Origin of the sequence: Polaromonas sp. (genome assembly GCF_039932935.1) — a bacterium.
In the GTDB taxonomy this organism is placed as follows: Bacteria; Pseudomonadota; Gammaproteobacteria; order Burkholderiales; family Burkholderiaceae_C; genus Polaromonas.
The window spans coordinates 1-228383 of record NZ_JBDTPB010000034.1; the positions used below are offsets into that span (position 1 = coordinate 1).

General features: G+C 61.3%; 211 protein-coding genes and 4 pseudogenes. 92 read left to right on the forward strand and 123 right to left on the reverse strand.

Annotated features, from left to right (window positions below):
* Positions 1-605: 605 nt before the first annotated feature.
* The 4 genes from ABI546_RS04635 to ABI546_RS04650 all read left to right on the forward strand — a co-directional run bounded on the left by ABI546_RS04635 (position 606) and on the right by ABI546_RS04650 (position 3918).
* On the forward strand, positions 606-1508 hold the full coding sequence (locus tag ABI546_RS04635; protein WP_348044578.1) for a prohibitin family protein: 903 nt from the start codon (positions 606-608) through the stop codon (positions 1506-1508).
* Positions 1509-1722: 214 nt separating this feature from the next.
* On the forward strand, positions 1723-2223 hold the full coding sequence (locus ABI546_RS04640; protein ID WP_348044580.1) for a hypothetical protein: 501 nt from the start codon (positions 1723-1725) through the stop codon (positions 2221-2223).
* 709 nt (positions 2224-2932) lie between these two features.
* Entirely contained in the window at positions 2933-3373 is a 441-nt protein-coding gene (locus ABI546_RS04645) for a GNAT family N-acetyltransferase (RefSeq protein WP_348044986.1), read from the forward strand.
* An 83-nt stretch (positions 3374-3456) separates the two neighbouring features.
* Complete coding sequence (locus tag ABI546_RS04650) at positions 3457-3918, forward strand: STY0301 family protein (protein ID WP_348044582.1); 462 nt, start codon at positions 3457-3459, stop codon at positions 3916-3918.
* Positions 3919-3951: 33 nt separating this feature from the next.
* On the opposite strand, the gene ABI546_RS04655 is transcribed toward ABI546_RS04650, so the two are convergent.
* The gene (locus tag ABI546_RS04655; RefSeq protein WP_348044584.1) at positions 3952-7419 is read right to left on the reverse strand and encodes a polysaccharide deacetylase family protein; all 3468 of its coding nucleotides are present in this window, start codon (positions 7417-7419) and stop codon (positions 3952-3954) included.
* Between the two features lie 493 nt (positions 7420-7912).
* On the opposite strand from ABI546_RS04655, the gene ABI546_RS04660 reads away from it, so the two are divergent.
* Positions 7913-8368 carry a hypothetical protein gene (locus tag ABI546_RS04660; protein WP_348044586.1) on the forward strand — a complete coding sequence of 152 codons (456 nt, stop codon included), beginning with the start codon at positions 7913-7915 and terminating at the stop codon, positions 8366-8368.
* A 433-nt stretch (positions 8369-8801) separates the two neighbouring features.
* Here ABI546_RS04660 and ABI546_RS04665 read toward each other — a convergent pair whose 3' ends face one another.
* Entirely contained in the window at positions 8802-9722 is a 921-nt protein-coding gene (locus ABI546_RS04665; RefSeq protein WP_348044588.1) for a DMT family transporter, read from the reverse strand.
* Positions 9719-10105 (reverse strand): VOC family protein, encoded by a 387-nt coding sequence (locus tag ABI546_RS04670; protein WP_348044590.1) that lies wholly within the window; start codon positions 10103-10105, stop codon positions 9719-9721. Before ABI546_RS04670 ends, ABI546_RS04665 begins: the two co-directional genes overlap by 4 nt.
* Positions 10106-10242: 137 nt before the next feature.
* Between ABI546_RS04670 and ABI546_RS04675 the strand changes: the two genes are divergently transcribed.
* Complete coding sequence (locus ABI546_RS04675) at positions 10243-10860, forward strand: ABATE domain-containing protein (protein ID WP_348044592.1); 618 nt, start codon at positions 10243-10245, stop codon at positions 10858-10860.
* 45 nt (positions 10861-10905) lie between these two features.
* Here the strand turns inward: ABI546_RS04675 and ABI546_RS04680 are convergent.
* The 3 genes and pseudogenes from ABI546_RS04680 to ABI546_RS04690 form a co-directional block, all read right to left on the reverse strand.
* Positions 10906-11133 (reverse strand): annotated as a pseudogene (locus tag ABI546_RS04680) (ATP-binding protein); the annotation flags it as partial.
* 253 nt (positions 11134-11386) lie between these two features.
* Entirely contained in the window at positions 11387-11578 is a 192-nt protein-coding gene (locus ABI546_RS04685) for a PLD nuclease N-terminal domain-containing protein (RefSeq protein WP_348044593.1), read from the reverse strand.
* Between the two features lie 150 nt (positions 11579-11728).
* Positions 11729-12583 carry a LysR family transcriptional regulator gene (locus tag ABI546_RS04690; protein ID WP_348044988.1) on the reverse strand — a complete coding sequence of 285 codons (855 nt, stop codon included), beginning with the start codon at positions 12581-12583 and terminating at the stop codon, positions 11729-11731.
* A 125-nt stretch (positions 12584-12708) separates the two neighbouring features.
* Here ABI546_RS04690 and ABI546_RS04695 point away from each other — a divergent pair, with 125 nt between their 5' ends.
* The gene (locus ABI546_RS04695) at positions 12709-13707 is read left to right on the forward strand and encodes a quinone oxidoreductase (RefSeq protein ID WP_348044594.1); all 999 of its coding nucleotides are present in this window, start codon (positions 12709-12711) and stop codon (positions 13705-13707) included.
* Between the two features lie 446 nt (positions 13708-14153).
* On the opposite strand, the gene ABI546_RS04700 is transcribed toward ABI546_RS04695, so the two are convergent.
* Together ABI546_RS04700 and ABI546_RS04705 are read right to left on the reverse strand one after the other, a co-directional pair.
* The gene (locus ABI546_RS04700) at positions 14154-14729 is read right to left on the reverse strand and encodes a PIN domain-containing protein (protein ID WP_348044595.1); all 576 of its coding nucleotides are present in this window, start codon (positions 14727-14729) and stop codon (positions 14154-14156) included.
* A gap of 1 nt (position 14730) precedes the next feature.
* Positions 14731-15195: a helix-turn-helix domain-containing protein gene (locus tag ABI546_RS04705; RefSeq protein WP_348044597.1), complete on the reverse strand. Its 465-nt coding sequence runs from the start codon at positions 15193-15195 to the stop codon at positions 14731-14733.
* A 205-nt stretch (positions 15196-15400) separates the two neighbouring features.
* On the opposite strand from ABI546_RS04705, the gene ABI546_RS04710 reads away from it, so the two are divergent.
* Positions 15401-15769 carry an RHS repeat domain-containing protein gene (locus tag ABI546_RS04710; protein ID WP_348044599.1) on the forward strand — a complete coding sequence of 123 codons (369 nt, stop codon included), beginning with the start codon at positions 15401-15403 and terminating at the stop codon, positions 15767-15769.
* 560 nt (positions 15770-16329) lie between these two features.
* On the opposite strand, the gene ABI546_RS04715 is transcribed toward ABI546_RS04710, so the two are convergent.
* The 10 genes from ABI546_RS04715 to ABI546_RS04760 form a co-directional block, all read right to left on the reverse strand.
* Positions 16330-17235, reverse strand: a complete 906-nt coding sequence (locus ABI546_RS04715) for a hypothetical protein (RefSeq protein WP_348044601.1) — start codon at positions 17233-17235, stop codon at positions 16330-16332.
* A 27-nt stretch (positions 17236-17262) separates the two neighbouring features.
* Entirely contained in the window at positions 17263-22248 is a 4986-nt protein-coding gene (locus ABI546_RS04720) for a hypothetical protein (RefSeq protein WP_348044603.1), read from the reverse strand.
* A 952-nt stretch (positions 22249-23200) separates the two neighbouring features.
* Positions 23201-23596: a RidA family protein gene (locus tag ABI546_RS04725; protein ID WP_348044605.1), complete on the reverse strand. Its 396-nt coding sequence runs from the start codon at positions 23594-23596 to the stop codon at positions 23201-23203.
* Positions 23593-24033, reverse strand: a complete 441-nt coding sequence (locus ABI546_RS04730) for a thioesterase family protein (protein ID WP_348044607.1) — start codon at positions 24031-24033, stop codon at positions 23593-23595. The genes ABI546_RS04725 and ABI546_RS04730 overlap by 4 nt, the downstream gene beginning before the upstream one ends.
* Entirely contained in the window at positions 24030-25697 is a 1668-nt protein-coding gene (locus ABI546_RS04735; protein WP_348044609.1) for an AMP-binding protein, read from the reverse strand. Before ABI546_RS04735 ends, ABI546_RS04730 begins: the two co-directional genes overlap by 4 nt.
* Positions 25694-26875 (reverse strand): acyl-CoA dehydrogenase, encoded by a 1182-nt coding sequence (locus ABI546_RS04740; RefSeq protein ID WP_348044611.1) that lies wholly within the window; start codon positions 26873-26875, stop codon positions 25694-25696. The genes ABI546_RS04735 and ABI546_RS04740 overlap by 4 nt, the downstream gene beginning before the upstream one ends.
* Before the next feature lie 48 nt (positions 26876-26923).
* Positions 26924-27778 carry an enoyl-CoA hydratase family protein gene (locus ABI546_RS04745; RefSeq protein WP_348044613.1) on the reverse strand — a complete coding sequence of 285 codons (855 nt, stop codon included), beginning with the start codon at positions 27776-27778 and terminating at the stop codon, positions 26924-26926.
* Complete coding sequence (locus ABI546_RS04750) at positions 27775-28263, reverse strand: MarR family transcriptional regulator (RefSeq protein ID WP_348044615.1); 489 nt, start codon at positions 28261-28263, stop codon at positions 27775-27777. Before ABI546_RS04750 ends, ABI546_RS04745 begins: the two co-directional genes overlap by 4 nt.
* Positions 28264-28294: 31 nt before the next feature.
* The gene (locus ABI546_RS04755) at positions 28295-30805 is read right to left on the reverse strand and encodes a bifunctional salicylyl-CoA 5-hydroxylase/oxidoreductase (RefSeq protein ID WP_348044617.1); all 2511 of its coding nucleotides are present in this window, start codon (positions 30803-30805) and stop codon (positions 28295-28297) included.
* Positions 30806-30962: 157 nt separating this feature from the next.
* Positions 30963-31712: a 2OG-Fe dioxygenase family protein gene (locus ABI546_RS04760; RefSeq protein ID WP_348044619.1), complete on the reverse strand. Its 750-nt coding sequence runs from the start codon at positions 31710-31712 to the stop codon at positions 30963-30965.
* Between the two features lie 143 nt (positions 31713-31855).
* Between ABI546_RS04760 and ABI546_RS04765 the strand changes: the two genes are divergently transcribed.
* The gene (locus ABI546_RS04765; RefSeq protein WP_348044621.1) at positions 31856-32158 is read left to right on the forward strand and encodes a DUF1840 domain-containing protein; all 303 of its coding nucleotides are present in this window, start codon (positions 31856-31858) and stop codon (positions 32156-32158) included.
* 200 nt (positions 32159-32358) lie between these two features.
* Here ABI546_RS04765 and ABI546_RS04770 read toward each other — a convergent pair whose 3' ends face one another.
* The 10 genes from ABI546_RS04770 to ABI546_RS04815 all read right to left on the reverse strand — a co-directional run bounded on the left by ABI546_RS04770 (position 32359) and on the right by ABI546_RS04815 (position 44560).
* Complete coding sequence (locus ABI546_RS04770) at positions 32359-33006, reverse strand: hypothetical protein (RefSeq protein ID WP_348044623.1); 648 nt, start codon at positions 33004-33006, stop codon at positions 32359-32361.
* A 192-nt stretch (positions 33007-33198) separates the two neighbouring features.
* Entirely contained in the window at positions 33199-34155 is a 957-nt protein-coding gene (locus ABI546_RS04775) for a tripartite tricarboxylate transporter substrate binding protein (protein WP_348044990.1), read from the reverse strand.
* A gap of 240 nt (positions 34156-34395) precedes the next feature.
* Positions 34396-35391: a tripartite tricarboxylate transporter substrate-binding protein gene (locus tag ABI546_RS04780; RefSeq protein ID WP_348044625.1), complete on the reverse strand. Its 996-nt coding sequence runs from the start codon at positions 35389-35391 to the stop codon at positions 34396-34398.
* A gap of 206 nt (positions 35392-35597) precedes the next feature.
* Positions 35598-36857 (reverse strand): AMP-binding protein, encoded by a 1260-nt coding sequence (locus tag ABI546_RS04785; protein WP_348044627.1) that lies wholly within the window; start codon positions 36855-36857, stop codon positions 35598-35600.
* Between the two features lie 148 nt (positions 36858-37005).
* Complete coding sequence (locus ABI546_RS04790; protein ID WP_348044629.1) at positions 37006-37818, reverse strand: ABC transporter ATP-binding protein; 813 nt, start codon at positions 37816-37818, stop codon at positions 37006-37008.
* A 121-nt stretch (positions 37819-37939) separates the two neighbouring features.
* Positions 37940-39274: an ABC transporter substrate-binding protein gene (locus ABI546_RS04795; protein ID WP_348044631.1), complete on the reverse strand. Its 1335-nt coding sequence runs from the start codon at positions 39272-39274 to the stop codon at positions 37940-37942.
* A gap of 126 nt (positions 39275-39400) precedes the next feature.
* The gene (locus ABI546_RS04800; RefSeq protein ID WP_348044633.1) at positions 39401-40477 is read right to left on the reverse strand and encodes a branched-chain amino acid ABC transporter permease; all 1077 of its coding nucleotides are present in this window, start codon (positions 40475-40477) and stop codon (positions 39401-39403) included.
* A 152-nt stretch (positions 40478-40629) separates the two neighbouring features.
* Positions 40630-41562 carry a branched-chain amino acid ABC transporter permease gene (locus ABI546_RS04805; RefSeq protein ID WP_348044635.1) on the reverse strand — a complete coding sequence of 311 codons (933 nt, stop codon included), beginning with the start codon at positions 41560-41562 and terminating at the stop codon, positions 40630-40632.
* Between the two features lie 181 nt (positions 41563-41743).
* Positions 41744-42526 (reverse strand): ABC transporter ATP-binding protein, encoded by a 783-nt coding sequence (locus ABI546_RS04810; RefSeq protein ID WP_348044637.1) that lies wholly within the window; start codon positions 42524-42526, stop codon positions 41744-41746.
* An 87-nt stretch (positions 42527-42613) separates the two neighbouring features.
* Entirely contained in the window at positions 42614-44560 is a 1947-nt protein-coding gene (locus ABI546_RS04815; RefSeq protein ID WP_348044639.1) for an AMP-binding protein, read from the reverse strand.
* Between the two features lie 174 nt (positions 44561-44734).
* Here ABI546_RS04815 and ABI546_RS04820 point away from each other — a divergent pair, with 174 nt between their 5' ends.
* The 11 genes from ABI546_RS04820 to ABI546_RS04870 all read left to right on the forward strand — a co-directional run bounded on the left by ABI546_RS04820 (position 44735) and on the right by ABI546_RS04870 (position 57135).
* Positions 44735-45457 carry a Crp/Fnr family transcriptional regulator gene (locus ABI546_RS04820; RefSeq protein ID WP_348044641.1) on the forward strand — a complete coding sequence of 241 codons (723 nt, stop codon included), beginning with the start codon at positions 44735-44737 and terminating at the stop codon, positions 45455-45457.
* A 424-nt stretch (positions 45458-45881) separates the two neighbouring features.
* A complete protein-coding gene (locus ABI546_RS04825; RefSeq protein ID WP_348044643.1) occupies positions 45882-45980 on the forward strand; it encodes a potassium-transporting ATPase subunit F in 99 nt (32 codons plus the stop codon).
* An 85-nt stretch (positions 45981-46065) separates the two neighbouring features.
* Complete coding sequence (gene kdpA / locus ABI546_RS04830) at positions 46066-47865, forward strand: potassium-transporting ATPase subunit KdpA (RefSeq protein ID WP_348044645.1); 1800 nt, start codon at positions 46066-46068, stop codon at positions 47863-47865.
* A 25-nt stretch (positions 47866-47890) separates the two neighbouring features.
* Complete coding sequence (gene kdpB, locus ABI546_RS04835; RefSeq protein ID WP_348044647.1) at positions 47891-49966, forward strand: potassium-transporting ATPase subunit KdpB; 2076 nt, start codon at positions 47891-47893, stop codon at positions 49964-49966.
* A 24-nt stretch (positions 49967-49990) separates the two neighbouring features.
* Positions 49991-50563: a potassium-transporting ATPase subunit KdpC gene (gene kdpC, locus ABI546_RS04840; RefSeq protein ID WP_348044649.1), complete on the forward strand. Its 573-nt coding sequence runs from the start codon at positions 49991-49993 to the stop codon at positions 50561-50563.
* An 11-nt stretch (positions 50564-50574) separates the two neighbouring features.
* Positions 50575-50751: a hypothetical protein gene (locus tag ABI546_RS04845; protein WP_348044651.1), complete on the forward strand. Its 177-nt coding sequence runs from the start codon at positions 50575-50577 to the stop codon at positions 50749-50751.
* 33 nt (positions 50752-50784) lie between these two features.
* A complete protein-coding gene (locus ABI546_RS04850) occupies positions 50785-53490 on the forward strand; it encodes a DUF4118 domain-containing protein (protein ID WP_348044653.1) in 2706 nt (901 codons plus the stop codon).
* Positions 53491-53510: 20 nt separating this feature from the next.
* Positions 53511-54215 (forward strand): two-component system response regulator KdpE, encoded by a 705-nt coding sequence (kdpE, locus tag ABI546_RS04855; protein WP_348044655.1) that lies wholly within the window; start codon positions 53511-53513, stop codon positions 54213-54215.
* An 80-nt stretch (positions 54216-54295) separates the two neighbouring features.
* Positions 54296-55156 carry a pseudouridine synthase gene (locus tag ABI546_RS04860; protein WP_348044657.1) on the forward strand — a complete coding sequence of 287 codons (861 nt, stop codon included), beginning with the start codon at positions 54296-54298 and terminating at the stop codon, positions 55154-55156.
* A gap of 105 nt (positions 55157-55261) precedes the next feature.
* The gene (locus ABI546_RS04865; protein ID WP_348044659.1) at positions 55262-55639 is read left to right on the forward strand and encodes a response regulator; all 378 of its coding nucleotides are present in this window, start codon (positions 55262-55264) and stop codon (positions 55637-55639) included.
* Between the two features lie 134 nt (positions 55640-55773).
* Positions 55774-57135, forward strand: a complete 1362-nt coding sequence (locus tag ABI546_RS04870; protein WP_348044661.1) for an alpha/beta hydrolase — start codon at positions 55774-55776, stop codon at positions 57133-57135.
* A 15-nt stretch (positions 57136-57150) separates the two neighbouring features.
* On the opposite strand, the gene ABI546_RS04875 is transcribed toward ABI546_RS04870, so the two are convergent.
* From ABI546_RS04875 to ABI546_RS04940, 14 genes are all read right to left on the reverse strand, one after another.
* Positions 57151-57672: a hypothetical protein gene (locus ABI546_RS04875; RefSeq protein ID WP_348044663.1), complete on the reverse strand. Its 522-nt coding sequence runs from the start codon at positions 57670-57672 to the stop codon at positions 57151-57153.
* Positions 57673-57940: 268 nt separating this feature from the next.
* On the reverse strand, positions 57941-60043 hold the full coding sequence (locus ABI546_RS04880; protein ID WP_348044665.1) for an SdrD B-like domain-containing protein: 2103 nt from the start codon (positions 60041-60043) through the stop codon (positions 57941-57943).
* Positions 60040-60783 (reverse strand): hypothetical protein, encoded by a 744-nt coding sequence (locus ABI546_RS04885; protein ID WP_348044667.1) that lies wholly within the window; start codon positions 60781-60783, stop codon positions 60040-60042. The genes ABI546_RS04880 and ABI546_RS04885 overlap by 4 nt, the downstream gene beginning before the upstream one ends.
* Positions 60784-60863: 80 nt before the next feature.
* On the reverse strand, positions 60864-61346 hold the full coding sequence (locus tag ABI546_RS04890) for a hypothetical protein (protein WP_348044669.1): 483 nt from the start codon (positions 61344-61346) through the stop codon (positions 60864-60866).
* Positions 61343-61996 carry a hypothetical protein gene (locus ABI546_RS04895; RefSeq protein WP_348044671.1) on the reverse strand — a complete coding sequence of 218 codons (654 nt, stop codon included), beginning with the start codon at positions 61994-61996 and terminating at the stop codon, positions 61343-61345. The genes ABI546_RS04890 and ABI546_RS04895 overlap by 4 nt, the downstream gene beginning before the upstream one ends.
* 84 nt (positions 61997-62080) lie before the next feature.
* Entirely contained in the window at positions 62081-62728 is a 648-nt protein-coding gene (locus tag ABI546_RS04900) for a hypothetical protein (RefSeq protein ID WP_348044673.1), read from the reverse strand.
* 26 nt (positions 62729-62754) lie between these two features.
* Positions 62755-63402 (reverse strand): hypothetical protein, encoded by a 648-nt coding sequence (locus ABI546_RS04905; RefSeq protein ID WP_348044674.1) that lies wholly within the window; start codon positions 63400-63402, stop codon positions 62755-62757.
* 846 nt (positions 63403-64248) lie between these two features.
* Complete coding sequence (locus ABI546_RS04910) at positions 64249-64620, reverse strand: hypothetical protein (protein WP_348044676.1); 372 nt, start codon at positions 64618-64620, stop codon at positions 64249-64251.
* 288 nt (positions 64621-64908) lie between these two features.
* Positions 64909-65805, reverse strand: coding sequence for a hypothetical protein (locus ABI546_RS04915; RefSeq protein ID WP_348044678.1), 897 nt, complete (start codon positions 65803-65805; stop codon positions 64909-64911).
* A 173-nt stretch (positions 65806-65978) separates the two neighbouring features.
* The gene (locus tag ABI546_RS04920; RefSeq protein ID WP_348044680.1) at positions 65979-66845 is read right to left on the reverse strand and encodes a spore coat protein U domain-containing protein; all 867 of its coding nucleotides are present in this window, start codon (positions 66843-66845) and stop codon (positions 65979-65981) included.
* Complete coding sequence (locus ABI546_RS04925) at positions 66842-69232, reverse strand: fimbria/pilus outer membrane usher protein (RefSeq protein WP_348044682.1); 2391 nt, start codon at positions 69230-69232, stop codon at positions 66842-66844. The genes ABI546_RS04920 and ABI546_RS04925 overlap by 4 nt, the downstream gene beginning before the upstream one ends.
* A 16-nt stretch (positions 69233-69248) precedes the next feature.
* Complete coding sequence (locus tag ABI546_RS04930; protein ID WP_348044684.1) at positions 69249-69980, reverse strand: fimbria/pilus periplasmic chaperone; 732 nt, start codon at positions 69978-69980, stop codon at positions 69249-69251.
* Between the two features lie 2 nt (positions 69981-69982).
* Positions 69983-70627 carry a hypothetical protein gene (locus ABI546_RS04935; protein ID WP_348044686.1) on the reverse strand — a complete coding sequence of 215 codons (645 nt, stop codon included), beginning with the start codon at positions 70625-70627 and terminating at the stop codon, positions 69983-69985.
* A complete protein-coding gene (locus ABI546_RS04940) occupies positions 70573-71040 on the reverse strand; it encodes a hypothetical protein (protein ID WP_348044688.1) in 468 nt (155 codons plus the stop codon). The genes ABI546_RS04935 and ABI546_RS04940 overlap by 55 nt, the downstream gene beginning before the upstream one ends.
* Positions 71041-71314: 274 nt before the next feature.
* Here ABI546_RS04940 and htpG point away from each other — a divergent pair, with 274 nt between their 5' ends.
* Positions 71315-73204, forward strand: a complete 1890-nt coding sequence (gene htpG, locus ABI546_RS04945) for a molecular chaperone HtpG (protein WP_348044690.1) — start codon at positions 71315-71317, stop codon at positions 73202-73204.
* Positions 73205-73360: 156 nt separating this feature from the next.
* Here the strand turns inward: htpG and ABI546_RS04950 are convergent, their stop codons facing one another.
* The 5 genes from ABI546_RS04950 to ABI546_RS04970 form a co-directional block, all read right to left on the reverse strand.
* A complete protein-coding gene (locus ABI546_RS04950; protein WP_348044692.1) occupies positions 73361-74410 on the reverse strand; it encodes a serine/threonine protein kinase in 1050 nt (349 codons plus the stop codon).
* Positions 74411-74555: 145 nt separating this feature from the next.
* Complete coding sequence (locus tag ABI546_RS04955; RefSeq protein ID WP_348044694.1) at positions 74556-75662, reverse strand: DUF2855 family protein; 1107 nt, start codon at positions 75660-75662, stop codon at positions 74556-74558.
* 284 nt (positions 75663-75946) lie between these two features.
* Positions 75947-76363, reverse strand: coding sequence for an organic hydroperoxide resistance protein (locus tag ABI546_RS04960; protein ID WP_348044696.1), 417 nt, complete (start codon positions 76361-76363; stop codon positions 75947-75949).
* A gap of 95 nt (positions 76364-76458) precedes the next feature.
* Complete coding sequence (locus ABI546_RS04965) at positions 76459-76908, reverse strand: MarR family transcriptional regulator (protein WP_348044697.1); 450 nt, start codon at positions 76906-76908, stop codon at positions 76459-76461.
* Between the two features lie 233 nt (positions 76909-77141).
* A complete protein-coding gene (locus ABI546_RS04970; RefSeq protein ID WP_348044699.1) occupies positions 77142-77555 on the reverse strand; it encodes an RNA-binding protein in 414 nt (137 codons plus the stop codon).
* A gap of 292 nt (positions 77556-77847) precedes the next feature.
* Here ABI546_RS04970 and ABI546_RS04975 point away from each other — a divergent pair, with 292 nt between their 5' ends.
* A complete protein-coding gene (locus ABI546_RS04975) occupies positions 77848-78768 on the forward strand; it encodes an SAM-dependent methyltransferase (RefSeq protein WP_348044701.1) in 921 nt (306 codons plus the stop codon).
* Here the strand turns inward: ABI546_RS04975 and pcaQ are convergent.
* A complete protein-coding gene (gene pcaQ / locus ABI546_RS04980; protein WP_348044703.1) occupies positions 78765-79736 on the reverse strand; it encodes a pca operon transcription factor PcaQ in 972 nt (323 codons plus the stop codon). The genes ABI546_RS04975 and pcaQ overlap by 4 nt on opposite strands.
* Before the next feature lie 154 nt (positions 79737-79890).
* On the opposite strand from pcaQ, the gene pcaH reads away from it, so the two are divergent.
* The 3 genes from pcaH (at position 79891) to ABI546_RS04995 (ending at position 81775) form a co-directional block, all read left to right on the forward strand.
* On the forward strand, positions 79891-80592 hold the full coding sequence (pcaH, locus tag ABI546_RS04985) for a protocatechuate 3,4-dioxygenase subunit beta (protein WP_348044992.1): 702 nt from the start codon (positions 79891-79893) through the stop codon (positions 80590-80592).
* A 16-nt stretch (positions 80593-80608) separates the two neighbouring features.
* On the forward strand, positions 80609-81199 hold the full coding sequence (pcaG, locus tag ABI546_RS04990) for a protocatechuate 3,4-dioxygenase subunit alpha (protein WP_348044705.1): 591 nt from the start codon (positions 80609-80611) through the stop codon (positions 81197-81199).
* Between the two features lie 192 nt (positions 81200-81391).
* Complete coding sequence (locus tag ABI546_RS04995) at positions 81392-81775, forward strand: VOC family protein (RefSeq protein ID WP_348044707.1); 384 nt, start codon at positions 81392-81394, stop codon at positions 81773-81775.
* Positions 81776-82051: 276 nt separating this feature from the next.
* Here the strand turns inward: ABI546_RS04995 and ABI546_RS05000 are convergent, their stop codons facing one another.
* On the reverse strand, positions 82052-82882 hold the full coding sequence (locus ABI546_RS05000; RefSeq protein ID WP_348044709.1) for a siderophore-interacting protein: 831 nt from the start codon (positions 82880-82882) through the stop codon (positions 82052-82054).
* A gap of 256 nt (positions 82883-83138) precedes the next feature.
* Between ABI546_RS05000 and ABI546_RS05005 the strand changes: the two genes are divergently transcribed.
* A complete protein-coding gene (locus tag ABI546_RS05005; RefSeq protein WP_348044711.1) occupies positions 83139-84227 on the forward strand; it encodes a mechanosensitive ion channel family protein in 1089 nt (362 codons plus the stop codon).
* Positions 84228-84394: 167 nt separating this feature from the next.
* Here ABI546_RS05005 and ddpX read toward each other — a convergent pair whose 3' ends face one another.
* A complete protein-coding gene (ddpX, locus tag ABI546_RS05010) occupies positions 84395-84976 on the reverse strand; it encodes a D-alanyl-D-alanine dipeptidase (protein WP_348044713.1) in 582 nt (193 codons plus the stop codon).
* Positions 84977-85061: 85 nt separating this feature from the next.
* Positions 85062-86561, reverse strand: a complete 1500-nt coding sequence (locus tag ABI546_RS05015) for an AMP nucleosidase (RefSeq protein ID WP_348044715.1) — start codon at positions 86559-86561, stop codon at positions 85062-85064.
* Positions 86562-86672: 111 nt separating this feature from the next.
* Here ABI546_RS05015 and ABI546_RS05020 point away from each other — a divergent pair, with 111 nt between their 5' ends.
* Positions 86673-88028, forward strand: coding sequence for a serine protease (locus ABI546_RS05020; protein WP_348044717.1), 1356 nt, complete (start codon positions 86673-86675; stop codon positions 88026-88028).
* A complete protein-coding gene (locus ABI546_RS05025) occupies positions 88025-89023 on the forward strand; it encodes an FHA domain-containing protein (protein WP_348044719.1) in 999 nt (332 codons plus the stop codon). Before ABI546_RS05020 ends, ABI546_RS05025 begins: the two co-directional genes overlap by 4 nt.
* 75 nt (positions 89024-89098) lie before the next feature.
* On the opposite strand, the gene gorA is transcribed toward ABI546_RS05025, so the two are convergent.
* Complete coding sequence (gene gorA / locus ABI546_RS05030) at positions 89099-90475, reverse strand: glutathione-disulfide reductase (RefSeq protein WP_348044721.1); 1377 nt, start codon at positions 90473-90475, stop codon at positions 89099-89101.
* A 45-nt stretch (positions 90476-90520) separates the two neighbouring features.
* On the reverse strand, positions 90521-91411 hold the full coding sequence (locus ABI546_RS05035) for a LysR family transcriptional regulator (protein WP_348044723.1): 891 nt from the start codon (positions 91409-91411) through the stop codon (positions 90521-90523).
* A 145-nt stretch (positions 91412-91556) separates the two neighbouring features.
* Here ABI546_RS05035 and ABI546_RS05040 point away from each other — a divergent pair, with 145 nt between their 5' ends.
* Together ABI546_RS05040 and ABI546_RS05045 are read left to right on the forward strand one after the other, a co-directional pair.
* A complete protein-coding gene (locus ABI546_RS05040) occupies positions 91557-92210 on the forward strand; it encodes a glutathione S-transferase (protein WP_348044725.1) in 654 nt (217 codons plus the stop codon).
* On the forward strand, positions 92207-93169 hold the full coding sequence (locus tag ABI546_RS05045; RefSeq protein WP_348044727.1) for a pyridoxamine 5'-phosphate oxidase family protein: 963 nt from the start codon (positions 92207-92209) through the stop codon (positions 93167-93169). Before ABI546_RS05040 ends, ABI546_RS05045 begins: the two co-directional genes overlap by 4 nt.
* 19 nt (positions 93170-93188) lie before the next feature.
* On the opposite strand, the gene ABI546_RS05050 is transcribed toward ABI546_RS05045, so the two are convergent.
* On the reverse strand, positions 93189-94112 hold the full coding sequence (locus tag ABI546_RS05050; protein ID WP_348044729.1) for a LysR substrate-binding domain-containing protein: 924 nt from the start codon (positions 94110-94112) through the stop codon (positions 93189-93191).
* A 95-nt stretch (positions 94113-94207) separates the two neighbouring features.
* Here ABI546_RS05050 and ABI546_RS05055 point away from each other — a divergent pair, with 95 nt between their 5' ends.
* Complete coding sequence (locus ABI546_RS05055) at positions 94208-94483, forward strand: DUF2917 domain-containing protein (RefSeq protein ID WP_348044731.1); 276 nt, start codon at positions 94208-94210, stop codon at positions 94481-94483.
* On the forward strand, positions 94477-95262 hold the full coding sequence (locus ABI546_RS05060; protein WP_348044733.1) for a crotonase/enoyl-CoA hydratase family protein: 786 nt from the start codon (positions 94477-94479) through the stop codon (positions 95260-95262). Before ABI546_RS05055 ends, ABI546_RS05060 begins: the two co-directional genes overlap by 7 nt.
* Positions 95263-95269: 7 nt before the next feature.
* On the opposite strand, the gene ABI546_RS05065 is transcribed toward ABI546_RS05060, so the two are convergent.
* Complete coding sequence (locus ABI546_RS05065) at positions 95270-96190, reverse strand: LysR family transcriptional regulator (protein ID WP_348044735.1); 921 nt, start codon at positions 96188-96190, stop codon at positions 95270-95272.
* 35 nt (positions 96191-96225) lie between these two features.
* Positions 96226-96438, reverse strand: coding sequence for a hypothetical protein (locus tag ABI546_RS05070; protein WP_348044737.1), 213 nt, complete (start codon positions 96436-96438; stop codon positions 96226-96228).
* On the opposite strand from ABI546_RS05070, the gene ABI546_RS05075 reads away from it, so the two are divergent.
* From ABI546_RS05075 to ABI546_RS05095, 5 genes are all read left to right on the forward strand, one after another.
* Positions 96437-97444 carry a porin gene (locus ABI546_RS05075; RefSeq protein ID WP_348044739.1) on the forward strand — a complete coding sequence of 336 codons (1008 nt, stop codon included), beginning with the start codon at positions 96437-96439 and terminating at the stop codon, positions 97442-97444. The genes ABI546_RS05070 and ABI546_RS05075 overlap by 2 nt on opposite strands.
* Before the next feature lie 74 nt (positions 97445-97518).
* The gene (locus ABI546_RS05080) at positions 97519-98490 is read left to right on the forward strand and encodes a tripartite tricarboxylate transporter substrate binding protein (RefSeq protein WP_348044741.1); all 972 of its coding nucleotides are present in this window, start codon (positions 97519-97521) and stop codon (positions 98488-98490) included.
* A gap of 11 nt (positions 98491-98501) precedes the next feature.
* Positions 98502-100409, forward strand: coding sequence for a CocE/NonD family hydrolase (locus ABI546_RS05085; RefSeq protein WP_348044743.1), 1908 nt, complete (start codon positions 98502-98504; stop codon positions 100407-100409).
* Positions 100410-100442: 33 nt separating this feature from the next.
* Positions 100443-101888, forward strand: coding sequence for an ATP-dependent RNA helicase DbpA (gene dbpA / locus ABI546_RS05090; protein ID WP_348044745.1), 1446 nt, complete (start codon positions 100443-100445; stop codon positions 101886-101888).
* A gap of 346 nt (positions 101889-102234) precedes the next feature.
* Positions 102235-103101, forward strand: a complete 867-nt coding sequence (locus ABI546_RS05095) for a transglutaminase family protein (protein WP_348044747.1) — start codon at positions 102235-102237, stop codon at positions 103099-103101.
* 23 nt (positions 103102-103124) lie between these two features.
* On the opposite strand, the gene ABI546_RS05100 is transcribed toward ABI546_RS05095, so the two are convergent.
* A complete protein-coding gene (locus ABI546_RS05100; protein WP_348044749.1) occupies positions 103125-103775 on the reverse strand; it encodes a cysteine hydrolase family protein in 651 nt (216 codons plus the stop codon).
* A 121-nt stretch (positions 103776-103896) separates the two neighbouring features.
* Between ABI546_RS05100 and ABI546_RS05105 the strand changes: the two genes are divergently transcribed.
* On the forward strand, positions 103897-104907 hold the full coding sequence (locus ABI546_RS05105; RefSeq protein WP_348044751.1) for a helix-turn-helix domain-containing protein: 1011 nt from the start codon (positions 103897-103899) through the stop codon (positions 104905-104907).
* 118 nt (positions 104908-105025) lie between these two features.
* Here ABI546_RS05105 and ABI546_RS05110 read toward each other — a convergent pair whose 3' ends face one another.
* Positions 105026-107374, reverse strand: coding sequence for a DUF6600 domain-containing protein (locus ABI546_RS05110; RefSeq protein ID WP_348044753.1), 2349 nt, complete (start codon positions 107372-107374; stop codon positions 105026-105028).
* Positions 107375-107702: 328 nt separating this feature from the next.
* Between ABI546_RS05110 and ABI546_RS05115 the strand changes: the two genes are divergently transcribed.
* The gene (locus tag ABI546_RS05115) at positions 107703-108776 is read left to right on the forward strand and encodes a DUF6352 family protein (protein ID WP_348044755.1); all 1074 of its coding nucleotides are present in this window, start codon (positions 107703-107705) and stop codon (positions 108774-108776) included.
* Positions 108777-108803: 27 nt separating this feature from the next.
* On the opposite strand, the gene ABI546_RS05120 is transcribed toward ABI546_RS05115, so the two are convergent.
* Positions 108804-109115 (reverse strand): cupin domain-containing protein, encoded by a 312-nt coding sequence (locus ABI546_RS05120; RefSeq protein WP_348044757.1) that lies wholly within the window; start codon positions 109113-109115, stop codon positions 108804-108806.
* Positions 109116-109277: 162 nt separating this feature from the next.
* Here ABI546_RS05120 and ABI546_RS05125 point away from each other — a divergent pair, with 162 nt between their 5' ends.
* Positions 109278-110111 carry an aldo/keto reductase gene (locus ABI546_RS05125; protein ID WP_348044759.1) on the forward strand — a complete coding sequence of 278 codons (834 nt, stop codon included), beginning with the start codon at positions 109278-109280 and terminating at the stop codon, positions 110109-110111.
* A 170-nt stretch (positions 110112-110281) separates the two neighbouring features.
* Here the strand turns inward: ABI546_RS05125 and ABI546_RS05130 are convergent, their stop codons facing one another.
* Positions 110282-111010: a hypothetical protein gene (locus tag ABI546_RS05130; RefSeq protein WP_348044761.1), complete on the reverse strand. Its 729-nt coding sequence runs from the start codon at positions 111008-111010 to the stop codon at positions 110282-110284.
* A gap of 268 nt (positions 111011-111278) precedes the next feature.
* Here ABI546_RS05130 and ABI546_RS05135 point away from each other — a divergent pair, with 268 nt between their 5' ends.
* Positions 111279-112241 (forward strand): tripartite tricarboxylate transporter substrate binding protein, encoded by a 963-nt coding sequence (locus ABI546_RS05135; protein WP_348044762.1) that lies wholly within the window; start codon positions 111279-111281, stop codon positions 112239-112241.
* Between the two features lie 42 nt (positions 112242-112283).
* Here ABI546_RS05135 and ABI546_RS05140 read toward each other — a convergent pair whose 3' ends face one another.
* The 4 genes from ABI546_RS05140 to ABI546_RS05155 all read right to left on the reverse strand — a co-directional run bounded on the left by ABI546_RS05140 (position 112284) and on the right by ABI546_RS05155 (position 114283).
* Entirely contained in the window at positions 112284-112841 is a 558-nt protein-coding gene (locus ABI546_RS05140; RefSeq protein WP_348044763.1) for a sigma-70 family RNA polymerase sigma factor, read from the reverse strand.
* 4 nt (positions 112842-112845) lie between these two features.
* Positions 112846-113064 (reverse strand): DUF2892 domain-containing protein, encoded by a 219-nt coding sequence (locus ABI546_RS05145; RefSeq protein ID WP_348044764.1) that lies wholly within the window; start codon positions 113062-113064, stop codon positions 112846-112848.
* A gap of 104 nt (positions 113065-113168) precedes the next feature.
* Positions 113169-113897 carry a cytochrome c biogenesis CcdA family protein gene (locus ABI546_RS05150; RefSeq protein ID WP_348044765.1) on the reverse strand — a complete coding sequence of 243 codons (729 nt, stop codon included), beginning with the start codon at positions 113895-113897 and terminating at the stop codon, positions 113169-113171.
* On the reverse strand, positions 113897-114283 hold the full coding sequence (locus ABI546_RS05155; protein ID WP_348044766.1) for a thioredoxin family protein: 387 nt from the start codon (positions 114281-114283) through the stop codon (positions 113897-113899). The genes ABI546_RS05150 and ABI546_RS05155 overlap by 1 nt, the downstream gene beginning before the upstream one ends.
* A 581-nt stretch (positions 114284-114864) precedes the next feature.
* Here ABI546_RS05155 and ABI546_RS05160 point away from each other — a divergent pair.
* From ABI546_RS05160 to ABI546_RS05175, 4 genes are all read left to right on the forward strand, one after another.
* Positions 114865-115605: a GntR family transcriptional regulator gene (locus ABI546_RS05160; RefSeq protein ID WP_348044767.1), complete on the forward strand. Its 741-nt coding sequence runs from the start codon at positions 114865-114867 to the stop codon at positions 115603-115605.
* A 50-nt stretch (positions 115606-115655) separates the two neighbouring features.
* Positions 115656-116684, forward strand: a complete 1029-nt coding sequence (locus ABI546_RS05165) for a tripartite tricarboxylate transporter substrate binding protein (protein ID WP_348044768.1) — start codon at positions 115656-115658, stop codon at positions 116682-116684.
* Positions 116685-116688: 4 nt separating this feature from the next.
* The gene (locus ABI546_RS05170) at positions 116689-117528 is read left to right on the forward strand and encodes an amidohydrolase family protein (RefSeq protein ID WP_348044770.1); all 840 of its coding nucleotides are present in this window, start codon (positions 116689-116691) and stop codon (positions 117526-117528) included.
* A gap of 75 nt (positions 117529-117603) precedes the next feature.
* Complete coding sequence (locus ABI546_RS05175) at positions 117604-117765, forward strand: hypothetical protein (protein ID WP_007863796.1); 162 nt, start codon at positions 117604-117606, stop codon at positions 117763-117765.
* Between the two features lie 87 nt (positions 117766-117852).
* Here ABI546_RS05175 and icmF read toward each other — a convergent pair whose 3' ends face one another.
* The 5 genes from icmF to ABI546_RS05200 form a co-directional block, all read right to left on the reverse strand.
* The gene (icmF, locus tag ABI546_RS05180; RefSeq protein ID WP_348044772.1) at positions 117853-121176 is read right to left on the reverse strand and encodes a fused isobutyryl-CoA mutase/GTPase IcmF; all 3324 of its coding nucleotides are present in this window, start codon (positions 121174-121176) and stop codon (positions 117853-117855) included.
* Positions 121177-121560: 384 nt separating this feature from the next.
* On the reverse strand, positions 121561-123552 hold the full coding sequence (locus ABI546_RS05185) for a TRAP transporter large permease subunit (RefSeq protein WP_348044774.1): 1992 nt from the start codon (positions 123550-123552) through the stop codon (positions 121561-121563).
* Positions 123549-124169, reverse strand: a complete 621-nt coding sequence (locus ABI546_RS05190) for a TRAP transporter small permease subunit (RefSeq protein WP_348044776.1) — start codon at positions 124167-124169, stop codon at positions 123549-123551. Before ABI546_RS05190 ends, ABI546_RS05185 begins: the two co-directional genes overlap by 4 nt.
* An 83-nt stretch (positions 124170-124252) precedes the next feature.
* Entirely contained in the window at positions 124253-125368 is a 1116-nt protein-coding gene (locus ABI546_RS05195) for a TRAP transporter substrate-binding protein (RefSeq protein ID WP_348044778.1), read from the reverse strand.
* Between the two features lie 150 nt (positions 125369-125518).
* A complete protein-coding gene (locus ABI546_RS05200) occupies positions 125519-126409 on the reverse strand; it encodes a PPK2 family polyphosphate kinase (protein WP_348044780.1) in 891 nt (296 codons plus the stop codon).
* Between the two features lie 217 nt (positions 126410-126626).
* Here ABI546_RS05200 and ABI546_RS05205 point away from each other — a divergent pair, with 217 nt between their 5' ends.
* Positions 126627-127067, forward strand: a complete 441-nt coding sequence (locus ABI546_RS05205) for a rhodanese-like domain-containing protein (RefSeq protein WP_348044782.1) — start codon at positions 126627-126629, stop codon at positions 127065-127067.
* A 202-nt stretch (positions 127068-127269) separates the two neighbouring features.
* On the forward strand, positions 127270-128520 hold the full coding sequence (gene cqsA / locus ABI546_RS05210) for an alpha-hydroxyketone-type quorum-sensing autoinducer synthase (RefSeq protein ID WP_348044784.1): 1251 nt from the start codon (positions 127270-127272) through the stop codon (positions 128518-128520).
* Between the two features lie 7 nt (positions 128521-128527).
* Here cqsA and ABI546_RS05215 read toward each other — a convergent pair whose 3' ends face one another.
* Both ABI546_RS05215 and ABI546_RS05220 read right to left on the reverse strand, forming a co-directional pair.
* The gene (locus ABI546_RS05215; protein ID WP_348044786.1) at positions 128528-129514 is read right to left on the reverse strand and encodes a response regulator; all 987 of its coding nucleotides are present in this window, start codon (positions 129512-129514) and stop codon (positions 128528-128530) included.
* A 49-nt stretch (positions 129515-129563) separates the two neighbouring features.
* Positions 129564-130823 carry a HAMP domain-containing sensor histidine kinase gene (locus ABI546_RS05220; protein WP_348044788.1) on the reverse strand — a complete coding sequence of 420 codons (1260 nt, stop codon included), beginning with the start codon at positions 130821-130823 and terminating at the stop codon, positions 129564-129566.
* Between the two features lie 132 nt (positions 130824-130955).
* Between ABI546_RS05220 and ABI546_RS05225 the strand changes: the two genes are divergently transcribed.
* The gene (locus tag ABI546_RS05225) at positions 130956-131624 is read left to right on the forward strand and encodes a helix-turn-helix transcriptional regulator (protein ID WP_348044790.1); all 669 of its coding nucleotides are present in this window, start codon (positions 130956-130958) and stop codon (positions 131622-131624) included.
* Positions 131625-131702: 78 nt separating this feature from the next.
* A complete protein-coding gene (locus ABI546_RS05230) occupies positions 131703-132473 on the forward strand; it encodes a type III pantothenate kinase (RefSeq protein ID WP_348044792.1) in 771 nt (256 codons plus the stop codon).
* 215 nt (positions 132474-132688) lie between these two features.
* Here the strand turns inward: ABI546_RS05230 and ABI546_RS05235 are convergent, their stop codons facing one another.
* On the reverse strand, positions 132689-134221 hold the full coding sequence (locus ABI546_RS05235; protein WP_348044794.1) for a wax ester/triacylglycerol synthase family O-acyltransferase: 1533 nt from the start codon (positions 134219-134221) through the stop codon (positions 132689-132691).
* Between the two features lie 143 nt (positions 134222-134364).
* Between ABI546_RS05235 and ABI546_RS05240 the strand changes: the two genes are divergently transcribed.
* The gene (locus ABI546_RS05240; RefSeq protein WP_348044796.1) at positions 134365-134619 is read left to right on the forward strand and encodes an acyl-CoA-binding protein; all 255 of its coding nucleotides are present in this window, start codon (positions 134365-134367) and stop codon (positions 134617-134619) included.
* 183 nt (positions 134620-134802) lie between these two features.
* Here ABI546_RS05240 and ABI546_RS05245 read toward each other — a convergent pair whose 3' ends face one another.
* Positions 134803-135762 carry a DMT family transporter gene (locus ABI546_RS05245; RefSeq protein ID WP_348044798.1) on the reverse strand — a complete coding sequence of 320 codons (960 nt, stop codon included), beginning with the start codon at positions 135760-135762 and terminating at the stop codon, positions 134803-134805.
* A gap of 167 nt (positions 135763-135929) precedes the next feature.
* Between ABI546_RS05245 and ABI546_RS05250 the strand changes: the two genes are divergently transcribed.
* From ABI546_RS05250 to ABI546_RS05260, 3 genes are all read left to right on the forward strand, one after another.
* Positions 135930-136802: a LysR family transcriptional regulator gene (locus ABI546_RS05250; protein WP_348044800.1), complete on the forward strand. Its 873-nt coding sequence runs from the start codon at positions 135930-135932 to the stop codon at positions 136800-136802.
* Positions 136803-137020: 218 nt separating this feature from the next.
* Positions 137021-140011 (forward strand): DUF2339 domain-containing protein, encoded by a 2991-nt coding sequence (locus ABI546_RS05255; RefSeq protein WP_348044802.1) that lies wholly within the window; start codon positions 137021-137023, stop codon positions 140009-140011.
* Positions 140008-141447, forward strand: a complete 1440-nt coding sequence (locus ABI546_RS05260; RefSeq protein ID WP_348044804.1) for a DUF3999 domain-containing protein — start codon at positions 140008-140010, stop codon at positions 141445-141447. The genes ABI546_RS05255 and ABI546_RS05260 overlap by 4 nt, the downstream gene beginning before the upstream one ends.
* Before the next feature lie 45 nt (positions 141448-141492).
* Here ABI546_RS05260 and ABI546_RS05265 read toward each other — a convergent pair whose 3' ends face one another.
* A complete protein-coding gene (locus ABI546_RS05265; RefSeq protein WP_348044806.1) occupies positions 141493-141978 on the reverse strand; it encodes an Lrp/AsnC family transcriptional regulator in 486 nt (161 codons plus the stop codon).
* A gap of 138 nt (positions 141979-142116) precedes the next feature.
* Here ABI546_RS05265 and glmS point away from each other — a divergent pair, with 138 nt between their 5' ends.
* Positions 142117-143967, forward strand: coding sequence for a glutamine--fructose-6-phosphate transaminase (isomerizing) (glmS, locus tag ABI546_RS05270; RefSeq protein ID WP_348044808.1), 1851 nt, complete (start codon positions 142117-142119; stop codon positions 143965-143967).
* Positions 143968-144087: 120 nt separating this feature from the next.
* Here the strand turns inward: glmS and ABI546_RS05275 are convergent, their stop codons facing one another.
* From ABI546_RS05275 to ABI546_RS05330, 12 genes are read right to left on the reverse strand one after another with little or no spacing between them, the layout of a single operon-like run.
* Positions 144088-144645, reverse strand: a complete 558-nt coding sequence (locus tag ABI546_RS05275; protein ID WP_348044810.1) for a type II secretion system protein — start codon at positions 144643-144645, stop codon at positions 144088-144090.
* Positions 144642-145028, reverse strand: a complete 387-nt coding sequence (locus ABI546_RS05280) for a type II secretion system protein (protein WP_348044812.1) — start codon at positions 145026-145028, stop codon at positions 144642-144644. The genes ABI546_RS05275 and ABI546_RS05280 overlap by 4 nt, the downstream gene beginning before the upstream one ends.
* 7 nt (positions 145029-145035) lie before the next feature.
* Positions 145036-145548 (reverse strand): type II secretion system protein, encoded by a 513-nt coding sequence (locus ABI546_RS05285; RefSeq protein ID WP_348044814.1) that lies wholly within the window; start codon positions 145546-145548, stop codon positions 145036-145038.
* A gap of 14 nt (positions 145549-145562) precedes the next feature.
* Positions 145563-148004 (reverse strand): cohesin domain-containing protein, encoded by a 2442-nt coding sequence (locus ABI546_RS05290; protein WP_348044994.1) that lies wholly within the window; start codon positions 148002-148004, stop codon positions 145563-145565.
* Positions 148004-148552 carry a hypothetical protein gene (locus tag ABI546_RS05295; protein ID WP_348044816.1) on the reverse strand — a complete coding sequence of 183 codons (549 nt, stop codon included), beginning with the start codon at positions 148550-148552 and terminating at the stop codon, positions 148004-148006. Before ABI546_RS05295 ends, ABI546_RS05290 begins: the two co-directional genes overlap by 1 nt.
* Positions 148549-149175, reverse strand: coding sequence for a hypothetical protein (locus tag ABI546_RS05300; protein WP_348044818.1), 627 nt, complete (start codon positions 149173-149175; stop codon positions 148549-148551). The genes ABI546_RS05295 and ABI546_RS05300 overlap by 4 nt, the downstream gene beginning before the upstream one ends.
* Positions 149172-149723: a hypothetical protein gene (locus ABI546_RS05305; RefSeq protein WP_348044820.1), complete on the reverse strand. Its 552-nt coding sequence runs from the start codon at positions 149721-149723 to the stop codon at positions 149172-149174. The genes ABI546_RS05300 and ABI546_RS05305 overlap by 4 nt, the downstream gene beginning before the upstream one ends.
* Positions 149723-150577 (reverse strand): hypothetical protein, encoded by an 855-nt coding sequence (locus ABI546_RS05310; RefSeq protein WP_348044822.1) that lies wholly within the window; start codon positions 150575-150577, stop codon positions 149723-149725. The genes ABI546_RS05305 and ABI546_RS05310 overlap by 1 nt, the downstream gene beginning before the upstream one ends.
* Positions 150570-152264 carry a GspE/PulE family protein gene (locus ABI546_RS05315; protein ID WP_348044824.1) on the reverse strand — a complete coding sequence of 565 codons (1695 nt, stop codon included), beginning with the start codon at positions 152262-152264 and terminating at the stop codon, positions 150570-150572. The genes ABI546_RS05310 and ABI546_RS05315 overlap by 8 nt, the downstream gene beginning before the upstream one ends.
* Positions 152261-153463: a type II secretion system F family protein gene (locus ABI546_RS05320; protein WP_348044826.1), complete on the reverse strand. Its 1203-nt coding sequence runs from the start codon at positions 153461-153463 to the stop codon at positions 152261-152263. The genes ABI546_RS05315 and ABI546_RS05320 overlap by 4 nt, the downstream gene beginning before the upstream one ends.
* A 33-nt stretch (positions 153464-153496) precedes the next feature.
* Positions 153497-153949 carry a type II secretion system major pseudopilin GspG gene (gene gspG, locus ABI546_RS05325; RefSeq protein WP_348044827.1) on the reverse strand — a complete coding sequence of 151 codons (453 nt, stop codon included), beginning with the start codon at positions 153947-153949 and terminating at the stop codon, positions 153497-153499.
* A 6-nt stretch (positions 153950-153955) separates the two neighbouring features.
* Complete coding sequence (locus tag ABI546_RS05330; protein WP_348044829.1) at positions 153956-154594, reverse strand: lytic transglycosylase domain-containing protein; 639 nt, start codon at positions 154592-154594, stop codon at positions 153956-153958.
* A gap of 239 nt (positions 154595-154833) precedes the next feature.
* Between ABI546_RS05330 and ABI546_RS05335 the strand changes: the two genes are divergently transcribed.
* The 4 genes from ABI546_RS05335 (at position 154834) to ABI546_RS05350 (ending at position 162156) form a co-directional block, all read left to right on the forward strand.
* Positions 154834-157668: an Ig-like domain-containing protein gene (locus ABI546_RS05335; RefSeq protein WP_348044831.1), complete on the forward strand. Its 2835-nt coding sequence runs from the start codon at positions 154834-154836 to the stop codon at positions 157666-157668.
* 6 nt (positions 157669-157674) lie between these two features.
* Positions 157675-158247 carry a hypothetical protein gene (locus tag ABI546_RS05340; RefSeq protein WP_348044833.1) on the forward strand — a complete coding sequence of 191 codons (573 nt, stop codon included), beginning with the start codon at positions 157675-157677 and terminating at the stop codon, positions 158245-158247.
* 103 nt (positions 158248-158350) lie between these two features.
* Positions 158351-161824: a hypothetical protein gene (locus ABI546_RS05345; protein ID WP_348044835.1), complete on the forward strand. Its 3474-nt coding sequence runs from the start codon at positions 158351-158353 to the stop codon at positions 161822-161824.
* Positions 161821-162156 carry a hypothetical protein gene (locus ABI546_RS05350; protein WP_348044837.1) on the forward strand — a complete coding sequence of 112 codons (336 nt, stop codon included), beginning with the start codon at positions 161821-161823 and terminating at the stop codon, positions 162154-162156. The genes ABI546_RS05345 and ABI546_RS05350 overlap by 4 nt, the downstream gene beginning before the upstream one ends.
* A gap of 255 nt (positions 162157-162411) precedes the next feature.
* Here ABI546_RS05350 and ABI546_RS05355 read toward each other — a convergent pair whose 3' ends face one another.
* Positions 162412-163374, reverse strand: coding sequence for a LysR family transcriptional regulator (locus tag ABI546_RS05355; RefSeq protein ID WP_348044839.1), 963 nt, complete (start codon positions 163372-163374; stop codon positions 162412-162414).
* 105 nt (positions 163375-163479) lie between these two features.
* Between ABI546_RS05355 and ABI546_RS05360 the strand changes: the two genes are divergently transcribed.
* The 6 genes and pseudogenes from ABI546_RS05360 to ABI546_RS05385 all read left to right on the forward strand — a co-directional run.
* Positions 163480-164649 (forward strand): alkene reductase, encoded by a 1170-nt coding sequence (locus ABI546_RS05360; protein ID WP_348044841.1) that lies wholly within the window; start codon positions 163480-163482, stop codon positions 164647-164649.
* A gap of 118 nt (positions 164650-164767) precedes the next feature.
* Entirely contained in the window at positions 164768-165151 is a 384-nt protein-coding gene (locus ABI546_RS05365) for a nuclear transport factor 2 family protein (RefSeq protein ID WP_348044843.1), read from the forward strand.
* Positions 165152-165339: 188 nt separating this feature from the next.
* Positions 165340-165627 (forward strand): hypothetical protein, encoded by a 288-nt coding sequence (locus ABI546_RS05370; protein ID WP_348044845.1) that lies wholly within the window; start codon positions 165340-165342, stop codon positions 165625-165627.
* A complete protein-coding gene (locus tag ABI546_RS05375; RefSeq protein ID WP_348044847.1) occupies positions 165572-166591 on the forward strand; it encodes an alpha/beta hydrolase in 1020 nt (339 codons plus the stop codon). Before ABI546_RS05370 ends, ABI546_RS05375 begins: the two co-directional genes overlap by 56 nt.
* A gap of 26 nt (positions 166592-166617) precedes the next feature.
* Entirely contained in the window at positions 166618-166758 is a 141-nt protein-coding gene (locus ABI546_RS05380) for a hypothetical protein (RefSeq protein ID WP_348044849.1), read from the forward strand.
* Positions 166759-166785: 27 nt separating this feature from the next.
* Positions 166786-166962: pseudogene (locus ABI546_RS05385) on the forward strand (NAD-dependent dehydratase); the annotation flags it as partial.
* A 164-nt stretch (positions 166963-167126) separates the two neighbouring features.
* Here the strand turns inward: ABI546_RS05385 and ABI546_RS05390 are convergent.
* Positions 167127-168005 (reverse strand): LysR family transcriptional regulator, encoded by an 879-nt coding sequence (locus ABI546_RS05390; RefSeq protein ID WP_348044851.1) that lies wholly within the window; start codon positions 168003-168005, stop codon positions 167127-167129.
* Between the two features lie 114 nt (positions 168006-168119).
* Between ABI546_RS05390 and ABI546_RS05395 the strand changes: the two genes are divergently transcribed.
* From ABI546_RS05395 to ABI546_RS05405, 3 genes are all read left to right on the forward strand, one after another.
* Positions 168120-168569: a VOC family protein gene (locus ABI546_RS05395; RefSeq protein WP_348044853.1), complete on the forward strand. Its 450-nt coding sequence runs from the start codon at positions 168120-168122 to the stop codon at positions 168567-168569.
* Positions 168570-168582: 13 nt separating this feature from the next.
* Positions 168583-169494 carry an amino acid ABC transporter substrate-binding protein gene (locus tag ABI546_RS05400; protein WP_348044996.1) on the forward strand — a complete coding sequence of 304 codons (912 nt, stop codon included), beginning with the start codon at positions 168583-168585 and terminating at the stop codon, positions 169492-169494.
* 83 nt (positions 169495-169577) lie between these two features.
* Positions 169578-170153, forward strand: a complete 576-nt coding sequence (locus ABI546_RS05405) for a flavin reductase family protein (protein WP_348044855.1) — start codon at positions 169578-169580, stop codon at positions 170151-170153.
* A 271-nt stretch (positions 170154-170424) separates the two neighbouring features.
* Here the strand turns inward: ABI546_RS05405 and ABI546_RS05410 are convergent, their stop codons facing one another.
* Positions 170425-171042, reverse strand: a complete 618-nt coding sequence (locus ABI546_RS05410) for a LysE family transporter (RefSeq protein ID WP_348044857.1) — start codon at positions 171040-171042, stop codon at positions 170425-170427.
* A gap of 248 nt (positions 171043-171290) precedes the next feature.
* On the opposite strand from ABI546_RS05410, the gene ABI546_RS05415 reads away from it, so the two are divergent.
* Positions 171291-172739: a PLP-dependent aminotransferase family protein gene (locus ABI546_RS05415; protein WP_348044859.1), complete on the forward strand. Its 1449-nt coding sequence runs from the start codon at positions 171291-171293 to the stop codon at positions 172737-172739.
* A gap of 127 nt (positions 172740-172866) precedes the next feature.
* Complete coding sequence (locus ABI546_RS05420; protein ID WP_348044861.1) at positions 172867-173103, forward strand: hypothetical protein; 237 nt, start codon at positions 172867-172869, stop codon at positions 173101-173103.
* Positions 173104-173251: 148 nt separating this feature from the next.
* On the opposite strand, the gene ABI546_RS05425 is transcribed toward ABI546_RS05420, so the two are convergent.
* Positions 173252-173785 carry an SDR family NAD(P)-dependent oxidoreductase gene (locus tag ABI546_RS05425; protein WP_348044998.1) on the reverse strand — a complete coding sequence of 178 codons (534 nt, stop codon included), beginning with the start codon at positions 173783-173785 and terminating at the stop codon, positions 173252-173254.
* Between ABI546_RS05425 and ABI546_RS05430 the strand changes: the two genes are divergently transcribed.
* On the forward strand, positions 173699-173881 hold the full coding sequence (locus tag ABI546_RS05430; RefSeq protein WP_348045000.1) for a hypothetical protein: 183 nt from the start codon (positions 173699-173701) through the stop codon (positions 173879-173881). The genes ABI546_RS05425 and ABI546_RS05430 overlap by 87 nt on opposite strands.
* Before the next feature lie 166 nt (positions 173882-174047).
* On the forward strand, positions 174048-175340 hold the full coding sequence (locus tag ABI546_RS05435) for a phospholipase D-like domain-containing protein (RefSeq protein ID WP_348044863.1): 1293 nt from the start codon (positions 174048-174050) through the stop codon (positions 175338-175340).
* 146 nt (positions 175341-175486) lie between these two features.
* Here the strand turns inward: ABI546_RS05435 and ABI546_RS05440 are convergent, their stop codons facing one another.
* The 7 genes from ABI546_RS05440 to arsA all read right to left on the reverse strand — a co-directional run bounded on the left by ABI546_RS05440 (position 175487) and on the right by arsA (position 180617).
* Positions 175487-175846, reverse strand: a complete 360-nt coding sequence (locus tag ABI546_RS05440) for a hypothetical protein (RefSeq protein WP_348044865.1) — start codon at positions 175844-175846, stop codon at positions 175487-175489.
* A gap of 80 nt (positions 175847-175926) precedes the next feature.
* A complete protein-coding gene (locus ABI546_RS05445) occupies positions 175927-176289 on the reverse strand; it encodes a hypothetical protein (RefSeq protein WP_348044867.1) in 363 nt (120 codons plus the stop codon).
* The gene (locus tag ABI546_RS05450; RefSeq protein WP_348044869.1) at positions 176286-176672 is read right to left on the reverse strand and encodes a roadblock/LC7 domain-containing protein; all 387 of its coding nucleotides are present in this window, start codon (positions 176670-176672) and stop codon (positions 176286-176288) included. The genes ABI546_RS05445 and ABI546_RS05450 overlap by 4 nt, the downstream gene beginning before the upstream one ends.
* Positions 176669-177211 carry an ATP/GTP-binding protein gene (locus tag ABI546_RS05455; RefSeq protein ID WP_348044871.1) on the reverse strand — a complete coding sequence of 181 codons (543 nt, stop codon included), beginning with the start codon at positions 177209-177211 and terminating at the stop codon, positions 176669-176671. The genes ABI546_RS05450 and ABI546_RS05455 overlap by 4 nt, the downstream gene beginning before the upstream one ends.
* The gene (locus tag ABI546_RS05460) at positions 177208-177879 is read right to left on the reverse strand and encodes a hypothetical protein (RefSeq protein WP_348044873.1); all 672 of its coding nucleotides are present in this window, start codon (positions 177877-177879) and stop codon (positions 177208-177210) included. Before ABI546_RS05460 ends, ABI546_RS05455 begins: the two co-directional genes overlap by 4 nt.
* 523 nt (positions 177880-178402) lie before the next feature.
* Positions 178403-178633 (reverse strand): hypothetical protein, encoded by a 231-nt coding sequence (locus ABI546_RS05465; RefSeq protein WP_348044875.1) that lies wholly within the window; start codon positions 178631-178633, stop codon positions 178403-178405.
* Complete coding sequence (gene arsA / locus ABI546_RS05470) at positions 178617-180617, reverse strand: arsenical pump-driving ATPase (RefSeq protein ID WP_348044877.1); 2001 nt, start codon at positions 180615-180617, stop codon at positions 178617-178619. The genes ABI546_RS05465 and arsA overlap by 17 nt, the downstream gene beginning before the upstream one ends.
* 15 nt (positions 180618-180632) lie before the next feature.
* Between arsA and ABI546_RS05475 the strand changes: the two genes are divergently transcribed.
* Positions 180633-180905: a hypothetical protein gene (locus ABI546_RS05475; protein ID WP_348044879.1), complete on the forward strand. Its 273-nt coding sequence runs from the start codon at positions 180633-180635 to the stop codon at positions 180903-180905.
* A gap of 32 nt (positions 180906-180937) precedes the next feature.
* Here the strand turns inward: ABI546_RS05475 and paoC are convergent, their stop codons facing one another.
* The 5 genes and pseudogenes from paoC to dctP form a co-directional block, all read right to left on the reverse strand.
* Complete coding sequence (gene paoC / locus ABI546_RS05480) at positions 180938-183148, reverse strand: aldehyde oxidoreductase molybdenum-binding subunit PaoC (protein ID WP_348044881.1); 2211 nt, start codon at positions 183146-183148, stop codon at positions 180938-180940.
* A gap of 2 nt (positions 183149-183150) precedes the next feature.
* Positions 183151-184101, reverse strand: a complete 951-nt coding sequence (locus ABI546_RS05485; RefSeq protein ID WP_348044883.1) for a xanthine dehydrogenase family protein subunit M — start codon at positions 184099-184101, stop codon at positions 183151-183153.
* On the reverse strand, positions 184098-184751 hold the full coding sequence (paoA, locus tag ABI546_RS05490; protein ID WP_348044885.1) for an aldehyde dehydrogenase iron-sulfur subunit PaoA: 654 nt from the start codon (positions 184749-184751) through the stop codon (positions 184098-184100). The genes ABI546_RS05485 and paoA overlap by 4 nt, the downstream gene beginning before the upstream one ends.
* A 239-nt stretch (positions 184752-184990) precedes the next feature.
* Positions 184991-185437 (reverse strand): type II 3-dehydroquinate dehydratase, encoded by a 447-nt coding sequence (locus ABI546_RS05495; protein WP_348044887.1) that lies wholly within the window; start codon positions 185435-185437, stop codon positions 184991-184993.
* A gap of 11 nt (positions 185438-185448) precedes the next feature.
* Positions 185449-185988 (reverse strand): annotated as a pseudogene (gene dctP / locus ABI546_RS05500) (TRAP transporter substrate-binding protein DctP); the annotation flags it as partial.
* Positions 185989-186009: 21 nt separating this feature from the next.
* Between dctP and ABI546_RS05505 the strand changes: the two are divergent.
* Positions 186010-186577: pseudogene (locus ABI546_RS05505) on the forward strand (IclR family transcriptional regulator); the annotation flags it as partial.
* Between the two features lie 60 nt (positions 186578-186637).
* Here ABI546_RS05505 and ABI546_RS05510 read toward each other — a convergent pair.
* The 3 genes from ABI546_RS05510 to ABI546_RS05520 form a co-directional block, all read right to left on the reverse strand.
* Positions 186638-187642, reverse strand: a complete 1005-nt coding sequence (locus ABI546_RS05510) for a transporter (RefSeq protein ID WP_348044889.1) — start codon at positions 187640-187642, stop codon at positions 186638-186640.
* Between the two features lie 98 nt (positions 187643-187740).
* Positions 187741-188220, reverse strand: coding sequence for a hypothetical protein (locus ABI546_RS05515; protein ID WP_348044891.1), 480 nt, complete (start codon positions 188218-188220; stop codon positions 187741-187743).
* A gap of 130 nt (positions 188221-188350) precedes the next feature.
* Positions 188351-188905 carry a hypothetical protein gene (locus ABI546_RS05520; RefSeq protein ID WP_348044893.1) on the reverse strand — a complete coding sequence of 185 codons (555 nt, stop codon included), beginning with the start codon at positions 188903-188905 and terminating at the stop codon, positions 188351-188353.
* 286 nt (positions 188906-189191) lie between these two features.
* Here ABI546_RS05520 and ABI546_RS05525 point away from each other — a divergent pair, with 286 nt between their 5' ends.
* The 7 genes from ABI546_RS05525 to ABI546_RS05555 all read left to right on the forward strand — a co-directional run bounded on the left by ABI546_RS05525 (position 189192) and on the right by ABI546_RS05555 (position 195185).
* Positions 189192-189437, forward strand: coding sequence for a hypothetical protein (locus tag ABI546_RS05525; RefSeq protein WP_348044895.1), 246 nt, complete (start codon positions 189192-189194; stop codon positions 189435-189437).
* A 115-nt stretch (positions 189438-189552) separates the two neighbouring features.
* Positions 189553-190557 (forward strand): LacI family DNA-binding transcriptional regulator, encoded by a 1005-nt coding sequence (locus tag ABI546_RS05530; protein ID WP_348044897.1) that lies wholly within the window; start codon positions 189553-189555, stop codon positions 190555-190557.
* Positions 190558-190629: 72 nt separating this feature from the next.
* The gene (locus ABI546_RS05535) at positions 190630-191643 is read left to right on the forward strand and encodes an ABC transporter substrate-binding protein (RefSeq protein WP_348044899.1); all 1014 of its coding nucleotides are present in this window, start codon (positions 190630-190632) and stop codon (positions 191641-191643) included.
* Between the two features lie 25 nt (positions 191644-191668).
* On the forward strand, positions 191669-192493 hold the full coding sequence (locus tag ABI546_RS05540) for an ABC transporter permease subunit (RefSeq protein WP_348044901.1): 825 nt from the start codon (positions 191669-191671) through the stop codon (positions 192491-192493).
* Between the two features lie 3 nt (positions 192494-192496).
* Positions 192497-193294: an ABC transporter permease subunit gene (locus tag ABI546_RS05545; RefSeq protein ID WP_348044903.1), complete on the forward strand. Its 798-nt coding sequence runs from the start codon at positions 192497-192499 to the stop codon at positions 193292-193294.
* The gene (locus ABI546_RS05550; RefSeq protein ID WP_348044905.1) at positions 193284-194345 is read left to right on the forward strand and encodes an ABC transporter ATP-binding protein; all 1062 of its coding nucleotides are present in this window, start codon (positions 193284-193286) and stop codon (positions 194343-194345) included. The genes ABI546_RS05545 and ABI546_RS05550 overlap by 11 nt, the downstream gene beginning before the upstream one ends.
* A 15-nt stretch (positions 194346-194360) precedes the next feature.
* Positions 194361-195185, forward strand: a complete 825-nt coding sequence (locus tag ABI546_RS05555) for a phosphodiesterase (RefSeq protein ID WP_348044907.1) — start codon at positions 194361-194363, stop codon at positions 195183-195185.
* 216 nt (positions 195186-195401) lie between these two features.
* Here the strand turns inward: ABI546_RS05555 and ABI546_RS05560 are convergent, their stop codons facing one another.
* The gene (locus ABI546_RS05560) at positions 195402-195650 is read right to left on the reverse strand and encodes a hypothetical protein (RefSeq protein WP_348044909.1); all 249 of its coding nucleotides are present in this window, start codon (positions 195648-195650) and stop codon (positions 195402-195404) included.
* Positions 195651-196158: 508 nt separating this feature from the next.
* Here ABI546_RS05560 and ABI546_RS05565 point away from each other — a divergent pair.
* Positions 196159-196563, forward strand: coding sequence for a DoxX family protein (locus ABI546_RS05565; RefSeq protein ID WP_348044911.1), 405 nt, complete (start codon positions 196159-196161; stop codon positions 196561-196563).
* Between the two features lie 63 nt (positions 196564-196626).
* Here ABI546_RS05565 and sigJ read toward each other — a convergent pair whose 3' ends face one another.
* The 4 genes from sigJ to ABI546_RS05585 all read right to left on the reverse strand — a co-directional run bounded on the left by sigJ (position 196627) and on the right by ABI546_RS05585 (position 199865).
* Positions 196627-197520 (reverse strand): RNA polymerase sigma factor SigJ, encoded by an 894-nt coding sequence (gene sigJ / locus ABI546_RS05570; protein WP_348044913.1) that lies wholly within the window; start codon positions 197518-197520, stop codon positions 196627-196629.
* Between the two features lie 25 nt (positions 197521-197545).
* Positions 197546-198004: a carboxymuconolactone decarboxylase family protein gene (locus ABI546_RS05575; RefSeq protein WP_348044915.1), complete on the reverse strand. Its 459-nt coding sequence runs from the start codon at positions 198002-198004 to the stop codon at positions 197546-197548.
* Positions 198005-198168: 164 nt separating this feature from the next.
* On the reverse strand, positions 198169-198975 hold the full coding sequence (locus tag ABI546_RS05580) for an isocitrate lyase/phosphoenolpyruvate mutase family protein (protein ID WP_348044917.1): 807 nt from the start codon (positions 198973-198975) through the stop codon (positions 198169-198171).
* 122 nt (positions 198976-199097) lie between these two features.
* Positions 199098-199865, reverse strand: a complete 768-nt coding sequence (locus tag ABI546_RS05585; RefSeq protein WP_348044919.1) for a fumarylacetoacetate hydrolase family protein — start codon at positions 199863-199865, stop codon at positions 199098-199100.
* 189 nt (positions 199866-200054) lie between these two features.
* Between ABI546_RS05585 and ABI546_RS05590 the strand changes: the two genes are divergently transcribed.
* Positions 200055-201233 (forward strand): fumarylacetoacetate hydrolase family protein, encoded by a 1179-nt coding sequence (locus ABI546_RS05590; RefSeq protein WP_348044921.1) that lies wholly within the window; start codon positions 200055-200057, stop codon positions 201231-201233.
* A gap of 22 nt (positions 201234-201255) precedes the next feature.
* The gene (gene queC / locus ABI546_RS05595) at positions 201256-201978 is read left to right on the forward strand and encodes a 7-cyano-7-deazaguanine synthase QueC (RefSeq protein WP_348044999.1); all 723 of its coding nucleotides are present in this window, start codon (positions 201256-201258) and stop codon (positions 201976-201978) included.
* 139 nt (positions 201979-202117) lie between these two features.
* On the opposite strand, the gene ABI546_RS05600 is transcribed toward queC, so the two are convergent.
* The 9 genes from ABI546_RS05600 to ilvA all read right to left on the reverse strand — a co-directional run bounded on the left by ABI546_RS05600 (position 202118) and on the right by ilvA (position 211740).
* Positions 202118-202429 (reverse strand): antibiotic biosynthesis monooxygenase, encoded by a 312-nt coding sequence (locus tag ABI546_RS05600; RefSeq protein ID WP_348044923.1) that lies wholly within the window; start codon positions 202427-202429, stop codon positions 202118-202120.
* A gap of 35 nt (positions 202430-202464) precedes the next feature.
* Positions 202465-204084 (reverse strand): MFS transporter, encoded by a 1620-nt coding sequence (locus tag ABI546_RS05605; protein ID WP_348044925.1) that lies wholly within the window; start codon positions 204082-204084, stop codon positions 202465-202467.
* Positions 204085-205923, reverse strand: a complete 1839-nt coding sequence (locus ABI546_RS05610; protein WP_348044927.1) for an ABC transporter ATP-binding protein/permease — start codon at positions 205921-205923, stop codon at positions 204085-204087.
* A gap of 24 nt (positions 205924-205947) precedes the next feature.
* A complete protein-coding gene (locus tag ABI546_RS05615) occupies positions 205948-206916 on the reverse strand; it encodes a 5'-nucleotidase (RefSeq protein WP_348044929.1) in 969 nt (322 codons plus the stop codon).
* Positions 206917-207183: 267 nt separating this feature from the next.
* Positions 207184-207732, reverse strand: coding sequence for a histidine phosphatase family protein (locus ABI546_RS05620; protein WP_348044931.1), 549 nt, complete (start codon positions 207730-207732; stop codon positions 207184-207186).
* Between the two features lie 173 nt (positions 207733-207905).
* Positions 207906-208760 carry an adenosylcobinamide-GDP ribazoletransferase gene (locus ABI546_RS05625; RefSeq protein ID WP_348044933.1) on the reverse strand — a complete coding sequence of 285 codons (855 nt, stop codon included), beginning with the start codon at positions 208758-208760 and terminating at the stop codon, positions 207906-207908.
* A 15-nt stretch (positions 208761-208775) separates the two neighbouring features.
* A complete protein-coding gene (gene cobT / locus ABI546_RS05630) occupies positions 208776-209837 on the reverse strand; it encodes a nicotinate-nucleotide--dimethylbenzimidazole phosphoribosyltransferase (protein ID WP_348044935.1) in 1062 nt (353 codons plus the stop codon).
* The gene (locus tag ABI546_RS05635) at positions 209794-210057 is read right to left on the reverse strand and encodes a cysteine-rich CWC family protein (protein WP_348044937.1); all 264 of its coding nucleotides are present in this window, start codon (positions 210055-210057) and stop codon (positions 209794-209796) included. Before ABI546_RS05635 ends, cobT begins: the two co-directional genes overlap by 44 nt.
* Positions 210058-210096: 39 nt before the next feature.
* Positions 210097-211740: a threonine ammonia-lyase, biosynthetic gene (gene ilvA / locus ABI546_RS05640; RefSeq protein ID WP_348044939.1), complete on the reverse strand. Its 1644-nt coding sequence runs from the start codon at positions 211738-211740 to the stop codon at positions 210097-210099.
* Between the two features lie 252 nt (positions 211741-211992).
* Between ilvA and ABI546_RS05645 the strand changes: the two genes are divergently transcribed.
* Positions 211993-212451, forward strand: coding sequence for an OsmC family protein (locus ABI546_RS05645; protein ID WP_348044941.1), 459 nt, complete (start codon positions 211993-211995; stop codon positions 212449-212451).
* Between the two features lie 98 nt (positions 212452-212549).
* Here ABI546_RS05645 and coq7 read toward each other — a convergent pair whose 3' ends face one another.
* Both coq7 and ABI546_RS05655 read right to left on the reverse strand, forming a co-directional pair.
* Positions 212550-213179: a 2-polyprenyl-3-methyl-6-methoxy-1,4-benzoquinone monooxygenase gene (coq7, locus tag ABI546_RS05650; protein WP_348044943.1), complete on the reverse strand. Its 630-nt coding sequence runs from the start codon at positions 213177-213179 to the stop codon at positions 212550-212552.
* Positions 213180-213308: 129 nt separating this feature from the next.
* The gene (locus ABI546_RS05655; RefSeq protein ID WP_348044945.1) at positions 213309-214607 is read right to left on the reverse strand and encodes a porin; all 1299 of its coding nucleotides are present in this window, start codon (positions 214605-214607) and stop codon (positions 213309-213311) included.
* A 755-nt stretch (positions 214608-215362) separates the two neighbouring features.
* On the opposite strand from ABI546_RS05655, the gene ABI546_RS05660 reads away from it, so the two are divergent.
* The 4 genes from ABI546_RS05660 to ABI546_RS05675 all read left to right on the forward strand — a co-directional run bounded on the left by ABI546_RS05660 (position 215363) and on the right by ABI546_RS05675 (position 220357).
* Entirely contained in the window at positions 215363-216430 is a 1068-nt protein-coding gene (locus ABI546_RS05660; RefSeq protein ID WP_348044946.1) for a porin, read from the forward strand.
* 355 nt (positions 216431-216785) lie between these two features.
* Positions 216786-217880, forward strand: a complete 1095-nt coding sequence (locus tag ABI546_RS05665; protein ID WP_348044947.1) for a porin — start codon at positions 216786-216788, stop codon at positions 217878-217880.
* Positions 217881-218239: 359 nt separating this feature from the next.
* Positions 218240-218986: a DUF3047 domain-containing protein gene (locus ABI546_RS05670; RefSeq protein WP_348044949.1), complete on the forward strand. Its 747-nt coding sequence runs from the start codon at positions 218240-218242 to the stop codon at positions 218984-218986.
* Between the two features lie 33 nt (positions 218987-219019).
* Complete coding sequence (locus ABI546_RS05675; protein ID WP_348044950.1) at positions 219020-220357, forward strand: M20 aminoacylase family protein; 1338 nt, start codon at positions 219020-219022, stop codon at positions 220355-220357.
* Positions 220358-220492: 135 nt separating this feature from the next.
* Here ABI546_RS05675 and ABI546_RS05680 read toward each other — a convergent pair whose 3' ends face one another.
* Positions 220493-221338, reverse strand: coding sequence for an SIS domain-containing protein (locus ABI546_RS05680; RefSeq protein WP_348044952.1), 846 nt, complete (start codon positions 221336-221338; stop codon positions 220493-220495).
* A 261-nt stretch (positions 221339-221599) separates the two neighbouring features.
* Positions 221600-223066: a glucose-6-phosphate dehydrogenase gene (gene zwf / locus ABI546_RS05685; protein WP_348044954.1), complete on the reverse strand. Its 1467-nt coding sequence runs from the start codon at positions 223064-223066 to the stop codon at positions 221600-221602.
* A 139-nt stretch (positions 223067-223205) separates the two neighbouring features.
* Here zwf and tal point away from each other — a divergent pair, with 139 nt between their 5' ends.
* From tal to ABI546_RS05705, 4 genes are all read left to right on the forward strand, one after another.
* Entirely contained in the window at positions 223206-224153 is a 948-nt protein-coding gene (tal, locus tag ABI546_RS05690) for a transaldolase (RefSeq protein WP_348044956.1), read from the forward strand.
* Positions 224154-224191: 38 nt separating this feature from the next.
* Positions 224192-225769 carry a glucose-6-phosphate isomerase gene (gene pgi / locus ABI546_RS05695; RefSeq protein ID WP_348044958.1) on the forward strand — a complete coding sequence of 526 codons (1578 nt, stop codon included), beginning with the start codon at positions 224192-224194 and terminating at the stop codon, positions 225767-225769.
* A gap of 90 nt (positions 225770-225859) precedes the next feature.
* Positions 225860-226723 (forward strand): DUF3047 domain-containing protein, encoded by an 864-nt coding sequence (locus ABI546_RS05700; protein ID WP_348044960.1) that lies wholly within the window; start codon positions 225860-225862, stop codon positions 226721-226723.
* A gap of 279 nt (positions 226724-227002) precedes the next feature.
* The gene (locus ABI546_RS05705; protein ID WP_348044962.1) at positions 227003-228310 is read left to right on the forward strand and encodes a sugar ABC transporter substrate-binding protein; all 1308 of its coding nucleotides are present in this window, start codon (positions 227003-227005) and stop codon (positions 228308-228310) included.
* The last annotated feature ends 73 nt before the right edge of the window (positions 228311-228383 follow it).

Genomic DNA, 228383 nt, shown 5'->3' on the forward strand with positions numbered 1-228383 from the left:
CATCGGCAAACGTTCTACCCCTCAGCGCCGATGACACAGTTTTGTTAGCCGCTCTTAGGGCAGCCATGGTTGCAAATTGGGTGCTCAGACGAAGTCAGGATTCAAAAGGTCGATTCCTGCACCTTTGCACTTGATCCACGGGCCAGATGGATGTCCGCGACCATCCCACGCTTGAAGAGCAGTCTGTGCGTCTGCCCGATGCTCGTAGCAATATCGCCTTTGATAACTTAGACCATCCAGCCCAACTACCAAAGCGGTTGTGAAGTTGAACTTCTTTACCGCACATGTTTGGCCCATAAGGCGACGCAAATCCGTGAATCCATCCCCTGTAAGTGTATTTGTCAACACAGGGCTGGCTACACAGCCATGATCTGCCTGCGAAGCACAAGGATTGAGCATGCGGGTGATTTGGGCGCCGGACGACATGGTGGTATTTTGACTCGTCTTAACCCTGTACGGAAATAGAATGGCCTTGCCGCAACCGTTACGTCAAATGTGATTTGAACCGACGGTGACCGCAGCCAGCTGGTTTAGGGTGTATATGCGCCTATTTTCAGACCTTTGATTTCAGGGCATCTAATCAGATTACTAAAAAGGAAACACCAATGATTTTTCGAAGTATGAAATTAGCCGGCATCATAGTTGGAGTAGTCGTGGTTGCGGCACTTCTGGTGCGCGGCACGGTGCTTGATTGGACGATCATTCCCCCAGGCTACACCGGGATCAAGGTCAATCGCCTCGTCAACCGCGGAATTACCCGTGAAGATGTCGTCACAGGTTTCGTGTTCTTCAACCCCATTCAGTCCACAGTCATTGTTTATCCGACATTCGTTCAGCGAGTGATCTGGACGCATGACTTGAAAGAGGGTAATCCTGTCAATGAGGAATTGACCTTCAACACAAAGGACTCAGTGCCTGTGAATCTTGATGTTGCTGTTTCCTATCTTCTGGACGCCGAGAAAGTACCTGAGTTTTATACAAAATTTCGTGCTGACCGCATTGAGTCTTTCACGCATGGCTTTCTGCGAGATACCGCGCGCAACGCTGTAGTAATGATCGGCTCCGAATACGCGTTCGACGATATCAACGGGTCCAAGAAAGAGGAGTTTCTGAATCGATTAGCCAAAGAGTTGGGCAGTCGCGTAAGTCCAATCGGCGTCACCATCCAACAATTTGGTCTTATTGGTGCGCTCCGGCCACCGCCTGCGTTGCTGGACGCAGTTAACGCCAAAACACGGGCCATCCAAGACTCGATTAAAGTCGAAAACGAATTGCGTTCTTCACAGGCAGAAGCAAAAAAGAAGATTGCGTTAGCAGAGGGAGAAGCTGCGGCGAATCGCGCGCTCGCATCGTCAATCGATGACCGTCTGCTGGCGTGGGAACGGATCAAACTGCAAAAAGACGCAATAGCCAAGTGGAACGGGCAAATGCCGTCGGTTATGAGTGGCGAGAGTGGAGGGATGCTGTTTAACGTTCCCACGCCGATTGCTCCTGCGGTACGCAAATAGCTCTGGAAAAGGTCTGCGTCGTCGTGCGGCTGATACGGACCAAGTGCAGAGAGACAGACCGCAAAATCAGAGCGGTAGTTGGCCGACCCGACAGACTCATCCGCTTGGCGGATGTTCTTGGATTCCATGGCAACCCGGAATTCGCGGACAAGCACTGCCTGGGTATTTAAGTCGAAGGCGTAATTATGATTTTTTAAAAATAAGGGAGATTGCAATGGGTCGGTTTTTGAAAGTGTTACTGGTTTCTGCATTCATGGTTTTTTGCGGATGCGCCACAAAAATTGATCCCAAAGCCACGTCGGTCGACTGGAGCAAAGGATCGGTATTACTCATGAGCGTGAGCATGACGAATGAATTGAAGCCCAACTATGGGCCCGAACGCCTGGGGGTCATGTTGGCTAAATTGGACAAAAAATCTGAGCAGCAACGCATGCCTATGACGGAAGATGTAACTCCGTGGACCAATTCGGTCCTCGTTCACGTCCAGGTGCCACCAGGCTCATACGCCGTGAGCAGACTCTTCAGCACCGCCGGGACTTTTCCCATCAGAGGAGCTATTGACTTTGCTGTGAACGCACCTTTCGTTGTGCCTCCAAAGACAGTTCTTTATCTTGGCCATATTGATATGGTCAATACGGCCAAAACTACCAAGGATGATCAGGCAAGCGGCTTTGCAACACCTCTGATCGATCAGGCCGTTACGGGCTTCAGTTAGGGAACCTTGAGAGTTTCCCTAAGGGATGATTATGGAAGTGACGTTGCTCAATTCAAGAGCGCATATCCGGTAATGAAAGACCAAAGTGTGACGAATATCGCGATGCAGAAGATGACCCTTGAGCGTGCAACGGGGAGTAGTGCACCGGCTCTTGTCGTCACGCGATAAGTGTCTGGCCGAGTGGTGATCAGCATGTGGGTGCCGTGCGGTAGCTTTTAGTGACGTTTCGCCATCCACGTTCTCACCAAATGAGCACAGACGTTTCAGTTGGGGATCGCTTGATTGCGGGGGTTCTCTCCGCTCTCATCATGGCGGTTATGGCTTTAGTTGTGCCCGTCAGCCTTGCGGTCTTAAGCCGGGGTCGGGGACTAGAATTGCTCGGCGTGTTTGGTACCTTCCATGTTTGGGGCATGGCAGTAGTGGTCTTCGCGGGTGTCGTTGGTCTCGTCTTGGGAAGTGCGCGCGTCGCTGTTCTGTTCGGGCACTTGTGGGGTACTGAACAACCGCGAAGAATCGGCGTCACATTGTCCCTATGGGGAACGCTCCTTCTTGTCGCATTCATTAGCAATTCGCTGTTTGGTTAGCACCATGCGTTTAACTTGGCGCTCTGCGTGGACACGCAACTCAAAGCTTCAGCTTGCTGCATCTATTGCGTTCCGATTATTTCCAACGTAGAGTCCCTGAAAACGTGTCGTCGTTCGATCACTCCATCTCATTGACTCAAGCCTCGTCGGATGATGGCGAGGAACTGGTGGCGCTTAGGATCGATGCCATGCGCGAAAGCCTGGAGAGTATTGGGCGATTCGAACCGGCGCGTGCTCGCGAGCGTTTCCTCTCGAGCTTCGAACCGTCACGCACTCGGCACATTGAGCTGGGTGGAATACGAGTTGGCTTCTTCGTGCTGAAGCCCATCGAGGGGGCGCTTTTGCTTGACCATCTTTACGTCCGGCCTCAGTTTCAAAGTCGAGGAATAGGAGCAGCTGTGCTTCACGTAGTATTTGGGGAGGCCGCTGAGCAAGCCCTTGCGGTGAAGGTTGGCGCGCTTCGGGGAAGTCGGTCAAACCAGTTTTATAAAAAGAATGGTTTCACTCAAGTGGAGCAGACAGAGTTTGATAACTACTATCTGCACGGCGGGGCTCTCAGATGTTGACAGACACGGATACGCAAAGACACCTGGCTACTTCGCTACATTTTCGCAGCGTGCGAATTGTGGGTGATATTAAAGAGTATTGAATGCAAGGCCGCGCTCGACTGCTACAACTCGGGAAAGGGTTGATCGCATTTGCTGGAGCAGCTTGCTTGGCCAGTTCGTCTGTCACTTACGCGAATAAATTTGAGCGCCTGAACTGTCCCCCCGTGATGGTTACTCAAGTCGACAAAGCGGCGCATGTCGGGTGGCTCGTGTACAGCAACCAGCCACTGCGACTCACAGGTTCAGATATTGAATACGCGGTGGACGGCCACCTTGAGGCAACCCTCGACCCAGACGGCGAGAAACAACTCAACGACGACCAGTTGTCGGTTTCGAGTATCTTCCGAATAGCCAATCACCGCAGCAAGGGGCCGTTTTCGCTAGTCTGCCGCTATGGGGTGCATGCCCAGCTAAGCCGGACCATTCCGCGCCACATTAAAGAGTGCATCGTTATCCGCCATGGACGGTTCGCCGAAGTGGAATTCGAGGTTTCGTGTCACTGATGCGTTCCAACCCTTCCTTCAAGCATCCGCAAACTACGCCCCCGACTGCACCGTAGCCTTGCGCTCCAGGCTTCCCCAGCCTACGAGTGCACCTTTAAGCGACGCGAAGGTCGCCTTGATGGCCACGTAGTACATCAGTTGACGATAAAAGAAACGCTGCCAGAACAGCCAGATCAACAGCCACCAGCTTTCCTTGCGTTCGAGCGCGAAGGCGAGGATGGCGGCCAAGTAATCGATGGTGACGAACAGGGCGTAGTAGAAAAGTACGCGCCAAAGGTTCTCCGGCGAGAATTCTTCCGGATGCTGCCAGTGGTTAAAGGCGGCCGACCCAAGAGAGCCGACCAACAATAAATCCATGACAGGCGATACCAGCGGGAACAGAATCTGAAAGATGATGACGTTTGGCAGGGCCACAAAGCCGAGCGCGCCATAGCGAGGACGAAACAGCACGTCCCGGTGTTTCCAGGCGGCTTGCATCGTGCCGTACATCCAGCGGTAGCGCTGGCCGAGGAAACCGCGCACCGTGTCCGGCGCTTCGGTGAGGGCAATGGCTTCGTCTTCGTAGGCGATGGTGTAGCCGAGTTTGCGGATCGCCAGGGTCAGGTCGGCATCTTCGGCAAGCGTATAGCGGTTAAAGCCCCCGGCGCGCTCGACAAGTTCGCGCCGCCATGCTCCGACCGCTCCAGGGACCACCGTGATGCAATTGAGCACGTCAAAAGCCCGGCGGTCGAGATTCTGGCTGGTGATGTATTCGAGCGCCTGCCAACGGGTGAGCAGATTGATACGGTTGCCGACCTTGGCATTGCCAGCGACGGCGCCGATCAGCGGATCACTAAAGTGACGCACAAGTTTGACGATGGTGTCCTTTGTGAAAACGGTGTCGGCATCCAGGGCGACGATGACTTCAGCCTGCGTCTTCGTCAGGCCGAAGTTGAGTGCGGCAGGCTTGCCGCCGTTTTCCTTGGTGAAGACGCGCACGCGCATATCCTTGGCAAAAGCTTGGCTAACGACGCTGTAGGTTCCATCTGTGGAGCCGTCGTCGACGACGATGATCTCGAACTCGCGGGATATGTCGCTGGCGAGCAGCGATGCAATGGTCTGGACGATCACCTTTTCTTCGTTGAAGGCCGGAACGATGACGGCGACCGATGGCGAATAAGTGGGGTCGAAGACGGCATTGCGCTCGCGCCAGTGCTGGTAAACGGCCAAGGTGCCCACAAACAGCAACCGGGCAATACCCAGAATGATGCCAAGAAGAAAGATCCAATTGATGGCGGTTTCAGCCCAGTTGATCAAGGTGAAACCGGCGCCGTCTAACCATATTCGCTGTTGGTTGTCACGCGAGACAAGGGGCATGATGTCGTCGCGGCTGCGCCCGAGCAATTGAGCAACGCTGACAAATTCAAACCCACGCTTGCGCAGTTCTTCGACGATACGCGGTATGGCTGCGATGGTTTGCGTTCGGTCTCCACCAGAGTCGTGCAGGAGAACAATATTGCCATCGCCTCTTTCGGCTCCATCGACAACGCTTTGCACAATCTGGTCGGTGCCCGGACGCTGCCAGTCATTCGGGTCGATCTGCATGCCCACGCTGACATAGCCTTGCTTGGCGGCAAATTCCAGCGGGCGGACCTGGTCGATGGTCTCGGGTTCGGCATCGACACCGTAGGGCGCACGAAAGAGGATGGAATAGCGGCCCACTTCGCTGGCCAACAGGTGTTGCGTCGCCGAGAGCTCGAGTTGAAATTGCCTTGGGGAGATGGACGAAATATTAGGGTGGGTAAAGGTGTGGTTGCCGATTTCGTGCCCATCACTCACCATCTGGCGCAGCAATTCTGGATGCTTCTGAGCGTTTGACCCGATGATGAAGAAAGTCCCCGGCACCTTGGCTTCGCGTAAGGCGTCAAGAATGCGTGGGGTGAAAACAGGGTCAGGGCCGTCGTCAAACGTGAGTGCGATCTTGTGGTCAACTGCACCCCGGCGGGTGATGACGTAAGGCGAGGGAAACGCGGTGAAGCGTGCAGCCGAAATTAAGCCGCGCTGCGGGTCAAATTCGATCACACGGCTGCCAACCTGCGGCTGCGCAGTGATGTCAAGAACTTCACCCTTGCCTTCGTAGTCGACGCCGTAGGCGAAACGGATGTCGGAAAGTTGCGCGGCGCGGGCGGCATCTAACGCGCCTTCCTTGCCGAATATCTTCCAGATGGCGGGGTCTTCACCTCCGAGCCGCCACAAGGCGACACCTAGCGGCTGTGCAGAACGAATAGCCACAAACTGGTTGAACGCGCTCACTGCATCGAGAAGCCAGACGTGACGGGTACGGTTGTCGTCATCGACATAGTCAAATGTCGAATTCAGGGAATTCGGCTCAAGTTTCAACTTGCTTTCCGATTCCTTGGCGGTGAGCATCGCTTCTTCGAAGGTGCGTTCCTCGGCCGGTTGGCCAGACGGCCCCCAGTCGTAGGCGTAGTTGCCAATGGCGACAACCATCTTCCTGGCGGGAATGTCACGCTGACGTTCGCGCAGCACGTTGGCGAACCACGGCAGGCTGGCAATTGGCCCTGGCTTTCCGTCAGCCCAGTGTTCATCGTAGGCCATCAGGATCAGGTAGTCGGCGTTGTCAACCAAGCGGCGGTAGCCGAAGCTGGCGTCGTCAGCTGGCACGTTAACCGAGACGGTGAGATTCTTTGGGTGCATCACCGCATAAAGCTCGGCAATAAAACGCTGGTAGTCAGGCTGCGCCTTAGGTGCAACGCTTTCGAAGTCGATGCTGATGCCAGTGTAGTTATGGCTTTCAACGAAAGTCAGCAGCTGGGCTATGGCGTGCTTGCGGGCCACCGGGTTAGCCAGCATCCGCGTCAATTTGGCCCCTTCCCAGCTCTTGCCGTTCCAGTTGTTGATCAACGGCACCAGCGCGATATCAGGACGGCGGTCACGGATATATTTGGTGACGGTCGCCGTACGGGTCGGATCGTCTTCGCGAATGGTGCCGTCCTCGGCGGACAGATGCAGCCATTCAGCAATCACGGTGTCCAGGCTCCCCAGGTTCTCCTTGAGCGAGCTCATACTGGCGTCATCCCAGTTGACAAAGAAGCCGATAGCAAGCGGACGGCTCTCCGATCCGGGAGCTTGTTTGTGCGGCCGCTCCTGAAGCTGGCGCAGGCTGCGTTCGCGCTCGTGTGCGATTTTGACTTCGTCGCTATGCAAAGCACGTTCGCGGCTGGTCATAGGGCGCTCGAGCGCGAGCGCTGGAACCTCCGGAATAGCGTGCGCACCGTGGGGTAGGAAACTGACAGCCGGCAGATGCAGCGCCGGCAGCACTGGCGTGGCGAGAATGCTGAGCATGAGCGCGCCCAACAACAGGGAAAGCGTGATGCCGACGAAGGTCATACCCAGTCGCAAACGTGGCCAGCGCTTTTTGGTGGGGTCAAAAAATACCGGTCGAATTCCTTCGACAGCGGTGTTTGTTGGAGAGGGGTTGACGGGTATTGGCTCAGACATGCGGAAGCTATGAGTAAGGGAGGCAAGAATTGAGTCGCCTCAGTCCCAGTATCTCACCCTCATCTATCACCATAATCAGCCACAGCCCACATATTGTCATGTGCGCATCCAAGCGGACATTTGTGTTTGTAAATACCGCAGGACTCCCGTCTGACCGGGTTGCCTTGTTGGTTATAGGTGTAGGCACTAACATTCACTCGACCCGTAGTGCTCGCATTGACACCCCGAGTGACAGTGTTGGTGCCGCTTTTTCGGATAGCGATTTTTCTCGGTTAGGCCGCCAGACCGATAGCGTGGCCCGAAAATCTCTCCTTACTGCGGGGCTGCTGTTGAGCTTAAGGGTAGGCCCTATCCGGTGAAGCCCTAGATCGGGATATGAACTGCCTCAACTTTGCGCCAGTTTCCTACGCTAGCAATCTACACGAAGTGTTAACTTGAAAGGCTTGAGCTACGCAACCGCGCAGCTTTGGAATAACACCCAGGAGTCTCCATGATGAAAACCTTTACCCCCTTGCTGCTGGCTGGATTACTTGGCTTGAGCGCAGCCAATGGATTTGCCCAAACCGCTACCGCCTCCACCACGCCTGCCGCTGCTGCGGGGAATCAGCCAGCACCGGTGATACTGCTTGTGCCCGTTGAAGTTTCCAACCGCGCGCTTGATGCCGGCTGCTGGGCTCAGTTTTACGACGAACGAAACTTCAAGGGCGACATGCTTACAGTGGTAGGCCCCGCTTCAATAGACAGCATGGACAAAGGCAGCGGCAAACAACTGAAGCGGAGCATCGACAGCCTCGTCACAGGCCCCAAGACTATGCTCAAAATCTACGAGCACCAGATGTTCAAGGACAAATCGATTGACTTTCCTGCCAACAGCAAGGAAGCTGGCTTAATCAAGAAGCTTGGCTTCGGTGGCAACATCCAGTCTCTGCAGCTCACCTGCTCTAACTAACTTGATCTAAGCACGGGCGGGGTTTTGTCGCAATAGGTCATGCGAAGTTCGTCTCCAGCACCTTTAGTGGACGATTTGGAGGGGATACGCGTAAGTGATTTTTCTAGGCCCGCATAGCCGATGTGGTGAGCCTCGGGTTGCCAATGGCAGACGAGCCGATCGCCCGCCCACCGACTCTTGACCTTCAGTCCGCGCTCGTTCAGGGCGCCGCAACCGAAGCATTAGACCTTCAGAATATCCTGCAGCGATCGCCCTGACTCCAGGCCGGCCGGGTCTTCGGTACGCGGTTCCAGAACATCCATTGCACAGACTCCATTGCGTGGGTAGGAGAGAGTGATCGGCTGACGGGACTAGTGCGCCGACTACGATTGAGTCACCGCCAGCACCGTACGATATTCGCCGATGGTGGTCGCGCAACCAGTCGTCCAGCCTGTCAGGGCTTTTTAGGCCAGACGCTTGCCCACGCCACACCGACGGTGATCACTGCGATTCCGGCAAGGCTCATCCCAGATGGATGCTCTCCCAGCATCGGTATGGCCAACAACGTCGCGATGCCGGGCGTGAGCGCGCTGATCACCGCCGCCCGCGCCGCCCCCAATCGCCGCACCGATTCGCCAAACGCATAGAGTCCCACCACTGCGGACACGGTCTGCGCCGCAGCTTGGATGCAGACATCGCTCCAGCGCATTGATGCAAAGTCGGGGCGTCCGAGTGCGCCATAGGCGATCGTGACGAGAATCAACGACCACGCATTGACAGCAAACGCGGAATGAAGTGCCGTTACTTTCGCAGCGCGTATGGCAATCGTATAGACAGCCCACATCGCAGCCGCGAGCAAAAACAGCACTTGCCCGCGCCATGAGTCCGAGTTGCCATCGGACAGGCCGGACGCGTTGATGATGGAGAGACCCACGACCACCACGGCAAACCCCGCCCATTGGATCGGCCGCAGACGCTCACCAAGTATGACCACCGCCAAAAGAGCCACGAAGAACGGCATGCTCCCAATCATCACCGAGGCGATGTGTGATGCAGGCGCGAACTTCATTCCGGTCACGCTGACGAGCAGAAACGGGGCGCCGGCCCCCGCCACGATCGCGAGCGTCGTTGGCACGCTTCTGATAACCAACGGCAGGCTCTTCCGCAAGGCCACGGGCAGCAAAAGGATAGAAGCGCACGCGTAGCGGATGAAAGCGATATCCAGCGGCCTCAGACTGGACTTCACCCCGGCGCGTGACGACACCACCCAAGTGGCCCATATCAGCACGACGAGCAATCCCCATCCCACTCCGATGCTGATGTCGCGACGGGTCCCGGTCCGTACGGCGCGGGTGGTGGCCGTGGCAGTCGTCACGGTGTTGCCTTTGCAAGTTCGCAATGCGCTTCCAGCCGGTAGCCATCGGGATCGATCGCGAACGCCGCGTAGTACGAGGGTCCGTAGGAGCTCCTCAATCCAGGCACTCCGTTGTCATGGCCTCCAAGCTGTAGCGCCTGACGGTGAAAGGCAGCAACGGCATCGCGATCCGCCGCTTTGAAAGCGACGTGCAATCCGGACTCGGGACCGGACTGGACCGCGCGCGACGTTTTGTACAGCCAGAGTACGGGCTCGTCAGCACCATAGCCTAGCGCTCTGTCGTCGCCTGAAAGCATTCGATAGCCCAACGCGCCGAGCGCTCCGTCATAGAAAAGGCGGCTGCGGGCGATGTCGGTCACACCAAAAGAGAGATGGTCGATCACGTTGCGTTCTCCTGGGGTTGAAAAGCATGATGATAACCATCATGATGGTTATTATTCTGACATCCTCGGTGGCGAAAGTCAACCGGCATAGGGGTTAGATAGAATAGGGACATGATTCGAGCCCGAATGACCGTCAAATGCTGCTGATCGCTCCGCCGCCGCTGACTCGATGTATCGACTTCGCCAATACGCTCTACTGGCGCGGACGTAAGGATCCGACCGATGACCTGAAAACACTCGAAGACGTGCTCGGGTGGTGCGAGAGGTCGTCGCATGTACCGAAGACGCTGGTCGATCTCTTCAGGACGGGGTACCTCTCCGACAAGATGAAGGAGCGCCAGGCATTTGATGCCGCCCTGAACTTGAGGGAAGGGCTTTACGCTGTCCTGGTCGATCATGCGGAACGTCGCGAACCGGATGCCGAACAATTGGCAGTGGTCAGCAGCCTGCTACGGGGGGCAGCGCCACGCGTCCACTTGACACGCGCCAAGGGCTGCTATTGGTGGGCGCTCGATCCGACTCATTGCAGGCTTAACGACCTGCTCAGCCCGATTCTGTGGTCCGCCACCGATCTGCTGGTGAGCGACAAATTGTCGAGCGTGAAGCGCTGCGCCAACGACGAGTGCAGGTATCTTTTTTTGGACGACAGCAAAAGCGGCAACCGACGCTGGTGCTCGATGGCGTCGTGTGGAAATCGGGCCAAGGCGCGCAGACACTATCATCGGGCAAGTCAGGCCGACAACGGCGCGCGCTGAGTTGCTGCCGAAGAGGGGCCAGCACGGCGAACGATGGTGACTGACTCACGGCGCGGCATTGCGCGAACGCGACGATGTCTTGCGAGCCGCGCGCTCGGCCTTGCGTGCGACCTCTCGTTCGTCGGCCTCCTTCTACCGGTACGACTTGCCCTCGATGCGCACCAGCTCGGCGCGATGCATCAGCCGGTCGATCGACGAGACGACGCAGGCCGCACTGAGGAACACCTCGCCCCATTCGGCAAAGGGCTTGTTCGTGGTCACCACCGTGCTCTTGGCTGAGGTGATTGAATAGGCCAAGCGCTCGTTGCTTCAGAATCGGGAGAGTGCACGGCTGTAGGAGCCTTTGCTGCGCGTTGAGATAGCCACCTGAACGACGGCTTCCTGCCTGGATTGACTGTCGCATTTGCTGCGATAGCGGACGTAGCCCAGCTGCGAAAGCAGCCATTCCATCCGACGCAGCCGGACAAGGTTTAACGTACAAGTAACCGGCGACCGAGGAGCGATGGCCCCTATGCACCAATAGTCGCTAACTTGACCTGCCGTTGCGTGGTCCGAGGAAAAACCACAATATCAGACCCAGAACGGGTAGGAAAACTACAGCGAGAATCCAAATCAATTTTTTCTCGTTGGAGACAGAGCTTTGAAAAATATTGAGAATGGCCCAAATGTCGCCAGCGAGCACCAGCACACCAATAAGTCCGTTGTATCCAAATTGCATGCTTTTATATTCCTTATGCTTTTGGCCCAAGCCATCAGTGCCCGAACATCAGGCAATATAACTTGAAAGCACCTGGTGCGCCCAATTGTCCGAAATGTGCCATGAATTGACTGTCGCATGTGCTGCGATAGCGGAAGTAGAACGCTGCATTTAGCGGATGGGCTGCCCAGCTGGGAACAACTCAATTAATGCATCCGCCACTGCGCGCACACGCGGGGAGCGACGTACATCGGGGTGCATTACCAGCCAGAGCGTGCGACTGACCGGGCAGGGTGGATCGGCAAGAACGATCAGCGCCGGGTCTTCAACAGCCAGAAAATGCGGCAATACTGCGACACCTAGGCCTGCGCGCGTCGCTTGATAAAGTGCAACCAGATCATTGCAGCGCAACGCAAAACGCCGACCTTTGGCTATTTTTTCCAACCACTGCTGTTGTGGTGCTTCGCGCAAGTCATCGTCGTAACCTAGGAACTGCCAAGTGTCTGCAGACATGGCCGCGACTTCCGGGGTGGCATACAGTCCGAAATCAACTTCCCCCAACGCACGCACGGCCAGCCCGGGTGCGGTGGGGCGTGACAGCCGCAATGCCAAATCGGCTTCATGGCGTGCCAGGTTGGCTTCGCGGGTGTCGCTGAGGATATCCAGATCAATGCCGGGCCATGCCTGTCGTAACGGAGCCAGACCCGAAACCAGTCGATGACTGACCAATGCCGGCGGTGCGGCTAGGCGCACGGTTCCTTGCAGCGCCCCGACACCCAACGCGACCCGGGTAAACGTCAGTGCTTCGTGCTCCAGGGCCTGTGCGTGCCGCACCAAGGTTTCTCCCTCTGGCGTCAGTTGCCAGCCGTGCGGCAGACGCTCAAACAACCGTACTGCAAGGGCGTCTTCCAGCGACCGTACGCGTCGCGCTATGGTGGAGTGCTCTACCCGTAACTGGCGCGCAGCGCCAGATAGGCTTCCTTGCTGAGCTAGTGCCAAAAAATGGCGGATGTCATCCCACTGCAAGTTGGGGTTGCCAGGAAAATGATCTGGGTGTTTTTGCACAGTGGATGTATATTTATTTGGAATTGCGGGTTGATTCTGCACGGACTACATTGTGTTTGTAAACCCATCCAACGGAGTGCAACACCATGAATGCGAATTTGTCCCAAGCCATAACCCGAATCCTAGTCTCCCAATACGGCGAGGCCGATGTCCTGCATATTGATGAGCGTGCCGTTCCAGCGCCAGGAGCCGGAGAAATCCGCGTACGCCATCGTGCCATTGGCGTGAACTATGTGGATATCTACCACCGGCGCGGCATCTACCCGCTGCCCGTATTACCGGGTGTGCCCGGCGTAGAAGGCAGCGGCGTTGTCGAAGCAGTGGGCGAGGGTGTTGAAGACTGGCAACCAGGAGATCGGGTGGTCTACGCGGGTCTGCCTGGGGCTTACGCCAGCGTTCGAAACCTGCCTGCTGCCTTGGCAGTGCGACTGTCTGAGCATCTGGATGCCGACATCGCTACAGCGGCTTTTATGAGGGGCATTACCGCGCATATGTTGTTTGCTCATGTGCGCCCTGTGCAGTCCGGAGATACGGTACTGGTGCATGCCGCAGCGGGCGGCCTAGGGTTGATTCTGGTGCAGTGGGCCAAATCGCTGGGTGCCACGGTGATCGGTACCGTGGGCAGCGCAGCCAAGGCCGAACTGGCGCTGGCACATGGGCTGGATCAAGCCATTGTGTACCGTGAACAACCATGGGTAGACGCAGTACTGGCAGCCACGCGCGGCAAGGGTGTGGAATACGCGATTGATGGCATTGGCGGGCAAACTCTACAAGATAGTTTTACGGTCACTCGTACTTGCGGCACCGTGGCCAGCATTGGCCAGGTAGCAGGTGCGCAGACGCTGCTCGATCAATCCCTACTTGCAACCCGCTCACTTTCGCTGGCATATCCGAGTGTCATGCGGTTTATGGCCGACAACGACCGATATCAGGCTGCCGCTGCAGATGTGCTGGCACGATTAGGTCAAGGCCTGCGGGTGCACATTGATCGGGTGTTGCCGTTGAACCAGGCGGCAGATGCACACCGCTTGTTGGAGGCCGGAAAAACAGCGGGCGCATTATTGCTGCGTCCTTCAATGAACTGATTCGTTCCGTGTTGCACGAATACATCCGAGGACGACTTGTTTGTCAGCACAATCTGCTGTTGGCGCCGACCGAAAATTGACCCCCGGGGGTGCGGCGTAAATCTTGGACTGGTTTATGTTGCAAATCCTAGGCTTTCTCGATATTCGACGGGCGCAGAGACCAAGATACATCGCAGCTACACGGCACGATCAGAGTTCAAGCACCAGCAGCCCTGCCCAACCAACGGCAGGGTGAAGGGGCGTGCCCAGGATATGTGATCGATCACATCAACCCTTTGGCCTGTGGCGGCGCGGACGCGCCCAGCAACATGCAGTGGCAGACCGTGACCGACGCCAAAGCAAAAGACAAGTGGGAACGCCGCGCCTGCTGTAAATAGACGGTAGACCAATACTCGCCAGGACAACCGGGTGTGCCGGTACCTGCGCAAGATATTCTCGTCGTAGGCCTATAGAAGATGAACCGCGTCGGCCAGAGACGCTGCCGACATGCCAAGGCCGCGCTTGTCGAAGAGCTCAATAAGAGCTTCCGGGGTGTACGCAGGGTTGTCCCATCGTTCCCGCATTTGCTTGATGGCAGTCAAAGCCCGGATTTTGCCGAGCGTGATCTGATTCACGATGAACTCATCTGGCGTCTGAAGTTCGATGTCGAAAGGCGCCAGCGCGATCGGGGGAAAGTCTTTTCTGTTCAGAGTGACTATGACGTCGGCATGGCCAACCACGGCCGCCGCCAATACATGACGGTCATCAGGATCCGACAGATTCATACATCCGATCAGAGGTTCGTAACCGGTCACCATGCAGTCGGGGATGGACCGACGCATTGCGTCGGCCGTCCTTGCAATCGCCTGCTCTGTTCCGGGGTAGTTCACTAGAAGCGACCTGGTCCACTCATCTTCGATAGTCGCCGTCCACTTGGCGTTGTACAAATCGGCATGGGCTAGGCTGAGCAGCACGTCCCGCAAAAAAGCTGGATACAAAACATTTGCATCCAAGATAGCTGTGTAACGTGCTGCTCCTGCCATATCAAAGCTCCTGACCAATCTCCCGCGTAAACCGACTCACATCTCTGAGCGCGTTTGCGGCGTTTTCTTTCTCTTGTGCCTGGTACCTCACGAGCTCTTCAAACTCGATCCGTCGGTGTTTGTTCACCATGCGGCAGCCCAAGCGTTGTGCTTCGATCTCTTTGATAACAAAGGGACGCGAAACATTTAGGAATGCCGCGGCCTCTTGGGTCGTCAGCTCAGCTTTCTGAGGCATCAGAACCATAGGTTCGCGCTTCGCCATCTGTCTTAGGACCTCTGTGAAAAATCGCAGAGCCCTAGGTGGCAGGTGCAGAACTGGGGGTTCGCCCTTCCCGTCATCAAATTCAAGAGTTATCTTTATGTGTTCTGCACGAGAGTGATCCAGTGCGGTCATCAAACAAGCATTCGCCACTGCCGCCATCTCGGCTTCGGCGTCGCTTGCCGGGTCGAGTACGTGTTGCGTCATAGTTTTCTCTCCGTGTTGCCTAGGTTTGCTAAAGACCTCTTATCGGGTCTAGTCGCAATATTAGCATTAATCGAAATAAACGCAACGCAATACTTGTAGGTGGATTGCTTCTCCGCCGGTAATACAGGCGCATGCCAGCTTTTGCACCAAAGGTAATCAAAATAATTACTGCTCGACTTACTCCGATGGCGAAGTAATTTACGAGTTGATCGCGCCAAAAATTGCACAAGGTGAGGATGTCGTCCTTTCTTTTGAAGGGGTTACAGGAGCGGTCATTTCGACAGCACCTCCCTGCCACTGCTGTCGAAGATTGAGGCTGAATGTCGTCCCTATCCGCCTGAAGGCCGATACCGGCGCCAGCCAGTACACCTATGACGCCAACGGCAACGTCCTGACCAAGACCGACGCCCGCGGCAAGCAGACCCAGTACAGCTGGGACAGCCTGAACCGCCTGAAGACCATCAGCTACCCCACCGGGACAGGTTCTAGCATTTCGTGCTCAATGGGCATGTCCATGCATGTATCCGAAGGATGTGCCAGCCCGGTTTCCCATTTACAGGGCTTATCGCATTAAGGAACTGCCGCCCCCGTCGCTGGATACCAGGCGATGCAAGCGGGAATTGCTGCGAAGTTAGGACAGCCATGGTTGCAAATTGGGTGCTCAGACGAAGTCAGGATTCAAAAGGTCGATTCCTGCACCTTTGCACTTGATCCACGGGCCAGATGGATGTCCGCGACCATCCCACGCTTGAAGAGCAGTCTGTGCGTCTGCCCGATGCTCGTAGCAATATCGCCTTTGATAACTTAGACCATCCAGCCCAACTACCAAAGCGGTTGTGAAGTTGAACTTCTTTACCGCACATGTTTGGCCCATAAGGCGACGCAAATCCGTGAATCCATCCCCTGTAAGTGTATTTGTCAACACAGGGCTGGCTACACAGCCATGATCTGCCTGCGAAGCACAAGGATTGAGCATGCGGGTGATTTGGGCGCCGGACGACATGGTGGTATTTTGACTCGTCTTAACCCTGTACGGAAATAGAATGGCCTTGCCGCAACCGTTACGTCAAATGTGATTTGAACCGACGGTGACCGCGCCGGTAGACAGTTCCAAGTCGCCCCCTCCGCCGAGGCTCACCAAAATTCGCTCAGAACAAGCTGGGCTGGACGATCCTTCGCCAATAGTCCGCTCTCATCAATCAGTTGAATAACGCAGATATTCCAGCCTCGGTCCGCAATTTGGTATTCCATTTGCAATTCTAGCTGCACATAAACTTGATGAAATTTCGCAAAGTGGAGGAGCGCCAATGTCTTCGCATTCGCAGCGGTTTGCAAACTGGCTCGAATCCTCGACTTTGATCTGAGCACTGGGGGCAGTTCAGTCGCTGAGGATTGCGCAGATTTTATCTTGAAGAGAATGGTTCCATTCGGCCGTCCGTCGTCATCGATCTCCCGGATGTCGGCGTCAACCCGGTAGGTGTCCCTGCAAGGCAGTGTCTTCCGGAGGTTCTCTGTACCACCCAGGGTGTAGCGCCCGCTCAGGGTTTCAATTTCCAAGGGGGGCGAACCAGCTTGCGCAACCATCGACATTACAGTTTCAAGCGAAGCGCCGTTTTTAATACCTCCCGCCAAGTCCTCGTAGTATTTGATGGTGCTTTTCCCGATACTGGCAACAATGTCTTCCGCGGCACGACCGGCCCGATACTGCTTTTCCGCATGAATTCGTGCCAGTTCGCCTGCCACACTGAGCGGGTCGGCTTCGTGTGTACCGCCTGCTTCGAATGCCAGGGAAGGCTGTGGCTTCACAATTTCAAAGAGTCCAATTTTTCCGTTGTCAGGGTTGATGGCAGTGATTAACAGTTGATCCTTCTGGTCATGGGTGCTTTTCATCCTCAGTTCCCGAATGACCTCCTCGGCGTGCTGCTGCTCACGCAGCGTCCATGTTGGGCCGTCGTTGCGCCTTGTTTCTGCGGCCACTTGCACCATCTGGCCTTGCGCGAGCATGCTGCGGATGTACTGTGGAAGATTTGGTTTTTTCATTGTTCTGATTCCGTTGTCAAAAATTGTTCAGGCGGTGAGACCAACGAGCAGACCGGCAATGGCAAGCTGACCCGCGAGTCCGTAACTTCGAGGCGACGCTTTTTCGGGTGAGATATGCGGCTTGCTTCTGGCTGGAGACAGTGCGCGGGGGCGGGGCGCGCAACTTTCGGGGTCGGTCGATTGGTCCTGAAGCAGAAAACCCACGGTGCCAAAACATGGCATGCGGGTATTGGCTGAGTGGACATGTACGGGGGATTCCCGCAAGGCCGTATCAAGGCCGGGAAGCTGCCCGATGAAAATCCCCACGCCTGGGCGGAAAACCGGTTGAAGGCCCATCTCCCGCATTGTTCCGAGGATTGGCAGCAGCTTGACAAGCTGCTGCTCACTACGGAGCGTTAGCTTGGAGCCAGTTTTATCCAGGCTCCCCAGGAGCGCGAGACTCACGTTGTGAAGGATGGGTCGGTTGCGCACGATCCATTTCGCGCATTTTGGCGTGAAGGCCAACAGAAGGCGTAGGGTTTCGTCGGGAATGCCTTTTGGCGGTTCCTTGCCTTGCATTGCAAGTTTGACATTGAGCTCCGTCGCCCGCCGCGCTAGTTCAGCGGCGGCTCGTTCTACCAAAGTCAACGCAACTTCCGCCGCATCGCCTGCCGCTTGAGCGGGTACTCCCAGCGCTGTCAGAAGCACCGCCTGAGTGAGCCGGGCACTGCTGTGGACTGATTCGGTGGGTGGGCCGTCCGGGGGTGGATATTCGCCGAGGGAAATAGAGGGCAACCTGGAAAGCGCTGTTCGCCAACCCGCTTCAAAAACAGCCTCAACAGCTGATACTCCGGGCGTTAAAGTCGATTTTGGGCGCTTGCGTACCCGGTGGCTTGCCGCGTAAATGGTCTGAGGCTTCTTTCCCGAGACTGCCGCCGCGTAGGCACCACCGATGGGAAGCCCCGCGTCGGCGAGGATGCAATGAACTCCCAGCTCCAGCGTACTTGACACCATGTAGTACCGCAATGTCGTCAATGGACTCGCATGCCTTGCCAAGCGGGACGCCTTGGCAAAGCGCACGTGCATAGCTGTCAGCTGGCTGGCAGTAGCCGGTATGGTGGAAGTGAGCAAACCTTTGCAGAGGCGGTCAAGAACATCCGTCACATTGAATGCCACGTCCGTCGTGGCCGCGGCCCGAAGGTCATGCTCCCGGAACTCCGGGCGACCTGTCTGCAGGAGCAATGTGCTTTTTATCGTGGCGCTGACGGCATCGAATGCGGCATAGGGTTTCTCGAGGTGCGCATCTGCAAACAGCAGGATGTCGGCGTCGATCTTGATCGCCATGCGTCGACGCTGCAATTCCATCAGTTCATCACTGAGAGATTTACCCAGGATCCCGGTTCCACGGCTGTGGATCGACTTCAGGTGGTTGTGCCCGGTGCTGGTGATGTGCAGGAGCTGGTTGCGACCATCGAGGTTTTCCGGCTTGGCGAACCTGACTTCGCTGATCCGCAGCGGAACAGTCCGCTGCAATTGAAGCCGGGCACCGGCGAAGGCGTACGTTGCTTCTTTCCCTGCAAATGACTGCTCCATTGTGATCCGTGCCGCATCACATTCCCGGTGGCTTGTGTAGACAGGAAGCCGAGGCAGTGCGGGTGTCTTCTTGCCTTTGCCTTCCAGGAAACCAGCCGGCACATGGTATCCACGGGAATTCAGAAATGCGCAGATGTGAAGCATCTGCCACCGTGCCGCGCACGATTCCCTGAAATCGCGACTCCCTCCCATCTGGAGGTAGACGCCAAGAAGCGTGTCGGGGTCCAGCTCCGGTGTACCCAGGTCCTGGACTGCTGCAAAGAAGCAGGCATATCCTTTGGCGTATTCCGGGAGCGTTGAAGGGCTCAGGTTCCGGTAGGGAGCACCCGGAGAAAGATCGGCGATCAGCAGGTCGATAAAAAGCCGCTTCCCTTCGTCTGGATGGTTCAGTTCCAGGTAGGCCCACAACGCGCTAATGCATCCCTTGCGACGCCGCAAGTCCTCTCCCAGGGGCAAGTCTTTATCTCCCCAGTGATTCAGGATGGCCAAGACGTCCGAGAAATCACCCTGAGACCTGCTGGCGCGGTGCACGTTCTGAAGGGAGGGGTTCTGTGTCGCCAAGCAGGGGCGTTTGAAGTGAAGCCGTGCGAGATCGGCAGCGGGAATGAACGGTGCTTTGTGCAGGGCCACAAAAAGTGCTCCGGGCGGGATTTCAATAGCAGCCCAGTGGCTGGCAAGCCGGGAGAGAAACTTCGCGGAATCGGCGGAGGTTTTGGATGGCCAAGCCGGGTCAAGTTCCTGAAGCAGCAGGTGCAGTTGCTTCTGGCCGACGCTCCACGGTATTTGCCCGGTTGGGTGAAGCGCCCTGACCAGGTCCGCCGCTGCCGTGGTGTGCCGGTCCATCAGACGCTGAACGACAGGGCGGGTGCCGTTGCTTGCTTCGACCACGACCAGTTGGTCAATGGCGACCAAACCGGCGCCGAGCGCGTGAGCGAACAAGGCCTTCTGCTCGTCCTCCGTCAGAACCGCTGTCATGCTGATCAGACAAAAAAGCAGAGCACCCGCTGGATACCTGCGCACTGAATCACAGGTCAGATACTGCCTCTTCAGGCGTATGAGCTGGCTGTGGGCCACGAGCGTCTTGTTATTGGAGGGTGGATCCTGGTCGTAATTCGGAACCTCGGGGACCAGGAAGTCCTGGATTTGCAGTTTGCGTTTGAGCAACATGCTTGGTAAGAGCGGTAACGTTGATCTGGCTGAAAGCTCCGGGAATTTCAGAAATCGATCTGCTGTGCGGCCACACCCTACCAGTGGCTTGAAGCCCAATGCCTCCTGGAATGACTGCAAAATCGGTTGTAAATAGGCGCACACTTCCCGAACGGAGACTCCCGAGGCAAAGCCAAAGGCTTCCGCTCCATTGATGTGATGACCCAACAGGGCTTCAATCGCTACCTGTGCCGTTTGGGCTCGGACCAGTGCAGAAAACCAGAAGTGGCGCGCGATATTCAGGTCGCTGGCACCCAGTTCCGCAGCAAGTTCTGCCAGATCTCTGCGCCTGAGCTCACGTGGCTCCCAGCCCATGCTTGTTTTCTCGAAAATAGTGAACGCACACTTGTGGGGGCGTTGGCCGCTGGGAAGGGTAGCGACGAACTCCGAACTCTTGCCTGCGTGCTTCATTTTTCCGCTTAGTGATCGAAGGTGTTCCAGGTAATGTTTTCTTGTGGCCGTGAGGCAATCGGTGGAAGGAACAATCCGCTGCCGCGAGTAGCGGTCCACCCGCCGGTCCGCAAAAGCCATGTAGTACTCGCTCGCAAACACCCGCTCAAAGGTCAGGCTGCCGATCCTGTCACCGCGACCGCCCACACCCCAGATCAGCTGAAGTGCCACGGCCTTGGTGTAGAGGTTGTGAAAGGCAAGAATCTCGTCCAGCGAAGATCTCGACGTAATCTCGTTACGGGCAGCACTGACCTTTTGATTAAGCCGGGTGATCATGAGCCGGAACTTTTCAGACGTCAGGCTCTTTGGGGAACCAATCTGACGGTTCCGGGCAGGCGCTGCCGGCGGGGTGAGTCCCATCCAAACGTACAAGATTGAAGTGGCCTCATGGATTTCCATCTCGCTGAACGAGAGATAGTAAAAATCCGAAGCGGGAGTGCTCATCGTGTCGCCCGTGATGCGCGCGACCAAGGCCGGATGGATACCCAGAGCCAACAGGCAAGGCCTCAGACTCATGGCGAACCGTGTGTCTTCCGGCCCATGTGAGGTATTCCCACCTGCATTGAACATGCGTTGGCAGGTTTCGTAGTTCAGCCCTTCACCCTGCAACAGCTGGCCTAGCGTTTTGGCGTTCGGATTGCGCGCCCAAAGTTCTTGGAGCGCGATAACGACCTCCATGGGCAGGCGGGTGCGCCACCAGCGGCCGTGGACCCTGCAGCGATCTTTTCGGTCCATTCGTGGGGCGATGACAAGTTGGTCGCGCCGGATAACGCCTTGCGCGATGTTCAAGCACATTGAGCCTTTGCGAGTCAAAGGAAGGCGCAGGCACTTTTTGAGCGACACGCCACAAAAAAATGAAACGTAGCGCGCCGCCGCGTGGGCTCGCAATCTCCAACCGCCTTCATCCGCAGGGACGTGCTTGAGGTGTGAGTTGATCTTATGGAGCGCGTCTTTACATTCGTTGTGGTCCAAACGAATCCAGTGGGGAGAGATGCGGTACCCATCCACCGCATCGGACTGGCAGCCTCTTTGTTTCTGAAGCTCAAACAACTCAAAATTCGGGGAAAGGTTGTCTTCGCGCTTCGCCACATCCGGCGATGCGGTGACAGGCGGTTGCGTGACTGGGGAGGCGCCGTCCGGCGAAATCGGGTTTGTTGGGCTGCTCGAATGCGGAGTTGCCGTCCGGAAGCTCGAAACTGCAGGCACGCCTACATTCAACAAATTCAGGAGCATTGCCCTGAAGTCCCCCACCACGGCCAGCGCGGTGGACGGTTGCCAGTCAGCTAAGGCCTTCGGGTTGAGGAAATTGATTGCGCAGAGCTCTTCCCAGCCTTCGTCGCTGGAACGGAACAGCTGCTTGAGGCCTTTTGCAAACGCCCTAGGCAGTTTCTGAAGGCGGAATAGGGCTGACATCACCGCCAGCGAACCTATAGCAAGACACTTTTTGCGTTGCTCCGGGGTTCGACTGGGTGAGGGTTGGCCGACCAATACCTCCAGAAGCGGATGTTTCTCGGTTACTGCTGGGGCAGGCGATGGTGCGAAATGCTGCATTGAGGCCGGCGCGAGCAGTTGGCCGAAGACGTCTGCCCAGCCTTTGGCGTCATTCTTTATGGGGGCAAGGTGTTTCAAGCCCTCTGAGATGTTTTGCAGGCAGATCTGAGTGTCATGAATATTGAGATGATCCATCCCCAAATTTGCCTGCAGGGCGCCCCAAAGACGTGTCTCATCCTCCAATGGAAGAAGGATTAAAGGGGCATGAAGTGGTACCTGTTCACTGAGATGCATGATTTATGGATTGAAATATGGGTGTGCAGAAGCCTTCGCACGGGCGTGCCAATGCACGCGGCGAGGGAGCCGAAATTTCCGGAACTGTTTGATGGCGTGAAGCCGGCACGGTGGTGACGTGCGAAGACCCACCTAGCCGTTTGGACTAGCTATTTGGGTGTTTTAGGCGCGCACAGGCGCCGCAATATCAACAGCCTGGCTGGGCAGCGACATTGATCAAAGGTTTGAGTGACAACAACCTGTCGGGTTGTTTGTGCGGCTCTTGTTAGAGCCGAGATGGCGTGCGCGCATCTTTGAGGGCAGGGCAGCATTCAGAATGCCGCACCTGACAGGCCACCTTCACGCCGGCTACCGAGCGTCCACTTACGTGAAAGCCAATTGCGGAGTCATCCGGTTGGCCGGTGCAGCGCCTTGAGCTTGCACCGCTCAAATATACCGGAAATCTGTTGGACTAGGCAAGGCCTCATGCCTCTTTGATCCACGTGTTGGATTGCCGTGCTGTGTCGGGACTCACTTATATAGCGAGCAACGATTCGAGGTGGGCGGTTCTGGGCTGATGGAAACGGGTCGCATATGAACGTATTTGTCGGTGGCCTAGTTTGCACATCAAAAACAGACAACTCACGCAAGCCCGGAATAAAGTGGCCTCTGTTGTTAATAAATGAGGTTTGGTGATTCTGACCTGGGCTTCAAAAGAGGCTTGATTTGAAAGGAAATTTTTTGATGTCGTTGCTCCAAATACCCCGCTTGGCACCTGTAGCTAACTGACGAAATCTGTTGGAGCCGATGCCAATGAGTAGCCTCATAACCCAAAGCCCGCGCAACCAATATCCTAGCTAACCAAGCTAGTTAGCAAAACGCCTACTTCATGTAGGCGTTTTACTTTGTGCCTTACAGAGGCGCTTGCGCTATTGCGACGTAGGGCGCAACCGCAGCCAACCCCCGGCTGAGTTCAATCAGGCACTACCGCCGTCACTTCAATTTCTATTCGCGCGCGGTCTTCTACCAGCCCCGCAACCTCGACGCAGGTCATCGCGGGGAAATTCTTTCCCATGATTTCGCGGTAAACGCCTCCAAGTTCTTTGAGCCTGGCCACGTATTCGACGCGGTCCACCACATACCAGGTCATGCGCACCATGTGCTCAGGCCCGGCACCGCCCGCTTTCAGTACGGCCGCTATGTTTTGCAACGCCTGACGCGTCTGTGCGATGAAATCGTCGCTCTCGAATTTCTGTTGTGCGTTCCAGCCGATCTGGCCGCCGACAAAAAGCAGGGCGCCGCGCGCGAGAATGCCGTTGGCATAGCCCTTGGGCTCCGCCCAATCGGGTGGTTGCAGTTTTTTGATCATGTGGTTCCTTGGGATGCTTTTAAATAAGGTGCCAGGGCGTCCCGCATCGGCTCGGGCAGGGCCGCCGGCTTGCCGTTGGGAAGTTCCGAATAGACCACCACGCCGTGCGCTCTCAGCTTGATGGCGCTAACGCCACCTGGTGAGGCCGGATCACCGTGAATCTCGTACTGCATTCCCAGGCTTGCATTGCCCAGGCGCGTCAGCTCCAGCGTGATCGTCAGGGAGTCGCCATGCCGGCACATGCCGAGGAATTCAACTTTCAAATCGACAATCGGCACGCCCATGCCACCGGCAATCAAGACATGCTCTGGAAAGCCGATGTGTGCCAGAAAATCTTCCTGCACTTCATGCAGCAGGTAAAAGTACTGGGGATAAAAAACAATGCCGGCGGGATCGCAATGATGAAACCTGACCTGCTTGCGTGTCTGGAATTTCATGATTCGCGCAGCTTGAAGCGTTGCAGTTTGCCGGTTTCCGTGCGTGGCAATTTGTCCACGAATTCGATCTGGCGGGGATATTTGAAAGGCGCGAGCGTGGCCTTGACGTGGTCCTGCAGGGCCTTTGTCATCACCTCACCTGCTGGCCGGTCGGGCTTGAGCACGACAAAGGCCTTGACGACCATTCCCCGCTCATCGTCCGGCAAACCTACTACGCCGCACTCGGCTACGGCCGGGTGCTTGAGCAAAGCGTCTTCGACTTCCGGGCCGGCCACGTTGTAGCCGGCGGTGATGATCATGTCGTCGGCGCGAGCCTGGTAGAAAAAATAGCCGTCAGCGTCCTGCATGAAGGCATCACCCGGGTAGTTCCAGCCTCCTTTGACGTAGTTATTCTGTCGCGCGTCGTCGAGATATCGGCAGCCTGTAGGCCCCACTACGGCCAGTTTTCCAATTGTGCCCCGGGGCACCTCTTCGCCGCCATCGTCCACGACCTTGGCGGTGTAACCCGGCACCACTTTCCCGATAGCACCGCGGCGCACGTCCTGCCCCGCTGCCGAGATAAAGATGTGGAACATTTCGGTCGCGCCGATGCCGTCGATCATTTCGATGCCAGTGGCGTCCTTCCACAGTTGCCGCGTCGCATCGGGCAGGCTCTCGCCGGCGCTCACGCACAACCTCAGCCCGGGCACCCCCTGCTGCTTGGCAAACGCCGCCATCTGGCGATAAAACGTGGGCGCGGTGTAGCAAATCGTCGCGCCCACGTGGTTGATCAGCTTGACCATGGCCTCTGGCGTATAGCCGATGGAGGGGTAGTAAACCGACGCGCCGGCCCACATCGGAAATATCAGCATGCCGCCCAGGCCGAAGGTGAAAGCCAGAGGCGGTGAGCCAACCACGACGTCCTCGGGCTGTGCCTTCAGGACATGGCGGGGCCACGCTTCGCAGGCGGCCAGGACGTCTCGGTGGGTGTGTACGGCGGCCTTGGGTTTGCCTGTGGTGCCGGACGTGAAAGCCATCAACGCGACGTCGTCGGCCGCGACAGGACATGACACGAAGGTGCCGTCTTTTGGCGCTGAAAGCGCTTCGAGCGACGTGAGGTCATTCACCAGGTTGAAGGGCACGATGGTCTTCAGCCTGGGGCACAAGCTCCTGGCTGCCTCGAGCTCGTCCAGCAAGCTGGCGTCGCACAGGGCCAGCGCCGGTTGCGCTTTCTCGATGATTTCGCAAAGCTCCTTGGCCCGTAGCAAGGGCATTGACGCCACGGCGACCAGCCCCGCCTGCACCACGCCCAGCCAGGCCAGCGCCATACCGATGGAGTTGCCGCCGCGCAGCAGTACCCGGTTGCCGGGTTGCAGGCCGAAGTCTTCGGTCAGCACCTGTGCCACCCGATTGACATGCGCCAACGCTTGCGCGTAGCTCAGGCTGAGTTTGTCAGAGCGAAGCAGGGGCCTGTCCGCATGGCCCTCACGAAGGGCTTTGGCAAACAAGGCCTGCACCAGATTCACCTGCGCCGGGATACACAACTCAGGCAGCGGATACACCAGGCGGGGTAACTGCTGCGGCGGTGGCAGGCGGTCGTGCACAAACCGGTCCCCTTGGGCGGACGGTGCAGTGACGGGTGCCGCGGCGGGTGAAAAGGCGGCGTCGAAAACAGAGGTGCTCATGATTGCAGGATGGCCTTTCCAATAATGAGTTGCTGCACTTCCGTCGCGCCCTCATAAATGCGCAGCGAGCGGATGTCGCGGTACAGGCTTTCTACCTTGGTGCCCACTTTCACGCCCAGGCCGCCGTGCATTTGCAGTGCCATGTCGATGACTCTTTGCGCGTTCTCGGTGGCTGTCATCTTGGCCATGGCCGCTTCCGCCGTGATGCGCGCGCCGCTGCCCAGGCGTTCGCTCTCGTCGCGCATCCAGGCGGCGCGGTAGGTCAGCAGCGCGGCCGCATCAACCAGGGCCGCCATTTCGCCGAGCTTGGCTTGCGTGAGCTGGAAGTCGGCCAGCGTCTGGCCAAACATCTTGCGTTCCTTGGAGAAGCGCACCGCCTCGGCCAGAGCGCGGCGCGCCATACCCAGCGCTGCGGCGGCGACGGAGGCGCGGAAGATGTCCAGTGTTTGCATGGCCAGCTTGAAGCCGCCGTGCAGCGCGCCGAGCTGGGCATCCTGTGGCAACTTGCAATGCGCGAACTTCAGCGTGGCCAGCGGGTGCGGCGCCATCACGGCGATGTGCTCACTGCTGTCCAGACCCTTGTTTTCCGCATCGACGATGAAGGCCGTGATGCCGCGCGTGCCGGCCTGCGGATCGGTCTTGGCGAAGGTCACGTAAAAATCCGCGATGCCGCCGTTGCTGATCCAGGTCTTGCTGCCGTTCAGGGCCCAGCCCTCGCCGGTGTCGGTGGCCGAAGTCACCATGGCACCGGCGTCCGATCCCGCGTCGGGTTCGCTCAAGGCGAAGGCCGCGATCTTTTTACCGCTGGCCACCTGCGGCAAATAGGCCGCCTGCTGCGCCGGCGTACCCGCCAGGGTGATGGCGCCGCTGCCCAAGCCCTGCATGGCAAATGCAAAATCCGCCAGCGGCGAATGAAAGGCCAGAGTCTCGCGCAGGATCACCAGCGCCCGCGAGTCGAGTTTTTCGAGCGCGCCACCCAAGGCGCCGCCTGGGCCCGACGGCACGCAATAGCGCAGCCAGCCCTCGGCGCCCAGCAGGCTCACCCACTCCTTACAGGCCTTGCGGTCATCGCTTTCGTCGATGTGCTGCTGTGGCGCCCATTCGGCCAGGCGTGTGCCCAGGTCGCGGTGAACCTCGTCAAAAAAGGGCAGGGCCAGGTGCGCGGTGGTCGATCTCATGCGTGAAGAGTCCTTGGCTTGTTGCGGGGTGCTGGCGTGGTGCGTGGCTCAATCGCCCTGGAACACGGGCTTTTGCCTGGCTGAAAATGCTTCGTACGCACGCGTGAAATCCTGCGTCTGCATGCAGATGGCCTGCGCCTGCGCCTCGGCCTCAATGGCCTGGTCCAGCGTCATGGCCCATTCCTGGTGCAGCATGGTCTTGGTCATGCCATGGGCGAAGGTCGGGCCATCGGCAAGGTCCTTCGCCAGCTTCTGTGCCTGCGCCAGTACATCTTGTGGGTCGTGCAGCGCATTGAAGAAACCCCACTGCAGGCCTTCCTGCGCAGTCATGGTGCGACCGGTGAAAAGCAGCTCCGACGCACGTCCCTGGCCGATCAGCCGCGGCAGCAGCGCACAGGCGCCCATATCCGCGCCAGCCAAACCGACGCGTGTGAACAGAAACGCCGTTTTGGCCTGCGCCGTGCCCAGCCGCATGTCAGCGGCCAATGCCATCATGGCGCCGGCGCCGGCGCAGATACCGTCGATGGCCGCGATGATGGGTTGCGGGCACAGGCGCATGGCCTTGATCAAGTCGCCGGTCATGCGCGTGAACTCCAGCAGCTCCGGCATCGTCATTTTGGTCAGGGGGCCGATGATTTCGTGCACATCGCCACCCGAGCAAAAGTTGCCGCCGGCCCCAGTGATGACCACAGTTTTCACATCGGTCGCGCTGTTCAGGGTGCGAAACAGGTCGCGCAGTTCGGCGTAGGAATCAAAGGTCAGCGGGTTTTTGCGGTCCGGCCGATTCAGCATGAGCGTTGCCACACCGGCGTCGAAGCGGTAAGAAAAATGCTCTGCCTGGTGATGGGCCATCGCATCGAATTGCGCATGCATGGGGTTGCCCAGGCCAATGTAGTGTTTCATGTCGTTTCCAGTTTGCTGTCGGCCAGAAGGGCGTTGTGGTGTTGCTTGACCTTTCCGAGCAGCTTGTGCAAGGACTCCACCTCGCGCGCTGACAGGGCTTCGAACGCGGCCACAATCCAGGCCTCGTGTTCGCTCGCCATTTCGTCAAAGAGCTTGCGTCCGCGCGCCGTCAGACGCACCCGGTAAGCGCGGCGGTCGCCTTCGACGTCCACACGCTCCACCACACCCTCGGCCACCAGCTGGTCGGTGATGCCGGTGACATTGCCGCCTGTCACCATCATCCGCCGCGACAACTCGTTCATCTTCAAGCCTTCGGGGTTGCGCTCTAGTTGGGCCATCAGGTCAAAGCGCGGCAAGGTCGTGTCGAACTGCTCGCGCAGCTGGGTGCGCACCTGCTTTTCGACCAGCTGCGTGCAGGTCAGCATGCGCAGCCAAAGCCGTAAGGCCTCGGGGTGCTCGCTGTGGCCTCTTGCTTCCATGTCCATGGGTGTCTCCTTGGGGTAATCTGGTTGCTATTTATTTGATAGCTGCTGGCGCACGGTTTGATTGGGCTAGAAGCTCTTTTTGCTTGAAAAGTTCACGGTAAAGCTGGTCGCGGCCGCTCAGGTAGGGCTGTGGCCAATTCACGTGGCGGCTTTGCAGTTTTGCGGCCTCATGCAATGTCCAGGCGGGGTCGGCCAGATGCGGACGGGCAATGGCGCACAGGTCGGCGCGCCCGGCCGCGATGATGCTGTTGACATGGTCGACCTCCGAGATCGCCCCCACCGCAATGGTCTGGATGCCGACCTCGTTGCGGATGCGGTCGGCAAACGGCGTCTGGTACATACGGCCGTAAACGGGCTTGGCCGCGCGCGTGGTCTGGCCTGACGAGACGTCGATGAAGTCGCAGCCCGCAGCCTTGAACATCCGGGCGATCGCAACGGCGTCGTCTGCGGTGTTGCCGCCGGGCGCCCAGTCGTGCGCAGAGATCCGCACGCTCATGGGCCGGTCGGCGGGCCAGGCCTCGCGCATGGCGGCAAACACTTCCAGCGGAAAGCGGCATCGATTGTCCAGGTTGCCGCCGTAGTCGTCGGTGCGCTGGTTGGTCAGAGGGGTGATGAAACTCGACAGCAGGTAACCGTGCGCGCAGTGCAGCTCCAGCCAGTCAAAGCCAGCCTCGGCCGCGTAACGAGTGGACTGCACGAACTCTGCCTTGACGCGGTCCATGTCGGCGCGCGTCATGGCTTTCGGCATCTGGTTGGTCGGGCCGTAAGCCACCGCACTGGCTGCCAGCAGCGGCCAGTTGCCGCTCGGTAGCGGCTCGTCGGGCGCCTCCCAGCCGACTTGCGTCGAGCCTTTGGGCCCGCTGTGGCCCAGCTGCATGCCGATTTTCGCGCCGGCGCCCGACGCATGTACGAAATCCACAATGCGCTTGAAAGCCTTCGCTTGCGTTTCGTTCCAGAGGCCCGGGCAACCGGGGGTGATGCGGCCTTCGGCGCACGGGGCTGTCATCTCCACAAACACCAGCGCTGCGCCGCCCAGTGCGCGCGCGCCCAGGTGCACGAGGTGAAAGTCTTGCGGTACGCCGTCCACGGCGCTGTAGGTGGCCATGGGTGAGACGACGATGCGATTCTTTAAAGAAAGCTCGCGCACCTTGAGCGGCAGCAACATGGGCGGTGGTGAAGATAGAGCCCCCACGCTTGCCACTTCGTGTGTTGCGCTGCCCCCCGAGGGGGCCTTCGCTTGCTCGGGACGGCCCGTCGCTACGCGTGTCGCAGCATTGCTCTTGGCCAACCACTGCTCATAGCCCTGTAGCCAGACGGCATCCCGCACGCGCAAGTTCTCGTGGCTGATGCGCTGTGAACGCGTGAGCAGCGAATAAAAGAACTGCTCGGCCTCCATGCCGCTATAGCGGTCGACATTCTCGAACCACTCCGTCGAATTGCGTGCAGCATTCTGGATCTTCAGTACCTCGACCGAGCGCAGGGCTTCATAAGCTTGCAGCGCTGCGGCGGCATCGCCGTGTTGCGCAAAGCAGTTGGTCAGCTCTATCGCATCTTCGAGTGCCAGCTTGGTGCCGCTGCCGATCGAGAAATGCGCGGTGTGCGCCGCATCGCCCATCAGCACAATAGGAGCCCCCACGCTCCTCACTGCGTGTGCCTCCGGCGTTTCGCCGCCCCTTTCTTCACGAAGAGGGACTGGCCTTGCTAGGGGCGGCTCGTCGCTGCGGCCGGGCACGGTGGGCCAATGCACCCAGCGCTCGCACACCACGCGCGGAAAGCGAATCCAGATCGCCGAGCCGCGCACGTGCGTGGCGTTGTTCATCAGCGGGTTGCCGTCCAGGTATTTTGCGAACAGGCGTTCGCAAAACGCAATGCCGTCTTCCTGGCTCATCTGGTCCAGGCCGTGGGCCTGCCAGACGGCTTCAGGCGTCTCGACGATAAAGGTCGAGGTGTTCTCGTCAAACTTGTAGGCGTGTGCGGCAAACCAGCCGTGCTCGGTCTGCTCAAAGGCGAAAGTGAAAGCGTCGAAAGTTTTGTGCGTGCCCAGCCAGACGAAGCGGCAGGCCCGCAACTCGACGTCGGGCTTGAAGGTCTCTGCGTAGCGGTTGCGTATGCGGCTGTTCAGGCCGTCGCTGGCAATTACCACGTCGGCGTTGTACTGCGCGGCGATGGCCTGGTCGTCCTGGACATCAGTTTCAAACACCAGGTCCACACCCAGCGCGATGCAGCGCTCTTGCAGAATGTTGAGCAGGCGCTTGCGCCCTATGCCGCAAAAGCCGTGACCGCCCGAGCGAACCGAGCGGCCCTTGAAGAACACCTCCACGTCGTCCCAGTGGTTGAAGGCATCACCGATCAGCTGCGCGCTGACCGGATCGGCCACGCGCAGGTTGCCCAGCGTCTGGTCCGACAGCACCACGCCCCAGCCGAAAGTGTCAAAAGGCCGGTTGCGCTCGACCACGGTCACGGTGTGAGCCGGGTTTTGCAGCTTCATCAGCAGGGCGAAATACAAGCCTGCGGGACCACCGCCCAGGCAAAGAATGTGCATGAATGCGTACTCTCTGGATAAATTTAACCTTAATTGTTTAGGTTTAAAGTAAATCCGTCAAGTGGGTTTTCCGGCGGTTTTCGCAACACCGGAAAACGGGTGTTACCGCCCCGGCATGGATGCACAGCGCTACTTGCGGCCGGGCGCCAGCGGTGCCTCAGGGCGCCTGAAAGCCGGCTGCACGGTAAGTGAGCACCAGCGTGTCGCGAAAGCCACTGCCCGCACGATCATCGGCCGGCAGGATGGGCGTGGTCTCGTGAATCACCCGGGCGTCGTCCAGCAGCAGGGCCGTCAGGGGCTCTTGCATGACAAAGCGCACGCCGTGCGGGCCGTTGGCATCAAACACCCGGGTTTCGCCGCCTTTGACGCCGTGCCGCGCCACCATCATCACCACCACAAAGTCCACGCCATCGCGGTGCGCGCCTTCGGGCGTGGGCCGGCCTACGCCGCCCGCCGTGTCGATGCGGAACTGGTGCGCCTCAATATGCCAGCGCGCCGCCGGCTGCACCTGGGCAAACAGCTGTCCCAGCGCGGCCAGCAAGTCCGTCCATGCCGGCGCAGTGGCGACTGCCGGCTCGACCGGGTCGAACCAGCGTTCAAAGCCGCCGTGCAGGGCGTTGTAGTCGGTGGGCTGCCAGTGCGCGCGATGCGGTGTCTGTGTGATGGTGCCCGTCGGCAACTCCTGGATAAAGCAGGCGTGCCGGCGTTTGCGGTAGTGGCCGCCGTCTTTCAGGTGAGCGTCCGGCGGCAGGCGGTTCCACGAGTCCGTCAGTGCTGACCAGCCCGGTGCCCAGGCAGCGTTGTCAAGTTTCAGCGTGGCCGTCAGCTCCGCTGGATTGAGCAGGCTCAGGCCATCCTGGCTGAGCGCCTGGCGGGCCGACTTGGGGACAGTGGCAATATTGAACATAGGTTGCTATTTTGCTTGAGGCGGACGGGCCTTCCGCGCTCTGCATCTGGGACCCTTCAGGCCTCAAAAGGTGAAGCCTGCCTACATACACGGGCTGTAAAACTTTCCATAATGGCCTGTCTGTCCAACTTGAGGAGCCATCCATGCTTTACAAATTCAAATCCAAAGACGCCGGCGATGTGATCATGCTCGAGGCCAACGGCCGCAAGGTCCTTGAAATCATCGGCAAAGACCCCGCCCCCAAAGGCATCATCCTGCCCGACCAGATGCCCGCCGCCATCGCCGCCCTGCAAGCCGCCATCGCCCATGAGGAATCCCACGATGCCAACGCCGAAGACGGCGTCGTCCCCGGCGACGGCTTGGGCCTGCGCCAGCGCGCCGTGCCTTTTATCGACATGCTGCAGCGCAACCTCAAGTCGGGGCATGAGGTGGTCTGGGGCGTGTAGGCGCCACGCCGCGTCGGTCACAAGAAAGAAAAGTCCTGCTGAATAGTCAAAAGTGCTTCTTCGACCGCCGCACATCTATGACAGAACGATGAAGCGCTGATAACAGGCTCATTCCGCAATGTAACTTTCCGACACCTCAACGCTAAGTGCTGACTCTAAAGTTTGGACCGATAAGGTAGCGGAGCCGCACTAATGATTGACTATTTTGTGGACTTAAAACTTGTCCCGGATAAATCTCTCATTGGCGTTGCAATCGAAATTAATCCGTAGACAAAAACTGCAAAGACCAGTATGCCGACCACGATAGTAAGACTGTCGATAGCTTGTTTGGCTCTGGTTAAGGCTTCCTTGAATGGTGGCTCACCGGCTTTGACTCGCTCCCACTCATCCTTCAATATTGCTGAGGAATGAAGGGAGACTTTTTGCAGGATGACCCGAACGGGCGAGCAGTCTCTGCTGGACGTGCTAATAAGCTCATTCTGACCCTGCAGTGCTGAGTCGATAAGCTCCATAAGACTTTCATGCGGGCGCTCACCTAGGTTTAGCCGGAGTCTAATTCGATAAGAGCTTTCGGCTGCCTGTAAGCGTATTTCACCGATCTTGTCCACAGTGAAAGGCGCGACGCCGCCGGGTGTATTCTGAGCTTCAATCACACGTGTCATCGCCTGTGCTGCTGCGCAAAACTTCGCTACATCTTCACGTAGACCATCAATCCAAGCTTGTCTCAACTCCGAAGTTTTCTGTTCCTTGTTTACTGTGAAGGTTACAAACGAAAACACTGCAGCCAATAGAGCTGCGCTAACGGTCGCTAGGGCGGTAAGAAGGGGCGTCCAAAACGTGACGTTCACATTGGTCCTTCGTGAGCTGCGATTTTGATTGATCGATGCATGCTATTGATGGTTGAGGTGGTTTTGGCTCGTATAAAGTAATAGCAATGGCAAGGTTTTGCCATTGCTATTCCAGCAAATTCCTAATGCAAAGAGTTCGTAATCCTTCAACTCTCTGAAATCGCGGAGATATCTTATAAGGGCTCTGGACCCTCAATCCACCTTCGCCCCCGAAGCCTTCACCACCTGCGCCCATTTCTTGTGCTCGGCGTTGATAAAGGCCGTGAACTGCGCTGGTGTATTGCCGCTGGGGATCGCACCTTGCACCAACAGCTTTTCCTTCATCGCCGGCGTGCCCAGCGCTTTGGCAGTTTCTTGCTGGATGCGGTTCACAATGTCAGGTGGCGTGCCGGCGGGGGCGAGGAGGCCGAACCAGGAGCTGGCGTCAAAGCCTTTCATGGCAGGGCCGCCGGCTTGTTCTATGGTGGGCACGTCGGGCAGGGCGGCTGATCGTTCGGCGCTGGTGACGGCCAGGGCTTTGAGTTTGCCGGCCTTGATGAGCTGCATGGAGGAGGGCAGGTTGTCGAACATGACGTCCATGTCGCCGCCCACCAAGGCGAGCAGCGCGGGGCCGGAGCCGCTGTAGGGGAAATGGGTCATGTAAGTGCCGCTCATAGTTTTAAAGAGCTCTCCCGCCAGGTGGATGGACGTGCCGTTGCCGCTGGAGGCCATGTTGAACGTGCCGGGCCTGGCCTTGGCCGCACGGATGAAGTCGGTCACATTGTTGATGCCCGCGGCTTTCGCTTTTTCGGCATTCACCACCATCACATTGGGCACGCCCGCCACCAGGGTGATGGGCGCGAAATCCTTTTGCGGGTCGTAAGCCATCTTGCTGTACAGCGACTTGTTGATGCCGTGCGTGCCGACGGTTCCCATCAGCAAGGTATAGCCGTCGGGTGCTGATTTGGCCACTACATCGGCACCGATGTTGCCGCCGGCGCCGGCACGGTTCTCAACCACAAAGGGTTGACCGAATGCCTTGGAGAGCTCTGGTGCCATGGCTCTGGCCAGGATATCGGTGGTGCCGCCCGGGGCAAAAGGCACCACGATTTTGACGGGTCGCGAAGGCCATGCGGTTTGTGCCGATGCCCCGGGCGCTATAAAATTAATAGCTGCTAGCGCAAGTCCCGTAAGGGTCAGGCGGCGGTTTTTCGTGAAAATCGTTGACAAGGTGGTCTCCAGGGGGAAAGCTTAAGGGGGAGCGGCGGCGCGAAGTGACAACCGGCGGATGGCTGTCCCCAAGATAGCGTGCCCGGCTGCGAGCTTCAAGAGGGTTAAACCTAGCCTGCCGTTCCATGAAAAAAGCCGCCGGGCATTCGCCGGGCGGCCTCTCGCAAAAACAGCCGGTGTTCAGTCGGCAAACTTGCCGGCAGCGTCAATCACCGGCTTGAGCTTGTTGATCTCGGCGGCCACAAAGGCTTTGTGTGCAGCAGGCTCTACACGCTTGTCCGTGACCACCACGGCGCCAAGGCCTTCCTGCTTCTTGATGAATTCAGGGTCCTTGAGTGCCACTTTCAGGGCATTGTTGAGCTGGGTCATCACGGCCGGGGGGGTTCCTTTGGGGGCGTACAGGCCGTGCCAGATCGTCAGGTCGAAGCCCTTGAGGCCCATTTCCTGCAGCGTCGGGTAGTCCTTGAGCAGCTTGTTGTTTTTCAACGGTTTGGCGGTCGTAACTGCAAACGCCTTGACACGGCCGGCCTCAATCTGGCCGGTGGTGTTGGTGGTCTGGTCGCACATCATGTCGACCTGCCCGCCCACCAGCGCATTCATCGCCGGGGCCGTTCCGCCAAACGGAATGGTGGTCATGGCTTCCTTGGCATTGATAGCCGCTTGCCACATCAGGCCGCACAGGTGCGATGCCGAGCCGAGCCCCGCGTGGGCGATGTTGAGCTTGCCGGCATTGGTGCGAATGTAGTTCTCGAAATCGCGGTAGTTGTTGGCCGCCAGTTGCGGCTTGCCGATGATGGTCATGGGCACTTCGTTGATCATGCCCAGGAACTCAAAATCCTCCAGCACCTTGTAGGGCAGCTTGCGGTACAGCGCCGGTGCGGCCGCCATGCCGATGTGGTGCACGAGCAAGGTGTAGCCATCGGGTGCGGCACGTGCGACCTTGGCCGCGCCGATGGTGCCGCCCGCACCATTGACATTTTCCACCACGAAATTGGCGCCACCGCCCATGGCTTTGCGCATGGCTTCGGCCAGGTCGCGTGCCACGCGGTCAGTCGGGCCACCGGCCGCAAATGGGACCACCAGGGTAACGGGCTTGGAGCCGGGGAAGGCAGGGGTTTGTGCGTGAGCGGCAAACATGGCCGTTGCAGCTGCGGCGAGGACTAACAGGCGTTTCATGAGCGTCTCCTTGTAATGAACACGCCAAGTTTACGGTCCCCTTGCCGCGCGAACATCGCGGGAACTACGTAAGGGCAAGCCCCGGGTCCCTTGCGGGGCGCGAGGATCTAAACCAGCAGGGGCCGCGGAACCGGCTTTGCCGGGCCGCAGGCGCAGCGGCGCCCTCGGGGGGCAGCGCAGTACACGAAGTGACAAGCGTGGGGGCTCTACTTGTAACTTCTCGCGTCCTCAATAACCTTGCCATCGTTGGGGAGACTTCCCGGCGGGACAAGCTGAACTGTTCCGCGCAATTTGGTGATGTCGCGAATCGCTTCGCCGATGCGCTGGTCCAAGCCGTCGGGTGCCGCTGCGGCTTCAACCTGAAAGTGCATGGTGTCGCTGGCCATCTCGCCGCTCACCACCAGCCGGGCCTTGATCACTTCCGGAAAACGCCGCGTGATGTCGGCGACTTGCCCCGGGTGAACAAACATTCCGCGGACCTTGATGGTCTGGTCCGCCCGGCCCATCCAGCCCCTGATGCGTGTGTTGGTGCGCCCGGTTGGACACGTGCCGGCCAAAATAGCCGAGAGGTCGCCAGTGCCAAAGCGGATCAACGGGTAGTCGGCGTTCAGTGTGGTGACCACCAGCTCGCCGACTTCGCCGGGCGCCACGGGGTCCCCGGTTCCGGGCCGCACGATCTCCACGATCACGCCCTCGTCCAGAACCAGACCTTCGCGGGCTTCGGTCTCGTAGGCAATCAGCCCCAGGTCAGCGGAGGCATAGCACTGGTAGCCGGCAATGCCACGCTCCGCAAGCCAGTCACGCAGGCTTGGCGGAAACGCTTCACCGGAAACGAGCGCCCGCGTGACGGTGGGCAGCGCCACCTTCATTTCAGCGGCTTTTTCCACGATGATTTTCAGAAAACTCGGTGTGCCGATATAGCCGGCCGGCTTGAGATCGGCCATGGCTTGAACCTGCTGCTCGGTCTGGCCGGTGCCGCCCGGAAACACTGTGCAACCCAACGCATGGGCACCGATTTCCATCATCGCGCCCGCGGGTACGAAGTGATAGCTAAAGCTGTTGTGAATCAACTGGCCGGGGCGAAAGCCCGCGGCAAACATGGCCCTGGCCATCCGCCAGTAGTCCTTGCGCGTGCCGCCGGGTTCATAAATGGTGCCGGGGCTGGCAAAGACCTGGGGCATGTGCGCGCCGTAGCGCAAGGCACTGAAGCCACCAAAGGGGTCGCCGCTGCCGCCAGGCTTGCGCTCAGCCTGCTGGCGCTCAAGAAGCTCGTGCTTGCGTGTAACGGGCAGTTGCGCCAGCGATTCACGTGACGTGATGGCCTGGGCGTCGACATCCTTGAGAATGGCGGTGAACGCGGGCGCCTTCGTCTTGGCGTGAGCGATCTGTTGCGGCAAAGCGGTCATAAGGGCCGCTTCGCGTTGCAGAGAGCTCTGCACTTCCAGTGCGTCGTAATGTGTCGTCATTCGATATCTTCCAAAACCGGGCAATACCTCGGTGCGATGCGAGTTCCAAACCAGCAGGGGCCGCGGGACCGGCTTTGCCGGACCGCAGGCGCAGCGGCCCCCCCGGGGGGCAGCACAGTACACGAAGTGACAAGCGTGGGGGCCATGTTTAGGCCAGCCAACGCTTGCGGCGCTTGTAGCTCTTTACATCCTTGAAGCTCTTGCGTTCGCCGCCACCCACGCCGAGGTAGAACTCCTTGACGTCCTCGTTGTTGGCCAGGTCGCTTGCCGCACCGTCCATCACCACGCGGCCGCTTTCCATGATGTAGCCGTAGTCGGCATATTTGAGCGCCATGTTGGTGTTTTGCTCGGCCAGCAGGAAGGTGACCTGCTCCTTCTGGTTCAGGTCTTTCACGATGTTGAACACCTCTTCGACAATTTGCGGCGCAAGACCCATGGAGGGCTCGTCCAGCAGCACCATGGAAGGGCTCGCCATGAGTGCGCGGCCGATGGCGCACATCTGCTGCTCGCCACCCGACGTGTATGCGGCTTGCGAGGTACGCCGGGTTTTCAGGCGTGGAAAGTAGTTGTAGACCTTCTCCAGGTTGGCTGCCACTTCAGCCTTGCTGCTGCGTGTGTAGGCGCCGGTCAGCAGATTTTCCTCAATGGTCAGGTGGGCAAAGCAATGGCGCCCTTCCATCACCTGCACCACGCCGCGCTGCACCAGGTCGGCCGGCGAGAGGTTTTCGATGCGCTCGCCGCGCAGTTCGATGGAGCCCTTGGTGACCTCCCCGCGCTCACCCCTGAGAAGGTTGGAAATTGCGCGCAGGGTGGTGGTCTTTCCCGCGCCGTTGCCGCCCAGAATGGCCACGATACGGCCTTGCGGGACCTGCAGCGAGACACCTTTGAGCACCAGGATCACGTGGTTGTAGATAACCTCGATGCCGTTGACGTTGAGAACGATGTCAGGTGAGTCACTCATTGTTTGTATCCGTTAGAACCAATTTGCGGTGAAGCCAATTGAAAAAGCCGGTGTGTCGGCCCTTTCAATTGGCGGCTCGCAAGAGCCGCAGCAGACCTCCCGTCTCCGGGAGGCCTGCATATCAGGACTGGCAGTCCGCCGGTGTACGGGGCGTCAGTTTTTTCTCGGCGGCGTATTTGGCGGCCGTGGACTTGACCAGGGGCTTGATCACCTGCTCGTCGGCCTGCAGCCAGTCGGACGTGAATTTCCATTGCTTGCCGTCCCAGGTATGGATGCGTGCCCATGCCGAGCCCATGTGGTCCATGCACGAGGTGCTGATAGGCCGCATCACGCCGGCAAAGCCCAGCGCGTCCAGCTTGGCCTGCGTCAGGTTCAGGTTTTCCAGGCCCCAGCGCACTTGCTCACCGGTCATGATTTTTCCCTTGCCGAAACGCTCTTGCGCGGCGCGCAAACCTTCCACGCCCAGCATGGCACTCATGGCGCCGCGCATGTAGAGCACCTGGCCGACTTCTTCCTTGGGGCCCGTGCCCTGGCCCTTGCCATGCACCATGGTCAGCATGTCTTTGGCCAGCTTGGAATTGGGCTCGGCGCCGTGCTGCATCGTCACCGCGTTGTAGCCCTTGGCGCCGTCCGCCACGTCTTTCACATCAGGCTCGGCGCCGGCCCACCACACGCCGTACATCTTCTCGCGCGGATAGCCAGTGGCTTGCGCTTCCTTGATGGCGGTGGTGTTCATGATGCCCCAGCCCCAAAGTGCGACGTAGTCAGGGTGCGACTGGCGAATCTGCAGCCAGGTGGCTTTCTGCTCGACACCGGGTGCGGTGACGGGCAGCAGCTGCAGGGTAAAGCCGTGCATGGCGGCGCGTTCCTGCATCAGCGGGATGGGTTCCTTGCCGAAAGGAGAGTCGTGATAGACCAGCGCGATGCGCTTGCCCTTGAGCTTGTCGAAGCCGCCTTCCTTCTTGGCGATGGCCTGGAGGATGGCGTCGGCGGCAACCCAGTAGGTGCCAGCGATCGGAAAGTTCCACTTGAAGATGGAACCGTCTGCGCTCTCGCTGCGGCCATAGCCCACAGTCACCACCGGAATTTTGTCGATCGGCGCTTTCTCGGTGATGGCAAAGGTGGCGCCGGTCGACAGCGGTTGCACCAGGGTGGCACCGCCGTTCTTGCCCTTCAGGCGTTCATAGCATTCCACGCTGCGGGCGGTGTCATAGCCGGTTTCGCATTCTTCAAACGAAATCTTCACGCCGTTGATGCCGCCGCGGGCGTTGACCAGCTTGAGATAGTCCACATAGCCGTTGGCCCAAGGCACGCCGTTGGGCGCGTAAGGCCCGGTGCGGTACGACAGCACCGGGAAGAACTGCTCTTTGGTCTGGGCGAATGCGCTAGTCGTCACCAAGGACGACGCGCCGGCGGCAACCGCCGCCACTGCCAATATTAAATTACGAATCTTCATTGTTGTCTCCTGGAATAATTAATAAACACCCTGAAAAACTGACACCTCAGTAAATGACCTAAGCCTTCGCGGCGCATTGGGGATTTCGAGTAATTCTTAACCCTATGAGTGATGACGCGGAAGGTCTTAGTGGGGGAACGGCCACAGTCGCAACTTCTGCTTGCCCACTGCCCACAGCTTGGCCAGCCCGTGCGGCTCAACAATCAAAAACCACACGATCAGGCCGCCAAAAATCATCAGCTCGGCGTGCGAGACGCCCGCCGTGGAAATCGAAATACCCAGCCAGCCCGCCAGCACCGGCAGCAACTGGCTCAGCACAATCGGCAGCACCACGATGAACGCCGCGCCGAAGAAGCTGCCCATGATCGCGCCCATGCCACCGATGATCACCATAAACAGCAGGCGGAAGGAGTAGTCCACCGAAAACGCGGCGGGCTCCCAGGCGCCCAGGTAAATAAAGGCCCACAGGCCGCCGGCGATGCCGATGATGAAAGAGCTCACCGCAAAGGCGCTGAGCTTGGCGTACATCGGGCGGATGCCGATCACGGCGGCGGCTACGTCCATATCGCGAATGGCCATCCACTCTCGGCCTATCGCACCACGCACCAGGTTCTTGGCCAGCAGGGTGATCACCACCACGATGGCCAGGCAAAAGAGGTATTTGCTCAACGCGCTTTCAATGGGCAGGCCGAACACCTGCAGGTTGGACACCGACACCGAGCCGGAAGGCGTGTCCATGGTGAACCATTTGATGCGCAGAAACATCCAGTCGCTGAAGAACTGCGCGGCCAGTGTCGTCACTGCCAGGTACAGACCCTTCACGCGAAGGCTGGGCAGTCCGAACAGGATGCCAAACAGCATGGCGCACAAACCGCCCAGAATCAGTGCCGGAATCAGCGGCATGCCGGGGATGCGCACAAAGAAGTTGTAAGCGCCATAGGCCCCGACCGCCATGAAGGCGCCCGAGCCCAGCGAGATCTGCCCGCAATAACCCATCAGGATATTCACGCCCACCGCGGCCAGCGAAAAGATCAGGAACGGAATCAGGATGGCGCGAAACAGGTAGTCGCTGGCCAGCAGCGGCACGGCAATGAATGCAAAGGCCAGCAGCAGCCCGATGGCGATGCGGTCTTGCAGGATCGGGAAGATCTGCTGGTCCGCCCGGTAGTTGGTTTTAAACTGGCCGTTTTCTCTGTAAAACATAGGGGTGCGTCGCCGTTAAATCGCGATGGAAAAATATTTGCGTGGGGCAGCGTCCCGTACAGCAGGGGCCGCGGAACCGGCTTCGCCGGGCCGCAGGCGCAGCGGCCCCCCCGGGGGGCAGCGCAGTACACGAAGTGACAAGCGTGGGGGCTTCATACCCGGTCGATTATTTTTTCGCCGAACAGACCCTGAGGCCGGACCAGCAAGACGCACAAGGCAAGCACATACGCGAACCAGATTTCGATACCGCCGCCGACATACGGCCCGAGAAAGACCTCGGCCAGTTTTTCGCCAACACCGAGAATCAGTCCGCCCACGATCGCGCCCGGCACCGAGGTAAGGCCGCCCAGGATCACCAGCGGCAGCGCCTTCAGCGCCAGCACCGACAGCGAAAACTGCACGCCCAGCTTGCTGCCCCAGATGACACCGGACACCAGCGCCACGAAACCGGCCACGCTCCAGACAATGACCCAGATGCGGTTCAGCGGAATGCCGATGGATTGCGCGGCCTGGTGGTCGTCGGCCACGGCGCGCAGGGCCCGGCCTGTGCTGGTGTACTGGAAGAAGGCGGCGAGTGCGGCCACCAGGGCGGTGGCGATCAGCGCGGCGACCAGGTCTTCCTGGTTAACCAGCAGGCCACCCCGGAAGACACCTTCCAGCAGGAACATCGGGTCTTTGGGCATGCCCACGTCAATCTTGTAGATGCTGGAGCCGAAAATCGTCTGGCCGAATCCATCCAGGAAATACGAGATGCCCAGGGTCGCCATCAACAACGCGACGCCCTCCTGGTTCACGAGTTTGCTGAGCACCAGCTTTTCAATCAACCAGGCGACAACCACCATGATGGCCAGCGCGGCCGCGAAGGCCAGGGCGTTGTTGATGAACTTGTTGTCCAGGCCCGTCCACTGCGGGATCCATTCGGAGAAGCGGGCCATGGCCAGCGCCGCGAACAGCACCATGGCGCCCTGGGCGAAATTGAAGACGCCCGACGCCTTGTAGATCAGCACAAAGCCCAGTGCGACCAGCGAATACAGCATGCCCGACATCAGGCCGCCGATGATGGTTTCGAGAACCGGCCCTAGCATCTGTTGTTCCCCCCTGTTGCGGACTCACTTCGTGTAGAGAGTGTGTTGCACACCCCCGTTGCCGACTCGCTTCGCGTAGCGGCCTCCCCCCTTGCAGGGGGCGCCGCCAGCCGCCCAGCAAAGCCGGTTCGGCGGCGGCCGCTTGGAGAGTTCAGTTGGGATTCTTTGTGCATATACATGGTTAGTGGCTCGTTCCGAGGTAAGCCTTGATCACGTCTTCGTTGTTGCGTACTTCGTCGGGGGTGCCGTCGCCGATTTTTTTGCCGTAGTCGAGCACCACCACGCGGTCGGAGATGTCCATCACCACGCCCATGTCGTGCTCGATCAGTACCACGGTGGTGCCGAACTCGTCGTTGACGTCAAGCACGAAGCGGCACATGTCCTGCTTTTCTTCGACGTTCATGCCGGCCATGGGCTCATCGAGCAGCAGCACCTGCGGCTCCATCGCCAGCGCACGGCCCAGGTCCACACGCTTTTGCAGGCCGTAGGGCAGCTGGCCCACAGGTGTTTTGCGGTAGGCCTGAATTTCCAGGAAGTCGATGATTTTTTCGACCGCCTCGCGGTGCATGATTTCTTCTTTTTCCGCCGGGCCGATGCGCAGCGCCTGCAGCAGCAGGTTGCTTTTGATCTTGAGGTTGCGGCCCGACATGATGTTGTCGAGCACGCTCATGCCCTTGAAGAGTGCCAGGTTCTGGAAGGTGCGCGCGACGCCCATCACCGCCACTTGATGGCTGTTCATATGCTTGAAGGTCTGGCCTCGAAAAGTGATGGAGCCCTGCTGCGGCGCATAGACGCCGTTGATGCAGTTCAGCATGGAACTCTTGCCGGCGCCGTTGGGGCCGATGATGGCGCGGATCTCGTGCTCTTTCACGTTGAAGGAAATATCCGACAGCGCTTTCACGCCGCCGAAGCTGAGAGAGATGTTTTTGACGTCCAGAATGACGTCGCCGATCTTTTTAGCCATGTCCAATTCCGTTCGCACTGAGCTTGTCGAAGTGCAGTTTCAGAGAAGAGAGGGCTTCGACAAGCTCAGCCCGAACGGTCAATTTATTCATGCAGCCGCCTTCACAGGTGCAAAGGTTTGTGTGTCGTCGATCTTCAGCGTTGCGCTGACGCTGCCCGACCGGCCGTCTTCAAACTTCACGACCGTCTCGATGAACTGCTCTTTCTTGCCGCCGTACAGCGCATCGACCAGAGGCAGGTACTTCTCGGCAATGAAGCCGCGGCGCACCTTGTTGGTCCGCGTGAGCTCGCCGTCGTCGGCATCCAGCTCTTTGTGCAGCACCAGGAAGCGGCTGACCTGCGAGCCGGCCAGCAGGGTGTCGACGCTGAGGTCGGCGTTGACCTTTTCGACGCATTCCTTGATGAGCTGGTAGACCTCGGGCTTTTGCGCCAGGTCGGTGTAGCCGGCATAGGGCAGGTTGCGCCGCTCGGCCCAGTTGCCCACGGCGTCGAAGTCGATGTTGATCATCACGCAGACCTTGTCGCGGCCGTCGCCGTAGGCCACGACTTCCTTGATGTGCGGGAAGAACTTGAGTTTGTTCTCTACGTACTTGGGCGCGAACATGGCGCCGTCGTTGGCGCCGCCCTTGATGCGGCCCACGTCTTTCACGCGGTCGATGATCTTGAGGTGGCCGCTGGCGTCGATAAAGCCCGCGTCGCTGGTGTGGTACCAGCCGTCGGCGCTCAGCACCTCGGCCGTCGCCGTGGGATTTTTGTAATATTCCTTGAGCAGGCCGGCGGACTTGACCAGGATTTCCCCGTTGTCGGCCACCTTGATCTGCACGCCCGCGATGGGCACGCCCACGGTGTCGGCGCGGGCCTGGTTGTCGGGCTGCAGGCAGACGAATACGGCGGTCTCGGTCGAGCCGTAGAGTTGCTTCAAGTTGATGCCGATGGAGCGGTAGAAGGTAAAGAGATCCGGGCCAATTGCCTCGCCGGCGGTGTAGGCCACGCGTACGCGTGAAAAGCCCAGCGTGTTGCGCAGCGGGCCGTAGACCATCACGCTGCCCAACGCATACAGCAGGCGGTCAAGCGCGCCCACCGGCTTGCCGTCCATCAGCGCGGGGCCGGCGCGTTTGGCCACGCCCATGAAATAGTTGAACATGCCGCGCTTGATGCGGCCCGCGTCTTCCATGCGAATCATCACGGTCGTCAGCAGGCTTTCAAAAATCCGCGGCGGCGCAAAGTAGTAGGTCGGGCCGACTTCTTTCAGGTCGATCATCACGGTGCTCGCGCTCTCGGGGCAATTCACCACATAGCCGCAGGCCAGCCACTGCCCATAGCTGAAGATGTTCTGGCCGACCCATGCGGGTGGCAGGTAGGCCAGCACTTCCTCGGCGGAGGTGAGCTTGTCGAAGTCGGCGCCGGCCTTGGCGCGGTCCAGCAGGGTGTTGTGGGTGTGGACCACGCCCTTGGGGTTGCCCGTGGTGCCCGAGGTAAAAAACATCGCGGCCACGTCGTCCGGCTGGGTTTTCTCGACCTCGGCCTTGAAGAAGCCGGGTTGTTTTGCGGCAAAGGCCTCGCCCTTTTCCAGCAGGGCGTCCAGCGACTGCAGGCCCGGCTCGGCATAGTTGCGCAGGCCGCGCGGGTCGTCATAAATGATCTGCCCGAGCTGTGGACACTGGCCGCGTATCTCGAGCAACTTGTCGACCTGTTCCTGGTCTTCCACCACGGCAAAACGGACATCGGCATTGGTGATCGGGAAAACGCATTCGGCCCCGACGGCATCCTGGTAAAGCGGAATCGGCACAGCGCCCAGCGACTGCGCGGCCAGCATGGTGGCGTAAAGACGCGGCCGGTTGGCGCCGATGATCACCATGTGCTCGCCGCGCTGCAAGCCGGCCTGATGCAGGCCGCAGGCAATGCGTTCCACCAGTTGCGCCATGCCAGCCCAGCTGTGCGCTTGCCAGATGCCGTACTCTTTCTCTCGCATGGCGGCGTCGCCGGGGCGTTCGGCCGCATGTTTGAGCAGCAGTCGTGGGAACGTGGTCTGCATGGTCCTTTGTCTCTTTATTTCTGTGTCGCCAGACTGCCGCCGTCAGAGGCGCCGATCAGTCAAAACCTTGTCTTGTGTTTGCATGGTAGGCGCGCGTTTGACGTCGTGTTGTCGTTCGGACGACAATTCAAGGGTGATTACTCCCCCGGACTTTCCCTTAGCCACAGGCGCCACATGTCGGTGATCACCGGCCAGTCCATGCAGATCCGCAGCCGCCTGCCGGATGCGACGGAGCTTGCCGGTGTTCACTGGCTCAAAGAGTTGCTGCCCGCCGAACGCGAGCGCGCCGTGGCCGACCTGCGGGTGGGCGACGCGCAGATTGGCGATTACGTCTGCCGGGTCGGCAAGCCGGTGACGTACTGGTTCGGGGTGGTGGAGGGCCTGCTGAAGATGAGCTCGGACAGCGCCCAGGGCGCCACCATGACATTTGCCGGCCTGCCCCCCGGTGCATGGTTTGGCGAGGGCACCGTGCTCAAGCGGGAGCCCTACCGCTACAACATCCAGGCCTTGCGAAAAACCGTGGTGGCGGGACTTCCGGCCGACAGCTTTCACTGGCTGCTGGACCACTCCATCGGCTTTAACCGCTTCGTGATGAACCAGCTCAATGAGCGCCTGGCACAGTTCATCGCCGCGCGCGAAATCGACCGCATGAACAACCCCGACATCCGCGTGGCACGCAGCCTGGCTTCGCTGTTCAACCCGGTGCTGTACCCCGGGGTGGGCGAGATGCTGCGCATCACGCAGCAGGAGATGGCCTACCTGGTGGGCCTGTCGCGCCAGCGCGTGAACGAGGCGCTGAGCACACTGCAAGCCCAGGGTTTTATCCGCATTGAGTACGGCGGGCTGCGTGTGCTGGACCTGGGCGCGCTGCGGTCCAGCGTTTTTTCAGAAAAATAAGGGCTGCAGCCCCATGGTAACGGGCGCAACATGCTCCTGAATTCATAGCAAGCTGAAGAACCTCACGCGGCACCGCCCATGCAGCGTCCAGCGTCAATCCGTCAGTGGGCGGTTTCCTGCACACCAGAGGCGCACAAGCGCCGCTACCAGCTTGAGCGCCGGCGCCGACAGGTCTGCAAACGAACGCGCGCGAACTTCGGGATGCAGACCGGGCTTTTTTGCCCGGTTTTTACGCTTTCTTTATACCGGCCGCCTTTCTTTCATCTCCGTTTTTACACGCGGAATCCGACACTTTCTCCATCGTTATTCGTTGGAGAAAGATCATGGATCTTGCGTTTATTCTTGGCGCCGCCGCCCTGTGGGGTGTGATGGTGCTGCTGGTCTGGGGCTTTCAGAAGCTCGAAAAGCCCGAAGGGGGCCGCTCATGATCAGCCTTGATATCTTGTACGGCTTTGGCGGCTTCTGCGCCATTGCGTTGCTCGCCTACCTCGTCTATGCGCTGATCTGCGCCGAGGAGTTTTGATGAACGCCGCGCAGAACCGCTTCAAGCAAGTGAACGCCCCCTCGGGGGGCAGCGCGCCGGCCCTGGCCGCAAGCGTGGGGGCTCTATGAATAATTCCTCATGGGGCTTGTTGGCTCTTTTCCTTGGTGTGCTGTTGGTCACCGCCTGGCCGTTAGGTATCTGGCTGGCACGCATTTATTCCGGCAGCCTCCCCGGCTGGATGCACAAGGTCGAGGCACCGCTGTACCGGCTGGCCGGCACGTCCGCTGATACGAGTATGAAGTGGTCGCAGTACGCGCTGGCCTTGCTGGCGTTCAATGCACTGGGCTTCGTCGGCGTGTATGCCTTGCAGCGCTTGCAGGTGTGGCTGCCGCTCAACCCGGCCGGCATGGCCGCCGTCGTACCAGACTCGGCCTTCAACACCGCCATCAGTTTTGTCTCCAACACCAACTGGCAGGGCTATGGCGGCGAGTCCACCATGAGCTACCTCACGCAGATGCTGGCGCTGTCGGTGCAAAACTTCTTGTCTGCCGCCACTGGCATTGCCGTGGTGTTTGCGTTGTTCCGCGGCTTTGCTGCGCGTGCGACGGGCGTGATCGGCAACTTCTGGGTCGATGTCACGCGCATCACCGCCTGGCTGCTGTTGCCGCTGTCGCTGGTGTTTGCCGTTTTTCTGGCAGGCCAGGGCGTGATCCAGAACTTCGACAGCTACAAGGACGTCACGACGCTGGAAACCACGTCTTATCAGCTGCCCAAAGCGGGGGCCGACGGCCAGCCCTTGAAAGACGAAAAGGGCAATTCAGTCATGGAAGAGGCCAGGTCCGACAAGCAAACCCTGGCCATGGGGCCGGTGGCTTCGCAGGAAGCCATCAAGATGCTGGGCACCAATGGCGGCGGCTTCTTCAACGCCAACTCTGCGCATCCGTATGAAAACCCGACCGCGCTGAGCAACTTCTTTCAGATGCTGGCGATCTTCCTGATCCCCGCAGCGCTGTGCTTTGCGTTCGGCCGTGCGGTGGGCGACCAGCGCCAGGGCTGGGCCGTGCTGGCCGCCATGACGGTGATGTTTGTCATCGCGGTCGTGGCCATCACCCCGGCCGAGCAAGCCGGTAACCCGCTGCTGCCTCCGCTGGGTGTGGACCAGACGGCCAGCGCGCTGCAAGCCGGCGGCAATATGGAAGGCAAGGAAACCCGCTTCGGTATCAATGCCTCCAGCCTGTTCGCGGTCATCACGACGGCGGCCTCCTGCGGTGCGGTCATTGCCATGCACGACTCCTTCACACCGCTGGGTGGCATGGTGCCCATGGTGATGATGCAACTGGGCGAGGTGGTGTTCGGCGGTGTCGGAACGGGCCTTTACGGCATGCTGATCTTTGCCATCCTGGCGGTGTTTATCGCCGGCCTCATGATTGGCCGCACACCCGAGTACCTGGGCAAGAAGATCGAGTCGCACGAAATGAAGCTGACCTCGATCGCCATCCTGGTCACGCCCATCCTTGTGCTGACGGGCACGGCCGTCGCCGTGTTGGCGGGTGCCGGAAAAGCCGGCATTGCCAACCCCGGTGCGCACGGTTTTTCGGAAATCCTCTATGCGCTGACTTCAGCCGGCAACAACAACGGCAGCGCCTTCGCGGGCTTGTCTGCCAACACGCCCTTCTACAACACGCTGCTGGGCATCGCCATGTGGCTGGGTCGCTTCGGCGTCATCGTGCCGGTGCTGGCAATTGCCGGCGCGCTGGCTGCAAAGAAACGCCTGCCGGTGACGGCCGGCACCATGCCCACGCACGGCCCGCTGTTCGTGATGCTGCTGATAGGTACCGTGCTGCTGGTGGGTTTGCTGAATTACGTGCCTGCCCTCGCGTTGGGCCCGGTGGTCGAGCACCTGATGCTCTGGCCAGGTCACTAAGCGCAAGGCTCAAGGAGAAATTGATATGACTACCCAAAAACCTTTTGTGTTGCTTGATCCCGCCTTGCTCAAACCTGCCATCGCGGCGTCGTTTACCAAGCTCAGCCCGCGCGTGCAGTGGCGCAACCCTGTCATGTTTGTTGTCTACATCGGCAGCATCCTCACCACCTTGTTGGGCTTGCAGGCCTTGCAAGGCCAGGGCGAAGCACCGGCGGGCTTTATCTTTGCCGTGGCCGTCTGGCTATGGTTCACCGTGCTGTTTGCCAACTTCGCCGAGGCGCTGGCCGAGGGCCGCAGCAAGGCGCAGGCGGCATCACTGCGCAGCCTGAAAAAAAGCACCTGGGCCAAGAAACTCAAGGAACCCCAGCATGGCGCCACATTCCTGCCGCAAGAAGCCGAAAATCTCCGAAAAGGGGATGTGGTGCTCGTGGAAGCGGGGGATATGGTTCCGCTGGATGGAGAAGTGATTGAAGGCGTGGCCTCGGTCGACGAAAGTGCCATCACCGGCGAATCGGCCCCGGTGGTGCGCGAGTCGGGTGGCGACTTCTCGGCCGTGACAGGCGGCACGCGCGTGCTGTCCGACTGGCTGGTGGTGCGCATCACGGTCAACCCCGGCGAATCCTTTCTGGACCGCATGATCAGCATGGTTGAAGGCGCCAAACGCCAGAAGACACCCAATGAAATCGCGCTGACGATCTTGCTCGTGGCGCTGACCATCGTGTTCCTGGTGGTCACGGTGACGCTGCTGCCGTTTTCCATGTTCAGCGTGGAGGCCGCAGGCGCGGGCACGGTGGTGAGCATCACCGCGCTGGTGGCCCTGCTGGTCTGCCTGATCCCGACCACCATTGGCGGCCTGCTGTCGGCCGTCGGCGTGGCCGGCATGAGCCGAATGATGCAGGCCAACGTGATCGCCACCTCGGGCCGCGCGGTGGAAGCCGCCGGTGACGTGGACGTATTGCTGCTGGACAAGACCGGCACCATCACACACGGCAACCGGCAGGCGTCCACTTTCCTGCCGGCGCCTGGCATGACCGGTGCGAAGCTGGCCACCGCAGCCATGCAGGCCTCCATGGCCGACGAAACGCCCGAAGGCCGCAGTATTGTCGCGCTGGCCCAACGCCTCGGTGCGAGCGAACCGCTTGCAGGTGAAAGTCATGAGGTCCCCTTCACAGCCCAGACCCGCATGAGCGGCATCGACGTGCAGCACCCCGACGGCAGCACGCGCCAGTTGCGCAAAGGCGCGGTGGATGCCATCCGAAAGCATGTGGAGTCACTGGGCGGCAGCGTGCCGGCCGAGGTGTTGCGCGTGTCCGACGAAGTGGCGCGCCGCGGCAGCACGCCGCTGGCGGTGGCCGACGGTAGCGTGGTGCTGGGCATTGTCGAGCTGAAGGACATCGTCAAGTCCGGCATCAAGGAGCGCTTCGGTGAGTTGCGCCGCATGGGTATCAAGACGGTAATGATCACCGGCGACAACAAGCTCACGGCAGCCGCCATCGCCGCCGAAGCGGGTGTTGACGACTTCCTGGCCGAGGCCACGCCCGAAGACAAGCTCAAGCTGATCCGCGAGTACCAGGCTGAAGGCCGTCTGGTGGCGATGACGGGCGACGGTACCAATGACGCACCGGCGCTGGCCCAGGCCGACGTGGCGGTGGCCATGAACAGCGGCACCCAGGCCGCCAAGGAAGCCGGCAACATGGTGGATCTCGATTCGAATCCGACCAAGCTGCTGGAGATCGTCGAAACCGGCAAGGCCTTGCTGATGACGCGCGGCTCGCTCACCACGTTCTCCATCGCCAACGACGTGGCCAAGTACTTCGCCATCATCCCGGCGATTTTTGTGAGTACTTACCCGCAGTTGGCCGCGCTCAATGTGATGCATCTGGGCAGCCCGTCGTCGGCGATTTTGTCGGCGGTGATTTTCAACGCGCTGATCATCATGTTTTTGATCCCGCTCGCGCTCAAGGGTGTGAAGTACCGCGCTGTGGGCGCCGCTACCTTGCTGCGCCGCAACCTTCTGATCTACGGCCTGGGCGGCCTGATCGTGCCCTTTGTCGGCATCAAGGCGATTGACCTGGTGCTGGTGGCCCTGAATCTGGCCTGACTTCACATCCACCAAGGAATCCTCATGACAACCATTCTTAGACCTGCATTGGTGATGTTCGCCGTGCTGACCCTGGCCACCGGTGTGGCTTACCCGCTGGTAGTGACCGGCGCCGCGCAATCGCTGTTTCCGGCGCAGGCCGGCGGCAGCCTGATCCAGCGTGACGGCAAGCTCGTCGGCTCCGGACTGATAGGGCAGAACTTCACGGATCCCAGGCATTTCTGGGGCCGCCCTTCGGCCACCGGCCCCATGCCCTACAACGCCGCAGCATCCAGCGGCGCCAACCAGGGGCCGTTGAATCCCGCGCTGGCCGATGCCGTCAAAGGCCGTATTGAAGCACTCAAAGCGGCCGATCCGGGCAACACTGCCCAGGTACCGGTCGACCTGGTCACCGCCTCTGCCAGCGGGCTGGATCCGCACATCAGCCCAGCCGCGGCCCGCTACCAGGTGGCCCGTGTGGCCAAGGCGCGCGGCGTGGCGGTTGAAAAAGTCCAGGCCTTGCTCGAGCAGCAAACCGAGCAACCCCTGTTTGCTATTTTGGGTGAACCCAGAGTAAATGTGCTCAAGCTCAATCTTGCACTTGAGGCTCTTCGTTAAGAGAAACGGCCATGGACTCTGAACTTTTGAGGGCGCTGAGTGCACTGGCCGCCTTTGGCCTGCCGCTGGCCGTGGCCTGGTGGATCGCGGGACGCGCCGACAAGCGGGCATCGCGTGAGCCAAAAGAGGATGAGTCCGGCGCGCAGGATGCCCGCCCCCGGTGTTACCCTTTGCGCAGAGACCTTTGAGACCTGCGAACCACCCTGGAACAACGCAAGCGCATGGCCAGCTTTTCCGACTCCCGACCTGACCCCGACCAGCTTCTGGACCGCCTGCGCGGCGAGGACGAAAAGGCGCGCCGGGGCAAGTTGCGCATTTACTTTGGTGCCAGCGCAGGCGTGGGAAAAACCTACGCCATGCTCAGCGCCGCCCAGCGCGAACGCAAGGCCGGGCGTGACGTGCTGGTGGGTGTGATCGAAACGCATGGCCGCAGCGAAACCATGGAACTGCTGGCGGGGCTGGAGCAACTGCCTTTGCGTGAGGTGGCGTACCGGGGGCGCACGCTGAAAGAGTTTGATCTGGATGCGGCGCTGGCGCGCAAGCCGGCCGTGTTGCTGGTCGATGAGCTCGCGCACAGCAATGTGGAAGGCTCGCGCCACGCCAAGCGCTGGCAGGACGTACACGAGCTGCTGGAGGCGGGCATTGACGTCTGGTCTGCCGTTAACGTACAGCACCTTGAAAGCCTCAATGGCACCGTGGGCGCCATCACTGGCATCCGTGTGCATGAAACCGTGCCCGACACGGTACTGGACGGGGCCGACGAGGTCATCCTGGTCGATGTCACCCCTGACGAGCTGATGGCGCGACTGAAGGCGGGCAAGGTCTACATGCCCCAGCAGGCCGAGCGCGCGGCGCAGAACTTCTTTCGCAAGGGCAATCTGATCGCCCTGCGCGAGATCGCGTTGCGGCGCACGGCCGAGCATGTCGAAGACGACGTGCGCAGCTACCGTGTCGAAAAATCCATCGCCCCGGTCTGGAACACGGAAGGCGCCATCCTTGCCTGCATAGGCCCGCGCGAGGGCGCCGAGCAAACGGTGCGCACGGCGGCGCGCCTGGCCGGCCAGCTCAATGTGCGCTGGCATGCGGCCTATGTGGAAACGCCTCGCCTGCAGGTGCTGGAGGTCGCCCAGCGCGACCGCACTTTGGCCGTCATCCAGCTGGCCGAAGAACTGGGTGCGGAAACGGCCGTGCTGACCGGCAGCGACGCCGCCGCCGAGCTGGTGGCGCAGGCGCAGCAACTCAATTGCGCTACCCTGGTGGTGGGCCGACCGCAGCTGGCGGGTTGGCGCGCCCTGTGGGCCGGCCCCACCATGACACGCCGGCTGGCCGCGCTGGCGCCCACCCTGGACATCGTGGAGGCGGGCCACGCAGACAGCGCGCGGCGTCTTTCGCGCGCCGTGCAGCGCTCGGCCGGTGATGATGAAGCCGCCGACTGGCAAGGCAAGCTGCCGGCCTATGCCTGGGCCGCAGCCGGCAGTGCCGCCATTACTCTCCTGGCCCTGCCGCTACTGGCATTTTTTGATCTGGCCAATATCGTCATGCTGTTTCTGCTGGGCACGGTGCTGGTGGCATTGAAGTTTGGTCGCGGGCCGGCGGCGCTGGCGGCCTTTCTCAACGTGGCGGCGTTTGACTTTTTTTTTGTGGCGCCGCGCCTGTCGTTTGCCGTCAGTGACGTGCAGTACCTGGTGACTTTCGGCGTCATGCTGGTGGTGGGCCTGCTGACGGGGCAACTTACGGCGGGCCTGCGCTTTCAGGCGCGCATCGCCGCCAGCCGGGAGCGCCGCGCGCAGTCGCTTTTTGAGCTCACGCGCGATTTGTCGGGAGCGCTGCTGAGCGAGCAGGTGATCGAGTTGGGCGAGGCGGCCGTGCAGCGCAACTTCGGCGGGCAGGTTGTGGTGCTGGCCACGGATGCGCATGACCAGTTGCGGCCCCTGGCGAATCCAGCGCCGGACTTTGACGCCAGCGTGGCCGACTGGGTGTTTCGCAATGAGCAGGCCGCCGGGCTGGCCACCGCCACCTTGTCGGCCCAGACGTGGCATTACATCCCGCTCAAGGCGCCGATGCGCGTGCGCGGCGTGCTGGCGCTCAAGCCGGCGCAGCCGCGTTGGCTGTTGATCCCCGAGCAGATGCAGCAGCTCGACACCCTGGCCCGGCAGGTGGCGATTGCGCTGGAGCGTGTGCACTATGTGGAGGTGGCGCAGGAGGCCGTGGTGCAGATGGAGTCTGAAAAACTGCGCAATGTGCTGCTGGCGGCGATCTCGCATGACGTGCGTACGCCGCTGACCGCCTTGATCGGCCTGGCCGATTCCCTGCAGCGAACGGCGCCGCCGCTGAGCGAGGCCCAGGCGGAGGCCGCCCGCGCCATCAGCAGCGAAGCGCGCCACCTGAGCACGCTGGTCAACAACCTGCTGGACATGGCGCGGTTGCAAAGCGGCGCCGTCAACCTCAAAAGCGAGTGGCAGTCGGTGGAAGAAATCGTGGGTTCGGCGATCCGCCAGACGCAGCATGCGCTGGCGGGCAAAGCCGTCACCACTGATGTGCCCGCCGGCCTTCCGCTGGTGGAGTTTGACGCCGTGCTGATGGAGCGGGTGCTGGTTAACCTGCTGGAAAACGCGGCCAAGTACGGGCGGGCGCCTGTCGAAGTCAGCGCGCATGTCACCGACAAGGCGCTGGTGTTTTCGGTGCGCGATCACGGCCCCGGCTTGCCCGAGGCCGTGCGAGGGCGCGAGCATGAACTGTTTGAGAAGTTCACGCGAGGCGTGACCGAATCGGCCACACCGGGCGTGGGGCTGGGCCTGGCGATTTGCCAGGCGGTGGTGCAGGCGCACCGCGGGCAACTCACGGCGGGCAATGCCGCGGACGGTGGTGCAGAATTCACGGTAACCCTGCCGCGCCGCCTGCCGCCGGACCTGCCCGAAAACGCCTGAGCCCTTCTTCCTCATTGCCCATGTCCCATCCCACGCCTGTTGCTGTTGTGATTGAAGACGAGCCGCAGATACGCCGCTTTGTGCGCTCAGCACTCGAAGGAGAAGGCTGGCAGGTGTTCGAAGCCGACACCGCACAGCGCGGGTTGATAGAGGCCGGCACGCGCAAGCCCGACCTGCTGGTGCTAGACCTGGGCCTGCCCGACGGCGACGGGCTGGAGGTGATACGCGACGTGCGCGGCTGGTCGGTAGTGCCTATCGTGGTGCTGTCTGCGCGCGCCGATGAGGCCGACAAAATCGCCGCCCTGGATGCGGGTGCGGACGACTACCTTACCAAACCCTTTGGCGTGGGCGAGTTGCTGGCACGCGTGCGCGCCAACCTGCGCCGCCCGCGCGCCGCCGGGGCCGACGGCGCGCCCGACGAGCCGCTGTTCGGCTTTGGCGACGTGGTGGTGGACCGCCAGGCCCGCCTGGTGCGGCGCGATGGGGTGGAGGTGCACCTGACGCCCATCGAATACCGCCTGCTCACGGTGCTGATGGCGAATGCCGGGCGGGTGCTCACGCACCGCCAGTTGCTGCGCGAGGTGTGGGGCCCGGCGCATGCAGGGCAAAATCACTATTTGCGCATCTATATGGGGCACCTGCGCCAGAAGCTTGAGGCCGATCCGGCGCAACCCAAACACCTGCTGACTGAAACCGCAGTGGGTTATCGCCTGTGGGTGGCCTGACTGCCGCACGGCAGATTAAGTGACAAATACAGCTGCGGCCCGCGAATGACGAGCGTAAGCAGCTATAAAATAGATAGCAAATGCAAGAACCCCTGAAACCCGGATCCGGCCCCAAACCCGTGGGCGCTGCCGTGCGGATCCAGAAAACCACCGCACCTGCGCCTGCGCCCGGCGCGCTGGCGGCTACCGTGCGCTTGAACAAGCGCATGGCCGAGCTGGGCCTGTGCTCGCGACGCGAGGCCGACGACTGGATCGCGCGGGGCTGGGTGCGTGTGAACGGCGCGCCCGCCGTGATGGGCCAGCCGGTGGCCGTGGACGCGCGCATCGAGATCGACCGCCAGGCCGAGCAGCAGCAGCGCCAGCAGGTCACCATCCTGATCAACAAGCCGGTGGGCTATGTTAGCGGCCAGGCCGAAGACGGACACGAGCCCGCCGTGGTGCTGGTGCAGCCGCAAAACCGCTGGCGCGAATGCAATAGCCGCATGCGCTGGGGCCATGAGCAACTGCGTGGGCTGGCTCCGGCCGGGCGGCTGGACATCGACTCCATCGGCTTGCTGGTGCTGACGCAGGACGGCCGCGTCGCGCGCCAGCTGATCGGCGAAGACTCGGAAGTCGAAAAAGAGTACCTGGTGCGGGTGAGCCTGGGCCTGGGCGGTGAAAGCAGCAATGTGCAGGCGGTATTCCCGGCAGAAAAACTGGCCTTGCTGAACCATGGGCTCAGCCTGGACGGCCAGCCTCTGCGCCCCGCGCAGGTCAGCTGGCAAAACCCTGAGCAACTGCGGTTTGTGCTTAAAGAGGGGAAGAAACGCCAGATTCGCCGCATGTGTGAGCAGGTCGGCCTGTTTGTCACGGGCCTGAAGCGCGTACGCATCGGCCAGGTCAACCTCGGCCATTTGCCGGTGGGTCAATGGCGCTATCTGGCGCCGCACGAACGGTTTTAGCCGGCCGACGGCCTGCGCGCCGGCTTTGCCTTGAGTGTCCTGGTCCTACCTGGATGTGCGCCAACGGATGGCAGTTCGCTCCAGCCCGAGGCATAAAGTGAATGCATGGCACTTATTACTTACCTGGTTGAAGACAACGAGATCGTTCTTGAGAACCTGATTGAGGCCCTCAAGGAGATCGCCGCAGTCCAGGTGACGGGCTACGGCGCCACGCAAACTGAGGCCAGCCGCTGGCTCAAGCTGCACGACGGGGAGTGGCATCTGGCCATCGTGGACCTATTTCTGAAGGAGGGCAGCGGGCTGGGCGTTTTGGCGGGCTGCCGCAACCGCGAGCCCTACCAGAAGGTTGTCGTCCTGAGCAACTATGCCACTGCGGAAATCCGCAGGCGTGCCGCTGAGCTTGGAGCCGATGCGGTTTTCGACAAGTCCAGTGAACTGGAAGACCTGTTTGAGTATTGCAACGAGCAAACAGCCTTGCATTAGCAGGAGCTGTAGTTTGCTATTAATTTTATAGCCGCTTGCGCTGGCTCTGCTTGGGCTGGCGGCACATTTCATCCCTAAACCGGCTGCCGCTGCGTGCCGCTGGCGCATAGAGGCCGATCACGCCACAATGCGCCATGAACACCTTTGACCGGCCGGCAGCCCCGGCTTCTTCTGCTGCGCCTGCTGCCCCTTCCCCGCCCAAGTCTTCCCGCTTGCCAACCTGGCTGCATGTGTCTGATGTTCAGGGCTTGGCGCAGCTGGCCACGCAAGCCACTTTGGGTATCACCGGTCTGGCAGAAACTGTGCAGGGCAATGTGTACAAAACCGTTGCGGCGCCTTTGGGCTTGCTGGGCTCCCGGTTTGTTGACAGCACCCCCGGGAGCAGTGGCGTCAGGCCTTCCGGCATCACGGGCTGGGTTTATGGCGGCATCAGGGGCATCACGCGGCTGGCCGGCGGCACCGCCAATGCGGTGTTGTCGCGCGTCGTGCCGCTGGCCGGGGTGCAGGCGTCGTCTCCCAAGCGCGAGGCCATGCTGTCTGCCCTGAACGGCGTGTTGGGGGACCTGCTGCTGGACACGGGCAACCCGCTGGCCATTCACATGGCGTTACGCCACGAAGGCCGGCCGCTGCTGCTGGACCCCGCAGCGCTTGCCCTGCGCCTGCCCCAAGCGACGGGAAAAATTCTGGTGGTGATTCACGGGCTGTGCATGAACGACCTGCAATGGTCAGGCAGCGCCGCTTTGCCGCAGGGCCATGGTGGACAACTGGCGCGTGAGCTCGGTTACACGCCGGTGTACCTGCACTACAACACGGGGCTGCATACGTCCATCAACGGTGAGCAGCTGTCCGGGCTGTTGCAGCAGTTGGTCCGGGCCTGGCCGCAGCCTGTGCAGGAGGTGACTTTGCTCGGGCACAGCATGGGCGGCCTGGTGGCCCGCAGCGCCTGTTTCCATGCCGCGCAGGCGGGTCAGAGCTGGCTGCAGCAGCTCAAGGCCATGGTGTTTTTGGGGACCCCTCATCACGGCGCACCGCTGGAGCGTCTGGGCAGTTGGGTGGATGGTGTGCTGGGCAGCAACCTGGTGACGCGGCCCTTCGCGCGTATCGGCCAGGTGCGAAGCGCCGGCATCACCGACTTGCGCCACGGCAATGTGCTGGAGGCCGACTGGCGACAGGCGGGCCGCTTTGAGCGCAACACCGACGTTCGGCAGGCCGTTCCCCTGCCGGCGGGTGTGGCGTGCTATGCGGTAGCGGCCACCACGCTGGCGCCCGGCAGAGGGCCGATGGTTTCGGTGAGGGAGGCGTTGGCGCGCAAGCTGGTGGGCGATGGACTGGTGTCACTGGAAAGCGCCTTGGGCCAGCATGAGGAGGCGGGCCGTACCCTGGTATTTGCGCCGGAAAACCAGTGGGTGGCGCAAGGCGTGAACCATATGGAGTTGCTGAGTCGTCCCGAGGTGACGCGGCAGTTGGTGCGGTGGTTGGGCCGCCAACCTTCCTGACAGCGCTGGGTTCGTTCAGGGCGTGACCAGACTCACGCTGACGGGCCAGTTGAGATTGGATGTCTGGGGTATTGCGCCCGGGGTACGGTCCTTCAGGCTGAAGGCGTGTTGCAGTGCCAGCTCAAATCGGCCGGGACGCATTGCGCAGATCCGGTAGCCGCCGTTGGCCGCCTCGACGCGAGTTCCAGCGCTTCCGCTGATGCTTAACTGCCAGTCTGTCACTTGCTGCTGGTTGAGTTGCAAGTCCATGCAGAAGCCCTTGCCCAAGGTCGATACCAGCACCATGCGTTGCGTGGCTGAGATCAGGGAGCCCGCCGTGTCGGCAGAGAACAGGGCGGCCGGGTGGCTGTTTTCCAGGATACGAAGCACAGCGGGAATCACGATGGCGAAATCCAGTGAGGTGCTGGCTTGGGGCTTGTCAACGCTTAAGGTTTCGCCTGCACGTGAATTCTGCGATGTGAAGCACATGCCTGCCACCAGCGCAGCCAGCGCCATGAAGCGGCTGAAGGATGTGAGGCAGGGGCTGCAGGAGGACACGGGGCTGAACCTGTGAAGTGGTTGATGACAGCCTCATAGTAACTAAATTGATAAAAGTGATGCAAGACATTAGTTACTGTAAATATGTGACTTATTTACGCAAATTTCAGTTTAAGTCGCAAATTTGCCTCGGTTTTCAGTGATTTTCTCAAATTTAGGCGAAATGGCGGGAGGGTTTATCAAATTTCAGCCCGATTTACGCGTCGATCAGCTTGGCCTGCGACGCCCGCACCCCGTTTGGGTTACATAAATGCGGGTGAGACAGGTGTCAGCGTTCGCGCTGTACGGCGAAGTCGAGTGAATGCGTTTGGCGCACCATGACCACGGTCTTTGCCGGTTCGCGCAGCACTGGGCTCCACGGCAGGGGAACATTGTCCGGAGAGACTTCAATCAGATGCTCCCCGGCGGCCACGAAAGGAAACTCGTAGCGTCCCTGGCTGTCGGTTTTGGTCACGTAGCGTCTGTCCAGGACCACCGTCACGCCAGGCACACCGCCCTCGGAGGCTTCTCTGCGGCCGTTGCCATCCGCATCAAAAAATACCGCGCCCGTCAAGCCGCCGGAACCTGTTCCCGGCAGGCCGCCGAGCGGTGCGATGGAAGTGCCGGCCCGGTCTTCGTAGCGCAGCAGCAGTTGCACGCTGCGGTTGGTCTGGGTGGCCGCAATGGCCTGCTGCGTCGCCGTTGTGAGCGCGGAAACCACGAGGGCGGGGAGCGGCTCCTGTCCGCGTGACTCGGTGTACCGCAGCGTAAGCGACCAGCCGCCATACGGTTGCCAGCTCACGCCCACGTTGGCATTGAGCGATTCGCCTCCATCGCTGCGCCGCGCTCCGCGCACGGAGCCATCGAGTGACCACTGCGACCAGGGGGAAAGGGTGCCGAGCACGCCCCAGATCAGGCCGGTGGTGGGGCTGACGCTTCCGCTCATGCGTTCCCATGCCAGAGAGGTGTTGAAACTGGCGGGCAATGTGACCGGCCAACTCTGGTCTACCCCCAGCCGCGTGGTCCGGATGCCGGAGGCGTTGGCCAGGTCGCCTCGCCATTGGGTCTGGCCCCAGTCGCCGGTGCGGCTCCAGGACAGCTGGGCCGACTGGCCAGGGCTGCTGATGGTGCGAAAGCTGAGGGCCGCGCCCACCGAGTTGCGTGAATCCAGCAGGTAACGGCCATTGACATTGATGAAGGCACTGCGTCCGGAACCGCCGCCGCCCGCACCGCCACTGACGCTGTCGCTCAGCTCGGCCGCGAAGCCGGCTTGCCATTGCCGGGTAGAGGTGTCTGCCTGCCAGTAAACCCCCTGCAGGTCGCTGGCCAAAACAGTGGTGCCCCAGCGCAAATTGGGCTCGAAGCGGAAAACGCCTGCGGTGTTGCGCCAGCGCTCGGTTCGCCAGGCGGCATCCGCCCAGAGACCGGTCGCCGCACCGCCCTGTGTTGCATCGCTACGCACTACGTTGGCCTGAAGGCGCAGGCCGCCGACGCGCTCGCTGGCCGCTCCGTAGCCGGTGGCCAGGCCGGGGCCCCAAGGTGCCGCGCCCTCCCAGGAGGCCGCGGCAAAGTAGCCGCGGGTGTTCAGTGCATTGCCGAACCCCGCGCCGTCGGAAATGTTCTTGCCGTCAATCAACTGGATCGCGGCGTCGCTGCGGCTTCCCGCACCCAGCGCGTTGCCGATGGGAAGGCGAAATTGCGCACCCGCAGACCCGATGCTGCCGCCGGAGGTCTGGAACCCTGCAGCGTCAAGCCCGCTGAAAAGACCGGTGCGTCCCGCCGCGGCGTTCAGGTCGATGGTGTCGTTGAGATACCACTGCCCGCCCACGCCGCGGATGGGTGTGGCCGGTACGGAAACCCGCCCCGTGCCCCGGGCGAGCCGGGTGCTCACGGTGTTGATGTCACCGGCGTTGTGATTGGCGAACCAGCCGCCGTCCAGCGGCAGCCCGCGCTGGTCAATGCGCCAGGTGCTGCCGCTGTTCTGCGCCTGGTTGCCGGGTGCGTTGGACTGTTGTTGAACCAGGTTGGCATTGACTGAGAGCGCGCCATGGTTTGGCGTGTCAATGAAACCGCCCAGGCCCAGTGCACGGGATGTACTGTCGCCGCCGCCGGTCTGCCTGAACAATGAATAGTCAACGCGCCAGCTGCGTGGCCAACCCGCTTCGTTGTATTCGCTGGACTTCAATTGGAGCGCACCGTCCGGGTCCGGCAGGCCTTCCATGACCCGGTCCACATAAGGCTCTGGCTCTGGTTCTGCTGCGCCGGGCGCGGCTGCCGTCTGGGCCAGCGCCGCGGCCGTCGCGAAACTGGCACCCAGGCCCGCAAGGCCGAGGCGCCACCACTTCGAAGGGAAGGAAGAAGGGGTGATCGGCGTGTTCGCCCGTCGCGTCATGGGGCGAAGCGTTGCTCAATACTTTGTGTTTGGCCTTTGCCCCACTCGAGCTTGCCGCGCACAGTGACGGGGTAGCGAATCTGCGCCGCGGTGTCCTGGTCCCCTGGCCGTGTGGCACTCAGCGGAATGGTGCGCGTCTCGCCGGGCAATATGGGAGTATTGGCGGGTGAGAATTCCAGTGACGTGTTGGACGCATCAGTGCCGTTAAGGAATCCTGTGAGTCGGCCATGCGCGGCGCCGCTGTTGCGAATTTGCAAAACGGGTGTGGGTTTACCATTGACGGTCTGGACTCCCGATCCGGCAACGCTCAGCTCCGGCACGGCGCCGCCGATGGTGACGTATACGACCACGCCGAGCCGGGCGGAAAATGGAATGGGCGGGCCCGATTCCATGCGAGTGACTTGCTCCTGCCCTTCGAGCATGACAGCAAATCGGCATTCGCCGGGCTTGGCGTCAGCCGGAACATTCACCTCAAAACGAAACCGGTAAGGGCGTCCGCCCGCAACGGTGAGTTCGCGCCGCTCAATGGTCACCCAGGGGCGGCAGCTGCCTGGCCGCAGTTCGTCGACAAAGGTGACGGCGTTGTCCATGCCGAGTAGCCAGTCCGCCGTTTTGATGCTGAATGTGCTTGGAGCTGACGACGCATTGGTAATTTCCATGATTTGGCGAATGCGCTCGCCGGGTTTGACCTCAAGCTCAAACCGGGGAGGGGACACCGCCAACGCAAATTCGCTTGCCATGGCGCAAGGCGCCATCAGGGCCAGGGCCAAGCCAACAGAGCTCGCCGCATATCGTGGCATGTCACGTAACCGGGGACGGATCATGGCGTGTCTACCTCAAAATAGAACTGCAAGGCTTGCGATGACACCAGTGCGCGGCCATCTGTTCTGAGAAGCAACTCAACGGTTTCTTCCAGAGTCGCTGCGCTGGCGACGCCATCGAAAATTAAAGTGCGCCCGCCGGAGCGGAGCGAGCCCGGCAGCAGACGGCCCTGGGTTCGCCAGGTGACAAAAATGGGTTCGCCCGGCATGGGCGCGAGCGCCATGTAAAGCCGGACCGGCTGGTTCAACCAACGCGTCAGATTGAGGCGCAGGGCGACGCGCACGCTGGCTTCCACCGAATTGTCTGCGCCGCGGCCGGGAACCAGTTGCCGCCAGCGCATCGGTACGACGCCCTGCGTCACCACGGTACCAGTGTCGTCCACGCGGGTCGTGGTTGCCATGGCCGGCGGCGCCATCTGCAGGCCGGCGGCTAGCAGGCACCCAGTGATCAGGACTCGCGGTATAGCGGCTTTCAGGGTCATGGGGCTGTCAGGGTGTAGCTGACGCGGCCGGTGAAGGTGCCCGAGCCCACCAGTTGGGCATTGGCATAGTTGAACTGCAGGCAGCTTTCAAACCAGGTGTTGCGCGTGACGCTGAGCAGGGTCTGTGAGGCGCCGCCTACAAAGGTGCCACTGGGAATGGTGGCTGTAGGGTCCGATGCACCGCCAGACACCCAGGAGATGGTGTTGAAGGGGATGGTGTTTCCGCTGGCATTGACCAATGAGGCTGGCGCGGTGGCCGTCAGGGTGGCATTGGCTCCGGTTCCTGGCGTGCGGTAAAAGCCCCCGACATAAACCTGCGCCGGTACGGTACAAAACGCGAATCCGTCATAGGGACTCGCGCTGACGGTGCTGTCGGTGGTCATGGCACTGGTGCCCGCGCCGATGTTGGCGGCCGGAATGGTAACCGAAACCCGGTTAACGGTGCCGTTGTTGCCTGGTGTTCCGCCGGAGTTGAAGGTCCCGCCGGTCATGGCACCAGCGCCAACTTGCAGAAACAAGGAGCGTGTTCCTGCCGTGATATTCACGACAAAGGCCTGGGCAGTCGTACAGGCCAGCACGCAGCCGAGCAGCATGAGCAGGCGCCATGTGGAGCGGCGTGAATGCAAAGATGGGTCTGAAGGAACGCGCATACGTGGCACTTTACGCTAACTGACAAGGATTACAAAAGAATGGCCCCACAAGTGGAGCCATTCTTTGTAGCAGGGAGAGACGATTCAGAGTTGCGTAGCGGTATACGTAACGCGGCCGTTCTTGGCGATGGTGCCGCCGTAGCTGCCGGCTGCGGGCAGGGTTGCATTGAGGTAGGTATAGGTCCACTTGCCTTCGACGCGAACGAGCTTGTTGGCGGCGGTCAAAGTGGTGGCGGTACCGGCTCCGCCGCTTGCGCCCAGGTTAAATGCTGGGTGGGTAATGGCCGCATTGGTAAAGCCGGCGGTGGTGGCGCCCAGTGCTGCGCCGGCCACGTTGATCTGGCTCCAGGGGATCACTTCACCGGCGGTGCCGGTGGTCAGCGGGCCGGTGGTGGCTGAATTGAGGCTGATGTTGCCGCCGTTGCCATAAACGCGAACGGTCACGGCGCCTGCGGTCAGGTCACCGCCGACACCTGCGATCACACTGCTGTCGCCTACGTTGGCGCCCGGAACCGTGAACGTGACGCTGTCAATCGTGCCGTCAGTTGCCGTATTGCCGGAGCTGGTGCCAACACGCAGGAACAGCACTTGCGGGATAACGATCGTCATGTCCACGCGCGCCGTCGCGGTCGAATTGAGGATGGCAGGGTTGGTGAAGGTGGATTCGGCGTGGGCGGTAGCGCTGAGCAGGCCGGTTAGGCCCAGGGTACTGACAAGAAGGAGTTTTTTCATGATGGTTCCTAAGGGTTAAGGTTCAGTTAGAGCTGCGTGGCTGTATAAGTGATTCGGCCGTTTTTGGCGATGGTGCCGCCGTAGGTACCGGCTGCGGGCAAGGTTGCGTTGAGATAGGTATAAGTCCATTTGCCTTCGACGCGGACAAGTCGGTTGGTGGCCGTCAGCGTTGTCGCCGTACCGGTTCCACCGCCTGCACCCAGGTTGAATGCGGGGTGAGTGATGGCAGCATTGGTGAAGCCGGCGGTGGTGGCGCCGAGCGCTGCGCCGACCACGTTGATCTGGCTCCAGGGGATCACCTCGCCGGCGGTACCAGTTGTCAATGGACCGGTGGTGGTTGAGTTGAGGCTGATGTTGCCGCCGTTGCCGTAAACGCGAACGGTCACGGCACCTGCGGCGAGGTCGCCACCGACGCCGGCGATCACGCTGCTGTCACCCACATTGGCGCCTGGCACCGTGAAGGTCACGCCGTTGATCGTGCCGTCGGTGGCTGTGTTGCCGGAGCTGGTGCCCACCCGCAGGAACAGCACCTGAGGAATCACGATGGTGAAGTCCAGGCGCGCGGTTGCGGTTGAGCCGGCCACTGCGGGCGTGGTGTACGTGGACTCGGCATGGGCCGGCAGGGCCAGCAGGCCTGCGAGGCTTAACGCACTTGCTAAAACAATTTTTTTCATCTTCGGGTTCTCCAGATCGTGTGATGCGGTGGATCGGAATTCAGGATTGGCCTGAACTTGGATGGACTGTAACTAGGAGTTTCTAAAAAAGGTGGATTTACATTCGTAACTCCGGCCTCAAACGGTAATTCCGTCACGCTTAAGTCATTGAAAACAATGAATTTCTACGAAATGGCAACAAAAAGGAGGTGCCATAAGATGGATGTAACGATCGTTGCTTGCGGCGATTCGTGAGATATTTCCCAAAATAATGTAACCAGTGAGAAACAATTGACGGAGAGTCGCCAGACGACGCTTTTCTCCGTTTTTTCCTGCCCAACTACAGTGACGCTAGAGCTGATCAGGCACTCGTTGTACGGAAGGTAGCGCTGGTCAATGAAAGCCGTAGCCGCACGCGCTATTCAACAGTCAAGCGGGCGTTCAAGCGATCAGAAGGCGATGGTGGACGAGGATTGCATGCACTGCGAACCGTAGAGGTCCGGCGGGCATTTGTGAAGGCGTTGGCCTGGGAGTTATATAGGTGCGCGGCGATGGTCGCGCGGCCCTGTCATGTATGGACACATCACAGGGCAAACAGCCGGCTCAACCGTGTGCTGGCGGCATCTTGCGACGGGTGTTATGGGCAGAGCGCTAACACGCAGTGCAAGCGGCACCGGGTGTGCTGGTCGAGGAGTTCTTCACCATGGCTCACACGTGTGGGCACGTCGTTCCTCGCGCAGGCGTGCTTTGCCATGGAGGAGGCACCCTCATGCCGGTTGCGGACAAGCGCTTGATGGCTCGGTCTGAAAGGTGCAGGCGAGCGAGAGGAAATTTGGGCGTCGCCTCAAGCGGTGTGTTGACCGCCGCTTACCAGGAAATGGTCAATTCAACCGGGTCCCGGGAGTTCATGGGCTTGCCTGCTACCACCGCCAGGCGGGTACCCGCCGAGTCGGACATGGCATTCATGCGTTGGGTCTGGCCGGTTTTGCTGGTGGATGCGCTGGCGATGGCCTGAACATCCACCGTGGCGGGGCAGCTGATGCGCAAAGTACCTGCCTGGCCCTCGGGCTGGCCGCGATGGGTGCACCGGTGGTCTGCCGTGACGGCCTCACTGAAGCTGCGTAACATGATGGTGACACCAAAGGAGCCGGAAGCTGTCTGCGCCTGGGCTGCGCCATGAATTCCCAGTAAGGCCGAGGTGAACACGACAGCGGTGCAAGCGATTTTGATGATTTTCATGACAACAACTCCTTAAATCGTTGGAAGCTGTCGTAATACTATCTAAATTGATAATTTGAAGCAATTCGTAAAAGTCACAGCATATTTGTTAATTTGTGACATTTCACACGAAGGGGGGTGGCGAATCCGGTTTAGCGGGAATCAATCCGGAGACATTCCAGAATGCGGCGAGACGCGGCCCTCTCTCTTGGTCTGGCAAACGCAGAATAGGGGGCGCGGAGTAGCTGCCGTTACCTGCATCTACAGATAACGGACCCGTTGATGCGGGGGAAAGGCGGCCTTGCAGCCCTAGTAGGTGACGGTGACCGCGACCCCGGTCTGGGTGGCTGTACAGGCGGCTGTGGAGCAGGTTCCGGCCTGGCCGGCTGCAATGGTGCCTGTAACCGTATAGGGCTGAGCACGGCCATCACCCGTTGCGCCAGCACTGCTTAGTGCCAGTGTGTAGTTGAGGCCCAGCAATGTCCCCGCGGCGGGGGACAGCGCCAGGGAGTAGCTGGTGCCGCGGGTGCAGTCGACCGTGAAGTTCATGGTGCCGATCTGGGCGGTGGGTGCAAAAGAGGTGTAGTTCAGTGTCAGTGTAGAGGGAGAAATGGCGCCCGGCGCTGCATTGCCGGAAGCCACCTGCCCGACAAAACACTGCGCGATGATGCTCACGGTAGGCGTGAAGGTCGTGGTTGCGACGACGGCGCCGGCGGTGGTCAACTGCAGGCTGGTAATGAAGGTTTCGTCATAAATGCCTGCGGTGTTTCCGGTTTGCCCGGCTACCACGCGGAAGTTGTAGGTCAGGACGGTGCTGGCACTCAACGCCGCGCCAAATGTCAAGGTTCCATTGACTCGCCCGGTGCCGGTATTGATCCAATCGGTCGTGGTCGCATTCTTGTAGATGTTGACATCCAGTCGATTGGCGTTGGTGGTGCTTCCGCCATGACGGAAAATCCGGCGCGAAAGGCCGGTGCGGCTGCCGTAATCAATGCTGACCCAGTAGGTCGTGCTGTTGGCGTCCGTCGCCAGCCTGGTGCAGTTCACGGTGATCGTGCCGCTGGCATTGGCGGCGGCGGCCCCATTGGTGTAATTGAGGTCTACGGACGTGGCTGCGAGTGTGCAGGTAATGGCTGCTTTGGCTTGCAGCGCGCAAGTGCACAGCAGGGCTGCCAGGGCAATGCGCAATGCGTAAGAGACACTCATCGATTGACTCCGTTAATCGCCCAGGCTTCACATTGGGACGACTTCTAGCTGCTGATGGTAACGTTTTGTAGCAATACTGTGAATGGTGCCGTATTGCGCCATTCCTGCCGGTACAGATGCCTCAAATCCGTGAGAAAAATCACGTTGGTGAAAGCAAAAAATAATCGCGTTACTTAGTACGTGATCGTCAGGGTCCGCGCCTGGGTGCTGGTGCATGTGCCCGTGGCACAGGTGCCGGACTGGCCGCCCGGGACGGTGCCGTTGATCGTGAAATTCTGCGGGAAGCCCGTACCGGTCTGGCCTGCGGGATTGCTCAAGGCCAGGTTGTAAGTGAGCGTGAGCAGGGTTCCTGTTGTCGCGTCCAGCGCCATGGTGTAGGTTTCACCGATGGTGCAGCGCACGGCATACGCCGTGCTGGCCGTGGCCGCGGCCACCTGGAATGAGGCGTAGTTGAACTGGATGTTGCCGGGCGGTGTGCTGAGCAGGCAGACGGACTGGTTGTTGATGCTCACGGGGAACGTGGGGGAAACGGTCACGTTGCTCGGTCCGTTGTCATAGCGCAGGCGCATGGTAACGGTGTCGGTGAAGAGCTTGGCCGACTTGTTGAGCCCGGCCGCGATACGGCTGTAGAAGACATGAGTGGCGCTGGCCGTCAGGGCACCGCCGAAGTTGATCGTTCCGGCGAAATCCGTGGCATTGGTTCCGCCCCATGGCCCTGTTCCGGGCGCCGTCCTGTAGAGTTCGTAGGCGATCCGGTTGGTCTGGCCGTTCCCATTGACCGCCTGGTTGGTGTTGCCGGAGGGGTTAAAGCCGTTGTCGGCCTGCAATGTGTAGGCTGAGGTGGTCGGGTCCGTAGGGCCGCGGGTACAGTTGACTGACACGCTCCAGGCATCGTCGGCGGGGTTCGGATCGTTCTCAAAGTACACCACCTGGACCGGGGTCGTCGTGGCGTTGCAAATCAGCGCGGCCCTGGCTGGCGCCGCGCCCAGAAGGGGCAGGCATACCGCAGCGGCAAGGTGCCATGGTTTGGTGTAAATCATCGTTTGATCCCGCTGCAACGCACCGGGCCTACCCGGGCGATATCTTCCAGATTGCCCGGCGGCAATGCCACCGCAAAAGTGCAATCGGAACCGTTCCATTTCAGACGCAGACGGTTCACCGCCTGCAGCCCGGTCACAAAAGCCTCGCCGCGCCGGGCGGTAAAAAATTCTTTTTTGTCGCCAATCAGCTCCACTTCGGCACCGGGCGGCGCTGGCTCACCGTCGTCGAATTCAATGCGAATCAGGGCGCCCCGCCCGGAACGGACAGGAAAGGCGATCTTCACCCCGCCGCGCAGCGCCGGCACGGCTTCGAGCTCGATGGAGTCAAGCTCGGCGCTGATGGGCAGCTCGCTCGGATCCAGGCGCACGCTGTTACGCTGGAACGGCAGCAGCCGCGGCAGCAGCGCAACGCCGTCTGCATTGGTGCGGGTCAGGGTGCTACCCTGAAAGCCTACACCCACATTGGCATAACCCGGCACTTCCACAATGGCAAAGCTTTCCTGCACGCGGCGGGTCGCAAAGACTTGGCCCTCTGCCGCCACCATGCCCCCGATGAGGCCCAGGCGCAGATTCTGCTGGCTCTCCCCGTTGCTGACGTCAGCCGAAAACAACCCTTTGGTGCCCTGGTAATACGCGCCGCCTTCCGCGTAGCGGCCGTCCGCACGGGTGCCGAGCGCCGTTCGCCACCCCCAGCCGGTTTCGGCGCTGACTGCGCGGCTGGCGTTGACATACCCCTCTGTGGTCCCGCTGCGGGTGGTCACGCCTGCGGCGACGGTGATCCGGTTTTCCAGCGGCACGATCAACGTGGCGCCCACGGAGTTGCCCGAGCTGATGCCGCTGAGGCGGGTCGCGCTCAGGGTCAGGGCTGCCCGTTGGCCGAGGCGTATGGTGTAGTTGACGCTGACGGTGTTGAGCTTTCCGAGGTCGTAGTTGTCAAAGCCCGCATAGCTGATATTGAATGCGCCGAAATTGTCGCTGCTATAGCTGTAGCTGGCCGTGGTCTGCAGGCGGGGCGACAGCGTGTCGATACCAATCTGCCGATAGCCACGCGATGCGCCTTCCGCGCTGAGCGACACGCCGTGCCGCAGTCCGCTGCGCTCGACCCCGAGCATCCAGTTGGTGCCCTGGCCCGCCGCGTCGCTGCGGCTCACCGAGAACGCCGTCTGCCCCAGCATCTGGAAGGGCAATTCGTAGCTGGCACCGCCGCCCGCGCGCATCAGGGACTTTGACCATTCGCCGTTGGCTTCGACTGTGAGACTCTTGCTCAGGCCCTGACGCCAGAGACCGGAAACGAACCGCTCCCCGTAGTCGGCGTTCTCAATCCCGAGGTCGCGGCGCACGGCGCCCAGCTCAAAGCTCCAATCGCTGAGGTTTTCTTCCAGCAGGTTGGCATTGCTGAAAAATGATTGGGTGATGACGGTTTCCCGGCCCAGGATGTCGCGCACCACCACACGGGCTTCCCCGGCACCGGTGAGCGCGGAAAAATTGTCAATGCTGAAGGGGCCGGACGGCACTTTGGAAGTTTGCCGCAGCGCGTCATTGACATAGAGTTCAACGGTGCTGGGCGCGGCCGACAGGCCGGTAACCGTCGGAATGGGCTGGGTGACGAAGCCTGGCTGGAGCGAGAAGTTCTTGCTGAACTGAATCCCGCCAAAATACACCTGACGCCCCGAAATGCCGGTGCGCGTGCTGCTGTCGCCCAGGCGCAGGGAGCTGTTGCTGTCCAGGAAGTTTCGGGTGTAGGTTGTTTCAAGCCGGCGCCATGACGCCTTGAGCGTCGGGTCCTGGCTGATAAGGTTGCGTCCCACGTAGCTGCTGGTCAACAGCCCCATTTCCCCCGACACGCCGAACTCGGTCAGGGCGCCCAGGTCCTTCGAGTCCGTGGTATTGCCGGCAACGCGGTTGCGGGTGGTGATGTAATTCAGGTCGTAATTGGCAAATGCGGCGGGGATCGACGGTGACAGCGGAGGGCGCATGGCCGACTCCTGCGTCAAGCGCACGGCGTTGAAGGCCGCTGGCGAAAACACCAGGTCAACCGACTGGTCAGCGAAATTAAGCCGCGCCTCGAATCCTGGAATAGCCGAAAGCGGAAACCACTTTTGACCCTGGAAATCGACGTCCTGGGCACTGGGCCGATGGTTCAGGCGCCATTCTTCAAAGGCGTCTTCGGGTGCATACAGGATGCCGTTGCGTTCAAGCAACGTCCAGACACCCCCCTTGGTGCTATTGATGAAGACTTCCAGCGGAAGGAGCCGGTCATTTGCGGAACGGGCCGCGGGCGGGGCATTGGAAGAGGCCGGTGTCTGGGCATGCGCCAGCAGGCCGCAACAAAGGCCTGCAAAGCCGATCGCTACGGGATGTTTTCGTAAAGTCCGCCAACGCCTCATTGCAACGGTGTGCCAATCAGGGCAGCGTGACGCTGGTCGTCAGGCTCTGTCCATCGTCAAAGGTCACCACCAATTTGGCTTCTCCTGCTGTCAATGCTTGCTCGCCCTTGAGGCCGACGGTTTTGCGGGCACCGGGGAGGATGTAACTGCCGCCCTCAAACCGGGCCAGTGTTTGCGTGCCGCGCGTGACGGTCGCTTCCCGTATCTGGGCGTAAGCCGTACCGGTATTGCTGCATTGCAGGTTGAGGGTCTTGGCGTCCGCAAGCTGGTGGGTGCAGTTGACCTGGCGCTTGGCCACCGGGGGGGTAATGAACACCGGCATGCTAAGGGCCAGCGCGATCGGGACCTGGATGCCTGTTGCGGGCACGGCTTCAGGGACTTCGCGAATGATCATTCGGTAAGTCAGTTGCCGGCTTGCATCTGCAGGTTTCAGCAGGGCAAGGCGCACCACCTGCCGGGCCTTGGGGGCCAGCTTGATGATGGGCGGCGCCAGGATCAGGTCTTCGGTCAGGACGAGTTCGTCAGTACCGTCCGGGTTCTGGCTCCATGTATTGATGTCAGCCTGCAGTACGACTTCGGTGTCTGCTTCGTTGGACAGTGTGACTGCGATGGCGCGATCACGCGGTGTCATGTAAAGCCGGACCGGTGTCACTGAAAAGACGCCTGCCGTTGCTGCAACCCAAGGTCCCAGCAGGCTTAGCAGGAGGGCGTAGGTGACAAGCTTGCTTCGGCGCGGTGAGACGTTCATCCTTAGAAGGATACCAGCATCTCTACTGATCCAGCGTGTTTCCCGGCGTAGGCAAGGCGCAGCGCTGTCACGGTGCCACGGTCATCCCGAAGCCGGATGCGGGCCTGTTTTTCAATCTCCGCAGCCTCTGGGTCCAGGGCGTAGCGCCGGCTTTCGATTTCCCAGCCATCGTCTGACTCTTCATCGGCCGTGGCCACCTGGCGCTGGTCCTGGAGCCGGCAGGTATAGCGGGCGCCCGGGTCATTGCGGGACAATTCATTGCGGCAGTAGTCGGGCAGCAGGGAGTCCCGCGTCGGCCGGTAACCGGGCATGAAGCGGGCATCCCCTAGACTGCGGACTTGCGAGATATTGACAAAGACATTCGAATTGCAGGTCACCTGTACCGAGGCGCCGCTGCCGCCAGAGCCGGTGGCGCTGGTACAGGCGTTGCCATTGCCGGTGGTGTTTCCCGGGACGTTCAGCGTGATCTGGACCGAAAACTGCCCGGCCGCCGCGCCGGCAAAGCAGGCGGCAGCGGCTAGCATCAAGAGAGCTCCGAAGGCGGCCTTGCGGATCATGGCTGTCAACGTGGCGGGGATCAGGCCCGAGGCGATCAGTAGGTGATCGTCAGGGTCTTGGTCTTGTTGGTCGCGGCGGTATTGGTGCAAGTCGCCGTGGCGCAGGTGCCAGCCTGGCCAGCGGCCATGGTGCCGTTGACTGTGAAAGCCTGGTCGGTGCCGTTGCCGGTGCCGGCTGCAGCGCTCAGGGCCAGGGTATAAGCCAGGTTGACGGCATCATCGGTCACGCCGGAGTTGCTCAGTGCCAGGGTGTAAGGCAGGGAGTTGGTGCAACGAACGTTGAAGCCGCCGCCGGTGGAGGTGGCTGCCGTGGTCTGGAACGAGGTGTAGTTGAACACCACGTTGTTGATGACCGCGCCGGTAGCGGCGTTGGTGGAGTTGATCTCGCACTTCGAGGTCAGGTTGATCACCACGTTGAAGGTGCCAGCTGCGGTGGCAGCATAGGCGGGCAGGGTGGCAATTGCGGCAAGGCCGAGGGCGATTACTAAAATGAGCTTTTTCATGACTGTTCTCCAGTTAAAAAAACGAATAACAAACAAGGGAAATGTGAAGGTGAATGAACTGTAACCAGATATTTCTGAAATCGGTCGATTTGTATCTGTAACAGCGCACTCTAGTGGGGAATTTGTCACGTCAAACCGTTGAAATTATTGGATTTATTCATAAATGGAGCCGAAAGACTTACAGGTAACAAGCGTAATACTGCCGTCTGAAACGGCTTTTTTCTTCCGAATCCAGTGAATCAGTAACAAACTTGAAACAACCATGCCTCAGACCATGCAGAAACAAACCCTGTCTTTCCAAGCCGAAGTTGCGCAGCTGCTCAAGCTGGTCACGCACTCCCTGTACTCGAACCCGGACATCTTTTTGCGCGAGCTGATCTCCAATGCGTCGGACGCCTGCGACAAGCTGCGTTTCGAGGCGCTGAACGATGCATCGCTGTACGAAAACGACCCCGAACTCAGGGTGCGCGTGAGTTTCGACAAGGCGGCCAAAACCCTGACCATCGCCGACAACGGCATCGGCCTGTCGCAGCAGGAAGCCATCGACAACCTCGGCACGATTGCCAAGAGCGGCACGCGCGACTTCATGGCCAAGCTCTCGGGCGACCAGAAGAACGACGCGCAGCTGATTGGCCAGTTCGGCGTGGGCTTTTATTCAGGCTTTATCGTGGCCGACCGCATTGCGGTGGAAAGCCGCCGGGCCGGCCTGCCCATCAACCAGGGCATGCGCTGGAGCAGCGACGGCACGGGCGAGTTTGAAATCGCAGACATCGAGCGGGCCGAACGCGGCTCGAGCATCATCCTGCACCTGAAGGAAGAGTCGCTCGACTACCTGAATGCCTGGAAACTCAAAGGCATCATCAACAAATACTCCGACCACATCTCGCTGCCCATCCTGATGCAAAAAGAGGAGTGGAAAGAGGGCGAAAACGACCAGCCCGGCGAAATGGCGGTCACCGGTGAATGGGAAACCGTGAACCAGGCGGCGGCACTGTGGACGCGTGCCAAAAAGGACATCACGCAGGAGCAGTACGACGAGTTCTACAAGCAGATCAGCTACGACAGCGAAGCGCCGCTGGCCACCACGCACAACCGCGTGGAAGGCGCCACCGAATACACGCAGCTGCTGTTCATCCCGGCCAAGGCGCCCATGGACATGTTCAACCGTGACAAGGCCGCGGGCGTCAAGCTCTACGTCAAGCGCGTTTTCATCATGGACGATGCCCAGGCGCTGATGCCGACCTATCTGCGTTTCGTCAAGGGTGTGGTTGATTCGTCGGATTTGCCGCTCAATGTCTCGCGCGAACTGTTGCAGGAAAGCCGCGCCGTCAAAGCCATTCGCGAAGGCTGCACCAAGCGCGTGCTGTCCATGATCGAGGACCTGGCCGCCAACGACGCCGAGAAGTTCAAGGCCTTTTATGGCGAATTCGGCGCTGTGCTCAAAGAGGGTTTGGGTGAAGACTTTGCCAATCGCGAGCGCCTGTCCAAGCTGCTGCGCTTTGCCAGCTCAACGACGGACACGGTGAGTGTGGGCTTTGCCGACTACAAGGCCCGCATGAAGGAAGGCCAGGACGCGATTTACTACATCACCGCCGACACGCTGGCCGCCGCGAAGAACAGCCCCCAGCTCGAAATCTTCCGCAAGAAAGGCATCGAAGTGCTGCTGATGGCGGACCGGGTCGACGAGTGGGCGCTCAATTACCTGCACGACTTCGATGGCACGCCGCTGCAGTCGGTGGCCAAGGGCTCGGTAGATCTTGGCAAGCTGCAGGACGAGGACGAGAAAAAAGCCGCCGAAGAGGCACAGACGCAGTTCAAGCCCATCCTCGACAAGATGAAAGAAGCGCTGAAAGACAAGGCCAAGGATGTGCGCGCGACCTCCCGTCTCGTCGATTCACCCGCCTGCCTTGTGGTGCAGGACGGCGACATGTCGACCCAGCTGGCCCGCATGCTCAAGCAGGCCGGCCAAGCCGTGCCCGAGGTCAAGCCCATCCTGGAGGTCAACGCCCAGCACCCGCTGGTCAAAAAGCTCGAGGCCGGTGTGGATGGCGCGCATTTTGACGACCTGGCCCACATCCTGTTTGACCAGGCCTTGCTGGCCGAAGGCGGCATGCCTGAAGACCCGGCCGCCTATGTGCGGCGAGTCAACGCGTTGCTGGTGTAGGCGCTGCGCATCAGCTGGGGGAGTTGGGGCGTCAGAGGGGCTCGAAACGGATTTTGGTCAAATCGGCCTCCAGCCCTTTGTGGACAAGCGCAAGCAGCTATTAAATCAATAGCGCTTGCCGAAACCAGAGGCCGCGCCTGATGCGCCGCCTGTTCCTCAGCACACCAGGGGCGCTTCCTGCATGGCCTCGGTCTGCTCTTCCAGCATGTCGACCTGGCCTTTCCAGTAGTCGCTGGAGCCGAACCAGGGAAAGTTGATCGGGAAAATCGGGTCGTGCCAGCGTTGCGCCAGCCAGGCGCTGTAGTGCACCAGGCGCAGTGTGCGCAGCGGCTCGATCAGCGCGAGCTCGCGCCGGTCGAACTCGCGGAACTCCTCGTAGCCGTCCACCAGCGCGCCCAGCTGTCGCGTGCACTGCGCGCGGTCGCCGGACACCAGCATCCATAAATCCTGCACCGCCGGCCCGGTGCGCGCATCGTCCAGGTCGACGAAATGCGGGCCGGCCAGCGGCAGGCCCTCGGGCGTCCACAAGATGTTGCCGGGGTGGCAGTCACCATGCAGGCGCAGGTTTTTCACGTCTCCCACGCTTTCAAACACGGTTTGCGCCACCAGCATGGCTTCTTCAAAGGCCTTGCGCCAGCGCGACTCCATGTCCAGTGGAATGTAGCCATGCGCGCCCCCCGCCAGCAGGATGTCGCGTGAGGCATAACCAAAGGTCTGCAGGTTCAGGGCCGGCCGGTGTGCAAAGGGTTTGGCGCTGCCGACGGTGTGGATGCGCGCCAGGAAGCGGCCTATCCATTCCAGCACCTCCAGGTTGTCAAGCTCGGGCCGCCGCCCGCCGCGGCTGGGCGAAACGCTGAAGCTGAAGCCCTTGAAGTGGTGCACCGTGCGGCCGTCCAGCACAAGCGCGCCCACCACCGGGATCTCGGCGGCCATCAGCTCCGCGGCAAAAGCGTGTTCTTCGGCGATCTGTTCGTCGCTCCAGCGGTCGGGCCGGTAAAACTTGGCGACCACGATGTCGCCTGCGAGGTCGGCGTCGCCAACGGGGCTCTCAAGATGGATCTGATACACCCGGTTTTCGTAGCTCGACAGCGCCATTAACCGGCCATCACCCAGCAAACCGACGCTGGCCAGCGCGTCAAGCACCACGTCGGGTGTCAGTGACTCGTAGGCATGCAGTGCTGCGGTAGCTGTGTTTTTTTCCGTCATGCCCGATTGTCGGCGCATAACGTTGCACGACCCCGCTAGCGCTTGTAAATGCCTGTTTCCCGGATCAAAAAAGCCTGTAGCCTAATGAGAATGTGCGCGAGCAGCTATAAAAATAATAGCAATCTCCAGCTGAAGGTGTGAAGAATCAGGGCTGCAGGATGTGGCCGGTGCGCGGGTCTCCCTTGCCGGCCAGCACGTCCTGGTAAGCGGCTTGCACCGAAACCTGCCCGGCATGCCGCTGGGCGATGAGCCAGGGCGCTCCGGTGCCCGCTACCTGCCGCGTGAAATCCCGCCAGGCGCTGGCCAGCTGCTTTCCAAAGCCCTCCTCACCCCAGTCGGCAACGCGCTTTTTTGCTTGCGAGGGCGCGAAGAACAGCGTGGGCCTGGGGCCGGGCAAGTCCTTTGCGCTGCCCTTGGCGGCCAGGTCGTCCACATGCGTGCCGCCTATCGAGCAGTTGTAGCGAAGATGGCCAAAGCGGGTGTGAATGCGTTGGCGCAGGCCGGCGCTGCCCGCGAAGTCGACGTAAATGCAAGCTGTGTCTGCGGCAATCGCATCGAGCTGGTCATAGGTCACCACACGGCTGTAGCACCCCAGGCTTTCGCAAAAAGCAACGTTGCCTGGCGAGGTAAGGGCTATCACTTCAACACCCGGCCGCTTTGCCAGCTGAAAGGCCGTGCCGTAAGCCGTTTTGCTGGAGGCGCTGGACAGCAGCATGGCGCCGGCGCCGAAGAAGTCGTTGTCCGCCAGGAAGTCGTCAATCAGGAACGAGGTGATGAACAGCGGGCGCAGGAGCGACTGCATATCCTCGGTCGCCGCGTCGTAAAACGGGTCTGTGCTGCAGCGCATGTACTGGTTATAGGCTACCGGCAGGGCCCGCCGGTGTGCGGCGCCGTCAAAGAAGCCGGCGGGCGTTACGCGCGCCGGTTGCAGCACCAGTTCGCTGGCCATGGGGTAGTAGCCGTAAAACTTTTCCCCCACGGCCACGCCTTCGCATTGCGACTCGAGCGCCGTGGCGAAGCCCCAGACCGGAATGTTGCCCCAGCCCTCTTCCCCGGTCGGGAAAAACTGCCAATAGCTCATCGCCTCGCCAAACGCCGCATAGGTGATGTTGTTGGACGTCAGGGCGAATGATTCGATGCCCAGCCGCACCTGGCCGGACGTGAGCGGCACATAAGCATCGGTGTGCCGGCGGGTTTGGGTGAGCGCGTCTTTTCGGACCTGGAAGGTGGCGGTGGGGGCTGCGGTGTTCATGGCGCCAACCGTAAATGAAACGGCCCACCGGTTCAACACCGGCGGGCAAAAATATTTCCACCCCTGTCCAGGCTCACTGCGTGTAGCCTGTTCTCCCCTTGAGGGGACGGCGCCTGGGGCCGGCGAAGCCGGACCCGCGGCCCCCACTGGTGAAGTGCCCGGACTGGTAGTACCCAAAGAACTCTTAAACCCAGCATGAGCCGCGGGACTGGCTTTGCAAGACCGCAGGCGGGCGGCCCCCTCGGGGGGCAGGGAGCGACACGAAGTGCGCGACCGTGGGGGCCTTATTTCAGCGTGATCACAACTTCAATGTTGCCGCGGGTGGCGTTGGAGTAAGGGCAAACCTGGTGGGCTGCGTCCACCAGCGCCTGGGCGGCAGCGCGGTCCATGCCGGGCAGGGTGATGTCCAGGCGCACGGCGATGCCATAGCCGTTGGGGATCTTGCCCAGGTCAACGCTGGAATCGATGGAAACGTCTGCGGGCACGTCGATCTTCTTCATGCCGCCGACAGCCTTCATCGCGCCAATGAAGCAGGCTGCGTAGCCGGCCGCAAACAGTTGCTCGGGGTTGGTGCCCGTGCCGGAGGTGCCGGGCGAGCTCAGCGTGACGTCCAGGCGGCCGTCGTCGGTCTTGGACTTGCCGTCACGGCCGCCGGTGGTGTGGGCGTGGGCGGTATAGAGAACTTTTTCGAGCGTTGTCATGGTGGCTTCCTTGAGAAATTACCCCGAATCGGGGCGGGTTAAAAATTCGGTGAAATAGAAATAGAAATAGAAATAGAAATAGAAAGAAAAAGAGGTCAGGCGGTGAGCCGCCGGCGAAAGGACTGGACTTGCTGCGTCAGCGACACCAGTTCGGGGATCGAGCACTCGGTGGCACTCATGATGCAGCCCGGAATTTTGGCGGCTTTGGCCTTGAGTTGGCGGCCCGCGGCCGTCAGCGTAATGTGCACACGGCGCTCGTCTTGCACGGCGCGCAGGCGCGAGAGCAGGCCAGCGGCTTCCATGCGTTTGAGCAGCGGCGTGAGGGTGCCCGAGTCGAGGTAAAGACGTTCACCGAGCTCGGATACCGTGAGGCCGTCCTGCTCCCACAACACCAGCATGGCAAGGTATTGCGGGTAGGTCAGGCCCATCTCTTCGAGCATGGGTTTGTAGAGCTTGGTCATGGCCAACGACGTGGAATACAGGGCAAAACACAACTGGTTGTCCAGCTGGAGCATGGCGTCAACGGTGTGGGTTTTGTCGGGCATCAACGAATTATAGCTCGCAATTAAATTGTGCGCAACTTAATTGCGACCGTAGATCCGATGGTGCCAGATGGTGGTTTCAGGTGCGTCGGTATCCGGCCCGGCAGGTTCCGGGCGTAGCCCCAAAAGGAAAAGGCTTCAAAACCGAAGTCTTGAAGCCTTTTGGCTTTGCTCAGCGCAGGGCTGAGTCAGCAGGTTTGCAACGGCATTGCTGCCGTTACTGGGGTTTGCAGGGCTTAGTAGCCGCCGCGGCCACCGCCGCCGCCACCACCGTAGCCGCCGCCACCGGAACGGCCACCACCGCCGCCGCCGTAGCCGCCACCGCCGGAGCGATCGCCACCACCGCCACCGCCGCCGTAGCCGCCACCGCCGCCGAAGCCGCCGGTACGGGGAGGACGTGCCTCCATCGGACGGGCTTCGTTCACAGTGATGCTACGGCCGCCCAGGGACTGGCCGTTCATGCCGGTGATTGCGGCTTGTGCTTCTGCATCGTTGCCCATTTCGACAAAGCCAAAGCCTTTGGAGCGACCGGTGTCGCGTTCCATCATGACTTTAGCGCTGGTGACAGCGCCGAATTGGCCAAAAGATTGTTGCAGGTCTTCGTCACGAACCGTGTATGGCAGGTTGCCGACGTAAAGTTTATTGCCCATAGAGGACTCCTCAAAAAAAACACATAAAACAAAAGCGATGGAGTCCCGAAAGCACAACAAACTGAAGAAGTACCGCCGTAGCGCGCGAAACTGACCGACCACTAACTTGTGCGGGTGTTTTGCACCCGTACTGTCGGATTATGCGCTTAAATCCGCCGGAGTGGTTTTTCGTCTGTTTCCCGGCCAATTTTTTGAGGGATGGTGCCACCGCACGTGGGGTTAGGGGCTGGGCCCAGCGGGCTTTGCGCTGCGGTAGAGGCGGCCGTTGCGCCGCTCCCACTAAACTGGGGATATGCAAACCCCCAGCACCGCGCGCGCCGCAAAACCACTAAAAGGCGCTGTAAAGCCCGCACCCGCCGCGCAAGTGATTGAAGAACTTCGCCCTGGGCAGTCGATCGAGCTGCTCAGGGAGCTGCACATCCTCACGCGCGAGGGCAAGCTCAACCAGGACACGCGGCGCAAGCTCAAGCAGGTCTACCACCTGTACCAGTTCATCGAACCCCTGCTCAATGAGGTCGCGGCCGCCAAAGCTGCATTCACTTTGGCCGACCACGGCGCCGGCAAGTCCTATCTGGGTTTCATCGTGTATGACCTGTTCTTTAACGTGGCGCACGCAGGCGAGGCCATGGCCGGCCATGTCTACGGCATTGAAACCCGCGCCGAGCTGGTCGAAAAATCCCGCACGCTAGCGGCGCGCCTGGGTTTTGCGCGCATGTCTTTCCTGAATTTGACGGTGCAGGCGTCGACCACTTCGGCCGAGCTGCCGCCCGAGATCGACATCGTCACCGCGCTGCACGCCTGCGACACCGCGACTGACGATGCCATTGCTTTTGGCCTGGCCAAAAACGCGCGTCACATGGTGCTGGTGCCTTGCTGCCAGGCCGAGGTGGCCGGCGTGCTGAAAAAAAGCCGCGCGCTGTCGCTGGCCAAAACCCCTCTGGCCGAACTCTGGCGCCATCCGCTGCACACGCGCGAATTCGGCAGCCAGATCACCAACGTGCTGCGCTGCCTGCAGCTCGAAGCCAACGGCTACCAGGTCACCGTGACGGAGCTCGTGGGCTGGGAGCATTCGATGAAAAACGAATTGATCCTTGCCAGCCGCCCCGCGCAGCCCCTGGCCGGCAAAACCCGTGCGGCGCAGGCGCGTCTGCACGAGGTGCTCGATGAACTGGGTCTGGGTGAGTTGACGACGCGTTTCGCCGTGCCGGCCTAAGCCTGCAGCACAGCCTGGCCGCGGCGCTCCGCGGCCAGCAACCGGATGTTCGTGATGAGCGCCTGCTGCGCCGGTGTGGGCGCCATGTCGGCGCGCAGCGTCAACCCCACCAGTTCCTCCGTGCCCGCCATGCTGACAGGCAATGGCAGCAGAGCACCGCTGTCCAGATCGGGCCGCACCGCGCCTAGCGGCGAGATCCACACCGCATCGCTTTGCAGCACGTAGCCGCGCGCAATGGAGACCGACAGCGTTTCGACGGTGCGTGCCGGCAATGCCAGACCGCGCGTGAGGAAAAAGCCGTCCGCTGTATGGCGAATCGCCGTGCCCTGCGTGGGCAATATCACGGTGAAATCGTGTAGCCCGGCCAGCAGGTCGGCTTTCAGCGACGCCTGCACCAGCAGCGGATGGCCCGGCCGCACGGCCAGCACCAGCGGGTCGGCATACAGGTGCTCAAAACTCAAGCCCACCATATGGGCAGGCTCGGCAAAGCGGCCTATGACCAGGTCCAGCTCGCGCTGGCGCAGGCGCGCCAGCAGCTCCGGGTTGGAGCCTGTGTGAATGCGCAGACTGGTGTGCGCATCCTCCCTGGCCTCGGCATCGTGGCGCAGCAGCAGTTGCGGCATCAGCCACGGCGCAACCGTCGGCAGCACGCCAATCGCGACCACGGCGTGGCCTTGGCGCCGCGTCTGCGCCACGCTGGCCACGGCCTCGCGCAACGCGCTCACGCTGGCGCCGGCATGGCGTAAAAAAGCTTCGCCTTCGCGGGTGGGTAGCGCGCCCCGGCGACCGCGCTCAAACAGGCGCACGGCCAGCAAGTCTTCAAGCTCTTTCAGCGTCTTCGAAACGGCCGGCTGGGTGATGGCCAGCACGTCAGCAGCCTTTTGCAGGCTGCCATGCTGCGCTACCGCCAGAAAGCACTGCAAATGCCGGTATTTGATGCGTTCATCGACCATGCTGCGATTAAACACCCATCGGCTGATTTGGTTATGGATGGTGCTAGAAAATGTCAATATACATAACCATTTGGTGCGATTAAAGTTACCGAACACCGCAAATCAGCCGCGGCTCACCTGCAAATGGCCAGCGACCCATTGACCCACGGAGACACCCATGAAGCCCGACCTGAACAACAGCTTTCTCGCGCCCCGCGACTGGACCAGCCATTCGCCCCATATCTATCCGGGCTACAAATCCACCTTGTTGCGCGGTCCCAAGCAGCCGCTGGTTCCCCTCAAACAGGCGCTGGCGCAGCTCAATGCGCCTGTTTACGGCGCGGAGCAGCTCGGCCCGCTCGACAACGACCTGACGAAAAACGCCGTCATGAACGGCGACCCGCTGGGTGAACGCATCATCATCACCGGCCGCGTGATGGACGAAGACGGCCGGCCTGTGCGCAACACGCTCGTCGAAGTCTGGCAAGCCAACGCGGCTGGCCGTTATGTGCACAAGGTCGACCAACACGATGCGCCGCTGGACCCCAATTTTCTGGGCGCCGGCCGCTGCATGACGGACAACGAAGGCCGCTACAGCTTCAAAACCATCAAGCCCGGCGCTTACCCCTGGGGCAACCACCCCAATGCGTGGCGGCCGCAGCACATTCACTTCTCGCTGTTTGGTGACTACTTCGCCAGCCGCCTGGTCACGCAGATGTACTTCCCCGGTGACCCATTGCTGGGATACGACCCGATGTACATGGGCGCGCCCGAAAGCGTCCGCGAGCTGATGGTCTCGAAATTCAGCCTCGACGTCACCCAGCCTGACTACGCCCTGGGCTATGTGTTCGACATCGTGCTGCGCGGCCCCAAAGCCACGCGTTTTGAATAAGGGCAGGAGAGAACCCATGAGCCAACTCAAACAAACCCCCTCGCAAACCGTCGGCCCCTTCTTTGCCTACGGCCTCACCCCCACGCAATACGGCTACGACCTCAAAAGCCTGTTCACGCCCGTGCTGACCCAGCCGAATGCGAAAGGCGAACACATCCGCATCACCGGCCAGGTGTTTGACGGCGCCGGCAATACGGTGATGGACGCGATGGTTGAGATCGCCCAGCCCGACGGCAGTGGGCTGCCCATCACCTCCGTGGCCGACGCCGAAGCACGCGGCTTCACGGGGTTCGGCCGCTGCGGCACCGGCACCCTGCCGCAAAGCCACTACGAGTTCTTCACCGTCAAGCCCGGCGTTGCCGCGGCAGGGCAAGCGCCTTTCGTCAACGTCTGCGTCACCATGCGTGGCCTGCTGGTGCACACCTTCACGCGCATCTACTTTGACGATGAAGCGGAAGTGAATGGCAAGGATGCGGTGCTGGCGAGCGTACCGGCGGCACGGCGCGGCACGCTGGTGGCGAAACGGGAAATGACCGGGGCGGGGCCACAGTACCGGTTTGATATTCACATGCAGGGCGACAAGGAGACGGTGTTCTTCGATCTCTGACACTGGCGGGTGGCCTCGCCACTCAGTTGCTATTATTTAAATAGCTGCTCGCGCATGTTCTTATTGGGCTGCAGCGGGTTTTTGCAATATTTCCGGGCAAAGTGATGGTCGTGCGAGGGTTTTCTGCGCAGGCGCCGTACCGGTCCGCCGTGAACCGGCTATAAAAGCAGGCATCACCGTCAGGAGCCTGCCATGACCATTCATCTGGACCACTTCATCGTATCGGCGCGGGACAAGGTTGCGTCCGCCAGGTTGCTGGCCGAACTGCTCGGCGTGCCATGGGCTGAAACCACGATAGGTCCTTTTTCAGCCGTCTTCATCAACGAAGGCCTGACGCTGGACTTCATCGACACCGACGAAGACTTCCCCGTCGAACATTTCTGTTTTCGCGTGAGCGAGCAGGAGTTCGATGCGATCCTGGCGCGCATTCAGGCGGCCGGAATCAAGTACCGCAGCTCGGTGCGCGGGCCGATGGATATGCAGGTCAGCACGCAGTTTGGCGGCAAGGGCATTTACTGGAACGAACCCGACGGTCACCAGTGGGAGATGCTGACGGTGAGTTATGCGCGAAGATAGAACCCCCCTGTCCAGGCTCACTGCGTGTAGCCTGTTCTCCCCTCAAGGGGACGGTGAAATGAACTCACCCCCTTCCGGGCTCACTTCGTGTAGCCCGTTCCCCCCTCAGGGGGCGGCGCCTGTGGCCCGGCTAAGCCGGTTCCACGGCCCCCACTGTTAGCGCCCAAAGAACTGTTCAACCCAGCATGAGCCGCAGGACCGGCTTTGCCGGACTGCAGGCGGGCGGCCCCCTCGGGGGGCAGGGAGCTACACGAAGTGAGCGACCGTGGGGGCTCGTCAATCCTCGCCGTAGTCGTGGTCCGGGTGGTTGACGGTATTCAGCTTCCAGTAGCCGCGGCCCACGATGTGGCTGCGGTCCACGCCCAGCTCTTCGATCAACAATTGCCGGATCCTGCGCATGGAGGCGGCCTCGCAGGCCAGGTAAATGCGCGTGCCGGCTGCAGGTGTGCCGGCGTTGCGCAACGCGGTTTCCAGTGCGCGGCCAGCCTGTGTGTTGTCGGTGCCGCGTGCGGCCCAGTGGACCTCCACCTTGGCTGCGCTGTGTAGCGCGCGCTCTTCGGCGACATCCACCACTTCGACCAGCACGCGAGCCGCGGCCGTAGCGGGCAGGGCCGCCAGAATGGTTTCAAACGCGGGCAGGGCGCTGTCGTCACCGATCAAAAAATGCGCAGACGCGTCCAGCGCGATTTTGTAGCCCGGTCCGGGCCCCATCAAATACAGCACCTGGCCCGGTTGCGCCTGTGCGGCCCAAGTCGATGCGGGGCCATCGCCGTGCAACACAAAGTCGACATCGACTTCCAGTGCCTCACCGCGCACCGCCAACGGCGTGTAAGTACGCATGGACTTCGCCCGCGGGCCGTCGGGCAAGGGGCGATCGGGTTCGGTCTGCCCCGGCTCAGGAAAAATCAGCTTCATGTAGCAGGCCGGGTCGTTCACCTCAAAGCCTTCAAGTTCTGCGCCCTGCAGTGTGATGCGGCGCATGAGCGGGCTTAGCGTTTGCACGCGGGTGACCTGCACCCGGCGCGGCGGCCGGCGCTTGCGGGGTGCGCCTTCGGGCGCGGCGGCGGGGTTGTTGGGAGTGTTTGAATCGGCGGGCGTTGCGGACATGGTGTCTTTCGGTGCGGGGCCTGGTTGCCCCAGGGTGAAACGTTCTAATTGAGAATAATTATCATCTGATTGCAATGGCCCGCGCTTGGCAAGGGCAAGGCGGGAATGCGTCCTACCCGACGCCCGCACCCTGTGCAGTAAAGTCAATGCAGGGTCATCCGGGCCCCGGCCTCAGGCTCCATCAGCCCCTATTCCGCCTCGCGTCCAGCCCCCCGAGCTGGTTAGGTGACCCGCATAGCCGACAAGTACCATCCTCATGAACCACAACGAACTCGGCCTGTTTGAAGGATCACCTTGGGGTGTGCTGCTGATGGCCGCCGCCGCGGTGGTCGGCGCGCTGCTGGTCCACCGCATCGGGGCTTCAGTGATTCAGCGGCTGACGCGCAACCTGCCCATTTCCAGCGCCGTGGCGCGCCGTTGCTGGCGGCCCGCGCGTTTTGTTTTGCCGCTGATCGCGTTGCAAGCCGTCTGGCAAGCCGCGCCCGACACCTTGCCGCTGATTTCGCAGGTGCGCCACGGCAATGCGCTCCTGGTCCTGGCCACGCTGACATGGCTGGCCTTGCGCGCCATCAGCGGCGTTTCGCAGGGCATCATCGCGCAGCATTCGGTCGAGGTCGAAGACAACCTCAATGCGCGCCGCATCCATACGCAGACCCGTCTGTTGGGGCGCACGGTCAGCTTCATGGTGCTGGTGGCGGGGCTGGCGCTCATGCTCATGACTTTCCCCGGCGCACGCCAGGTCGGCGCCAGCCTTCTGGCGTCGGCCGGCGTGATCGGCATCGTGGCCGGTATTGCGGCCAGGCCGGTGTTCAGCAATCTGATAGCCGGCTTGCAGCTCGCACTGGCCCAGCCGCTGCGCATCGACGACGTGCTGATCATTCAGGGAGAGTGGGGACGGGTGGAAGAGATCACCGGCACTTACGTGGTGCTGAAGATCTGGGACGAACGCCGCCTGATCATCCCGCTGCAATGGTTTATTGAAAACCCCTTCCAGAACTGGACGCGCAACAGCGCACAAATCATTGGCACGGTATTTTTGTGGGTGGACTACCGCATGCCGCTGCAGCCGCTGCGCGATGCGGCGCGCCGCGCCTGTGAAGCTGCGCCAGAGTGGGACAAACGGCTTTGCCTGCTGCAGCTGGTCGAGGCCGGTGAACGCAGCATGCAGCTGCGCGTACTGGTCACATCAGGAAACTCCAGCCTCAACTGGGACCTGCGCTGCAAGGTGCGCGAGGCCCTGGTGGACTTCATGCAGCGTGAATACCCGCAGCATTTGCCGCTGATGCGGGCGGAGCTGGAGGGTGCGCCGCCGCGTGACACGCATGCCGAGGCAGCGCCCCGCTAGTAGACTGAATCCGTGAGATCGCTGGTAAGCGGCTGACCAGCGGCGCGGCAGGCAAGGCGCAAAGCACAGACGGGCCCGTAGGCCCGGCGCGCATTTGCAACGCCGCATGCTGCGGCGAGGGGCAGACGAGTGACAGTGAATTTCACGGATTCAGTCTACTAGGGTTGTCAGGCCGGTGTCGCCTGCGCTGACTTGCAGCGCATGAAAGCATGGCTGTCAATTAATGGAAACTGCCGGGCATCCGGCAACTGGTAGTGCCACCATTCGTTGGGGTGGTGCACAAAGCCGGCCTCCAGCATGATGGTCAGCAGCTTCATCCGGTTGAGCTGAATCGAAACAGGGTGCGTTGCATGAAAATGGTGCGACGCGCTGCTCATCGTGTCGACCGGCGTGCCCATGTCCAGTTCCTGCCCGTCCGGCGCCAGCAGCGTGACATCAAGCGCCACGCCGCGCGTGTGGTTGGAGCCCTTGGCCGGATCCGCAATGTAGGCGGGGTTGGGCGCCACCGCCCACAGTGCCTCCTGCGCTTCCTGCGGCCGGAAGGCGTCGAAAATCTTGAGCTGAAACCCCATGCTTTTCGCGGCTGCAATGGCCTTGCACAAGCCGGCGTCCGCCAGCGGATGCAAAAAACACAGAGCGCTGTCATAAATCACCTGGCCGGTGAAATTATTCGTGCCTGCATAGATCAGGTCGATCACCACGCCGTGGCTTGCTTCGGTGATGGGAACGAGCGGTGAGAGGTTTTCCATGGGTAGATTGTATTGATAAGAACTACGGCTGCAGGCCAAGAGGGATGGGCGCAAGCAGCTATCAAAGATATAGCAAAAGACGGACCTACTGAAACGCCACTTCCGAAAAACTGCGCAGTTTGCGGCTGTGCAGCTGGGTGATGCCTTCGGCGCGCAGCAGCTCGATGGCGCGTATGCCGATGCGCAGGTGCTGGTCGACGCGCTCGCGGTAAAAGTGGTTGGCCATGCCGGGCAACTTGATCTCGCCGTGCAGCGGCTTGTCGCTCACGCACAGCAGGGTGCCGTAGGGCACGCGAAAACGAAAACCGTTGGCGGCAATGGTGGCGCTTTCCATGTCGAGCGCGACGGCGCGGCTCTGGCTGAAGCGGCGCTGCGGCTGGTTGCCGGGCAGCAGTTCCCAGTTGCGGTTGTCGGTAGAGGCCACCGTGCCGGTGCGCATGATGCGCTTGAGGTCGGGGCCTTCCGCGTGGGTCACGTCGGCCACGGCTTTTTCCAGCGCCACCTGAATCTCGGCCAACGCTGGAATGGGCACCCACAGCGGCAGCTCTTCGTCGAGCACATGGTCTTCGCGCACGTAGCCGTGGGCCAGCACGTAGTCGCCCAGCTGCTGGCTGTTGCGCAGGCCCGCGCAGTGGCCCAGCATGATCCATGCGTGCGGGCGCAGCACCGCGATGTGGTCGGTGATGTTCTTGGCATTGGCCGGGCCTACGCCGATATTGACCATGGTGATGCCGCTGCGGTCGGCGCGCAGCAGGTGGTAGCCCGGCATTTGCGGCAGGCGGGGCGGCTGCACACCCAGTTCATCCCCTGCCACGGCAGGCAGGCCGACGCGCCGTGTCACCACGTTGCCGGGTTCGACGAAGGCCACGTACCCGCTGTCGGGGTCGGCCATGGCTTCGTGGCCCAGGCGCACAAACTCGTCGATATAAAACTGGTAGTTGGTGAACAGCACGAAATTCTGAAACCAGTGCGGTGACGTGCCCGTGTAATGGCGCAAGCGTTGCAGCGAATAGTCGACGCGCGCCGCCGTGAACAGCGACAGCGGCTGCGGCTCGCCGGGCAGGGGCTCGTAAGTGCCATTGGCGATGCCGTCGTCCATCGAGGCGAGGTCCGGCAGGTCGAAAACATCGCGCATCAGCAGGCGGCGCTCCGCCGTCATGCTGCCTTCAATGTGGTCGTTTTCCGCAAACGAAAAGTGGATCGGTATGGGCTGCGTGCTGGTGCCTATTTCGAGTTCGACATCGTGGTTCTGCATTAGCAGGCGAAACTGTTCGAGGTAATAGTTGCCGTACAGGTCGGGGCGCGTCAGGGTGGTTTCAAAGCGGCCGGGGCCGGCCACAAAACCAAAACTCAGTTGCGAGATGTCAGGCGTTTCCAGAATAGCCCGGGCCACCGTGTCGGTATGAATGCGCACGAAGGGATAGCACGCGCGCACATGGCCGGGCAGTGTTTCGCCGGCCACATAACGCTGCATGGCGTCGCGCAGATGGGAAATCTGCTGGTCGTAGATGGCGCGGACCTGCGTCAGTGCGGTAGCCGGGTCGCGGTAGCGGGTCGGGGCAATAAAAGGCGGCAGATAGGGCATGGAAAGCCTGGTTGTTATGGAGGTAAAGCCGGTGACATGCTTCAAAGCGTAGCACCGTATGGCGTCAACATCATTGTGCGGCAAGCAACCGCCACACCCTAGAATGCCCGGATGAACCACCACAAACTCTCGGGACACCTGTGCGCGCTGGCGGCCGGCTTGCTGGGCGCCCTGTGCCTGCAGGTTGCCCAGGCGCAAGCCCCCGCGCCGGGCCGCGCACCGCAGGCGCCGGCAGCCGCCCCGGCCCAGATTTCCCGCGACGCCCAGCGCGCCTATGAAACCACGCGCGACAAACTGGTGCAGATCCGCACGCTGCTGCGCAACTCCAACACCCAGGCCAGCGTGGGCTCAGGATTTTTTGTCTCGGCGAACGGGCTCATCATCACCAATTTCCACGTGGCCAGCCAATTGGCGCTGGAGCCCGAGCGCTACCGCGGCGTGTATGTGCCGGTGGACGGCAAGGAGGCCGAGGTAGAGCTTCTGGCCTTTGATGTCCGCAATGATCTGGCACTGCTGCGCGTGAAGGTGCCCACCAGCGCGATGCCGCAGCTGGCATTTCGCGGCGCGGACCGGCCCCTGGCACGCGGCGAACGCATTTACTCGCTGGGCAACCCGCTGGACATCGGCTTTGCCGTCACTGAAGGCACTTACAACGGCCTGGTACAGCGCAGCTTTTATCCGCGCATCTTTTTTGGCGGCGCCCTGAACCCCGGCATGAGCGGCGGCCCGGCACTGGACGATGCGGGCCAGGTGGTCGGCGTGAACGTCTCCAAGCGCCTCGACGGCGAGCTGCTCAGTTTTCTCATTCCCGCCGAGTTCGCGCAGGCCCTGCTGGCGAAAGCGGCGTCGGCCAAGCCGATCACCAAGCCGGCGCATGCTGAAGTGGCGCGGCAGCTTGGCGAGCACCAGACACTGCTGACGCAAAAGTTCACCGCCGCTCCGCTCACGCCGCAAAAGCATGGCGGCTACAGCGTGCCTGTGCCTGAGGATTCACTGGCCCGTTGCTGGGGCCGCGGGCGCGAGCCCGACTTCAAGGCCTTTGACCTGGAGCGAACCGATTGCCAGATTGACAGCCACGTGTTTGCCGGTGACTTCAATACCGGCTACATCCGCCTGCGCTACGAAGCCTATGACGCACCCAAGCTGGGCCCGTTGCGCTTTGCCGTCATGTATTCGCAAAGCTTCGGCAATGAATACTTCTCCACCCGCGGCTCGCGCAAGGCCACGGCCGCCGAATGCTCCGAACGCTTCGTCGACACGGGCGGCATGCCCATGCGCGCCGTGGTGTGCATGAGCGCCTACCGCAAGCTGCCGGGTCTCTATGACGTGTCGGTGCTCACCATGTCCGTCAACCAGTCCACCCGCGGCGTACAGGGCCGCATGGACGCGCAAGGCGTGAGTTTTGACAACGGCCTCAAGCTGGTCGCGCATTACCTTAGCGGCTTTAAATGGGAGGCCGCACCATGAGCGCCGGCAACCTGGGCCTGCTTCAGGCCATCGACCGTACCGGCGCGCTGGCAGGCCGCCTTGAAGTCAAGCACTGGCCCGTAACGGTCGGTCGGTCTCTCACCGCCGACCTGGTGCTGGACGACAGCCACGTGGCGGCTGAACACTTGCGCATAGACCGCTCGCCTGACGGCGTTGTGGTGGTGCAGGTGCTTGATACGGTCAATGGTGTCGCGCTGAACCGGGCCCGGCATGGCCGCAACACCGAGTTCAACTGGCCCGACGGTGAAGCCCTGACCCTGGGCCGCTTGAAGCTGGGACTGCGTCTGGCAGAAGCGCCGGTGGCCACGGAAGAGCGCTTGCCTCATTTCCCCTGGCGAACCACCGGCTGGACCTTGCTGGCTGTAGCCGCCATGCTGGCGTTGGTGGTGGGGCAGTCGTGGCTGACCCTGACCGAGCCTTCCCAGCTGGCACGGCAACTGCCGGGGCTGGTGGCCGCGGTGGCGATGGCGGTCTCCGTGTGGGCAGGCCTGTGGGCCCTGGCCACCAAGCTTTTTACCGGCCACCTCCAGTTCTGGCGGCACGTCCGCATTGCCTGTGCCAGCTCGGTGGCCATACAGTTGGCGGCCACGCTGTCCGGCTTGCTGGCTTTCATGTTTTCGCTGGAAAGCCTTTCGCGCTTTGAAGTCCCGCTGATGCTGCTGGGCGCGGCTGCGGCCATTTATGTGCACCTCTCGGTGATCGTTCCCCAGCGCCGCCGTGGATTGGCAGGGCTGGTGGCGGGCATCGCGGTGTTGGGCATTGTGGCCATGCTGGGCACCAACTGGCTGCAAAACAAGCGGCTGTCGAACAAGCTCTACATGTCCACCCTGTACCCGCCTTCCTTGCGCATGGCGCCGGCAGTGCCCCTGGCGCAATTCCTCGGCGAGGCCGGCGCGCTGCGCCAGCGCCTCGATGTGCGCCTGAAAGACCGCGAACCCGATTCGGACACCCCCGAAGATCCGGACGCCGAATAGTATTTTCATGGCCGCTTCGACGGGTGCGGCGCGCTGCTTGCGAGCGCGCTTCCCCCTTGAGACCGGCAGCCTGAATCAGGTGCTGGCGCTGACGGGCTCGCGCATGGTGACAAACTCTTCCGCCACCGTGGGGTGAATGCCGATGGTGCTGTCAAAAATGGCTTTGGTCGCGCCGGCCTTCATGGCCACGGCAAAGCCCTGCACGATTTCGCCGGCGTCCGGCCCCACCATGTGCAGGCCCACCACGCGGTCGGTGGCGTCTTCCACCAGCAACTTCATCAAGGTGCGTTCAGTGCTCCCGCTCAGTGTGTGTTTGAGTGCCTTGAAGTCGGCGCGAAACACCGTGACCTTGCCGAATTTTTCGCGGGCATCGGCTTCCGAATAGCCCACGGTGCCGATGTTCGGGTGGGTAAACACTGCGGTGGGGACAAACTCATAGCTCATATTGCGCGGCTTCTTGCCTGCGGCGGGGCCAAACAGCTGGTCCACCACCACCATGGCTTCGCCCAGCGCCACGGGGGTGAGCTGAATGCGTGCCGTCACATCGCCCAGCGCGTAGATCGACGGCACCGAGGTCTGGTAATGCCTGTCCACCTGAATCGCCCCGGCGGCATTCACCGCCACGCCTGCGGCCTCCAGGCCGACGCCGCTGGCATTGGGAATCCGGCCGGTGGCGTACAGCACCGTGTCGACTTCAATGCGCTCACCGCCTCCCATGAGTTCGACTTGCAGCCCCTCGCCGGTTTTGTGGATGGCGGCGATCTCGGCGCCCAGTTTCAGCTGGACGCCGGTTTTGCTCATCTCGGCCGCAACAAAGCGGCGAACATCATCGTCAAAACCTGTCAGCAGTTTGTCGCGCCGATGGACCTGCGTGACCTGGGAGCCGAGCCCGTTGAAGATCGAGGCGAACTCGCAGGCGATGTAGCCGCCGCCTACCACCAGCAGGCGCCTGGGGAAAGGGCTGAGGTCAAACATGTGGTCGGAGGTAACCACATGCTCGCGCCCGGGAACGTCCGGTACGGTGGCGGTGCCGCCGGTCGCCACCAGAATGTTTTTGGCCGTGAACTTCTGCCCATCGACCTCGACAGTGTGGGCATCCAGCAACCGCGCCCAGCCGTTGATGATCTTCACGCCGGCGCTTTCAAGCAACTGTACGTAAATACCGTTCAACCGTGAAATTTCGCGGGCGCGATTGGCCTTGAGCAGGTCCCAGTCAAATACCGGGGCTTTGCCGACCCAGCCGAAGCCATGTGATTCTTCAAAGCTGTCCGCATAGTGTGCGGCATAGCTGTAGAGTTTTTTGGGAATGCAGCCCACGTTCACGCAGGTGCCGCCCATGGCCGCAAACTCGGCCAGCCCGACGCGCGCGCCGCGCTGGGCCGACATACGCGCAGCGCGCACGCCGCCGCTGCCGCCGCCAATCACAAAAAGGTCAAAGTCAAAAGTCTGCATTCGCTTCTTTCAATGGATGTTCTGTCAGCGCCCGCTGCGAAGATGTCATGGCCGGAATTCCCGCAATTCGTGTTTGATCCACTCGATGAACACCCGGGTGCGCATGGGCAGCAGCCTCGCATGCGGGTAGACCACATTGATGGGCCGGGGCGGTGGCTCGAACTCTTCCAGCACGACGCGCAATTGTTTTGTCTGCAAAAACGGCGCTACCTGGTAGGAGAAAAACGAACCCAGGCCCGCCCCCGCTGCGCACGCCGCCACGGCCGGCGCAATCTGGTTGAACTCCAGATTACCACTGACCGCCAGGCGCAGCTGCCGGCCCTGGACATTGAACGGCCCCCACGTGGGGGCATGGTCGGTGACGCGCACGCAATTGGCGTTGAGAAGCTCGCGCGGGTGCTGCGGCGTGCCATGCCGCCGCAGCCAGGCAGGGCTGGCCACCACCAGGCGCCGGATGTACCCGACGTTTTGCGCCACCAGGCTGGAGTCCTCCGGCTCGCCAATGCGAATGCCCACGTCGATGCCTTCTTCCAGCAAATTGACCACGCGGTCCATCAGCACCATGGAGCACCGCATCTTGTCGTGATGCTGGACAAACCGCGTGACGGCGGGCGCCACATGCATCTGCCCGAACAGCATGGGCGCGGTAATGGTCAGGTGGCCGGCGGGTTCGGCAGCGTCGGCTGTCAGCGCCGCCTCTGCATCCGCGAGTGCTGCCAGCACCTGCCGGCAACTCTCGAGATGGCGCCGGCCCTCTTCGGTCAGGGAAATCCGCCGGGTGGTCCGGTTAAACAGGCGCACACCGAGCTGAGCTTCAAAACCGGCCAGCATGCGCACCATAGCCGGCAATGACGACTCCATGACCTGCGCTGCGGCCGTCAGGCTGCCTTGTTCTGCAATGTGAATGAAAGCCTGCATCGCCCTGAGTTTGTCCATGGCCGACATGCTACGCCTGTTGCGATGATTAGTCCGATAAATGGATTAGTCAAATATCACTTGCGGCATTTATTGAAATTAACGGATCAAACAGAATTCATTCCAGCAGGTCGATTTCCGGCCTGAATCCTGAACGAAGACAACCATGAGCCCATTGCGCCTTGCGTCCAAACCTGCCCAGCCGATTCGCCTCTACCGCGTCGCGGTCTCGGGTCACTCCCACCGCGTGGAGTTGTTTCTTTCACTTCTGGGCCTGCCGTTTGAGCGGATCGAGATCGACCTTGCCACTCGCGAACATAAAACACCGTCGTACCTGGCGATGAATGCGTTTGGCCAGGTACCGGTGATCCAGGACGGGGACATCACGCTGGCGGACTCCAATGCCATCCTGGTGTACCTCAATGGCCGTTATGCCGCCGACGCCAGCCAGTGGATGCCGCAAGAGCCGCTGGGCGCCGCCGCTGTGCAGCGTTGGCTGTCGGTGGCTGCCGGCCAGCTGGCGTTTGGGCCGGCCGCGGCGCGCGTCAACCAGCTGTTTAAAAGGCCGGAAAGCCCCGAAACCATTGAGCGTGCGCACGCCCTGTTTGCCGTGATGGACAAACACCTTGAGAAATCCCCCTTCCTGGCGGGCCATGTGCCCACGCTGGCCGATATTGCCAATTACAGCTACGCCGCGCGCGCGCCCGAAGGCAAGGTGTCGCTGGAGGCCTACCCGCAGCTGCGCGGCTGGCTGGCGCGGATTGAGGCGTTGCCAGGATTCGTGCCCATGGTCAGGTCGGCGGTGGGGCTTGCCGCGTGAGCGCGCCCACCTTCCATGAGGGCGAGCGCGCCGTGCAGTTACGCGTGGGCGTGCGCGACCGGATGGAGCAGGTCGGTCCGCGCGCGATACGCTACTTCATGCCGGACCAGCACCGCGAATTTTTCGAACAGTTGCCGTTCATCATTGCCGGCACGGTGGATGACGCTGGCCAACCCTGGGCCTCAGTGCTGGCCCAGCCGCCGGGCTTTATCCGTTCGCCGGATGCGCGCCAGCTGCGGCTGCAGGCTCAGCCGTTGGCCGGTGACCCTCTGCAGCACACACTGGTGGACGGCGCGGCCATAGGTCTGCTGGGCATCGAGCCGCACACGCGCCGGCGCAACCGCATGAACGGCGTGGTTCGAAACAGGAATGCTTCGGGCTTTGCCGTGGAATTGAGTCAGAGTTTTGGCAACTGCCCCAAGTACATCCAGGCGCGTGAGCCTGTTTATGTCGACCAACCGCGTTCGTTCAAACCGGTTATCCACGAATCGGCTCAACTCGACGGCGAGGCGCGCCGCATGATTGAGTTGGCCGACACGCTCTTCATTGCTACAGCCTATGAAGGCCACGGCGAAGATGGCGGTGAAGGGGCCGGCCGCGCCGGCGGTGTGGACGTGTCGCACCGCGGCGGCAAGCCCGGTTTTGTGCGCGTGGAGGACGACGGCACACTGACCGTGCCAGACTTCGTCGGCAACTATTTCTTCAACACGCTGGGCAACCTTGTCGTGAACCCGCGCGCCGGGTTGTTGTTCATCGACTTTGACAATGGCGACCTGCTGTATCTGGCCGTCACCGCCGATATCGTCTGGGAAGGCCCGGAGGTGCAGTCGTTCGCCGGCGCGCAGCGCCTGATGCGCTTCAAGGTGCAATCGATGCGCCGCGTAGAAGCCTCCCTGCCTTTGCGATGGGGTGAGGCAGAGCTTTCTCCCGTGCTGGAAGCCACAGGCACCTGGGTCTGAGTGTTGGGCCGGTTGGGGATCAGCCGATGGCTTCGAGTGCCAGTTCGCGTTCCAGCCATGCGCGGAACTTCTGCACCGCCGGCCGCTGTTCGCCAAGGGCCGATGTGACGATGCGGTAACCCAGACCCGCTACCGTCTGGCCCGGCAAAACCACCTTGAGCTGGCCGCTCCGGAGCAGTGGCAGCACCAGTGGCGTGCGCCCGATGGCGATGCCGGCGCCTTGCACGGCGGCGGTCAATACATGCTCGTACTGCGAAAAATAGAGGCATGGCTGCTGGGTCGATTGTTTGAGGTCCAGCCGTTCGTACCAATCGGGCCACGACATCCACGGAAAGCGCGTGGCCGGGTCGTAGTAGACCAGCAGCGGTGTGCGCAATATGTCGACGGCGGCGCTGATGCCTGCCGCGACGGCCGGCGCCGCCACCAGCAAGGCTTGCTCCTGCAGCAGGGGCGCTGGATCTTCGCCACCCGGCAGTACAGGGTACAGCCGCACGGCCAGGTCCATGCCCTCGCGTTCCAGGTTGACCCGGTCTTCGGAGGCATCGACGCGCACGTCGATGGCCGGCTCCAGCTGCTGGAACTTCGCGAGTTTGGGCGCGAGCCACAGCGCGGCGAAGGAGGGCGTGGTGGTGACCGCCACCGAAACCCTGTCGACCGCCAGCAGGCTGCCCACGGCCGAGGCCAGTTGACCCAGCGCCGCTCGCGCCGCGTCATACAGCTCGCGACCCTGGGGCGTAAGGCTCAGGCCCTTGCCGCCGCGAAGGAACAGCGCCGAACCTAGCGCGTCTTCCAGGCTCTTGACCTGCTTGCTGACCGCAGACTGGGTGATGCACAGCTCCTCGGCTGCGGCGGTAAAGCTCAAGTGCCGCGCCGCGGATTCAAAACCGCGTATCGCGTCCAGTGACATGGCGCGCAGCGCGTGGGAGGAGGAAGGGCTCAGCATGGCATGAACGGTGGGAATACCCCTGATGACAAACCATCCGGCCGCGCGGGCCGGATCCAAAGAAGAATCAAACCACACTTTCCAAGGAGTCCGCCATGCATGCCCTGCAAACCCCGCTCAAACTCGGGCCCATCCCCCAACCCCTGCGCTTGCCGCGCGGCCAGGTCCTGGCCTGCACCGCTGGCTGCCTCTGGATCACCAGCGATGCGCTGGCTGGGCTTCGGAACAGCGACGTGGTGCTGGAGAGCGGCCAGTCCTTTGTCACGCCGCAAGCCGCGACCTATTTTGTGGGAGCCCCGCGCGGTTGCGGCGTCCTGTCATCGTTATTCCTCGACACCACTTCTCGAAACCCCCTGGAGACCGCATGCTGATAGAAACCGAACGCCATGGCCAACATGTGGTGCTTACCCTGAACCGCCCTGAAAAACTCAACGCGCTGAGCTATGGGTTGATCGACGAACTGATGGACAGGCTGAATGCCCTGGAGCGCGACGACAGCGTGCGCTGCCTGGTGCTGACGGGGCAGGGCGAAAAAGCCTTCAGCGCCGGAGCCGACATCGCGGGTTTCGCGCCCGACATCGCTGCCTCCCCCGAAGCGGCGTACCGCAACTTCGTCATGCGCGGCCAGGCCATGACGCGGCGGATTGAAAACTACCCCAAGCCCATCATCGCGGCCGTCAACGGCATCGCCTACGGCGGCGGCTGCGAAACCATGGAAGCCTGCAGTCTGGCGATCGCGGCGGAACACGCCAGCTTCGCCAAGCCCGAAATCCGCCTGGGTTTTCCGCCGCCCTTTGGCGGCACGCAGCGCCTGCCGCGCCATATCGGCCGCAAACGCGCCAATGAAATGATCCTGACCGGTGGGGCCATCAGTGCCGAGGAAGCCCTGCTGATCGGCTTGATCAACCAGGTGGTGCCGGCCCATGAGCTGCTGCCGGCCTGCCTGCAAATGGCGGATTTGATTGCGGCCAACTCGGCCGTGGCCGTGACGGCCTCTTTGCGCGCTGTCACGCGTGGTCTCAATGTTTCTATCGACGAAGGCCTGGCCATCGAGGCGGCGCAGTTCATGATCGCGGCAGCCTCGCTGGATGCGAGGGAGGGAACGGTTGCTTTTGTCGAGAAGCGCCTGCCGGTGTTTGTCCACCGCTGAAATGCGTTTATATCCGGCGTGTGCAGTCCTCGGGCCGCACCGCCGCCATGATGGCGTCAACCAGGTGCCGTGAGAATGCCTCGCCCAACGCGGACAGCGGCGACTTCTCCAGCGAAGCGATGCCCAGCTGGTAGGCAATGCGGGGACGGAACGGCCGGCTGCTGAAATTCATCTCGCGGCAATAGCTGGCCAGCAGCGCGTTGACGATGGACACCCCCAGGCCCTGCGCCACAAAAGCGCAGGCCACCCCCACCGAGTGCACCTCGGCGCCTATGCGCGGCATCACACGTGCCTGCCGGAAGGCCATGTCAATCTCGTGGCGGATCATGCGCTGGCGGCCCAACAGGACCAGCGAAACATCAACCAGGTCGAGCACGCCGACGGTTTCCAGTTTTTCCAGGGGGTGCCCGCGGGGCATGATGCAGACGGCCTCTGCTTCCAGGCAGGCCGTCGCCCGCAGGCCCGCCATCTCCACCGGCAACCTGACCAGTCCCATGTCGGCTTCGCGGCTCAGCACGGCCCGCTCCGCGTCGGAATAGGAGCCCGACAGCACCTCGAGCACCACGCCGGGATGCCGGCGCACAAAGCTGTCCACCACGGAGGGCATGAGCTGCTGGGACAGGGTGCCGGGCACCGCCACTTTCAGCAACTGCCGGTTGAATCCGCCCAGGCGCAGCTGTTCGGTGTGGCGGCGAAAGCATTGTGCGGCGTCGACCAGTCCCTGCGCGTCCTGAAGCAAGGCCTCGGCTTCGCCCGTGGGAACCAGCCGTCCTTTTTCACGCACGAACAGGCGCAGACCGAGGTCTTCTTCAAACTGGGCCAGCAGGCGGCTGACCGCCGACTGCGACAGGTCCAGCCGCTGCGCCGCACCCGTGGTTGAGCCTGAGGCCATGACCGCCTGGAAAACTTCGAGTTGCTTGAAATTCATGGCGTGGGACTCGATTGGAGATTGACTGTTACCGGTCATCCGTTCATCCGTTCGTGCTCTTTGTTCGCGTTCTTCCGTGCTGTCCAGACCATGCTATTGCGCTGTCGGGCGCACCGCAACTTCTTCGTCAATTGCATAGCCCGATGCGGTTTCATCATAGCGTTGCGGGTCTGGAACCTGCGCACCAGAATCCCGTCCCAGCAGCCCTCTGCTGAATTTTCATACCACTGACGGGAGATTTTTTTCATGAACCTTCATGCGTGCGCGATCCTTCTCGGCGGCCTCATGCTCGCCGCGGCCGCTGTGCCTGCGGCCGGCCAGAACCAGGTCTATGGACAGATACGCCTGACCCTCAACAGCACCAAAGCCGCCTCCGCGGGAGAAGTGACGGAAATGCGTGACAACGCGTCGCGCGTGGGTATCCGTGGCGCCGAAGACCTTGGGGGCGGTCTGGCGGCCTTGTTCGGGATGGAAATGGGGATTGATGCGGACACCGGGGCCGCCACCGTCCCGGCCTACCGCAACAGCTATGTGGGGCTGCGCGGCGGCTGGGGCGCCGTGGCGCTGGGTCGCCTGGACTCCGTCAACCCGACCGGCTCGCCGCTGTATTCGCAGGTGACGGCCATCACCAGTTTCGCCGCAAACGATGCCGGCGCCACCGCGATCGGAACGTCGATGCTGAATGCGCGCAATCGCACCTCCAACGCAGTGGGTTACGCCAGTCCCAATGTGGCGGGCTTTGACTTCCGGGCCCGTTACTACCTGCGCGGCGCGGTGGCCACGCCCGATGTCGAGGATGGCTCCAAATCATTGGACCTGGGGCTCAACTACGCCACCGGGCCGCTGAAGGCCGGGATCGGGTTCGGCAAAGACACGCGGCCGTCCGGCTTGCTGGCCAACGAGTTTTCCAGCAAATGGCAAGCCGGTGTGCGCTATGACTTTGGCGCGATCGAACCCTATGTGCTGGCCGGGCAAGACAAGTACCAGAACACCGCGCTCACGCGCCGCCAAGTGAATTACTGGATCGCGGGCGCCAAATACAGCCAGGGCGCCCATGCCCTGGTGCTGAACCTGCTGCGGCGGGATGTGCAGGCCTCACCGGCCGGCGTTCGCAGGCGCCAGCAACTGGCGTATACCTACGCGCTGTCCAAGCGCACCGACCTGCAGGCCTTCTATGACCGGGACGGTGTCGATTCCAGCAAGGCCAACGCGTCCATCCGCTCCGTGGGTGCCGGCATCCGTCACGATTTCTGATCACGGGCCGATTGGCCCTTCTCCTTTCTTCTCTCACCCTTCTCTTCCCGTCTCATCTCCCGGAGAATACTTTCATGAGCAGACGCCTCTTTCTGTTGACCACTGCTTGCTTCACCTTGGCCAGCCTGGCCGCGGCGCCTGCCGCCAAGGCCGCCGGCTATCCCGACAAGCCCGTGCGCATCATCATCCCGTTCCCGGCGGGGGCCGCGGCTGATAACGCCATGCGCGTGGTTGCGCGCAAGCTCTCCGAGTACTGGGGGCAGCCGGTCGTCATCGACAACCGTCCGGGCGTTCCGGGCATGCAGGTCGCTGCAACAGCCCCGGCGGACGGCTACACCTTGCTGCTGGGCGCCGGCTCCGGCATCGTGACCACGCCGCTTTTGATGAGCAAGCTGCCCTACAACCCCGCCCGGGATTTTGTGCCCGTGGGCAAGGTGCTGACCAACACCCCGGTGCTGACCACCCATCCCTCGGTCGGCGTGAAATCCGTCAAGGAACTCATCGCGCTGGCAAAAAGCAGGCCCGGCCAACTCAATTACAGCTCCAGCGGCACGGGCGGCCCCAACCACCTGGCGATGGAGATGTTCCTGGCGATGACGGGGACCGAGATGGTCCATGTGCCTTACAAAGGGGCCGCGCCCTCCGTCACTGAACTGGTGGGCGGGCATGTCCAGCTGGGAATCAACGCGGTGCCCAGTGTGGCCCATCAAATCACCACCGGCAAGCTCACAGCTCTGGCCGTGGCCAGCCCCAGGCGCTCCGTATTGCTGCCGCAGCTTCCCACCATGGCCGAGGCGGGCGTGCCGGGTTTTGAGTACGACATCTGGTACGGCCTGTTTGCGCCGGCCCGCACGCCGGCCGCCCTAGTCGATAAGGTCAGCACGGACTTGCAGCGGGCACTGCGCGACCCCGAAGTGGCCAGGCAACTGGTGGCGCAGGGTAGCGAGCCGGCATCCGGCAGTGCGCAGGACCTGGCCCGCTACATCCGGGAAGACACCGCACGCTGGACCAAACTGATCGCCGAGCGCAAGCTCAAGATCGACTAGCCGGGCGCGACATGAAAAATTTGACGCAATGGCCGGAAGCAGCCCCCAACGCTTCGGCGGCACCGGCGCACGAGGTGGCAACCCAGAGCGATGTCATGGTGGCGATGCGCGATGGCATACAGCTGGCGACGGATGTGTACCTGCCGGCTCGCGATGGCCGGGCCTTGCCCGGCCCCTTCCCGGTGCTGGTGGAGCGCACGCCCTATGGCAAAAGCAACGAAACCGTCCGTGAGCGCACGGCGCGCGATCCGCGTGCCGTCTATCGCGCCGAGGTGGCAGCGAGGTTCGCGCGCTGTGGCTATGCCGTGGTCTTGCAGGACTGCCGGGGGCGTTTTGCCTCGGAAGGCGTCTTCACCAAATACCTGGGCGAGGCCAACGACGGCCGTGACACGGTGGCCTGGGTTGCCGCGCAGCCCTGGTGCAATGGCCGCATCGGCACGATGGGCCTGTCCTACGCGGCGCACACGCAGACCGCGCTGGTGAGCCAGCGCCCGCCGGGCCTCGCGGCGATGTTCCTGGAAGCCGGCGGTTTTGCCAATGCCTACCGCGGCGGCATTCGCCATGGCGGCGCTTTTGAGCTCAAGCAGGCGACCTGGGCACACACCAACGCTCAGCGAACCGGCCCCGCGCAGCGCGATCCAGTCATCCGGGCGGCGCTGGCCGCCGAGGACATCGCCGCCTGGTTCACCGCCATGCCCTGGAAGCGTGGGCATTCGCCGCTCAAATGGGTGCCCGAATACGAGAACTACCTGTTTGAGCAGTGGGAGCGCGGCTGCTTCGACGCCTACTGGCGCCAGCCCGAGCTCTACGCCGCCGGGCATTACGACAGCTTTGACGGAATTCCCACATTGCTGATGTGCGGATGGTGGGACCCTTATGCGCAGACCACCACGGACAACTACCTCGGTATTTCGCGTCGCAAAAATGGCTTGGCGCGCCTGGTGCTCGGGCCGTGGACCCACGGCGAGCGCAGCGTGACTTTCGCGGGCGACGTCGATTTTGGTCCGCAGGCAACGCTCGATGGAACGCTGGCCGAGGATCACCTGGCCTTTCGCCTGGCCTGGTTCGACCGTTGGCTCAAGGGCCAGGCCCCCGGCGCTGCGGACGATCCGGCTGTGCGCTATTTCCGCATGGGCGGCGGCTCGGGGCGGCGCACGGCGAGCGGGCGGCTTGACCATGGCGGCCGCTGGTGCAAGGCCACCGACTGGCCGATCCCCGGCACCGAGTTCCGGCCCTATTACCTGCAGGCCGAAGGCACCCTGCAAACGCAAACCCCGATGCGGGAGCGCGTGCTGGCGTTTGATTTCGATCCGGCGCACCCGGTGCCCACCATCGGCGGCTCCATCACGTCGGGTGAGCCCTTGATGACGGCCGGCGCCTATGACCAGCGCGCGCATCAAGGGGTTTTCGGTGCCCGGCCTCCTTACCTGCCGCTTGCCGCACGGCCGGACGTTCTGGTGTTCCAAACTTCTCCGCTCGAAGACGACGTGGAAGTGACGGGCCCGGTCGTCGTCACGCTGTGGATTTCCTCGAGCGCGCCGGATACCGACTTCACCGCCAAGCTGATCGACGTGCATCCGCCCAACGCCGACTACCCGCAGGGCTACGCCATGAATCTCACCGACGGCATCCTTCGCTGCCGTTACCGGCGGTCCTGGGAAAACCCCGAACCGCTGGCGCCTGGCGAAGTGGCTGAGATCACCATCGAACCCATGCCCACCTCCAACTTTTTCAAGAAGGGGCATCGCATCCGCCTGGACATCTCCAGCAGCAACTTCCCGCGCTTCGATGTGAACCCCAACACAGGCGAGCCTGAAGGCCGTTCACAGCGCAGGCAGGCAGCCGTCAATCGGGTGCATCTGTCGGCGCAATACCCGTCGCAATTGCTGCTGCCCATCGTGCCGCGAGCCGGTGCCTGAGGGCCCTGGGCATCATGCGCCGATAATCGAGGCATGAGTACCCTTCCCAAGACGCCGACGTCCGGCGCAGCAAGCACTGACTTCAACACCCTTTCGCTGAACCCGGCGATGCTGGCCAACCTGCAGCAGCTGGGCTACCTCAGCATGACCCCCATCCAGGCCGCCAGCCTGCCCGTGGCTTTGCTGGGCAAAGACCTGATCGCGCAGGCCAAAACCGGCAGCGGCAAGACCGCGGCCTTCGCCATTCCCTTGCTGGCCAACCTCAATGTGCGGCGCTTTGCGGTGCAGGCCATGGTGCTGTGCCCCACGCGCGAGCTGGCCGACCAGGTGGCCACTGAAATCCGCCGTCTGGCGCGCGCTGAAGAAAACATCAAGGTCGTCGTGCTGTGTGGCGGTGTGCCGCTGCGCAACCAGACGGCGAGCCTGGAAAACGGCGCCCACATTGTGGTGGGCACACCTGGCCGCATCATGGACCATCTCGGGCGTGGCCACCTGAACCTGGAAGCGATGAACACCCTGGTGCTGGACGAAGCCGACCGCATGCTGGACATGGGCTTTTTCGAAGATATCGTCACGGTGGCCAAGCAGTGCCCGAAAGAGCGCCAGACGCTGCTGTTTTCGGCGACTTACCCGGAAGGCATTGCCAAGCTCAGCCAGCAGTTCATGAAAGCGCCGCAAACCATCACGGTTCAGGCGCAGCATGAAAAGACCAAGATCCAGCAGCGCTGGTACCAGGTGCCCGACAGCGACCATGACGAAGCCCGCCTGGGCGCTGTTGCGCAAGTGCTGCGTCACTTCCGTCCGGCCAGCACGCTGGCGTTCTGCAACACCAAGTCGCAGTGCCGCGCACTGGTGTCCTATCTGCAGGACCAGGGTTTCAGCGCGTTGGCGCTTTTCGGCGAATTGGAACAACGCGAGCGCGACCAGGTGCTGGTGCAGTTCTCCAACCGCAGCTGTTCCGTGCTGGTGGCCACCGACGTGGCTGCGCGCGGCCTGGACATTGCGCAGCTTGCGATGGTCATCAACGTCGACGTCACGCCGGATGCCGAAGTGCACATTCACCGCATCGGCCGCACCGGCCGTGCCGACGAGGAAGGCTGGGCCATCAGCCTGGCCAGCATGGACGAGATGGGTTACGTCGGAAAAATCGAGGTGCTGCAGAAGGCCGAGTCCGAGTGGCATAAGCTGACGGAACTCACGCCGGCCAGCAATGAGCCGCTGCTGCCGCCCATGGTCACGCTCCAAATCGTCGGCGGCCGCAAAGAGAAAATCCGCGCCGGTGACGTGCTGGGCGCGCTGACCGGCGAGGCCGGCTTTACCCGTGAGCAGGTCGGCAAGATCAACGTCAACGAGTTCTCCACCTACGTCGCGGTAGACCGCGCCATTGCTGCCGAGGCTCTGCATAAACTGTCGACCGGGCGGGTCAAAGGCAAGAGCGTGAAAGTGCGGCTGCTGGATGACGAGCCCGAGGGCCGTTAAGCCGATTTAGAGGTCAAATCGGCCTCCAGCCCATATGGAACGGGCGCAACCAGCTATTAAATCCATAGCAACGCGGGTGATCCACCGCCTACGGCGCTCCGTGTAGGCGCCCATGCCACCGGCAAGCCGGACGCCGCGTGTTACTGCTGGGCGTCAAAGCCGCAAACTGCCGGCGGCCGGCTTGAGAAGGCCCACAATGACGGGTACACAGATCAGCGCGCCTTTGCACGCCCGCCGCCAGCGGCGAGCGCTCACGCTGAGCGTCTTCACTTGATAGATTGACGCGCCCGCGTGCCGACCGGCTTGTCTCCGGCCCGCATTTTCGCAACCGCCAAAGAAAGAACCCATGGTCAGGCTCCAGTTTTCCGTCGAACTTCAATACGACGTTGCGCCTCCGGGCGGCGACTTCATCTTCAACATCCATGCCGCGCACACGCAGCAGCAGATCGTGCAGACCGAAAACCTGCAGGTCAGCCAGCCGGTGCCGTTCACCATCGACACCGATCCGGCGAGCCGGAACCGATACCTGCGGCTGCAGGCCCAGCCCGGCCCGCTGAGCGTGCTTTATGAAGCCACGGTCGATATCTATCACTACACGGCGGCGCCCGGTGAGCTGGGCGAAGTACCGGTTTGCCAGCTTCCCGGCGCAGTGCTGCCTTACATTTACCCGAGCCGCTACTGCCAGTCCGACCGGCTGCAGAAGCTTGCCTCCAATGAGTTCGGCCATTTGCCGCAGGGCTACAGCCGGGCGCAGGCCATTTGCCAGTGGGTGCAGCAGCGCGTGAGTTTTGAATCCAACAGCTCGCACGGCAGCACTTCCGCCATCGACACGGTGGTGGAGCGCGTCGGCGTGTGCCGCGACTTCGCGCACCTGATGATCGCGCTGTGCCGTGCCGTCAACCTGCCGGCGCGCTTTGCCACCGGCATTGACTACGGTGCCGACCCCGCGCTCGGCCCGACAGATTTCCACGCGTATGTCGAGGTTTACCTTGGTCACCGCTGGTACATGTTCGATCCGTCCGGCACCGCCATCCCCATGGGTTTTGTGCGGTTTGCCACCGGCCGCGATGCCGCCGACGCAGCCTTTGCCATGCTGTTCGGCAGCGTCACGTCCAGCGCACCCGTCATTCACATCCAGGCCGTGCCCGATGGCTATGGGCAGCTGGTCGTGCCGCAGCACGTGAGCCATGCGCTCTCGACCGACGGCCTCTGAAGGCCGCCGCAAGCGTTACCTGTTTACCTGGCTGCAATGGCCGCACGGTTGGACGCCAGGATGTTGTCCTTCTGCAGCACCTGCCCCTCCTGAACGGCAGCGATCCATGCGTCGGTAGAACCCACAGCGGCAAAGCGCGTGTGAAACACCACACTGAATATGCGGTGGATTTCTTCCGCGCTGGCCACGCCGGCGTCGTTGGCATATGGAATGGCGCCGGTGGCGTCCTGCAAAAACTCCACATGCAGGCCGCGGTGCGTGGCTTCAAAAATCGTGGAAGCATCGCAGTTGTGCGTCATGTACCCGATCACCGTCAGGGTGTCGATGCGGTTTTTTTCCAGCCACGCAGCGAAGTCCGTGCCGGTGTAAACATTGGGCCAGGCTTTCTCGATGTAGTGGTCGCGCGGGCGGCTCCCCACGGTCTCGTGCAGTTCCCAGGCGGCCGAGCCTTTGGCAAACAGCTGTGCGGCGGGTGACTCGCTGTGCTGCACCACCACCACCGGAATACCTGCCGCGCGGGCTGCGTCCATCGCGCGGCCGATGTTGGGCAGCGTTTTCTCTACGGGGGGGTATTCGATGAGGAGGCCGCCGCCGCTGAAATATTCTTTTTGCACGTCAATGACGACGAGGGCGCGGCGTGGTGCTGCTGCGGGCTTTGGGTTTTGATTGGCCATGTGTTTACTCCTGCGGGTTGTTGCTAAATCTCGGGATCAACGGGTGCTGATGAGGTGATTATTGGGCGGGCGGAATTTTCCTGAAAGTGGCCCAATTGACAATATTCGATAGAATTGGGTCATGTCCAAAAAACCGATCTTACCGACACCGCCGGCCGGCAGGCCACGTACCGCGGCCCGCCCCAGTACCGTTGCGGTCGTGGCGTTTGACGGCATCAGCCCGTTTCATCTCTCTGTGCCCTGCATGGTGTTTGGCAGTGATTTTTCGGGGCCTGACCTTCCCAGCTTCAAATTGCTGGTGTGCGCTGAAAAGCCGGGCAGCCTGCGTACCACCGCTGGCTTCACCATCGCCGTGGAGCACGGGTTGGGCGTGTTGGCCAAGGCGCAAACCGTGATCGTGCCGTCATGGCGCGACCCAATGGAGCGGCCGCCGGAAGCGCTGCTGAAAGCCCTACGAGCGGCGCATAAGCGCGGCGCGCGGATCGTCGGCTTGTGCCTGGGGGCCTTTGTACTGGCCGAGGCCGGCTTGCTGGATGGGCGGCCCGCTGCCACGCACTGGGCGCTGGCGGCGGCTTTTGCCGCGCGTTATCCGCAGGTCAGGCTGCAGCCTGATGTGCTGTATGTGGACGACGGCGATGTGCTCACGTCGGCGGGCACGGCCGCGGGCATTGACTGCTGCCTGCATTTGCTGCGCAGGGACTTCGGCGCTGAAGCCGCCAACCGCGTGGCGCGCCGCATGGTGGTGGCGCCGCAGCGGCAGGGCGGTCAAGCGCAGTATGTGGAACAACCGTTACCGGCCACTGGCTCCGACCACCGCCTGTCGGCCATCCTGGCCTGGGTGCAGGAAAACCTGCGCCAGTCCCACAGCCTGGATACGCTGGCGGCGCGCGCCCTGATGAGCCGGCGCACGTTCACCCGGCACTTCCGGCAGATCACCGGTACAACAGTGGGGCAGTGGCTGACCAGCCAACGTCTGGCGCTGGCGCAGCGGCAACTCGAGTCCACCAGCCGCTCAATGGACCAGATCGCCCTGGATGCGGGTTTCGGCTCGGCGGTGTCGCTGCGGCAGCACTTCGCCGCAACGCTCGGAACCTCGCCGTCAATGTACCGGCGGGAGTTCCGCGGCGGCTGAATTTGAAAGAAAAGGCCTGCAGCCAAATCACGACGAGCGCAAGCAGCTATGAAAAATATAGCAACTCCGGCGCGCGTCTGGCTGGGGCCTTTTCCGTTCGGGTGGAGAAAACGCAGCCCTATTGCTCGCGGTTACGGGCGGGCGCACCTTCGCCGCGCGGACCGCGTGGGTTGGCGGCGTCCGCCTGCCGGGTGACGGGTTTTTCAGGGTTGGCGTCCCGGCTGCGCTGGGCTGCCTCACGTTGCGCCTGCTGCTGTTGACGTTGCTGCTGCTCCTGGAGGTGGGCTTGGGCCTGCGCCTGGCGCTGCTGATCTTGCTGGGCGCGTTGCTGCTGCTGTTGTTGTTGTTGCGAATGCTGCTGCCTTTGCGCGGCCTGCTGCTGACGAGCGTTCTCCTGCTCGCGTTGCGCCTGTTCGCGCAGGGCCCGCTGGCCTATCGGCTCTTCGCCCTGACGGCGCTGTTGTTCCAGCTGCGGGCCTTGCAGTTGTTCGCGCTGCGCCTGTTGCTGGCGTTGCTGCTCACGCTGGGCTTGCTGCTGGATGCGCTGGGCCTGTTCCGCAGCATGGCGGTCGGTGGACGTGCGGGCTTCGGCGTTGGCCGCCTGCGTGCGCGCTTCAGCCCGGGCCTGCGCGTCCTTCTGGGCCTGCTCGCGCAGGGCGCGCTGTCCAATGGACTCTTCCGCAGCGGACGGTGGCTGCTGGCGCCGTGGGTCGTGGGTGGCCTCCTGGGGCGGGCGTTGCGCAGGTGGGCCAGCTTGGAGCGCGGGGCGGTCTTGCGCCTGAGGCGGACGTGGTACGGGGCCTGCGGTGGCGGGAGCGGCGGGAGTGGGCGATGGCACGGCCAGGCCCCTGGCGGGAAAAGGCGCGGCGCGTGGGTCGTCGCGGTGCGCATCAGCCCTGCCCGTCACCGGTGCGTCGCGCCTGTCGGCCCGCGGCGCATCGCGGCCGTCAGGCCGACCGTCGCGCCGGTCTTCCTGACGATTTTCCCGGCGCTCATCGCGGCTGCTGACCACGGGCCTGGCCGTCACGGCCGGCGGTGGCAACGCAGCTGCGGCGATAGGGCGCTGTTGCTCACGCAACTCGGTCGCGGCGGGACGCTGCGGCAGGGCGCTGCGGTCCGCCACGAGCGGTGCGCGGTTCAGGTCGGCATTGCTGAGGCGGAGCTGCTGGCCGTGCACCGGCCGGCCGCGCATGAAGTCGTCGCGGCTCACCGCCGTTACGGCTGCGGGCTGGCGCTGGTAGCGGTAAACGTTGGTCACATTGACTGTGTTGTTGACCACAATGTTGTGGTTTACCTGCGTGACGTAGCGCGGGCTCACACGATAGGCGGGGCGGAACGCTTCACCAGGCGCCAGCGGAAACCAGCCCACGCCGGGCCGCGGGGCGCCGCCGATGGAAATGTTCCAGTTCACGCCGCCGCTGCTGCCACCCACGAAAGCGACCAGGGCGGGCGCGTACGTGGGGCGCGGTGCCAGCCGGCCCGGCACCCAGGCCCAGCGCGGCCCAATTTGTGCCCAACGGCCATAGTGAAATGGCGCAAACCCCCAGGGCGCGTCGTCAACCCAGGTCCAGCCCCAGGGTGAAACCCAGGCCCAGTGGCCGGCGCGGTAGGGCGCCCAATTGGCGGGCACAGCATGCGGAATCCAGACGGCGCCGAAGCCGGGGTCCTGGTTCCAGGTGCCGTAAGCATCAAGCTGCTGGTAGCCCACGGTTTCACGCGGCACGTAACGCGCGGAAACTGATTGGTCCTCGCGCCGGTCGCGGTCGGCCGCCCACTTGTCAAAGCTGTCTTGCAGCGCGGCGCCGGGGCCGGCCGGCGTGAGTTGTGTGCCCGTGTAGTTGGCCTGCTGTCGGCTTGCCAGTGCGACAGGCGCAACGTTGTCGCCGTAGATCGTGCCGCCGCCGGACTGCGCCACCACGCGTGTGGTGTTGGCCACGGGGTCCACATCGAGCCGGTAGTCACCGGGCTGCGAGACCACAAAGGCGAGGTTGGGTGTGTCGATCTCCAGGCGCTGGCCTTCGTACAGGCTTCTGACGCGCAACTTGAGCGTTCCCTGCGCCAGGCGCAGCTGGGCGTTGTTGTCGTCCAGCGCCAGCAAGTCGAGGCTGGTCTGGCTGTTCATGCGCAGCGCAGTGGAGCCCACATACAACTCTGAACGGGCGCCAGGCCCTGTCCACAGCCTGTCGCCGGATGTCAGTGGCCGGTTCAGCACGGCAGGGGTCCAGGCCGGTGCGGCGGTTGGGTCGCCGTTGTCGGCGGGCGCGACACTCACGGCGCCTTCGGCCAGGTTCAGCCGCGCAACCCGCCCGGGTGGGTCCAGCTGGGCGCCTTGCGGCGCCGGCTCCTGGGCCCAGGTCACGGGCTGCAGCAGCGACAGAAAAAATGCAAAGGCCAGCACCATGATGTACCAGTAAAGGTGCGAGGGCCGAAAGGTGGAAAGGTGGTGGCTGGGGCCGGATGCAGTCATGTTGAACACTCTCTTCCTGTCCTGCGGACATGGATGGGTGGGAGACGGGAAGGCTCTTGGTGCTTGCCCCGTCGTGGCCCGATAAGGGGACCTTACCCAGTACAACGTGCTTGAAGATGGATGGAGTGCTAACAGGTGGTAAAGATTGCGACTTGAGCGAGTGGAATGAAACGGGATGTAATGCCTGCTGGCGGGTTGCACGGCGCCCCATCTTCTTTTTAAATAAAAATGGCCTGCAGGCCAATACCGACGCGTGCAACCAGCTATTAAAAAAGGAGCATCCGTTTTGGAGGGGAAAGTGCCGTGTGCAATATGAGACGATTGCACCATGCAAGATTTCTGGCCTTTGATCGGTGTTTCCCGGCTCCAGCGCAACCCACGCGGCTGGCTCGTTCCTACTGACGACTACCTGCGGCTTTATCTCGCGCGGCCTGAGCTTGCACTCGTTCCCGAATCATGCGAAGCCGAGCGCGCCCTGCATGCCGGCCTCTCGGGCTCTCCATCAAGGCCGGTGGCGGCCGCCGAATTGCAGGACTTCAAGGACGCGGACGCGCGGGACAACTACACGCTGTTTCTGCGCTTTCGCGATGGTCTGCTGGCCGCCGGCACCCTGGAGGCCTACTACCTCGGTCTGTTTCCGCAGGACGGAACGGGCCGCATCGACATCCCGCCCTTGTTCATCGACCTGGTTGCCCAGGCCATCGTTCACGGGCTGCTCGATGCCTCGGCCGACGCTTATGAAATGCGCGCGGCTGAAATGTTGTTTCGTCCGCAGCGCATCAGCACGCAGGACGGCCAGGTGCTGAGCGGCGACCTTGAAGTGGTTGACATGTTTCAGCAGACCGGCGGCGTCGGTGACTTCGGCCGCTTTCTCGCCGAAGCCGGCGCACCGGTGCCGGTGGTCGAGCTGCAGGTGCTCAATGATGACAACGCGTTCGCTTATTGGGAGAAGGCCGGCCGGCACCGTTTTCTGCTCGATCTGACACACGAAGTCAGCAACGACCTGAGTCACGGCCTGGTCTTCACCATGGTGCGCGCCCGCTCGGGCCTCAAGGCGCTGGCCGGCGTGTTGCAGAAGTGGGTGAAGCATTTTCTGGGTGTTGATGTTGCCATCCGGCCGGTGCAGAAAATCAACGATGAAACGTGGCGCTGGCACGTCGGGCTGGACACGGAGTCCACTGCCTTGCTCAATGACCTGTATGAAGGACGCGAGGTGGCGCCCGATCGCCTGCAGCGCCTGGTCAGCCTGTTTCACCTGGAGTTTGCCAACCCGCGGGAAATGCGTGCCGACGTGGCGGGCAAGCCGGTGTACCTGGGGCTGATGATGAACGCGGAAGGCGTTGTCAGGCTGAAACCCCAGAACCTGCTGGTGAACCTGCCCTTGCCCGGCGCGCTTCAGTAGGCAGGTCACTAGGCAGGGGGCTGAGGGCTAGTCGCTGCCTTCCACTTCGACCACGAGGATGCGGGCTTCGCCGACCGGGCGCGCCACATGCTCGGTGCCGGTGCTCGCAAAGAAAATATCGCCGGTCTCCAGCATGACCGAGCATTGGCCGCATTCGTCGCGGTAGCGCATCTCGACACGGCCATCAAGAACGGCAAACACCTCTTCACCTTCGTTGATGTGCCACTTGTAGGGCTTGTCCGTCCAGTGCAGCCGGGTGGTGATGCCCTGCATATTGGCCACCGTCATTGCGCCCCAGGCGCGTTCGGCGGTGAAGTCCTTGCTTCGAATGATCTTCATGTGTACTCCTGTCGCATCGTGAGCTTGTGCCTGTTTGACAAGGCCAAGCCATGCTACGTCGCGGAGCGGCGCGAGACATGATTTCTTCGAGCGGGATTGATTCCCTTCACGCATCACTGGAATGCGCGGCTTTCCGGAAAGCACGGCGCTAAGATGTTCTTCATGAAGACCGTCTTGCTCCCGTGCGGCGAAGCCGTCCCCGCCCTGGGCATGGGCACCTGGAACATGGGCGATGCATCGGCGCGCCGCGCCGACGAGCTCGCGACCGTGCGGCTGGGCCTGGATTTGGGCTGCAAGCTGGTCGATACCGCGGAAATGTACGGCGAAGGCCTGTCCGAAGAGCTGGTCGGCGAAGCGCTCCAGGGAAGGCGCGACGAGGCTTTCATCGTGACCAAGGTGTATCCGCACAATGCCTCGAAGGCCGGCGTGGTGGCCGCTTGCGAACGCAGCCTGCGCCGCTTGCGCACCGACCGCATTGATCTGTATCTCTTGCACTGGCGCGGCTCGGTGCCGTTGGCTGAAACCATGCAGGCCTTCATGGCCTTGCAAAAGGCCGGGAAGATCCGGCACTACGGCGTGAGCAACCTCGATCTGTCAGACATGCAGGAGCTGTGGAAAGTCCCTGGCGGGCAGGGCGTGCAGACCAACCAGCTGCTTTACAACCTCACGCGCCGCGGCATCGAGTGGGACTTGCTGCCGTGGCAGCGCGAGCGCAGCGTGCCGGTCATGGCGTACTCACCGATCGAGCAGGCACGACTGCTGCGCCACGCTGGTCTTACCCGCTTCGCCGCACGCCACGGCATGCCGCCCGCTCACGTGGCGTTGGCCTGGGTGCTGGCGCAGGACGGCGTTATCGCCATCCCCAAGACCAGCCATCCGGATCGGCTGCGGGAGAACGTTGCAGCGGCGCAGGTCCAGTTCAGCGGCGAACAACTGGCCGAACTGGACGCGCTGTTCAAACCGCCTGCCCGTGCAACTTCGCTGGAGATGATCTAGTGTGGTGCTGCACGCTATCTGGAACATAAAAGCGCGTCTTTCGGGCCATGGCTGCGTTGCAAATACTCGCCATAGTGGAACTATGGCTGTGGTTTGCGCCTTGCCCTGACTCAAAATCCATCGCTTTTATTTGTTCCATCAAGCATGCAACACCACACTAGTCGACGGAGTCAGCGCGTCAGCCACATCCCTACCGCCAGCAAGGCCGCCTGAACGGCCATTGCAATGTAGAGCGGCTTGCTGGAAGGTGTGGCGGCGTCCTGCAGCGTCTCGCCAATGCGCTGCGTGAGCAGTCCGCGCAACACGGGGTCAGGCGTGCCGGGCGCGGGTGCAGCGGCGCCTTCCGCTGCGCGGTTCTGCTGCCACTGCGCCATCAGGTCTGCCATCGGCAGACGGTTCACCGCAAAATTGATCATGCCGCGCACGGCCCGGCCGTTGCCCAACACAGGCGCCAATTGCTGACCGATGGCCTCGACCGACAGCGCCTCCGACACCCGCTCCAGCGCGCCTTTGGTTCGCGGCATGGCCTCAATACGCCCGGCAATCGCGTCCGTCAGCCGTTGCGATATGGCTTCTCCGTGACCCGTCACGACTTGCTGGATGGCTCGGCTGCGGCCGCGCGCCACACCCAGCATCAGGTAGATCGGCACAAAGGCCAGCAGCAGCATGCTGACCAGCAATGGCGGTGAAAACAGCACGGCGAGGACGGCACCCGCGCCGCCCGCGTGCGCCGCGGCGGGCATGCCAGGGCCCGACAGCCGGCTCAGGTAGAAAAAGAACACACCACCACCCAGCAGAAAAGCCAGCAAACCACCCATGGCGACGGAACCGGCAAACGCCACACCGGCTTTGGCGCCGGTGCGCACCATGGATGGCGTAGCGGAAGAGTTTGATGACATGCAAGGCCCCCCTAATTTTTGAAAGCCTGATGATAAGCGTCGCTTGAATGGCGGCGCCGGGTAGCGTATGGCGCCGTTACGGGAGTTCCAGAGAGGGTGTGGGCCATCGCCGGTTGAGACGTCGGTCCCCGCGGATCGCGGTCGGCCATGCTGCATCGCCATGTTGCGTGAGCAGGGCGGCGAATAAAATCGAAGGTCAAACCGGCTGCACCCAGGCGCATCTTTTATTCGCCTTATGCTTGCAAGCCCCACAAGGAGACCTTTCCCGATGCTTCGAAAATTCCTGTCTTTCATGGCCCTCGCGCTCATGTTGTGCGCCGCGCAGGCCCAAACGTATCCCGTCAAGCCGATCCGCCTGATTGTTCCGTTCCCACCCGGCGGCGGCACGGACATCCTGTCGCGCCTGGTAGCCACCAAGCTGACCGAGGCGAGCAAATGGAACGTGATACCCGACAACCGCGGTGGTGCCGGCGGCACCATCGGCATCGCCGAGGCTGTGCGCGCTGCCCCGACGGGCTATGAGATGGTCATGGGCCAGAAAGACAACCTGGTTGTTGCGCCGTGGCTGTACAAGAACCTCAGCTATGACCCGACCAAGGACCTGGTCGCCGTCGCCCATGTGGCCTATACGCCCGTGGTCATCGTCACCGGTGTGCAGTCGCGCTTCAAGACGCTGGCCGATGTGGTGGCAGCGGCCAAGGCCGCACCGGACACCATCACCTACGGCTCGCCCGGCAACGGGACGACCATTCACCTGGCGGGTGAAATCTTCAACGGTGCGGCCAATATCAAATTGCGCCACGTACCTTACAAGGGCTCGAACCCGGCCATGATGGATGTGCTGGCCGGCAACGTGGACCTGATGGTCTCGTCCCTGCCGTCTGCCATCAGCCAGATCAAGGCGGGCAAGCTTCGCCCGCTGGCTGTCACGTCGGCCCGCCGCAGCACCTCGTTGCCTGATATTCCTACCGTGGCTGAACTGGGCTACAAGGACTTTGATGTCAGCACCTGGTACGGCCTCTTCATGCCTGCGGCAACGCCCAAGGAAATCGTGGCCACGGTCAATGCCGAGGTCAACAAGCTGCTGGCCACCAACGAGATGAAGGCAGCCATCCATGCCCAAGGTGCCGAAGTGCAGAACATGACACCCGACCAGTTCTCGACGCTGCTCAAGACCGATTACGCGAAGTGGAAAGACATCGTCAAGGCCTCTGGCGCGACCATCGAATAATTCGCATGGCCTGAGCCCGCGGGGTGGGGCGATCTTCGCGGATCACAAACGCCCGGCGGGCTTTTTTGTGGGGGTGTCAACGCCCAGCATGTATTCGCGTACCAGCTCGCGGGCGCGGTGCAGGCGGCTTTTGACGGCGCCGTGCTGCTCGCCAAGGCGCCCGGCTATCTCTGCGATGGTGAGTTCTTCAAAGTCACGTAGCAGCACAACTTCGAGGTAGTGCGCGGGCAGCGATTCGAGCGCGGCGGCCAGGTCGATCCGCAGGTCGTTGTCGGTTCTGCAAAGAATCTGATGTTCGGCCAGGTCTTCGTCCAGGGCGTCGGTTTTGAACATCATGCGCTCAAGTTTTCGGCACTCGCGCCTGATGATGGTAAACAGCCATCCCGAAAAGGCGGCGGCTGCCTTGAGCCCCTTGACCTTGCGGGAAATGATCAGCAGGGACTCCTGCACCGCGTCGTCCACGTCGCTGACCCGGCAGTGCCTGTAGGCATAGCGGCGCGCATCGGCCTGGCAGACGGCCAGCAGGCGGCCGATCGCGGCCTGGTCGCCCGTCTGGGCGGCGAGGATCAGGTTGTTGCGATCGGCTGCACTGGTTGCCATGGGTTTAACCCTTCTTGTCGAGTTTTCGGCCGACCAGCGCGCACATTGGGCAAAAGCCGAACAATCCCGTCATCGCCAGCATCGCACCCATGACGCCCACAATGACGCCAGCGACGGCTATGCCGGACGCGCCCCAGTTCATGGCGGCGAAGGCCAGGCCTGCCATGCCGATCAGGACCCGAAGTATGCGCTCCCAGGCGGGGACATTTTTGACGTAGAACATATGAACTCCTTTGAACCGGTTGTGTTGAGGACCCTCTCCATCAACCAAGAGGGCCCAGCCCGGCTGAACGGTTCGCGGCAGCAAGAATATTTTGTGAACAGGCCCTAAAACCGGGTCGTCAGCTGCGTGAGCCAGGCGGGTGACTGATCGACCAGCCATGTTTCGATGGGCTTGTCGGCCCCGGTCAGGATCAGCACCGAAAGCGCGACCATGATGGCCCCCAGGATCATCTTGCCGGTCTTGCCCGCCTGCATCAGCTTGCCCCGCATTCTGAGCATGGCGCCGCGCGAGACGTACGCCAGCACGACAACGGGCAGCGCTGCGCCCAAGCCGAAAATGCCCATCAGCGTGGCAACCTGCGGCAGTTGTGAGCCCTGGCTGGCGAGCACCACGGCTGCGCCCAGTGTGGGCCCGACGCAAGGGCTCCACACCACGCCCAGCACCAGGCCGATCGCAAACTGGCCCCGGAGGCCGTCCAGGTGCATGCGCGAAATGAGGTTGTTGCCGGCATCCCCAATGCTGGAGGTGGCCGATGCAAACCGCTGCTGAAGCCCGCCAGACATCAATACCAGGCCGAGCAAACCCAGGATGGCCGCGCCTACGCCTCTGAAAATGGAGGTGTCCAGCCCCAGCGCAGAGCCTGCCCATGCGAGCGCAGTGCCAATGACGGCATACGACAGGGCCAGCCCGCCGGCGAGCGCCAGCGGCGCCCTGGGGTGGGCGTTGGTGGCCGAGCCCAGCAGGATCGGAATGATGGGCAGCACGCAGGGGGAAAGCGTCGAGAGCAGCCCGGCCAAAAAACCAAATCCGTAAGAGCCGGGCCCGAACTCCATCAGTTCACCGTCTTTTGAATGAGGCCCTCAAGGCCTGCGGGTGAGGTGTCGCCGACGGAGCGGCCCACTTCCTTTTCGCCCCTGAAGGCAACCAGCGTACTCTGCATGTTGACCTTGAAGGCCTTGAGTGTGGGTTTGGCCGTGTCGAAATCGATGGTCATCAGCGTCACGTCCTTGTAGGCGGGCTGCTTCATCAAGCCGTCAATGATGGGTTTTTGCTGCTTGCAGGTGGGGCACCAGGGCGCGCTGATGTCGAGCACCACCGGTTTGCCGGCCTTGGTCAGCTGGTCGAATTCCTGCTGGGTGAACGGCTTGATGTCTCCGGCCACGGCGATGGATGCCAGAGCGGCGAGAGCGACGGCGAGAACGGCTTTGACGAGTTTCATGGGAAGTCTCCTGGGTGGTTAAGGGGAAGGTTGACGGGGAGGTCTGAAGTTTTTTTGCAGCGTTTGCACATAGGCTGTGAGGCTTCCTTTGGGTTTAATTCCCTACCAAGAGGGGCGGCAGGACCCAAACGGTTCGCACGGCACTGAATATTTTTAATTAGTCAGGTTTGGTGGTGCCTTCTTACATGTCAACGGCACTTTTTTCAGGAAACGCTAATCGATCTGGCCCATCGAGGCTTCTTTGTTCCCGGGAATGCGCTTCGCAACCTCGTCTATCCACGCAACGCCCGGGACTCAACTCTTCGCGCCTTTGCGGGGGACAAAGTTCTGGACGCCGAATCGCTTGAGGTGCTCTCCACGCAGGCTATCGACATTGATGCGAAGGTCTCGTCCTTAACGGGAGATCCGGTGTGATGGGAGGCGGTGTTGACTAGCGGGCGTCCGGAATTGGCAGGAAGTCAGATCCCCTTTCGCAGGCGGTGTGGCCCTGAACACGACTGATTCGCTTGTCCGTGAAAACCCTTGGTAATGCGTCAACAAGCTTATGAGATGATCTAGTCATCTATAGGACTAGATCAATCATGAAGACGTCTACCCTCGCCGTGGTGCCCGCCGAACCGGGCCAAAGCCGTTATGCCGCGCTGGCCGCCGCCTTGCGCGCGCGGGTGGTGGCGGGTGAATGGCCGCCGGGCAGCGCGCTGCCGGCCGAGCAGACCCTGGCCGCCGAGCACGGCGTGGCGCTGGGCACGCTGCGCCGCGCGCTGGAACTGCTGGCCGACGGGGGGCTGATTGAACGCATCCACGGCCGCGGCACTTTTGTACGCGCCGGCATGACGGGCGGCACCATGATGCGCTTCTTCCGTTTTGGCGAGGGCACTGGCGAGGTGCCGGTTTCGCGCATCGTCTCGCGCCAGCTGCTGGTCGCGCCCGCCGAAGTGGCGCGCCGCCTGGGCCTGGCGCGCGGCGACACGGCGCTGCGCTTACAACGTGTGCGCTCGCTGTCAGGTCAGCCCTGTGTCTATGAGGAAATCTGGTTGCAGCTGGCCTTGTTCGCCGGGCTCGCCGAGGGCGATGCCGGCCAATGGGGCGATTTGCTCTACCCGATGTTTGCCGAACGCTGCGGCGTGCATGTGGCCCGCGCGGTCGATGAAATCGCCTTCGGCGCGCTGACGGCGGCGCAAGCCAAATACCTGGCCCTATCGGCCGGCCACCCCTGCGCGCTGGTCACGCGCTGCGCCTACGACCTGGCCGGCCATTGCGTGGAAGTGCGCTACACGCGGGGCGACGCCCATGCCTTTCACTACACCGTCGCGATCACTTGAAGCCGAACCTGAACCCACTACTGAACCCATTACCGAATTCGGAGAAAACCATGCCACACCAAGCCCCCCACCATTCCCCCGCAAGCCGGCCGTTGAATCGCTCACGCCGCCTGATGCTGCAGGCCACGGGCGCGGCCGTCGCTGCTCCCTGGGCCTTTGCGGCGCATGCCGCGGGCCAGATCGCCGGCGGCAAACCCATCACGCTGGTCGTGTCCTATGCCGCTGGCGGTGGGGCCGACCTGATGGCGCGGTTGATCGCGCCGCGCATGGCGGAATATCTGGGGCAGAGCGTAGTGGTAGACAACAAGCCGGGTGCGGGCGGGCAGATCGCTGCGGGGCTGGTTGCCCGCGCCACACCTGACGGCACTCAACTGCTGGTTGATGCCTCTTCCTTCGCGGTGAATCCCGCTCTGTATCCCAAGCTGCCTTACGACACCGACAAGGCCTTTGCGCCGCTGGCTGTGCTCGCGCAGTTTCCCAATGTGCTGGTGTGCACGCCGGGCTTTGAAGCCAAAAGCGTCAAGGACCTGATCCGCATGGCCAAAGCCAAACCGGGGCAAATTGCCTATGCATCGTCGGGCAACGGCTCGGCCCAGCACCTGGCGGGAGCCTTGTTTGAAGACTTGGCTGGCGTCAAACTGGTGCACGTGCCTTATCGTGGCGGCGGCCCGGCCATGAACGACGTGATGGCCGGCCAGGTGCCGCTGTTTTTCGCCAATGTGGCTTCCTCGCTGGGACAGATCCAGTCGGGCCGCCTGCGCCCGCTGGCCGTGACCAGCCGCCGCCGCACACGTTCGCTGATCGACATGCCCACCATGGAAGAGGCCGGCGTGCCGGCATATGAAGTGCTGGAATGGAATCCGGTACTGGCACCTGCAGGCATTGATGCCGAGGCCAAGGCGGCATTGATCGCCGCCATCCGCAAGACGATGGCCGACCCTGAAGTGCTGGGGCGTATCCGCAGCCTGAGCGGTGAGGCTTTCCCTGACGGCCCCGAAGCACTGACGCAAGCTTTCCTCAAGGCGCAGCAGCTCAAATGGGGCCGCATCATCCGGGACCGCAAGATCACGGTGGGATAAGCCGATGCAGGGATCGGTACTCGACCCGTTCGCGCCTGGCTGGGACAGCCATGTCCACGTGTTTGACGCGGGCGCAGCCGTGGCACCGGGCCATTACCGGCCGGTACATAGGCCGCTTGCCGACATTGAACAGCTGGCCGGGCACCATGGTTTTGGCCATCTGGTGCTGGTCCAGCCCAGTGTTTATGGCGCCGACAACACGGTGCTGCTGAATGCTCTCGCTGCAAAAAAGGGGCGGCACCGTGGTGTGGTGGTGTTGCCTCCGTCCATTGACGATGCGGCGCTGGGAACCATGCATGGGATTGGGGTGCGTGGCGTGCGTTTTAACCTGGTGTCTCCAGTCGGCGAGCGTCTTGATGAGCAAGGAGGTGGGCAGAGCGCCACAGAGCGGTTTCACGCACTGGCGCCCCGCCTGCGTGCTCTGGGCTGGCATGTGCAGTGGTATGCCCGGCCGGAGGATTTGCCCACGATTGCAGCCCTGCATGCCGCCTGCCCGGTGCTCGCGGTGCTGGACCACCTCGCGGGCATGCACGCGGGCGTTGCGACTGACCACCCGGGCTGGCGCGCGCTGGAGCAGCTTGCCGGGCAGGGCTCCTGGGTGAAGCTCTCGGGCTGGTACCGCCTGGGGGCGCAGGCACCGTATGAAGCGCTTGATGACACCATCCGCAAGGTGGCGGGGCTGTTCGGCCAGCGCACGATCTGGGGCTCCGACTGGCCGCACACGGCTTTTGCTTCGGATGCACTGCCGGCCTATGCCAGCACCTGGGAGCCCGTGGTGCGCGCGCTGACGGCGACCCAAAAGCAGTGCGCCCGGGAGCAGGGACCAGCTTCCCTCTATGCCTAATGGGACCCCGCCATGGCAGTGGGCCGCCGAGTGGCTTAAAATCACGGGCTACGCCATTTTTAACCGGAGTCTTCCATGCCCAAGAAAATCAGAGTCGAAGCCGACATCTGCGCCCCTAAACCCGTTCCGCCCAAGGGCTACACCATCACGACGGGCCGCGGCCAGAAAATCAGCCTGGAGCGCGGATCGCACACCCGCAGCAAAAAGAACCCAGGCAAGCGCCCCCATCAGGGTTGAGCCGGTTTTGCTAATGTGGCCTCCTGGGCTACGGCCAGAAAAAGCGCCCCTCGGCGCTTTTTTTTGGCCTACAGGTGGCGCACGTCCTTACATATTGCGCCGGTACTGCCCACCCACCTCGAACAGCGCGTTGGTGATCTGCCCCAGTGAGCAGACACGCACCGCTCCCATCAGAACTTCGAACACATTGAGGTTCTCAATCACGGCTTGCTGAAGGCGTTTGAGCATGGCGGGTGATTCGGCGGCGTGGCGGCGGTGGAAATCGTCCAGGCGCTTGAGCTGGTTCTGCTTTTCTTCTTCGGTAGAACGAGCCAGCTCGAGCTTGTCCTGCACGGCATCGCCATGCGGGTTGCGAAAGGTGTTGACGCCGATGATGGGCAGCTCACCGGTGTGCTTGAGCATCTCGTAGTGCATGGACTCGTCCTGGATGCGGCCGCGCTGGTAGCCGGTTTCCATGGCGCCTAGCACGCCGCCGCGTTCGGCTATGCGTTCGAATTCCAGCAGCACGGCTTCTTCGAGCAGTTCGGTCAGCTCTTCGATGATGAAGGCGCCTTGTGAGGGGTTTTCGTTCTTGGCCAGGCCCCATTCGCGGTTGATGATGAGCTGGATGGCCATGGCGCGGCGCACCGATTCTTCGGTCGGCGTGGTGATGGCTTCGTCAAACGCGTTGGTGTGCAGCGAGTTGCAGTTGTCGTAAATCGCGATCAGCGCCTGCAGCGTGGTGCGGATGTCGTTGAACTGGATTTCCTGCGCATGCAGGCTGCGGCCGGAGGTCTGGATGTGGTACTTGAGTTTCTGGCTGCGTTCGTTGGCGCCGTATTTTTCTTTCATTGCGACGGCCCAGATGCGGCGCGCAACGCGGCCCATCACGGTGTATTCCGGATCCATGCCGTTGCTGAAGAAGAAGCTCAGGTTGGGCGCGAAGTCGTCGATATGCATCCCGCGTGCCAGGTAGGCTTCGACGAAGGTGAAGCCGTTGGACAGCGTGAAGGCGAGCTGGCTGATGGGGTTGGCGCCGGCCTCGGCAATGTGATAGCCGCTGATGGAGACGCTGTAGAAATTGCGCACCCGGTTGTGCACGAAGTACTGGGCGATGTCGCCCATGACCTTGAGGCTGAACTCGGTTGAGAAAATGCAGGTGTTCTGGCCCTGGTCTTCTTTCAGGATGTCGGCCTGCACCGTGCCGCGCACGTTTTCCTGAACCCACTCGCGTATCTTCGCGGCTTCGGTCGCCGTCGGGTCGCGGCCGTTGTCCTTTTTGAACTTCTCCATGTTCTGGTCAATGGCGGTGTTCATGAACATGGCCAGGATGGTCGGCGCCGGGCCGTTAATGGTCATGGAGACCGAGGTTGACGGGTTGCACAAATCAAAACCGTCGTACAGCACCTTCATGTCGTCTAGCGTGGCGATGGACACACCCGAGTTGCCGACCTTGCCGTAGATGTCGGGGCGCACTGCCGGGTCGTTGCCGTATAGCGTGACCGAATCAAAAGCGGTGGACAGGCGCTTGGCGGCCATGCCTTCGCTGAGCAGCTTGAAGCGAGTGTTGGTGCGAAAGGGATCGCCTTCGCCGGCAAACATGCGTGTCGGGTCTTCACCCTCGCGCTTGAAGGCAAAGGTGCCGGCGGTATAGGGATAGCTGCCGGGCACGTTGTCCAGCATCAGCCACTTGAGGATCTCGCCATGGTCTTCGTACTGGGGCAGCGCCACTTTGCGGATGGTGGTGCCTGAGAGGGATTTGGTGGTCAGCGCTGTGCGGATTTCCTTGTCGCGGATTTTCACCACGTACTCGTCGCCGGCATAGGCGGTTTGCATGTCAGGCCATTGCGAAAGCAGAGCGCGCGCGTCGGCGTCCATGCGCGCCTTGCGGTGGCCTGCCAGGTCCAGTGCAGCCTCTGCGGCAGGGGCGCGGTCAGGCTTGTCGATCTTCAGCATGCTGGCGGCGGCCTTGAGCTGCTGCACTTCGCGCGCCAGTTGGGCCTGCGCGCGGGCGCGCTTTTTGTAGCCGCGTACCGTGTCGCTGATCTCGGCCAGATAGCGTGTGCGGGCGGCGGGCACCACGGGCGTCTGGTTGGTGCTGTGGCGTACATCAACAGCGGGCAATACGCTACCCTCGAGCGCCAGGCCCAGCGCGGCCAGGCGTGGTTTGAGTGCCTGGTAGAGGGCCGTCACGCCGTCGTCGTTGAAGCGTGCGGCCATGGTTCCGAAGACCGGCATTTTGTCGGTGGGCGTGCCCCAGGCTTCCTTGTTGCGCTGCACCTGTTTGGAGACGTCACGCAAGGCGTCGAGGGAACCCTTGCGGTCGAACTTGTTGATGGCGATGAATTCGGCGAAGTCCAGCATGTCGATTTTTTCGAGCTGGCTGGCCGCCCCGAACTCGGGCGTCATCACATACATGGGTACGTCCACATGCGGCACGATGGCGGCGTCACCCTGGCCTATGCCCGAGGTCTCAACCACGATCAAATCAAAGCCCGCGCATTTGCAGGCAGCGATGACGTCAGGCAGGGCCTGACTGATTTCGGAGCCGAAGTCGCGCGTGGCCAGTGAACGCATGAACACGCGCTGGCCGCTATCGGCATTCTTTTGCCCGGCCAGGGGAACAGTCCAGGGGTTGATGGCATTCATGCGGATGCGGTCACCGAGTAAAGCGCCGCCGCTTTTTCGGCGCGAAGGATCAATACTGATAATGGCCACGCGCAGCTTGTCGTTCTGGTCCAGGCGCAGACGGCGGATCAACTCGTCGGTCAGCGACGACTTGCCGGCGCCGCCGGTGCCGGTGATGCCGAGCACGGGGATTTTGCGGGTAGCAGCCTGCGCGCGCACCTTGTCGACCAGCGCGGCATCGGCCTTGCCGTTTTCCAACGCGGTGATCAGCTGGGCCAGTGCCCGCCAGTTCATCTCGCCGTGCCCCTCAATGGCCTTGACGCTCTTGGGTGCGAAGCCGGTCAAATCCTTGTCGCAACGCATGACCATTTCGCCGATCATGCCGGCCAGGCCCATCTTCTGGCCGTCTTCAGGGCTGTAGATGCGGGTGACGCCGTAGGCATGCAGCTCGCGGATTTCGGGCGGCACGATCACGCCGCCGCCGCCGCCGAAGACCTGGATGTGCTCGCCGCCGCGGCTTTTGAGCAAATCGACCATGTACTTGAAATACTCGACATGCCCGCCCTGGTAGGAACTGATGGCGATGCCCTGCGCGTCTTCCTGCAGGGCGGCCGTCACCACTTCGTCAACGCTGCGGTTGTGACCCAGGTGAATCACTTCTGCACCCATGCTTTGCAGGATGCGCCGCATGATGTTGATGGCCGCGTCATGACCGTCGAACAGGCTGGCCGCCGTGATGAAGCGCACCTTGTGGGTGGGGCGGTAACTGGCGAGCGCTTTGTATTCAGCGGACATGTCGGTCATGGGTGTCTCCGGGAGGCGGCAGGGGGCCGTCGGTCTGTGAACTGTTCAATTGACGTTTACGTAAACGTCAATCTTAGCCGGTAAGCGGGAGGCGATCAAGTGTGTGCCCGCCGTTGACCTTCCAACGAAGAAGAGGGCGCCAGGTCAGGGCTAATGGCCGCTGGAACTGTTTAACCGCACAGGTATTTTCTGTCTGCCGGAAGTGCCGGCCTGCAGGGTCACCAGGACAGCGTGCCCCCAGGTGATGAGGTCGATCTGGAAGTGCTGGGACAGCGCCAGGAAGACGAGCACGAAGCTCCCTGGGGGATCCAGGCATGACAGAAAAAGCTGCACTTTTAAAAAGGCTTGCACGCCTTTTTCGTCGTCAGCCGGTAATGTCGCTGACTATTTGTACAGCAACTGAGGTAGCCACAAGCCAATGGCCGGAAACTGGTAAAGCAGGATGATGGCCAGTATCTGAATGCCCATAAAGGGCAGCATACCCGCGAAGATCTGATTCAGCGTGACATGCTTGGGTGCCACACCCTTGAGGTAAAACGCTGACATGGCAACTGGTGGACTCAGGAAGGCAGTCTGCAGATTCAGTGCCACCAGCAATCCAAAAAACAGCGGGTCCACCCCAAAGTTGTCGAGCAGGGGAATAAAGATGGGCATGAAGATCACGATGATCTCTGTCCACTCCAGCGGCCAGCCCAGGATGAAGATGATGATCTGGCTCATGATCAAAAACTGCGTTTTGCTCAAGTTCATGCCAAGCACCCACTGCTCAACCAGTTCCTGTCCGCCCAGCAGTGCAAACGCCGCGGAAAAGATGGCCGACCCGACGAACAGCCAGCACACCATGGCCGACGTCTTGGCGGTCAGGAACACCGACTCCTGCAACACGGACAAGGTCAGGCGCTTGTACGCCACCGCCAGCAGAAAGCCTCCGAGCGCACCCATGGCCGCAGCCTCGGTCGGGGTGGCCAGACCCATCACGATGGAGCCCAGCACGGCGACGATGAGAATCATCAGCGGGAAGAAGGATGTCAGCAGCATCTTGAAGATTTCCAGCCGCGCGAAACTCAGGAACAGGTAAAACAGCGTCACCAGCGCGCCGAAGATCGCAAAGGCCACCCACCACCAGGTCGGCGCAGCACGCGTGGTCACACCGGCCGGCGCCTTGTCCGCCGTGGCGGGCGATGCACCCGCAGGCTCGGCAATGGCCGTTGCGGGTGTTCCGGCGGATGTTGCTGCCGCGCCCGGGGGCTCCTGTACGCCACCGGACGTCGGCGCTTTCGCCTCGCCCGAAGGCGGCTCCTGCAGGCCCCCCTCGACCGGAGGTTCCTGCAGCCCTTCGCTGGGCGGCTCTTGAAGGCCCCCGGTCTCCGCGCTGGCGCTGTTCTGGGAACTGGCCGCCCCGATCTGCTGGATGTCATAGACTTCCTCGGCTTCGACGGTCGTCACCGACCGGTAGCTGGTCACGAGAACCAGCAGGAAGATCAGGCCAGGCAGCACCACAATCGCCAGCTGGCGCAGGATGTGGCCGATCGGGACGTCGGTGTTGCGCTTGCCTTTGATGGCACCGACAAGGGTTGTCAATGCGTGGCTGGATGTCCCCGTGGTGAGGCGTTGCGTCAGTGGCGGCAGGGTGACGATTCGCTCGGCTGCCGACAGTGGCGGGGCCCATGCCGGCTTGAGCTTGGCAACCACGATCACATAAACGATATACAGGCCGGTCAACATCAGGCCCGGGAAAAAAGCTCCCGCGTAGAGCTGCACGACGGACACGCCAGCGGTGGCGCCGTAAACGATCAGCAGCACGGACGGCGGGATCAGGATACCCAGGCAGCCGCCGGCCGTGATGGAGCCAGCCGCCAGTTGCACGCTGTATCCGGCTCGCAGCATGGCTGGCAGGGCCAGCAGCCCCATCAGGGTGACTACGGCGCCGACGATGCCCGTGGCCGTTGCAAAAATGGCGCACGTCACCAGCGTGGCGACCGCCAGTGAGCCGGGTATTCGGGCCATGGCCAGGTGCAGGCTCTTGAACAGCTTTTCAATCAGGTTGGCCCTTTCGACCAGGTAACCCATGAAGACAAAAAGCGGGATGGCGATCAGGACGTCGCTGGCCATGGTTTTGTAGGCTGCCTGGACCATCAGGTCCAGTGTTTTGGTCGTGTTCTCGTTGTAGGCCAGCCAGGTGAAGATCATGCCCATGCCCATCAGCGTGAAGGCTGTGGGGAAGCCCAGCATGATGGCTGTCACCACCAACGACAACATCAACAGGCCGAGGTGGCCGTTGGTGATTTTGTCGACGCTCAGCAGCATGATGCCGGCCCCTATGACCACCAGAGCCATGAAGGACAGGCCGAACCGGAGTTCTTTGCGTATTTTCATTTTTTGACCTCATTGAGGGCCATGTCGCGATCCAGCGCTTCCAGGTCGGCATCTTTCACGTGCACCATCTCCTTGAGTTTTTCCACGTCCACTTCTTCCACGTCGCCCTCACGCGTTGGCCAGGCCCCGGCCTGGATGCAGACAATGCAGCGAATGATTTCCACCACGCCCTGCACCAACAGCACGGCGCCGGCCAGCGGGATCACGAATTTGAAGGGGTACAGCGGCAGCGCATCGGCAGAAAAAGTCTGCTCGTTGATAGCCAGTGATTCCTGAAAATAGATCCAACCAGCCCAGGTCAGCGCGACCACGCCGGGCAGAAAAAAGAGCAGGTACAGCGTGAGATCGATGATGGCCTGCGTGCGCGGCCGCAAGAAACCGTACAGCACGTCCCCGCGCACGTGGCCGTTCTTGCTCAGGGTGTAGGCGCCCGCGGTCATGAAGAGCGTGCCGTAGAGCATGATCTGCGCGTCCAGTACCCAGGCATGGGGCTTGTTGAGCACATAGCGCGAGAACACTTCCCAGCTGATCAGCAGGGTCAGGACCACCACGCTCCAGGCGAAGGCTTTGCCGATCCAGGTGGAAAAACGGTCCACCGCCAACAAAATTGATTGCATTTCAACTCCATGGCACGACTTGTGTGCTTCAAAAAAACAAGGGGGGCACCGGGATGGGTGCCCCCCTTCAATTCAAAGCCTGATCAGGCTTTCTTGGCGTTACGGCCAAAGTAGTGGTTGAACGCCATCTTGAAATCGACGGAGTAATCGTTTTGCCACTGGCCGGCGCGCTGGGCAAAAGCCTTTTGCGACTCCAGCACTTTTTTGAACATGGGGTTTTCGCCGGACTTCTTGGCGATGGTCTTGTCCCATGCGGCCAACTGCGCGCGCAGGACGGCATCCGGTGTCTTGTAGAACTTGATGCCCTGCTTTTTCAGCGCGTCGTAGTCTTCCGAGTTGCGGGAGATGGCCTTCCAGCTCATGTCGGAGCTGGCCGCCTGAACAGCGTAGTCGATGATGGCTTTCTGCTCGGCGGGCAACGCGGCCAGCTTGGTCTTGTTGAACAGGATTTCGAACTGCTCGCCGCTCTGGTGGAAACTTTGCAGCATGCAGTTTTTGGCCACGTCGGGAAAGCCCAGGACGCGGTCGCTCGAGGCATTGTTGAACTCGGCGGCGTCGATCAGGCCGCGGTCCAGAGCCGGTACGATTTCGCCGCCGGGCAGCGGGTTGACGGCTGTGCCCATTTCCGTGAATATGTCAACCGCCAGGCCGACCGTGCGGAATTTCAGGCCTTTCATGTCCTCGACCTTGGCGATCGGCTTCTTGAACCAGCCCAGCGGTTGTGTGGGCATCGGACCATACAGGTAGGACTGCACATCGAGGTTCAGGCTCCTGTAGATTTCATCCACCAGGGCCTTGCCGCCCCCGTAGTTGTGCCAGGCCAGGACCATATTGGCGTCCATGCCGTAGCCCGGACCGGAGCCCCACAGCGCCAGCGCGGAGTTTTTGCCGTACCAGTAGGCGAGCACACCATGGCCGCCATCGAGGGTTCCTTTGCTGACGGCGTCAAGCAGCTGGAACGCCGGTACCACGGCACCGGCTGGCAGAACTTCAATCTTCAATCGGCCGCCGGCCATGTCATTGACCTTTTTCGCAAAGTCATTGGCGTACTCATGGAAGATATCCTTGGCAGGCCAGGTGCTCTGGAAGCGGAAAGACGTTGTCTGCGCCATGGCGACCATGGGGGCGGACATAGCGCCGGCGGCAATCGCGGCACCCTTTAGAAGGCCGCGCCTGCGGGGGCTTTTGTTCTCGGTCATGACATGTCTCCTGTTGTGAAAAGGTAAGAACACTCATCATTTCGTCTTGCTCAAGACTTACAAAGAGGGTTTCCACCAACGCCAGAAGTTCATTCCCGCCTCTCGGGGCAAAACTGTTTTTGCGTGGCCGTCAGGAATCTGTTCGGGATTTCAGGAGATCTTGAGCTTTTGAAGTGCGGGGTCGCCAGGAGGAAACCGAAGTTTCAGCGCTTGCAGTTTCGCCCGGACCAGGTTTGCGATCATCAGGTTGCGGTGCGTTTTGGAGTCGGAAGGCACCACCGTCCAGGGGGCCCAAGGCGTGCTGGTGGCACGAAGCAAAGCTTCATAAGCCTTCTGGTATTGCGGCCACTGTTTGCGAACTTCCAGGTCTCCCACGCTGAATTTCCAGTGCTTGGCGGGATCGTCAAGTCGCTCCTGCAGCCGCTGCCGCTGTTCATCGCGGCTGATGTGCAGCATGAACTTCAGGATCACGGTGCCGGTTTCCGTGAGCATGCGCTCAAAGTCGTTGATATGCTGAAAGCGCTGCGCGGTTTGTGCTGGCGTGATCCAACCGTTGACGGGCGGAACCAGTACATCTTCATAGTGGCTGCGATTAAAAATCGTCAGTTCCCCTGCGCCCGGCATCTGCTGGTGAATGCGCCATAGATAGTCATGCGCGCGCTCGTCTTCCATCGGCGCCTTCCAGCTGACGGTATGCACGCCCAAGGGGCTGATGCGCCCGAAAACGCCGCGTAAGGTACCGTCTTTGCCAGAGGTATCGGTGCCTTGCAGGATGACAAGAAGCTTGTAGCGCTTGTCGGCATAAAGCAGGTTTTGCAACCCGTCAATGTCTGCGGCCAGTATCTCAACGGCTGCTTTGTCGCGAATCTTGTCCCCCGTCGAGAACGGCTTGGCCGCGGGGTCAAGGCTGGCCAACGTAAACACCTTGGGTTTTGACGTTGATGGCTGCCAGGGAGCAAGCGCCTTGGCCAGTGCCTTGAGGCTGGCCTTCCCGGCCGAGGCCTCTTGCGCGGAAGGCGGTTCAGCGGGGTTGCGGGGCATAGGGTCTCCTGCAGTTCATGTTAGAGGCATTGTGCATGCCGTGCCGCCCGCGCAGGAAGAGTGCTGGTGGTGCTGGTGGTGTCGGCGCGCTATTTCCTCACTGGCAGAAGGCGTGCGGCGCGCGGATAAACTTTGGTCTCTCGATGGCTGCATCGTTGTCACGCGATGTGCATCCTGAATACACCACTGATCACATCCTGACCCTGAGAGGCTCCCAATGGAAAAACCAGCATCTGCAAACGCTTCGCCGGCCGGCATTCGGCCTGCTTCCGGGTATGCCGGCGATATTTCCGCGCAGCTCGCTTACGAATGGGTGCTGTCAGGCGACGCTGTGCTGGTGGACGTGCGGACCGACGCCGAGCGCGAGTGGGTGGGCTATGTGCCGGGCGCGGTACCGCTGGCCTGGAAGCAGTGGCCGGGCATGGCGATGAATGAGGCCTTCGACCAGGGGCTCAAAACCGCTGTGCCGGCCGGCATGAAAGCCGTGTTGCTGTGCCGTAGCGGCGTGCGTTCTGTGGCCGCGGCCAAACGCGCTGCCGAACTTGGCATTGAGGCGTACAACATCCTTGAAGGCTTCGAGGGAGATGCTGATGCGCAAGGGCAACGTGGAAATATAGGCGGATGGCGTCGCCAAGGTTTGCCATGGAAGCAGGGCTAAATGCCTTAAAACTGCGTACCTTTGGTAACAATAGTTTGTAAGTACATCGCTTACAACTTCTGCGCGCATGAGGCGAATAGTTCGCTTTTCGCCTCCCCTATTTTGACGATAGCGGTGGCCCCCTGTCAGTTCTGACAGGGGGTAAGGCGTATCTATTTGTGTGAAGGTTTTCAATGGGGCTCCCCTTTTAACGGAGCTCCCCATGCAAGTACTCGAACGCAAACTTTCCCCTGACACAACGCATTTTCCGAACCCCACCCTGGGGGCCCAGTTGTGCCAACGTATCTCTCGTGATTTCACACCGCGCTGGAACCAGCAGTGGGGCGGAAAGTTCATGCTTCATGGCAGGACGCCGGACTCCAACGCCATCCGGCTCGATGGCAATGACTACCTCAGCGTGACGGGTCATCCGCACATCGTCCATGCACAGGTCGAGGCCTTGCGCAAGGAGCAGGAGTTTGTCGTGCAGTCGGGCGTGTTCCACCTCAATCAGCACCCTACGCATGCGCTGGAGCTGGCGCTGGCATCCTGGGTCGGCAAGGACGACGGCTTCATTTGCCAGTCGGGCTATGCGGCCAATGTCGGTTTGCTGCAAGCCATCGCCGACGCACAGACACCTGTGTACCTCGATACCCTGGCCCATGCATCGTTGTGGGAAGGCGCCCATGCGGCGCGTGCACCGGCTTTCGCGTTTCGTCACAACGACCCCGTGCACCTGGCCCGGATGATTGCCAAAAACGGGCCCGGCATCGTGGTGGTGGATTCGGTTTACAGCACCACAGGCGCCATTTGCCCGCTGGCCGAGATTGTCGATGTGGCCGAGCAGCACGGCTGCATGATGCTGGTGGATGAGTCGCACTCCCTGGGCACGCACGGCCCCGAGGGCGCGGGGCTTTGCGCGGAGCTGGGCCTCACCAGCCGCGTCCACTTCATCACCGCCAGCCTGGCAAAAACCTTCGCGGGGCGGGCCGGGTTTTTCACCGCGCCGGCCCACATGCGCTATTACATCCTCTGCTCCAGCTTTCCCAATATCTTCAGCTCAAGCCTGCTGCCCCATGAGATTGCCGGTCTTGCCGCCACGCTTGAAGTGATCCGCAACAGCGACGATGCGCGCAGGCGCCTTCACGCCCACACCCGCCGGTTGCGGTCAACGCTGAGCGAGCTGGGCTATCCCATCCATCAGGGCAGCCAGCAGATCATTGCGCTGGAAGTGGGGCTGGAGTGCGACACCATGGTGCTGCGTGACCGGCTGGAAGAACGCAACGTGTTCTCGTCCATGTTCTGCGCACCCGCCACCAGCAGCAAGCGCGCCATGATGCGTCTCACGCTGAATGCCGGCTTGATGGATTCGGAGCTGGACCATGTCGAGGCGGTCGCGCGGGAGATTGCGCCTATCGTGAAACCCTGGGACTGGCCGATTGCTCGTCGCGCACGCGCCGGTCAGGAAGCCTGAGCCGGTGTCAATCCTGCAAGTGTCTTTCGCCCGAGGTGGCAATAAAGCGTTCGTGGCTGCTCATGAAGCCCGGGCTGAAAGGTTCGCCGACGGCAAAAAGCGCGGCATGCAGAACCGCCGAGCCGGAGGCTATGGCGAAAGCCTGGCGCGGCTGGGGTTTGTGGCCCGCGCCCAGCGCAAGCTGCAGCTCAAGGTCGATAAGTTTTCGGCCTGCCGCCACGTCCTGCACGGTCACGGCATCCCAGCCTTGCGATGTCGCCATTTCTGCCAGTTCGGGCAGGTTTTCAGCCGGCTCCAGTTGCAGCCAGCTGACGCCGCCTTTACGGCCCAGTGCCAGCACGCCGAAAGGCGCGCCTATGACCACGTGCTCGATCCAGCCCTGGCGCAACGCCAGGTTTTCCAGTTCTTGGGCAATGGGGGGCTCACACAGCAGCGCGTGCTGCGTGCGGGACAGCGTCGCCCGCCAGGTTTGCTGATGCCGCGCCTCAGGCTGGCGCAGCAAGGCCTGGATCGCGTCGGTCAGGCGCAGCCGGATTTCCGGGGACTGCTTGGGGATGAACTGTTCGATGAGCCCGCGGTTGAAAGCCGAGACGGCAAGCTGTTCGTCGGCGCGGCCGGTCAGCAGCACGCGCGAACCGGACCAGCCGGTCAACTCGCTCAGCACCCGCAGGCCGCTCATGGCCGGCATGGAGTAATCCACCACGCACACCTGGGTCAGCGCAAAACGTGCGGCCCCGTCCTCGCGCCAGTACTGCAGCACCTGCGGAATCAGGGCTACGCCATCGCGCCACCGGTTGATGATTTCCTGTTGGCGCCAGGCGTCAGCCTCCCAGCGTGCGGGTTCCTGCAGCAGCAGGTCGATGCACGCCACCGGACGCAGAAACAGGCGCACGTACCAGTCGGGCGGCATGACTTCTGCCAGCATTTCGAGGTAGTCCGGGTCGTCATCCAGGAAAACTACGCCTCCAGGACGGCGATAGAGTGCAAAGGACATGTTTGTCAGTCTAGCGGAGGTTTATCAGAAGCAGTGATGCGCAAGGCTATCAGGCCGCAATTGGCAGCTCAATGGTAAAAGCGGCGCCCACGGCAAATTCGGATTTCACATGGATGCTGCCACCTGCACTTTGTACCACTTGCTGGCAGAAGGCCAGGCCCAGCCCGTGGCCGGTGCCCCGGTTGCTCGAGAAAAACGGCTTGAATATCTGCGGCAGCAAAGCAGGGTCGATTCCCATGCCCTGGTCGGCCACCATGATGCGGCCGCGTGCGTGTGCCCGGCCCACTTCAACGCGCAGCGCACCTGGCGGGTATTTCGAGTCGGCGGCCATCAGCGAATGCATGGCATTTTTGATGAGGTTGTCCAGCACCTGCGAAAACTGCGTCGCTGATGAGCGGAAGGTGAAGTCGTCATGAATCACCACGCGCACGCACTCCCTCTGCCGGCTCGACTGGTAGGGATAGGCGGCCACCACGTCCTGAACCAGTTGCCCTGCCGCGACCTGCTCGGTATGCCGCGGCAGCTGCAGCAGTTTGGCGTTTGCAATTTGCGTATCAATTTGATGGTTCATGTTCCGGACCAGCGCATGCAGTCGCTGACCCAGCTTGTCCAGCTGTGCTGCGCGCGGGTTGTCGGGCTGGCGTTGCACTTCGAGCTGAATGGCGTCGCCCAACAGGGCCGCCGTCGACAGCGGCGTGCGCAGCTCGTGCGCCATGATGCCGATGGTGGTCAGGGTACTGGAGAGCTGCTCGCGCCGCAGGTTGGCCGAAGAAAGATTCAGCACCAGCGCAATCGACCAGGCGAACGCAATCACTACGGCATGCACCGTCCATTGGTCTTGCGGCAGTGTGGGAACCGACGGTCCGGCGTACAGGAACACGACCCAGGCCAGTGCGCCTCCGGTGATGGTGCCCAGCGTGGCCAGGCGCCAGTCAGTCACGTGGTAGTAGATCAACACCATGGCCGCGAGGGTGGCCAGCCACACGGTGTTGCTGCTGTTGCACAGGTACATCCAGCTGAAAAGCACCGGCAGCTCCAGCCAGAACACCAGGCCGAACACCCTTTGTGTCAGGCGGCTTCCCGGGTCGTGGTTGACGCGTTTGGTCATCAGGCTGTAGCCCAGCACGCTGGCCACCACACGCAGCGGCAGGTTTTCATACGGCTGCGGCAGCCAGACCGACCAGATCCAGGCAAAAAGAGCGTTGCCCGAGAAAAAAGAAAGACCCAGCCACCACAGGCGCCGGGGCGATGGATGCAAAATGGGCTCCAGAGGGGCAAGGATCAGCTCCTCGCGCAGCCACAGGAGCATGGGACGATGCGCAAGCCACGCGTGGAAGCGGGCGCTCCTCACTTTAAGAACTTCTCCAGCACAACCGGGAATCTGACTGATGATGCATTTGACATGTGACTGTATTGTCCCGGTTCTTCCTTCGTCAAGCTAATGCTGCTACCTGCCAACTTTGACAGCGTGAGCCTGGACGGCGTGATCAGCGACTGGCTATGCGCCCTTCGCGAGTTTTCGGTCGAGGCACTCATGGTGCTGGGCCCGGACCCTTTTGGCGGGCAGGAAGACCGCTTGGTGCTGGCCATTCATCCGCCGCGCCTGCTGGATGCCGCGGAAGCGCTGGCCGAAAGCCGCGACTTCGGCGCGCCATGGCGCGACTCCGACGCACCGCTGGTGGCCTGGCAGGATATTTCAAAATCGGCTTTCGAAAGCCTGAGCCGCTGGCGCCGTCTGTGGCTGGCTCATGGTTATCAAAGCGTGGTGCGTATTGCTTTCCCGCTGACGGTGGGGCGTGCTTTTGAGTGCTACCTTTTCAGCCCGCGGCAGTGGCATGACCGCAGCGAGGCGGCGCTGCTGGCCTGGTCGGCTCTGAATATCTGGCCGCTGCTCAAACGCGCGCTGGCGGAGGCTCGCAGCCCGCTCAGCCCGCGCGAACTCGAGTGCCTAAGCCTGGCCTTCCAGGGCATGACGGCCCGCGAAACCGGCGAGCGCCTGCTCTGCAGCGAACGTACAGTGAACTTTCACCTCTCCAATGCCATGACCAAGCTCAAGGTCGACAACAAACTAGCCGCCATCCAGCGCGCCTGCTGGTTTGGACTGATCTGAACACCGCTTTGCCGACTACTGGAAAACGTGTAGGCCGGGCCCCGCGGGCGCACTTCAAACCTGTTCATAATTCGCCAAATGACCTTTCTAGCGCTTGATGTGGGTAACACCCGCCTGAAATGGGCCCAGTACGACTCGCCTGTGCCCGGAGCCAAGTTGCTGGCGCAGGGGGCGGTGTTTCTGGAAAACATCGACAAGCTCTCGGAAGAAGAGTGGGGGGGCGTGCAGGCGCCTTCACGCATTCTGGGTTGCATCGTGGCGGGCGACGCCATCAAGCGGCGCGTGGCCGAGCAGATGGAACTCTGGGACGTGACGCCGCACTGGGTGGTTTCCAGCCCCCAGGAGGCCGGCGTGACCAACGGCTACGACCACCCGGCACGGCTGGGCGCGGACCGCTGGGTGGCCATGATCGGTGCGCGCCACCGGTTGCTGGCGAGTGGCCTGAACAAAAAGCCCTGCGTGGTGGTGATGGTGGGCACCGCCGTGACGGTTGAGGCGGTCGATGCCAGCGGAAAGTTTCTGGGCGGCTTCATCCTGCCGGGTCACGGCATCATGCTGCGCGCGCTCGAGTCCGGCACGGCCGGCCTGCACGTGCCCACCGGCGAGGTGCGCGACTTCCCTACGAACACCAGCGACGCGCTGACCAGCGGCGGCACCTTCGCCATCGCCGGTGCAATACACCGCATGGTGGAGAACGTTACCCGCCATTGCGGCGAAACGCCCGAATGCATCATGACCGGCGGCGCCGGCTGGAAGATGGCGCCCAGCATGTCGGTGAAGTTTGAGCTGGTGGACAGCCTGATCTTCGACGGCCTGCTGGCGATTGCTTCAAGCCGCTTTGCCGCCTGAAGCTAGTTCACCCCGTCGACGCTCACTTCGTGTAGCGCCTTCCCCCTTCCAGGGGCGGCGCCTGCGGCCTGGCAAAGCCAGTTCCACGGCACCCTTGCCGGAAGAGGACCGCGCGTCCCTCGCATGATTGCTATCTAATTGATAGCTGCAAGACAGGTCACTGCCTGGGTTAGAGGCCTAAAGTGCTTAAAATTCTGACGTTGCAGGTGAACCGCTCATTCACCCCAGGGCAGCATTAGCGTGACGATAGAGAGTTTGGCGAACTCCGGCACGAACTCGTCGATGATGCGCTGCGGCTCGGGGCACAGGGTGCTGTCGGTGATCACACCGAATTGCACGCCGCCGCCGTAGCTCAGGATGGACACGCCCAAGCCGACGTCGCCCGATTGCGGCACCCAGAACATGCTTTGCTCCAGCGTGGAGCCGCAGAATTTGAGCTTTTCGCGCGGCCCCGGCACGTTGGTCATGACCGCCGTGGTCTTTTTGGCGAAGAGGTTGAGCATCACGTCCTGCGCTGGCTTGATCAAAAGGCCCGCAACCGCGAGCAGGCTGAAGGCCAGCAGCGGCTGGTAGCTGCCCTTGAGCGCTGCCATGCGGCGGCGCACCTCGTACACGCGCTCGATCGGGTTCTCTACGCCGATGGGCAGCACCAGCGGCACCAGGCCGAAACGGTTGCCCAGCTTGTGCGCCTGGTCCATCGGCCGCAGGTTCACCGGCACCATCGCCCGGATTTCCTGGCCCGCCACGTCGTCGCCGAATGATTTCAGGTACTCACCCAACGCGCCGGCCACGCAGCTCAGTAGCACGTCATTGATCGAGCAGTTGAGTGCCTTGCCCACCGCCTTGACCTCGTCCAGCGGAATCGGCTGGCACCAGGCGACCTTCTTGGCGCCGCCGGGCTTGCCCTTGAGCCGGGTCTTGGAGTCATCTGGCATCAGGGCCAGCGCAGCACCATCCTTGAGCACCTGCATCAGCACCTTGGCCATGTCCATTGAGCTGTGCATGCCCTCTTCCATACCTTTTTTGGGGTCGCCCAGCATGCCCAGCGATCGGGCGGCGCCTTCGCCCACCGCCCCTAAGGCCTTGACGGTGATGTCGGTGAATGGCTTGAGCAGGGTGTCGGCAATCCAGTCTTCCGTGCCGGCAGCGGCCGCGGCTTTTTTGCGTCGCTCCGGCGGCGGCGCGCCCCCATCGACCAGCGACATGGTGACGGAGATCAGTGCAATGCCGTCGGCAATGCAGTGGTGAATTCGCACGATCATGGCGCTGCCCTTCACGCCATCAGGCCCGGTGTAGTCCTCGATCAGGTGGATCTGCCACAGGGGACGCTTTGGGTCCAGACGCTGGGTGGCCAGCACGGCCACGCGGTCCTGCAGCGCTGGCTCCTGATTGGCCGACTTGGGCAATTTCTCGGCGACCACGTGGTTGGCCACATCAAAATTGCGGTCCATCACCCAGGTCGCGCCGGCGGCGTCTTCCATCACACGTTGCTTGAAGCGGTCGTACTGGAGCAGGCTGTTCTCGATGCGCTCACGCACCGCCGCGTGCTTGACGCCTGGCGCCAGTTGCCAGACGCCCACGATCATCATGAGGTTGGCGTCGTTGTCCATGCGCAGCCAGGCCGTGTCGACCTTGCTCATGCGTTCACCCGACAGACCCAGGGTTCCCGAGACGGCCCGCTTGACGTTCTTCTGGACGTTTTTTGCCACCTTGCGGCCGGCGGCCTGGGCGGTAACGCGTGTAACCATGAGCACTCCCGAATGCAAAACTGATGCGCACTCACCCCGGATGGGGTAACTTCCCTATTTTGCAGGGAAGAGGGTGGCTAAGATACCGGGCAGTTACCCCAAGCACCTCATTGGTGACCCACTTCTAAAAACGGAGATTCTTCATGTCAGACCTGAAAGCCGCCTTCGACAAAGCCATGGCCGATTCGAAAAACCTTAGCGAGCGCCCCGACAACGTGACGCTGCTGAAAATTTATGCGCTCTACAAGCAAGGCAGCAGTGGCGACAACGCCGACAAGAAGCCCGGTTTCGGCGACATGGTGGCGCGAGCCAAGTGGGACGCCTGGAACAACCTGAAGGGCACGTCGCAGGACGATGCGATGCAGCAGTACATCAACCTGATTGCTGATCTGAGCTGATTCCCCAAGATTCGCGGCATGCCGCGTCTGGCTGAGCGGGTTGAAGCGTTGTTTGCTCTGGAGGCTGGCTACTTAAGTGGTTGACCGGGCAATCCCCCGGCCGAAAGGTCTCAGCAGAATCCCGAGCGTCGGAACAACAAAAAGATGCTTCGAACCCTCAGCTGAACAGGAAAGAAATAAAAACTACCCCTTCACCCGATTCACCATAAACACCCCAAAGATAGCCAGCGCGCCACCCGCCAGCAGGCTGACACTGAGAGGCTCGCCCAAAATCAGCCAGCCCAGCAGCACCCCAAAAACTGGCACCAGGTTGTTGAACACCACGGTACGTGCCGCGCCCAGCTGGCGCAGGCCTTCGTAGTACCAGACAAAGGCCACAGCCGTACCGAGCACGCCGAGAAATACGAGGCCGGCCCACACTTCCGGGGTGAACGACTCGGCATGTACGGCCGGTATGTCGCGCAGGGCCAGCAGGCCCAGAAACAGCGTCCCCCAGATCGCCGCCCATAGCGTGGCCAGCACCGGCGACAGGCCTTGCAGCAGTTTGCGGCCCAGCAGGGTGTACACCGCCCAGGCGCAGACCGCGCCAAACATTGACAGCTCGCCTTTGCCCAGCGATTGCGCGATTTGCGACAGGTCACCGCGCGTGACAACAATCCACACGCCCAGCAATGCGAGGGCGACACCCAGCCAGCGCGTGGGTGACAACCGGTCGCCCAGAAACGCCGCAGCCAGCATCAGGGTGACCACCGGATTGAGCGCAATGATGAGCGAGGTGCGGCCCGCCGGCAGCACGGAAAGCGCGGTGAAAAAAAGCAGGTTGTAGGTAAAGATGCCGGTGGCGCCCAGCGCCATCGTGCCCAGCAGCTGGCGGCGCGACAAGCCGGTGATGGCGCGTAACCCTTCGGTGAAATGCAGCGCCACCAGCAGGGCAAGCGTGGCAAACACAAAGCGTATGAAACCGGCAGTGGCGGGCGGCAGGTGGGCTGAGATGACGCGGCCGGCAATGAAGGTGCCGCCCCACAAAAATGGGACACAGGTCAGCCTCAGATAGAGGCCCATCAGGTTTTTTCCGATGGGCAGAGTGCTGGAGGCAATGCCTGGCGAAGAGCTTGTGGTCGAAGGCGTGGCTGTGGCGGTCATGCGGATGAAAAGTTGAGAAAAGGGCCAATACCGGGCCGGTATCGGTTAGATTTATGCATGAGATTAACGGTTGCAAAGCTCACCATCAAATGAGTATTTGCTCATCATCAACTTTCCTCGGACATCATCGGCGACCACCATCGGTTTAGCGGCTTTTTGATTTCACCATGACCCTTGCCCAACTTGAAGTCTTGATCACACTGGACGAATGCCGCAGCTTTTCGCGCGCGGCCATGCGCCTGGGCACCACGCAGTCGGCTGTCAGCCACGCGTTGCGCGCGCTTGAAACGAGGTTTGGTGTCAAGCTCGCGCAGCGCGATGCCTCCGGCGTGACGATGACGGACGCCGGTGAGCGCCTGTTGCTGCGCGCCCGCGAGATGACCGCGCTTGCGGCCACTATGACGCAGGAGCTGGGCGATGCCCGCGAATTGAAAACCGGCACGCTGCGGATCGGGTCATTTGGGCCTACGTCCACGGTCAACCTGTTGCCGCCCTTGCTTGCGGCTTTTAAAAAGCGTCACCCGGGCGCTCAGGTGCGCATTGAGGAAGAGAGCGACGAGGTGGTGGACGACTGGCTGCTGCAGAAACGGGTGGAACTTGGTTTTGTCGTGGTGCCTGATGAACGCTTCGAGGTGCTACCGCTGGTTCAGGATGAGTTTGTCGCCATCCTGCCGGCAAAGCACCCGCTGGCCAAACTCAAGGCTGTGCCTGTCGACGCCCTGACAGGGCTGGACTTTGTGTTGACGGAAGCCGGGTGCGGCCCGGTGATCGTGCCCATCCTGCAAAAGAACCTGGCTTTGCCGACGGTGCTGTACCACTTCACGCAGATCATTTCCATTCTGCAATTTGTGCAGCAAGGGCTGGCTGTGTCGGTAGCCGCGCGGCTGGCACTGCCCGATGCACCCAAAGGCGTGGTCTACCGGCCTTTGTTGCCCAGGCAGCCGCGCACGGTTGGGCTGGCCTGCCTGGATGTGGCGAAGCTGTCACCGCTGGCACGCGCCTTCTGGGATACCGCTCGCGATGGGGTCAAGACGCGTTGAAGTGCGCGCTACTAATTTAATAGCTGCTTGCGCCCGTTATTATTGGCCTACAGGCATTTTTCATATAAATCTATCCTGACAAAGACGCCTTCGCGGCAAGCCGGCCTGCGCACCGCGCCGCGAGCGTTTGCAAAACGCGCCATCAAGTACCATCAGCGCATTCCGCAAGGCTGCGTCAGCACTCGCGGCATTAACAACAGAAGGGGAGGGGCTCGATCATGATCATCTGGAGCATTGTGTGGGGTGCCGTGTTGGGCTGGTTCTGGCCAGGCTACGGCGATGCCGGTGTTTTTCTTGGGGGCTTTCTCGGTTTGTTTGCCGGCCTTTCCTTGCGCTGGGCTGTGCGCGCTGAAGTCGAAGCGTCGCGCAAAAAGCATTTGACGCAGGCCAAGCCGGCACCGGCCTCCCCGTCGCAACCTGCCGCGCGCAGCGAACCTGTTCAGATCACCGAGGATGACGGTGGGTTCAAAGAGTTTGAAACCACCCACCCTTTGCCGATGGCGCCGCTGCCCGCGCAACGCGCGCCTGCGGCCTTGCCGAAAGCCATGGCGCCCGCGTCTGCCCGGGCGATGAGCGCCGCCAGCAACGAAGAGGTACCCCCGCAAGAAGACCTGGCCTCCAATGGCCTGCCACAGAGGCAAGCTGCACCCGTCACCCGGCCTGCGTTCAAGCCGGCCGAGCCCAACGCCATCGAGCTGGCTTTGATTGCCGGCAAAAACTGGTTTCTGGGCGGCAATACCATCGTGCGGGTCGGGTTGGTGATTCTGTTCATCGGCCTGTCGTTCCTGGCGCGTTATGCCGCATCGGCAGGGCTCTTCCCGGTTGAATTTCGCCTGGCGGCGATTGCGGCCGCGGCGATTGCGCTGCTGGCCGTGGGCTTTCGCAAGCGCACCGATAAACCCGGCTTCGCGCTCGCGCTGCAGGGTGCCGGCGTGGCGGTGATGTACCTCACGGTGTTTGCGGCGTTTCGCCTCTATGGCCTGCTGGATCCGCTGCCGGCCTTCGCGCTGATGATCATCGTGTGCGGCCTGAGCTGCGCACTGGCGCTGCTGCAAAACTCCCGCGCGCTGGCGGTGGCTGCGTTTGCCGGCGGCTTTGCTGTGCCCTTGCTGCTGTCGACGGGGCAGGGCAGCCATGTGGGCCTCTTCAGCTACTACACGCTGCTCAACCTGGCGATCCTGTTCATTGCTTACAAGCGTTCGTGGCGCATCCTTAACGTGGTGGGTTTTATCGCTACGTTCGGTGTGGCCACCGCGTGGGGAGTGCTGAAGTACGTGCCCGAGCAATACGCCAGCGCGCAACCCTTCCTGATCATCTTCGTGCTGATTTATCTGTTTACCGCCATCCTTTACGCGCGCAACACCCCCACCAAGCTCGGCAATGCGGTCGACACCATGCTGGTGTTCGGCACACCGCTGGCGGGCTTCGGCTTGCAGGCCGGGCTGGTGCGCGGCATGGAACTGGGCACGGCGTTTTCGGCGCTGGGCTTTGCCGCGCTGTACCTGGTGACGGCGATGGTGCTGGCGCGCCGCGCGCTTGCCATTTACCGCCTGCTCATCGAATGTTTTATCGCCGTCGGCGTGGGGTTTGCCACGCTGGCGGTGCCACTGGCGCTCGACGCGAAATGGACTTCCGCCGTGTGGGCATTGGAGGGCGCTGGCGCCTTCTGGGTCGGCATGCGCCAGGCGCGCTGGATGCCGCGCGCTTTTGGCCTGCTGCTGCAGGGTGTGGCCGCCATGGCCTTTCTGGGTGGGCTGGACGATGTGGGCGGCCTGGGCAGTCACATCTCCGCCATTCCTTTCGGCAACGCGGCCTTCATCGGCGCGCTGCTGATCGCCCTGCCGGCGCTGCAGCTGGCCTGGTGGTTGCGCAAGCCGCTGCCGCACAGCGAATCGTCCTGGGCCAAAGGTTACGCCGGCGTGGAGTCGCAGCTCAGCATTCCTGTTTACCTCTACGGCTTTTTCTTCTGGTGCCTGGCGTGGCTGCTTGAAATCGGCCGCCGTGTACCGGCGCTGGAGGCAGACGCCTTCCCGCAGCATGTTTTCACCGACCGCACCAGCGGGTTGCTGATGATGTTGGCTGTCGTGGCCAGCGCAGCCTTGTCGATGCTGCTGGGCCTGAAGAAGCAGTGGGCCGTGGCGACCTGGCCCGCGCGCATCGCCGTGGGTGTGCTGGCGCTGGGTTATGTGGCACAGGCCGGCGAAGGCTATCGCGTGCTGGCCACGCCGGCCTGGGCAGTGTGGCCGGTGGTGCTGGTGCTGCACTACTGGATGCTGCGGCAGACTGATCGCCAGGCGTTGGCGCAACCCGCTTCAGCCGCTATCGCTCAATCGCCCTATGGCTTCCTGCACGCGGCAAGCGCGTGGCTGGTCACCTTCCTGCTGGCCGATTGCCTGTGGTCGGGCATCGGCAAGGCCGAGCTGTGGCGCACGTCGTGGGCCGGTGTGGTGCTGCTGGTCAGCGCCATTGCGGTACTGATGGTGCTGGCGGTGTGGGCAGGCCGGGCCAACCGGCAGGCATCGCGATCAGGCTTCGCGTGGCCGCTCAACTCGCATGCACAGGCCTACTACTGGTATGCAGCGCTGCCGTTGGCGCTGCTGGTGTTCTGGGGCGCGCTGGCTGCTGCGGTCGTATCGTCCGGCCACACGGCGCCGCTGCCCTACATCCCGTTGCTCAACCCGACCGACCTGACGCTGGCGCTTGCGCTGGGGGCGCTGGTGTTTTGGCGCCGCGTGCTGGTAACAGCCGCGCCGCCCCCGGGTAACGCGCGCTGGGTCACCGGCCGCAATGCACTGGTGGCGCTGGCCCTGCTGGTGTTTGTTGCCGTCAACACCGTGTGGCTGCGTGTGGCGCATCACTTCTTCGGGGTGCGTTGGGATGCCGATGCGCTGTTCGACAGCTTCGTGGTGCAAACCGGTTACGCCATTCTGTGGACCTTGCTGGCATTGACCTTGATGGTGCTGGCGCATCGCCGCGTGCAGCGGCCGTTGTGGTTGACGGGCGCTGGCCTGCTGGGTCTGGTGGTCGTCAAGCTGCTGTTGATTGACCTGTCGAACGCCGGCGGTGCAGAGCGCATCATCGCCTTCATTGTGGTCGGCGTGCTGATGCTGGTGGTGGGCTACTTTGCGCCACTGCCGCCCAAGGCGCTGGCCGCTACGCAAGATGCCCCGCCCATGGATGCGGGCAACCTCCAAGAAGCCCAATCATGAAAATCAATACCAGGCTCTTCACGCTCGCCCTGTACGCCTCACTGGCAGCTCCCTCGTTGGCGCTGGCCGCCGACGCTCCCGATCCCGGCAAGGCTGCTTCGTATGCCGTGCGCATACCCGTGACATTGGCGCCCGATGCGCCACTGCAGCGGCTGGTGTTGCCCGCTGAAGCACTGGTGCGGCTGCAAAACGCCGGTTACGCCGACCTGCGCCTCTTCAATGCGGCGGGTCAGCCCATGCCCATGGCGCTGGCGAATGTGGCCGCAGAAACGGCGACCCAGGAGCAACAGGTCAAGCTGGCGGCTTATCCCATTGTGGGCGCGGCCAGCGCGGCAGGCCTGGAAGGGTTGTCGCTGCGCATTGAAGAGCGCCAGGGCCGGCGCGTGGTGCAGCTCAACACAGGGGGCGGCGCAACCCCCGCGTCGGCACAAAAAGTGCTGGGTGCGCTGCTTGACGCACGCGCTATTACCGCGCCTGCAGCGCGCCTCACGCTGGACGCCGACCTGCCAGTGGGACAGCCCGTCAGCTTTAACGTGCAAGCCAGCCGCGACCTGAAAAACTGGCGCTCGCTGGCCGACACGGTGCTCTATCGCGCCGATGCGTCCGCGCCGGTTGCCAGTTTGGGCAACAACAGCCTGGAGCTTGCTATGGTCGAGCTGAAGGACCACTACCTGCGCATCACCTGGGGTGATGCCACCGTGGCTTTGCGCGGCGCCACGCTGGTGACGTCCCGCAGCACTGCCACGCGCCAGCGTGTCAGCGCCACCATGGCCGCGCCGGCGCTGACCCATCCGCATGAGTTGACGTTTGCGCTGCCGTTTGCCACGCCCGTCGCCGCGCTGAAAATCACCCCGCAGGGCAGCAATGTGCTGGTGCCCATACGCGTGCTGGGCCGCAATGACCGCAACCAGCCTTGGGCCCTGCTGGCCAGCGCCGTGGTGTACCGGATGACCGCCGCAGGCAAAGAGCAGGCCAGCGGTCCGGTCGAGTTGCAGGGCGCGTCGGTGCGTGAGATCAAAATTGAAGCCGACCTTAAAACGCCGGGCTTTGCCGCTGCGCCGGAAATCGTTCTGCAGTTTGAACCCGCGCAGCTGGTTTTTCTTGCCAGCGGGCAGGGCCCTTTCACGCTGGCGGCAGGCTTGGCCAGTTCCGCCGGGGCTACCGGTGCCTTTTTGCCCATGGCCAGCCTGATCCCTGACTACAAGGCGTCACAGGAAAACACCTTGCCATTAGCCAGTGTCGACGTGTCGAAGGTGGACGTCACGGGCGGTAGCAGCGCGGCCGGCCCTTTGGTCGCGGCGCAATCCCCCACTCAGGGCATACCGACGCGCAGCCTGGTGCTGTGGGCCATCCTGTTGGCGGGGGCGCTGGCGCTGGGGCTGATGGCCTGGGTGCTACTCAAGCAGACCCGGCAGGCGCCAGGGCAGGGTCAATAGTTCGTTGAGAGTTGCTATTGTTTTGATAGCTGCTCGCGCACGTTCTTATTGGGCTAGAAGCACTTTTGGTTCAAATTTTGCACGTTTGGTGCTGAAAAACGCCTTCACGTTGCGCACATTCGCATCGCTGGTGAAAAGCCGCTGCGCCAGCGCCAGGTAGCGCGGCATGTCGGCCACATGCACCACCAGCATGAAGTCCGGCCCCGGCGAGACGCGGTAGCACTGCTGCACCGCGTCGTCCTGCACCACGCGGGCTTCAAACGCCTCCTGCTGGTCGGTGCCCTGCCGGTCGAGCGTGATTTCAACCAGTGCCGTCAGGCCGTGGCCGGTGATGGCGGCCAGTTTGTCGGTGCTGAGCACCGCGATCTTCCGCTCCACCAGCCCCGCATCGCGCAGGCGCTTGACGCGGCGCAGGCAGGTGGGCGGTGAGATGTGCACACGCTCGGCCAGGGTCTGGTTGCTCAACGACGCGTCGGTTTGCAGGCTGTCGAGCAACTTGAGGTCTATCTCATCTACAGATATTTGTTCCATAAATTTAATGTAAATGAAATTAAATTCAATTAACTGTGAGTTGTGAAATTTAATTCCAAATTATTATAAAAATCAATCACATTGAAAAGCATCAAGTCCGTAGCATCCCTGCATTGATTGATTTTCAGGAGACCTTCCATGTGCGGCATCGTTGCTTCCGTTTCGACACGAAATATTGTTCCCATCCTGGTGCAGGGCCTGCAGCGTCTTGAATACCGTGGTTATGACTCCTGCGGCGTTGCGGTGTATGCCGGCGGCCTGAAGCGTGCGCGCAGCACCTCGCGCGTGGCCGAGCTGCAAGAACAAGTTGCCAATGACAAGCTCGAAGGCGGCACCGGCATTGCCCACACCCGCTGGGCCACCCATGGCGCGCCCGTCGTCCACAACGCCCACCCGCATTTCAGCCACGGCAGCGGCGCCGCATCGCAATCCAAGCCGGGCAAGGTCGCGCTGGTGCACAACGGAATCATCGAAAACTACGAAGAGCTGCGCGCCGGCCTGAAGGCCAAGGGCTATGTCTTCGACAGCCAGACCGACACCGAAGTCATCGTGCACCTGATGGACAGCCTGTACGACGGCGACTTGTTCGAAGCCCTCAAAGCCACCGTTGCGCAGCTGCACGGCGCCTACGCGATTGCGGCGTTCTGCAAAGACGAGCCGCACCGCGTCGTCGGCGCGCGCGCAGGTTCACCGCTGATCCTGGGCGTGGGCAAAGACAAGACAGAGAACTTCCTCGCCAGCGACGCGATGGCCCTGGCCGGCGTGACCGACCAGATCGTTTACCTTGAAGAAGGCGACATGGTCGACATCCAGCTCGGCAAGTACTGGATTGTCGGCAAAGACGGCAAGCGCGCACAGCGCGAAGTCAAAACCGTGCATGCCCACAGCGGCGCCGCAGAACTAGGGCCCTACCGCCACTACATGCAAAAAGAAATTTTCGAGCAACCGCGCGCCATTGCCGACACGCTCGAAGGCGTTGAAGGCATCGTTCCCGAACTCTTTGGTGACGAAGCCTTCCGCGTCTTCAAAGACATCGACTCCGTGCTCATCCTGGCTTGCGGCACCAGCTACTACAGCGGCTGCGCCGCCAAGTATTGGCTTGAAGCCATCGCCGGCATCCCCACGCAAGTTGAAGTGGCCAGCGAATACCGTTACCGCAGCTCGGTGCCCAACCCCAAAACCCTGGTCGTCACCATCACCCAGAGCGGCGAAACAGCCGACACTCTGGCCGCGCTGCGCCACGCGCAAAGCCTGGGCATGACGCAGACCTTGACCATCTGCAACGTTTCTACCTCGGCCATGGTGCGTGAATGCAAACTCGCTTACATCACGCGCGCCGGCGTAGAGATCGGCGTGGCGTCCACCAAAGCCTTCACCACGCAATTGGCAGGCCTCTTCCTGCTCACGCTGGCCCTCGCCCAAAGCAAAGGCAAACTCAGCGAAGAGGAAGAAGCCGGCCACCTCAAAGCCATGCGCCACCTGCCAGCAGCACTGCAAGCCGTGCTGGCGCTAGAGCCGCAAGTCATCAGCTGGGCCGAAGACTTCGCCAAGATGGAAAACGCGCTCTTCCTCGGCCGCGGCCTGCACTACCCGATCGCCCTCGAAGGCGCACTCAAGCTCAAAGAGATCAGCTACATCCACGCCGAGGCCTACCCGGCCGGCGAACTCAAACACGGTCCGCTGGCCCTGGTCACCAGCGCCATGCCCGTCGTCACCGTCGCACCCAACGACGCTTTGCTCGAAAAGCTCAAAAGCAATATGCAAGAAGTCCGCGCCCGCGGCGGCGTCCTCTACGTGCTTGCCGACGCCGACAGCCACATCGAAAGCGGCGAAGGCCTGCATGTCATCCGCATGCCTGAGCACTATGGTGCGCTGAGCCCGCTGCTGCATGTGGTGCCGCTGCAGTTGCTGGCGTATCACACCGCTGTGGCGCGGGGGACGGATGTTGACAAGCCTCGCAATCTTGCAAAGAGCGTGACCGTCGAATGACGGTCACGGTGTGTTGAATTGCTGATTGGGGTGCGGACAATAACTTGGACTCACGGCATAAACAAGTCCAAGTTATTGTCCGCACCCCCCTCGGGTCAAGCATCAACGGAACTCACCAGCTTATGGCCTTGAAGTGATTGCGGGAGAAGGAGTTCTAGCTGGAGCCCTTTGCTCGGGTGGCACTAAGAATTTCCACGCCTGGTAGGTCGTCGTATCTTCAAAGTCGATAAACTCTGGCTCGAAATTCTTTTGCTTGATGGGAGTGGCGTTGGAGAGGCTGTAAATACCGGTGATTTCGGATCCCATCTGGACTATGCCCCATTCATCTTTTCCGGTGATGGGGTCTGAATACAGCTTACGCAGATGACGCCGCACCCCTGGATAGCGTGGATCTCGCAACAAATCATTGAGTGACGTGGGGGTTCGTTTTTGCCCACTCGGCGTTGCGGTTGCATAGCTAGAAAGTGCGGCTTGAAATTCGGCCCCAATTGCGAGGAGCTCTTCTTCAGCGGCCCGCCGGGCAACCAGTGAACCCAATTGGAGTGTTGCGGTTGACACTATCCCGATAATCGCAACCAGGATCAGTAGACCCAGATATGTGAAGCCCCTAATTTGTGATCTGTGGCACGCCCTTGCATACAAGCGGGGACGAGCGAGTCGACCATCAATAAAATTCATAACGTATTGAATGGTTTGCCATTCCTATTTAACCCGAAGGACCCGCTCTTGATGCTGTAAACGAGTCCTTGCTCGACGTCGTCCGGTGGGACGATGATCCAGGTGGATGAGCTTTCAGTAATCGGGTCATACGGAATGGCGCGGAGATATTTTCTTTCTACCAATTGATCCAGAGAGTCCGGATAGCGACCGGTGTCGCCGTAGAACTTGTCGATTGTCTCTCGGGTGACGCGCAGGTTATCCAGAAGAACGGTTTCTTTCGCGGCGTCGATGCTTTGAAAGTAACGCGGCACAGCCAAAGTCAATAGCAACGCCACGATCGCCAGCACCACCAGCAGTTCAATCAGCGTGAACCCTCGCGGTCGATTCACAACAAGCTTCATTTGCCTGTCACCATTTCCGATAGGGAACGCTGTTCAAACCGGTCAGCGCGGAGGTTGAATACACGTCATAGACATCGTCTCCCTCTTGCGGATCGGCCGCTTCACTCGCATAACTGCGCTTTCCCCATGACTCGGCTTCAGTCAGCGTAAGCTCTTTGTTCAAAGGGTCGCGCGGGACTCTGCGCAAGAAGTAAATTTTCCTGCGCTTGGGGTCGCGCTGATCCTCTATGCCGTCTACCAGGATATCCAGGTTTTTTGGATAGCCTGACGAGCCAATCGGTTTGGGGACACGCCCTTCATCGCTGGCGCGTTTATACGCATCAATTCCACGACGTATTTCCCGCAGCGATTGGCGCAACTCTCGCTCATGACTGCGCTGAATTGCTACTTGAGCCAAAGGCACAGTGCTGGCGCCGAGTATTCCAAGAATGGCAAGCGTCACCAGCAACTCAATCAAGCTAAAGCCGCGATGGTCGCACCGCCCGTGCTTCATGGTGTCCCTCAGTAATGCCGTATTCATTTGAAAGTTTGGTGTTAAGGCACTACTCGGACGGCCTGGGGCGCCGGCAAGGACATAACGACTGGACGCCCATCCAATACCGTGGGAGTTACGGTGAGCAGTTGAAGGCGAGACGCCTCGGCCGGTGCAAGTGCCTTGAACGTAATCGTTGCAATACTCCCTGAGCTGGTTGCCCCGCCAGGTCCAGAGCGTGTGCCGGTCATCAAGATTTGGCCGTTCGGATTCACGCGACTGGTAAAGCTGGTTTTCACGTTACCTTGTTTGAGAAAGTCGCCTTCCACAACACTAACCACCTGCAATATCTGATTGTCAAAGCTGATCGCCATGGGCACTCCGGTGATCGGCTGGTCGGATTGCATGGTCAACTGCCGGGTAAATGTCTCACCAACCTTCACTTGGCTAGGTCCCTGCCAGAGCAGTTGAACATTACCGCTTGGAATCGGGTTAATGCTGGCGGGTGCATTGCCTGCTGTTGCAGGTGAATTAGTCCGACCGGTAGTGCTATTGGTATTGAGTGGGGGCGAAGGTTGCTGGGCATTCTGGGCAATGACGGGCGAACTCGCAGGCGGTACAACTACCGCAGTCGCGGGCGTGAAATCCGAGTCTGGTCGGATTCGGAAATTGGTTTCTGTACCCGAGCGGAACTCGGACAACGATGCTTCTGGCCTCTGAATGTTCCGGATCAGATGCGGGGTGATCGAAAGTACGATCTCAGTTTTCTGCCTGTCGTCGGCACTGCTGCCAAACAAGCGTCCGACGATGGGGAGTTCTCCCAGGCCAGGGACTTTGTTGCCGGTACGGCGGTCTTCATCGTTGATCAATCCCGCCAGCACTTGATTTTCTCCGTCCTTCAGCCGCAAGACGGTGCTTGCAGTGCGCGTACCTAGTTGGTAAGCGACTGAGCCGGATTGGGTGGCAAGTTGACTGACGATGTTGCTGACTTCCAGCGAAATCTTGATGGCGACATCATTGTCGAGATGTATGGTCGGTTCCACATTGAGCGTCAGCCCAACGTCGATGTAGTTGATCGATTCCGATACGAAACCAGTGGAAGTGGCGGTCGTGGTTATATTCGGTACCCGCTCACCGATCAGGATTTTGGCCTTCTCCCGGTTGCGCACGCGAATCCTCGGATTGGCCAGGAGATTGGCATCAGAATCTTCCTTACGGGCATTGATCGTGATTGGACCAATCCCTGCCCCGAGGCTGCTGCCACTGACTTGGCGCAGTTCATTGAGGGTGAGGGGGGCACCACCGGTCGTCGCACCTCCCGTAGCTGCGCTTCTGCTCAATGGGGTAAGTGTCAAACTGCTTGGCCAGCGTATGCCCAACTCCAGCAAGCGGGTGCGCTTTACTTCCAGGATTTCCACTTCCAGCATTACTTCCGGCTCAGGAACATCGTGTAGCGCTACCAGCTTCTCAGCAAGCCGGATTGCTTCGGGACTGTCACGCAAGATTAGCATGTTCAGTTTTTCGTCGACAACCACATCACGCGACTTCAGTATGGTTTTCATGGTTGCTGCGACGGCCTTCGCATCGGCATTGCTCAGGAAGAAGGTCTTCACCACCATTTCCTGATAGTCCTTCACCTTGGTCGCGGTGTTGGGGTAAATCAACATGGTGTTGGCGTCCAGAACCTGGCGTTCCAACTGATTGGTCAGCAAGGTGAAGTGCACTGCCGATTCGATGGTGCTGTTCTTCAAGAAGATGGAGGTCTTCTGGTCCGTCTTGACGTCCTTGTCAAACAGAAAGTTGAGACCCGACGTACGGGAAATGACTTCAAACACTTGCTTTAGCGACACATCCTTGAATTCGATCGAGATGGGCTTTTTGTATGCGGCCGATAGCAGCGATTCGACCGGCGGTTTCGTGGCGCCGATCATCCTGAGCCGCAGAGCCCTGGCGGCTTCGTTGTTCGGGTTTTCTGACAAAAGGCTTGAGAGTCTGGATTCGGCTGATCCAAAGTCCTTCCTACCGATTGCCACCTCGGCCTCCTTGATCCATTGGGCGTGGCGTGCGTCGATCTCGAGGTTGCGCAACCCGGTACGTGCCCGTTCGTTGTTGGCGTCAATGGCGATCACACGTTGGTACAACCTGGTTGCTTCAGCACGGTTGCCGTTCGCAAAAGACTGATCTGCTTGGATCAGGTAGTTGGTAATCGCGCGCTCGCGGGTCTGCACGTAGGCCGCCTTATATTCCGCGTTGCGAGGTTCATGGCTCAGGGCTTCCTGAAATTTCGCCAAACCCGCCTCGACCTTGTCTTCTGCAACCAGATCTTTGCCTTCGCGATATGCAATGCCTGCAGCGCAACCGGCAAGCGAGACGGCGATGAGCAGCCCTGAAAGCAAAGTGCTCAGCCGAAAACACGAGGATCTCATCGTTCCTAAGTCAAGGCGTAAGGCTGTCGCGCGCGGCGACATGTGCAGCAGGGCTAACGAAAAGGAATCACGTAGCATCACTCGGCACCTCCGATGGTAAGCGTCTGCCCTTGTTTCAGAGGCAAATAGGTCAGAGTGAGCATGGGTGGCTTGATCGAATCGACCCGATAGCTACCCTCGATGATGGTCTGTTCGCGAACGATAAACGTTTGATCGGCGCGGGCCAGATAGACCTCCCATTTGTTATCTTCGATTTTTTTCCCCAGGTAGGTAAATGGCAACGGCGGCGCTGTGGGTGGCGGCGGCTTGGGTGGTGGTGGCGGCGGCGGTGGTGGGGGAGTCCAACTTTGACTGGAAAATAATCCACCAGCAGCTTTGCTGCTGCCAGGTTCCCCGATCAGGCGGTTGCGCGGCTCAAGCGCCAGGATGACTGGCTCGCGTTTGACTTGATTGGCTGATCCAGAAAGTCGGTCGGATGCTATTTTCGCTGTTCCAGCTCCGGTAGCCGGTGCAGTTGCGCGAGCGACAGGTTCCGAGATTGCCGTTGCGGGCGTCTTGTCTCCGAAGAACGCCAGCCATGCGGCGGCGATCACACCGACAGCTAACAGCATATGCCTGATTGTCATGACGGCGAACCTTGGGCTGCCGTGGTCTTGGGTTCCTGCGCGGTGCGCGGCGCGTCGGATAGGTACAAGGTCAAACGCAGCTTGGTCTCTAGCGTGCGGTTGGCAATCGCATCACGTTTGAAGCTGAGTTCGTCGAGAGACAGAAATGGGATGGTCAGAAGCAGTTCCTCGCAGAAGGCGCGAATTGCGCCGTACGAGCCCCTGACCGGGAGTACGACCTGATAGGTATGGAAATGGCCGGCTTGGTTGAACGCGGATCTGTATTCCGCCTGATTAAGCGTGAGTCCATGCTTTTTGGCGGCGGCAAAGAGCACTTTGAGCTGTTGTTCGACATAACGTTTTTCGCCCAGAGCATCATGAAAATTTGCCACGCGCTCGGCATTCAACGGCCGGGGTTTCGCAGCAGGCAAAACTTTTGCGCTCTCAAAATATTTGCGAGCCTGATCTGACGCAATCTGCTGTTTCGAGGATTCTGCTGATAAGTAGGGAACCACCCCCAGCCAGCCAGCCAAGCCGAGCAGGCAAACCGCGAAACCGATGCTATTACCCCATCCGAAGCGAGTGAGCCAGAGACGGAACTTGAGGCCCAGGACGCTGAGATTCTCGAAAGTGATCGGTTTCATCGCACGACCCTCGCCCACTGGGCCTCAAACTGAAAGCGCAAGGGTTTGTTGGGGTCTTGCTCGTTGATCTCATGCCGGATCAGCATCACTACTTGTATAAAAGGTTGCCCGCGGAGACTTTCGATGTAAGCGATCATGTCATCGGTGGTTTTCGCCTCAGCCCATCCTTTCAGCAGATGCCTTTTTGCATCTGGTTCAAGCGACAACAGTGCGATCGTCACCGGCGTGGCGGATTCGATAGTATTAAAGACATCTCCCCACGGAAGATTTAACTGCCCGACCGCCGCGTTAATGGCGTTGACCTGGTTCTCGGAAATGGTGGATTTGATGACCGGTTCACTCTGGACTCTATGCGCGGTGAGCCGTGCTTGCATCTGCCTCAAATGATCTTGCAGGGTCTGACGCTTCTGTTGCAAGGAGGCGGCGTGTAGTGCCATGCTGATGCACAAGCCGGCGCCAACGATGCCAAACAGCCAGGTGACTGGTGATGTCAACCACACTGCCCGCATGAAGGAGGGCGTGGAAAAATCGATGCGTAGCGGTTTCATCATTGGAATCCCGCGCTTGCCAAGGCGACGCCGGAAGGCACTGATGGCCTACCGAGGTCATGCGCCTGCGGACTCAGCCAGACGCATTTCAAAGATTCCTCCGTGCTCATCACCCACTGATTGGGTGCACTCCCACACAGCTGCAGTCGAGGCGGGGGCGGCACATCCAGTCGCAATGCTTCACGCATCAGATGCCCTGATAGCCATCGTGTATCCATTAGTGCTGGGGTGGGGACTGCGGCAGCGCGCACAGCGGCCAGCCGCCGGTGCTTCGTCACGCCCAAGGTGAGCGTGCCGTCATGCATCACGCCAAACCAGTCGCCCGGCGCAAGGCGGGCGCGCCAGCGGTTCCATGCAACGACAAAATGCGGAGAAATTTCGATCAAAGCGAGTCGGTGTTCGCCGCTTGCCTGCTTGAGGGAGTCCAGCAGCGACCGGGGAACGGCGCAGGCGACAAAAGGCTGATTCGCGTTCCAGTCAGCACTCAGATGCCAGTCGGCAAGCGGTGTGTCGTACAAAGTCTGGAACCGCATCGCGGCGGCAGCCTGACAGTCTTGCAACCGCGTCGGATTTCGTGGTGGGGTGACCATGAAGACGCGCACCAACGGATCTGCCAGCACTATTGTGGTGACCAGGCCGCGGCAGTTGGTTTGGGCCAGTAGCGTACGCAACTGCTCAGCCACTGTGTCGGGCGATGCAGTAGATCCTTGTGGCAGAGCGGCATCGGCCAGCACCACCGCCTCAGAGGTAAATCCCTTGCGGGTTCTCAGCAGTGTGATGCCGGCAGGCGACACCCCGATGTGCAGCCGCTTGGGAAGCACACCGTGAAGTATTTCTTTGAACTTCTTAAGCATGCAAGGTCACTCGCTTGATTTCATCAAGTGTTGTGTCGCTGCATTTGACAAGTTTCAGTGCAGCCTCCCGCAAGCTCCTGGTTCCATTCAGGCGTGCCGCTTCCTTAATTTGGCGAATCGGGCGTTTTTCAACAATGAGTTCTCGAATTTCATCGTTCAACGTAAGGATTTCCGCAATTGCTTTCCGGCCCTTGTAACCAGTGCCGCGACAATCGCCGCATCCTTTGCCTTGCTTAAACTCATAATCGGAGACTTCGGTACGCGTCAGATTTACGCGGGCCAATTCGCTGTCGGAGGGCGTGTAGTCGGTTGCACAGTGGGGGCAGTTCAGCCTGACCAGGCGCTGCGCCCAAATTCCATTCAATGCGGATACGAAAGCGTAAGGGTCGATGCCCATATGAGTGAAGCGGCCGAACACATCGAACACGTTATTGGCATGCACGGTAGTCAACACCAGGTGACCGGTGAGCGCCGATTGCACCGCGATCTCGGCGGTTTCCCGATCCCGGATTTCGCCCACCATGATTTTGTCCGGGTCATGACGCAGGATGGAGCGCAAGCCCTTGGCAAAAGTTAGTCCCTTTTTTTCATTGACCGGAATTTGCAAAATTCCTGGGAGCTGATATTCGACGGGATCTTCAATCGTGATGATCTTGTCGCGACCGTTGTTGATCTCAGTGAGAGCTGCATACAACGTGGTCGTCTTGCCGGAGCCGGTCGGACCGGTCACCAGCAGCATCCCATAGGCTTCTTCGGCAAGATTTCGAAGGCTAACCAATGATGGCGCGTCGAATCCGAGGGCTTCAAGCGTGAGCGCGCCGTACATGTCGATCATCGCGCGTTTGTCGAGAATTCGAATCACGGCGTCTTCGCCGTGGATGCTCGGCATGATCGAGACGCGCAAATCGATCTCTCGTCCTCCGGCTTCGACCCGGAAGCTCCCGTCTTGCGGTACTCGCCGTTCGGCGATATCCAGTTCTGCCAGAACTTTCAGGCGTGAAATAACGTGTTCCGCAACTTCGATTCCATTGACCGACGTTGCGAGATCCAGCATGCCGTCAACGCGGTATTTGACGGCAAGACCTCCCGCTGTACTTTCAAGATGAATGTCGGAGGCACCTGCTTTTAAGGCGTCGTACAAAGTCGAGTTGACCAGTTTGACCGCAGGGCTACTCGCTTCCGAGACCGAGGCAAACGACAGAATGGCGGCTGCTTTATTTTCCCGTCTGTCGTCATGGGCGGTTGGCATCAGGTGATCCACCGCTCGTACCGACTCTTCCTGCTTGGTTAGGTAAGCCTGGATGTCGGCTTGCAGCGCGACGCGATACTCCACGTGCCGCTTCGCATGAGTGTCAAGCCAGGTTTGCAGGTCTGGGTCGAATGGGTCGGCAATTACCCCAATCACTTGACCGTTTGCCGTCCGCATCAGTGCGCAGTGCCGCTGCATGGCCTTGGACAGCGGGAGAAGGTCGAACGCCGGTGCCAGCGCCAGCATGTCGATGGTTTCTATCACGGGCAGGCCAAAAGGCTGAGCGATGGCTCGGACCAACTCGCGCGAATCCAGGCCTGTCAGCAACTCCAGCTCAGTGATTAAGGTACGGTTCGACTGAGCCGCGCGTGCGCGAGCCAGCTGCAGTTGCTCCGGCTCAACGGTCGCCGCAGGAGGGGCTGCCGCTTCTGCATTCATGACAGGCTTCCTGCCAGATCGAAGATGGGCATATAGAGCAGTACGACAATGGCGCCGACAATCAAACCGATGGCGATCATCAAAAGAGGTTCGAACATACGGGTAAAGCGGTCCACCCAGCGGTTGATCTCTCCGTCGTAGAACGCTGCCGATTGGGTGAGCATCTCACCGAGTCCACCGGAGCGCTCGCCAACGCGCAGCATGCGCAGCGAGATCGGCGTCGTAAGGAGGTTGATCTCGAATGCGGTGGACAGCGGCGTGCCTGACTGAACCAATTCTTTGGCCGACTGTAATCCGGCTTTGATGCCGGGGGAGGCCATTCCCTGCATGGTCTCCATCGCGGCGATGATTGGAATGCCCCCTTCCAGCAGCATCCCCAGAGTCAGGTACAAACGGGACAATTCGTAAATCCGGGCGCGTTCGCCGATGCCCGGTAGCTTGCCCAGAAGAAGCGCGATGCCTCCTCGTGAAAGGAAATGCCGTACCGTGAGAAAAAACAGCGGCAAGCCTGTGGCCACTCCCAGCAGAACACCCTTGGTATGCGTTCCGGCAAATTGACCCCAGTTCAGCAGTGCTTGAGATAACCAGGGCAAGCTGCGACCGCTGCCTCGATAGACCTCCGCAAATTGCGGTACGACATAACCAATCAGGAACAGCGCGACGCCTCCTCCTACTGCCAACAGGATGGTCGGGTAAATTGCTGCGCTGATGATTTTGCTGCGCACCGCGTCAATACGCTGTTGGTAAGCGATAAAACGGGTTAGCGAGCGCGGCAGGTCACTGGTGCCCTCGGCCGCTCTGACAATCCCGACGTAAAGCGGTGGAAACAAATCAGGTTGCTCTGCCAGGACGCTTGAAAAGCGTTTGCCTTCACGCAGGCCGTTCAATAACCGGGTCAGCGTGGAGCGGGTTCGTGCGCTGGCTTCTTTTTCCAACAACGCCTCGAGGCACTCGACGATGCTCAGGCCGGCACTGAGAAGGGCCAGCAGTTCCTGGCTGAATAACACCAGCGACAGACGGCTGGATGACGGTGTCCTCGCCAACATCCCACTCGCAAGGGAGGTTCGTGCGGGGTGAATCGCGGCAACAAACAAGCCGCGCGCCTCGATCTGGCTGCGTGCATCCTTTTCATCGCGAGCATCGACGGTAAGGGGGACGATCAGATGACCGGCAGTCAGTGCGCGCACATCGTATTGCATGAAGTCATTCCCTGGAGGGTCACTGCGCGGCCATCAATTTGTGATGTCGGCGTTTTCATCGTCGCCGCCGGACTGCCCGTCTTTGCCGAGGGAGCGAATCTCAAAGTCACCATTGCTGCCAGGAGATTTATACAGATAGGCATGGCCCCACGGGTCAGGAGGCACTTCCTTCTTGAGGTAGGGGCCATTCCATTTCGTGGCATTGGCTGGTTTTGACAACAAGGCGGCCAAACCCTCTTCAGTGGTCGGATAACGACTGACATCAAGGCGAAAGGTATCAAGTGCTTTTTCGAATGCCACGATCTGCGCTTTTGCAACGGTAATCTCTGATTTTCCTAATTGTGAAAAGTATTTCGGTCCGACATATGCCGCGAGCAAGCCGATGATGACAATCACTACAAGCAGTTCTAAAAGCGTGAAGCCATTTGCCGATTTTGAGGGCACGGTATGTTGCGCGAGCGGATGAGTTGAAGAGATGGTTGTCATCATTGGCTATGGAGCAGTAGCATTGCTTGAGGCATGTAATTTGGCCAGCACCGCAGGCACATAAAGCATGGTCTCTTTGTAGGGTGGAATCCGCCGGCCATGCTTTAAGACGGCTCCCTCCCCGGCGTTATAGGAGGCCAGGGCGAGCGGCAAATTGCCCTTGTGCAATGTCAGCAAATCTTTAAGGTATCGAATACCTGCTTCGATATTTTGTGCGGGGTCGGTGGCATCGGTGACGCCGTAACGAAGCGCCGTTGCTGGCATCAACTGCATTGCACCGCTGGCTCCTTTGATCGATCTGGCCATTGGATTGAACTGCGACTCCACTTCGATGACGGCTCGCACCAGGTTCGCGTCGACCTCATGCTTTTCTGCGAAGCGCACGACAAAAGAATCCAACAATATCTGTTGAGGCTTTTTAGCGACAGGAACACGATTGGTCGTTAGGGTTCCCCGCGTTTCAGGCTGCTCACCTTTAAGGTAGAGCACATAACTCTGGTCCAATATTTGAGTGGAATAGCGGACGCTCCCATCCGGGTTCTCGGAGCGATAGACGTCAGCGGCAGAGGCGGTTACGCAGGGAAAAAGAAACGCGCTCACTACTAAAAAAGAAGTCCTTGAGGACTGTGATGCGCTATTGAACACGCCGATCTCCTAGTTGCGAGTTCGGAAGATATCACGACAGTGCTTCTTCGAAATTTATTTTTATGCGCGACATTTGCCGTGATTATTTCCGTTCATCAAAAATAACTTGGGGCTTAATTGATTAGGTGCTAATCTGCGCGCCATGTAGAAGCAAGGGCTGATCGGAAATGGATATTGGCCTACTGCGTGAAGGCGGTAGGGGCCGATAAAACAAAAGCACTATTCCCTTGGGAGGGGTCATGTCACGCACACTTCGTGCCGCGTTCGCGGCAGTGATTTTCTTGTCTTCGTTTGCTGCTGTCGCTGTTGCGCCAACGGTAAGCATCACGAGTCCAGTGAATGGTGCGACCTTTGGAGCGCCGGCATCAATCACCATCAATGCCAATGCGGCGGACAGTGATGGTCGAGTCAGAAGAGTTGATTTCTACAGCGGGACCACTTTGGTCGGCTCGGATACAACCGCGCCCTATACCCTCACGCGAAACAACCTTCCTGTAGGAAGCTACACATTCGTTGCTCGAGCCACCGACAACTCCGGTGCGGTCACTAGCTCTAGTCCCGTTCATATTACGGTGGCACCCAACACGCCACCGACAGTCAGCATCACGAGTCCGGCTAACGGAGCTGCGTTTCCTGCCGGAGCCACTATCAGTGGCGCTGCCAGCGCTGCCGACAGCGATGGCAGGATCACTAAAGTCGAGGTTTACATTGGCAGTACGCTATTGGGTAGCGACAGTACGGCGCCTTACACCTTTACTCGGACAAACGTTCCGGCGGGTAGCTATAGCATTACCGTCAGGGCTTATGACAACAGCGGCGCCGTCACCACATCCAGTCCGGTTGTCATTACCGTAGGGGGCGCGAATACACCTCCCACGGTAGCTGTCACCAGCCCGGCAAACGGTTCAAGCTTCGTTGCACCGGCGGCAATCACCATCAATGCCAATGCAGCAGACAGCAATGGGACGGTGAGCAAGGTCGATTTCTACAACGGAGCCACGCTGCTTGGCACGGATACGACCGCGCCCTACAGCTTTGCCTGGGCCAACGTTGCCGCGGGCAGCTACAACATCACGGCGCGGGCCACTGACAACAATGGCGCAGTTACCAACTCAGCCGTGGTCGGTGTCACGGTTACCCCAGCGGCCAATACACCGCCGACGGTAGCCATCACCAGCCCGACCAACGGCTCAAGCTTCGTTGCACCGGCGGCAATCACCATCAATGCCAATGCAGTAGACAGCAATGGGACGGTGAGCAAGGTCGATTTTTACAACGGAGCCACGCTGCTTGGGACGGATACGTCTGCGCCTTACAGTTTCGCTTGGGCCAACGTTGCCGCTGGGAGCTACAACATCACGGCGCGGGCAACTGACAACAACGGCGCCGTTACCACCTCGGGCGTGATCGGCATCACGGTTGCTGCGGCCAACGTGTCGCCAACTGTGAGCATCACCAGCCCCGCCAATGGAGCGAGCTTTGTAGCGCCTGCCAGCATCGCCATCAATGCCAATGCGGCTGATAGTGACGGTACGGTCAGCAAAGTTGATTTTTACAATGGCGCGACACTGCTGGGTACCTCAACGGCTGCCCCGTACAGCTTTGTCTGGCCTGATGTTTCTGCTGGCAGTTACAGCATCACTGCCCGTGCGACAGATAACAACGGCGCCGTCACAACTTCGGGCGTGATCGGCATCACAGTGGCTGCGGCCAATGTGCCACCAACGGTGAGCCTCACCAGTCCTGCCAATGGTTCAAGTTTCACTGCGCCAGCGGGCATCACCCTCAACGCCAATGCGACGGACAGCGACGGCACCGTCAGCAAGGTCGACTTTTACAACGGCGCGACACTGCTGGGGACTTCAACGGCTGCGCCATACAGCTTTGCCTGGACGAATGTTCCTGTCGGTAGCTACGACATCACCGCGCAGGTAACCGACAACAGTGGAGCTGTCACCACGTCGGCTATAGCGAGCATCACTGTCCTCCCGGCGACCTTTCCTCCTGCAGTAAGTATTACAAGCCCGACCAATGGTGCAGCCTTTGTGGCACCGGCCACCATCACCATCAATGCCAACGCGACTGACAGTGACGGTACGGTCAGCATGGTCGAGTTCTTCAACGGCGCGACCTTGCTGGGTACCTCGACGGCTGCACCTTACAGCTTCGTCTGGAGCAACGTTCCCCTCGGGAGTTACAGCCTTACCGCCAGGGCGACCGATAACTCGGGCAGCACGACAACATCTGCAGCCGTCATCGCCATCGTAGGTACCGGCGAGACGATTACCTATCTGCACAATGATTTTTCCGGAAACCCGATCGCGGCGACCGACACCAGCGGCGCCTTGGTCTGGAAGGAAAACTTCCGGCCTTATGGTGATCGTCTTAACAATCAATCGGAAGCGGCCAGCAATCGTCAATGGTTCCACGGCAAGGCGGTCGATACGGAGACCGGTCTGTCGTACTTTGGGGCGCGTTACTACGATGCATCGCTGGGACGGTTCATGGGCGTGGACCCGGTGGGTTACCAAGAACACAACGTCCAGAGCTTCAACCGGTACGCATACGGAAATAACAATCCATACAAGTACGCTGATCCAGATGGAAAAAATCCTCGTTTACTGTGGTACGTAGGAGAGGGTTCTTTTTATGTCGCCACTCGACTAGGCCTCGGTATGGTTGGAAGCATGATTGGCTTGGGTCTCTACGATATCTTGCATCAAGAATCGGCCGACGCTCCGCCGGCGGAGGGTAAAAAGCGGGGTCCGAAAACCAATGGTGAAGGTCCCCACAATGAGAAGATCGTCGAGGAGGCTGACAGGCTCGTGGCGGAGGGCAACAGGATTGTCGCCGGGGGCGGGCGGGAAAAAGAGCAGCTGGTTCCTACACCGGGTGGAGCGAAAGAGGGGCGGCGACCAGATATTATTATTGAAACTCCAGAAGGAGAGCGAAGAGGTCGAAATATTGGAAGAACCAAGGCAGACGGAACTCCTGTTCCTCGCGAAGTTGAGGCTTTGAACGATCTAAATGGCCCTGGAAAATTGCCAACAGATTTTGTCCCATACAAAAATTGATGGTTTATGACAGACATATCCATCCAACTCCACGCATTACCCGAAGAAGTCGCGGCATTCGCGCAAAAGTGCATGGATGATTTCAATTTGTATGCGATTGCGATGAGATTCTTTCCATTCGAAGCTAGTGAAATTACTTCGGAAGAAATGGGGAAGCTTGCCCAAGTTGCGCCGTTTTACGGAGAGGTGGCGCTTAGTTTAAAAAAACCACTATTACCGGCGGCACAAAGAGCCGATTTGATGCGTAACAATCCGGACGTCTTGCGATTTACCTTGGAGAGGGAAAGCCCAGCGGGGCTTCGTCAGGCAACGTTGTCCGCCCGAACTAATGATCCGGCGGCACTAGCGGTTTGGAAGAAAATCGCCAGTCGCATGAAGCGGATTACAAAAACAGGTGTCATCGCGATGAACCCCGACACGGGTGCGACCACGCCGACAAGGACATTTCGCTACACATCTGGGGCGAAAGCACTGGCTTCGGCCGGTGTGCGGATGCTCCCGATTGCGGGCGGAAATGTGTTGATACTCGCTGAAGTGAAGAGCGAGGGGCCCAATGATGGCGGCCCACTTGTCTCATGACATCTAACCATATCTACTCTACACGTTAAGACTATGAGGGCTCGTGCCCGATGCCCCGCGTATGCCTAGTTCTAGTACTCATTTCGAATGATTGGATGCATTTATGAAGATGATTAAACTTGTCCCATGGCTAGTGCTTCTGATGGGTCTAACTGGCACCGCACATGCCGATGGCGTGGACGAACCTATCCCGAGCTTCTACGAGGAGCCAGGTATATCGCGCACACGGGACTACGTCAACCAGCATGCCAATGAAAGGATTGATCCATTCACAGGAAAACTGCAGTGGCATTTTGTTGACCTGTTCATACCAGGTAACGGGGGCCTCGATTTAAAGGTGCAGCGCTCCTACAACAGCTTGAATGAACAGCTGTTGCCCGACTACAGCCCGGTTGGCCTCGGTTGGACCATGCATTTCGGACGTGTTTTGCGAAGGGCGAACAACCTGATCTGCGACAACGTCAATGGTCCTTTGTCGAACCCGGTGCTGGAGATGCCAGACGGGGGGCGGCGCGTCCTTTATCTGGCGCTAGATCATGTTTCTTGGATCACCACCGACTTCTGGAAAGCAGAGTGCAACCTGGCGGGAGGAGGAGGCGGGCTGAACGTCATTTCTCCTGACGGTACACGTTATGAGATGACTTTTCGCGGCACTCCGATGGGATCGTCCACGCATCCCATCAACACCTATTACGTTTCGAAGGTGACTGATCGCAATGGCAACTGGATCAACTACAGCTACGCCTTCAGCAGCGATGGGCCTTATGGGGCATTGTCTTTAATAACCGGCGCCACGACCAGCGACGGCCGCTCGTTGACTTTTAACTACGTCAACCAAGTGCTCGACACCATTACGGACGGCGGTCGCACTTGGACCTATGTACAAACTCCTTTAGCCGGTGTATTCAACACTAACGTGCTCAAGGAGGTAAAGCGTCCGGACGGCAATTCATGGAAATTTGAGTACAACGAAACTTCGACGGGTAACCCCGGTGGCTATTCGATGCGGCAGGCTAAGTATCCTACTGGTGGCACCATCGACTACACCTACAACTACATCAATTTTGCGGCAACTCCATGGATCCCACGCAGCACCGTTGTCACGCAGAAAGTCGCCAGCCCAAGCGACACCTGGACATGGACCTACACGCCTGCCACGCAGCCGATCACTCCCAATAGCGAGGGCGGTTTCGACTATTCGATGCCGCCGACTGCAGCCCAGGCGCCAACGCTAGACCGAACCACGGTAGTCGGACCGGATGGCACGCGCACGCGTTACCACGTCGGCTACAACAGCGCGTTTTCAGGGATCGCCTACCTGATCGGATTCCAGCTTGGAACCACAAGCAATTTCGATGTGGAGTCATACAGTGCCTCGCCCATCCTGATCTCCGACCAGGTAAATGTACGGCCCGGCAACAGCTTGGTGGCTGACGGCGCTACCGCAGCGGTACTGACCACATCTCACTATATCGGCCGGTTTGGCGAGTCGTTTTATACGCAGTTTGATAACTTTGATGACTTCGGTAATCCGCAGACGATCACCGAGCAAGGAAACGAAGTTAAGACCACGAACTTGACGTACAACATCGACACAGCCAAGTGGTTGATCCGTCAGAAGAAGAACGAAACCATCGCCGTGGGAAACGAGACTCTGGCTATCACGAGGTCTTTTGATCCGAAGGGCAACTTGTTGATGGAGACACGTGCCGGCGTTCCGACCAGTTACGGCTATACGCCTGAAGGAGATCTCGCCTCCCGTACTGACGCGCGCAATAAATCGACGGCCTATTCCAGTTACTTTCGCGGCATTCCCCGTGCCGAGAGCCAGCCGGAAAACGTGAACATATCCCGGAGCGTCAGCAATGACGGCAACGTGACTGCGCAGACAGACGGCGAGATGGCAACCACCAACTTCACCTTCGACGGGCTGGGGCGCGTGACGGGCGTCACGCATCCCTTGAGTAACCCAGTGGCGGTGACTTGGGGTGCCACGATGCGCACAGTGACGCGTGGCCCTTATCGTTCCGTCACGACATTTGACGCCTTTGGTCGCGAAGCGAGCGTACAACATACGGACACTATCCGCGCTGAAACTATCACCCAGACTTACAAGGTAGATGCGCTGGGCCGCCGGGTGTTCGCCTCTTACCCTAACTCCACGCTCGGAACGGGGTTTAACTACGACATGCTGAGCCGCCCGACCTATGTATTTAACGAGTTCAATCCTTCGGACAGTTCATGGCAAAGTTACCGAAAAACCGATCATTTTTCATACGGTGTGCAGGTTCGAAACGAAAACGGTTGGAATTTTTTATACAAAAACCGCAGCTATGGAAGCCCTGACGCTAAAGAGCTAATGTCCATTCAAACGCCAATGGACTTCGGTGGGCCGAGCACGACGATTACCCGAAACGTTGCAGGGCAAATGACTGCTGTAACGCAAGATGGCGTGACCCGCTCTTACGGCTATGACAGCAGGCTCTTTCTTACCTCAATGACCGAGCCGGAGACCGGGTTAACGACCATGGGGCGCGATGCGGTAGGCAATCTGACTTCGCGGCAGGTCGGCATTTCTGGACAAACGGCCTACGCTTACGACGACCGAGGCCGCTTGACGACCATTACCTATCCAGCAGGAACGCCTGGAGTTGTCAAAACCTATTTCAAAGACGATAAGCTGAAGTCCATAGATAACGGCATTGCCCAACGCGACTATGTCTACGACACCAACAAAAACCTGACAAGTGAGACCTTAAAGGTCGGCACCAAGGTATTTCCCATCACCTATGGCTACGATGGCAACGACGCGCACGCCTCTCTTCAATATGGCTCGACCAAGGTGGTCACGTATGCGCCCGATGCTTTTGGTCGCCCACGCCAGGCCGCCCCCTATGTGACCACTGTTGCTTATCACCCTACCGGTCAGGCCAGCAGTTTTACCTATGCTAACGGCGTACAGACCACGGTAGGACTGGATGGACGGCAGCGGCCGGCTAGCTTGCAAATCGCCAAGAGCAGCAACTTGTTCAATACGAGCTATTTCTACGACCCAGTAGGAAACGTCGCAGCTATCGAGGATGCTGTAGATACTTCGTACAACAAGTACATGTCCTACGATGCATTGGATCGCCTGAGGGGGGCGGACGGCCCATGGGGAAGCGGTGTGGTCAGCTATGACCTTCGGGGCAATATCACCGACCAGAGCTTTGGCACCTTTGGTCTGACCTATGCCTACGATCCGGCGACCCAGCGTTTGGCGTCAGTTACCGGCAGCAAGGCATACACGATGAACTACGATTTTTATGGCAACGTGACCGCCAACGGTACGACGACCTTCACCTATAACGATGCGGCCAACATGCAGTGTGCCCAGTGCGGCCAAGCTAACGAAATTTTGTTTGACTATGACGGCACAAACCAGCGTGTTTGGAAGCGCAAGGGTGGCTTGGAGACATTCTTCGTCTATGGAGTTGGCGGACAACTGCTATGGGAGGAAACACCCGGTTCAGCGCTCAAAGAGTACATCTATCTAGGCGGCAAGCAGATAGCAACTCGTGAGCAGGTATTGCCATGACTCTTTTGACTGCAAAGACAGGACTACATATGAAGCAATATTTTCTCGCGGTTGGGGTCGTGCTCGCCATGTCTATCCCGGCAACCGGATGGAGCAACGGCCCGTCCGTTGCAAAAAAAGAGAAGGCAAGACAGACAGAAGTTCCCAAAAGCACGCCAGGCGGTGGGAAACCATTGACGACTGGCCGCGTGAGTATGGGTGGATCGGTTGCCGTAGAGCCAGATTCCGTCAAAGCGGGCGACTCGGTGGCACGAACGTCCGCAGCTGGTGCAAGCAAGAAAAATAAAATGCTGAAATTTAATCCAAAAGACGAGCAGAAGCCCGCTCAGTAAGACTCTTCGGGCGTGCTAGTTTTCCTTGCTTTCATTTCATTGGATGCATAAAGTGTTGTGGATTTTCGTGCTTGTTTGATCCATTTTTCCATCGAACGCTGAGCCACTGGTGCCCCCTTTTACGCAGGACTGGCGATCCACATTTCAGGGGTTTGATGGGGTCAGGTGACTGCGAAAAAGGCGGGTCACATCGACGCGAAACTTAACAATCGATAGTTAGCGCTATTCCGTTTGCAACGGCTACGAACTGATGGGTTACGCTGCATTAGCGTTGAGCATGAAATCAATGAATGCGCGAAGCTTTCCTGGCATGTGCTTGCGATGGGGGTAATACAGATGAAACGCGTCGTCCATCCCGTTGTGCTGCTTCAGAATCTGCCGCAACTGGCCGCTGGCCAACTCCTGCTTCGCGAAATCCTCGAATACGAAACCGATGCCGTGACCTCGGACTGCCGCATCCACGACAGACCTCATTTCGTCAAATAAGAGGCGCCCCTGAACCTCGATTTGAACCGTTTGGCCTCTGGCATCGAACTTCCATTCAAACCACCGGCCTCCCACGGAATAGCGCTGCCGAATGCAATCGTGTTTCAGCAGAGCATCGATGGACTTGGGTTCCTGTCGCCCGTGAAAATAGTTCGGGGCGGCCACCACAATTCTTTTTTGTAGCGGCCCTAGCTGTAGGGCCACCATGTCGTTTTGAACTTTTTTCCCCATGCGGATGCCGATGTCAAAGCCGGTGTTGACGATATCGCCGAGCACGTTGTCCAGTGATATCTCGACCTGGATCAACGGAAAAGTCGCCAGGAAGGCTTCAATATGGGGTTCGATGAACATACGGTATGCGACGTATGAAGTGTTGACCCGCACGGTGCCAGACGGCTGATCGGTCGCCAGCAAAGTCTCCGACAAGGAGCTTCTGATTAGTGCGAGCGCGGGTGCCAACTTCGAATTGAGTGATGCGCCTGCCTCTGTCAGGCTGACGCTGCGTGTGGTGCGGTTGAAGAGCCGCACATTCAATTGCGCTTCCACGGCTTTAATGGTCCGGGACACCGCAGTCGGCGTAACGCCCAATTCGGCCGCGGCCCGGGCAAAGTTCAAATACCGGGCCGCCGCCTCGAACGTCAGAAGCCCCGGTAGATGCACCGGCGGAGAGGCGAGCGCCACTCCCGTGCGGTCACCCTGCACCACACCCGGAATTGTGAATTTTTTGTTCATACTGTATCTCTGTGAGTGACTATTTACGTCATTATCTATGGCCTCCATACTTCTGACATCACATAAATTTGTCATGCAACTTGGGTTGCCGAAGGGAATAAAAATATGACGCCTAGCAGCTCTTTCAGCGATCTTTTTTTGCCAGTGGCGATGGGTGCGCTGACGCTGGAAAACCGCATTGTCATGGCGCCGTTGACGCGCAGTCGCATGGGGCCGGATGGCGTTGCCAACGAAATGCACGCCCGCTACTACGCACAGCGGGCCAGCGCGGGCCTGATCATCAGCGAGGCGACCAATATCTCCGCCCAGGGGCGGGGCTATGCGTTGACGCCTGGCATCTGGACGGACGAACAGGTCGCCGGCTGGAAAAAAGTGACCGATGCGGTGCACGCAGCGGGCGGCCTGATCGTGTGTCAGCTGTGGCATGTGGGACGTTTCTCGCACGTGGACCTCCAGCCGGACGGGGCGGCCCCGGTTGCACCGTCGGCGATTCGGGCAGAAGGGCAGACCTACACCGAAAAGGGAATGCTGGATGTCTCGATGCCGCGCGCACTTGAAACGTCCGAGATTCCCGGCGTCATCCAGCAATACCGGCATGCCGCGGAGTGCGCACAACGCGCCGGCTTCGATGGTGTGGAAGTGCATTCCGCCAACAGTTATCTGCTGGATCAGTTCCTGCGGGATTCGACTAACCAGCGTGGTGACGAATACGGTGGCTCCATCGAAAATCGCAGCCGGCTCACGTTGGAAGTCACTGCTGCAGTGGTCGAGGTTTGGGGTCACGACCGCGTCGGCATTCGGCTCTCCCCTGTAACGCCTGACGCAGGCAACACGCCTCTGGACAGCCAGGTCATGCAGACGTATGGCCATTTGATCGAGCAGCTGAATCGCTTCCAGCTGGCGTATATGCACTTTGTCGAGGGCGCCACGGCTACCTCACGGTCCGTGCCCGAAGGCGTGGACCTCGACGCATTGCGCGCATTGTTCAAAGGCCCATACATAGGCAACAACAACTATGACCTTGCGCTGGCGGTGAATCGCCGGTTGGAAGGCAAGGTCGATGCCGTCGCCTTCGGCCGTCCGTTCATTGCTAATCCCGATTTGGTGCATCGCTTGAAAGTGAGCGCCGAACTGGCTGTTGCCCCCCGTGAAACCTATTACGGCAACGGCGCCAGGGGTTACACCGACTGGCCTGCGCTGCCGTTGAGCAGTTTGGTGGTCGACCCAATATCCTATGTGAAATCGATGAGTCATTGCGACTCTTATCAGGAGTAATAAAGTGAAAACGACTTTCATCAAGACTTTGATTTTCGCGGCGATCGCTGTCGGCATGGGCACAACGGCCCAAGCCGCAGACGCGCCAACCCACCCCCAAGCCAACCAAGGAAAAACCATGAGCAAACCGACGTACGTGCAGGATTACCAAGCCATCTCCGAAGTGCTGAACAAGTACATCGAAGGTTGCAAGCAGGCCAAGAGCAGCATCATGAAGTCCGCTTTCAGCCCACAGGCGACGATGTACACCGTCGGCCCCGATGGCAAGCTGACCGGCGGCGCGATTCCGATCCTGTTCGAGGGTGTCGACAAGGATTTCCGTCCGTCTCCTGACGCGACGGCCGCGATCACCCGCATCGAAATCGTCGGTACGGCGGCCAGCGCTCGCATCGACGCAAACGATATGTCGGGCATCTCGTTCACCGACTTCTTCCATCTGTTGAAGGTCGGTGGCCAGTGGACGGTGGTCAGCAAGATTTTCCACACGCACGTTGCGCCTTAACTAGTCATCTGCACAGCTAATCCGGGATCCACAGCTGATTCAGCCGCCCGGCATAGAACTGCCGGTTGACCCAGTCAAGTGGGCATGGCGCCCTGGTATCGCCGATCGTGGTTCGCCCCACCTTGCCGCGCATCCCTCCGGGCCTTCTGTTGAACGCATTCTTGGGACCTGGCCGAAGGACAAGTCCCATGGAGACCGCTTTCAGCGAGAAGGCAAGCATGTTCAGCGTTGACGCCGACGGCAAGCTTTTAGGCGAAGCCGTTCACAACCTGTGTGACCGCACAGACACGGATTTGCGTCCGTCGCCTGAAGCTCAAGGTGCCATTGTCCGCATCCAGATCGTCGGCATCGCCGAAAGCGTACGCATTGACACCAACGACGTCTCCGGATTTTTCTTCACACTCACTCAAAAAAAACATCATGAAAACCCTCACCTCCGCTCTCGCCCTTTCCGCCCTGACCCTGTCGCTTGGTAATGCTGCTGCAGCCAGCCTGCCGGGCGTTGAACACAACACGGCAAAATTCTTGCAATCCCTTGAAGGCGGCAAGACGCTCGATACCATGACGCCGGCCGAGGCCCGCGCCGCGCTGGTGGGCGCCCAGGCTGGCCCCAAGGTGGCCTTGCCGGCGGCTGACGTCAGCGAGAAGACGATCCGCGTCAATGGCAGCGACTTGAAGCTGACCATCGTGCGCCCGGCCGGCAGCCAACAGAAGACCCTGCCCGCGTTCATGTACTTCCACGGCGGCGGCTGGGTGCTGGGCGACTACCCGACCCATGAACGGCTGGTGCGCGACCTGGTGGCAGGCTCGGGCGCGGTGGCGGTCTTCGTCAACTACACCCTGTCGCCTGAGGTGCGGTACGGCGTCGCCATCGAGCAAGCCTATGCCGCGACAAAATGGGTGGCCGAGCATGGAAAGGAGATCAAGGTCGACGGCAAGCGCCTCGCCGTAGCTGGCAACAGCGCGGGCGGCAACCTGGCCGCCGTGGTTGCTTTGATGGCGAACGAAAAGGGTGCACCTGCACTGCGTTCACAAGTATTGCTGTGTCCGGTGACGGATGCAAACTTCGACACGCCGTCGTACAAGCAGTTTGCCAACGGCTACTTCCTGACGAAGGACTTGATGGCGTGGTTCTGGGACAACTACACGACCGACGCCGAGGCACGCAAGCAGATCTATGCTTCGCCGCTGCAGGCGACGACCGGGCAGCTCAAGGGCTTGCCGCCGACGCTGATCCAGACCGCCGAATTCGATGTTCTGCGCGATGAAGCAGAAGCTTACGGCCGCAAGCTCGACGCTGCGGGCGTGCATGTGAAGTCGGTACGCTACAACGGCATGATTCACGATTTTGGGCTGACGAACGCGTTCAGCCATCTGCCGGCGCCCCGCAGCGCGATAGCGCAGGCATCGCAAGAGCTCAAGGCCAACCTGGGCAAGTAATTTCAAAGGCGAGGAGCCCGCAGCTCATGGAAAAGCTGCGGGATTACAAGACAGAAAACACGCCGTTCGCTTCATTGCCAAGCCAGGCCGTGAACCGCATCATCATCGAACTGACGCGCGGGAAGATGTCCGTGGGTGAGTCTGTACAGCGGCTTGCACGTCTCTGACTGCCGGCACACGTCATGGCATCACATTTGAGTTTGTTGCTGGTCGGCGCTACGGGTCTGGTTGGACGCCACGTTCTGGCGCAGGCGCCGGCGGACCCGCGCGTCAGGCTGGTGGTCGCGCCTACACGACGAGAATTGCCGACGCACCCGAAACTGCACAATGCCCAGGTAGATTTTGGTCGCCTGCCCCAGGACGCCAACTGGTGCGCGCCAGCGCACTGCGGGGTTTGGTGGACGCTCATTTCGCGCAGCGAAGTTATGCGGCCATATAAATCTCGGAATTTGGCAAAGTCTGTCGCTGTGGAGTGACAGCTTTCGGCTAGATGTGGAAATTCGGGTCAGACTTCAGCGAATTCAAAATGTACACGTCAAGCATGCTGGGGCAGCAAGGCCTCTCGAAGGCGTCTTTCCAGAGATTGAACGACTGATCTGCGCGCACCCGTGCCTTTGCGCAGAATGCCGATCTCGCGATGGAATGTTTTCTCACCCAAGGAAATGGCGCGTACCCCGCGAGGCATGGGCAGATAGGCCTCCACCATGGGTACCAGCGCGACGCCCAGACCTTCGGAGACCAGATTCATCAGGCCCGAGATTTCGTCCAATTCGATGGACTCTTGAACCACCAGGCTGTTTTCGCGCAGGAAGCGGGTCACCAGGCGCCCGCCGAAGGATGTGCGTTCATAACGCAAGAACGGCTGCGATTCAAGCAATGCGCGCCAATCCTTGCCTTTGGTGTCCTTGTGCACCAGGAGCTTGAACGGCTCGTGCATCAAGCTCTGCCAGGTCATCTCGGGCAGGATGCCGAAGGGAGGCCGGATCATGATGGCCGCGTCGATTTCAGCACTGTCGAGCTGGTCCATCAGTTTCATGGAAACGCCGGGCGCGATGTTGACCAGCAATTTGGGGCTTTCTTTTCTCAGCGCAGCCAAGGCGCGGGGAAGGAGCGTCGATTGAACCGAGGCAATGGCCCCGATCCGCAAAGTGCCGACCAGCTCGTCACCGGTATTCGCATCGCCCAGCTTGGCGACCAGCGCAACAATCTCTTCCGCCCGCGCCAGCACTCTGGCGCCGGCGTCGTTGAGCGAGGCGGAGCGCCGCGTCCGGTCGAAAAGCGCCAGCCCCAGGGACTCCTCCAGCCGCTGAATCTGGCTGCTGACGGCGGATTGGGTCAGGCCAATGTGGCTGCCGGCTGCGGAAAAGCCTCCATAGCGGACGACGGCGATCAAGGTTTTCAGCTCGGTTATCACTACGGCGTCCTGTCAATTAATCGAATTTATTGATTCTCAGAAATAATATATATCGTTTTTCAAAGTCAATCAATCGCCCTAAAGTCCGGCTACCACGACTCAACGAGGCTTACGATGACCATGCAAAACGCAACCGCTTCCGCCAAAATCCTTCCGCCATTTCATCTGGCGTTCCCTGTTCATGACCTGGCCGTCGCGCGCCAGTTCTACGGTGAACTGCTGGGATGCTCCGAAGGCCGCAGCTCCAGCGAGTGGGTTGATTTCAACTTCTACGGCCACCAGATCGTGGCGCACCTGGCGCCGGACGAGTGCGGCCATCGCCAGACCAGCGCCGTTGACGGCCACAACGTCCCCGTTCGCCACTTCGGCGCGATCCTGTCTCTGCCCGAATGGGAAACCCTGGCAGCCCGGCTGAAGGCGGGCGGCACGAAGTTCGTCATCGAACCCTATGTCCGCTTTAAAGGCGAACCTGGCGAGCAGGCCACGATGTTTTTCCTTGACCCCTCCGGAAACGCCATCGAATTCAAGGCCTTTGCCACGCTTAACAACCTGTTTGCCAAGTAAGGGAAACATCATGATGAAATCCATTGCTTATTCGGGCATTTCTGCGGTGCTCACGTTGGCGGGCGCTACGACAGCCACAGCACAACAAATCGACACGCTCAAGAAGATCAAAGATACGGCAGCGATCACTATGGGTGTTCGGGAAGCCTCCGGTGCCATGTCGTATACGCTGGGCGCCGGTGAATACACGGGCTTTCATGTAGATATCTGCAAGCGGGTGATTGGGGACATTCAAAAGCAGCTAGGCCTGCCGAAACTTGAGGTCCGCTACCAGTCTGTGACCGCGCAGAACCGTATCCCGTTGGTCCAGAACGGAACGGTGGATCTGGAATGCGGAACAACCACTAACAACGCCGCGCGGCAGAAGGACGTTGCCTTTGCGCCGACTCTCTATATTGAAGAAGTTCGGGTCGCCACCAAAACCAGGACCGGGATTACCAATCTTTCCCAGCTTGCCAACAGGACTGTGTCCGCCACGTCCGGCGCGACCGCCGTCCAGCTCATCCGCAAGCACGAGCGCGCGGCGGGCGTCGACTTCAAGGAAGTCATTGGCAAGGACAACAGTGAAGGCTTCCTGCTTCTGGAAAATGACCGGGCTGAGGCATTCGTGGCGGACGGCCAAATCCTGGCCACGATGATTTCCCAGTCAAAACAACCGAAAAACTATGTGGTACTGAAGGAAGTCCTGAGCGTCGAGCCGATTGCGATCATGCTGCCCAAGGGTGATGTCCCCTTTAAACAGGCGGTGGACGCCAGCATTGCCAAAATGATGAAAAGCGGGGAAGTGGCAAAGCTCTATGACAAATGGTTTGTCCAGCCGATACCGCCGAATAACACGCGGGTAGGCATGCCCGCATCGGACCTGACCAAGGCGGCATGGGCCAACCTGAGCGACAAGCCACTGGAAGACTACGCCAAGAAGTAAGAAGGGGCCGGGGGAACGGCCTGCTCTGAAACGCGTCGAGCCCACCATGATCGGCAGCATGAAATGCACTGGGAAGAAATGACATGACACACTTCAAGGAAGTCGCCCTCTCACACGCCAGCCGCCTGATCAACCATGGGCCAACGGTTTTGGTGACGAGCGCGCACGGTACGGTGCGTAACGTGATGGCCGCCGCCTGGTCGATGCCCGTAGAATTCGCTCCGCCGCGCATTGCCATCGTGATCGACAAGAAAACCTACACGCGTGAACTCATCGCCGCCAGCGGTGGGTTCGGCATATGTCTTCCAGGCACAACCCTGGCCGGCTTGACACATGCGGCAGGGAGCGAATCGGGCCGTGCGGGCGACAAGTTTTCGCGGTATGGGTTGAAGGCCCGACCCGGGCCGGTGCTCGGCATGCCCTTGCTGGAGGAGGGCTGCGCGGCATGGCTGGAGTGCCGGTTAATTCGCGAGCCGCACACCGAGGACGCCTATGACACCTGCTTTGCCGAGGTGGTCGCGGCGGCTGCCGACGAGCGTGTGTTCCAGCAGGGGCACTGGCGTTTCGGCGATGACAATCTCGACCTGCAGACGATTCACCATCTGGGCGGTGGAAATTTCGTCAGGCCGAATGGCATGTTTATGTCCGAGGCAGTTTGATATCGCAGCTTCGCACCGCGCCAGGTCGTGAGCGTTCCAGGCCGCCTGGAATGCACCGGGTGCATCCTCGGGCCTGTTCATGGAGGTCGTGGGGGTTGTGGCCATAGCTGCCCATTGAAAGAGCGTCTAACCTAAGGCATACCCGAAAACTTGCAATTTAGTCTGGCGTTTTCGTTAATATGGGTCTGAAACTGGTTGACCTTGTCTTCACGGTCTCGCTGCTGCAGTCAGTGTAATTCGACGGCTTCGCGATACATTGAACATCCTGCAGTCACAGCATGAGCTTGATGCCGAATGCGGCCATCAGCACCGCACAGGCGCGGTCGATCGGCCGTCGTAGTGACATATAGCCTTCGATCACGCGCGGTGTCGAGAACAGGTACGCAGCCAGGCTGTACCAGAGCAGCGCATCAAAAAACACCAGTGCTACCGCTGCGGCGCGAAGCGCCCAGCCGGCGTCGGCCGGTACCAGCAACACGAAGATGCTTCCGAAGTAAGCCAGCGATTTCGGGTTCAGCAGGCTGGTGACAAAGCCGCGCAGCAGTGCCTTGTGCGCCGGCTGCGCCTGGCGCTCGGTCGTGTTTACCGTGGTTTTCGGCGCGGCGCGCGAGCGCCACAGGCGGGTCGCAAGGTACAGCAAGTAGGCTGCGCCGGCAACCCGAATCGCTGTTTGCAGTGACGGCAGAGCCTCGAAGATCGCCGTCAGCCCGGTGACTGCGATCAGGGCCCACATCGCACCTGCGGTGGCCAAGCCCGCGGCGATCAGCAGTGCGCCGCGCCGATCGCGTTCGGCGGCCGCATACACAACCAGAAGAATGTTCGGGCCGGGACTGATGATGGCGAGACTGTCGATCACAAACAGCGAGAGCAAGACGAGCGCGGTATCCATCGGTGCATCACCTTTTCGTTGAGTAGGGTCGGTACAGCACCGCTCATGGCATCAGCCGGTGCCCAGAGGCCGTCAACCACCGTCTTTGGTGGCGCGGGTGAATTGATCATCCCTTGCGAGGACAGCCCTGTGTTCGACAGACTTGTGTTGTTGTTCAGTTGTTGTTCATGTTCACACGACGAGGATGGCATGCCATGTGGTACCGTTCAAGAGCCACAATTTGGAAGTTCATAGGAGCCAGAACGAGCGTGGAGCTTCACATCGACATGCCGGCGGCCGGGTCGCGGAATCGTTTCGCCGCCTTGCACCGCCAGATTCGGGCGGCGATCATCGACGGGCGCCTGGCTGCGGGTGTGCGACTGCCCACCACACGCGCGCTCGCAGCGCTGCTCGGCGTATCGCGCAATACCGTGGTTGCCGCATACGAGCACCTCGCAAGCGAAGGCTACCTGCTATCGCGCCAGCGTGCGGGTACCTTCGTCGCGGCCACCAAGCCGCTGCGCAGCTCTGTCACGCCGTCAGCGCGCGCGCGTGGCCCATCGCCGGGCGATCTGCCCAACGCCTGGCGGCGCGTAACGCCGTGGGCTGCCGAGGCCACAGCGGCCGGACCGCGCTTTGACTTCAGGGTAGGCCTGCCAGATCACTCGCAGCTACCTTGGGACGTTTGGCGCCGCCTCTGCGCTCGCGCTCAACATGACTTCGCGCGCGCACCGAGGGCTTACACCGACCCTGCGGGCGACCCTCTGTTGCGGGAAGCGATCGCCGGTCATGTGTCCTTGTCGCGCGCGGTGGCATGCAGCGCCGACGATGTCGTCATCACGGCAGGCGCGCAGCATGCCTTCGCTTTGTTGGCTGAGTTGCTGGTCACGCCGCGCGCAACGGTGGTTGCCGTCGAGGATCCGGGCTATGCGCAGCTGCGCGCGGCCATGGCGTTTCGCGGCGCGCGCCTGCATCGGGTTCCGCTCGACAGTGAAGGTTTGCGTGTCGACCGTCTGCCGCCGCAGGCGAAGGTCATCTGCGTGACGCCGTCGCACCAGTTTCCGGTTGGCACCGCAATGTCATTGAACCGCCGTTCACAACTGCTCGAATTCGCACGGCGGCGCCAGGCCGTCGTGATCGAAGACGATTACGACGGCGAGTTCCGCTTCAGTGGCCATCCGCTCGATGCGCTTCATTCGCTTGACGATCACGGCCTTGTGTTTTACGTCGGCACTTTTTCGAAAGTGATGTTCCCCGCGCTGCGCGTCGGTTTCGTGGTGGCGCCAGCCTGGGCGCGAGAGCGGCTCGCTGCGGCACTGCACGTTACTCAGGGCGCTCCGCCCTTGCTGACTCAAATGGCGCTGTCTGCCTTCATCCGTGAAGGGCATCTCGCAAAGCACGTGCGGCGAATGCGGCGCGTCTATGCGGGCCGACGCGATACCCTGTTACAGGCGATTGAGCGGCATTCGCAAGGACTCCTCAAGCCGTTGCCGTCGGTGGCAGGGCTGCACATCAGCGCCATGCTGGCGCCGCAGCTGGACATGCATGACGTGGTGCGGGCGGCCGCGGCGGCGGGGGTTGCGGTTGACCTGCTGGACAGGTCCGGGCAGCGGCGGGCACAGTACAACGGCTTGACCTTTGGGCTGGGGTTGATCGGCGATGACGAGGTGACTGCAGGGGTGCGTTTGCTGGGGAAGGTATTGGCGAACCACCGGTGAGTGACCGGCACAAAAGGCAAAATACCAACCGAATCGCTGGTGACACAAGGTAAGGCGCCTGGACCCGTTTGACAGCGGATCGGTGAGCTCGCAAGCGATACATCCCATTAAATTCAAGGAGCTGTTCATGGCCAATCTTCGCCAAGCCTTGCTTCACATGCGCTCGGAGCGCTGGAATGAGGCACACGTCATCGTGCAAAGTGATGAGTCGTCGCTGGCCGCCTGGCTGCACGGCATTTTGCACATCCAGGAAGGCGACCTGGGAAACGCCGAGTACTGGTACGGCCAGGCCGGCCGGGATTTTGGCAGCCGCGGAACGATAGATGAGGAGCTGGAACGCTTCGAGGCCGAGTTGCCCCAGTAGGTGCAGCAGTGCACTGGAGGCGGATTCGCGCGCCACACGGATTACTTTTTTGCTGAAATAACGGGAGCGCGTTCTGTCGGTATTCACAAAGCCGGGCGAGAAGAAGTCTCAGGCGCCGCTGTGCCGGTCTCACGGTGCCGTTTTCGGACTAGGCGGGAAACTCGTTAAATTTTCGCAGGATGCTGTCGACCAAACGCTCTGGCATGAAGCGGCGCAGGGATCGCACCTGGTGCGACTGATTGCCTGCGGAATACCGCAGCTTCGGTTTCGAGGCCGTCGCCGCCTTGACCACTGTGTCGGCGACCACCTGTGGCGGATCACCTGCTTCGACCCACTTGCGCATCAGGCTTTCGCTGCGCGCCCGCTCTGCGGCATACGCTGGCAGCGGTTCGTCCGCACGCGTGAGGTTTTCTTCGAACGAGGTGCGTGTCACGCCGGGCTCTACAAGCACGGCGCGGATACCGAAGGCGCGTACCTCGTGGTCGAGCGATTCGGTATAGCTTTCGATGGCGTGTTTGGTCGAGGCATAAAAGGCGTTGTACGGCGAAGGGATCAGGCCCAGGATGGAGCTCATGTTGACGATCCGGCCGCTCTTTTGCTTGCGCATGATTGGCAACACGGCATTGACGACACGGGCTACGCCGAAGACATTGACGTCAAACAGACGCTGGGCTTGCGCGATGGAGGACTCCTCCGCACCGCCAAGGAGATGGCGCCCTTGCGTTACGACTTTCAGAAAGATCTGGAAGAGGGCTTGCTCATGCTGGCCAGCAAGTAAAGTGCGCCGGCGTGTGGCAGGCACCCTTGTGCCGACAGGGCCAAAATCTGGTTCGCGGTCGTCGCCCGCCGTGGCCCGTTGCCCTTGTATCTGAGGGCTTTGGCTTCAAACGTTTGGCATGCTTTCCTACCCGATCTGTCATTGGGTGCGCTGACAATTCCCAGCCATGCAGATCCGCCACCTTCGTGTTTCCCCCTGGCTGACAGGCCTTCTGACCTTCATCGCGGCGCTGGCCGCGTTCTTGCTGGCGCTTAATTTCTCGGTAGGCGAGAAAAAGGTGAGGCAGCAGCTGACCCGCCACTACAGCGTGGCCGACCCCCAGTTCCATCGCGCCATGGGCAGCCTGCTGGGCCCGGGCATTGTGGGCGGCAACCAGGCTGCGGAATTGCTCAATGGCGACCAGATCTTCCCGGCCATGCTGGGTGCGATCAGGTCTGCGACCCGAACCATCACCTTTGAGACCTATATCTACTGGTCGGGCGAGATCGGCAAGCAGTTTGCCGATGCCTTGTCCGAACGCTCGAGAGCCGGCGTCAAGGTCCATATCCTGGTGGACTGGGTGGGCAGCGCCAAGATGGACGAAGACCTGCTCAAGGAGATGGTGGATGCGGGTGTCGACATCCACAAGTTTCACAAGCCTGCCTGGTACAACTTTGCCAAACTGAACAACCGCACGCACCGCAAGCTGTTGGTGGTAGACGGCGCTGTCGGTTTCACCGGCGGCGTGGGCATTGCCCCCAAATGGACGGGCAACGGCCAGGACGCCGAACACTGGCGCGACTCGCACTACCGCGTGGAGGGGCCGGTGGTGGCGCAGATGCAGTCCACCTTTTTAGACAACTGGCTCAAGGTCAGCGGCCAGGTGTTGCATGGCGAGCCTTACTTTCCCGAGATCAAACCCGTCGGCAGTAGTCTGGCGCAGATGTTCTCCAGCTCTCCCACCAGCGGCAGCGAAAACGTGGAGCTGATGTATCACCTGGCCCTCACGGCGTCCGCCAAAACCATAGACCTTTCCATGGCTTACTTTGTGCCCGACGAGGTCAGCATCGATATCCTGCTTGCGGCCATGCGGCGCGGCGTGCGGCTTCGCCTCATCACGCCCGGAAAAATCATCGACACCGAGACGGTGCGCGCCGCGTCGCGGGCCACCTGGGGCAAGCTGCTGGAGGCTGGGGCCGAGATCTACGAATTCCAGCCCAGCATGTACCACTGCAAGGTCATGATCGTCGATGGCCTGATGGTCTCCGTTGGCTCCACCAACTTCGACAGCCGCTCCTTCAAGCTCAACGACGAAGCCAACCTCAATATTTACGACGCAGCCTTCGCGGCGCGCCAGACGCAGGTGTTCGAGCAAGACCTGCAAAAATCCCGCCGTGTCACTTTGCAAGACTGGAAAAACCGGCCGCTGAGCGAGAAGCTCAGTGAGAAGCTGGCATCGCTGCTGAATTCGCAACTCTGAACACGGGTGAAGGGCCGCCGCCGTTTGAAGAGACTGGCTGCAGCGGCTCAAAAAATTACAAAAAAAATGGCCTGTAGCCCAACAAAGACGCTGGGTGGCAGCTACAAATTTAATAGCGGCTGGCCACCCGCATAAAAACGCCGCTCTTAAAAGGTCAGGTCTTTTTCGATGTCCTGCATCTTGCGCCGGGCAATGGCCAGATTGGATTTCGCCTTGTCGAGCACGTAATAAATGAAAACGCCTTCCTTGCGCGACATGGGTCGCAGCAGGTGGTATTGCTTGCCCAGCGTGATGAGGATGTCTTCGATCACGTCATTGAGGCCGAGCGAGCGCATGGTCTTGATTTTGGCGCGCATGACTTCGGTGTTGCCGGCGGCAGCCACTTCCAGGTCCACGCCGGTGCCGGCGAAGCCCAGCATCATGCCGCTGGAGGAGTCGACGACCGCCGCGCATTGCGCTCCGTCCAGGGTGAGCAGTTCATCGAGAGATTGCTTGATGGTTGACATTTCTTTGGTTCCTTGCGCGCATGCCCTGCAATGGGACCTGGGGATGGCATGCGCGCCACCGTCCCCGCGTCCGTTGAAATCTATCGCTGGCCGACCGCCAGGCCGAGCTTTCCGACCTTGCGGAACCAGACGCCGAGGTCCAGTTCCATGCGTCTGGACAGCGTCGCCATCACAATGCCGTCGCCGCAAGGCATCAGGCTGAGGACGCCGTCCTGGTGGATCATTGAAATCGCCTGAAGCGGCCCGAGGCCGGAAAAGGGCGTGCCGTTGCGTGCGTACATGCGCCAGTAGTCGCTGGCCGCCTCGGCGATCGCATCGATATGCGGGTGCTTGCCGGCCGAGAGGTAGACCATGCCCGTGGCGTAGTCGACCAGGGCGCAGGCGATCACGCCCGGCGTTTCGGCCATGCTTGCCAGCTCAGCCTCGATGTGCCGGGTATTCACGCCGCCTCCAGCGCCTTGACGCACTCACCCGAGCGCCAGGCCACCTGGCCGAGGATGGCATGTTCGTTGGCGATGATGTTGATCACGAGTTCCACGTCTTTGCGATTCACCGCGCTCAGAAGCGCAAAGCCTGCATCGGTGTTGATGGTGACGCTGCGGCTTCGCCCCAGGCGGGCCTCTTGCGACACCACGGAGCCGATGGCCGAGATCGAACTGGCAAGCGCGGCCACCCGCACCGGGTCGATGTCCCGCGTCACCGCGCTCGCGATGTCAAAGCCGTCGGCGGTGGCGATCACCACGGCGACCACGCCCGCCACCTCTTCAAGTGTTTTGCGCGCCTGCGCTTCGGCCGCGCTGCGCAGCTGTTCGCTCACCATCGTCATGTTTCGCTCCCTGTCATTGAGGATTCCATCTGCGACAGCAGCGTGTCGATCAGCAGGGCCACGTCTTCACGCCGGCGAACGTCGACGGGCAGCACCGGCAGTACCAGCCCGTGCGCTTCGAGCCGTGCCGAAAAGGCATCCAGGTCCGGCTGCGTGTGGCTGTCCATTCTTCCGACGCCGACGGTGCACGGGATGTTTCGCAGCACCTCGGCAAAGCCGGTGAGATAAGCGTCCAGGTCTGCAAGCGGGTCGGGCCGGGAGTTGTCTACCAGGATGATGATGCCCAGCGCGTTTTGCGCCAGGATGCGCCACATGAAATCAAAGCGAGCCTGGCCGGGGGTGCCAAAAAGGCGGAGCCTGTCGCCGGTGTCCAGCGTCAGCTGGCCGAAGTCCAGGCCCACCGTGGTTTTTGCTTTTGAGAGAGAGGCGTCGTTGTTGGCCACGTCGGTGACCACCGGCGGCGTCTCGCTGATGGCGGCAATAGCCGTGGTCTTGCCCGCACCCATGGTGCCGGTGAAAACGATTTTGTATTCCCTCATTCGGCGCTCCGGCTATTCCAGCTCAAGCCCAGGCGGCGGCGGATGCTGCTCAGCAAGCCGGGCGCTGCGAGGCCCTGGCTTGCGCTTGCGGGGGCGTGAATGACGGGCGCCGCCGGCAGCGGATGTTCGTGTATTTCCCAATTGAGCAGGTTGTGCCGGTCAAGCTCCTGCATGAATGCGCCGCACGCCGATTCCGGGTAACCCGCCATCGCGCTCAGCTCATGCGCCGAGCGGGACCGCCGCGACAGCAGCGTCGCCAGCTGGATGCGTTCGCGGCTGGTGCCCATTAGCTGCGCGGGCGGCCAGCGTTTGAGGCGCCCGCGCCGTACGGCTGGTGGCGCCGGCACGTCACTCTGGCGTTCGTGGCTGGCATCAACCTTGACGACAGGTCCGACCCGGCCGAGCAGGGCGACAAAATCTTCGGCCCGGAAAGGCCGCTCCAGGCATTCACTGCCCTGGTTTTCACCGCGCCGCACGATGGGCACGACGACCTGGGCTCTCGCGCCAGCCGGCGCAAGGCCCGGCGCGGCGGTATTCGCCGTCAGCAGAACGTCACATGGGCCTTTCTCACTCAAGGACCAGTCAACAGCCAGTTGCGTGCTGAGCTTCAAAATGGTCCGCAGCAAGCTGACCTCTGCAGCGGACAAACCCTCGACACCGATGATCATGAAATGATTTCTTTATGGTTATTTATGAAGCCGGTATCGTGGAAATGTAGTATTTATACTTACCAATTTGAATATAAGCGAATTCTGATTTAGTGCGGCAGAAATTAGTAAGCAGGCTCATGATTTATGGGAAATTAATCACGGAAAAGCTCCTTCAGCCCGGATCTGGCGGCTGATGCGTTGAAAGGGGGAAGGGAGAAGGGAGAGGTCATGCCGCCGCGCCGGCGTGGCATGACCATGGCGAGGGTGAGATGAAGGTGACATGGCGTCGTTGGACAAGGACGGCAAAAATTAAAAGCCAAATCGGGCTGCAGCCCAATCGAAATGCGCGCCAACGGCTACTAAATTGATAGCGTTCGAGCGCGTGACAAGCGTCACGCCAAGGCGCCGCGTCAACCGGCGCCAGGCCAGTCTTTCACGGCGGCAAACGATTGAGGGCCTGCTCAGGAAGCAGCGCGTCTCAAACGTCGTACTTCAAAACCGCCGTATTTCAAACGCTGTAGTTCGCAAGCCCCTTGGGGCATCACTGCAGGCCCAAGCCCAGGCCCAGGCCCGGCCGCTGCGGCGGCCGCGCGTTGCCTTGCTTGATCACCATGGGTTCCCGCAGGATGGCATCGGTCCAGCTCACGTACTCCAGGGTGGACCGGCAGGCCTGCACAGCAACTTGTCCAGCTGTCAGCGTGACGGGGCAGCCCCGCACGCGCGCGCCCGGTTGCGCGGCGGCGCGTACCGATTTCTCACTTGTGAGCGACAAGGCTGGACAACTCCGCCACGCCGACAGGCGGGCGGGTCAGCCAGGGCAAGATGAAAATCCGTTTCGCCAGCCCGCCGGACATGCGCCCCATCTGTGCGCGCTCACCGGCAAGCCGCGCCGCCAGCAGGGGGTCTGTGGTGCCCGCCGCCAAAACGCTTTTGTTGAGCACCCACGCATAGGGCTCGATGCTGGCGCGGCGCAGGTCGTCTTGCAGGGCAGCGGCCTGCGACACCGGGGTTACCTCCGGCAGGGTCACCAGGATGATTTTTGTGTATGCCGCATCCTGCAGCCTCATCAATGGCGTGATCACGCGCGCCGCGCCTTGCCCTTCATACTCCCGCATCATCTGCCGGTGGTAGGCGCCGGTGGCGTCCATCAGCAGCAGGGAATGCCCGGTCGGTGCAGTGTCCAGCACCACAAAGGCACTGCGCCCTTCGCTGACAATGCGCGAGAAGGCGTGAAACACGGCCACTTCCTCGGTGCAGGGCGACTGCAGGTCCTCCAGCAACAGGGCCTGCTCCTGCGCGTCCAGGCCGGGCGACCTGGCCGCCATGATCTTGTCGATGTAGCGCTGCGTCTCTACTTTCGGGTCGATGCGGTCCACCTTCAGGCCCGGTACCTCACCCTCGATGGTGCCGGCAAGGTGCGCGGCAGGGTCGGTGGTGCTTAGATGCACGGTTTTTCCGCGCTGCACCAGCCCAAGGGCCAGCGCGGCGGCGACTGTCGTTTTGCCGACGCCGCCCTTGCCCATGACCATGATCAGCCCGTGCCCGGTTGCGGACAATTCGTCGGCCAGCGCGTCCAGGCCCTGAAACCTGCCGGTGCGTTCTGCTGGCGCCTTCACCGCCTCCGCCGCCTCCGTGCGGCCGGGGCCAGAAAAAAGCAGCGCGCGCAGGGCTGGCAAACCCACGGTGTCGAACACCCGCAGCGGCACCTTGTCTTGCGGCAGTGCGCGCAGCGAAGGGGGCATGTCTGCCAGGGCCTGCTGCCCCAGCGCTTCAATGGCAGCCGCCACCGCATCGGCGGCATCGCTGGCGCGAAACTCGCCATTGACTACCAGGCGCTGGTTGTTCAAGCCCAGGGTGCGCAGCTCGTCCGACGTGCGCGCTGCTTCGGCTATCGCGCCCCTGTCCGGCCGGGTGACCAGAATCACGGTGGTTTTTCCCGGGTCGCCCAAGGCCTGCAGCGCCGCCTTGAAGCGCTCCTCCTGCATCTTCAGGCCTGAGTGCGGGCCCAGACAGGATGCGCCGCGGTCATTGCCGTCCAGAAACCCGCTCCAGGCCTTGGGCAGGCTGAGCAGGCGCAAGGTGTGCCCCGTCGGCGCAGTGTCAAAAACGATATGGTCGAAGTGTTCGGCATCGCCGGCCAGGAGGGACGCGAATTCATCGAAGGACGCGATTTCAGTGGTGCAGGCGCCTGACAACTGTTCGCGCACCGTTGAAAGTTCCGCCTCGCTGGCGCCCTTGTCCATCTGGGCCAGCACCCGCTGCCGGTAGGATTCGGCTGCCGTGTCCGGGTCGATGTTCAACACCGACAGCCCGGGCGCCCCGGGCACCGCTGTCGGGATGTTGCGAAGCTCGATGCCCAGCATTTCATCAAGATTCGATGCCGCGTCGGTGCTGACCAGCAGGACTTTTTTGCCGGCGTCTGCCAGCGCCAGCGCCGTGGCGGTGGACAGCGACGTCTTGCCGACCCCACCCTTGCCCGTAAAGAAAAGATGCCGTGTCGGCTGATTGAGAAAACCCATGGCCTGCGGCAGCAGCCAGCGCTGCACCTCTTCATGCGCGGGAATGCCGCCGCTGTGCACGATGCCGCCGTTGATCATGACGGCGGGGGTGGAGGCGGCCCCAAGGCGCCGGATCTCGTCCGGGTTCTCGATCCTGGTGATCTCAACCTCCACGTTGCCGGCCAGGGCCATTCTTTCGATCATGGCGATGACACTGCGGCACTTGCTGCAGCCGGTTCCCAGAACTTTGATTTGCATGGGCGAAACTTTCATGTGCTTGTTCCGGTGAAGGTTTGCCGCTGCGGCAGACGAAATAAAGAAGATCGTGGTGCAGGTGCTTTCAAAAAGCAAAAGCAGGGGGAAAGCAACAGCCAGGTCAATGCAACACCGTTGCCGCTGCGCTTCCAATGGAATTTTCGGTTGGCAGAGGTGGCGAAGCTTGTTTTACATCAAGGGCACGCCGAAAACCCGAAGCACGACACACAACAATGTCTGTGTATCAAATCAAGCTTCTGCCCAATAGATACGCGCGCAAGCAGCTACTAAATTGGTAGCAACCCGGGCCTGCCCCTGAACCGTCAGACGACAGCCGGCAAACTGTCCAGCAGCTTGTCCAGAGTGATCGGGTAGTCCCGTACCCGAGCGCCGGTAGCGTTGTAGACCGCATTCGCCACGGCGGCGCCTACGCCGCAAATGCCCAGTTCACCGACGCCCTTGGCCTTCATCGGCGATGAGGTCGGGTCGGTCTCTTCCAGAAAGATCACGTCCTGGTGCGGAATGTCGGCATGCACCGGCACCTCGTAGCTTGCCAGGTCGTGGTTCACGAAAAAGCCGTAGCGTTTGTCGACGGCGAGTTCTTCCATCAACGCTGCGCCTACGCCCATCGTCATTGCGCCAATCACCTGGCTGCGTGCGCTCTTGGGGTTCAGGATGCGTCCGGCGGCGCAAACGGCCAGCATGCGCCGCACGCGGATCTCGCCGGTGTAGACGTCCACGCCCACTTCCACAAAGTGCGCGCCGAAAGTCGACTGCTGAAACTTCTTGGACAGGTCGCCGAACTCGATGGTGTCTTCGGCCACCAGGCCGTTCGTGCCGGCAGCCTCGGCCAGCGGCACGGTGCGGCTGCCTGCGTTGACCATGCTGTCGGCGAAGGTGACGTCGCCCTGCGTCATACCCAGTTGTTTGGCGACGGCTTCACGCAGTTTCATGCAGGCTGCATACACGCCTGACGTAGAACTGTTGGCGCCCCACTGGCCGCCAGAGCCGGCGGACACGGGAAACGCGGAATCGCCCAGCCGCACAGACACCTTTTGCAGCGGCACGCCCATGACTTCGGCGGCGGTTTGTGCAATGACGGTGTAGGTGCCGGTGCCGATGTCGGTCATGTCGGTTTCCACCGTGACAAGGCCGGTGTTGTCCAGCCGCACGCGTGCACCAGACTTCATCGTCAGGTTGTTGCGAAAGGCCGCCGCCACGCCCAGGCCCACCAGCCAGCGCCCTTCACGCAGCTGCCCGGGTTTGGCCACTCGCCGGTTCCAGCCGAAGGTCTGCGCGCCGGTCCTCAGGCATTCAATCAGCTGGCGCTGTGAGTAAGCGCGCTCGGGCTTCTCAGGGTCCACCTGCGTGTCGTTCAGCACGCGGAACTCCACTGGGTCCAGCCCCAGCTTTTCCGCCATTTCGTCCATCGCGATTTCGAGCGCCATCAGGCCGGGCGCTTCGCCCGGTGCGCGCATCGCATTGCCCTCGGGTAAATCGAGCACGGCCAGCCGCGTGGTGGTCAGGCGGTTGGCGCCGGCGTACAGCAGGCGGGTCTGGTTGACTGCGGTTTCGGGTCCGCCCCCGGGCAGGTCGCCGGACCAGCCCTCATGGGCGATGGCGGTGAGCTTGCCGTCACGGCCGGCACCCAGGCGAATGCGCTGGATGGTGGCCGGCCGGTGGGTGGTGTTGTTCATTATCAACGGCCGTTGCAAGGCCACCTTGACCGGGCGCCGCGCCGCCCGCGCGCCCAGCGCGGCAAGCAGTGCATCGGCACGCACGAAGAGCTTGCCGCCGAAGCCGCCGCCGATAAAGGGCGAGACCAGCCTCACGTCTTCTTTCGCAATGCCCAGCGTCTTGGCCATGTCGCCCACGCTCCAGTCGATCATCTGGTTGGCCGTCCACACCGTGAGCTTGTTGCCTTCCCAGGTGGCTATGGATGCGTGCGGCTCCATCATCGCGTGGGACTGGTCGGGTGTGGTGTAGGTCGCGTCCAGCTGGATGGGCGCCGCAGCGAATGCGCCCGCGAAATCGCCCACCCTGGTCTCGGGCTGCCCGGAAAAATCCGACTCCCTGGCCAGCGGTGCGCCGTCTTTTTCGGCGGCCAGGCTGAACTTGCCCGGCGTGCTTTCATATTCGATGTGCACCAGCTGCGCCGCGGCGCGTGCCTGCTCAAACGTGTTGGCCACCACCAGCGCCACGGCCTGGTGGTAGTGGTCAATCTCCGGCCCGCCGAGGAGCTTGGCCGTATTCATGTTGCCTTTGGCCAGCTTGCCCGCGTTCTCGGCTGTCACGATGGCCAGCACGCCCGGTGAGGCGTTGGCCGCGCGCACATCCATGGAGGCGATGCGCCCCTTGGCGATGCCCGCGCCGACGACGTAGCCATACGCCGCATCGGGTGCAACATCGTGGCGCTCGTAGGCATAGGGTGCGGTGCCGGTGGTTTTCAGCGGGCCGTCAATGCGGTCGGTGGGCTTGCCGATGACCTTGAGCTGGTCAATCGGGTTGGTGGTGGCGGGGGAGTCGAACTTCACGATCAGGTCCTCGCTTGAGCCAGTACGGCGGCGAGGGTTCGCTCCACCAGCGGCAATTTGAAGGCGTTGTCATGGCTCGGCTGCGCGCCGCCCAGCAGGCCGGCCATGACAGCGCGCGCGCCCTGTGGCATGGCGGCCTCAGCGGCCTCCACGCGCCAGGGCTTGTGGGCCACGCCACCCAGCGCGACTCTGCCGGATCCGTCGCGCTGCACGATGGCGGCGACAGACACCAGCGCGAACGCGTACGAGGCGCGGTCACGCACCTTACGGTAAATGTGGGTGCCCCCCACTGGGCGCGGCAGCGTCACGGCGGTGATCAGTTCGCCCGGCTCCAGGGCGGTCTCGATGTGCGGGGTGTTGCCTGGCAGGCGATGAAAGTCCGCAATCGGGATGACGCGCGCACGCCCGTCGGGCCGCACGGTTTCCACCGCCGCGTCAAGCACGCGCATGGCGACCGCCATGTCGCTCGGGTGCGTGGCGATGCAGGCGGTGCTGGTGCCGATGATGCCGTGCTGGCGGTTCACGCCGCCGATGGCGCTGCAGCCGCTGCCCGGCTGGCGCTTGTTGCAGGGCTGGGCGGTGTCATAAAAATACGGGCAGCGCGTACGCTGCAGCAGGTTGCCGGCGGTGGTCGCCTTGTTGCGCAACTGGCCCGAGGCACCGGCAAGCAGCGCCCGCGACAGCACACCGTAGTCGCGACGCACACGGTCGTCGGCGGCAAGCGCGGTGTTGCGCACCAGGGCGCCCACGCGCAGGCCGCCGTCGGGCGTTGCCTCGATCTTGTCCAGCGCCAGGCCGTTGACGTCGACGAGATGCGCAGGCGCCTCGATCTGCAGTTTCATCAGGTCCAGCAGGTTGGTGCCGCCGGCGATGAACTTTGCGGACGGGTTGCGCGCCACCGCTGCAGCGGCCTGTGCCGGCGAGCTGGCACGTTCGTAGGTGAAGGGTTTCATGTCGATGACCCCGCCACTTCGGTAATGGCTTCGACGATGTTCGAATAGGCGCCACAGCGGCAGAGGTTGCCGCTCATGCGCTCGCGAAGCTCCTCGGGTGAGAGCAACGGCCGCGCGGTGAGGTTCGCACTGACGTGGCTCGGAATGCCGCGCCGGAGTTCGTCGAGCGCGCCGACGGCAGAGCAGATCTGGCCCGGCGTGCAGTACCCGCACTGGTAGCCGTCGTGCTTGACGAAGGCGGTTTGCATGGGGTGCATGCGCTGCAACGTCCCCAGGCCCTCGACAGTGGTCACCTTGCTGCCGTCGTGCATGACGGCCAGTGTCAGGCATGAATTGATGCGCTGGCCGTCGAGCAGCACAGTGCAGGCGCCGCACTGGCCATGGTCGCAGCCCTTTTTGGTGCCGGTGAGGTGCAGATGCTCACGCAAGGCGTCGAGCAGCGTCGTGCGCGTGTCCAGCTCCAGGATGTGCGGCGTGCCGTTGACTTCAATCGTCACGCGGGCCTGCGGCGCAGAGCCCGGCGCTGCGGAAGGAGAGGCCGCTGCGGCGTCTAAAGACAGTGTGGAGGTGGCCGCTGACGCGGCGCCGGCGATCAAAACTCCCCGCCGTGACATTGTGAGTGCATCTGTGGGCGCATTGGGGCATTCCATGGCTGCTGCCTTGTGTGAAGGAGTGGCAAAGTAGCGAGGCGCTGTAAAAAAAGAGCATCTCGGCACCGAGCCGCTTGCGCTGTAGGAGGTTGGCCCGGCGGGGAGTCAGTTGGAGCCACTACGCTCCCCTGCGGGTCTGTATGCCTGCGCGCCGGTGAAGGATACCAAAGGCTGGCAAAACCTGCGCGCGGCATTCGCCGCGCACCGTTTGTCCTTCAGCCTGTCCTTAAGCCTATCCTCTAGCCGGCCTTCGTGTCCCGCAGCGTCTCGACCAGCGCGCGCAGGCCTGCGGTGTAAGAGCGCCAGCCCAGGCCCTGCACCGTGCCCTTGACCGCTGGCGAGATGATGGAGTGGCTGCGCCAGGCTTCGCGCGCGGCGATGTTGCTCATGTGAATTTCGAGCACCGGGAAGGGCATGGCCTTGATCGCATCATGCAGCGGCACGCCGTGTTGCGTGAGTCCGGCCGGTTTCAGCAACGCGCCCTGGGCGGAGTCGATGTTCTCGTGGAACTTGTCGATCAGCGCGCCTTCGTGGTTGGACTGGAAGATCTCCAGTTCCACGTCCAGCTCTTTGGCCGGGGTTTGCAGGCTGGCATTGATTTCAGCGAGCGTCGTCGTGCCGTAGATATGCGGCTCACGGCGACCGAACAGGTTCAGGTTGGGTCCGTGCAGGACAAGAATTTTCATGGCTTGCCTGTCTATTTGCGGATGCGGGCGAGTTCGGCGGTGTACAGCTTGACGATGGCCGGGTCATAGGCGGCAATGAAGCGCTCGACCACTGGTTTGGCCACCTGCCGCATGCACGCTTGCTCGGCCACGCTCAATTCGTTGTACTGCATGCCCTTGGCCTGCAGCTCGCCCACGGCTTTTTGGGCCGCGGCGCGGCTGACCTGGCGCTGGTAGTCACGGGTTTCCGCGGCGGCATCGTTCATGATTTTTTTCTCAACCGGCGAGAGCTTGTCCCAAAACCGCTTGCTGACCAACACGATGTTGGCGGCATACACGTGGTTGGGGGCACTGACATATTTCTGGATCTCGTAGAACTTGTTCGACTGGATCACGGCGAAAGGATTCTCCTGGCCATCCACCGCTCTGGACTCCAGCGCGCCGTAGAGCTTTGCGAACGGCATGGGGACCGGTTTGGCCTTGAATGCCTTGAAGGTTTCCAGGAGCACCGGGTTGGGAATCACGCGAATCTTCAGGCCGTCCAGGTCTTCCGGTTTGGTGATGTGCCGTTTTCAGGATCACGAAACCCAACCATGAGCAGCCTGCTGGAAAGAAGCTTTAAAACCCTGGAGCAGCTTGCTGCGCATCCAGAGGGGCAACCGTGTCGATGATTGCCGCCGCGCTGGAGATGCCACTGAGCGCTACGCATCGCTTGCTCACCGAGCTCTGCCGCTGCGGATATGTAAGGCAGGTCAGGGAGCAAGGCGAATACGTGTTGACCATCAAACTCGTGTCGCTGGGTTTGGGGTTTTTGAGCGCCTCGGGCGTGGTGGACGTTGCCCAGCCCTTGCTGGACAGCCTGGCCGAAGAGTCCTGCGAGCTGGTGCGGCTGGCGGTGGTGGACGGCGACGATCTGACCTTCGTCGCCAAGGCGCAAGGCGCGGTCTGCGCTATGACCCTGACATGGGTTTGTCAGTCCGCTTGTCCTGCAGTTCTGCGGGGCATGCGTGGCTGTCGACCATGACCGACGAAGAGGCGCTTCAGCGCGTGGCCAGGCAAGGCTTCGGCATGCCGAAGGATTTTGGCCCCAAGGCGCCCACCACGGTGAAAGCCTTGTTGGGCTACGTGCATGCGGCGCGCAAGCGCGGGTTCGCCACGGTGCGGCGAGCAAGGCTTCGGCGATGTTCAAGAAGCGGGCCTAGCGTCGCCGCTGGCTGCCCGCTACGGCTTTTTCCGGTAAGCGTACCAGGCCGCGAACGCGGTGAAGACGCCGATGATCGCGACGATCACCATGAAGCCATGGGGATAGTCGGCCAGCGGGACACCGCCCACGTTCATGCCCAGCAGGCCCGCCACGATGTTGATGGGCAGCGCGAGCACCGTCACCATGGTCAGGATGAAAACGCTGCGGTTGGTTTCTTCGCTCACCTGGGCGGCGATTTCTTCCTGCAGCAGCTTGATGCGCTCCTTGAGTTCCGACATGTCGCGTATGGTCAGCGAGAACTCTTCGGTGGCCTGGCGCAGCTCTTCGAGGTCGCGCTCGCTGATCCACGGCGGCGGCAGGCGCAGCAGGCGAAACAGCGCGCCCGGTTCCGGCGCCAGCAGCCGCTGCAGGCGCACCAGCACACGGCGCAGCCTGCCTAAATCGGCGCGGCGGTTGTGCAGCCGGCCCACCAGGAATTTGTCCTCCACGACGTCCACCTGGACGGTCGCATCCCGCACGATGCGCACCAGCACGTCCCCTTGCTCGCGCAACAGGTGGTTCAGGAAAGACACCGAGGACTCCAGCGGCTTGCCGTTCTTCACGGCGTCGCGCATGCGGTCGATGGAGCGCAGCGGGTGCGAGCGGGCGCTCAGCGCCATGTGAGGCGCCACGTTCAGCCACAGGCTGGACATTTCGGCGGGGTCGAAGGCGAACTCGTAGGCCACGTCGTTGACCACGGCAATCAGCGTGTCGTGGGCGTCTTCGATGCGCGTGGAACGCGAGCCCTCGTGCAAGGCCTCAAAAAACCCGGGCACCGCGTTCAGGTGTTTGCGTATGCTCGCCTCCGCCGCGGCATCGCTCAGGTTGAAGTGCAGCCAGACAAAGTCGGCCTTGCCCTTGGGCAGCTCGCTTTGCAGCCAGGCGGCCGCCTCCATGAGATCCACCGGCACGCCGGGCGCGCCGTTTTCAAACCGGTAGCCGCAGAGCAGGCCGGTCCTGTCGGCGCCGTAAGTGATGTCCATTCAGGAATATACGTGAGGTAGTCGACTGCAACAGAAGGAACCGAAAAACAAAAAAAAGTGCCGGTGCCCGGCTTGCCGTCTCATGCGCGGGCGGCCCTTCAGTGTGTTGGCGGCGTGTGACGGTTCAGTGACAGGGCGGCCGGCCGGTGCGTGCCGGACTTCCAGTTCCCAGGAAAACGATAACGCAAACCCGTTGCCGGTGCCGGCCGGGGCGCTTCTACCGCCAAAGCGGCGGGGCCGGTGTCGGAGAAGCCGGCCACGAGGGGCGCGAGCTGTGCGAAATTGGCGGTGATCTGCGGGCACACCCAGTGGCGCACCCAGAGCGAGATCGCGACCCTGGGATCACCGGCGCGCAGGCTCGCGATAAAACGGTCGTTCTGGAAAAAGCGCTCGACGCACAGCTCCACCAGCGGCGTCGCTTCATCGGCGATCCAGTCCAGAAAGTTCGGCGAAATCTCGAGCCGGCTGGCTTTCACCAGGCTGACGACCAGCTCATCCAGCGCCGCCACCGCCAGGAGCTGAACGCCCTGTGGGGACATGGCGCCGCGCACGGCGGGTGGAGAGAGGAGGCTTGGCATGGCGGGCAGGGCAGGAGAAGGGGGACGCAGAGAGGAGGGGACCATCTTGCCGTTGCAAGATGACACTGCCGTGTCTTTGCCCTGGGCGGGGTATTTTTTTCCGCTGGTGAACGCCTTTGGGCTTGTTGGTTTATTGCTCCGATGGCAGCAGCATGGCAATGCGCTCCCTCAGGCCGTCGGCGCGCTCCGGGCCCGCCAGCTCTTCCACATTCAAAATGATGTCGCGGGCAATCGCGATCATGGATTCACGGGTCCGCGCCTCGCGCAGCTGGTCCCGGTAGTGGTTCGCCATGGCCGGCATTTTGCGCACGAACATGCGCTCGCAAATATCAAACAAAAACATCCGCGTCGTCGCCAGGGAGCGCTTGCCGTCAAAGTTGTCCGCGCCTTTGGCAGCAGTGTCGTTGGGGGGCGGCGCTTGCGGCTCAGGCTGGCCCGTCGCCGGGCCGGTGTGCTGAAACGCGAGAACGGTGGCAGCCGGATCAATGAGAGGCTCCGCCAGCAGCAGATACCCGACCCCAATGAGTTTGCGCAGGATGCCGCCGTCGTCCTGCAGCAGCGCCTGCACTTCCGCGTGTGTTCTCTGCCCATCCGCCAGAAACAGGGCGCTGCGCTCGCGCAGATTGAGCACCCGGGTTTTGGCTGCCAGTTCGTCCCTGGCTTTGTCGGACCGATAGAGCGTCATGCGGGCCTCACGAGACTCATGTTGTAAACAGGCGTTCATCGTAAGAAGCCTTGATGTCCTGGCCGTGACACGCGCGCGGCGCGCGGGTTCTGCCCTTGCACCCGTGAAGCGCCGCCACCGCACCGTCGCCGCACCGGCACCGGCCGCGAAGGGCGTCACAAGTATTTCGTTACTTTTGGCTGTTCACGATAGACAACGCCGTCATGGCGCCGACATAATTTTGAGGCACCGCGCAGGAGGTCGGAGTCTCTTGCGTGCCCATTGATTCGCCACCAGGAGTTCATCCGTGAACGCGATTAAAAAAGCCCGCAGACTCATTGCCAAAGACCCCACGACCCCGGAGGCCGCCGCGCTGGCGCGCCTGGTGCGCGCCCTCGAGTCGGATGAAAAATTCGAGCTGTACGATCTCTACCAGCTGGACTACGACACCTTCGATCTCGCGATCGACATCCTCAAGGAATGGCGGCTGGACCGCTATTACATGGGCAAAGCCAAGTTGCACGACCTCGCCGTGCAAGTCAACGAACTCTGATTCGTTGACGGCGGGTGGGCCATCCACCCGCGTTCTGACACCCTGATCGCGCACGCATGTCATAAGGCGGTCATGTTGGGCGGCTCCAATGTAAACGATTACATCAGGAGTTCGAGTGAGCATTCAGGCGGTGGCGAACCAGGCGGGCGTGTCGGTGGCAACGGTGTCGCGGGTCTTCAATGCGCCCGCCAAAGTGACGCCCGAAACCCGCGCGCACGTCGAGCAGGTCGCGCAGGCGCTGGGTTACATGCCCAACGCCAGCGCGCGCACCCTGCGCACGCAGCGCAGCCGCGTGCTGGGCGTAGTGCTGCCCACCTTGCTCAATCCCGTGTTCGCCGAATGCCTCGAAGGCATCGCGCGCTCGGCCACGCGCGCCGGTTATGCCATCCTGCCGCTGACCACCGACTACCGCATCGAGCAGGAAGAGCAGGCCGTCAACCTGCTGCTGGCCGGCAATGTCGACGCCATGATCCTGGTGGTCTCCAGCCCCGAGACCTCCAAGGCCCTGCAGCGGCTTTGCGGCGCGCAACTGCCTTATGTGCTGGCCTACAACCGGCATGCCGGCCATCCCTGCATCTCGGTGGACAGCGAGCAGGCTGTGTCGGAACTCGTTGTGCGGCTGGCCGGCCTGGGCCATCGCCGCATCGCGATGGTCAGCGGCCAGCTCAGCGCATCGGACCGCGCCCAGCAACGCTGCCGCGGTTTTCTGAAAGGCATGGAGGCCGCCGGGCTTGCCGACCCGCAGGTGCTGGAAGTGCCTTTTGTTGAAACCGCCGTCCGCGAGATCACCGAACTGTTAAACCGGCAGCCGCGCCCCAGCGCCTTGATCTGCTCCAACGACCTGCTGGCCATCCGCAGTCTGCGCGCGGCGCATCTCGCGGGGCTGGCGGTGCCGCGCGACCTGACGGTGGTGGGCTTTGACGGCATTGCGCTCGGTGAAGACCTCACGCCCATGTTGAGCACCATCACCCAGCCCAATGCCGACATAGGCCGCTGCAGCGTGGAGCTGCTGGTGCAGGCGCTGACCGGCGGGGCGGCCTTGACGTCCGACAGCAGCCTCACCTTGGCTTACGGTTTTCGCAAAGGCGAATCGTGCGCGGCGCCTTCATTGACCTCTTGATCCCTGCCTCACTTCTCCTTCGACTTTCTCCTTCGACTTTCCATTTCACTTTCACTTCACAACGGAGTTCCCATGAAAACATCCCTGCAACGACTCGCCCATGCCGCGGTGCTGGCCCTGGGCCTGGCCGCCGGCGCCAACGCGCTGGCCCAGACCGCCATTTGCTACAACTGCCCGCCAGAATGGGCCGACTGGGGCAACCAGCTGAAAGCCATCAAGGCCAGAACCGGCGTCACCGTGCCGCCCGACAACAAGAACTCCGGCCAGTCGCTGGCGCAGATGACGGCCGAGAAGGCCAACCCGGTGGCCGACGTGACCTACCTGGGCGTCACCTTCGCCATCCAGGCGCAAAAAGACGGCCTGGTCGGCAGCTACAAGCCCGCCGCCTGGAGCGAGATTCCCGACGGCCTCAAGGACCCGCAAGGCCACTGGTTCACCATCCATTCGGGCACGCTGGGCTTCATGGTCAACGTCGACGCGCTCAAGGGCAAGCCGGTGCCGCGCTCATGGGCCGACCTGCTCAAGCCCGACTACAAGGGACTGGTCGGTTACCTCGATCCGGCGTCGGCTTTTGTCGGCTACGTGGGCGCGGTGGCCGTCAACCAGGCGCGCGGCGGCACGCTGGACAACTTCACGCCCGGCATCGACTACTTCAAGGCGCTGCAGAAAAACGAACCCATCGTGCCCAAGCAGACCTCGTACGCGCGCATGCTGTCCGGTGAAATTGCCATCCTGCTCGACTACGACTTCAACGCCTACCGCGCGAAATACAAGGACAAGGCCAACGTCGAGTTCGTGATTCCCGCCGAAGGCACCATCGTGGTCCCCTACGTGATGAGCCTGGTGGCCAAGGCGCCCAACGCCGACAACGGCAAAAAAGTGCTGGACTTCGTGCTGTCCGACGAAGGCCAGGCCATCTGGGCCAATGCCTACCTGCGCCCGGTGCGTGCCAGCGCGATCTCCAAAGAAGCCCAGTCGCGCTTCCTGCCCGCCAGCGAATACGCCCGAGCCAAAAGCGTCGACTACGCCCGCATGGCCGCCGTGCAAAAAGGCTTCTCCGACCGCTACCTGAAAGAAGCCCAGTAAGCCGGCTTTGCATTGACGCCCACCCATGAGCACGTCCACCTTCGCGCCCTCGCGCCGCCTGCTGCTGGCCTGCGCGGCGCCGGCGATCGCCTTCTTCGCGGCCTTCTGGCTCTTGCCGGCGCTGCGGCTGCTGGCCCTGCCGGCCGGGCTCGGGTGGGCCACCTACTTTGTGGTGCTGACGAATCCCCGCTACTGGCAAAGCCTGCTGCAAACCCTGGGCCTGTCGCTGGCGGTCACAGGGGTGACGCTGGTGCTGGGCGGCCTGGTGGGCATCACGCTGGCGCGCACGCGCTTCGCGGGGCGCAAGCTGCTGCTCTCGCTGCTGGCGTTGCCGCTGTCGTTCCCGGGCGTCATCATCGGCTTTTTCATCATCCTGCTGGGCGGCCGGCAGGGCCTGGTGGCCGACCTCGGCGACGCGCTGGGCTTGGGCCGCATCACCTTTGCCTACGGCCTGGCGGGGCTGTTCCTCGGCTACCTGTATTTTTCGCTGCCGCGTGCCATCGTCAGCTACACCGCCGCCGCCGGCGCCATGGACCTCCCGCTGGAAGAAGCCGCGCGCTCGCTGGGCGCGTCGCGCTGGCGCGTCGTGTGCGACGTCTGGCTGCCCGAACTCGCGCCCACCACACTGGCCTGCGGCGCGATGGTGTTCGCCACCGCCATGGGCGCCTTCGGCACGGCCTTCATGCTGGCCAGCAAGTTTGAAGTGCTGCCCATCACCATCTACAACGAATTCACCAACTATGCCAACTTCGCGCTGGCCGCCAGCCTGTCCATCACGCTGGGCCTCATTACCTGGCTGGTGCTGTTCCTCGCGCGGTGCGCCGCCGGCCCCGCCGCGGCGGGAGGCTGAAGCATGAGAACCCCGCGCCAGGTCTCCCCATTGCTCATGCTGCTGACGGCGTTGGTCGCTGTCTTCATGCTCGCGCCCATCGCGCTCTCGGTGCTCGCCGGCCTCGTCAACAACTACAGCGCCGGCCTCAAGAGCGGCCTCACGCTGCGCTGGCTCGGCGAAGTGTGGGAGGTGTACGGCGGCACGGTCGCCGCTTCGCTGCTGCTGGCCCTGCTGTGTGTGCTGGGCAACCTGCTCATCGGCATCCCCTGCGCCTATGCGCTGGCCCGCAGCCGCTCCCGCGCCGCCCGCCTGTTTGAAGAGCTGCTGACCCTTCCCGTGGCCGTGCCCGGCCTGGCCACCGCGCTGGCGCTGATCCTGGCCTACGGGCAGATCGGCGGCTTTCGCCAGAGCTTTGCCTTCATCCTCGTGGGCCACATGGTGTTCACGCTGCCCTTCATGGTGCGCACCGTGTCCTCCGCTTTCCAGCAGCCCGAACTGCACGCGCTTGAAGAGGCCGCGCGCACACTGGGCGCCGGCTTCACGCAGCGCTTTATCGGCGTGCTGCTGCCCGCCGGGCTGCCCGCCATCGTCGCCGGCTGCCTGATGGTCTTCACGCTGTCCGTCGGCGAGTTCAACCTCACCTGGATGCTGCACACGCCGCTCACGCGCACGCTGCCCGTGGGCCTGGCCGACAGCTATGCCTCCATGCGGCTGGAAGTCGGCTCGGCCTACACCCTGGTCTTTCTCCTTGTCATCCTTCCCGTGCTGTGGGGCCTGCAGGCCGCCGGCACCCTGATTGAAAAACACCATGCAAGCTGAACGCACGCGCGTGGACATCGTCCAGTGCGCCAAAACCTACGCCGACGGAACCCGCGGCCTGCAAGCCACCTCGCTCTCGGTCGAACCCGGCGAGGTGCTGGCCTTGCTCGGTCCCTCCGGCTGCGGCAAAACCACGCTGCTGCGCCTGGTCGCCGGGCTGGAGGCGCCCGACGCCGGCAGCCGCATCACGTTCGGCGACACCGACGTCACCCACCTGCCCGTCGAGCGGCGCGGCATCGGCATGGTGTTCCAGCACTACGCGCTGTTCCCGCAGATGACGGTCGAGGCCAACATCGCCTACGGCCTGCGCGTGCGCGGTGCGGGCGAGGCCGAAAAGCGCCGCGTGACTGGCGAGCTCATCGACCTGGTGCGCCTCAACGGCCTTGAGAAAAAACGCCCGACCGAACTCTCGGGCGGCCAGCGCCAGCGCGTGGCCCTGGCCCGCGCCGTCGCGGTGCGCCCGCGTGTGCTGCTGCTCGACGAACCCCTGACCGCCCTCGACGCCAAGCTCAAGGAATCGGTGCGCGACGAACTCGCCGGGCTGCTGCGCCGCCTGCACATCACCGCCATCCACGTCACGCACGACCAGCAGGAGGCACTGGCCATTGCCGACAGGCTGGCCGTGATGCAGGCCGGCCGCATCGTGCAGGTCGGCCACGGCGAGGCGCTTTACCGCGCGCCCAGCCATCCTTTTGTCGCCAGCTTTTTGGGTCGCGTCAACCGCCTTGAACGGAGCGAGGCCGCCCGCGCCGCCCACGTCGTCAAGGTCGGCGACATGGACATCGCCTGCCCACAGTCCTGGCATGCGCAGGACACCGTGCTGGTGCGGCCCGAAGACATTGAAGTCGGCGAGGTCGCGGTCGGCTGGGGCGACGCCGTGGTGTCGCAGCGCGTGTTCCTCGGCGACCGTATCCAGCTCAAGCTCATGCTGCCCGACCAGACCAGCGTCAACGCCGAAGTCGGGCGCGACCACCCCGCCTGCATGGGCGACGCCGTCGGCATCCGCATCCAGCCCCACCACCTCATGCCCGGCAGCGAACTCGCCACCTAGCCGACCCGCCCCCTCATGACCACTTCACTGCTGCAACTCTCAGACCTGCACATCCGCGAACCCGGCCGCCTGGCGTACGGCCGAATCAACACCGCGCCCTACCTGGTGCAGGCCATCGCGTCCATCCTCAGGCTTTCGCAGCCGCCTGATGCCGTCGTCATCACCGGCGACCTCACCGACTTCGGCCGCGCGGCTGAATACGCGCACCTGCGTGAGCTGCTGGCTCCGCTGGCCGTACCCGTCTACCTGATGCCCGGCAACCACGACGACCGCACGCAACTGCGGCAAAGTTTTCCGGGCCACAGCTATCTCGGAAAAGAGGCGTTTGTGCAGTACAGCGTCGCTGTAGGCGCGCTGCAACTCATCGCCCTCGACACCGTGGTGCCCGGCGCCAGCGAAGGCAGCTTGTGTGAAAAAAGATTGACCTGGCTGGCCCGGGAGCTGGAAGCGCAGCGCGGCCGCCCCGTGGTCATTGCCATGCACCACCCGCCCTTCAAGACCCTCGTCGGTCACATGGACGACATAGGCTTGCTCAGCGGCGCGGCCGAACTCGAAGCGCTGGTGAGCCGCTACCCGAACGTCGAGCGCATTGTTTGCGGCCACCTGCACCGCTCCATCCAGGTGCGCTTTGGCGGCACCCTCGCCGCGACCATTCCCTCACCGGCCCACCAGGTCCGCCTGGACCTCGCCCCCGACGCCGCCTCGGCATGGGTGCTGGAGCCGCCCGGGTTTGGGCTGCATGTGTTGCCCGATGGCGGGCGGCTGGTCAGCCACACCGTGGCGAGCGGCATGTATGACGGACCCTTTCCTTTTCATGAGGGGGCGGCGTTGATCGACTAGCAAGCCTGGTTTGCAAGTACGGTGGACGCTTCACACAGTTGTGATGCGTGTGGCTGATGCGGCCAGGGCCTTGGCCTCTTCATATGGCAAATCAGATGGGGACGTGTAAGTCATTTAATCATCCAAAGATAGTTGTTAATGAGGGTTTTAAGTGAGAGAGGCCATGGAGGCTGTCAGGGAAGGACTCACGTGACCGGGCGACGGCGGATCCCTACGTTACTCAGGCGCCGGGCAGGCCGGGCGAATCCGCGTCTTTTTGACGACACCGGCCGGTGTGAACAGAATCACCAGTTCCGCATGGGCCGTCATGGGCTGGGAAGTTTTTTGGCGATAGACCCATACCTCGGGGTCCCGATTGGCCTTGGCTGCAATCGTGACCTGCGGCAGCGTGGCCGCGCCCAGGCAGCTTGCAAGGGCGGCCGGGAGGATAAGCCACGTGGCGGGGGGATAAAGGCGGGCTTGCATGACTCCTTCCATTCACTTTCATCGGCGGTTTGCAGCAGCTAGAGATGAACGTGGAGCGTGATCGTAGGGTGCGCAAAAGGGTTGTGGTGTAGGACTGCTCCAGCAGTGCTGGCGCCGAATCTGGCGGGTCTCAGTAGCGTTGCGCAGGTGCGTATGGGAAATTCTTTGCTATCAAAACAGGAGCTGCTCGCGTACATTGTGATTGGGCTACAGGCACGTTCTGCTTCGAAATAGGCGATGTTGAGGGGTTTCAGGGGCGCACGAAGGTAATTTTGGCGGACGAGACTCGTTCCAAGTCATGTTTCAGGCATTAAATTGGCCGTCAGCCCAATCAGGGTGAGCGCGAGAAGCTATGAAATAGATAGCAATGGCAGGGCGGCTGCAAGGCAAGCCGCGGCCTGCCCCCGCCTACTCCGCGGGCTGCGTGGCAACCAGCGCGTTGAAGTGCAAACTCCGCTGAACTTTTTCGCCCGACCTCTGTCTGATTGCTTTTAACGGAGGGAACCCCATGGCTTTTGCCCACAACGACCAACTCACTTCACGCGCGCTGTCAGTCCTGCGCATTGTTTCTGCTTATTTGCTGATTCAGCATGGCACGGCCAAGCTGCTGGGCTTTCCCCACGTCGCCTATTTCGATGGCTTGCAGGTGTTGTCGCTGATCGGCTTTGCCGGCATTCTGGAACTCTTTGGCGGTGCGCTGTTGCTGATCGGTTTGTTCACGCGCCCTGTGGCGTTTGTGTTGTCGGGCCTGCTGGCGTTTGCCTATTTCATCGGCCATGCGTCCAAGGGCTTTGTGTTGTCGCCCATGCTGAATGGCGGCGAATCGGCGGTGCTGTTCTGCTTTGTGTTTTTGTTCTTTGCCGCTGCCGGCGGTGGTGCGTGGAGCGTGGACGCGCTTCGTTCGCGGAAGTAAGACATCAGCGTCAGGCGGCGAGCCTCAGGCCACGCCGCCAGCCAGCGCCGGCTGACGTCATGCTCATGCCAGCGCCTCAGGCCCGAAGGCCAGCCCGTCGAGCTTGTCGGGGTTGCGCATGATGTAGATGTTGGTGGCCTTGCCTTCGTCGTTGTAGGCGAAGGTGATGGCCGCGGCGATCTCGCCGTTCATGCGCAGCTGGATGGCGCGACCGCCATTGATCTCGCAGGGCAGCCATTCGTAATGGGCCCAGTAGCGGGCCAGTTGCGTGGCGATGAGGGTGAGCACGCTGCCTTTGCCCTGGAAGATGCCTTCCACCGAGGCGACCTTGCCGCCGCTGTCGGCGCACAGGGCAATGTCATCCGACAGGAGGCTGGCGAGCGCCTTGGTGCTGCCGGCGGTAATCGCTTCGCGAAAGGCGGTGAGCAGGTCGTCCTGCACCTTGGGCGCCGTCACGTGCCGCACTTTGCCCTGGGCGATGTTGGTGCTGGCGCGCGAGACCAGCTTGCGGCAGGCGGCTTCCTCCATGTCCAGCATCTCGGCCACCTCGGCATACGGCGTCTCGAAAATCTCGTGCAGCAAATATGCGGCGCGCTCTTTGGGCGTGAGCCGCTCCAGCAGCAGCAAGAAGGCCATGCTGAGCGATGAAGCCAGCAAGGCGTGTGTTTCGGGCGTGTCTTCGGTGCGGGTGTGGATGGGTTCGGGCAGCCAGGTGCCGACGTAGTCGACCCGGCTGCGTTGGGCGTCGCGCAGCATGTCAATGCAATGGCGCGTGCAAACGGCGGTCAGCCAGGCGGCCGGCGTGGCAATAGTGGTGTGGTCGGCGGCCAGCCATTTGATGAAGACGTCCTGCACGGCGTCTTCGGCATCGGCCCGTGAGCCGAGGATGCGATAGGCCAGGCCAAATAAATGCCTGCGCCTTTCTTCAAACACGGCGGTTGGGTCGATGCTCGACATGGTACGTGTGCCTAAATCTTGCTGTTCAGTGTGCCGAGACCTGTGTGCGGTTCCACAGGTTGATCATGCCGATGGTAGCGGTCAGCGCGCCAATTTCCTTGTCGGTGAAGGACGTACGCAAACGGCCGCGCAGGCTGGCGTAGTCGGTCTTGTGGTCGAGCACCGTCAGCGCCTCCGTCCAGGCCAGGGCGGCTTTCTCGGCCTCGCTGAAATCGTTGACGTGGGCCCAGACAATGAGGCGGTCCAGCCGGTCGTTGCTTTCGCCGTCTTCACGGGCTTCGCGCAGGTGCATCTTCACGCAGAAGGCGCAGCCGTTGATTTGTGAGGCGCGCAGATGCACCAGATGGTGAAGCTTTTTGTCCAGGCCGAGGTTGTCGATGGCTTCGCGCACCTTGAGCAAGGCGGGAATGACATCGGGCACAACGAGGTCCATACGGACGGGGGCGGTGTTGGCGGCGGTAGCTGTAGCCGTAGTGGCAGTCATGGTGTTTTCCTTTAAAGGTTTAAAAGTTGGGTGTCACACCGTATTGACGGCCCAGCCATTCCGTTTGTGACACTGCCTCTCAAAAAGACCAAAAAAAAGCCTGAACCCCGGGGGATTCAGGCGATGGCGGCGCGCTGGCCCGGTGCGTGTTGGCTGGGCGCGGATTAACGGGCGAACGTCAGCATCTTGTTCATGGTCGAGTAATCCAGCTTGGGGCCCAGCAAAGGCGACAGGTCTTGCTTGAGCAGCGCCTCGACACTGGTTCTGGCGTGCTCATACGCCACCTGAAAGGGGGAAGGGCCCACACTGACGCGGCGTGCGCCGGCCGCTTGCAGCGCGGCGATGGCCGGCAGCCCGGGCATGGCCATTACGTTCAGCGGCAGAGTGATGGCGGCGCTGATTTCTTCCACCTCAGGCAGGGCCGTGAGGCCGGGCACAAACGCACCGTCGGCGCCGGCCTCCTGGTACAGCTTCAGACGGGCAATGCTGGCCTGGGCCGGCGTGCCGTCGACTTTGAGTTTGCGCAGGTAGACATCGGTGCGGGCGTTGATGAAGAGCGGCTTGCCCTTGAGTGCGCTGCGTATGGCGCGGATTTTGTCGGCCAGCAAGGCCGGGGCGTCGCTGCCGTCTTCGAGGTTGATGCCCACGGCGCATACGTCCACCAGTTCGGCGGCCAGGCGGCCCACCTCAGCGGGGTCCTGGCTGTAGCCATCTTCCATGTCGACGGTCAGCGGCACTTTCAAGACGCGGGTGATGCGCGCGACCGCGTCCAGCAGTTCATCGGGCGGCAATGCGCCGCCATCGGCATAGCCGCAGGCCCAGGCAAGCGACGCGCTGCTGGTGGCAACGGCCTTCGCGCCGGAGGCCTCAAAAATTTTGACGCTGGCGGCGTCCCACGCATTGGGCAACAGCAAGACGCCGTGAGGCGCCTGGTGAAGCTGGACAAACTGCTGGTGATGAAGGGCTTGCATGGTGGCTCCGTTGTTGTGCTGTGGATGTGCTGGAGAAATTGAACCGCACAGCTTAGCAACATGGGCCGAAGCGGCTGGCCATTTCCGGACCTTTCCTGTCCTATATCCCTACCGCCCTGTATCTATTGCCCGCGGAACTCGACCTCAAACCGGGCCAGGCCTGCGTAGTCGAACTGTGTGCGCTTTCCCATGGGCAATGTGAGCACGCCAGCGTAAGAGCCCGTGATGACAGCCTGCCCGGCCTGAAGGCCTACGCCGCGTTCACGAAGGAAGTTGGCCAACCAGTACAGCGGCGCCCGCGGGTTGCCGTCGGGGTGCCGCGCATCCGCCGTTTGTGCAGGGCCGTCCGCGATGTGCCAACTGAGCTGGAACGCCGCCGCATCGGGCGCGCTCAGTGCGGGCCCCAGCCACAGGCCGTTGTTGACGATACCATCGGCCAGCAGTTCGGCAAACGGCAGGCCGGTGTGGTCGGTATAGCGGCTGGCGCAAATTTCCAGCGCAGCGTGAACGGCGCCAACAGCCGCGTCTACCTCGGCTTGGGTGTAAGGCTGCTCACGCGGTGGCAGGTCCTGGGCCAGCACAAACGCGAGTTCGGGTTCTACCGCCACCGTGTCGGCACCGGCTGGGAAGGGCACGGCGCAAATGGCCGCGCGGCTGATCGTGGGCTGGTAGATGGGCGCGGCCACCAGTTTTCCGGCGCTGGGCAGGGAGGCCTTCCAGCCGCCCACCGCCTGGCCCAGCTGGCGGGTGACTTCCTGCTGCACCTGCCAGCCGGCTTCCAGGTCAAGCGGACGAAGGGCTTCGAGCAGGCGCGGGCCCTGTTTTACGGCGCGCCGCCTCGCTATCAATTCAATAGCTGCTTGCGCTTGTTGTTCGCGGGCTGGAGGCATATTTGGCTTAAAAATAAGGTGAGATGAAGGGTCGGGTTGCCGGCCTGGCAGCGCGGCACCGTTGACCTGCAAGCTTGCTTGCGTGAGTGTAGTAGGCTGGCCGCGGCCAAGGGGGGTGGAGTCCTTGTACTATTGACAGCTTCAAGCGCATTTTTGCGCTGTCCTTTTCTGCAAACCTGTTTCAACACCATGAAAAATCTCCTGAGCCCTGCTTCCACTTTGCCTGTTGATGCCGCCGACGCCTTGCTGGTGGGGCGCGTATGGATGGAGGGTACCGGGCCGGTGCTGGTCCTGGTGACACCCGATGGCGTGTACGACCTTTCCCGCGTGGCGCCCACGGCTAGCCAGTTGCTCGAGTTACCCGATGTGGCCAAAGCGGTTCGCGCCGCGGCGCCGTCGCTGCCGCGCCTGGCGGGCACGGCTGAGGTGCTGGCCAACTCCGCAGCGGATGCGCATGACCCCAAGCAGCCCTGGCTGCTGGCGCCTTGCGATCTGCAGGCGTTGAAAGCTTCGGGCGTGACTTTTGTGGAGTCGATGCTGGAGCGCGTGATTGAAGAGCAGGCAGGCGGTGACGCCAGCAAGGCTGACGAAGCGCGTAAAGCCGTGGTCAGCGTGATCGGCGAAAACCTGGGCAGTATCAAACCCGGCTCGCCTGAAGCCGCCAAACTGAAAGACGTGCTGATCGCCCAAGGCATGTGGTCGCAGTACCTGGAAGTGGGCATCGGCCCCGATGCGGAAATTTTTACCAAGAGCCAGCCGATGAGTGCTGTCGGTACCGGCGCTGAAGTGGGCATACACCCGCACAGCCACTGGAACAACCCTGAGCCCGAGGTCGTGCTGGCCGTCAACTCGCGCGGCGAGACGGTGGGCGCGGCGCTGGGCAACGACGTGAACCTGCGTGACTTCGAAGGGCGCAGCGCACTGCTGCTGGGCAAGGCGAAGGACAACAACGCCTCGTGCGCCATCGGCCCCTTCATTCGTCTGATCGATGAACACTTCACCATCGACGACGTGCGCAGCAGTGACCTGAGCATCGTCGTGACAGGCCCTGAAGGCTTTGTGATGAAGGGCGGCAGCTCGTTGAAAAAGATCAGCCGTGACCCGCTGGACCTGGTGGCCCAAGCCATTGGCGAAAACCACCAGTACCCCGACGGCTTCATGCTCTTCCTGGGCACCATGTTTGCGCCCACGCAAGACCGCCACGGCCCCGGCCAGGGCTTTACCCATGTGGTGGGCGACGTGGTGACGGTCGCGACGCCGCAGCTCGGCAGTCTGGTGAACCGCGTCACGACATCCGACAAGGCGGCACCCTGGACTTTCGGCATCTCGGCCCTGATGAAGAGCCTGGCCAAACGCAAGCTGCTGTAAGAAAAAGATCGGTGACGGGATGATGCATACCTCTGCACTGGTGCTGTTTTCTGGCGGGCAGGATTCCACCACCTGCCTGGCGCAGGCGCTGTCCAAATACGAACGTGTCGAGACCGTGGCGTTTGACTACGGCCAGCGCCACAAGGTGGAGCTGGAGGCACGGCTCAACGTGCTGCGTGAAATCAAGACGCAGTTTCCGCAGTGGGCGCCCAAGCTCGGTGAAGACCACCTGCTCGACCTGGCGGTGCTGGGGCAGGTCAGCGACACCTCGCTGACGCGCGACGTCGCCTTCAAGATGGAAAGCTCGGGCCTGCCCAACACGTTTGTGCCGGGCCGCAATCTGCTGTTTCTGACGCTGGCGGCCGCGCTGGCCTACCGGCGAGATTTGCAGGTGCTGGTCACCGGCGTTTGCGAAACCGACTTTTCGGGCTACCCCGATTGCCGCGACGACACCATGAAGGCCATGCAGCTGGCACTGTCGCTGGGCATGGACAAACGCTTTTTGATCGAAACGCCGCTGATGTGGATCGACAAGGCCGACACCTGGCGGCTGGCGCATGACATCGGTGAAAAATCCGGCGAGCCCAACGGCGGTGAAGCGCTGGTGAACCTGATCGTGGAGCACACCCACACCTGCTACCTGGGTGACCGCGTGCATCGGCATGCATGGGGTTATGGCTGCGGCACGTGCCCGGCGTGCGAATTGCGGGCCCGGGGGTACGACCGCTACGTGGTAGCGGCCTGAGCTTCTTTGTCCTTCCCCTCTGGGCTCTGGGATAGGGGGATGGAGCTGTTTGATATGGTCGACAAGGAGATGGTGGGACGCCGCTGGCCCCCATCCCCACCTTCCCCCAGCGGGGGAAGGAGTCAGATTAAGCCGGGGCTCACATCCCGTAGTCGCGTTCCACTTTCGCGATCCGGGTTTTGTAGTGCGTGTACCAGTCGCTGCGACCCGTTTGCTGCGCTACCAGGTGCTCGGCATTCATCTTCCAGGCTTTGATGGACGCCAGGTCTTGCCAGTAGCTCACCGTGATGCCCAGGCCTTCGCGGGCCGATTCGATGCCCAGAAAGCCCGGTTGTTGCGCAGCCAGGGCCGCCATGCGGTCGGCCATGTCACCGTAGCCCTTGTCGCCTTCGGTTCGCAGTGATGTGAAGATAACGGCGTAGTAGGGGGCGGCGGGTGTGGTGGCGATCACGGGGGACTCCTGGTTGATGTTAAAAAATCCGGCTATTAGCCACGACCGGGCGGCTCGACCACGCTGCGAGTGACCAGCGGTGGTTCTTCGCCCAGGTGAAATCCGAGTTTGCGTTCGCGCAGCGCCACGTCGCTGGCCGTCACGCGGTCGAAGCGGCGCAGATGTTCCGTCCATGACTCGTCAATGATCTGCTCGATGTAGTGGCCGGTCTTGTTGACGTCGCGCAGAAGCTCCCATTCAAGCGCACCCTGGCGCAGGCGGCTGCGGCGGCTTTCCTGCATTAGCGCGCGGAAATCGTCGGCGCGCACCGGGTCTATCTGGTAGTGAATCCTTACCACCACGCGGCCCACCCCGGGCGGTGCCTCGGCCACCGGGGCCTTGAACTGGCGGGACGGGGTCATGTCTTCCTCGATGCTGAGGTCGGACACCAGGTACTGCGCCACCATCATCACGATCGAGCCGCTGGCAGCGGCCACCAGCAGGCCGGTGGACACGCTGGTGAGGCCCGCCACGTGGCCCCACAGGGCCGCACCCGATGCGCTGGCGCCCATGATGGCCATCTGGTACATCGACATGCCGCGCGCGCGCACCCAGTCGGGCAGGGCCAGTTGGGCCGACACGCTGAGCGAATTGGCGCAGGTGATCCAGGCCATGCCATTGAGCAGCATGGCCGGCACGGCCACATACACATTCGGCGCGAACGCGATGATGGCCATGGAAACGGATTGCAGCAGGGTGGACCGCATCACCAGCACATCGCGCGGCATCAACTGGCGCAGCCGCGCCAGGTTCAGCGCCGCGACAATGGCGCCCGTACCCATGGACGCCAGCAGCAGCGTGAAGGTGCCGGCATCGCCGCCGTGCAGGCCCCGCGCCACCAGCGGCAACAGTGCCAGCAAAGCGGTGGAATGAAAAAAGAAGATGGCCACGCGGACCAGCACCGCACGCAGGCGTGCCGACTGGCTCACAAACTGCAGGCCGACGCGCATCGCGCTGACCAGGCGTTCACGCCCCAGCGGGCTGGGCGCATGGTCGCGCCGCCAGCGCATGATGACAAACCCGGAGATGACCGACAGCAGGGCATTGAGCACAAACACGTATTCGGTGCCGGCCCCGGCAATCAAGGCGCCGGCAACCAGCGGACCGACGATGCGCGACGCGTTCATCGACACGCCATTGAGCGCCAGCGCGGCAGGCAGCTGCACGCGCGGCACCAGCTCGGGCACGATGGCGGCAAACACCGGCCAGCGCATGGCCAGGCCCACGCCGTTGGCAAAGGTCAGGGCCAGCAAAAGTGGCGGCGTCATGACATCCGAGATCACGGTGATGCAGAGCAATGTGGCCACCACCGCCACCCAGAACTGCGTCATGATGAAGTAGCGGCGCCGGTCCAGGATGTCGGCCAGGGCGCCACTGGGCAGGCCCAGCAGGAATACCGGCAAGGTGGACGCCGACTGCACCAGCGCCACCCAAAGCGGTGACGTGGTCATGGAGGTCATCATCCAGGCCGCCGCCACATCGTTCATCCACATGCAGATGTTGGCGACCAGCCAGGTGCTCCACAGCATGCGGAACACCGGGCGCTTGATGGGCGCCCAGGCGGAGAGGTCTGCGGTTGCGGGCGGCTGGGCGGGTCTGGCGGCTTCTTCCGGCATTCAGCGCGCTTCCTGTGCGGGACCTTCGTTGAGCCGGTACAGCGCCGGCGAACCGTCGGGCTGCTTTTCAAATTCCCAGCGCTTGTTGTGGAAAGCTGCCACGGTGGAGCGATGAGCGATCGACACAATGCCGCCGTTCACCGACTGGACGTGTGCCAGCAGCTTTTCGTAAAGCATTCTTTCAGCAGCCTCGTCAAGCGCGCTGGTGGCTTCGTCAGCAAAAATCCAGCGGGGTTTTTTGAGCAATACCCGGGCAATCGCCAGGCGTTGCTGCTCGCCGCCAGACAGCTTCTGGCTCCATGCGTCTTCCTCGTCCAGCCGGTTAGCCAGCTGTGGCAGAAAGACCTCTTCCAGCGCTAGCCTCAGCGCTTCATCGCTGTAACGTGCGGCGGGTTCGGGGTAGGCCAGGGCGTCCTTGAGGGGCCCATTGGGGAAATAAGGCCGCTGCGGAATGAACATCGCTTCGTCAGGCAGCGCGATGCTGCCGCTGGCGAAAGGCCAGATGCCCGCGAAGGCACGGAACAACGTGGATTTCCCGCTGCCGGAGGGGCCCTTCAGCAGGACATGATCGCCGGCGCCGGCATGAAGTGATGTGCTTGCCAGAAGAACTGCCCCAGTTGGCAGAGAGACATTGAGGTCGTGCGATTCGAGCACCGGGGAGACTGTTGTCAGTAACGCGGCGTTGTTTTTCGTCTGCGCCGTCATGCTGTCCTCAAAACTGGTCAGGCGGTCGGTGGTGGCAATCCATCCTGCAAATCCTGGAATGCCGGGGGGACTGCTGTAGTTGTCGATGAACCAGCTTAGGGAATCCTGCACTTTGCCAAAAGCGGACGAGATCTGTATGAGTTGTCCCAACTGGATGGCGCCGCTGAAAAATCGTGGTGCGGCCACAAAGAAAGGAAAGATGGTGGCCGCCTGGCCAAAAAAAGCGGTGAACCAGAGCAACCTCTTCTGCGCGCGTATCAAGTCTAAGTAGTTGGCAAGTAAGGTTGAAAATCGACCGTTCAGCTGGGTGCGTTCCACGGATTCGCCGTGGTCTAGCGCGATGGATTCGCCGTATTCGCGCACACGCACCATGTGGTGTCGAAAATTGGCTTCATAGCGTTGTTGCATGAAGTTGAGCTTGATCTGCGGCCTGCCTATGTAATGGGTGATCACGCTGCCAACCGCACAATACACAACGGCCGCCCAGACCATGTAGCCGGGGATGGAGTAGCTGTTACCGGCCAGCACGAATGAAAAGGAGCCCGACAGCCCCCAGAGGATGCCGACAAAGCTGACCAGTGTGACCACAGCATTCAGCAAGCCCATGCTGAGGGTGACGGTGTAGTGCGTAAAAAGATTCAAATCTTCTTGAATACGTTGGTCAGGATTGTCCGGGCTGGCGTTGGCTGCAGACTGTCCCTTGTCATGACCGGTTGTCGCATACCGCGCCAGCTCCATCTTGTAGAAGGCTCGATTGGAAAGCCAGCGGCCCAGATAGTCGCGTGTCATCCAGGCACGCCAGCGCATCTCAAGTACCTGGGTCAGATAAAACTTGTAAACCGCGATGATGATGGCGCCGAAAGCCAAATAAGTGAAGCGTCCAAGTTGTTGCCAGAACACTGGTTGGTCCTTGTTCTGGAGCGCGTCATAAAACACACGGTACCAGTCGTTGAATTGCACGGCCATGTACACCGTGCCCAGGTTCAACAGCACGATGGCCAGCAACAGGCCGCGCGCTTTCCATTTGTCTTCCGACTTGAAATAGGGCGCAGCCAGCGCCCAGACCCGGGCAACGAAAGCCCGAAAGGAGTGCAGTTTGGAAATAGACCCCGGAGCGGGAATGGATGGCGTCATTTTTTTAAACCGTGGGGTTGGAATTCAGGAAAGCTGGTTGGAAACACCGCTGGCCACATGGCCCGAGGGCACATGCTGTGAAGCGGAATGCACGTGGCCGGTCTGGTCGTCAAAGAAGAAGTCGGGCTCGAATTCGCGCAGGAATTCGCCTTTGGCGAGACCCCCCAGGAACATGGCTTCATCGACCTCGATATTCCAGTCCATCAGCGTGCGGATGGCGCGCTCATGCGCTGGGGCGCTGCGCGCAGTGACCAGGGCCGTGCGTATGCGCATGTGCGAAGTTCCCACCTGCTGCAGGCGGTGCAGGGCTTCCAGCAGGGGCTTGAACGGGCCTGCCAGCAGAGGCTGCGCGGCCTTGTCGCGTTCGTGTTGCTGAAAGGCTGACAGGCCCTGGGCCTGAAAGACGCGTTCGGCTTCGTCCGAAAAAAGCACTGCGTCACCGTCGAAGGCGATGCGTACTTCGTTGGGGTGTGCATCGCTGGCACGCACCGAATGCGGGTAGACCTGTGCTGCGGGCACGCCGGCCAGCAGCGCATCACGCACATCGCTCAGGTGAGCAGACAGGAACAGGTTGGCGTGCAGCGGCTTCAGGTAGCGCCAGGGCGCTTCGCCGCGGTTGAAAGTGCCGCGCTCAATCTTCAGGCCGTAGTGTTGGGCCGAGCGGAACACGCGCATGCCGGAAACCGGGTCGTTGCGCGAGAGGATCACGACTTCCACGCGCTGGGTGGGTGTTGTGGAACTGGCCGCCTCGCCGGCGCTTTCGGGCACTTCATTGAAGGCCAGCAGTTTTTTGACCAGCGAGAACGCTACGCCGGGTTTTGCGGGCACGTCGAGGCGCTCGAGCTGCAGCTTCATGTAGGCCGCGTCCTTTTTGGCGCCGGGCACAGGCTCAGCCGTCATGCCGGTTTCAAAGACCTGGTTTTCTTCTTCAAAGTCAAACAACGCGCGTGACGAGATCGCCACCACGAGCTGACCATCCAGAGTTGCTGCCATTGTTGATGCCTTGTTGTTGTCAGATCGCTTGGGAATACTGCTTTTTTGCGCTCAACGCTCGGCGCGGCACGACACCAGCAGACGCCGCGGAACTGGCTTTGCCAGGCCGCAAGCGTCGCCCCCTGCAAGGGGGGAAGGTGCTACGCGAAGCGAGCATCCGACGGGGGTAATTCTGTATTCTCCGCGGAACTGGGTTTGCCAGGCCGCAGGCATCGCCCCCTGCAAGGGGGGAGGCGGTTACACGCAGTGAGCAAGCAGCGGGGGTGTTCATATCAGGTCGAGTTTGCACCATTGTCCGTAGGCGGGTGCGTTTACGGGCCAGTCGCTGGCGTGACTGATCTGACGCACGCCGCGTGCAATCAGTTCCGTGGCGCGCATGACCCCCGCGTGTGTGATCCACAGCGTATCGTTTGGGCCCTGCAGCTCGTCAAAGGCCGAAGCCACGCGCGCCATGACCTGCATGGTGCTTTCGCCGTTGCCGCCCACGGCATGGTGCGCAAAGCCGTCGGTCCAGGCTTGCAGCTCGGCTGGGGCAATGTCTTGCCACGCGCGGCCTTCCCAGTTGCCGAAGTCCATTTCCTGTAGCCGCGGGTCAGTTTTATAAGCTAAATCGGGCCGCAGCCCTTGCAGGACGTGCGCGAGCTGCTCACATCTTTGTAGCGGAGAGCTGACGACGCGGGTTGCGGCGGGGATCAAAATGGCCAGTGATTTCGCGCATTCTGCGGTCGCCGCTACGTCGGCTGCGATATCCTGCCGGCCGTAGCAAATGCCGGGTTCAACCAGGGGTGTTGCGTGGCGGACGAGCCAGAGGTTCATTCAAAAGCCAGCTCGGAGCAGCGCAGTACGAAGCGAAAAGTGTGGAACCCCACTCAACCAAACTACGCTGCAAATGCCAGCCGGGGCCGCGGAACCGGCTTTGCCGGGCCGCAGGCGCAGCGCCCCCTCCGGGGGCAGCGCAGTACACGAAGTGACAAGCGTGGGGGCTTGTTTCATAAGCTGGCGGCGAGACCCAGGTAGAAAGCGATTTCGCAAACTTGTTGAGTCGCGCCGAGGCAGTCGCCGGTGAAACCCTCCAGGCGCCGCTTGAAGAGCCGGCCCATCCACAACAAGGCCAGCACGGCGAAGCTGCAGGCGACGATGAGGTTCATGACGTCGAGTACGAAGGTGGCCAGTGCCAGTGCGGCGAGGCACCAAGTAAAACCCACCAGCAGACTGCCAGAGGATATCTGGTCGGCCAGCGGCTTGGACTTGGACGTGGCGGTGTCGCCTGCATGGGGCAGCAGGTAAATCAGCAGCAGTGGCAGGCTGCGCGACACGATATGGCCGGTGAGCAGCGCGGCGCAGGCATACCAGCTGCCAAAAGGCGCTTCTTCCCAGTCGCCCCAGCCGGCGGGCACGCCTTCGACCGAGCCGAGTATGGCCAGCAGCGAGACCTTGCACAGCACGGCCAGCACCAGCGCCATGGCACCGAAGGCCCCCACGCGCGAGTCTTTCATGATTTCGAGCGCGCGGGTTTTGTCGTGGCTGCCGCCCAGGCCGTCGGCCACATCGGCCAGGCCGTCTTCATGAAAACCGCCTGTCAGCAGCACGGTGGCGGCGGTGGAAAACGCTGCGGCCACCAGCGGCGCGAAGGTGGTGTCGGGCAAAACCGCATGGAACAGGGCGTACACGGCAGCGCCGAAAAGGCCCACCAGAATGCCGACCCCGGGGAAGTGGCCGGCGCTGGCGCGCAGCAGCTCGGGGCTGTAGCCTACCCAGGCGGCCAGCCGCCCCGTGACCGGAATGCGGGTGAAGAACTGGACGGCGAGCAGGAACTCGCGGACAAACCGGGTAATGGATGTCATGCGAGGTCCATGCGTTTAGGCGTCTTCCCGGCCGCTCACGCCGGCCGAGTCGAAGCTGGCCATTTCGTTGAGGAAGCCCGCCGCCGATTGCACCAGCGGCCAGGCCAGCAGCGCGCCCGTGCCTTCACCCAGGCGCAGGCCGAGTTCAAGCAGGGGCTGGGCCTTGAGATGCGCCAGCAACAGGCGGTGACCGTGTTCGTTGCCCTGATGGCAAAACACCATGTAGTCCTGCACTGCGGGCGTCAGCGCTTGCGCGACCAGCGCGGCCGCGCCGGCGATGAAGCCGTCGACCAGCACCACGCGGCGCTCACTCGCGGCCTGCAGCATCGCGCCGGCCATCATGGCGATTTCAAAGCCACCCAAGGCAGCCAGTGCATCGAGAGCTTGCGTCGCGCCAGCGTGAAGGGCTAGCGCTGCCGCCAGCACCTGGCGTTTGTGTGCGAGTTGCGCGTCATCCAGGCCCGTGCCGCGTCCGGTTGCGTCCTCGATGCTGACGCCTGCCAGGCGGGCGAACAGCAGGGTTGCGGCGGATGTGTTGGCAATGCCCATTTCGCCGAAAGCCACGACGTTGCCGGGCAGGCTTCGCACGATGTCCATGCCCGCGTGCAACGCGGCCTGCGCCTCGGCCGGCGCCATGGCGGGCTCGTGGCGGGTGTTGCGCGTGCCGTGCGCGATCTTGCGCTGCAGCAGCTGCGGGTGGGCCGAAAAATCGGCCGCCACACCCGAGTCCACCACTTGCAGCGCAAAGCCGTGCTGGCGCGCAAATACATTGATGGCGGCGCCGCCGGCCAGCATGTTGCCCACCATCTGCACCGTGACGGCCTGCGGAAAGGCGGAGACGCCTTCGGCGGCAATGCCGTGGTCGGCCGCGAACACCACCATTTGCGGATCGCGTAGCGTGATGCTTTCCTGCTGCTGGATCAAGCCCAGCTGCAGCGCCAGGCTTTCAAGGCGGCCGAGCGCGCCCTGGGGCTTGGTCTTGTGGTCGATCTTGTGCCGTAGCTTTGCCTCCAGCGGGAGGTTGGCGGTGGGCTCAATCGCGGGCAGGCGGGCGGGCGGAAAGTCGGGAGCGTTCATCGGTAACTTGTTTGAGGCAGGCGGGGCAGAAGCACGACAGCGCGCTGCCTTCCGGTTGCGGGGTTCGTTCGGAGGGAACGGGTATGACGTGCGGCAGCTTGACACACCAGCATTCGGCGTCCCCCGCCACCATGCCGCAGCGCAAACCTGCGCCGCAGCGGGGGCACACCGAGGTGTTGGCCAAAGCCGGTATTGCCGAAGGTGTGTCCTGTGAGGTCATGGCGGGTAGGCTTTGTGGGCTCGGCAGTCAACTGTGCAGTTAACTTTGAAGGAAAAGCCGATAAGCGGGATTGGCGGTTTCTTCGACGTGGGGGTAACCCAGCGTGTCGAGGAAGTCCTTGAAGGCCTTGTTGTCGGCCTTGGGCACTTGCAGGCCCACCAGGATGCGGCCGTAGTCGGCGCCCTGGTTGCGGTAATGAAAGAGGCTGATGTTCCAGCCCGGCCGCATGCTGGAGAGGAACTTCATCAGCGCGCCGGGGCGCTCGGGGAAGATGAAGCGCAGCAGGCGCTCGTCTTTGGACAGTGCGCTGTGCCCACCCACCATGTGGCGGATGTGCTCCTTGGCGAGCTCGTCATGCGTAAGGTCCAGCGCCTTGAAACCGTGGCGCGAGAAGTAGGCGGCAATCTTGCCGCTTTCGCCTTTGGCGGAGGTCGTCAGGCCCACAAAAACGTGCGCTTTTGCGTCGTCGTTGATGCGGTAGTTGAACTCCGTCACACTGCGCGGGCCACCCGGCAAATCGCCGATGGCTTCGCAAAAGCGCCGAAAGCTGCCGCGCTCCTCAGGGATCGTCACGGCGAACAAGGCCTCACGCTCTTCGCCGACTTCGGCTCGCTCGGCCACAAAGCGCAGGCGGTCAAAGTTCATGTTGGCGCCACACAAAATCGCGGCGTATGTTTCACCCTTGACCTTGTGGCTGGCCACATACTGTTTAATGGCGGCCACGGCCATCGCGCCGGACGGCTCGACGATGCTGCGTGTGTCGACAAAAACATCCTTGATGGCGGCGCAGACGGCGTCGGTGTCGACGGTGATGAATTCATCGACCAACTCGCGGCTGATGCGAAAGGTTTCCTCGCCGACCAGTTTGACGGCCGTGCCGTCGGCGAACAGGCCCACGTCGCTCAAGGTCACGCGTTTTTTGGCGTTGACCGACTGCAGCATCGCGTCGGAGTCGTTCATCTGCACGCCGATGACCTTGATCTCCGGCCGCACGGCCTTGATGTAATTGGCAACGCCGGAGATCAGCCCGCCGCCGCCGATGGCCACAAACACGGCGTCGAGCCGGCTGGAGCCGAGGCTTTGCAGTTGCATGAGGATTTCCATCGCGATGGTGCCCTGCCCGGCGATGACGTCAGGGTCGTCAAACGGGTGCACAAAGGTCAGGCCCTGTTTTTTCTCGAGCACGACTGCGTGGGCGTAGGCATCGGAGTAGCTCTCTCCGTGCAGCACGACATTGCCGCCCCAGGCCCTGACCGCATCGACCTTGAGCTGCGGCGTGGTGGTGGGCATCACAATCACCGCGCGCGTGCCGAGCTTTTGCGCGCTGAGCGCAACGCCCTGGGCATGGTTGCCGGCTGAAGCGCAGATCACGCCTTTTTTGAGCTGCTCCGGGCTCAGGTTCGACATCTTGTTGTAGGCGCCCCGCAACTTGAAGCTGAACACCGGTTGCTGGTCTTCACGCTTGAGCAGCACGGTATTTTTGAGGCGCAGGCTCAGGTTTTTGGCGGGCTCCAGATTTGATTCCACCGCCACGTCATAGACCCGGGCCGTCAGGATCTTTTTCAGGTAGTCCGCTGGTTTCAGCGCTGGCTTTAACGTTTTTCCGGAAGGCTTCCCGGGCGCTTTGGCGGCTTTGGCAACTTTAGAAGCAGGGCGGGTGGCTTGTTTGGTGTGGGTTGGCATGTTTTTCTCGCAGCCTGACATCATAGTGGGCAAGAAAAAAGGCCCAGACTTTGCAGTCTGGGCCTGTAAATCCACCCTTAGAGGAGGTGGAGGAGACAACCGGTGCAAAAAGACCTGGTGCCGTGCGGCAACCGATCTTGATGCGATGATTTCAGTATACCGGGCTGATGTTGCGCTGCACAATATCTTGTGGCGTAAATTTGACATTTTTCACGGTTTAATCATAAATTTTATGCATAAGGAGAGAGATTCATGGAATGCACGGTGAGTTGGACAGGCCCGACGGCGGTCACGGGGTCGCGCTCCGGAATGAGCTTTCTGGCTGAAACCGGCAGCGGCCATACTTTGGTGATGGACGGGGCGCCTGATGCCGACAAGCCGGAAAACGGTGGGGCTAACCTGGCGCCGCGGCCGATGGAAACCTTGCTGGCCGGGACCGGCGGCTGTACAGCCTACGATGTGGTGCTCATCCTCAAGCGCGGCCGCCAGGACGTTCGGGGCTGCTCGGTCAAGCTGAGTGCCGAAAGGGCGCCTGTCGACCCCAAGGTATTCACCAAAATCCACATGCATTTTGTCGTCACGGGGCGCGGCCTGGCCACCACTGCGGTGGAACGTGCCGTGGCCATGAGCCACGACAAATACTGCTCGGCCACCATCATGCTGGCCAAAACCGCAGAGATCACGACCAGCTTTGAGGTGATTGAGGGTTGAGCATTGTTTTATGTTCAAGCCCTTTGTGGATGAGCGCGAGGAGCTATTAAATTGATAGCAAATGCCCGGATGGCTTTTACGTTTTCAGAAAGCGCTGCTCAGATGTAGTGCGCTGTAGTAGTCATCACGCGCGCCGCAGAGCGCATCAAGGCTTTCACCGGAGCGGGCAATTGAAGCGCGCCAGCTTTTTCGGCCTCGCGCGCGTGCAGCGCTTCATCGTCCTTCATTTGCGCCACGATGGCGCGCGACTCATGGTCCCCGGCTGGCAGGCGCTCGAGGTGGCTTGCCAGGTGCGCTTCAACCTGCCGCTCCGTTTCCACGACAAAGCCCAGGCTCAAGCGGTCACCGAGCCGGCTGGCGACCAAGCCTAAGCCGAACGCACCTGCGTACCAGAGCGGATTGAGCAGCGAAGGCCGGGAGCCAAGTTCGTCAAGCCGGTTTTTCGTCCAGGCCAGGTGGTCACCCTCTTCGCGGCTGGCCTGCAGGAAATGTTCCCGCAGGGCCGGGTCGCGGGTGCCGAGGGCTTGCGCGGAATAAAGTGCCTGGGCACAGACTTCGCCGACGTGGTTGACCCGCATCAGCGCGCCTGAGTGCGCTTTGTCGGGGGCGGTGAGCTCCGTTTTTTCGCCCGGCACGGTGGGGCAGGTACGGCTGGCGCGCGGAGCGGCAAACAGCGTGCGCAGCGCGCCGTCCGCGGCATTCAGTGCGGTGTCGAGTGCGGTAGTCATGTTTTGCATTCTCCGGGATAGCGATGATTCCATGTTATCCCTGTCGCAGCACCAGGAAAGCGGAAACAAAAAAGCCCCCAGGCGGGGGCTTTGACAGGAGGCCGGATCGAATCCGGAGCAGTCCCGGATTTAGAACGTGTGGCGAATGCCAAACGCGATGTTGGTGGAATCCACGCCCGCAGAAGAGGTCACGCCGCCGAGGAAGCCGTTGCCGCCAGGAGCGGCTTGGCCCGTACCCTTGTTGTTGAAGCGCGTCAGCACGGCATTCAGGTTGGTGCGCTTGGACAGCGCGTAGGTATAGGTCGCACCATACGATGAGGTGTCAGCGTTGTTGGACCGCTTGTCATTCAGCCGGTTGTAGGCCACCACAATGGTGTGTGGACCGGTGGTCATGCGGTAGCCGACATGCATGAGGGCGGCGTTCTGCTGGAGCGCATTGGAGTACGCTGCAAGAATCGTCGCTGCATTGGTACCCAGAGCGGTCAGGCCAGCGGTGGCTGCAGGGGTGGCCAGGCTCGGGGCGATAAGTGCCAGAGCGTCCGGGTTTTCGTCTCTGATCGTAGCGTACTGACCGTAAATGGTGCCTGGGCCGACGTCAACGGTCGCGCCCAACACATTGTTGGTCAGGGATTTTTGGCCGCTGCTATTGTTCTTGGTGTTGTGACCGAAGCCGACTGACCAGCCGCTAGCCTTGTACATGACCATTCCACCTAGGAAACGGCTGGCTGAATTGCCGACTGTGGTGGTGGCTGCCTCACCGGCGCCATACATGAGCGAGGCGGTCACACCACTGGTCTGGATGGCGTACTGAATGGTGTTGCTCAGGCGAATGTCAAAGGCAGGGGGGAAACTGGCAACCTGCCCTGCAGCCAGGCTGGATTGGGTTTGCGAGGCGTCGAAGGTGGCGCCAACCAGATAGCCTGGAGTGTATTGACGGCCCAGGGTAATAGCGCCAACCGGGGTAATCAGGCCGACAAAAGCTTGGCGGTCAAACAGGTTATTTGCCGTGTTGACGCCGAGGCCGGCACCGATACTGGCGGCAATGGGTGTGAAAAAGTTTGTCTGCAGACCGGCTTGCTGTGCGGCGGAAAAGGTGGGTACCAGCAAGTTGGCGTTGACCATGCGATCGGGCAACTGTGCGCCTGAATTCGTCCTGTTGCCCAGTGCACCGGTATCTGCTTCAAAGCGGTTTTCCAGCGTAAAAATAGCCTTGTAACCACCGCCGATGTCTTCGGTGCCACGCATGCCAAAACGCGAACCTTCCATGATGCCGCTGGCGATGGTGCTCACGGTGCCTTGACGCAAACCGCTCACCTGGTTGTAGCCAGCGTCAACAATGCCGTAGAGGGTCACGGTGCTTTGCGCCATAGCCGCGGAAGTGGACAAAAGTCCCATGATCGCAGTTGCAACGAGGGTCAGTTTTTTCATGGAGTCTCCAGGAGTTGTAATTGAAAGGGTAGCAATAGATAAACAAGCCGTCTTGGCGCCTGTCTTCGCAGGCATCTCTGTGAACGGAAGATTAATGGTGATGCCGCGACCCGTAAAGAGTGTCACTACCGGGGGTATCACTTTCGCGACAAGGGAAAACCCGATGTTCTTGACGCTGACGTGAGCGGAAAGCAGCGCCCGGAAGGGAGGGGATTGGAGGCCCCCTTTCCCTCTGAGAGCGAGGTTTCCAAACGACTTCTGAAGGTGCTCCGACACCGGCTTGGGTGCACGCGATTTGAGGCTAGGGTTTTGTCTCTAATTCCCCAAGCGAGACGCTCAGGCGGCTAAAGAGTGACTCGTGATTACAACGGTTCATGCGAGCGGCTCGTGCCGCGCTTGTCTTCTCGCACGTTTTAGGCGGTGTTTCGGCTTTAGGACCGGTGTTTGCCGGTGATATCACCAACGCGGGGCGCGTCCGGAGTGAATGCCCTGCTTTGGGGCTTTGATTTGATCCACGAGGCCTTGCTCCTCGTACGGCGCGAAATCTTGCAGCTTCTTCCCACGCACCTGTAGCGTGCGCAAAATTCCGCGCGTTGTTACGGCCCAACAATTCAGGTATGAACGTTGCTAATAGTAGAGATAAGAGTTGGTGTCATTTATGACTATTTGGTTAAATTGGTCTAAGGGTAGTCACTGAGCCCTTATAAATGTGTATTTAGTCGCAGTGTTTGTTTTCCACCTTTTGGAGATTTCTAATGATGAAAAAAAGCTTGGTTGCTTTGGCAGTGCTCGCCGTTTCGGGCGTAGCCTCTGCTCAATCCAACGTGACCCTCTACGGCTTGGTCGACGCTTGGGTCGGTACCGTGAAAGACAACAACCTCAGCCAATCCGGCGTGAACGTTGCACATCCTTTCTCTGGCAGCGGCGGTGGTCTGCAGACCAGCCGTTTCGGCCTGAAAGGTTCTGAGGACCTCGGCGGCGGACTGAAAGCCAATTTCCTGCTGGAAGCCGGCTTTGACCCTAGCACTGGCGTGGCGAACAACTACTCCAACCCGTATGGCGCACCGGGCAACTCTTCGAATGCGATCTTTGGCCGTCAGTCTTGGGTTGGCCTGTCTGGTGGTTTCGGTGAACTGAAGCTCGGCAAAATGTGGACGCCTTATGACATGGTCAAGGGTTCTGGTGCCGCTGGCTTCGACTCCCTCCTGTTCGCGCCTTCCACCAGCGTGTGGGCCAGCAACAGCTATCAAGACCGTCCTGGTAATTCCGTGTATTACCAAACCCCTGACTTCGGTGGTTTCAGTGCGGCTGCGATGTACAGCTTCGGCGAAAACAAAACCGCTACCGTCAGTGCCGGCAAAATTGCCAGCATGAACGTGGCTTACGCGAATGGCCCCATCGGAGCTTCCCTGGCTTACCAGACCGAAAAAACCACCGGCGCCAGCACGGCGATCAAGTACACCCAATTGAATGGCTCGTATGACTTCGGCGTGGTCAAGCTGCTGGGTGCCTACGGCGAGGTGAAGAACGGCGCCACTCCCATCACCGGCGTGGCCGCAGACAAGACGAAGGAATACCAGATTGGTCTGGACTTCCCTGTTAGCAGCACGTTCACCCTGTCTGGCGGTTATGCCCGCTCCAAGAGCACCCGTCTGGGTGGTCTTCCTGAGTTGAAGCGCACCGGCTACGGTCTGGCTGGCCTGTATGCAGTGTCCAAGCGCACCAACCTGTACGCAGGTGTTCAGAGCGGTAAGGAAACCGGCTCCGGTGTTGCTGATCGCAAGACCAGCACCTACGGTGTTGGCGTTCGCCACACGTTCTAATCCAGAACTGAACTAAAGCCCGGCTGTCCGGGATCAACAAAAAAGCCGTTTCGCTGAAACGGCTTTTTTCATGGATCGGCCGCAATCGCCCTGTAAAACCGGGATTTGGTGCGGAGAAATCACAACTTTTGCCGGGCGTTGTTTCTTTTCCACTTGATGCGCCTGCTTTGTGGTTTGAGCACAACGAGTTGGCTGTTTTTTTGGGCATTCCTTTGCGAATTGAAGCCCAGTCTGGTGCAATAGACCCAACTTCCCGAAACGGGGGTTGGCCCGGGTCTCTGGTGGTGCCAAGAAGGCGTAAGTCTGAAATGGTCCCCGTGCCGGAGCCCTATGTTTAACCTTGGAGAAACTCTCAATGAAAAAGACTCTTATCGCCCTGGCTGCACTCGCTGCAACCGCTGGCGTTGCACATGCCCAATCCTCTGTGACCCTGTACGGCGTTGCTGATGCATTCATCGGCCAGAACGTTACCAAAGTGTCCACCGGCGGTACCGAAACCAAACTTAGCCAAGGCAAGATCGACGGCAGCGGCTTGAGCAGCTCGCGTTGGGGCATGCGTGGCAGTGAAGACCTCGGCGGCGGTTTGGCTGCAGTGTTCACCCTCGAAAGCGGTTTTGACATCTCTACCGGTGCTCTGGCCAACAACGGCGGCAGTGCCTCTTCTACCGCCAGCGTCCTGTTTGGTCGTGTCGCAAGTGTTGGTCTGAAGGGTTCCTTCGGCGAAGTTCGCCTGGGCCGCCAGTACACCGCTTATGACTCGCTCCGCGGCGCTACCAACAATACCTATGACTCCAACACCTTTGCCCAGACCGGCACTGTGTGGGGCACGGGCATTCAAGACTACAGCAACCGTACCAACAATTCCGTCCGTTACGACTCGCCAAGCTTCGGCGGCTTCAGCGGCGCAGTGGTTTATGGCTTCGGCGAAGACAAGACCGCTACCGCTTCTGCTTCCAACAGCACCAGCGTTCATCTGAAATATGCTAACGGCCCTCTGTTGGTTGGTTACGGATATCAGCGTGAAAAAGAGACTGTTGGCTCCACCATGTTCCTCGGTGCTACCGGCGGGGCTGCTGTAGGTACTCCTGCTGTTGTCGCTGATTCGCGTAAGTACAACTTGCTGGGTGCAAGCTATGACTTCGGCGTTGTGAAACTGGTCGGTAGCTACAACACCGCCAAGAACAACACGCTCAAAGACAAAGAGTACCAAATCGGCTTGAGCGTGCCGTTCGGTGCAGCCTCTGTGGCCATGGGCTACGAGCGCGCCAAGAGCGAAGGCGCCGGTTCCACCAACAAGGGTCATGGCTACAGCCTGCTCGGTACGTACGATCTGTCCAAGCGCACGACTTTGTACGCTGGCTACATCAATACCAAGGTTGAGTCTGGTACCAATGCTTCTACCACCAGCAAGCGTACGCTGTTGGCCACTGGTATTCGCCACACGTTCTAATCTGAAGCTGGCTTAACGCCAGTTTCTGATGAGAATCTGAAAGCCGTCTCGGGGTAACCCGAGGCGGCTTTTTTTCGTAGAAAAAATGTTGCTTGAGGGTGAGGTATCCGGAGTTTTTGTGAAACTTTTCTGCTTCCACTGCGTTAAATAGTCAGCTCCTGCTATTTGAACTGACCTACAACAAGATATTAGGGGCATCAACGCCTCCTTTTCTTTCAATGCCACTGTCATTGTCATATCACAGCCTCCTCCCTTGCACGACGCGATTGCTGGCTACTGGTTGTCTGCTTCTGGTTGCGGCGTGTACGGGATTCGGACCTTCTGTATCCTCGGTCGGAACGAACGTCGACTGGGTTTCCGTGTCGTCCGCAAGTACGGACGCCGATGCCGCCAAATGGCGACACTGCACGTTTCCAGGAAAAAAATCCACGCGCTATCGGGCCGTTCGGCTGGATGGACGCAATGCCATTTTCAGTGAGTCCGACAGCGCGGCCAGCATGCTGCGGCAGGACTTGCGCATCGAGCCCTCGGCGCTGGGAACCCTGGGCTTTTCCTGGAAGGTGCCGAAAATGATTTCGGGTGCCGACATAACGCAACGTGACCGTGATGATTCGCCGGTGCGTCTGGTTCTTGCGTTTGAAGGCGACCGCTCCAAGTTTTCCGCCAAGAACGCCATGCTGTCGGAGCTGGCGCTGGTGCTGACAGGTGAGCCACTGCCTTATGCCACGCTTATGTATGTGTGGGGCTCTCACAGCGCACCCGAGAGCGTGATCATCAACACCCGTACCGACCGGATCCGCAAGCTGGTGATTGAATCCGGTCCCGGCCGCCTTGACCGCTGGCTCGACTACCAGCGTGACGTTCGCGCAGACTACGAAAAAGCTTTCGGTGAGGCGCCTGGTGCGCTGGTCGGCATTGCCATCATGACCGACACCGACAATACACGGCAAACGACCAAGGCATGGTATGGCCCCGTCAGCCTCAAGAGTCACACCGGTGCTCTCGTCTCGCCGGCAATGGTGCCGTCAATGGCTCAAGTGATGACGCCGCGGTTGCTACAGATCTCGCAAGTCCCTGAATTTGCGCCGCCTCTCCTTCAAGACTAGTATTCAGGCTGCTGAACTCGCGATTTCACTGACATGCGCGCTCCGACCAATCTTCCAGATGCCTCTTCCATCCAGCCCGCCGCAGCGGGAAGCATTGCCACCCCGGATCGATCTTCTCCCTTACGTGCCTCAGGCCGTGCCTTCGCGCAAATTGCGCAGTACCACCCCGAGTTGACCGCCTTCCGGCGTGACCTGCATGCCCATCCTGAACTCGGCTTCGAAGAGGTTTACACCTCCAGCCGGGTGGTGCATGCGCTCAAGTTGTGCGGCGTTGACGAAGTACACACCGGTATAGGCAAGACGGGTGTCGTGGCGGTCATCAAGGGCCAGCAGCCCACTGGTGCCGACGACTCGTCCCCTTCCAGGCCCATGATCGGCTTGCGCGCCGACATGGATGCCTTGCCCATGACCGAGCACAACGAGTTTGGCTGGAAGTCTGCCAAAACTGGCTTGATGCATGGCTGTGGACATGACGGGCATACCACCATGCTGGTGGGGGTTGCCCGCTACCTGGCCGAGACACGCAACTTTGCGGGTGATGCCGTACTGGTGTTTCAGCCTGCGGAAGAGGGGCGCGGCGGGGCCGAGGCGATGATGAAGGACGGCCTGTTTGAGCGCTTTCCCGTGCAGGCTATTTACGCCATGCACAACTGGCCAGCGATGCAACCCGGCACCATAGGCATCAATCCGGGCCCGATGATGGCAGCGGCGGACCGCATCACCATCGAGGTCACCGGCAAGGGTGGGCACGGCGCACATGCCTATCTCGCGGTGGATTCCGTGCTGGTGGCCGCTCACATCATCACGGCGGTGCAGAGCATTGTGTCGCGCAACGTAAAGGCCATGGACAACGCCGTCATCAGCATTTGCGCGGTGCGGGCGGGTGACCTGGGCGCCATGAGCGTCGTGCCGGGCAACGCCACGCTGGTAGGCACGGTTCGTACTTTCAAACCCGAGGTACAGGATCTTGTGGAGCGGCGGCTGAAGGAGCTGTGTTCGGCGGTGGCGCAGGGGTTTGGCGCCACGGCCACGGTGAAGTACGAGCGCATTTACCCGGCCACCATCAATTCACCGGTCGAATACGCGCTGGCCACCAGCGTGGCCGAACAACTCGTGGGCGCCGAAAATGTTGTGCGCAACCTCGAACCCAGCATGGGTTCGGAGGATTTCTCTTTCATGCTCCGGGTCAAGCCCGGCGCTTACTTGCGCCTGGGACAAGGCGAGCAACTACCCGACGGCAAAGGTGGTGTCATCGGCGGTGTGGGCAGCTGCTTCCTTCACAACAGCTGCTACGACTTCAACGACAGCGTCCTGCCACTCGGTTCGGCGCTGTTTGCCGGCATTGTGGAGCGTTCGCTACCGATTGTTTGATCGTGGTTGCAGCGCAGTCACTATCAATTCAATAGCTGCTGGCGCACGTTCCTATTGGGCTACAGCCCGATTTGCCTTGAATTTCGGGGGAAATGGCTGAAAAAATCCGCCAATGACGCCGGCTGATCGCCTCTCTCACGCGTAGCGCTTGTTACGCAGGTTGTTCTTCATTTCTTTGAGCAAGGGCTGCAGTTTGCTGCCAATGCGCAGTGCCACGCAGGTGGCGAGGATGTCGATGATCATCAGGTGCATCAGGCGCGACACCATGGGGCTGTAGCGGTCATAGCCTTCGGGGTGGTCCGCCGCCAGGTGGATATTGCCGGCCGCGGCCAGCGGAGAGCCGGTGACGGTGATCACGATGGTGGTGGCGCCGTTTTTCCGGGCGATATCGCAAGCGTCCATCAGGTCGCGGGTGCGGCCTGAATTTGAAATCACCACCACGCAGTCGCCAGGTCCCAGCAGCGAGGCACTCATCACCTGCATGTGGCCATCGCTATAGGCAATGCTGGTGATGCCCAGCCGGAAGAACTTGTGCTGCGCGTCCTGCGCCACGATGCCCGAGTTCCCCACGCCGAAAAATTCGATGCGGTGGCCGCTGTTGTAGGTGGCCAGCAGTGCGTCTGCGGCCCGTTCAACGGCCACAGAGCTTGCGTCGTTGCGGTACTTCAGGAAGGCCGCCACCGTGTTGTCGATCACCTTGACCATCACGTCGCCGGTCTTGTCGTCCGCGTCCACACTGCGGTGAATGAAGGGCACGCCCTCACTCACGCTGCCCGCCAGCTTGAGCTTGAAGTCCGACAGCCCGTCGTAACCCATGCTGCGGCAAAACCGCACCACGGTCGGCTTGCTCACATGCGAACGGCTCGCCAGCTCCGTGATGGGCAGGTTGGCAAATGCGCGCGGGTCCGTCAGTACAAGGCGACCCACCCGCTGTTCGGCTGGTGCCAAAGAGGTCAATGAAGCTTTGATCCGGTCAAGCATGTGGGCCCCCACGGTCGTTCACTGCGTGTAACTCCCTGCCCCCCGAGGGGGCCGCCCCGCCTGCGGCCCGGCAAAGCCGGTTCCGCGGCTCGGACTGATATTTGGAAGTGCTGTGAGGCCTTGCAACGTGCAGGGTGCCACATACACCAAGCCATAGTGGCGAATACTTCAAGCAGGGGCCGCGGGACTGGCTTTGCCGGGCCGCAGGCGCAGCGGTCCCCTCGGGGGGCAGCGAACCACACGCAGTGGGGAGCGTGGGGGCTAACATTCCTCTGACCAGCAATAGTTGTCACGCGCAATCATGGCGCTCGAGGCACTCGGGCCCCAGGTGCCCGAGGCGTACTGCCGAGGCCCGGCGCTGTCGTTGCCCCACGCGTCGAGAATCGGTTCAACCCAGCGCCAGGCTTCTTCCTGCTCGTCGCTGCGTACGAACAGGTTGAGCCGTCCGGCAATCACATCCAGCAGCAGCCGTTCGTAAGCGCCCACACGCTCGGAGCCAAAGCGCTTGTCGAAATCCAGGTCCAGCTGCACCGGCGCCAGTGTGGGCATGCCGCGGTCGTGGCGCTGGTCAGCGCCTTGTGCCAGCAGGTGCAGTTCCAGTCCGTCCTTGGGCTGCAGATTAATGACCAGGCGGTTGCCCACATTGCCGCTCAGCGGCGTTCTGAAAATCGCATGAGGTGCCGGGCGAAAGTTCACCTCAATGTGCGCGTCGCGGTCTGCCAGCCGCTTGCCGGTGCGGATATAAAACGGCACGCCCGCCCAGCGCCAGTTGGCAATCTCGGTTCGCAGCGCGACAAAGGTTTCGGTGGTGCTTTCGGGGTTCACACCTTTTTCGTCGCGGTAAGCCGGTACCGCTTCGCCGTCGATGCTGCCGCCCGCATATTGGCCGCGAATGACGTGCTGGCTCAGCGTCTCGGGCGTCCACGTCTTCAGCGAACGCAGCACCTTGAGTTTCTCGTCGCGAATGGCATCGGCATGTGAATTGATGGGCGGCTCCATGCCAATGGCGCAGAGCAGCTGCAGCGCGTGGTTTTGCACCATGTCGCGCAGGGCGCCGGTGTTGTCATAAAACGCGCCGCGTTTTTCAACGCCCAGTTCTTCGGCAATCGTGATCTGGATGTTCGCGATGTGTTCGCGCCGCCACAGCGGCTCAAACAGCGAATTGCCAAAGCGCAGTGCAAACAGGTTTTGCACCGAAGGCTTGCCCAGGTAGTGGTCGATGCGAAAGATCTGCTGCTCGGACAGCACACTGCGCACGGTCTGGTTAATGGCGCGGTTGGAGGCCAGGTCGTGGCCCAAGGGCTTTTCCAGCACTACGCGTGTTTTAGGGCCGTTAAGCCCGGCGGCGGCGATCTGCTCGCACACCGTCGTGAAAAGACTGGGCGCCGTGGCCACGTACATCACCACCACGTCGGCAGGCCGCTGCTGCAGTTTGTCGGCCAGCGCAGCGTAGTCGGCCGGGTTGGACAGGTCCATCCGCAAATAGCCCAGCAGCGCCGCAAAACGCGAAAACTCTTCCTCGCTCGGGCGCTTGGCCAGCTCGACATTGTCAAAACGCGACTTGATCAGCGCGCGGTACTGGTCATCCGACAAATCATCGCGTGCCACACCCACGATGCGCCCGCCCGCCGGCAAGGAGCCGTGGCGGAAGGCCTGGAACAGGGCCGGCATGATCTTGCGCCACACCAGGTCACCGGTGCCGCCAAACAGGATGAGGTCAAAGCTCATGGTAAAAAATTGTCTTGGTAATAAAGTTTCATATTCTATGGGCATAATGGTAACTCGACAAAAAACCCGCGAAATGCCTGTATCCAGGCGTCACGACGGTGTTTCATCCAGACCATTCAGCGTTTGACATCCCTTTGCCATGACCCAACTTGACGCCCTGAAACAGTTCACCACCGTGGTTGCCGATACCGGCGATTTCAAGCAACTGGGGCAATTCAAGCCGCAGGACGCCACCACCAACCCGTCCCTTATCCTCAAGGCCGTGCAGAAGGCCGACTACCAGCCCCTGCTGAAAGACACTGTTGGCCGCTTCAAGGGCCGGGCGCTCGACGAAGTCATGGATCGCCTGCTGGTGCGCTTTGGCTGCGAAATTTTGTCCATCATTCCGGGCCGTGTCTCCACTGAAGTCGACGCTCGCCTGAGCTTTGACGCCAATGCCACTTACACGCGCGGTGAACGCCTCATCGAGCTCTACCAGGCCGAAGGCATTCACATCGACCGCGTGCTGATCAAGGTGGCCGCGACCTGGGAAGGCATCCAGGCCGCTGAAAAGCTGGAGCAGCGCGGCATTCACACCAACCTCACGCTGCTGTTTTCGTTCTGCCAGGCGATTGCCTGCGGCCAGGCCAAAGTCCAGCTCATTTCGCCTTTTGTGGGCCGCATTTATGACTGGTACAAGAAGTCCGCCGGTGCTGCCTGGGACGAAGCCGCCATGACCGGCGCCAACGACCCTGGCGTGAAGTCAGTGCGCGAGATCTACAACCATTACAAGCGTTTTGGCATTGCCACTGAGGTCATGGGCGCGAGCTTTCGCAATGTAGGCCAGATCACCGCTCTCGCGGGTTGCGATCTCCTGACCATCAGCCCGGAACTGCTGGCCCAACTCGCCGCCAGCGACGCAGCATTGCCGCGGGCGCTGGATGCCCAGGCCGCGGCGGCACTCGACTTGCCCGCCGTGAACTTTGACGAGGCCGGATTCCGCTACGCGCTCAACGAAGACGCGATGGCCACTGAGAAGCTGGCCGAGGGTATACGCGCTTTTGCCGCCGATGCCGTGAAGCTTGAGCACTTGATGCTGGCCGCATAACTGAACAAGCCGACATAAACCGACAGGCAGGACCTTCCATGAACCGACTGCGTTGTGATCAGACGTCTGCATGGCCTGTGCTGCAGGCCCACTATGGCGTGACTGGCAAGAACTTCGACCTGAGGGCCGCGTTTGCCGCAGACCCTGATCGCTTCTCGCGTTTCAGCCAGGACGCGCCGCACCTCTTCGCGGACCTTTCCAAGAATCTGCTCGACGACGCCACCGAAAAATTGCTGCTGGACCTTGCACGCGAATGCGGCCTCGAGGGCCATCGCGACGCCATGTTCTCCGGAGAGTTGATCAACAGCACCGAACAGCGTGCCGTGATGCATTTTTTACTGCGAAATCCGCCTGCAGCCCAGGATGGTATTGCGCAAGCAGCTATTAAAAACATAGCAAACGAGTCGACTCAGGTGCACGCCACGCTGGACGCCATGCTGGCCTATGCCGAGCAGGTGCGCGCCGATGCGGCTATTACCGACATCGTCAACATTGGCATTGGCGGCTCTGATCTTGGGCCCCAAATGGCGGTGCTGGCGCTTGGCGAATTTGCGAAAACGGGTAAGCGCGTTCACTTCGTCTCCAACGTGGACGGCGACGAGCTGGCGACCGTGCTCAAGGGGCTCAGGCCACAGAGCACCTTGTTTTTGATCGCCTCCAAGACCTTCACCACCACCGAGACCATGACCAACGCGCATTCGGCCCGGCGCTGGTTTGAGGCGCAAGGTGGCCGCGACATCAGCCGGCATTTCGCCGCGCTGACGACCAACGTCGCGGCGGCCAACGAATTCGGCATCAGCACCACGTTCGGCTTCTGGGACTGGGTGGGTGGGCGCTATTCGCTGTGGTCGGCCATCGGCTTGCCGGTGGCCATCGCCATTGGTGCCGCCGGCTTTCGCGAGCTGCTGGCCGGCGCGCATGCCATGGACGAGCACTTTCGCACCGCACCGCTGGAGCGTAATTTGCCGGTACGCCTGGGCTTGCTCGATGTCTGGTACCGCAACTTCCACGGTTTTACCAGCCGCAGCATTGCGCCCTACAGCAGCGCGCTGCGCCGCCTGCCGGCCTACCTGCAGCAGCTCGAGATGGAGAGCAACGGCAAACGTGTGGATGCGGATGGCAAGGACTTGCCGTTTGAAACGTCGCCGGTGCTGTGGGGTGAGCCCGGCACCAATGGCCAGCATGCTTATTTCCAGATGCTGCATCAGGGGACCTCGGTGGTGCCGGTCGAGTTCGTGGCGGTCAAACAAGCGGCGCATGCGCCGCATGACCTGCCTGGGCATCACCCCAAGTTGCTGGCCAACGTCCTGGCCCAGGCTCAGGCCCTGATGGCTGGGAAGCAAGACGTGGGTGGCCACAAGCATTTTCCTGGCAACCGTCCGAGCACCTTCCTGTTGCTGGAACGGCTCACACCGGCCAGCCTGGGTGCGCTGATCGCGCTGCAGGAGCACCGCGTGTTTGTCAGCGGCGCGATCTGGGGCATTAACAGTTTCGACCAGTGGGGCGTAGAGCTGGGCAAGGTGCTGGCCAAGGACATCGAGCCGCGCCTGAAAAGCGGTGATGTCTCTGGCCTCGACGGTTCGACGGCCGGCCTGCTGCGCAAGATCGCCGGCTGATTTCCACAAAACCGTGCGTTTTTTCATTGCGGGACCGCGCGGTTCCGTGGTCAACTTCCCGCTTCGCCGATTTTTTCGATGACCTCGACCATGTCTTTCCCCCCCTCCTCGCCTCGTAGTGCCCCCGTCCGTTTTTCGGTGTTTGCCGTGGTGCTGTTGGCGTTGTCGCTGGTTTCCGGCTGCGCAACGCGCGTGGCACCTGACGAAGAGGCCGATGTCGACGAGCCGGTCAGCCGCGGCGGCACCCTGGGCCCGGCGGAAGGGGTGACCGGCACTGCCTGGGCCGAGATGTCGGCACCGCCCAAGGCCGGCGACCTCAAGCCCGACGACCTCAAATGGGAAATCTTTCGCGTGCCCGGCAAGCAGCCGGCCAGCTACAGCTATGTGCGCTATGAAGGCCGCGACGCAGTGCTCGCCAAGGCCGACGCATCCGGCAGCATCCTGCGCCATCGCCACCGCATCGAGCCCGACGAGCTTGGCCTCGTGCGTTTTTCCTGGAACGTGCCTAACGCCGGCGCAGGCGCCAACCTGACGCTGCCGCAACTCGATGACGTGCCCGTGCGGGTAGTGCTCGCGTTCGAAGGCGACCGCTCGCGGCTGTCAATGAAAAATTCCCTGTTGTCGGAGCTGAGCCGGTTGCTGACCGGCGAAGAGATGCCGTTCGCGACGCTGGTGTATTCGTGGTCGCGGGTCAACCGGCCCGGCGAGGTCGTCGTCAATGACCGGACCGACCGCATCCGCAAAATCGTCGTTGACTCGGGCGACCACGGCTACAACGAATGGCGCAGCTACGAGCGTGACATCCGCGCCGACTATCGCAAGGCCTTCGGCGAAGATCCGGGCGCCTTGCTGAGCTTTGCGGTTTTTACCGAAGGCGAAAAGAACGAGGGCCAGCTGCAGGCCTTCTACGGGCCACTCAAGCTGGTACCGGCTTCGGCTGTCGCGCGCAAGTAGCGCCGCGCCCGCCAGGTCGGTGTCCACACCGGCCCAGACCCAATCTTTATCCGTATGTGCAATGACACTGGCTGATGGGCGGGAGCAGCAGAGCTGCGCCACGTCTGCTTTGACAATTCGTTGCATCTAATCATGCGAAATTCAGGGAAATTACCACTCCTTCAATGCAATAAAGTATTGAAGTGCCTTGGTCTGGTATCAAACCCGCAAGGCGCTTTCTTCAGAATGCAGTGAGCGGCAAAGCTGCCGTTTCGAACGACATAACGAAGGAGACATCTTATGAAGCGTTTTATCCGGGCAGGCCTGGTGCTTGCACTCTCGGGCGCTGGCATGGCCCATGCCGTGACCGAACTCGTGGTGGCGACTGTGAACAACGGCCACATGATCGAAATGCAAAAGCTCACGCCGGTTTTTGAGAAAGCCCATCCCGACATCAAGCTCAAGTGGGTCACACTTGAAGAGGGCACGCTGCGCCAGCGCGTTACGACCGACATCGCTACCAAGGGCGGGCAGTTCGACGTGATGACCATTGGCCTGTACGAAGCGCCGATCTGGTCGAAGAAGGGCTGGCTGCAGCCCATTGCCACCGATGCCGCCTATGACGTCGACGACCTGCTCCCCGCCATCCGCGCCGGCCTGTCGCACGAAGGCAAGCTCTACGCCGCGCCGTTCTATGGTGAGAGCTCCATGCTCATGTACCGCAAGGACCTTGCCGACAAGGTCGGCTTCAAGATGCCTGATCAACCCACCTGGACACAGGTGAAGGAACTGGCCGGCAAGATCCACGACCCGAAAGCCGGTGTGTACGGCATGTGCCTGCGCGGCAAGCCGGGCTGGGGTGACAACATGGCCTTCCTGACCACGCTGGTCAACACCAACGGCGGCCAGTGGTTCGACATGCAGTGGAAGCCGAAGATCGACACCAAGCCCTGGAAGGATGCGATTGGCTTCTACGTCGATCTGATGAAAGCTTACGGCCCGCCCGGTGCATCAGCCAACAGCTTCAACGAGAACCTCGCACTCTTCAACGAGGGTAAGTGCGGCATGTGGGTGGATGCAACCATCGCCGCCTCGTTCATCAGCGATCCAAAGCAGTCGAAGGTGGCCGACAAGGTGGCTTTTGCCCAGGCACCTGTTGCCATCACGCCCAAGGGTGCCAACTGGTTGTGGACCTGGAACCTGGCCATCCCGGCCAGCTCGACCAAGGGCGCGGCTGCCCAGACCTTCGTGAAGTGGGCCACTTCCAAGGAGTACATCAACCTGGTCGCCAAGGAACATGGTTGGGGCACGGTGCCTACCGGCACGCGCAAGTCGACCTACGCAAACCCCGAGTTCCAGAAGGTTGCCAAGTTCGCTGCGGCCGAGAAGAAGGCCATTGACAGCGCCAACCTCAGCGACAGCACGCTGCCCAAGTCGCCGTACGTCGGCGTGCAGTATGCGGCTATCCCCGAGTTCCAGGCTATCGGCGTAGCGGTAGGCCAGCAGATGAGCGCGGCGCTGGCGGGAAAGGTCACGGTGGACCAGGCCTTGAAGACATCACAAACGGCGGCCGAGCGCGAGATGAAGAAGGCCGGGTATTACAAGTAAACCCTGAAGGTGTGCGCGCTGCCCGCGGACCGGCAAAGCCGGGTCCGCGGCAGTTCTGACCCGACGCCCCCAA

Coding starts and splice junctions, on each gene's coding strand:
- ABI546_RS04635 (WP_348044578.1), top strand. CDS start 606: ATGATTTTTCGAAGTATGAAATTAGCCGGCATCATAGTTGGAGTAGTC.
- ABI546_RS04640 (WP_348044580.1), top strand. CDS start 1,723: ATGGGTCGGTTTTTGAAAGTGTTACTGGTTTCTGCATTCATGGTTTTT.
- ABI546_RS04650 (WP_348044582.1), top strand. CDS start 3,457: ATGCAAGGCCGCGCTCGACTGCTACAACTCGGGAAAGGGTTGATCGCA.
- ABI546_RS04655 (WP_348044584.1), bottom strand. CDS start 7,419: ATGTCTGAGCCAATACCCGTCAACCCCTCTCCAACAAACACCGCTGTC.
- ABI546_RS04660 (WP_348044586.1), top strand. CDS start 7,913: ATGAAAACCTTTACCCCCTTGCTGCTGGCTGGATTACTTGGCTTGAGC.
- ABI546_RS04675 (WP_348044592.1), top strand. CDS start 10,243: ATGCTGCTGATCGCTCCGCCGCCGCTGACTCGATGTATCGACTTCGCC.
- ABI546_RS04685 (WP_348044593.1), bottom strand. CDS start 11,578: ATGCAATTTGGATACAACGGACTTATTGGTGTGCTGGTGCTCGCTGGC.
- ABI546_RS04695 (WP_348044594.1), top strand. CDS start 12,709: ATGAATGCGAATTTGTCCCAAGCCATAACCCGAATCCTAGTCTCCCAA.
- ABI546_RS04700 (WP_348044595.1), bottom strand. CDS start 14,729: ATGGCAGGAGCAGCACGTTACACAGCTATCTTGGATGCAAATGTTTTG.
- ABI546_RS04705 (WP_348044597.1), bottom strand. CDS start 15,195: ATGACGCAACACGTACTCGACCCGGCAAGCGACGCCGAAGCCGAGATG.
- ABI546_RS04715 (WP_348044601.1), bottom strand. CDS start 17,235: ATGAAAAAACCAAATCTTCCACAGTACATCCGCAGCATGCTCGCGCAA.
- ABI546_RS04720 (WP_348044603.1), bottom strand. CDS start 22,248: ATGCATCTCAGTGAACAGGTACCACTTCATGCCCCTTTAATCCTTCTT.
- ABI546_RS04725 (WP_348044605.1), bottom strand. CDS start 23,596: ATGATCAAAAAACTGCAACCACCCGATTGGGCGGAGCCCAAGGGCTAT.
- ABI546_RS04730 (WP_348044607.1), bottom strand. CDS start 24,033: ATGAAATTCCAGACACGCAAGCAGGTCAGGTTTCATCATTGCGATCCC.
- ABI546_RS04735 (WP_348044609.1), bottom strand. CDS start 25,697: ATGAGCACCTCTGTTTTCGACGCCGCCTTTTCACCCGCCGCGGCACCC.
- ABI546_RS04740 (WP_348044611.1), bottom strand. CDS start 26,875: ATGAGATCGACCACCGCGCACCTGGCCCTGCCCTTTTTTGACGAGGTT.
- ABI546_RS04745 (WP_348044613.1), bottom strand. CDS start 27,778: ATGAAACACTACATTGGCCTGGGCAACCCCATGCATGCGCAATTCGAT.
- ABI546_RS04750 (WP_348044615.1), bottom strand. CDS start 28,263: ATGGACATGGAAGCAAGAGGCCACAGCGAGCACCCCGAGGCCTTACGG.
- ABI546_RS04755 (WP_348044617.1), bottom strand. CDS start 30,805: ATGCACATTCTTTGCCTGGGCGGTGGTCCCGCAGGCTTGTATTTCGCC.
- ABI546_RS04760 (WP_348044619.1), bottom strand. CDS start 31,712: ATGTTCAATATTGCCACTGTCCCCAAGTCGGCCCGCCAGGCGCTCAGC.
- ABI546_RS04765 (WP_348044621.1), top strand. CDS start 31,856: ATGCTTTACAAATTCAAATCCAAAGACGCCGGCGATGTGATCATGCTC.
- ABI546_RS04780 (WP_348044625.1), bottom strand. CDS start 35,391: ATGAAACGCCTGTTAGTCCTCGCCGCAGCTGCAACGGCCATGTTTGCC.
- ABI546_RS04785 (WP_348044627.1), bottom strand. CDS start 36,857: ATGACGACACATTACGACGCACTGGAAGTGCAGAGCTCTCTGCAACGC.
- ABI546_RS04790 (WP_348044629.1), bottom strand. CDS start 37,818: ATGAGTGACTCACCTGACATCGTTCTCAACGTCAACGGCATCGAGGTT.
- ABI546_RS04795 (WP_348044631.1), bottom strand. CDS start 39,274: ATGAAGATTCGTAATTTAATATTGGCAGTGGCGGCGGTTGCCGCCGGC.
- ABI546_RS04800 (WP_348044633.1), bottom strand. CDS start 40,477: ATGTTTTACAGAGAAAACGGCCAGTTTAAAACCAACTACCGGGCGGAC.
- ABI546_RS04805 (WP_348044635.1), bottom strand. CDS start 41,562: ATGCTAGGGCCGGTTCTCGAAACCATCATCGGCGGCCTGATGTCGGGC.
- ABI546_RS04810 (WP_348044637.1), bottom strand. CDS start 42,526: ATGGCTAAAAAGATCGGCGACGTCATTCTGGACGTCAAAAACATCTCT.
- ABI546_RS04815 (WP_348044639.1), bottom strand. CDS start 44,560: ATGCAGACCACGTTCCCACGACTGCTGCTCAAACATGCGGCCGAACGC.
- ABI546_RS04820 (WP_348044641.1), top strand. CDS start 44,735: ATGTCGGTGATCACCGGCCAGTCCATGCAGATCCGCAGCCGCCTGCCG.
- ABI546_RS04825 (WP_348044643.1), top strand. CDS start 45,882: ATGATCAGCCTTGATATCTTGTACGGCTTTGGCGGCTTCTGCGCCATT.
- kdpA (WP_348044645.1), top strand. CDS start 46,066: ATGAATAATTCCTCATGGGGCTTGTTGGCTCTTTTCCTTGGTGTGCTG.
- kdpB (WP_348044647.1), top strand. CDS start 47,891: ATGACTACCCAAAAACCTTTTGTGTTGCTTGATCCCGCCTTGCTCAAA.
- kdpC (WP_348044649.1), top strand. CDS start 49,991: ATGACAACCATTCTTAGACCTGCATTGGTGATGTTCGCCGTGCTGACC.
- ABI546_RS04845 (WP_348044651.1), top strand. CDS start 50,575: ATGGACTCTGAACTTTTGAGGGCGCTGAGTGCACTGGCCGCCTTTGGC.
- ABI546_RS04850 (WP_348044653.1), top strand. CDS start 50,785: ATGGCCAGCTTTTCCGACTCCCGACCTGACCCCGACCAGCTTCTGGAC.
- kdpE (WP_348044655.1), top strand. CDS start 53,511: ATGTCCCATCCCACGCCTGTTGCTGTTGTGATTGAAGACGAGCCGCAG.
- ABI546_RS04860 (WP_348044657.1), top strand. CDS start 54,296: ATGCAAGAACCCCTGAAACCCGGATCCGGCCCCAAACCCGTGGGCGCT.
- ABI546_RS04865 (WP_348044659.1), top strand. CDS start 55,262: ATGGCACTTATTACTTACCTGGTTGAAGACAACGAGATCGTTCTTGAG.
- ABI546_RS04870 (WP_348044661.1), top strand. CDS start 55,774: ATGAACACCTTTGACCGGCCGGCAGCCCCGGCTTCTTCTGCTGCGCCT.
- ABI546_RS04880 (WP_348044665.1), bottom strand. CDS start 60,043: ATGACGCGACGGGCGAACACGCCGATCACCCCTTCTTCCTTCCCTTCG.
- ABI546_RS04885 (WP_348044667.1), bottom strand. CDS start 60,783: ATGGCAAGCGAATTTGCGTTGGCGGTGTCCCCTCCCCGGTTTGAGCTT.
- ABI546_RS04890 (WP_348044669.1), bottom strand. CDS start 61,346: ATGACCCTGAAAGCCGCTATACCGCGAGTCCTGATCACTGGGTGCCTG.
- ABI546_RS04895 (WP_348044671.1), bottom strand. CDS start 61,996: ATGCGCGTTCCTTCAGACCCATCTTTGCATTCACGCCGCTCCACATGG.
- ABI546_RS04900 (WP_348044673.1), bottom strand. CDS start 62,728: ATGAAAAAACTCCTTCTTGTCAGTACCCTGGGCCTAACCGGCCTGCTC.
- ABI546_RS04905 (WP_348044674.1), bottom strand. CDS start 63,402: ATGAAAAAAATTGTTTTAGCAAGTGCGTTAAGCCTCGCAGGCCTGCTG.
- ABI546_RS04910 (WP_348044676.1), bottom strand. CDS start 64,620: ATGAAAATCATCAAAATCGCTTGCACCGCTGTCGTGTTCACCTCGGCC.
- ABI546_RS04915 (WP_348044678.1), bottom strand. CDS start 65,805: ATGAGTGTCTCTTACGCATTGCGCATTGCCCTGGCAGCCCTGCTGTGC.
- ABI546_RS04920 (WP_348044680.1), bottom strand. CDS start 66,845: ATGATTTACACCAAACCATGGCACCTTGCCGCTGCGGTATGCCTGCCC.
- ABI546_RS04925 (WP_348044682.1), bottom strand. CDS start 69,232: ATGAGGCGTTGGCGGACTTTACGAAAACATCCCGTAGCGATCGGCTTT.
- ABI546_RS04930 (WP_348044684.1), bottom strand. CDS start 69,980: ATGAACGTCTCACCGCGCCGAAGCAAGCTTGTCACCTACGCCCTCCTG.
- ABI546_RS04940 (WP_348044688.1), bottom strand. CDS start 71,040: ATGAAAAAGCTCATTTTAGTAATCGCCCTCGGCCTTGCCGCAATTGCC.
- htpG (WP_348044690.1), top strand. CDS start 71,315: ATGCAGAAACAAACCCTGTCTTTCCAAGCCGAAGTTGCGCAGCTGCTC.
- ABI546_RS04950 (WP_348044692.1), bottom strand. CDS start 74,410: ATGACGGAAAAAAACACAGCTACCGCAGCACTGCATGCCTACGAGTCA.
- ABI546_RS04955 (WP_348044694.1), bottom strand. CDS start 75,662: ATGAACACCGCAGCCCCCACCGCCACCTTCCAGGTCCGAAAAGACGCG.
- ABI546_RS04960 (WP_348044696.1), bottom strand. CDS start 76,363: ATGACAACGCTCGAAAAAGTTCTCTATACCGCCCACGCCCACACCACC.
- ABI546_RS04965 (WP_348044697.1), bottom strand. CDS start 76,908: ATGCCCGACAAAACCCACACCGTTGACGCCATGCTCCAGCTGGACAAC.
- ABI546_RS04970 (WP_348044699.1), bottom strand. CDS start 77,555: ATGGGCAATAAACTTTACGTCGGCAACCTGCCATACACGGTTCGTGAC.
- ABI546_RS04975 (WP_348044701.1), top strand. CDS start 77,848: ATGCAAACCCCCAGCACCGCGCGCGCCGCAAAACCACTAAAAGGCGCT.
- pcaG (WP_348044705.1), top strand. CDS start 80,609: ATGAGCCAACTCAAACAAACCCCCTCGCAAACCGTCGGCCCCTTCTTT.
- ABI546_RS04995 (WP_348044707.1), top strand. CDS start 81,392: ATGACCATTCATCTGGACCACTTCATCGTATCGGCGCGGGACAAGGTT.
- ABI546_RS05000 (WP_348044709.1), bottom strand. CDS start 82,882: ATGTCCGCAACGCCCGCCGATTCAAACACTCCCAACAACCCCGCCGCC.
- ABI546_RS05005 (WP_348044711.1), top strand. CDS start 83,139: ATGAACCACAACGAACTCGGCCTGTTTGAAGGATCACCTTGGGGTGTG.
- ddpX (WP_348044713.1), bottom strand. CDS start 84,976: ATGGAAAACCTCTCACCGCTCGTTCCCATCACCGAAGCAAGCCACGGC.
- ABI546_RS05015 (WP_348044715.1), bottom strand. CDS start 86,561: ATGCCCTATCTGCCGCCTTTTATTGCCCCGACCCGCTACCGCGACCCG.
- ABI546_RS05020 (WP_348044717.1), top strand. CDS start 86,673: ATGAACCACCACAAACTCTCGGGACACCTGTGCGCGCTGGCGGCCGGC.
- ABI546_RS05025 (WP_348044719.1), top strand. CDS start 88,025: ATGAGCGCCGGCAACCTGGGCCTGCTTCAGGCCATCGACCGTACCGGC.
- gorA (WP_348044721.1), bottom strand. CDS start 90,475: ATGCAGACTTTTGACTTTGACCTTTTTGTGATTGGCGGCGGCAGCGGC.
- ABI546_RS05035 (WP_348044723.1), bottom strand. CDS start 91,411: ATGGACAAACTCAGGGCGATGCAGGCTTTCATTCACATTGCAGAACAA.
- ABI546_RS05040 (WP_348044725.1), top strand. CDS start 91,557: ATGAGCCCATTGCGCCTTGCGTCCAAACCTGCCCAGCCGATTCGCCTC.
- ABI546_RS05050 (WP_348044729.1), bottom strand. CDS start 94,112: ATGCTGAGCCCTTCCTCCTCCCACGCGCTGCGCGCCATGTCACTGGAC.
- ABI546_RS05055 (WP_348044731.1), top strand. CDS start 94,208: ATGCATGCCCTGCAAACCCCGCTCAAACTCGGGCCCATCCCCCAACCC.
- ABI546_RS05060 (WP_348044733.1), top strand. CDS start 94,477: ATGCTGATAGAAACCGAACGCCATGGCCAACATGTGGTGCTTACCCTG.
- ABI546_RS05065 (WP_348044735.1), bottom strand. CDS start 96,190: ATGAATTTCAAGCAACTCGAAGTTTTCCAGGCGGTCATGGCCTCAGGC.
- ABI546_RS05075 (WP_348044739.1), top strand. CDS start 96,437: ATGAACCTTCATGCGTGCGCGATCCTTCTCGGCGGCCTCATGCTCGCC.
- ABI546_RS05070 (WP_348044737.1), bottom strand. CDS start 96,438: ATGAAAAAAATCTCCCGTCAGTGGTATGAAAATTCAGCAGAGGGCTGC.
- ABI546_RS05080 (WP_348044741.1), top strand. CDS start 97,519: ATGAGCAGACGCCTCTTTCTGTTGACCACTGCTTGCTTCACCTTGGCC.
- ABI546_RS05085 (WP_348044743.1), top strand. CDS start 98,502: ATGAAAAATTTGACGCAATGGCCGGAAGCAGCCCCCAACGCTTCGGCG.
- dbpA (WP_348044745.1), top strand. CDS start 100,443: ATGAGTACCCTTCCCAAGACGCCGACGTCCGGCGCAGCAAGCACTGAC.
- ABI546_RS05095 (WP_348044747.1), top strand. CDS start 102,235: ATGGTCAGGCTCCAGTTTTCCGTCGAACTTCAATACGACGTTGCGCCT.
- ABI546_RS05100 (WP_348044749.1), bottom strand. CDS start 103,775: ATGGCCAATCAAAACCCAAAGCCCGCAGCAGCACCACGCCGCGCCCTC.
- ABI546_RS05105 (WP_348044751.1), top strand. CDS start 103,897: ATGTCCAAAAAACCGATCTTACCGACACCGCCGGCCGGCAGGCCACGT.
- ABI546_RS05110 (WP_348044753.1), bottom strand. CDS start 107,374: ATGACTGCATCCGGCCCCAGCCACCACCTTTCCACCTTTCGGCCCTCG.
- ABI546_RS05115 (WP_348044755.1), top strand. CDS start 107,703: ATGCAAGATTTCTGGCCTTTGATCGGTGTTTCCCGGCTCCAGCGCAAC.
- ABI546_RS05120 (WP_348044757.1), bottom strand. CDS start 109,115: ATGAAGATCATTCGAAGCAAGGACTTCACCGCCGAACGCGCCTGGGGC.
- ABI546_RS05125 (WP_348044759.1), top strand. CDS start 109,278: ATGAAGACCGTCTTGCTCCCGTGCGGCGAAGCCGTCCCCGCCCTGGGC.
- ABI546_RS05130 (WP_348044761.1), bottom strand. CDS start 111,010: ATGTCATCAAACTCTTCCGCTACGCCATCCATGGTGCGCACCGGCGCC.
- ABI546_RS05135 (WP_348044762.1), top strand. CDS start 111,279: ATGCTTCGAAAATTCCTGTCTTTCATGGCCCTCGCGCTCATGTTGTGC.
- ABI546_RS05140 (WP_348044763.1), bottom strand. CDS start 112,841: ATGGCAACCAGTGCAGCCGATCGCAACAACCTGATCCTCGCCGCCCAG.
- ABI546_RS05145 (WP_348044764.1), bottom strand. CDS start 113,064: ATGTTCTACGTCAAAAATGTCCCCGCCTGGGAGCGCATACTTCGGGTC.
- ABI546_RS05150 (WP_348044765.1), bottom strand. CDS start 113,897: ATGGAGTTCGGGCCCGGCTCTTACGGATTTGGTTTTTTGGCCGGGCTG.
- ABI546_RS05155 (WP_348044766.1), bottom strand. CDS start 114,283: ATGAAACTCGTCAAAGCCGTTCTCGCCGTCGCTCTCGCCGCTCTGGCA.
- ABI546_RS05160 (WP_348044767.1), top strand. CDS start 114,865: ATGAAGACGTCTACCCTCGCCGTGGTGCCCGCCGAACCGGGCCAAAGC.
- ABI546_RS05165 (WP_348044768.1), top strand. CDS start 115,656: ATGCCACACCAAGCCCCCCACCATTCCCCCGCAAGCCGGCCGTTGAAT.
- ABI546_RS05170 (WP_348044770.1), top strand. CDS start 116,689: ATGCAGGGATCGGTACTCGACCCGTTCGCGCCTGGCTGGGACAGCCAT.
- ABI546_RS05175 (WP_007863796.1), top strand. CDS start 117,604: ATGCCCAAGAAAATCAGAGTCGAAGCCGACATCTGCGCCCCTAAACCC.
- icmF (WP_348044772.1), bottom strand. CDS start 121,176: ATGACCGACATGTCCGCTGAATACAAAGCGCTCGCCAGTTACCGCCCC.
- ABI546_RS05185 (WP_348044774.1), bottom strand. CDS start 123,552: ATGAAAATACGCAAAGAACTCCGGTTCGGCCTGTCCTTCATGGCTCTG.
- ABI546_RS05190 (WP_348044776.1), bottom strand. CDS start 124,169: ATGCAATCAATTTTGTTGGCGGTGGACCGTTTTTCCACCTGGATCGGC.
- ABI546_RS05195 (WP_348044778.1), bottom strand. CDS start 125,368: ATGACCGAGAACAAAAGCCCCCGCAGGCGCGGCCTTCTAAAGGGTGCC.
- ABI546_RS05200 (WP_348044780.1), bottom strand. CDS start 126,409: ATGCCCCGCAACCCCGCTGAACCGCCTTCCGCGCAAGAGGCCTCGGCC.
- ABI546_RS05205 (WP_348044782.1), top strand. CDS start 126,627: ATGGAAAAACCAGCATCTGCAAACGCTTCGCCGGCCGGCATTCGGCCT.
- cqsA (WP_348044784.1), top strand. CDS start 127,270: ATGCAAGTACTCGAACGCAAACTTTCCCCTGACACAACGCATTTTCCG.
- ABI546_RS05215 (WP_348044786.1), bottom strand. CDS start 129,514: ATGTCCTTTGCACTCTATCGCCGTCCTGGAGGCGTAGTTTTCCTGGAT.
- ABI546_RS05220 (WP_348044788.1), bottom strand. CDS start 130,823: ATGCTCCTGTGGCTGCGCGAGGAGCTGATCCTTGCCCCTCTGGAGCCC.
- ABI546_RS05225 (WP_348044790.1), top strand. CDS start 130,956: ATGCTGCTACCTGCCAACTTTGACAGCGTGAGCCTGGACGGCGTGATC.
- ABI546_RS05230 (WP_348044792.1), top strand. CDS start 131,703: ATGACCTTTCTAGCGCTTGATGTGGGTAACACCCGCCTGAAATGGGCC.
- ABI546_RS05235 (WP_348044794.1), bottom strand. CDS start 134,221: ATGGTTACACGCGTTACCGCCCAGGCCGCCGGCCGCAAGGTGGCAAAA.
- ABI546_RS05240 (WP_348044796.1), top strand. CDS start 134,365: ATGTCAGACCTGAAAGCCGCCTTCGACAAAGCCATGGCCGATTCGAAA.
- ABI546_RS05245 (WP_348044798.1), bottom strand. CDS start 135,762: ATGACCGCCACAGCCACGCCTTCGACCACAAGCTCTTCGCCAGGCATT.
- ABI546_RS05250 (WP_348044800.1), top strand. CDS start 135,930: ATGACCCTTGCCCAACTTGAAGTCTTGATCACACTGGACGAATGCCGC.
- ABI546_RS05255 (WP_348044802.1), top strand. CDS start 137,021: ATGATCATCTGGAGCATTGTGTGGGGTGCCGTGTTGGGCTGGTTCTGG.
- ABI546_RS05260 (WP_348044804.1), top strand. CDS start 140,008: ATGAAAATCAATACCAGGCTCTTCACGCTCGCCCTGTACGCCTCACTG.
- ABI546_RS05265 (WP_348044806.1), bottom strand. CDS start 141,978: ATGGAACAAATATCTGTAGATGAGATAGACCTCAAGTTGCTCGACAGC.
- glmS (WP_348044808.1), top strand. CDS start 142,117: ATGTGCGGCATCGTTGCTTCCGTTTCGACACGAAATATTGTTCCCATC.
- ABI546_RS05275 (WP_348044810.1), bottom strand. CDS start 144,645: ATGAATTTTATTGATGGTCGACTCGCTCGTCCCCGCTTGTATGCAAGG.
- ABI546_RS05280 (WP_348044812.1), bottom strand. CDS start 145,028: ATGAAGCTTGTTGTGAATCGACCGCGAGGGTTCACGCTGATTGAACTG.
- ABI546_RS05285 (WP_348044814.1), bottom strand. CDS start 145,548: ATGAATACGGCATTACTGAGGGACACCATGAAGCACGGGCGGTGCGAC.
- ABI546_RS05290 (WP_348044994.1), bottom strand. CDS start 148,004: ATGCTACGTGATTCCTTTTCGTTAGCCCTGCTGCACATGTCGCCGCGC.
- ABI546_RS05295 (WP_348044816.1), bottom strand. CDS start 148,552: ATGACAATCAGGCATATGCTGTTAGCTGTCGGTGTGATCGCCGCCGCA.
- ABI546_RS05300 (WP_348044818.1), bottom strand. CDS start 149,175: ATGAAACCGATCACTTTCGAGAATCTCAGCGTCCTGGGCCTCAAGTTC.
- ABI546_RS05305 (WP_348044820.1), bottom strand. CDS start 149,723: ATGAAACCGCTACGCATCGATTTTTCCACGCCCTCCTTCATGCGGGCA.
- ABI546_RS05310 (WP_348044822.1), bottom strand. CDS start 150,577: ATGCTTAAGAAGTTCAAAGAAATACTTCACGGTGTGCTTCCCAAGCGG.
- ABI546_RS05315 (WP_348044824.1), bottom strand. CDS start 152,264: ATGAATGCAGAAGCGGCAGCCCCTCCTGCGGCGACCGTTGAGCCGGAG.
- ABI546_RS05320 (WP_348044826.1), bottom strand. CDS start 153,463: ATGCAATACGATGTGCGCGCACTGACTGCCGGTCATCTGATCGTCCCC.
- gspG (WP_348044827.1), bottom strand. CDS start 153,949: ATGACAACCATCTCTTCAACTCATCCGCTCGCGCAACATACCGTGCCC.
- ABI546_RS05335 (WP_348044831.1), top strand. CDS start 154,834: ATGTCACGCACACTTCGTGCCGCGTTCGCGGCAGTGATTTTCTTGTCT.
- ABI546_RS05340 (WP_348044833.1), top strand. CDS start 157,675: ATGACAGACATATCCATCCAACTCCACGCATTACCCGAAGAAGTCGCG.
- ABI546_RS05345 (WP_348044835.1), top strand. CDS start 158,351: ATGAAGATGATTAAACTTGTCCCATGGCTAGTGCTTCTGATGGGTCTA.
- ABI546_RS05350 (WP_348044837.1), top strand. CDS start 161,821: ATGACTCTTTTGACTGCAAAGACAGGACTACATATGAAGCAATATTTT.
- ABI546_RS05355 (WP_348044839.1), bottom strand. CDS start 163,374: ATGAACAAAAAATTCACAATTCCGGGTGTGGTGCAGGGTGACCGCACG.
- ABI546_RS05360 (WP_348044841.1), top strand. CDS start 163,480: ATGACGCCTAGCAGCTCTTTCAGCGATCTTTTTTTGCCAGTGGCGATG.
- ABI546_RS05365 (WP_348044843.1), top strand. CDS start 164,768: ATGAGCAAACCGACGTACGTGCAGGATTACCAAGCCATCTCCGAAGTG.
- ABI546_RS05370 (WP_348044845.1), top strand. CDS start 165,340: ATGGAGACCGCTTTCAGCGAGAAGGCAAGCATGTTCAGCGTTGACGCC.
- ABI546_RS05375 (WP_348044847.1), top strand. CDS start 165,572: ATGAAAACCCTCACCTCCGCTCTCGCCCTTTCCGCCCTGACCCTGTCG.
- ABI546_RS05380 (WP_348044849.1), top strand. CDS start 166,618: ATGGAAAAGCTGCGGGATTACAAGACAGAAAACACGCCGTTCGCTTCA.
- ABI546_RS05395 (WP_348044853.1), top strand. CDS start 168,120: ATGACCATGCAAAACGCAACCGCTTCCGCCAAAATCCTTCCGCCATTT.
- ABI546_RS05400 (WP_348044996.1), top strand. CDS start 168,583: ATGAAATCCATTGCTTATTCGGGCATTTCTGCGGTGCTCACGTTGGCG.
- ABI546_RS05405 (WP_348044855.1), top strand. CDS start 169,578: ATGACACACTTCAAGGAAGTCGCCCTCTCACACGCCAGCCGCCTGATC.
- ABI546_RS05410 (WP_348044857.1), bottom strand. CDS start 171,042: ATGGATACCGCGCTCGTCTTGCTCTCGCTGTTTGTGATCGACAGTCTC.
- ABI546_RS05420 (WP_348044861.1), top strand. CDS start 172,867: ATGGCCAATCTTCGCCAAGCCTTGCTTCACATGCGCTCGGAGCGCTGG.
- ABI546_RS05435 (WP_348044863.1), top strand. CDS start 174,048: ATGCAGATCCGCCACCTTCGTGTTTCCCCCTGGCTGACAGGCCTTCTG.
- ABI546_RS05440 (WP_348044865.1), bottom strand. CDS start 175,846: ATGTCAACCATCAAGCAATCTCTCGATGAACTGCTCACCCTGGACGGA.
- ABI546_RS05450 (WP_348044869.1), bottom strand. CDS start 176,672: ATGACGATGGTGAGCGAACAGCTGCGCAGCGCGGCCGAAGCGCAGGCG.
- ABI546_RS05455 (WP_348044871.1), bottom strand. CDS start 177,211: ATGAGGGAATACAAAATCGTTTTCACCGGCACCATGGGTGCGGGCAAG.
- ABI546_RS05460 (WP_348044873.1), bottom strand. CDS start 177,879: ATGATCATCGGTGTCGAGGGTTTGTCCGCTGCAGAGGTCAGCTTGCTG.
- arsA (WP_348044877.1), bottom strand. CDS start 180,617: ATGCAAATCAAAGTTCTGGGAACCGGCTGCAGCAAGTGCCGCAGTGTC.
- ABI546_RS05485 (WP_348044883.1), bottom strand. CDS start 184,101: ATGAAACCCTTCACCTACGAACGTGCCAGCTCGCCGGCACAGGCCGCT.
- paoA (WP_348044885.1), bottom strand. CDS start 184,751: ATGGAATGCCCCAATGCGCCCACAGATGCACTCACAATGTCACGGCGG.
- ABI546_RS05495 (WP_348044887.1), bottom strand. CDS start 185,437: ATGAAAATTCTTGTCCTGCACGGACCCAACCTGAACCTGTTCGGTCGC.
- ABI546_RS05510 (WP_348044889.1), bottom strand. CDS start 187,642: ATGGACATCACTTACGGCGCCGACAGGACCGGCCTGCTCTGCGGCTAC.
- ABI546_RS05515 (WP_348044891.1), bottom strand. CDS start 188,220: ATGCCAAGCCTCCTCTCTCCACCCGCCGTGCGCGGCGCCATGTCCCCA.
- ABI546_RS05520 (WP_348044893.1), bottom strand. CDS start 188,905: ATGACGCTCTATCGGTCCGACAAAGCCAGGGACGAACTGGCAGCCAAA.
- ABI546_RS05535 (WP_348044899.1), top strand. CDS start 190,630: ATGAAAACATCCCTGCAACGACTCGCCCATGCCGCGGTGCTGGCCCTG.
- ABI546_RS05540 (WP_348044901.1), top strand. CDS start 191,669: ATGAGCACGTCCACCTTCGCGCCCTCGCGCCGCCTGCTGCTGGCCTGC.
- ABI546_RS05545 (WP_348044903.1), top strand. CDS start 192,497: ATGAGAACCCCGCGCCAGGTCTCCCCATTGCTCATGCTGCTGACGGCG.
- ABI546_RS05550 (WP_348044905.1), top strand. CDS start 193,284: ATGCAAGCTGAACGCACGCGCGTGGACATCGTCCAGTGCGCCAAAACC.
- ABI546_RS05555 (WP_348044907.1), top strand. CDS start 194,361: ATGACCACTTCACTGCTGCAACTCTCAGACCTGCACATCCGCGAACCC.
- ABI546_RS05560 (WP_348044909.1), bottom strand. CDS start 195,650: ATGCAAGCCCGCCTTTATCCCCCCGCCACGTGGCTTATCCTCCCGGCC.
- ABI546_RS05565 (WP_348044911.1), top strand. CDS start 196,159: ATGGCTTTTGCCCACAACGACCAACTCACTTCACGCGCGCTGTCAGTC.
- sigJ (WP_348044913.1), bottom strand. CDS start 197,520: ATGTCGAGCATCGACCCAACCGCCGTGTTTGAAGAAAGGCGCAGGCAT.
- ABI546_RS05575 (WP_348044915.1), bottom strand. CDS start 198,004: ATGACTGCCACTACGGCTACAGCTACCGCCGCCAACACCGCCCCCGTC.
- ABI546_RS05580 (WP_348044917.1), bottom strand. CDS start 198,975: ATGCAAGCCCTTCATCACCAGCAGTTTGTCCAGCTTCACCAGGCGCCT.
- ABI546_RS05585 (WP_348044919.1), bottom strand. CDS start 199,865: ATGCCTCCAGCCCGCGAACAACAAGCGCAAGCAGCTATTGAATTGATA.
- ABI546_RS05590 (WP_348044921.1), top strand. CDS start 200,055: ATGAAAAATCTCCTGAGCCCTGCTTCCACTTTGCCTGTTGATGCCGCC.
- queC (WP_348044999.1), top strand. CDS start 201,256: ATGCATACCTCTGCACTGGTGCTGTTTTCTGGCGGGCAGGATTCCACC.
- ABI546_RS05605 (WP_348044925.1), bottom strand. CDS start 204,084: ATGCCGGAAGAAGCCGCCAGACCCGCCCAGCCGCCCGCAACCGCAGAC.
- ABI546_RS05610 (WP_348044927.1), bottom strand. CDS start 205,923: ATGACGCCATCCATTCCCGCTCCGGGGTCTATTTCCAAACTGCACTCC.
- ABI546_RS05615 (WP_348044929.1), bottom strand. CDS start 206,916: ATGGCAGCAACTCTGGATGGTCAGCTCGTGGTGGCGATCTCGTCACGC.
- ABI546_RS05620 (WP_348044931.1), bottom strand. CDS start 207,732: ATGAACCTCTGGCTCGTCCGCCACGCAACACCCCTGGTTGAACCCGGC.
- ABI546_RS05625 (WP_348044933.1), bottom strand. CDS start 208,760: ATGACATCCATTACCCGGTTTGTCCGCGAGTTCCTGCTCGCCGTCCAG.
- cobT (WP_348044935.1), bottom strand. CDS start 209,837: ATGAACGCTCCCGACTTTCCGCCCGCCCGCCTGCCCGCGATTGAGCCC.
- ABI546_RS05635 (WP_348044937.1), bottom strand. CDS start 210,057: ATGACCTCACAGGACACACCTTCGGCAATACCGGCTTTGGCCAACACC.
- ilvA (WP_348044939.1), bottom strand. CDS start 211,740: ATGCCAACCCACACCAAACAAGCCACCCGCCCTGCTTCTAAAGTTGCC.
- ABI546_RS05645 (WP_348044941.1), top strand. CDS start 211,993: ATGGAATGCACGGTGAGTTGGACAGGCCCGACGGCGGTCACGGGGTCG.
- coq7 (WP_348044943.1), bottom strand. CDS start 213,179: ATGACTACCGCACTCGACACCGCACTGAATGCCGCGGACGGCGCGCTG.
- ABI546_RS05655 (WP_348044945.1), bottom strand. CDS start 214,607: ATGAAAAAACTGACCCTCGTTGCAACTGCGATCATGGGACTTTTGTCC.
- ABI546_RS05660 (WP_348044946.1), top strand. CDS start 215,363: ATGATGAAAAAAAGCTTGGTTGCTTTGGCAGTGCTCGCCGTTTCGGGC.
- ABI546_RS05665 (WP_348044947.1), top strand. CDS start 216,786: ATGAAAAAGACTCTTATCGCCCTGGCTGCACTCGCTGCAACCGCTGGC.
- ABI546_RS05675 (WP_348044950.1), top strand. CDS start 219,020: ATGCGCGCTCCGACCAATCTTCCAGATGCCTCTTCCATCCAGCCCGCC.
- ABI546_RS05680 (WP_348044952.1), bottom strand. CDS start 221,338: ATGCTTGACCGGATCAAAGCTTCATTGACCTCTTTGGCACCAGCCGAA.
- zwf (WP_348044954.1), bottom strand. CDS start 223,066: ATGAGCTTTGACCTCATCCTGTTTGGCGGCACCGGTGACCTGGTGTGG.
- tal (WP_348044956.1), top strand. CDS start 223,206: ATGACCCAACTTGACGCCCTGAAACAGTTCACCACCGTGGTTGCCGAT.
- pgi (WP_348044958.1), top strand. CDS start 224,192: ATGAACCGACTGCGTTGTGATCAGACGTCTGCATGGCCTGTGCTGCAG.
- ABI546_RS05700 (WP_348044960.1), top strand. CDS start 225,860: ATGTCTTTCCCCCCCTCCTCGCCTCGTAGTGCCCCCGTCCGTTTTTCG.
- ABI546_RS05705 (WP_348044962.1), top strand. CDS start 227,003: ATGAAGCGTTTTATCCGGGCAGGCCTGGTGCTTGCACTCTCGGGCGCT.